Source organism: Litoreibacter janthinus, from assembly GCF_900111945.1.
Lineage (GTDB): Bacteria > Pseudomonadota > Alphaproteobacteria > Rhodobacterales > Rhodobacteraceae > Litoreibacter > Litoreibacter janthinus.
In genome coordinates this window covers 1,440,898-1,668,112 of record NZ_FOYO01000001.1, presented here as the reverse complement: position 1 = coordinate 1,668,112, position 227,215 = coordinate 1,440,898, and the positions used below count along the sequence as shown (strand labels likewise).

Sequence of the window (227,215 nt, the reverse complement as noted above, 5' to 3'; positions counted from 1 at the left end):
GTTCAGTCGTTCGGAGTACAGAGATGCGCGTTCTTTACCTTTCCCTTGCCCTGCTGTTGCCGCTGCCCGCTACTTCGCAAGATTTCACGACCTCCGCGGGAGTGAAGCCGATCCTGGAGCTCATCCGCCCGCAATGGATCGCGATCCGGCCCTATAACGGTCAAGACCTGCTCTACATGACGACGCTGCTCACCTATCGGTGTGGCATTGAACAGATCCGGTTTTCCTACAATGGCGGCGCGCTACAAGTTTGGGACGGCGAGCCGTGCTATCGCGATGAGGCATCCCCGATGGCGCTAAAGCTGGAAACCCATCTACCCTACGCAGTCGCACCGCTCGAGAGCTTGCAAACGGTGACGATTAATCTGCTGTTCGATGATGGGTCAATCATGGAGCACAGCTACACGCGCAAAGAAGTCCAGATCAACTGACGAGGTGCGAAACGATGACTAAAGTGGTTGATGTCACAATCCAACCGGTCCACAGCGCGAGAAGCTAGAGTTAAGTGGTGGGCGACCCTGGAATCGAACCAGGCGTGCGTCTCCGCGAGGGAGTTACAGTCCCCTGCCACACCTTGCGGCCTGTCGCCCACTGGCGGGCTGGATATAAGTCATCCCCTGCCCCGTCAACATCAAAACACCCGCACGCTTGCGCTTTTCTCTGTCAGATGATCTAGACCACCTTATGAAGCAGAAAAAACCCACTTGGGTCATTCAGAAAGAGCGCGACCGCCGCGCAGCAGCCGCCGAGACCGTTTGGCTCTTTGGCCTCCATGCCGTGCGCGACGCATTGTCTAATCCCATGCGCGAACGACTGCGGTTGGTGGTCACCAAAAACGCTGCCGACCGTCTGGCCGAGGATATCGCCAAATCTGGCATGGAGCCGGAAATCAGCGACCCGCGCAAATTCTCAGCGCCGATTGATCCGCAATCGGTTCATCAAGGCGCAGCTCTTGAGGTTAAGCCCCTTGATTGGGGTAACTTGACTGATCTTTGTGCGCCACGGGGACAGAACTCTCGCGTTGTGTTGCTGGACCGCGTTACAGACCCGCACAACGTGGGCGCGATCCTGAGGTCCGCCGAGGTGTTCGGTGCTCGCGCGGTGATCGCCCCGCATCGTCATTCTGCGCCGGAAACAGGAGCTTTGGCCAAAACCGCTTCCGGTGCCCTAGAACGCCAGCCTTACCTACGCGTCAAGAACCTTGCCACTACGATGGAGGCCTTGCGCGAGATGGGCTACCACCTTGTTGGCCTGGATGCGACCGGCGACACCAGTCTTGAGGGCATCGCACAAGACCAACCGATCGCCTTGGTCCTTGGCGCGGAAGGCCCCGGCCTGCGTGATAAGACCAAGGAAACCTGCGACACACTCGCCAGAATCGACCCCGCAGGCGATTTCGGATCGCTTAATGTCTCGAATGCGGCGGCGGTCTCCCTGTATGCAGTTGGACGCCCCAACTAAGAGACAGCCATGCGCCCGAACATCAAAATTGCGACCTGTTGCTATTGCGGCAGCCGGACGATGTTGAAGCCAACCGCACGTGACGGTCACGAATTGGCATGCGGACGTTGCGGCGCACCTTTGCACGAAATGAAATGGCTGAAATCTCCGGAGCTATCTCGCCCCAAGCCAAGCCCTCTCACACGTATGATCGCCACCAAGAGTGCCGCCCACTCTCGCAAACAACGGCCGCGCAAACCGCTTTGGCGTCGTGCCATTGAAGAGGTTTGGGACGAGATCGAAGACATATTCGATTAGTTCACGTTTTTGTAAGAAAGCTGGAAAACCATCAAGTTCACACCCATTTCATAGTCATGGGCAGCGCACCGGAACTGCGCGCCCAACTACACTGTCCCTCGTTCCGTGACTGCGCCCATGGCCCCCGCCATGGGCGCTTTTTTATGCTCTTGCCTCTGCTGCACGCCACCCACATAAATCGGCTATGGAGTATAGCGACGCGCATCTAAGCAAGATTTTGAAGACGACGAAGGTGATCGCCTGCGTTGGCGTCTCCACCAATCCAGTGCGGCCCAGTTACTACGTGGCTCGATACCTGACGCTGAAAGGCTTTAAGGTGATCGGGGTAAATCCGGGCCATGCAGGAAAGATACTTTTCGGCCAAACAATTGCTGCAAGCCTGAGCGATATCCCGAAGGATGCTGCCGTCGATATGGTCGATATTTTCCGCCGTCCCGATGCCGTTCCAGCTATCGTAGACGAAGCGCTTTCAGTGTTTCCAGTACTTCGTACAGTTTGGATGCAGATCGGGGTGACACATGTCGCGGCGGCGTCCAAGGCGGAAGCCGCAGGCGTTACTGTCATTCAGGACAAATGCCCCAAAATCGAATACCAACGCCTGTTCGGGGAGTTGCGGATGGGCGGTTTCAATACCGGCGTGATTTCGTCGAAGCTGTGAGCTAGCCGGCAAATACACCTGACAGATCGCGAAAGCCTTTGATCTCGATCGGATTGCCCGCCGGATCGCGGAAGAACATCGTCCATTGCTCCCCTGGTTGGCCCTCGAATCGAACAGAGGGCGCCAAAACCCAATCCGTCTCCGCCGCTTCCAACCTGTCAGCAAGCGCGCGCCAATCGTCATAGGGCAGCACCAAGCCCAGATGAGGCATCGGCACCATGTGGTCCCCAACCTTGCCGGTTGGCGCGTTGGCAAACGGCTCCCCAAGATGCAGAGAAAGCTGGTGCCCGAAGAAATCGAAATCGACCCAGGTCTCGGTGGACCGCCCTTCGGTGCAGCCGAGCAGGCCACCGTAAAAGGCGCGGGCGTCGTCAAGGTCGGTGACGTGATAGGCCAGATGAAACGGTGTCAACATGATCATGATTTACATACCATTGTCGCAGCCCTGCCAACCCTCTACTGTCTCCTCCAGCACTTAATCTCACGGAGACCTCAATGTCTGACCCTAAAAGCTACGGCTTTGATACACTGCAAATTCACGCTGGCGCACGTCCAGACCCCGCGACCGGCGCGCGTCAGACGCCGATCTACCAAACCACGGCCTATGTGTTCCGCGATGCCGAGCACGCCGCCGCTTTGTTCAACCTGCAAGAAGTGGGCTACATATACTCCCGCCTAACCAACCCGACCGTTGCCGTGCTTCAAGAGCGCATCGCAACGCTTGAGGGTGGCGTCGGCGCGGTTTGCTGCTCTTCCGGTCACGCGGCCCAGATTATGGCGCTGTTCCCGCTGATGCAGCCGGGTTGCAACATCATCGCGTCAACACGTCTCTATGGCGGCACGGTCACGCAATTCTCGCAAACGATCAAACGCTTCGGCTGGGAAGCCAAGTTCGTCGACATGGACGATCTGGATGCTGTCAAAGCCGCTGTCGACGGCAATACACGCGCCATCTTCGGCGAGGCGATTGCCAATCCCGGTGGCTACATTATGGATGTGCGCGCTGTGGCGGATATCGCGGATGAAGCTGGCATTCCGCTGATCATCGACAACACCACAGCCACGCCATACCTGTGCCGCCCGATCGAACATGGTGCGACACTCGTTGTTCACTCGACCACCAAGTACCTGACCGGCAACGGCACCGTCACGGGCGGCTGTGTCGTCGACAGCGGGAAGTTCGACTGGGCAGCGTCCGGCAAGTTCCCATCCCTATCCGAGCCAGAGCCTGCTTATCACGGCCTCAAGTTCGCAGAAACTTTCGGCCCGCTGGCCTTCACCTTCCACGGCATCGCCATCGGCTTGCGCGACTTGGGTATGACCATGAACCCACAAGCCGCGCACTACACGTTGATGGGGATCGAGACCCTGTCGCTCCGGATGGATCGGCATGTATCCAACGCCGAAGCAATCGCGCAATGGCTCGAAAATGATCCGCGCATCGACGCGGTGACCTATGCGGGCTTGAAATCATCGCCTTATTACGACCGCGCTCAAACCGTCTGCCCCAAAGGCGCAAGCGGTTTGTTCACCTTTGCGGTGAAAGGCGGATACGAGGCTTGCGTTAAGCTCGTGGACAGCCTTGAGATCTTTTCTCACGTGGCAAACTTGGGCGACACACGCTCCTTGATCATCCATTCGGCATCCACTACTCACCGCCAGCTTTCAGCTGAGCAGCAAGATGCCGCCGGTGCATCGCCCAACATGGTGCGCGTCTCAATCGGCACTGAGAACGTTGAGGATCTGATCGCAGACCTTGATCAGGCACTGGCAAAAGCAACAGCCTAACCCAGTTCCGCCCCCGACACGACCTGTCGGGGGCGGTTTAACTTTCTTCCGTCTCCAATGTGATATATCCTTGGCGTATCGGATGCCTTCGCTCTGATATTGCTGGATAACTGACGAGATGGCTCGCCCCGCATGACACCAAATTTTGCCCTCAACCTTTCTGAGGACGGTATCGTCCTTTTGCACCGCCACGTGTCCGGTGAAGGTTGGGTCGAAGTTGGTCAAGCGCCGCTTGATAGTGCAGATTTGGGCGCCGCCCTGTCAGAGCTTCGAGACAAGGCCGAGGCGATCGAAGGGCCCGACTTCAAGACCAAACTTGTTCTGCCGCCGTCTCAGCTGCTCTACGCAACTATTGCAGTCGACAAGGATCTAAAGGCCGATGTCGAACACGCCTTGGAAACCCGCACGCCCTATACCGTCGACCAGCTGAACTATGACGTCTCCGGTGAAGCCCCGGAGGTCAAAGTTGTCGCCGTCGCGCGAGAAACACTTGAGGAGGCCGAAAGCTTCCTAGGCCCTTACGGCTTCAATCCAGTCGGGTTCACCGCCCTGCCCGACCCCGAATATTTCGAGGGCGAGCCCAATCTCGGCCCGCTGCCTTCCGTCGGCGGCAACGGACTTACACCGGATCAAACGCCAATTCGCGTGCTGACTCAGGAAGAAGCCGAGGCTCTCGTGGTCGCTCCGCCTGAGCCTGAAATTGAAGAACCGCAGACAACGCCAACGGATGCCGAAGTGCCCGAGCTGGAATCAAAGCCGGAACCTGAACCGCAAGAAGACATTCCAAGCCCTGAGCCGTCGGATAACTATCCCGAGCCAGACCCTGAACCCATTGCAGACATCAAGCCGCCGGCTGAGCCTGAATTGCCGGTCACGCCGCCTGCTGCCTTCTCCTCGCGGCGCAAACCCAGCTTGGGGCCTGCGGACAGCGCTGGCGATCTGGTCACCTCACGCGCGCCAAGGATTGCCATTCCTACCGAAGAGACGCGCGCGCCTGCTGCACCGAAGAAAAGCGTTCGTGTAGAACCGCGTATCAAAACGGGGGATGCGGCAAAGAAAAAGCCCGCGCCGCCAATTGTGCCGCCCCCTACAGTTGCAAAAGCGATTGCCGACAAGATCGAAAAAGCGGAGCCGAAATCGTCGCGACTGGGCAGAGGTGTCGCCGCATTGCGCACCAAAGCGAAGAAGGTCACAGACCGCCCTTCGAAAGCGAAACCCGCGAATGTTTCACCCGACCGGCCCGACCCCATTGCAGAGCTGGCGGCCAAGCAAGCCGCTGGCAAGCCGCGCTTTTTAGGACTGATCCTGACAGCGATCTTGTTGGTTGTGCTGCTGGTTTTCGCGGCTTTGTCCTCCTACCTGTTGCCGGAGAACGCGGTCAGCAAGCTGTTCGGCGGCGGCGATCCCGACGCAGAACAAGTCGAAACGGCCGTGACTGCTCCTGTAGAGCCAGAGCTTGAAGATGGCGAGCGTCTGGCGGCACTTCCCCCGGTCGTTGACGTTCCCGCATTCTCCGTCCCGTCCGAGGAAGAGTTGGCTGAGGCGGAAACGCCCGAACCAGAAATCCTCCTTTTGCCGAGGATGAGCGAAACCGAAGCCGAAACCGCTTATGCGGTTTCAGGCATTTGGCAGATGGCACCGGATCTACGCGCTGAAATGACCCGCCAAGACCTTGACGATCTGTATGAAAGCTCGCTCGATCCTGCGATTGCGTTTGAAGACGCTCCGGCCTTGGCCAGCTTTGATGCTGCAGCGCAGGCGTTGGATTTTGCAGAACCCGCCGCGCCGCCACCCGCAGCTATTCTCTTCAGCCTAGACGAGCGTGGCCTCGTTCGCCCCACGCCGGAAGGTGCAGAGAACCCTGATGGGATCATGGTATTCTTGGGCAAGCCGCCTGTCCTCCCCGAACGCCGCCCGCAGGGTTTGACGTCCGATGCGGCTGTCCCGCAGGCCGACCCGGATGTGGCAATCGCGGAACCAGACGCCCCCGCCGCAGATGCTCGGCTTGCCGGGTTCAAGCCAAACCAACGCCCAAGCGATTTGCAGGAACGCTTTGAGCGCGCCAATCAAGCGGGTCGCACCCGTGCGGAACTGGCCAAAATTCGCCCCGTGATCCGACCAGAGTCCGCGCAAGCGCAGGCGCGCGAGGAAGCCATCGCGAAGGCACTTGCGGAGGCCGACGCAGACGCGCAGGAAGCCGCTGCCCGCCAAGCAGCCGAGGCTGCGGCACAGGCAGAACTGGACAAACCCACAGCTCAGGCCGTCGCGCGGTCTTTGCGCCCGGGCAGCAGGCCGCGCAATTTTGAACGTGTGGTCGCCCGCGCCCGCCAAGTGCCGGAGGCGGATCGCAATCCAGCCGCTGCTGCCTCCACCGCAGCCGTCGCACGCGGCACCGGTCCCGCGGTGGCTCGTAACAGCCGTGCCGCGCCCACCGGCACCACACGCGCTTCCGTGGCGCGGGCTGCAACTGACAATAATGCAATTGCATTGGGCAAGGTCGCTTTGGTCGGTGTGTTTGGCACCTCCTCCAATCGTCGCGCTTTGGTGCGGATGCCAAACGGGCGTTTCAAAAAAGTTGGCGTCGGGGATCGCATCGACGGCGGTAGAATTGCCGCGATTGGTGAAGGTCAGCTGAAATACACCAAGGGCGGGCGCACTGTGACGTTGCAAATGCCGAAAGGCTAGACGAGCAGCGCCGCCGCAAGCCCGAGGAAAGCAAAAAAACCGACAACGTCTGTCACAGTCGTCACGAAAGCTCCCGATGCCAAAGCAGGGTCAACGCCCAACTTTTCAAGGCCAATCGGGATCAAGATGCCAGCCAAGGCGGCCACCACCATATTGACCACCATAGCGACAGCAATCACGGCCCCTAGCATCGGAGTCCCGAACCACAAGACGCCGACGATCCCCATGATCACCGCAAAAATGATCCCGTTGACCAATCCCGCTAGGGTCTCGCGACGAACGACGCGCCAAAGGTTGGAGCCTGTAAGGTCCTTGGTCGCAAGCGCGCGCACAGCGACGGTCAGCGATTGCGTGCCTGCGTTTCCACCCATGGAGGCGACGATAGGCATCAGCACCGCCAAGGCCACAATCTGAGCCAGAATGTCCTCGAACTGCGAGATCACGACACTGGCAAGGATCGCAGTAAACAGATTTACGCCTAGCCAAGGCAAACGCTGCCGCACGGTTTCAAGTGTGCGATCAGACAGGCTTTCTTCGCCGCTCACACCTGCCAAGCGCATGATGTCTTCTTCGGCTTCGTCATCAAGCACGATCATCGCGTCGTCGATGGTAATGACCCCGACCAGCCGGTCATCTTCATCCACAACCGGCGCCGAAATCAGGTGATATTGGTTGAACGCGTAAGCCACGTCTTCTTCCGGTTGGGTGACCGGAATAGTGCGAAAGCTGTCTTCAATGATAGAAAGTAGCTTGGCCGCTCTGGGGCTACCCAGCAGCTTGCCCAACGTCACATAGCCGGTGGGATGATAGCCCGGATCGACCAGAATGATGTGGTAAAACTGCTCTGGCAGATCGTCTTCGCGACGCAAAAAGTCGATCGCCTCGCCGACGGTCCAGTGCTCCGGCGCGACGACCAGCTCCCGTTGCATCAGGCGACCGGCGGAATATTCTGGGTAACTTAGCGCACGCTCGACCGCAACACGATCCGCGTCTTCCAGCGCGCCAAGGATCATCTCCTGCTGGTCGTCCTCGAGATCTTCGACGAGGTCCACCACGTCGTCCGATTCCATTTCACGAACGGCTTCGGATAGGACACCAGCTGGCAGGAAGTTGATAACTTCTTCGCGCAGGTTGTCATCGAGTTCCGACAGGATTTCCCCGTCGATCCCCATCGACCACAGCCCCAATAAGGCGCGCCGCTCGCCAGAGCTTATTTGTTCCAGAAGGTCGGCGATGTCGGCGGGGTGCAGCGGATCCAATGCCGCGTCGATCGCAAGCGCGTCCATCCCTTCGATCGCCTCGCGCACCGCGGAGATCGTCGAGCGTTCCAGCTTATAGTCGCCTTCTGCTGCCTCGGGCAGCTCTGCTAAATCATCTGTCATGACGTGCAAGCTCCCTTGGGCTAGACTTCGGATGATCCGACTCTTAACGGAGCCGCACTCCAAGCAACAGGCGCAATCTACAATTCCCTTCCAAGATTTTGCGGGTTACGACCATGGTCATGAGTTCAGAATCCCATATCCTGCTTGGCCAAACGCTAAGCTATGCCGCCGACCCGTTCGCCGTGCCGTTAGAGGACGCCATCCGCTTTGAAAGGCGCGGTGCCGTCGTTCTATGCGACGGGAAAATTCTGGAAGTTGGCCCAGCCGACACTGTGACTCGACCGGGCGGAGCACGGACCACCGACTATGGCGACGGGTTGATCATGGCGGGGTTCATCGACGCCCATTTGCACTATCCCCAAACCGGCATCATCGCGAGTTGGGGCAAGCGTCTGATCGACTGGCTCAACAGCTACACCTTCCCTGAAGAAGCGCGACTGATAGATTCGGATTACGCAAAAGAGGTCGCCAAACGCTATTTCGATCTGGCATTGGCCAACGGCACCACCACCTCGCTCAGCTATGCAACGATCCATCCGACCAGCGTCGACGCCTATTTCGAAGAGGCCCAGTCGCGCGGGCTTCGGGCACTTGCAGGCAAAACCTGTATGGATCGCAATGCTCCGGAGAACCTGCGAGATACGGCGAAATCTGCCTATGACGACAGCAAGGCACTGCTGGAGAAATGGCATGGCGTTGATCGGCTGAGCTATGTAATTACACCCCGTTTTTCCCCAACTTCAACGCCGGAGCAGTTGTCCGCGCTTGGCGCGCTGTGGGGCGAGCATCCGGAATGCTTGATGCAAACTCACATATCAGAACAGCACGAGGAAATCGCTTGGGTGAAAGAGCTTTTCCCGAAGGCACGCGACTACCTAGATACCTATGAGGCGCACGGACTTTTGCGCGAAGGTGCTGTCTTCGGCCACGCGATCCACCTGACGGAGCGCGAAGAAGCGCGGATAAAAGACGTCGGGGCAGGCCTTGTGCATTGCCCGACCTCAAACACGTTCATCGGGTCCGGCATTTTCGAGACCGCGCGGATGAAAGCCGATGGGCAGAAGGTCGGACTTGCCACAGACACCGGCGGCGGGTCGTCCTTTTCTATGCTGCGCACCATGGCTGCGGCCTATGAGCTAAGCCAGCTGAAGGGCCATGCCTTGCACCCCGCGCAGCTTCTCTGGCTTGCCACCTGTGGTTCGGCGCAGGTCCTGCATCTGGAAGATCGCATCGGCAACCTGCGTGCGGGAATGGAAGCAGATCTTGTGGTTCTCGACCTCGGCTCAACCCCTGCGATCTCGCAGCGAAGTCAACGCGCCCGTGACATCTGGGAAGCCATATTCCCCACGATCATGATGGGCGATGATCGCGCAACCAAGGCGGTCTGGACCGCGGGCAAGCCTGTCAGCTAGTCGGGCTTGCGCTGCGTCACCGCGATACGCCCTGCGCCGCAGCCAGACCGCCCGAAGACCAAAACCCAATAGTCACCATCGGCGCGGGCTGCACCGTATTCCCGCGCCTCGCGGGACAGATTGTTGGTTCTGTGGCCCGGGCTGTCCATCCAGCCTTGCATCACCTGATCGGGCGAGCTCCATCCTTGCGCGATGTTTTCCGCGACATAGCAAAAGTTATACCCCTGCGCGCCAACCCGTTTCGACGGCTTCGATCCGTCGGAGCCAGTGTGGCTGAAGAACCCGCTTCTCGCCATATCCTGCGCATGAGCCCGCGCGGCGGCGGCCAGCTGCGCGTTCGCCGTCAGCGGTGGCAAGCCGTTCTGAGCGCGGGCTGCGTTTAACAAGGTGCCAATATCCGCCCGCGTCGCCGCAGTCGCATCGGATGAAACTGGCGTAGCGGGTGGCGGCGCTGATGGCGCTTCGTCTGGTGTGCAGCCCGTTAGAGCCATCATTACGAGCGCCCCAATCACGTAGACATTCTTCATCCTAAGTCCTCCCTCAAACTTTATCTGCCAGTTGGCCTGCCAACTTGTTTTGCCTCACAATTGCTGAAGCCAGATCAAATGTCGCAAATTGCCCGTCCCGAACGATTTCTTTCCCCTCCACAATGAGATCGCGAACGCGGGTCGGGCCAGCAAGCAGCAGCGCCGCCGGATCCCATGACCCTGCGCTTTCGACGCCGCTCACATCCCAGATTGCAATGTCGGCGCGGTATCCAACCCGAAGCTGGCCGCATTCGCCGCCCCGCCCCAGAACCTCTGCGCCACCGCGGGTGGCAATCTCCAACGCCTCGCGGGCGGACATGGCATCCGCCCCGCGCGCCACGCGTTGAAGCAGCATGGTCTGGCGGGCCTCCCCGATCAGATTGCCCGCGTCATTGGAGGCGGAGCCATCAACGCCCAACCCCACCGGCACACCTGCATCCCGCATGGCCCGCACCGGAGCGATGCCAGAGCCCAGCCGGCAGTTGGAGCAAGGGCAATGCGCCACGCCCGTTTTCGTGCGCGCGAACAAGTCGATCTCTGCGCCATCAAGTTTGACGCAATGCGCATGCCACACATCGTCGCCAACCCAGCCCAATTCCTCGGCATATTGCCCCGGTCTGCAGCCGAATTTCGCCAGACTATAGGCAATGTCTTCCAAGTTTTCGGCAAGGTGAGTGTGCAGCATCACGCCCTTGTCACGGGCCAGCAGCGCGGCGTCACGCATCAGGTCTCGCGACACAGAGAACGGCGAACAAGGGGCCAACCCGACGCGCACCATCGCGCCCGGACTGGCATCGTGGAAGCGGTCCACAACGCGGATGCAGTCGTCCAATATCAGGCGTTCTTTTTCCACCAGAGAATCCGGCGGCAGGCCCCCGTCGCTTTCGCCGATACTCATGGCACCACGCGTTGGATGAAATCTTAGTCCGACTTCTTGGGCCGCAGCGATTGTGTCATCAAGCGTCGCGCCATTGGGGAAAAGATACAAATGGTCGGAGGTCATCGTGCACCCCGACAAAGCCAACTCCGCCAAACCAATTTGGGCCGAGGTGAACATCTCCTCCGGACCAAAGTGCGACCAAATCGGGTAAAGGGTTTGCAGCCAGCCGAACAGCAGCGCGTCCTGCCCCCCCGGCACAGCGCGTGTCAGCGTTTGGTAAAGGTGGTGGTGCGTATTGACCAAACCCGGCGTGACGACGCAGTTCTTGGCGTCTATCACATCACCACCGGTTGTCAGGCCGTGGCCCAATTCTACGATAACGCCATCGCGGATCAGAATATCGGCATCACGCAACTCACGACGCGTGTCGTCCATCGTCAGCGCCGTGTGAGCATTCTGAATCAAAACCTCAGACATGAGCGGATAGCAACACGAGTGCGGCGGCGTGCAACTCCGGTGTCGCGGCTGCAATGACTTGGCCCCCTTGGTCAGCCGGCCCGCCGGTCCAATTGGTTACAATGCCGCCCGCGGCTTCAATAACGCCAATAGGGCCCTGAATGTCATAAGGCGCGAGGCATGCCTCAACCACCAAGTCCACATGACCAAGAGCAAGCAACGCGTAGGAATAACAATCCATGCCGTAGCGGGTCAGCTGGCAGTGCTTAGCCACAGATTTGAACGCCTCGCCCTCGTTGGGGGCACCTACTTCGGGGAAAGTGGTGAAAATAGTGGCTTTCGCAAGGTCTTTGATCTCAGAGGTTTTCAACACTCCCGCGCCATGAGGCCCAGAAAATTCAGCCTTCCCAAAGCCGCCAAGGAAACGCTCCCCAATATAGGGCTGGTCAATCATTCCCATGACCACACGTGCGCCGTCATGCACCGCGATCAAGGTGCCCCATGTCGGCGTCCCGGAGATATAGCCACGCGTTCCGTCAATCGGATCCAAGACCCATGTCAGGCCGGATGTGCTGGCCTTCGTGCCAAGTTCTTCGCCCAAAATGCCGTCATCTGGACGCTCCGCCTCGATCAAGTCGCGCATTACGCGTTCTGCAGCACGGTCCGCGACGGTGACAGGGTCGAACCCTTCGGCGAGCTTGTTGGAAGTCTCCAGCCCACCACCGCGAAAATACTGCAAGGTCTCCTGTCGGGCGGCATCGGCCAAACGGTGCGCCAGTGACACCAGCTCGTTGGTAAGCGTCTCGTTCATTCCCTGCCCTGCCTTGCGATTTCGCGATGCACCTTTGTCGCGTGGTCGCGAAGCAGGATCAAGGACAGACGAACGCAATGCCCAAGTTTACAGGGTGTGCAACAGCGCTTTCGGTTGGCTGCGGCCCGTTGCGCGCCTCAGGAACACGGTCACTTTGAAGTTCTTCGTGCTCGACCTCGGCCCCGCAGCCTTCAAGCCCTAGAAAGAAATGGTCGATTGGGACTTCTAGCGCTTTGGCAATATCCCAAAGGCGGGATGCAGATATTCGGTTGGTCCCGGATTCATATTTTTGAACCTGTTGGAAACGAACCCCAAGCGCGTCAGCCAATTCGCCTTGCGTCTTTCCTAGTACCCAGCGTCGATGGCGCAGCCGTCTGCCCAAGTGAATGTCAACGGGGTGTGGCAAGTCACATGTCTCCTGCTTTTTTCCTCTTCCGCATCAAAGGGGTAGAATGCCAATAAATGATTAATGTCGCACCAGAACGTAGTCTGCTTTCCGGTAGCCTCTTTGTTGAAGGGTCGCTAGGTTCGGGCAAATCTATAGAGGAGCCTCAGATGCGCGCAGTTCAGGTCACGGAATACAACCACCCTCCCGTCGTGCAGAACGTCCCGCAGCCCACGCCGGCTGCTGGCGAGGTTCTGGTCAAGATCGAAGCCTGCGGCCTTAACTTCGGTGATCTGTTGATGGTCAAGGGCACCTACCAAGAACGCCCCGCCTTGCCATTCACATTGGGAATGGAGGTCGCTGGAACGATTGCCGCCCACGGCGAAGGTGTTTCTTCGCCGCCGATCGGTGCGCGCATCGCGATCTTTGGCGGGAGTGGCGGGCTCGCTGAATTCGGAACCTTCACTGCGGCCTTGTGTGTTCCGCTACCCGACAACATGGATTTCCCGGACGCCGCCGCCTTTCAGGTGGCTTATTCAACGTCGCATGTTGCCCTCGATTATCGCGCCCAACTGAAACCCGGTGACACGTTGCTGGTCCTGGGCGCCGCTGGCGGCGTGGGACTGACAGCCGTCGAATTAGGAAAGCTTATGGGCGCCACAGTCATCGCCGCGGCACGCGGGTCGGACAAACTCGCTATTTGCAAACAAGCAGGCGCGGACCATCTGATCGACACCGATACGGATGATCTGCGCGAGGTGGTGAAATCCCTCGGCGGGGCGGACGTGGTATACGATCCCGTCGGCGGCGACCTGTTCACGGCAGCATTGCGCGCCTGCAAGCCGGAGGCGCGCGTTCTCACAATCGGTTTTGCCTCTGGCACAGTGCCACAAATTGCGGCCAATCACCTATTGGTCAAAAATATCAATGTGATCGGCTTCTACTGGGGCGGCTATTTGCGCTTCAAGCCAGAGGTGCTCACCGACAGTCTCAAACAACTTTCCATCTGGTATGCCGAGGGCAAGCTGCACCCGCATATCAGCCACACCTTACCACTCGCGCAAGCGGCGGAAGGGCTGGAGCTTTTGCGGTCACGCAAATCGACCGGCAAGGTGGTCATCACGCTCTGAGCGCAACCGCCTCGCTGGGCGACCATTCTGACAGGTAGGCGGTGCGGATCATGTCGCGCAGCGCCGCTAGAATGGGGTCTTCGCCAGCTTGAAGATACAGAACGATCCGGGATTGCCCTGGATCAGGCAAAACGCCGTCATGTGCAATCGGGCCGGTTTGACGGGGATATACACCCTTAATGGCGGCATGGATTGCCAAGTCCGCGCTTACAACCGCTTCCACGGCGTTATCCAAATCCGAATCTACCACCATCTCCCAGTCAAAATCCGCCTCATCCAGTCGCTTAAGCACGCCAGACCGGAAAATGCAGTTCTTGCAAAAGGCCACAGGTAGGGGGCGCGTTTTCCAAGCCGTGCCACCCACCGCCCCGATCCAGACCAAAGGCAGTGTCACCAGTGCCTCCCCGCCTGCGCCGGGGTGTTCCTCAGTGGTCAGAATCACATCACATTCACCACGGTCGAACATCTGTCGCAGACGCTTCGTCGGGGCAGATACCATTCGCATCTGCACACGAGGAAAGTCCGCTGCGAACCGGCGTAGAATTGGCGGGATATAGGGGTAGATAATGTCATGGGGCACGCCCAGCACGATCTCTCCTTCGTATTCCTTGGCGGTCAAGCGCGTGTATATCTCATCGTTCAGCGTCAGCATCCGGCGGGCATAGCTGAGCAATTGCTCGCCTTCCGCCGTTAGGGACACCGATCTGTTGGTGCGGTCCAACAGCGAAACGTCCAACGATTCTTCCAACCTTTTGAGCTGCATGGATACGGCAGACTGCGTCAGGTGAAGGTAGCCGGCCGCCTTCGTGACGCCGCCGCTATCCGCTACGGCAACAAAGGACCGCAAGGAGGTGATGTCCAAATTTCTCGCCACATCAATTCCCGTGATGAGTAACTTCAAAACCATTCGTTTTAGAAATGAAGCACGGCATGCCATATAGATCAACATAAATGATCCAAAAGCGGATTTACATCACTCAAAACGAAGGCAAGACCCATGACCGTATTCACTACCTCCTCCGCACTTGCGCGCCCCTCCCGTCGTGGCTTTGGGCTCATGAACTACATCGACCTTTATCGCCAGCGTCGCAGCCTGGCGGAGTTGGACGACACACGTCTGGCGGATTTGGGGTTGCAGCGCCATGAGGTCGACGCAGAAATTCAGCGCCCCTTCTGGGATGCGCCTGCACACTGGAAATAAGCTGATAGCGACAGGCGCGCGGGTTTGTTCCTGCGCGCCTCAATGTCGTCCGAGCATGGAGCTCAGTGGCGCTGTTCGATCATCGCATACATGCGGCGGATCATCTGGCTCGCCGTCGTTTCGAACAACGCGGGCAAGACCGCGTGAACCAATGCCGCGCCACCCGCCGCAAACAGCAGCCCCGAAAACCGCAACGCAAAACGCATGTGGCCGAAATAGGTCTCTCCCACCGAAGCTGGGTGCTCCCGCATGGCGACAAAGAAACTTGGTCTGGTTTCGGCTTGGGTGACGTCTGACATTGTTGCTCTCCTCATTGGCGTTTGAGAAGTTTCGCACCGTCCTAGCGGTGATTTCATCTTTAATATCATTTCCAATCCATAAATATATGGGATAAAATCCCACATATGGCTTTATCTATAGACAATACAGACCGTGCAATTCTTCGCCTCCTACAAATTGACGCGACCCTAAGCGTCGATGCTCTGGCTGAAGACGTCCATCTATCGCGCAATGCGTGCTGGCGTCGGGTGAAACGCTTGGAAGAGGCGGGGGTATTGCGCGCCCGTGTTGCCCTTGTGGATCCGGCAAAGCTGGGTGTCGGGCAGTTGGTGTTCGTCCTGATGCGCGCCGCCGATCACAGCCCCGACTGGCTCAAAGCCTTTGATCGTGCCGTCCAGACCCTGCCAGAGATAACCGGCGCCCACCGGATGAGTGGGGATCTGGACTATGTGCTTCGGGTTCAGGTGGCCGATGTTGCGGACTACGATCGCTTCTACAAACGGCTGATTTCGATCGTTCCGGTGCGCGATATTTCGGCAAGTTTCGTGATGGAGAACATCAAAGACTCCACCGCAGTGCCGCTTTAAGCGAAAGTGTATGATTTTATGACCGAAATACTGCGGTATTACTTGAAAATGCCCCCCGACTGCCCCACCTTGAGGTCATAACCTGCCGGATTGTGTCCGGCGCATATTTCTAACCGCCTGAATGGGAGTGTTTTCATGGCTGAATATGAGACTATGAGGTCTGTCGGCGTAGGTAGCCGAACGGCCGCCATCGACGAGGGCCTCAAGGCCCATATGAGCAAAACCTACGGCCTCATGTCGATCGCAATGCTGATCACTGGTGCCGTGGCCTATGTCGTCGGCAACAACGATGCGATGCTTGCTGCCATCTTCGGCACCCCGCTGAAATGGGTGGTGATGTTCGCACCGCTGGTTGTGGTGTTCGCTTTTGGCGCGATGATCAACCGCTTGTCCGCTGGTGCCGCGCAACTTGTTTTCTGGGGCTTTGCGGCTCTGATGGGGCTGTCGATCAGCTACATCTTCGCGGTTTATACCGGCATCTCGATTGCGCAGACCTTCATGGTCACGGCAATTGCGTTCGCAGGGCTTAGCCTTTGGGGGTACACCACCAAGAAAGACATCTCCGGCTGGGGCTCTTTCCTGATCATGGGCGTTATCGGACTGATCCTGGCGTCGATCGTCAACATCTTCTTGGGTTCGCCTGCGATCCAGTTCGCGATCTCCAGCATCGGTGTGCTGATCTTCGCGGGGCTGACAGCTTACGACACGCAGCGTCTGAAGAACGAGTACATTCAGATGGCGCAGTATGGTGAAACCGAATGGCTTGCGAAATCCGCCATCATGGGCGCCCTGAGCCTGTACCTGAACTTCCTGAACATGTTCATGTTCCTGCTGCAGTTCATGGGTGGCCGCGAGTAATCGCAAGGCTCCAAACACACAAAAGGCCGGTCAATCTGACCGGCCTTTTTTTATGCATACTACCTTGGAGGTTTAACTCTTGGGTAAGTCGCTCCAACCAAGCCAAGTGACTGCTTTTGCATTCGGCGCGTAGATCGTCGTCTGCTTTGTGAAGAACCTCCCGTTCTTGCTCGCGTAGAGGTACTTCTCCACCACGCGACCACCTCGAACACGTGTAAGCGTGATCTGAGAAGTGTCAGATATCCGGAACGTTTGAGGTGTTGACGTCGCCATGCTCACCGCCTGTTGTCGGGTAATGATCGGCGAATTAGGTGCTGCTGGCAGGCTCAATGGGTTTGCGCTCAAACCTGCGCCCCCAAGCGATGCCGTTTGCGAAGTCGATGTTCCCACAGCCGCGCTGGCCCCTGCGAATTGCCCAGTAATGAATTCGCCAGTACGCGACGACGCCGTACCCTGGCGGATGACCCCATCACTTGAGGCCGCGCCTGATGCTACACGTTGTTGCTCGGTATAAACTGAGTAGCCGCTTGGAGCAGGAAACACACCCGGCTCTCCACGTTCCGCACGAGCGCGAAACTCGACAACCGAGCTAGGCCCAAACTCCGCCCCACGAGACCAATCATTGTGCACGCGCGTCGTCTGGGAACATGCAGCAAGCGCAAGCACAGACAATATCAATAGATTCTTCACTTCAAACACCCCCAATATGTTGTGGGTAGGGTAAAGAGGCTCACTGAGTCCATCAAGGGAAAATCCCCTAAAACTCTAGCAGATTTTGCAGGTCACGGATCCGGTGTAGTCGACCACCCCGTCAACATGTCGTCACTTTGTACACTGCGAGCCAGCAAAACGCCGGAGCTATCCCAGTTCTCCAAAACAAAAAACCGCGCTTGAAGGCGCGGTTTCTTCAGTCTTCCAAAAGAGGCGATCTTACTTGATCTTGCCTTCTTTGTATTCGACATGCTTGCGCGCAACTGGGTCATATTTGCGCACTACCATCTTCTCTGTCATGGTGCGGGCGTTTTTCTTGGTCACATAGAAGTGGCCCGTGCCAGCGGACGAGTTCAGGCGGATTTTGATCGTGGTTGGCTTCGCCATCTCACTTCTCCTCTGGGTCGGGCGCGCAGAAACCGAGCACCCGGAAATTCGGTTGAAGCCGCCTTTTACGCGCTTGGTGGCCCGAGTCAACCGCGAAAGCGGGTCAGGCCATGCCCACTTGCCAAACATCGCTGTAAAGCCATGATTGCAGACGTATTACCCACTAAGGAAGTTACCCATGCGCCCTTTTATGCTTTTCCCGATCCTTCTCGCCGCCCTGCCCGTCTCCGCACAACAGGCCGCTGACGCCTTCGCCCCTGAAGCCGCGACCGCACTCGCCAGCAAGGACAGTGGCGCGCCCGTAGCGGCCTCAAAATGGATGGTTGCCGCCGCAAACCCGCTTGCCGTGCGCGCTGGTGCAAAAGTGTTGGCAGACGGCGGCTCCGCCGCTGATGCAATGGTGGCCGTGCAGACCGTACTTGGATTGGTAGAGCCGCAAAGCTCCGGCCTAGGGGGTGGTGCGTTCCTTGTATGGTATGACGGGGCCACCGGCCAGATGACGACGCTGGACGGTCGTGAGACTGCACCATTGGCAGCGACGCCACGCCTGTTTCAGGACGACGATGGCGAGCCGCTAAAGTTCTTTGACGCCGTGGTCGGGGGCCGATCTGTCGGCACACCGGGCACGCCCGCGCTTCTAGAGATGGCCCATGCAAAATGGGGCCGCGCAGGCTGGCCGTCCTTGTTTGCGGACGCAATATCGCTTGCCGAGAACGGCTTTGAGGTGTCGCCCCGCCTTGCCGCACTTGTGGAGTCCGATCAGGAGCGTTTGTCCGGCTACGCGCGCACGGCGTCCTACTTCGTCCCCGAAGGCGCGCCTGTAGCCGCAGGGAGCACGCTCACCAACCTTGCTTACGCCAAAACGCTCGCCGCCATCGCAACCGGTGGGGCTGAGGCCTTTTACACAGGCGAGATCGCCCAAGGCATCGTCGACACTGTCGTAAACGTCCAAGGCAACCCCGGCGTTTTGTCGATGACCGACTTATCGGTCTACAAGGTGAAAGAACGCGCACCTGTCTGCGTGACCTACCGCACGCATGATGTCTGCGGAATGGGCCCACCCTCTTCCGGCGCGCTGACCGTCGGGCAGATTCTGGGCATGCTGGAAGGATACGACCTTGCCGCATTGGGCAAAGACAGCCCGGAAGCGTGGCGTCTGATCGGCGACGCCTCCCGCCTCGCCTTTGCAGATCGCGGCCGCTACATGGCCGATAGCGACTTTGTTCCGATGCCTACCAAAGGGCTTGTGAACACCGACTACCTCGCCAGCCGTGCAGCAGCGCTTGCCAGCGAAACGGCGCTCACTGACGTTTCTGCGGGGGAGCCGCCGTTCGATCATGCTTTGCTGCTCGCAGATGACGAAAGCATCGAGCTTCCTTCGACCTCGCATATCTCGATCGTGGATCAGTACGGCAACGCGCTGAGCATGACGACAACCATCGAGAACGGGTTCGGGTCGCGCCTGATGGCCCCGGGTGGGTTCCTGTTGAACAACGAACTGACCGACTTTTCTTTCAGAACCCATGTCGACGGCGTCCCAATCGCCAACCGTGTGGAGCCGGGCAAACGCCCCCGCTCCTCCATGGCGCCAACAATTGTACTCAAAGACGGAAAGCCTGTATTGGTGGTCGGCTCCCCCGGCGGATCTCGGATCATTGGCTATGTGGCAAAAACGGTGATCGCGCATCTGGACTGGGGGCTGGACCCACAAGCGGCCATCGCTTTGCCGCATCTGGTCAATCGGTTTGGCACCTATGACCTTGAAGAAGGAACAGACGCCGCAAATCTGGCAGAGCCGCTGACGGCACTCGGCTTCGAGACCAGCGTGCGCGGGCTCAACTCCGGCCTCCACGCAATCGCTGTCAGCGAAGACGGGCTACTTGGCGGGGCTGATCCGCGCCGTGAAGGCATCGCCCTCGGAGAGTAACGGTCGCAACCGCGCCATCCCAAGGCAACGCAGAGCCCCCAAGGGGCTTTGCACGGCTGCGTCGGAAAAAATATGCGCGGAGAGCCTATAAGCCGGATTCTGTCCGAGGGGTTGCCCCCTCTGGATGACCATTCATCTTAAGCCACGGTTGCCCGCGGCCCTCTAGCTGCCAACCCGAACCTGCTGGGGACAAAGCATCCCCGAGGGCAAGCCCTCACGCGGTTCCTATTTGGCATTGCTCCCGGTGGGGCTTGCCGTGCCACCCCTGTTGCCAGCGGCGCGGTGGGCTCTTACCCCACCGTTTCACCCTCACCCCCGACATGCGGGGGCAGTTTCTTCTCTGTGGCGCTTTCCGTCGGATTGCTCCGCCCGGGCGTTACCCGGCACCGTTGCCTTGTGGAGTCCGGACTTTCCTCGAACCCGAAGGCCCGCGGTCATCCAGCCCTCCGCGCGATGCCTCGCCTACGCGCCCGCCGTGCGCTGGTCAATCCCGAACTCATCCGACAAGGCCACCGCCATCGCCACATCGCGCACGGTGATGGGCCCTTCAGCGGTCGGATTGAAGCGCAGACGGAAGCTCGCCAGCACGGTATCAGGCTCGACATCGTCGGGATAGCCAAAGGACGTCGCAGCACGGATGAAAGTCGCCATGTCGGCATCCCCGCCTGTTCTGGTCTCAGGCCAAATCGCCAAGCCCCGCCGTGCCAGCCGCTGCCAATCAAACCTGCGGCCCGGATCGATCTTGCGCCCCGGTGCGAAATCCGAATGCGCGATGACGCAGGAGGCGGGAATATCCCAGCGCGTCAGGATTCCGCTGAGCAAGGTTTCAAGGGTGTCAAAAAGCGGGGCTGAAAACGGGGCGAAACCGGTGTTCGACATCTCGATCCCGATTGAACGGGAATTCACATCCCCCCGCCCCTGCCACGTGCCGGCACCAGCATGCCACGCGCGCTTCTCTTCATCCACCATCTGGATCAGACGCCCGTCTGCGCAGATCAGATAATGTGCCGAGACCTCGTTGTCGGGGTTGCACAATGTGCGACAGGCCGCCTCGCAGCTATCCATCGCAGTGTAGTGCAACACGACCAGTTGCGGGGTCGCGCCGTCTTTTCGGTCACCGAAATTGGGCGAAGGCCGCCATTCCGGCGTCACGCGACTAGCCTCTTACAAGACCGCGGTATTTGGCAGGGTTCCAGCCGCAAGCGTATCCATCGCCATCAGGATCAACGCCGATCTTGTCTTTCTGCGGGCCGCCCGCCTTCAAGAACGCATCCTGCGCCAGTTCGGCAGAGCTGTAGCCAGCACAGGCCTTGGCCGTTTTGCTCGAAGAGAAGACCGAGCGGCGATAGACCTTTTGTCCAACCGGATGGCTGGTTTCCAACGCGAACTCTACAGGTGTCGGCGCGTTGCCGCCCGGACGGCGCGGCAAGGCCGTCGGTGCGATCACTTGGTACTGCGCGCTTTGCGCTTTGCGGCGCTCTGCATCGCTTTCGATGCTCTGACGGCTGGAGACCGCTTGGAAATCTTGCTCGTCAGAAATTGAAGGGTTGTTCAGATCAGGAACAGGCGCATTTGGCGAGGTGTTTTGAATGCCTGCAGGCACGCTTTCGCCGCGCTCCGGTTGTCCGGAGGAACCACGCACAGCAGCCACAGCATCACGTGCGGTCTGCTGTTCTGGGGTTGCGGCTGTGGCGGGCGCGCCTGAGCCTTGCCTGCGCAGTTGCGCATCGCGTGACTGTCGTTGGGCCAAATAGGTATCATAGTCGTCAAAGCCGACGCCAGCGCCACTATCAGGCACTGTCGGCGCACATGCCGCCAAGCCAGCCGCAACCAGAACTACACACAAACCACGCATAACAGACCTCATTTCATCTTTGTTGCTTGGGAAGCTACCACCATTTGGCGGGCTTCGCCACAAAACCGGCGGCTTGTTCAAGCGCGTAGGCCGTGTTCAGCAGGTCGCCCTCTTCCCAAGGTCGGCCAATTAACTGAAGAGCCAGCGGAAGCCCTTGTTTATCTAGCCCTGCAGGCACCGCGATGCCCGGAAGTCCTGCCAGATTGACTGTGACTGTAAAGACATCGTTGAGGTACATCTGAACCGGATCCGCGTCAGCCATCTCGCCTAGGCCAAAAGCCGCCGACGGGGTCGCCGGGGTCAGGATCGCGTCGATACCCTCTGCGAAGACATCCTCGAAATCCTTCTTGATCAGCGAGCGGACCTTTCGGGCGCGGTTATAATAGGCGTCGTAGAACCCGGCGCTCAGCACATATGTTCCGATCATCACGCGGCGTTGCACCTCGGGGCCAAAGCCTTCTGCGCGTGTCTTTTCGTACATTTCAGTAATGCCATCGCCTTGACCCAGTTTGGCGCGATGACCGAAGCGAACGCCGTCATAGCGGGCAAGGTTGGAAGACGCCTCGGCCGGGGCCACTACGTAGTAGGCAGGCAGCGCGTATTTGGTGTGCGGCAGGGTGATGTCGACGATCTCGGCGCCCGCGTCTTTCAGCATTGCGGTGCCATCGGCCCAAAGCTGCTCGATCTCGGCGGGCATACCGTCCATCCGGTATTCTTTCGGGATGCCGATCTTCTTGCCGCGAATGTCGCCTGTCAATGCCGCCTCGAAATCTGGTACGGCCAATTCGGCGCTGGTCGAATCTTTCGGGTCGTGTCCCGCCATAGCACCCAGCATGATCGCCGCGTCGCGCACGGATTTGGTCATCGGGCCCGCTTGGTCCAGCGAGGACGCAAACGCTACAACGCCCCAGCGCGAGCAGCGTCCGTAGGTCGGTTTCAGCCCTGTGATGCCAACAAGAGCCGCGGGCTGACGGATTGAGCCACCCGTGTCCGTGCCAGTTGCAGCCAAACACAAATCAGCCGCGACAGCGGATGCGGAGCCACCAGACGAGCCTCCGGGTGTCAACGGTGCATCGTCATTGCCACGACGCCAAGGATTGACCACATCGCCGTAAACCGACGTTTCGTTGGACGAGCCCATAGCGAATTCGTCCATGTTCAGCTTGCCCAACATGACAGAGCCCGCATCCCACAATTGCTGCGTTATGGTGCTTTCATATTCCGGCTTGAAGCCTTCCAGAATGCGCGAGGCCGCTTGTGACGGCACACCCTTGGTGCAGAACAAATCTTTGATACCCAGAGGGATACCGCACATGTCAGGCGCATCGCCTGCCTTGATCCGCGTATCAGCAGCGGCAGCTTGGCTGCGGGCAATCTCTGGGGTGTTATGCACGAATGCGTTCAGCGCACCCGCATCCTCAATGGCACCCAAGCAGGCTTCCGTCAGCTCGATGGAAGTTACTTCACCTTTGCGCAGTGCGTCGCGGGCTTCGGCAATGCCGAGTTTGTTCAGATCAGACATTATTCAACCACCTTTGGCACTGCAAAGAAGCCTTCCCGTGCGTCCGGCGCGTTGGCCAAAACTGCCGTTTGCTGACTGCCATCTGTCACTACGTCTTCGCGGCGTTTCAGGCGCTGCGGTGTCACGGAGGTCATTGGCTCGACACCCTCCACATCCACCTCGTTAAGCTGCTCCATGAAGGCAATGATGCCATTCAGCTCGTCGGCGAGCTTTGGCAAATCTTCTTGCGGCACCGCAATACGGGCCAGCTTTGCCACTCGGGCGGCGGTTGCGGTGTCGATGGACATGAAGGTCTCCTTGCCAAACTTGCCCCCGTTTAACGTCGCGCTGGACGGGCTTCAAGCGCCAGAGTCGCTGGGCAGATCGCTCTGCCCAGCGCGGCCGATTAAAACCGGCGGCCCCATAACGCTTCAAGCTCCACCATCGCCCGATTGGGCGCGGCGGGCGGCAAGCCCAGATCGGCCCTCAGATGATCATTCAGCAGGTCGAGCCCGGGCACATCGGCAGCCTTGGGCCCGACCTTGATATCGGGCGGACGGGTCCGCTTGGCCAACCTTCCCAGAAGCGTTAGCACAACACGGTGCAGCCCGTGGTCATTGATCAGCTCGTCCAGCGTGTCAGTCAACACAGGGCGTGGTTCAAGAGGTAGTGCATTCATTTTTGGTCACTCTCCCCATATGCGCGGAACACGCATCGGGGCCTTTCAGGGTTGATCCGAACCCCAATTCACAAGACGCGAAAACGCCATGCGCAGGGGAAATCCGGAAATATGATTGAGTTTAGGTTTGAAGGAATGACACCAAAGGCGCCGGAGGTGCGTTAGGCCTGCAGGCCTAAATACGGCTGCGCATACGCAAACATGCCAAAGCCGGTCCAGCAGCGCGTCAGAGAACGATTATAGCTTTTCATAATGCGCCCTCCTTTTTGTTGCTGGGTTGCACGGGGCCTCCCTAGCGCAAAAAGTGAGTCGTGAGAAACGTATTTCCCTAGGGTCAAGCGGCATCGCTTGAAAGCGTGGCTTTCTTGTCCTAGCGCCGCGCGGCGAAGAACTCGACCAAAAGCGCCTCGCAGGCCTGCGCGTCGATGCCATCATACACCTCTGGGCTATGATGGGCCTGCGGGTGGGAAAACACCCGTGCGCCATGCGCCGTGCCCCCGGACTTAGGATCGGTTGCGCCATAGTAGACGCGGGCGACGCGTGCGGCTGCGATTACCCCCGCGCACATCGCGCAAGGCTCCAACGTCACATAGAGGTCGCAGCCGACCAGTCGTTCCGACCCAAGTGCCGCGCAGGCCTGCCGGATTGCCAGCATCTCCGCATGTGCTGAGGGGTCGTTCAATTCTCGCGTTCGGTTGCCTGTTTTGGACAACACGTCACCGGCGTCGGACACGACGACAGCCCCGACCGGAACCTCGCCCCGTTCGGCGGCCAGACGCGCCTCATGCAAGGCCAATTCCATATGCGAGGTAAACACCATGACTTCGGATACCCCCTTCACAAGGCCACGCCAAGGGCGTAGGCCCACCTGCATGAGCACTCAGACACCCAAAGGCGATCGCATCGCCAAAGTTTTGGCCCGCGCGGGCGTTGCGTCGCGACGTGGCGCGGAAGCTATGATCGAGGCAGGCCGCGTCACGGTGAACGGCAAGCAGATCCTGTCCCCTGCCCTCAACGTCACCGAGGCCGACGCAATCGTGGTCGACGGCAAACCCTTGGCCGCGCCGGAGCCGACACGCCTTTGGCGCTACTACAAACCCATCGGGTTGGTGACCTCCGAATCTGACGAAAAAGGCCGCGACACGGTTTTCGAGGCGCTCAAAGACACCCTGCCCCGTGTCGTTAGTGTCGGCCGTCTCGACATTAACTCCGAAGGGTTACTGCTGCTCACCAATGACGGCGCCATCAAACGCCAGTTGGAGCTGCCCTCAACAGGTTGGCTGCGCAAATACCGTGTCCGCGTGAACGGCACGCCGGAAGACAGCACACTTGATCCGCTGCGCCGCGGGATCGTCGCCGACGGCGAGAAATTCCAACCCATGGAAGTTACGCTCGACCGCCAACAAGGTGCAAACGCATGGCTGACCGTAGGCATCCGCGAAGGCAAGAACCGCGAAATCCGTCGCGCGATGGGCGAAGTCGGCTTGAAGGTGAACCGCCTGATCCGCGTCAGCTACGGCCCTTTCCGCCTGAACGAGCTGAAACCCGGCGAGGTTGAAGAGGTTAAAGGCCGCGTGCTGCGTGAACAACTTGGCCTGCGCGAAGACAACGAAAAACCCATGCTGAAGAAAAAGCCTCCTCAAAACAAGCGGCGGCGGCAGTAGCGGTCGGAACCTTGCCCCCCGCTGAGTGTTCTGTATGTCATAGGACAAAATGAACACTTAAGTGCGAGGGGCAACTATGGCCGACCTGATAACTATCGAAAATCTCGGCAATCTTCTGATGCTGTGCTTTCTGCAAGCCGTTCTTGGCTTCGACAACCTGCTCTACATCTCGATTGAAAGCCAACGCGCCCCTGTCGCGCAGCAAAAGGCCGTGCGGTTTTGGGGCATCATCCTCGCTGTCGCATTGCGGGTTATTTTGCTATTTTTGATGGTGAGCTTGCTCGGGTCCCTGACCGAGCCGTTCTTTATCTTCGAATGGGACGGCATACTGACTGGTGGCGTCAATTTTGCCACCTGCGTGTTCATCTTTGGCGGTGTGTTCATCATGTACACTGCCGTGAAAGAAATCGGCCACATGCTGTCCGTGGAGCATTTGGATCACGATGTGGAAGGTAAATCCGGCAAGTCGGCCGCCAAGGTTGTGGGGCTTATCGTCTTTATGAACCTCATTTTCAGCTTCGACTCGGTTCTGTCCGCCATCGCCATCACCGACGTCTTCCCTGTTCTTGCGGCAGCGATCCTGATCTCCGGTATCGCCATGCTTGTGCTGGCGGACGGTGTGACAGCCTTCCTGCAGAAGAACCGCATGTATGAGGTGCTTGGCCTGTTCATCCTGCTGATCGTCGGCGTGGTACTGCTCGGCGAGGCCGGCGTCGCTGCCTCCCATGCCACTCATAACGACGATCTTGCTCTGATGGTCTTCGGCTACCCGATCGTGCCAATGTCCAAGTCGACCTTCTATTTTGCTGTGGTTGTTCTCTTTGCTGTCGAATTCATTCAGTCCGGCTACGCCAAGAAGTTGGCCGCCGAGCGCCGCAGCACGCAAGGCGGCGGTCACTGAGCATCTGGTAAGTTGCACGGCAAACCCTTATGTTTGCCGTGCAATTGATTTCGAGAACGGCCATCGGGGGCGGTATGTCTGCCAGTTCCATCCAAAAAATAGCTTACGTATTGCTCTTGGCCCTTGTCGCCATGGCATCAGCGGGCGCCATCTGATGGCGCAGAAATTCGGCGGGCAGTTCAGTCCCAACGGCGGCAATGCGACGCCGTCAAAAGCCTCCCCGTTATCCGGCAAGAGACCTGCGCGCGGACGCACGCGGGCGAACCTTCTGTTTCTTGTCGCCCTGCCCATCCTTTTCACCTCCATCGGTGACGGTGCGCAGGATATGGCTGTGGCTATCGGGGCGTTTGCGCTGATGACGCTTGGCGCTTGGTTGACGCGCGAAGGGATCGACGCGCAAAACGCCTATGAGGCGCGCACCATCGCTCGCCGCCCCGCCATTCCACGCAAGCTGTTCGGGGCGATTGCCTTGGGGTTGGGCGTGGGTGTCGCTACCTTTGATACCAGCCTGATGGACGGCATCCTTTACGGGATCATCGCCGTCGCGCTGCACCTGACCTCCTTTGGGTTTGATCCTATGCGAGACAAGGCGCTGGAGGGCGTAGACACGTTCCAGACGGACCGCGTCGCGCGCGCCGTCGACGAGGCAGAGCGGCACTTGCGCGCGATGTCTGACGCAATTGCCATCTCTGGCGACCGCACAATGATCGCCCGTGTGGATCAGTTCCAAGCCACCGCCCGCGCGTTCTTCCGCACGGTTGAGAACGATCCGCGCGATCTGACCACCGCAAGACGCTACCTTGGCGTGTATTTGCTCGGGGCCAAAGACGCGACGATCAAGTTTTCCAAGCTTTACGCCCAAGGCCGCGATCCGTCGGTCAAGGCTGATTACACCTCGCTTCTTGACGACCTAGAGGCGAATTTCACCGCGAAAAATCAGGCGCTTCTGTCAGATAATCGTACCGATCTAGATATTGAAATCGACGTGCTGCGCGACCGTTTGCAGCGCGAAGGCATCCGCCTGACAGAAGGGGAATAACCATGTCCGACACCGTGCGCCAAAAGGCAGAACAATCCACCCAAGCACTGCAAGAGCTAACCGCAGTGGTCCTGAAAGAGCCCTCGACCGATCTGGTGCCACTGGCGCAAGCAGATGCACCCGTCGCCGCCGAAATACGTCGCCGCATGGACGAGATCGACATGACTGACACGAATTCCATCGTGTCCTTCGGATCCGGTGCGCAAGCGGGCCTGCAGGAGATCAGCCAATCCATGCTGGCGGATGTTAAGAACAAGGATGTTGGTCCCGCGGGTAACAGTCTTCGCGACATCGTCACCACTATCCGAGGTTTTTCGATTTCGGAAATGGACATGCGCCGCGAGCGGTCGTGGTGGGAAAAACTCTTGGGCCGCGCTGCGCCTGCCGCCAAGTTCATGGCCCGTTACGAAACCGTCCAAGGCCAGATCGACAGGATCACCGACAATCTGTTGTCACACGAGCATATCCTGCTCAAAGACATCAAATCGCTTGATGTTCTGTATGACCGCACGCTGGATTTCTACGACGAACTGGCGCTCTACATCACGGCTGGCGAGGAAAAGATCGCCGAGCTGGACACCAAAGACATCCCAGCCAAGGAAGCCGCCGTTAAGGCTGCCGCCGAGAATGAGCAGGTCATGGTCGCCCAAGAGTTGCGCGACTTACGCGCCGCGCGTGACGATCTGGAACGTCGCGTTCATGATCTCAAGCTGACCCGTCAGGTGACGATGCAATCCCTGCCGTCCATCCGGCTTGTGCAGGAAAACGACAAGTCGCTGGTGACAAAGATCAACTCGACGCTCGTCAACACCGTCCCACTTTGGGAAACACAGCTGGCACAGGCCCTGACGATCCAACGCTCCTCCGAGGCCGCCGCCGCCGTGCGCGATGCGAACGATCTGACCAACGAGCTGTTGACCGCCAATGCCAAGAATCTGCGCACTGCCAACAAGGCTATCCGCGAGGAAATGGAACGCGGTGTGTTTGACATCGAAGCCGTCAAGCAAGCCAATGCGGACCTTATCGGCACGATCGAGGAAAGCCTCCAGATCGCCGACGAAGGCAAGCGCAAGCGGGCCGAAGCGGAAGTGGAGCTGCAACATATGGAAGAGGAACTGCGCGACACGCTGGCCTCTGCGACTGCACGCGGCTCCGCCTCTGGCCACAACATCGGTAGCTCTGCCGGATAAAGTGGTGAAGGGGGCACTTCATATAGCTCTTGCGGGGCTGATGGCTTTGACGCTGTCAGCCTGCGACGAACCTGTGAGCAGCCCCCGCCCCGAACAGCGCAAGGCTCCCCCAAGGGTCACTGCACCCAAGCTTGTGGAGCCGTCTGCCCGCTCCAAGGAATTGTCGGCCTACTACGCCCAAGTGCAGCGCAGTCTGCTGTCGCAAGGGCTAATGCGCACTGATGGGGGCGGCATTGATACACCGTTCTCCAAACGCCAACTGGTCAATAATTTCATCCAGATCGGTGTGTTCAACGAATTCACGTTGGTAAACGGGCTTTATACCAACGAACGCTCCGAAGGGCGCGTGCAACGCTGGGAAAAGCCGGTCAACATCTCCATGCAGTTTGGCCCCGCCGTGTCGCGCGATATCCGCGTGAAAGATCAAAAAACCGTTGCAGCCTATGCCCAGCGGTTGGCACGCGTGTCCGGCGCGCCGGTTGGTGTCACCCGCGGCAAGGGCAACTTCCACGTGGCGGTTCTGACCGTCGACGAAATCGAAGCTTTCGGCCCGGAGCTGATGCGCCTCATTCCCGGTTTGGACGCGGGCATTGCCTCGCAGATCACCAATATGCCAAAGCCGATCTATTGCGCCGTGTATGCGTTCTCCGACGCGTCGACGCCTGACAGCTTCCATTCCGCTGTGGCAATCGTGCGGGCGGAGCATCCCGATCTGCTGCGCCAAAGCTGCTATCACGAAGAAATCGCGCAAGGGCTTGGCCTGAGCAATGACAGCCCTGCCGCGCGGCCGTCGATCTTCAACGATGACGACGAATTCGCGCTGCTCACGCGGCATGACGAGATTCTGCTTCAAATTCTCTATGACGAGCGGCTTCCGCTCGGCTCCACCCCCGCTCAGGCCCGCCCCGTGATCGAAGTGATCGCGTCCGAGCTTCTGGGCGGCGAGAGCTAACCCAATAGACCATTCAGTGAGGACCACATGGGTATTTTTGATTTTCTGACCGGCGAGTTCATCGACGTCATACACTGGGTAGACCACACCCGCGACACGATGGTGTCCCGCTTCGAGCGGGAAGGACATGAGATCAAATACGGCGCCAAACTGACCGTGCGCGAAGGTCAGGCCGCCGTGTTTGTCCATGAGGGCCAACTGGCCGACGTGTTCACCCCCGGCCTCTACATGTTGGAAACCAACAACATGCCGATTATGACCACGCTCCAGCACTGGGATCACGGGTTCAAGTCACCGTTCAAGTCTGAAATTTACTTCGTCAACACCACCCGCTTCAACGACCTCAAATGGGGCACCAAGAACCCGATCATGCTGCGCGATCCAGAGTTCGGACCACTGCGCATCCGTGCGTTCGGCACCTACTCTGTTCGTGTCACTGATCCGGCCGTGTTCCTGCGCGAGATCGTCGGCACAGACGGTGAATTCACGATGGACGAGATTAGCTACCAAATCCGTAACATCATTGTTCAGGAATTCTCCCGAGCCATCGCATCATCGGGTATCCCTGCGCTGGACATGGCCGCGAATACCGGCGACCTTGGCAAGCTCATTGCCTCCGCCATTTCACCTATCGTGGCGCAATACGGGCTGACAATCCCCGAATTCTACATCGAAAACATCTCACTTCCGCCTGCCGTCGAAGCCGCGTTGGACAAGCGGTCCTCGATGGGCATCGCGGGCGATTTGGGCAAATTCACGCAGTACTCTGCCGCCGAAGCAATGACCGCAGCGGCGTCCAATACGGGTGCAGCAGGTGGCGGCATGGGCGCAGGCATCGGCGCGGGTCTGGGCATGGCAATGGCGGGCCAAATGGCTCATGCAGGTCCATGGGGTCAGGCCCCTCAAGCCCCGGCAGCCACGCAAGCGGCACCCCCGCCCCCGCCTCCGGTCGAGCATGTCTGGCACATCGCCGAGAAAGGCGAAACCAAAGGGCCGTTCTCCAAAGCTTCGATGGGACGCATGGCCGCCGATGGCACGCTGCAGCGCGACACGTTGGTCTGGACCGCAGGCCAGGACGGCTGGCTGCCCGCCGACGACGTGCAAGAGCTGGCACAGCTTTTCACGATCCTGCCGCCACCGCCGCCCCAAAGCTAAGCAATGCGGCGGAGCCGTACGTTGATACGCGCCGCCGTGAATTGTCTCATACCCACCCAGCCGAAGATGCGGACTTTCATACGTCATGAGCGATAACCCTCTCGACAAAACCGCCCCCGAGATTGAGCACAGGTTTCCTTGCGATACCTGTGGCTCCGACCTGCGCTTCGACCCCGAAGACAATGCGCTGAAATGCGATCATTGCGGCAATGTCGAGCCGATGCTCGAAGCGGTGCAATCCACCATTCGGGAACTGGATTTCCAGTCCGCAATGCGCGGCACACTCCAAGATTCCGAAATGGAAGAGACACGCGTCTCGAAATGCCCAAATTGCGGGGCACAGGTCGAGTTTGATCCGGCCAGCCACGCAACCGAATGCCCGTTTTGCGCCACGCCGGTTGTCACCGACACCGGCACACACCGTCACATTAAACCCCATGCCGTTTTGCCGTTCGAGATCGCGGAACGTGACGCACAGAAAGCGATGGTCGATTGGCTCGGAAGACGCTGGTTCGCGCCAAACGGCTTGCAGGAATACGCTAAAAAGGGTCGCAAGCTCGACGGCATCTATGTGCCCTACTGGACCTACGACGCGGACACCAAGACAAGTTACACTGGCCAGCGCGGCAAGATTTACTACGAAACCCGCACCGTCATGCGTGACGGCAAGCGCCACCAGCAGCGAGTGGCGAAAACCCATTGGTCAGCCGTGGGCGGGCGTGTGGCGCGGTTCTTTGACGACGTTCTGGTGTTGGCGTCGACCTCTTTGCCCAAAAGCTACACCGACGCGCTGGCCCCGTGGCAGCTGTCGCAATTGGCGCCTTACACTCCCGAATACCTGGCCGGGTTTCGTGCTGAAGGCTACACCGTTGATCTGGAACAAGGCTTCCTGGAGGCCCGCGCGCAAATGGACGCGATGATCACGCGCGACATCCGGTTCGACATCGGCGGCGACAAGCAACGCATCACATCGGCCAACACCACGGTCAAAGATGTGACTTTCAAACACATCCTGCTGCCTGTCTGGATGGCTGCCTATAAATATCGCGGGAAGACCTATCGCTTCGTGGTGAACGGACAAACCGGGACTGTTAAGGGCGAACGCCCATATTCTTCTGTAAAAATAGCCTTTGCTGTTATCATTGGCTTGCTCGTAGCCTTGGCTGTTGGTTATGGAATGGCTCTAAACCAATAGAAAGGTGTCTGCGATGATCCTATGCAGCGGCGAAGCTCTGATCGACATGTTGCCCCGCGTTACGGCCGAGGGCGAGTTGGCCTTCGCACCCTATGCTGGCGGTGCGGTCTTTAACACGGCCGTCGCCTTGGGGCGGCTCGGCGCGGCACCTGGTTTTTTCTGCGGCCTGTCAAAGGACTTGTTCGGAGAGTTGCTTGAAACCAAACTGACCGAGGCGGGCGTGACCTCAGATCTTGCCTTCCGCTCCACTCGGCCCACCACGCTGGCTTTCGTTCGACTGACGGACGGGCAGGCAAGCTACACTTTTTACGACGAGAACAGCGCCCTTCGGATGATGACCGAGGCCGACTTGCCAGCGCTGCCCGACACCGTATCAGCGCTGTTTTTCGGCGGCATCTCTTTGGTTGGTGAGCCGTGCGGTGGCGCCTACGAAGCACTGATGCGCCGCGAGTCCACAAACCGCGTCACGATGATCGACCCGAATATCCGCCCCTCTTTCATCACCGACCGCGCAGGCTACATTGCCCGCATCAAGGCGATGATGGCTATGGCCGATGTGGTAAAACTCAGTGACGAGGATATGCACTGGCTCGAAGGTGAAGGCGATCTTGCCAGTTTAGCGCAGGATCTGATTCAGCGCGGCACAAAGGTGGTCTTGATTACCGAAGGCGCCACAGGGGCCACTGGATACACTGCGACCCATTCGGTTTTTGTCCCCGCCAACAAGGTCGAGGTTGTGGACACGGTCGGTGCCGGAGACACGTTCAACGCCGGTTTCCTTGCGGGGCTGCAAAAGGCAGACGCACTGGATAAAGCGACCCTCGCCTCGCTGTCGGAAGAGACGTTGCGCGATGCGCTTTCGATGGGCATCCGCACCGCTGCGATCACCGTGTCGCGGGCTGGTGCAAACCCGCCTTGGGACTACGAACTTTGAGGGCACTGATCCAACGGGTCAGCCAAGCCTCCGTCGCCGTTGAAGGTGACATTATCGGCCAGACCGGTCCGGGTCTTTTGATCCTGATCTGCGCCATGGCGGGTGACGCGCCAGAGCAGACCGCCCGCATGGCCGCCAAAATTTCCAAACTGCGCATCTTCAAGGACGATGCAGGCAAGATGAACCGCTCGCTTTTGGATGTGGGTGGTTCGGCTCTGGTGGTAAGCCAGTTCACGCTTGCCGCCGATACGCGTAGCGGCAACCGTCCCGGGTTCTCAACCGCCGCGCCCCCCGATGAGGGTCGCGCGCTCTATGAGGCATTTGCCCAAGACCTGCGCGCGCTTGGTGTTGCGGTCGAAACCGGTGCGTTCGGTGCCGACATGGCCGTGAGTCTGACCAATGACGGCCCAGTCACAATCTGGCTGGATGACGCGCAATAGGCCCATTGGCGGCCCTGTATCAAACGCGTAGTCTCCGCCATGTGGAGGGTTTCAATATGACCAGCAGACGTCCGATCAACGGGCTTTCACATGTGCGCGGTGCGACGGATACACCGTTGCTAAACCTGACGATTCCGGCCCTTCTAGCGCGGACCGCCGCGCGCCTGCCCGATCACGAAGCTTGCATCTTTCCTAAGCAAAATATCAGGTGGAGCTATTCCAAATTCTCCAAGCAAGTTGACCGCCTCGCTGCGGGTTTGCTGGACCTCGGCCTTGGGAAAGGCGATCGCGTCGGCATCTGGTCCCCCAATCGCGTCGAATGGTTGCTGACCCAGTTTGCCACCGCCCGCATCGGGGCCATTCTGGTTTGCATCAACCCCGCCTACCGTCAGACCGAGCTGGCCTACGCGTTGGAAAAAGTGGGCTGCGCCGCGCTGATCACTGCGCAGAGCTTCAAGTCATCCAACTATCTCGAGATGATCCGCGCTCTGGATCCCAAGCCAAAATCCTTGCGCCATGTGATCGCCATGGGCGAGGCCCCGGAAGGGTTCTTGGCTTTCGACGACATTTTGTCAGATGACACCGCGCGGCTGGATGCGATTTCTGCAACGCTCGATGCCCATGACGCGATTAATATCCAATTCACCTCTGGCACGACTGGCAGCCCAAAAGGCGCGAGCCTGACCCACCACAACATTGTCAACAACGCCTATTTCACGACTGCCACCATGGCGTTTACCGAGGCTGACAGGCTGTGCATTCCCGTGCCGTTCTATCACTGTTTTGGGATGGTCATGGGCACGCTCGGATGTGTGGCGCACGGGGCGACGATGGTCGTTCCCGGCGAAGGGTTCGAGCCACGCGACACGCTGCAAGCGGTCCATGATGAAAAATGCACAGCGCTTTTCGGCGTGCCGACGATGTTCGTCACCGAAATGGCGTTGCCTGATTTCGACAACTTCGACTTAAGCCACCTGCGCACGGGGATCATGGCGGGCGCTCCCTGCCCGCGGGCAATCATGGAGCGGGTGCAGCGCGACATGCACATGACTGGTGTGACGATTGCCTATGGCATGACAGAAACTTCGCCCGTGTCATTTCAATCCGGCCTTGATGATCCGCTCGACAAGCGTGTCGGCACGGTCGGGCGCATCCACCCGCATGTGGAGGTGAAGATCATCGACGAAACGGGGGCCACAGTCCCCGTCGGCACGCAGGGCGAGTTGCTGACGCGTGGCTACTCCGTCATGCAAGGGTATTGGGGCGAAGACGAGAAAACCACCAGCGCCATTCGCGACGGCTGGATGCACACAGGCGATCTGGCGACGATGGATGACGAGGGCTATGCGATGATCACGGGACGGGTCAAAGACATGATCTGCCGCGGTGGCGAAAACATCTATCCCCGCGAGATCGAGGAGTTCTTGTTCACCCATCCTGCCGTGGCGCAGGTGCAGGTGTTCGGCATTCCCGATGAGACCTATGGGGAGGTCGTTTGCGCGTGGATCGTGACACATAAGGACGCCACCCCCGCCGCCGAGGATATCCTCGCCTTCTGCAAAGGGCAGATCGCCCACTACAAATTGCCGCTTCACATCCGCTTCAAGGACGAATTACCAATGACGGTGACGGGCAAACCGCAGAAATTCATCATGAGCGACACCATGATCGCCGAATTGGGCACACAGAAAAAGGCAGGCACCACATGAACAATCGCGAGCCGTTCGAAATCGGCGGCCACCAAATCGCTGCTGGTACGCGGGAAACGGTGAACCTGCCGATCTCGACCCTGTCGGACCACACACCTGTCACCATGTCGGTGCATGTCATCCATGGCAGGCGCCCCGGCCCCACGATGTTCGTCTCCGCCGGGATCCACGGGGACGAGGTGATCGGGGTCGAGATTTTGCGGCGGTTGCTGCGAACGAAATCCTTGGGTTCCCTGCGGGGAACTTTGCTGGTGGTCCCGATCGTCAACGCGTTCGGGTTTCATAACCACTCGCGCTACCTTCCTGATCGCCGGGACTTGAACCGTTGCTTCCCCGGCTCCCCAGCGGGGTCGCTGGCCTCGCGGTTGGCGCATGACTTCATGACCAATGTGGTGGAGCGGTGCAGCTTTGGCATCGACCTGCATTCCGCTGCAATCCACCGCACCAACCTACCGCAAATTCGCGTGTCCGGCACAGCCCCGGAGAAGATGAAACTGGCGCAAGCGTTCGGTGCGCCGGTCATTCTGACGTCTTCATTGCGCGAAGGCTCATTGCGTGCGGCAGCGCGTGAGCTTGGAATAGACGTCTTGCTCTACGAAGCGGGCGAAGGGCTGCGCTTTGACGAAATGTATGTGCGCGCCGGAGTTGCGGGCATCCTGCGGGTGATGGCCACCCGCGAGATGTTGCCGCGCAAAGCGGTGGCACCCGCCAAGGCCAGCTCGATCCTGTGCAAATCGTCCAAATGGGTCCGCGCGCCTGCGGGTGGTCTTTTGCGCGCGTTCAAAAGCGAAGGTGACGTGGTCAAAGACGGGGAGCTTCTGGCGGCTGTCTCCGATCCGTTTGGCGAGAACGAAGTGGAGCTGTTTGCGTCTTTCGATGGCATCATCGTTGGCCGCGCTGTGATGCCAATCGTCAACGAGGGCGACGCCATTTACCACATTGCCGAAGTCATCTCGAACTCCCGTGCGGAAACGGCGGTAGAGGATCTGTCGGCACAGCTGGAGGAAGACCCGCTGTTTGACGAGGACGAGATTATCTAACCGGTAAAAGACACGACGTGCATGGCGTTCGCCGCGCTGTCCATCACGACCCGCGCATTGGGTAGGTCGTTGGATTCAGCTTTGGTTAACGCATCGCTGTCCGAGTAGCCGTGGTCTCGCCAACGCTGCAACAGGCGTTCGCGCAATACCTCGAAGGGGACATCCAGAAAGATGCTCAAATCCCAGAACTGACGAAGTTGGTTCCATGGCGCATCATCAAGCAACAGGTAGTTGCCCTCCACGATGACTGTGTCAGTGTCTGCGGAAACTGATCCGCCACTGGGCACGACGCTGTCGCTGCTGCGGTCGAAGGTTGGATAGGCAACCTCCACAGGGTCCCGAAGGGCGCTGACCAGTTTCACAAACCCTAAAGCGTCGAACGTTGCGGGCGACCCTTTACGGGCCAGCAACCCGCGCGCCGATAGTGTGTCATTGTCTAAGTGAAAACCGTCCATAGGAACGACCGCCGCATTTGGCAGGACTTCGGCCAAGTGCTCGGCCAAGGTCGACTTTCCACCTGCCGGCGGGCCTGCAACAGCAATCAGCCGACGCCCGTGAGGCGCCGGCTGTGCAACAATCAAATCCTTGATCTGAGCTGTAAGGTCGTCGGTCATGCAGCCTCGGTTTGTGCAGGCGCCTCCTTGGCACCGGTCATGAACGCCACCGCGTCTGACATGGTGTAATCCTTTGGGTTGATCACGCACAAGCGTTTGCCGAGGCGGTGGACGTGGATGCGGTCGGCGACCTCGAACACATGCGGCATGTTGTGGCTGATCAGAATGATCGGGATGCCGCGCGACTTCACGTCCTGAATAAGTTCCAACACCTTCCGGCTTTCCTTAACACCCAAGGCGGCGGTTGGTTCGTCAAGAATGATCACCTTTGAGCCGAACGCTGCCGCACGGGCAACAGCCACGCCTTGGCGTTGACCACCAGACAAGGTTTCGACCGCTTGGTTGATGTTCTGGATCGTCATTAGCCCCAGTTCAGTCAGCTTGTCGCGGGCAAGACGCTCCATTTCTGCGCGATCCAACTGGCGGAGCCATTTGCCCATGAAGCCCGGTTTGCGCAACTCGCGCCCCATGAACATGTTGTCGGCAATCGACAGAGCGGGAGACATAGCGAGGGTCTGATACACCGTCTCGATTCCTGCTTCGCGGGCTTGGATGGGCGAAGTGAAACTGATTTTCTTGCCCTCCAGAAAAACCTCGCCTTCGTCCGGCACGACCGCACCAGAGACGGCTTTGATCAGTGAGGATTTACCTGCGCCGTTGTCACCGATCACCGCCAGAATTTCCCCCGGCATCAGATCAAAGTCGCAATGATCGAGGGCGGTCACTTTGCCGTAGCGTTTGACGAGACCGCGTCCTTTGAGAATAGGTTCCATTATGCTGCCACCTTTCTGATCCATTGGTCCACGGCCACAGCCGCAATGATAAGCACGCCGATCAGCAGATAGGTCCACTGCGCGTCCGCCCCCATGAGGCGCAGGCCGAGGGTGAACACCCCGACGATCAGCGCCCCGAAGAATGTCCCTAGGATCGAGCCGCGCCCGCCGAACAACGAGATGCCCCCGATCACCACGGCGGTGATCGATTCGATGTTGAGAAGCTGGCCAGAGGTTGGCGACACCGACCCGATGCGCCCGATCAAGGCCCAGCCTGCAAAGGCGCAGATCAGACCTGCAACTGCATAGACGGAAATGATCGTGCCTTTGACATTCACGCCCGACAGCTCTGCAGCTTCGGCGTCGTCGCCCACGGCGTAGACATGACGACCCCAAGCGGTGTGGCGCAAGACGTAGGCCAACAAGATCACAAGAAGCACCATGAACAACACGCCCACGGTAAAGACCGCGCCGCCAATATTAAACTTCGCGCCAAGGAATTGTAGCATCGCGGCGTTTTCTGCGATGTCTTGAGACCGGATCGTCTCGTTCGAGGAATAGAGGAAATTGGCGGCAAGCACGATTTGCCACATGCCCAATGTCACGATGAATGGCGGCAGCTTCATGGCCGCGATGAGCCAGCCGTTCACGGCGCCGATGGCTGTGCCGAAGATCAGGCCGCAAACGATGGCAAACTCCACCGGCAGGCCATAACGGAAGGTGAATTGCCCCATCACCACCGAGGAGATCACCGCGATGGCCCCGACGCTCAGGTCGATGCCCGCGGTCAGGATCACCAGCGACTGCGCGGCAGCGACGATGCCAACGATCTGCACCTGCTGCAAGATCAGCGTGAGCGCAAAGGGAGAAAAGAACTTGGAGCCGAGCAAAAGCCCGAACACCACAATCGATGCCACTAGGACGATCAGCGGCACAAGCGCCGGATTGACGTGTAGCAGGTGTTGGACAGTGCCTAGAAAGCCCCTGTTGGGTTGCTCGAACTTGGCGACCCCATCATTTGTTGTGTCTGCGCTGGACATCGTTCCCTCCCGTTGAAGACGAAGGGGCGGAATGCACCGCCCCTTGTTTTTTCATAGTCGTGCAGGCGTTAGCCCCAGCAAAGCTCCGTGCCTTTGGCGACGTCAATGCTTTCGACACCTTCGGCTGGTTTATCTGTGACCAGCGAAACGCCAGTGTCGAAGAAGTCCTTGCCCGGGGTCAGTGCTGGCTTGGTGCCGTCTTTGGCCCATGCGGCAATCGCCTCGACGCCTTTGGAGGCCATCAGCATCGGGTATTGCTGCGAGGTCGCACCGATGATGCCATCCTTGACGTTCTGGACGCCGGGGCAGCCGCCATCGACGGACACGATTAGCACGTCGTTCTCACGACCGAAGGCTTTCAGTGCCTCGTACGCGCCCGCTGCGGCAGGTTCGTTGATGGTATAGACGACGTTGATTTCAGGGTCTTTCGCAAGAAGGTTCTCCATCGCCTTGCGGCCACCTTCTTCGTTGCCAGACGTGATGTCATTGCCAACGATACGCGGATCGGTTTCGTCGCCCCATTTGTTAGGGTCACCCAGATCAATGCCGAAGCCTTGCAGGAAGCCCTGGTCACGCAGGACACCAACAGTTGGCTGGGAAACAGCGAGATCGAGCATGGCGATCTTAGCGTTTGCAGCGTCGTCGCCCAGTGTGGCGGCAGCCCATTTACCGATCAGCTCACCCGCGAGGAAGTTGTCGGTCGCGAAAGTTGCATCGGCCGCATCAATTGGGGAAAGCGGGGTGTCGAGTGCGATCACGACGAGGCCGGCATCACGGGCTTGCTTGACCGAGGCCACGATGGAGGATGTGTCGGATGGCGTTAACAGGATGCCTTTGGCGCCATCTGCTATGCAGGTCTCGATTGCAGCGACTTGCGTTTCGTGGTCGCCATCGACCTTACCTGCGAAGGATTTCAGCGTCATGCCAAGCTCTGCCGCTTTGGCTTCTGCGCCTTCCTTCATCTTGACAAAGAACGGGTTGGTGTCGGTTTTTGTGATCAGGCAAGCCGTGATTGCGTGGCCGTCAGCAAATGCCGCACCGGACAAAGTGGTCAGCGCGACAGCCGACGTAGCGAGTAATTTTTTCATGATGTCCTCCCAGACATGTTGTGGTCCGTCATACGGATCAGAACCCCGCCCTCCCGGCGGAACTAACGCTAAGAAACGCGATTCGTATCATTTCGTCAATAAATAAATAAACTTGATTTATTAATTCGGCATGTCATTGTTTTCATCAGTGGTGCTCTGTATAGGATCGCACTTATGGATGGATCGAAAGTCAGGTCACTGAGTGGCGGCGCGAACCAAAGCGGTTTACGCAACCATAACGAGCGCCTGCTTCTTTCCATGTTGCAGCGTGGCGGCGCTATGCCCGGAAGCGATCTTGCGCGGCTGGCCGGACTATCGCCGCAGACGGTTTCTGTCATTCTGCGAAAGCTAGAAAAGGACGGCCTGCTAATGCGCGGCACATCTGTGCGCGGCAAGGTCGGCAAGCCATCGGTGCCTATGGCGCTGGACCCTGACGGGGTGTTGTCGATTGGCGTTACAATCGGGCGGCGCAGTGCAAAGATCGTGTTGATGGATTTCACGGGTGTGATCCGCGCAGAGACGGCCACGACCTTCACCTATCCCCTGCCCGCCGAAATTTTCGCGTTCCTGAAGAACGGGTTCGCGGAGCTTACGGCCGGTCTCACCCCGGACCAACAGCAGCGCATGTGCGGGATCGGCGTCGCCGCCCCGTTCGAGCTATGGAACTGGCACGAGATGGTCGGTGCCACCGCCGAGGAATTTGCGCTTTGGAAAGGGATCAATTTCCAAGACGAAATCGCGGAGTTCAGCGACCTGCCCGTGCATGTGGTCAACGACGCGACTGCAGCATGTCGCGCAGAGCATGTCTATGGGCGGGGCAAGGAATTCCGCGATTACGCTTACTTCTTCGTCGCGGCGTTTGTCGGGGGCGGTATCGTCCTCAACCACTCTGTCTTCGAAGGGCATCAAGGGAATGCGGGCGCGTTGGGGTCACTTCGCAGCGTTGGCCCAAACGGGGAAAGCCGCCAGCTGATCGATATCGCTTCTATCCATTTGCTTGAGGCACGGCTCTCCGAAGTGGGATTGGACCCGAGCGGGCTATGGGCCAGCGACGACTGGAGTCCCTATGCGCGCTATGTCGAACCGTGGATCCGGCAGACCGCCCAAGAGCTTGCCAAAGCCGCGCTGTCGACTTGCGCTGTGATCGACTTCGAGGCGATCCTGATCGACGGTGGCCTACCTCCGGACGTCAAGGAAACGCTGGTAGAGCGAACACGCCGCTACCTTCTGAACCAAGACACGCGCGGGTTGATTCCGCCCCAAGTCGAGGCGGGGCAGATTGGCCGCAAAGCCCGCGAGATCGGTGCGGCCTGCGGCCCTATCTTCTCGCAATACATGCTCAACACCAATGCAGGTCTGGCGCTTTAAACGCACGGTTTCAATGCCCCCCTTTCATCGCGCGACAAACCTTATATCCTGCGCTGGAATTCGCACGACCCAAGGATGGCCCCATGTCACGCAGCATTGATCTCAACTCCGACCTTGGGGAAAGTTTTGGGCCGTGGAGCATGGGCGATGACGCGGCGATGTTGTCGATTGTCTCAAGCGCAAATATCGCCTGCGGCGGTCATGCCAGCGATCCCGAGACGATGTTCGAGACGCTGCAACTGGCAAATGAGAATGGCGTCAGCGTCGGCGCGCATCCGGGATATAATGACCGCGAAGGGTTCGGCCGTCGCGTCATCCCGATGACCCCAATTGAAATCGGTCGCATGGTTGCTGCGCAAATCGGCGCGCTTCAAGCGCTGGCCGCATTGGCCGGCACGAAGGTCGCCTATGTGAAGCCCCATGGCGCGCTTGGCAATCTGGCCGCGGCAGACCGCGATGTAGCGCGCGCGATTGTAGATGCGGTTCAGCAGGTGGATTGCGGCCTGTCGATCCTTGCAATCTCCGGCATGCAGCTGGAGCTAGCCGCCCGGGACGCAGGGGTTGAGGTCTATTCAGAAATTTTTGCCGACAGAGGGTATTTGTCGAACGGACAGCTGGTCCCGCGAGGGCAGGACGGGGCCATGATCCACGACGCGGACGAGGCGGCAGCACGCCTGATTAACTATCTGGAAACCGGGCTGATGCCGGTGCTGGACGGCGACCCGATCGCACTGGATGCGCAGTCCATCTGCGTGCATGGCGACAGCGCTGGCGCAGTGGACATGGCCCGCACCATCCTCGCGCGCCTGACCGACGCAGGGGTCACTGTCTCGCGCTTCATCCAGACATGACAGTGAACTTTAAACCTGTGGCCGATCATGCGGTGTTGGTCGAATTCGCAACCGAAATCAGCGACGAGGTAAACCGCACGGTCATCGCGTTGGATCATGCCATCACCAAGGCCCAAATCAAAGGGCTGCAAGAGGTGGTGCCCGCGCTGGTCAATCTTCTCGCAGTGTTTGACCCGCTTGAGACGGACCATACCGAGGTAGAAACCGCCATTCGCGCGCTGCTGCCGATAGCTCCTGCCCGAGACGATGACGCCGCGCACCATACGCTCGACATTTGCTATGACGAAGGGTTCGCCCCTGACCTTGATGCAGTGGCGCGCGCCTGTGACATGAGTACGGAGGCCGTGGTCAACGCTCATGTGTCGGCGCAATATCGGGTTGGCATGTATGGCTTTGCCCCGGGCTACGCCTACCTCGCGGGCGTGCCGGCGGAGATCCAAGTTCCGCGCAAAGCCGCGCCCGTGCGCGACATCCCCGCAGGAAGCGTGATGATCGCAGGGCCGCAATGTCTGGCCACGACCCTTGTCATGCCGACTGGCTGGTCCATCATCGGCCACACGCCAGCCAAGATCATGACCGGAGATCCGAACCGCCCGTTTCTGTTTGATGTGGGTGACACGGTGTCCTTCCGGCGCATAAGAAAAGACGCGTTATGAGCCGCGCGATCCTTCGTGTCATCCATGCCGGGCCGCTGGTCTCGATTCAGGATGGCGGACGCTTTGGGCATATGCGATTTGGTGTATCCGCCTCAGGCCCGATGGACCGCTCAGGCTTTGCGGTTGCCAATACAGCCCTAGGGCAGCGTGCGGGGGCAACCGGAATCGAGGTTTCGCTGGGGGGGCTGGTTCTGGAATGCCGACACGGCGCCGTCAGCATTGCCGTCGCGGGGGGCGGCTTCGCGGTGGATTTCGCTGGCACGAAATCAGGCTCCTGGACGGTGCAGACCTTGCATCAGGGGGAACGGCTCTCCATCCGAGGGGGCGCGTGGGGCAGTTGGGCATATCTTGCCTTCGCAGGCGATCTGAAGTCGCAAAACTGGCTCGGGCATAGCGCGACACATTCTATGTCAGGCTTTGGCGGCGGCGCGTTGAAGGCGGGGCAAGACCTTGAAATCGAGGACGCAGAAACCCGCGATGACAGGAGTGGGGACATCCCCTGCCCCGCGTTCGCAAAGCCGGACGGCACTGCCCGCGTTGTTATCGGCCCGCAGGACCAGCATTTCTCGCCCGTGTCTGTCGAGACGTTTTTGTCGACACCCTACAAGCTCACCGACGCGTTTGACCGGATGGGCGTGCGCTTGAGTGGGCCTGTGCTGGAGCTCTCAGAGGCTCTGTCGATCCCGTCAGAGCCGATTTTGCGCGGCTCCGTTCAAGTCTCTGGCGATGGGGTGCCTACGGTCCTGCTGGCCGATCACCAAACGACTGGTGGCTATCCAAAGATCGCGACCGTCATTTCTGCTGATCTGGACCGTCTGTCACAGATGCGCGCGCAAGGCACCATCCGCTTTGCTGCGATCACACCGGAGGAAGCAATTGCCGCAACCCGCGCCGAGGCCCAAGCCAAACGCGACTATCTTGCAGAACTTGCCAAGCCACGCCCCAGCCTGAGTGAACGCCTTCTCAGGGAAAACCTGATCGGGGGCGTTACAACAGGCGGGGAGGACTGAGCGCCCAGAATTCCAAGGCTCAGACCATGATTGTGTAGATGCCGAGGAAGATGATCGCCGACAACAGCGCCGCAGCCGGCACAGTGATAACCCAAGCCGCGATAATGGTCATGAAATGCGACCGGCGCACCAACTTGCGGCGGCGGCGTTCTTCAGGTGCCAAGATCAGACGGTCGGGCATTTCCATACGGGCCCGCTTGTAACGCCGCTCCGCATCCCATTCGCGGAAGAAGCCAACGCCGAACACGCCGCCCACAGCGATATGGGTGGAGCTGACAGGCAGGCCAAGCCAGCTTGCCACGATCACAGTGATCGCCGCTGACAGGGCGACGCAGTAAGCGCGCATCGGGTTCAGCTTGGTGATCTGGCTGCCGACCATGCGGATGAGCTTGGGCCCAAACAAGAACAGCCCGAAGGAAATACCAAAAGCTCCGATCACCATTACCCAGACAGGGATGCTGATGGCATGGGTGAAGTCGCCGGACTGGGACGCTTGCACGATGGCGGCCAACGGCCCCACGGCGTTCGCCACGTCGTTTGCGCCATGCGCAAAGCTCAGCAATGCTGCGGAGACGACCAGCGGGATGCCAAAAAGCACTTTCAGCGATTTGTTGCGGTTCTCCAGCCCCTCGGACTGTTTGCGGATGGTCGGGATCATGATCGCCCATGTCGCCACACCGAGTGCCGCGCCGATCATCAGGGCGGTTGCCATGTCGATCTTGATAAGCTTCTTCAGCCCTTTGAGCGCCAGATAGGCCGCAAATGCGCCCGCCATGATGCCGACCAAGACCGGCACCCATTTGCGCGCTGCCGCGATTTTGTCCTCTTGGTAGATGATGCGCGACTTTATGAGCCAAAGGAAACCGGCGGCAATCAGCCCGCCCAGTACCGGCGAGATCACCCAGCTGGCGGCAATCGCACCCATGGTGCCCCAGCTAACCGCAGCCAGACCGGCCGAGGCAATGCCTGCCCCCATCACGCCGCCCACAACAGAGTGCGTGGTAGACACAGGAGCGCCGACCCACGTGGCCAAATTCACCCAAAGCGCTGCTGACAATAGCGCGGACAGCATGGCCCACATAAAGGTCTGCGCATTGCCCATGCTTTCAGGCGCAATGATGCCTTTCGCGATGGTGGACACCACGTCCCCTCCCGCAATCAGCGCACCGGCACTTTCAAACACCACAGCAATCGCAATGGCACCGCCCATTGTTAGTGCGTTCGCACCAACCGCAGGGCCCATATTGTTGGCCACATCATTCGCGCCGATGTTCAAAGCCATATAGGCCCCGAAACATGCTGCGACAATTACGATGAGGGAGTTGTTGGCCTGTCCGAAGATCATTGCAGCCGCCAAACCGGCCAGAACGATAAAGACCAGCGCGATACTCGGGCCAACGATAGGCCGCGAGACATAGCTGGTTGCCATTTCCAAGTTGGAATAGCGCGCAAGATCACGATCCAAGGTTTCAAGGTGGCGTGGATCGCCCTTCGGTTGCTCTGACATGCTTGGTCCCCCAATTTTCTCCGCGCGAGTAGTCGCTCAAGTCAGCGACGAAAGCAACCGCGGCGGATAGGTTATTTGGGGCTTAGAAAAAGAGCTAGAAATCGCGCAACAGCGTTTGAAGCTCGCGTTCTTGGACAAGGTTGGCTGCATCAGATTGGCTGAACCATTTCAGGCGTCGTTCCCGAGCTTCGGGGAAATCTTTTTCCATCTCCTCGACCTCGACCGAATAAACCAGAGTCTCGACAGGCACGGGAAGCCCGCTTCGCATTCTTTTGTCATAGGTATAAGTGCCGATGGACTTTTCTTGCGCAGATCCTTCGGACACGCCCGCCTCTTCCCAAGCCTCTTGCATTGCGGCTTCGGGGGAGCTGAGCCCACGGATGGGCCACCCTTTGGGAATGATCCAACGTCCGGTATCGCGGCTGGTGATGAGCAACACCTCACGCCCATCGCCCGTCCCGCGATGGCACAGCGCGGCAACCTGAAGACGTTTGGGGCGTTGAAGCATCGGTGACAGGTAACTGTCCCAAAGCCCGCGAAGTGTTCGTGTCATGGAGAAACCGCTCAAATCATTTTTCTTATTGTTCAGAGCAACATAAGGGTTTTTCGAGAAATTGCAACTTGGGGCGCGCGTTCACGACCCTTGTACGGGCCGCGACCTTCGACCTACTGGGCGAAATGCCCCGTCCGCGTTCCGCGGCAATTACCCAGTCTGCTCTCCTTGCGCCAAGAAACCGGTCAGTGCCAGAAGGCATTGCGCAAGGCTTGAGGAGACTCCGGTGCGCACGTTAAAGCATTGGTTTTCAGAGATATAAATGGTGCCCAGGGGCGGATTTGAACCACCGACACGAGGATTTTCAATCCACTGCTCTACCCCTGAGCTACCCGGGCACCGGGTGTTCGCATAGGGTGTTTGCCTGCGAACGAGGGTCTATTTAGGCCAGCGTCTTCATGCTGTCCATAGCTTTATGCGTGAAAAGATCAATCCATCACGCACAAGTTGCTAATGAGGCTTCGAGCCGTCCCCGGCGGGACCACCGGCAGCGATCTCGCCGAGCTTCTTTTCCAACTCTTCCATAAGCTCGTCGTCATCAACGGGGTCTTCGCTCGGAATGGCATAGCCCCCCGTCATCCAACGTCCCAGATCGATGTCAGCACAGCGCTTGGAGCAAAACGGGCGGTACTTCTCAACCGTGTCTTTGGAGCAGATCGGGCAATTCATTGCGCCAGTCCTTTCGGGATGGGCAAACGCTCACGCTTGCGCTGCAGCTCGTAATGCCCCAGCGGCGTCCAGCCCACCAGTGAGGTCTCGATCAGGTCCGCTTTGAAAGCGCTGCGAAGCGAAAGTTCGAATTGCTTGCGGTCCTTTTTCGGCATCGGGGCAAGGTCCAGCGTGATCTGCCCGCCCAAACCTCGCAGCCGCAACGCGCGCGGTAGCGCCTTGGCGACAGCCAGATTGACCTTCAGCCCAGCGGCGGGCGAAAAGTCACCGCCTGTGTTTACGTCGACCGCGACAAGGGCACGTGTCGGCTCGATAAACATCGACCCTTGGCCCAGCGCAATTTCTTCTTGATCGAGCAATGCGAGCGCGTCCAACACACCGTGTTCCTCGAACCCTTGAACGGTTTCGTCGCCATGGGGCCATTCGCGCCACGCCAGATCATGCGGGCCGGGTGCATCCACCAAAAGCTCAGGCCCGCCCTCCAGATCGGCCAGAACGGCGTCGGCCAGGTCCAGCAGGCTGTCCGCCTCTTCGGCAATGTCGTCGGGGTCCAAGCCGACAGCACCTGTGCGCAAGATGACACCATGTCCGGCCTCTGGCGCGCGCGAACGGTGCAGCGCCTCCAGCAAAGTCTCGCGGAGATCATCGTCGCGAATCTGGCGCGACACGTTCATGCCCTTGGCGCCGGGCGTGACGATTACGCTGCGGCCTTTGAAGATCAACCGATCCGTGACAGGCACCGCCTTGTGGGGTTCCGCATAGCTTGTGACCTGCACCAACATCGTGGTGCCGGGCTTTAGCCCCGTGGCCCCGCGAAACAGCGCGGTTTGCCCGTCAGGCAAGGACATCATCATACCGCCCTGCCCTTTTAAGGGGCGTTCGGCAACGGCGCGGTAGATCGCACCTGGTGCAGGCGGAGCATTTTCGTCGGGGGCCAGCAACACGTCTTCAAGTTTGCCGTCCAACAGACGCGCGGCGGCTTCGCGCCCCGCCAACTCACCCAATACGATTAATGCACCCTTCATGGTCTCGCCTTATATCCTGCCGCTCTTAGCAAGTTCACCGCCTCGGCCACGGGCAACCCCATAACGCCGGTGTAGGAGCCTTGTATCCAGGGGATAAGCGCCCCCGCAGGCCCTTGGATGGCGTAGCCGCCAGCCTTGCCCTGCCAGTCATCTGTGGCCAGATAGCCGTTCAATTCTTCGTCCGAGAGGTTTTTCATTTTCACCGCCGTGACAACGTCAGCGGTCCATATCTGGTCGCCGCGCTTCACTGCCATTGCGGTGATCACGCGATGACGTCGGCCGGACAATGCCAGCAGGAATTGGGCCGCCTCGCCTGCATCGGCGGGTTTGCCCAGAATGCGCCGCCCAAGGGCGACGGTGGTATCTGCGCACAGTGCCACTTCATCGTCCGCCAGGACCAAAGCTTCCGCCTTGCTGCGGGCGATGCGGCGGCAATAGTCGCGCGGCTTCTCAGCCGGAAGCGGGTCTTCATTGATATCAGGGGGGCGGATGTCGTCAGGGATAATCCCCAAGGTCGCCAGAAGCTCCAGCCGCCTTGGCGAGCCGGAGCCGAGCACGAGCTTCAACCCGGGGACCCGGGTCATAGCGGTCACTTGAAGCGGTAGTTGATCCGACCCTTGGTCAGATCGTAGGGGGTCATCTCGACCTGCACCTTGTCGCCTGCCAGAACGCGGATGCGGTTCTTGCGCATCTTGCCTGCCGTGTGCGCGATGATCGTATGGCCGTTTTCCAGCTCGACCAGGAATGTCGCGTTAGGCAGGAGTTCCTTCACGACGCCGGGGAATTCGAGCAGTTCTTCCTTGGCCATGTTCACTCCGTTGTTATGCCCGCCAAGTTGCGGGCGTGGCACTAAATGCGCCGGGACTTGGGGGTTTTCAAGGGTTAAGTGCGCACAACCGCTGCGTCACGAAGGAATTCGTGGCGATTGGGCGACCAAAATCCTACTCAAAACCCATCTGACTGTGTGAATCGGGCTGCGAGGCGTCACAATGGCCTGAACTGCTTGTGAGGCATGTGCAACTTCCTGACGCTGGTTCATACCGCCGTTGGTTCGCCAAAACGCGCTAGAATACGGTCTTTGATCTGGTCGCGGGCCATGCGGTAGGAATTCAGCTTTTCTTCGCGCCCTTCGCCCAAGCCCGTCGGGTCAAGGATCGGCCAATATTCAACTTTAAGGTGATAAAGCCGCGTGAGTTCAAGCGCTTGCCGCTGCGATGCGGGGCTCAGGGCGACGATCAAATCGAAGCCCGACAGATCGTCTCCCCACTCCTGCATCTCTTCAAACGACCGGGTCCGGTGGCGCGACAACTCGACCCCCATCTCCGCGCAGACCGAGATGGTAAATCCGTCGATGTCTAGATCATTCTTAACTCCGGCAGACTGGATATAAATGTCGGTGCCGTAGAATTTCTTCATCATCCCTTCAGCCATGGGCGAGCGCACGGCGTTGTGGTCGCAGCAGAACAGAACTGATTGTGGATGATCCTCCCCCATCGCATCAGCCCCCGAAATGCAAAACGCAAATGAGGGTGAACAGGCGGCGGGCCGTGTCGGTGTCGACCTCGGCCTTGCCTTCAAGGCGATCCTCAAGGACGCGCGCGCCCTCGTTGTGGATGCCTCGTCGCGCCATGTCGATCGTTTCGATCTGGCTGGGCGGGAGCTTCTTGACCGCGTCGAAATAGCTTTCGCAAATCTGGAAATAGTCCTTCACGACTTGCCGGAATGGTCCAAGCGACAGATGGAATTCCGCCGCCTTATCGCCGCCTTCTGTGTGCAGGTCAAAGACCAGCCGACGTTCCCGAATGGACAGGTCCAGCTTATAGGGTCCATCCGGTGCACCGTCTTGTGGCAACTCAAATGAGTTGTCCTCCAACAAATCGAAGATCGCGACCTTTCGCTCCTGCTCGATCTCGGGCGTCGGCGTCGGCAGACCGCTATCGTCGATCGTTACTTCACAGAGTTTACTCATTGTTCATTCAACCTATTCAAACGGGCGCGGACAGAGAGGCCGTGGGCTTCCAGTCCTTCAGCCTTGGCCAGCGTTTCTGCGGCGGGGCCGATGGCCTTGAGGGCCTCGGGAGTCATCCGGGCAAGCGTGGTACGCTTGACGAAATCCATCACTGACAGCCCCGACGAGAATCGCGCAGAGCGGGCGGTGGGCAGCACATGGTTGGGGCCGCCAATATAGTCGCCAATAGCTTCTGGCGTGTAGGAGCCGATAAAAATCGCTCCGGCATGGCGCACACGCGCAGCAAGAACATCCGCATTTTCGCAAGCGATCTCAAGGTGTTCTGGGGCAATGCGATCAGACAACGCGACCGCTTCATCCATGTCGCGCACGACGACAATCGCCCCGAAGTCGCGCCAGCTTGGGCCCGCGATCTCACGCCGCTCCAGCGTTTCGAGACGGGTCTCCACCGCATTGGCGACAGCCAAGCCAAAGCCTGCGTCGTCGGTGATCAGAATGCTCTGTGCACTTTCGTCATGCTCGGCCTGAGACAGCAAATCTACGGCCACCCAGTCCGGATCGTTGTTCTTATCCGCAATGACCAAAATCTCGGATGGTCCTGCAATCATATCGATTCCGACACGACCGAAGACGCGGCGCTTTGCAGCGGCCACAAAAGCGTTGCCCGGGCCAGTGATTTTGTCGACCGGCGTGATCGTGTCGGTGCCGTAAGCCATCGCCGCAATCGCCTGCGCGCCGCCAATCCGGTAAACCGTGTCCACACCTGATAGACGTGCCGCCAGCAGCACCAATGGGTTGGCCACACCGTCGGGTGTGGGCGCACAAATCACCAACCGCTCAACCCCAGCGACCTGCGCAGGGATGGCGTTCATCAGTACGCTTGAGGGATAGCTCGCCAAGCCGCCCGGAACGTAAAGACCCGCCGCCTCGACAGGGGTCCAGCGCCAACCCAACATTTCGCCATGCGGGCCTTCCCAAGATTCGTCGCTTGGCAATTGGCGGTCGTGATAGGCTCGGATGCGTTCAGCGGCCAAGGCCAGAGCCGCGCGTTGGTCGGCAGGGACTTTCGCGATTTCGACGTCCATTTCCTCGCGCGAGAAGGCCATCGTTTCTGGCGTAAGGTCCATCCGGTCAAATTTGGAGGTCAACTCAATGACAGCTGCATCGCCGCGCGATTGCACGTCTGCAATAATTTCAGCCACCACCGCATCCACGTCGGGGCTGTCCTCGCGCTTCATGGTCAGAAGCTGGGCAAATTGAGTGTCGAAGTCAGCGTCAGCGCTGTTGAGAAACATTGGCATAACGCCTCCATACCGTGCAGGCGCAGAAGGCTCAACGATCCAAAGCGCGCACCATGAAGAAATCGTCGCAGGGCACGCCATCTACGATCACCGAGCGGGGGATCACGCCGGTCTGCTCAAAGCCGTTACGCAGGTAAAACCGCTGCGCGCGCAGGTTCTCGGACCAAACGAAAAGTTCAATCTGCAAGATACCCAAATCATGCGCGCGCTCAAAGACCGCGTCCATCAGCGCTTGCGCCACCCCCTGACCATGGAAATTCTGGCTCACATAGAATGGCCCCAGCAACGCGCGGTGACGTGCCATGGCAAAATCGTTCTGCGCGAGCCCAGCCAAGCCAATCAGCGTTTCGCCTGAAAATGCCCCCAGCATCTTGCCACTGCCCAGCATCCGCTCGGTGTCGAGCAAGGGGGTGTTGCGCACCTCATCAAGGGATCGCAAAAATGCCGTCGGAAAAGTGCTGACACCCTCGATGTGCAGCGCATGAAAAGCTTCAGCGTCTGCGCGGGTCAGCGCGCGGACACTCACTCTGGGTGCTGAGGCGCCTTGCGCGACGGAGCCACATAGGGGCGTGTCACATCTTGCAAGGTCACATTGATACACTCGACGTCCAACGCGATTGCACCGTCGCCTGCCAGTGTGAGTTCGAAACGCCCTGCCCCGTCCTCGCCCGGCTCCCAGGTGATCGAAAGCAGCGACAGAACCAGATCGGTGTTTGATCGGTCCAAGCCGCTCGAAGACACTTTCGACACATCGTCAAACGCCAACACAGCGCGGACGCGCTCGAAGTCGCGGCCGCGGCGTTCGGCAGCGGGCAGGTCTTCCCAGCGGAACCTGTTCAGCAAAAGCGCAAAGCGGCGCTGCGCGGGTTTCCACGACATCTCGGCGATCGGGAAAACCGCGTCTTGCGCCAGCGAGGAAATGACCGTGACGTCGCCCGCATCCTCCGCCGTCAGGCGCAAAGACCGCTCGGCACCGTCTTCAAAGCTGGCATCTTGGCTCATTCGGGCACCCGTTTGATCAAGGCACCAATACCGCCGAGCTTCTGTTCGATCCGCTCGTAACCGCGGTCCAGATGGTAGACACGACCAACGGTGGTTTCGCCTTCGGCGGCAAGACCAGCCAAAATGAGCGAGACCGAGGCGCGAAGGTCGGTCGCCATCACCTGCGCCCCCTTCATTTTACGAACACCCGTTACGGTGGCATGGCCACCTTGCACGTCAATCTGCGCACCCATGCGGATCAGTTCCGGGGCGTGCATGAAACGGTTCTCGAAAATCGTCTCGTGCAGTTGGGAGGTTCCGTCGGCAAGGCACAGCGCCGCCATCATCTGCGCCTGCAAATCTGTCGGGAAGCCGGGGAAAGGTTCGGTTTCCACGTCGACCGGCCGCAGACGGTCGCCAGCGGAGTGAGTAACTTTCAAGCCGCGCTCGGTGTCGGTGATGACAACACCTGTTGCCTCCAGCTTTTGGCAGAAAGCGTCTACCAGCTCGCGCCGGCCGCCAATCAATTCCACTTCACCGCCGGCAATGGCAGGGGCGATCATGAACGTGCCAAGCTCGATGCGGTCGGCAATGACCTCATGCGTCGCGCCGTGCAGGCGGTCGACACCTTCAATGGTAATCTCGGAGGTTCCGGCCCCAGTGATTTTCGCACCCATCGCGTTCAGGCATTTGCACAGATCCACGGTGTCAGGCTCGCGCGCAGCGTTCTTGATCACTGTCGTGCCTTTGGCCAGCGTCGCAGCGGTGATCGCGTTCTCGGTGCCGCCGACAGTGACAAACGGGAATTCGATAACGGCGCCGGTCAATCCGTTGGGCGCGGTGCAATGCACATAGCCCTCGTCGAGTGTGATTGTGGCGCCCAGTTTCTCCAGCGCCATCAGGTGCAAATCAACCTTGCGAGCGCCAATGGCACAGCCGCCCGGCAGCGACACCGTCGCTTCATGTTCCCGCGCGACCAGCGGTCCCAGCACGTTGAACGAAGCGCGCAGTTTGCGCACCATCTCGTAATCCGCTTTGCGGTTGGTGATCTTGCCTGCCGACAACACCATCACGTTGCCACCGTTCAGCAGCGCCACTTCGCAGCCTAGGGACTCCAGCAGCTCCGACAATGTCTTGATGTCCGAGAGGCGTGGCACATTGGTGAGCGTCAATGGCTCATCACTCAGCAGTGCCGCCGTCATCAGTTTCAGGCAGGTGTTCTTTGCCCCGGAGATCGTGATTTCCCCCTTCAACGGGCCGTTGCCCGTGACGATGATCTTATCCATGTTTTACTGCCCTTTTGTCTCGTTATTGCCCGCATCTGCGGGGGCTTTTCTGGCGCGTGCCTGCTGCTTCCTACGTCCCATATTGGCCTTTAGCGCAGCCTTCAACCGTGCCTCGCGCAATTGGGCGGGCGATTGCGGCTTCGATGGGCCTTTGGGGGAGGTATTGTCACTCATGGCACCGTCTTAACGCAGGGCCGCAAAAGGGTCCAGATTAGGGTTGCACCGAGGACAGTTTCGCCCTAATACCCCGCCCACACGCAAGTGAAGATGCTGTGGTAGCTCAGTGGCAGAGCACACCCTTGGTAAGGGTGAGGTCGAGAGTTCAATCCTCTCTCACAGCACCATCTTTCAACTCAAATCCCTATTGCTTACAGCGGCTTGAGCTAACGCCAGCGACAAAGCGACAAACGTCGCGCGCCGTCGCCCGAGCGCCGAGGGGGCGCTTTGATCGCGCCTTTACGCGCCCGTCACGCGCCAGATGACGTCACCCACATCATCCGCCATAAGAAGGGATTTCTTGTCCGGCCCGATGGTCACGCCGACAGGGCGACCGTAGGCGATCTTCTCGTCGTCGGACAAAAAACCGCTCAGAATGTCGCGCGGGACGCCGCTCGGGGCACCGTTCCTGAACGGGATGAAGATCAGTTTATACCCGCTGAGCGTAGAGCGGTTCCAAGACCCGTGCTGGCCGATCACCATGCCATCTCCGAACCCCGGCAACGTACCTTCCGGCATCCAACACAAACCAAGGGATGCGGTGTGGCCGCCCAAGGCGTAGTCCGGCGTTATGGCTTTCGCGACCATCTCCGCGTCTTGCGGCACGCGGTCATCCACGGTGTCGCCCCAGTAGGAATAGGGCCAGCCGTAAAAGCCCCCGTCTTGGACAGAGGTCAGATAATCCGGCGGTGTCTCGTCCCCCAATCCGTCGCGCTCGTTTACGACGGTCCAAAGCGCACTGGATGTCGGCTCCCACGCCATACCCACGGCGTTGCGCAGCCCCGAGGCAAAGATGCGTGCTTTTTCTGTCGCCACGTCAAGTTCCCAGATCGCAGCACGGCCTTCTTCGACCGCCATCCCTTGGTCGGCGATGTTGGTGAGCGAGCCCACACCCGCATAAATCTTGGCCCCGTCAGGTGACACAAGCAAACTCCGGGTCCAGTGGCCACTTGGCTTGAAGTCCACCAACTTGCGCCCCGCCCCCGAGAGCGAAGTCGCCCCCGTTTGGTAGTCAAACACCACAATCCCGTCTGTGTTGCCCAGATAGAAATTCTGCCCGACCAATGCCATGCCGAAAGGCTGTTTCTGGTTTTCGACGAACACCTCGCGCGTTTCAGCGACACCATCCCCGTCACTGTCGCGCCAAAGCGTTACGCGGTTCGCGCTTTTGCCGATAGCCTTGGCGCGGCGCATCGTGGCCTGCGCGGCATGGTCCATCAGCGTCTTCGGTGGCCCTGCCTCCTCCTTGGATTCCGCCACCAATACATCGCCATTGGGCAGCACTTCGATCCAGCGGGGATGCTCCAGCCCGCGCGCAAAAGCGTTCACTTTCAGACCGGCGGCGCAGTCGGGCACGTGGTCGCCATCCCACCCCTTTGCCGTTGGCATTTTTAACGTCATGATGCCCTGCTTCTTGGCTTCGGGGATTTGCGGCTCCGAGCCAAAGGCCTGATGAGTGGGCGAGCCGATGCGGCGCAGCATGGCCACCGTGCCCCCTACAATTGCAGTCGCTTTTGCTATGAAATCCATGACAGGCCTCCAAATTGGTCAAGGACCAGCGTAGCCCTAATTGTCTCCCTGCGACAGCGGCATTTGCGAACGATGGCCTAGCCGAACAGTTGCTTGAACAGCGGCGCGCATTGCCTGAACCCCGCTTCGAAATCGCCATCTCCGGGGTGGTAGACGCTCTCCAACGAGATCACGCCGCTATAGCCATCATTCTTTAAAGCCTGCGCAATAGGCGCGAAAAGCGGGCCCAGTTGCCCCTCCCCCATCCGCTTGACCGTTAGAAACGCTCGAGGCGTGTCGACGAAAACATCCTTGATATGAATATGCCCCAGATAACCGCCGCGCGTTTCCTCGTAACCGTCAGGATAGGCAAGCTCATGACACCAGCAGTTGTTTCCGGGGTCCCATAGAACCGACAGCGCATCTTGCGCGTCCAACTCGTCGATCAAGCGCCGCGCTGTGTAGTTCGAGTTGACCATCGTCCCGTTGCCCGTCTCGACAACCAAGCGCAGCCCTGCGTCCCGCGCAGCGTCCACAGCAGGGGCAATCAGCGGCAGCATCGCATCCCACGCGCCATGGGCGACGTTCCACGTCTCGGCGCCATGTGCGCCCCACAATATCTGCTCCTTTTTCGGGGTCATGATCCGCACCAAAGGGGAGCCGACGACATGCGCCATCTCAATAACGCGGTGCAGGGCGTCCATGTGCTTGGTGTGCAGCGCGTCGCCCGGTGTGTTGGCTGCCGTCATGCCCGCGAAAATATGGCGCGACAGGCAGGAGACTGGCTTGCCGCGGCCTCTCAAAAGCCTGTCGATTTCCTTGATCTCGGCGGCGGAATGGTCGCCGACTTCGTGATCACCGACAAACTGCAACTCGGCGTGGTCCAGCCCGAATTCATCCATGACATCAATAGCATGAGACAGGTCGCGGCTGATGCCGTCACAGATAACACCCAGCTTCATGGCTTTGCCTTTCGGTGCAACTCCGCCCCTACGATCTCTTCAATCACGCGGGTGCAGACCCAGTTGTCACCATTGGGATATTTGGTGCGCCCCGCATGAAATATCTGCATCGCAGACGCCGCCGTGTGAAGCGGCACCCCCAACTCCTCGCCCAGCGCCATAGAGATCGTCAGGTCCTTGTGCATGGTGTTGATATGGCTGCCGGTGCCTTCAAACTGGCGGTCGATGATCTTTTCAAGCGCGTTGTTCACCACGCCACAACCCGCCGAAGAGGTGGAGAACACGTCCAGCAAAACCTGCCCCGACACTCCCGCTTTCGCCGCAAGGGCTGCCGCCTCAAATGTGGCCGAAAACTGTGCGCCGATCAGCGATTGCAGGCAGGCTTTCACGGTCTGCCCCTCCCCCGGCTTGGTGCCGACGCGGTGGATATTGGCCGACACGGCCTCCATCACCGGCGCGAAGGCGTCCAAAATGTCGTCAGGAGCTGCGGCCATCATGGTTAGCGTGCCGCCTTGCGCGCCCGGAAAGCCGCCAGAGACCGGCGTGTCGATCAGGTGGATGCCGGAGCCTTTCATCGCCGCGCCGATCTCGCGGGCCTCGCGCGGCTTGACCGTGGCACTCAGGATGACGGCGCTGCCTTCAGGCATTTGCGATACCAATCCGTCCTCGCCAAGGATCACCGCCTTCGCCTGATCGCCTGTCATGACCATCACAAAGACCGCTCGCGCTTCTTTGCCGACCTCTGCTGGGCTGGCGGCCGCAACACCGCCCATCTCGACAAATGCCTGCATCCGGTCCGGTTTCAAATCGATACCGGTTACACGAAACCCGTTTCTAATCAGGTTCTTGGCCAGCCCGCTGCCCATATCCCCGATGCCGATAACCCCAATGGTTTCCATATGAAATTCCCCCTGCTTTTCGCACAAGTTCGCGTCTTGTGGTTTTCGAAAGAGCCAGCGTGTCGCTGGCCGGTTTCGCGGGGATTTCACGCGTCAGAGTGCGACGTCGGGCGGGTCCAGAAGACACCCCGCTGCCCGGTTAGGTACCCAAGCGTAGCACCAGCGTTTCAATTTTGACAAGCATCTGCGTCGGGTTGGCCAAATGAAAAGGGCGGATGCATCGCACCCGCCCGTCTCAATTCATCACTGTCAATGCAGGTGACTAGTCCACCCACTCCCAAGGCCGCGTAAAGGCCCCTAGGACGTGTTGGACCGCCTCGTCAGAGACGTCGCCGCGCTTGGCAACCTTGGCGACCAAACCGCGCTTTTTGTCCTCCAACACGGAGACAACTTCGGCTGCAACATCCGCTTTTTTCAGCGCCTCGTTGTAGATGCGGGTGATGGCCATCTTGCGAAGCTCGGGCTTGAAGATTTTGCCCACAGCGGTTTTGGGCAACTCGTCCATCAGCTCGATATATTTCGGATGGGCTGCGCGCTCGTGGACCTTTTCTTTGGCGAACTCCATCAACTCGTCCACCGTCGCTTTGCCGCCGCCAACCAGCTCCACATAGACGCATGGTATCTCGCCCGCATGGGCGTCCGGTTGTCCGATTGCGCCCGCGAAGGCCACATCGGGGTGGCCCGCCAAGGCCTCTTCGATCTCGGCTGGGTCGATATTGTGGCCGCCGCGAATGATCAGGTCTTTGGCGCGGCCCGTGATCCAGAGGTATCCGTCAGGATCCAGTCGGCCCAAATCGCCCGTCCGCAGGTATTTGCCGTCGTAATACAAATCCACGTTCTTTTCGGCCTCGGTGTAGGTGTTGCCCTCAAATACGCCGGGGTTGTTCACGCAAATCTCGCCGATCTCGTCAACCGCACAGACAGAGCCGTCTACGACATTGCGAATGGTTACATCGGTGTAAGGGAACGGGATGCCGATGGAGCCGACCTTCTTGTGGCCCGAAGGCGGGTTGATCGACACGAGGCAGGTGGCCTCGGTCAGCCCGTAGCCTTCAACGATAGTAACTCCGCAGGCTTTCTCAAACCGGTTATACAGTTCGACCGGCAAAGGAGACGAGCCGGAGAACGCGATCCGAAGGCTGGAAATATCGGCATTCACCGGTCTCTGCATCAGCGCCGAAATTGCTGTTGGCACCGTGATCATGAAGGTCACTTTGTAGCGTTCGATCAGCTTCCAGAAGTTGTCGAACACACCATCCCCGCGATAGCCTTGCGGCGTCGGAAAAATAACATGCGCGCCGGATGCAATCACCGACATCAGCACCACGTGAGACGCAAAGACGTGGAACAGTGGCAGCGGGCACATCAGCACATCTTCTTCTGTAAACAGCAGCTTGCGCCCCAGCCATCCGTTATAGACGACGCCCGAATACTTGTGCTGCGCCACTTTCGGCATGCCTGTCGTGCCGCCGGTGTGGAAGTAGAACGCGACGCGGTCGCCAGCGCTGTCCTCAAAGGCCAGCGTCGTGGGCTGCTTGTTCATCTCGACGCAGAAGTCGAGCACCTTGGCGTGATGGACCCCGTGAACTTTGGGCCGGATGAACGGCACGATAAATTTCTTCAGACCGGTCAAATACCGCAGCAGGTCGACTTCCAGAATGTGCTTCACGTTCGGCGCATGGCCCACAGCTTCGGCCACTTTCTGGGCAAGGTCGGTTTTCGGGAACGCCTTGAGCGTCACAACTACTTTGGCACCTGTTTCGCGAAGGATGGCGCTGATTTGTTCAGGCTCCAGAAGCGGGTTGATCGGGTTCACGATCCCCGCAATCGAGCCACCCAATAGCGTAAAGGCGGTCTCGGAGGCGTTGGGCAACACGAAGGCCACAACGTCTTTCTCGCCAATGCCGAGCGACCGGAACAGGTTGGCCGCTTGGCAACATTTGCCGTGCAGCTCGTTCCAGCTCAGTGTTTCGTTCTTGTCAGTTGGCCCTGATGTCAGCTGATACGAAAACGCATCACGCTCCCCGAACTTGTCTTTAGTCGTCGTCAGGAACTGATACATCGTGCGCGGAAGCGCCCGATCTTCCCAAGCGCTTTCGGCCTGAATCGCGTCGCGATCCGCCTTTGTGGCGAAGTTTCCCATTATTTCCTCCCTACGCGGCCCGTTGTCGAGCCATCCTTGTCTTTGAAATGAGCGTAAAGGGAATAAGAAACCACGCAAGTATAACGCTACGAAAAACACCGCTTTTTTGACTTTGGCTCAGCGCAGCAGGGATATCGCCCCGCCTTTCCCGCCAACAGGCGATATTTTGTGAACCCGAGGTGAAAGCGGTATAACATGAGTGTTTCTTATGAATGGAGCCTTCCATGGACATTACGTTGATCCGGTCTTTTCTTGAAGTCGCCGCAACTGGCTCTTTCGTTGCAGCGTCGGAACGGCTTTTTGTCACTCAGTCAGCCGTATCCTTGCGCATTCAACGGTTGGAGGATTCGCTGGGGCGACCATTGTTCACGCGGTCGAAAGCAGGTGCGGAACTGACCCAAGCGGGCATCGAGTTTGAACGATATGCCATGTCGCTCCTGCGTGTGTGGGAAGAGGCGCGCCAACAGGTGGCGATTCCGGACGGCTTTACCCGTCGTTTGTTCATAGGCGCGCAATACTCGTTATGGCCGCGCCTTGGATTCCGCTGGATCGACGCGCTGCGCACAGCAATGCCCGATCTCAACATCCGTGCCGAATTGGGGATGCCCGACCGGATGACGCGATCCCTCTCCGAAGGCAGCATTCAAGCCGCCTTGCTCTATACACCGCAATTGCGTCCGGGGCTGGAGGCACGACCGATCACCGAAGAAAAGCTGGTGCTTGTCGCCGGTTTCCCTGACCCGACGCTCGATCTGGCAGACAAGTATGTGTTCGTGGATTGGGGGCCGGAATTCCTGCACGCGCATGCGGCGGCCCTGCCCCATCTGACCAATACCGGCCTCACCTTCGCCCTTGGGGCGTTGTCGGCTGATTTCATCAAACGACGCGGCCTCGCCGCCTACCAACCCGCTCGATACGTCAAACGCGATCTGGATGCAGGCACACTCTGGCTTGTGCCCGACGCGCCGACCTTCCCGTTTCCCGTTTATGCAGTCTGGCGCGAGGATGTGGAGGAAGACCTCCGCAAGCAGGCCGAGACTGCGCTGGACGCTGTCGTCTCTCAACTCGCAGGTGAACGCGACGAGGTGCTAGATGCGCTGGATCACCTGTCACTGGACCACAAATCGCTGGGTTCGACTGAGACGGAATAACGGCAGTCGGTTGCGGACCCAATCCATAAGTAAAACTCGTTTTATCTATGATTATTTAGAATTTTTCTTATTGAAAGAATCCGCCTATCCCTCCTTTCAGCAGAGATGCTCCCGATCCTTGGCTCTGTTGCCACAGGACGGGTCACCTTCTCAGGATAGGATTGATCCATGAACAACACTCTGAAATTCGCTTCAGTCTCGTTGGCTGCACTGATGCTGGCTGCGCCCGTAATGGCGCAAAGCACTTTGGTTGGAACGAAAGCGCTGGACGACCGTATTGATGACATCACCGCCGACGTGAACGAAGACATCGCGCGCGGCAATGACGACGAACGTTTCGGCCCGAATGGCGTGGCTCAAGGCTTCCGTGGCTCTATTGCGCTGACCGCGTCTGGCGCGTCCGGCAACACTGACACCGGCGAGATTTCGGGCGCTGGCCGCCTGTCCTATGGTATCGGCAACTGGAACCACTCCGCTGGTTTTGCGATCGAATATGGCGAAGCAAACGGTCTGAAAAACGAAGAAAAATTCTTCGCGACCTACGAAGCAAGCCGCTACTTCACGCCAGAATTCTATCTGTTCGGTATCGGTCGTTACGAATATGACGGCTTCTCGGCCCCTGTTGTCGCTGGTGGCGCACCTGTCGCTGGTAACGCAACCGATGCCTTCATCGGCTTTGGTCCAGGTTACCGCGTCATCAACACCGAAAAACAAGCTTGGCGCGTTCAAGCGGGTCCTGGTGTGCGCTACACGAAAGACTTCGCTGGCGTAACCGAAACCGAAGTGGGTTTCATCGCGTCCTCGCGCTACTACCTGTCGCTGACTGACACTATGTCGCTCACCAACGACACCGATATTCTTGGATCTTCCGCGAACACCGTGGTCTCGAACGACCTTGGCGTGAACTTCAAGATGACCGACGCTCTGTCGACCCGGGTGTCTTACCGGACCGACTACAACTCCAACCCAGCGGCTGGTCGTAAATCGACCGACAACACTGTGGGTCTGTCACTTGTGCTAGGCTTCTAGCATTTAGATGGATGGGGTCCTCGGACGGTTTGTGCACCTCACCGACCGGGGATCTCCAAATGGAAAGGGACGGCCAATGGCCGTCCCTTTTTTCGTGTCGTATCTGGCGGGGGTTAGCCCTGAGGAATACGCAGCACCTGACCCGGATAGATTTTGTCAGGATGGGTCAGCATTGGCTTGTTGGCCTCGAAGATTTCTTCGTAGCGCGCGCCGTTGCCCAAGGTCTTGGCAGAGATGCCCCAGAGGGTATCGCCCTTTTTGACTGTATGGAACACGGGGTCGCCGCCGGCCACTTCGTCTTCGACTTCGGCCACGCCTTCGACGTTACCCACGGCCAGAATAATCTTTTCTTTGATCTCTTGGCTCACAGCGTCACCGGTCACTTTGACCTTGTCACCCTCGACTGTGATGTCCAGACCGGAGGCGTCCAGCCCCAGATCAGCGATTTCTTTTTGCAGGGTCGCTGCATCCGGCTCGGCTGCTTCAGCAGCCCCGAACAGCGATTTCCCAGCGTCTTTTACAAAGCTCCAGAGCCCCATGTCCAATCTCCATATATGACATTACAAGTTGGCGACGACGATGATCGGCCCTGCTCGGTTTGGCAAGGCAGGACTTGCGGGGAATTATTCCGCCGCGATCCCAGCTGTGAATTGCAGCTTCGCCAAACGCGCATAAAGACCGTCTTGCGCAACAAGAGCGTCGTGAGTGCCCGTCGCCACGATCCGGCCTTCGTCAAACACCACGATACGGTCGGCTTTCTTTACAGTCGCCAAACGGTGCGCGACAATGAGCGTGGTGCGATCTTCGCTCAGGCGGTCGACGGCCTTTTGAACCAACGCCTCGCTCTCCGAGTCCAGCGCGGAGGTTGCTTCGTCCAGCAGCAGGATCGGGGCGTCGCGCAGAATGGCCCGCGCGATGGCGATCCGCTGCTTTTGTCCGCCCGACAGCATCACGCCGCGCTCGCCTACATAGGTCTCGTAGCCATCCGGCAGCTTGCTCAGGAACTCATGTGCGGCGGCGGCCTTGGCGGCCTCTTCGACCTCTGCATCCGATGCATCAGGGCGTCCAAAACGAATATTCTCGCGGGCAGAGGCGGCAAAGATCACCGGATCCTGTGGCACCAAGGCGATGGAGCGGCGGAAGTCTTCGCGCGCCATGTCCCGCAGGTCGCGGCCATCAAGGCGAATTGCGCCACTCGTTGGATCGTAGAAACGCAGCAGCAGCTGGATAATGGTCGTCTTGCCAGCACCTGACGGGCCGACAAGAGCAATCGTCTCGCCCGCAGTTACGTCCAGTGTCACACCATCCAGCGCCGCAATATCGGGCCGTGCGGGGTAGCGGAATGTCACGTTGTCGAATTGAACAGCGCCTGTCAGACGCCCAACGCTGACAGGGTTTTCAGGGTCCTTGACGGAATCCTCTGCGGACAGCAGTTCGACCAAACGCTCGGTTGCCCCTGCCGCGCGTTGAAGCTCGCTCCAGATTTCAGACAGCGCCGCAACACCACCTGCAACCATGATCGCGTAAATCAGGAACTGCACCAACTCGCCTGCGGTCATGATGTCGGCCCGCACGTCCCGCGCCCCGATCCACAACACGCCGACAACGCCCGAAAAGACCAAGAAAATCACAATGACCGTCATCACGGCACGGGTGCCGATGCGCTTGCGCGCCGCTTCAAACGCCGCTTCGGTGAAGCCGGCGAACTTGACGCGCGACGGCGCTTCGTTGGTGAAGGCCTGTACAGTTTGCACTGACAACAGCGTCTCGGACGCATTGCCGGACGACGCCGCGATCTGGTCTTGGTTCTCGCGCGACAGCACGCGCAGTCGTCTGCCCAACACAATAATCGGTACGATAACGGCAGGGACGATCAACAAAACCAGCGATGTCAGCTTGGCCGACGTCAGCAGCATCAACACCAAACCGCCTATTAAAATCAAAAGGTTACGAAGGGCGATAGAGACCGAAGATCCGATGACAGACAAGATGAGTGTCGTGTCGGTCGTAATCCGCGATAGCACTTCGCCGGTCATCACGCGTTCGAAGAATTCCGGCCCCATGCCGATGGTTTTGTCAAACACTGCGCGTCGAATGTCGGCCACCACACGTTCGCCGAGGCGGGTCACAAGGTAATAGCGGAACCCCGTCCCCACGGCCAGCAAGGCGGCAACGGCCAAGGCCGCGATGAAATACTGGTCCAACAAGGCAGCCTCGTCCGTGCCGAACCCGTCGACCACGCGGCGCACTGCCATTGGCAAGACGAGCGAGACGCAGGCGGTCAACGTCAGGGCCAGAAGAGCCGCGAACATCAACGGAAGATAGGGCTTCATGAACGGCCAAAGCGCACCCAACGCGCCAATCCGTTTGGATTTCTCGCGCTCTGCTTCGCTGCCTAGTGCCTTTGCCATGGTGCCTCCAGTAATCGTCGGAATGGCTTAACGGAGGGGCGGCGCCGCCGCAAGCGTTCAGAGGGCGCAGCCCCGTGGCCTTTCCGTGAGCCTCCGGCTATATCGCGGCAACACACACAGCGGATGAGCAAACGGACATGCAAAGATGAGCGCACTTGGCCTCGGACTGATCGCGGCGCTGTGCTGGGGGCTTCACGATATTCTCGTGCGCCAAGTCAGCCAGCGCGCGCCTTTGATGGCATGCCTGATGGTGGTGCTGATCGCCGGCTCTCTTTTGCAGACCATCTTGATGGTTGGCACGGGGGCGATTGAACCAGTAGCCCCCAAGGCCGCACTGTTTGCGGCGTTGTCCGGCCTGTTCTTTTTGATCGCCAGCCTTGGCTTGTACGGCGCGTTTCAGCGCGGGCCAGTCCGTCTGGTGGCGCCTATTATCGCAAGTTACCCGATCCTGTCAGTGGGTTGGGCGGCGTTCACCGGCGCGTCCGTATCGGCGTTGGACTGGCTCGCCATCGGCGCAATTATTGCAGGTGTGTCGCTGGTTGCGGCCTTGTCCGATGACGAGCATGGCGCGTTGCCGCCCGCAGGCCGCACAATTGCCTACGCCCTTGTCGCGGCGGTGGGCTTTGCCGGAACCTTTGCTTTGGGCCAGATTGCGACCGAAATGGCCTCCGATCTTCCGGTCATTCTGATCACGCGCGTTGTCTCTATTGTGCTTCTGGCGGCAATCATGGTCACCCGAAAACTGTCGTTCAATCCGGGTCGCAGCGCCATGCCCGTGCTGCTGGCAATGGGGTGCCTCGACGGGGTGGCCCTGATGGCGGTGCTGTCAGCAGGTGGCTTGCCCAATGCGCAATACGCGGCGGTCGCCGCCTCTGTTTTCGGGCTTCTTACTATTGTGATGGCATGGGCGTTCCTGCGCGAAAAGATGAGCGTTGCCCAGTGGTTAGGATGCCTAACCGCGTTTCTGGGGATCGGATATCTGGCGCTTTAGCCTCTTCATCTCTCCACACGCAAGTCGCTAGAAATCCTCCCGCCACAAGCCCGCTAGACGGCGAGAGCGTTTTGCTCTCAGATGCACCAAACATCACCTGAAGCAAAAAGGACGTGGAATAATGAGGGGCGCTGACCTTTTGGTAAAGACGCTGGCAGCGGCCGGCATCACACGCATTTTCTCGCTGTCCGGCAACCAGATTATGCCGATCTATGATGCCTGTTTCGACGCAGGGATCGAGATCATCCACACCCGCCACGAAGCCGCCGCCGTGTTCATGGCAGAGGCATATGCACAGCTCACGGGCACCGTTGGCGTCGCCATGGTGACCGCAGGCGCGGGGGCTGCGAATGCTTTGGGGCCGCTTTTCACCTGCTCGGAATCCGAGACCCCTGTCTTGCTACTCACCGGCGACTCGCCGCTTGGCCAAGACGGCAAAGGCGCGTTTCAGGAACTGGATCAGGTGCCTATGACAACGCCGGTCACCAAGCTGTCTTTCCGGCCGACGCGGGCCGTTGATTTCGGCGTCGATACCGCCCGCGCCCTTCGCACGGCCCTGTCCGGCCGGTCGGGTCCGGTGCACATGGCCCTGCCCTTCGATCTGGTAGATGCCGATGCCTCCGACGGTGTGATCCCGACGGCCTTTGCTAAAGAGCCGATGCCCCTCCCCGCGCATGATGCGCAGTCTATTGCAACTGCAATTGCAGCAGCGCAGCGACCGCTTGTTATTTGCGGCCCCGCGATGAATGACACGCGCAAACCCGGCAAGCTGGCGGCGCTGCAAACCGCCTTGGGCGCACCTGTCATTGCCATGGAAAGCCCGCGCGGCCTCAAAGATCCCGCCTTGGGCAATATCGGCGCGGCGCTCGCTCAGGCGGACTTGATCGTAAACCTTGGCAAGCGGGTGGACTTCACCCTTGGCTTCGGCGGCCCTGCCGCAGTCGATCCGTCCTGCGTTTGGATGATGCTTCACGCCGACGCAGCGGAGCGGGACCGCGCGCATCGCAACCTTGGCACGCGCCTTGCAGCCTGTTTCGCAGCCGATCCGCGCGACAGCATGGAGGCGTTGATCGCTGCCGGACAAGGCGGTCATGACGCATGGCGGCGCGAGGTCAACGGTCACATCACCGCGCGCGGCTTTAGTGCCGAAGATACCGTGCCATCGGGCAAGATCACCCCCGCCCAGCTTTGTGCGGCAGTCCAACGCCAGATCGACAAGGCCGCGCAATCGGTGATGATTTGCGACGGCGGCGAATTCGGCCAATGGGCGCAAGCCGCAACGCAAGCCGACTTCAGGATCACCAATGGCATCTCCGGCGCAATCGGCGGCGGGTTGTGCTACGGGCTTGGGGCGAAATGCGCGATGCCGGATGCCACGGTGTTTGCCATGATGGGTGACGGCACTGTGGGCTTTCACTTTGCCGAGTTCGAGACCGCAGCCCGCAGCGGCACGCCCTATGTGGTCATCATCGGGAACGACGAACGCTGGAACGCAGAGCATCAGATCCAGATGCGCGACTACGGCCCAGACCGGCTGATAGGGTGCCAGCTCAGCGGCGCGCGCTATGACGAGGCCGCCAAAGGCCTGGGCGCACACGGCGAATATGTGACCGAACTGTCGGAACTTGACGCCGCCCTCGACCGCGCGGTGCAAAGCGGCAGGCCCGCCTGCGTCAACGTCCAGATCGAAGGCCTTCCTGCGCCAAGCGGGGCTGCGCATTAATCCAGCTTGAAGCCCTTGGCTTTGATGAACTCGGCGAAATCCACCCGCTCCGGCAGGCTGTATTGGCGGGCTTTATCCTCGGACCACGTGTAGGTATCGCTGGTGCCATAAAGATCGCTACTCCGCTGTTCAGCGTAGGGCTGAACCTGCGCACGGTGGGCGTCATACTGCGCCACGTCATCTGCAATCTGCTCTTGGAACCGGTCCACATGGACGGTGGTGCGCAACGGCAGGCGCGGGCTGATCTGTCCGTTCTTCGACGGGTAGCCCAACGCCAATGCGGCCACCGGAAACACGTGATCGGGCAGCCCCAGCAGATCGCTGGCCTCCTGCGCGTGGTTTCGGATGGTGCTGATCGGGCAACAGCCCAGACCCGCCGCCTCCGCCGCGATGACATAGCTGGCTAGGGCGATCCCTGCGTCCACACTGGCGTTGAAAAATGCATCCAAATGGTCGTTGGCAAAAGGCAGCCCGCGCGTCTCGTGCAACTGGCGCTGGCGGCGATTATTTGCGCAGAACACAATGAGGCTGGGGGCTCCGGATATCCACGCCTGCGCGGACAGAAGGTCCAGCAAACGCGCCTTGATCGCAGTATCTTGAACAATCACGATGTCACGCTGCTGAAGGTCGCTTTTCGATGGCGAGGACAGCGCAACTGCTGCCAAAGCGCGCAAAATCTCTAGCGGCACAGGTTTGGCCTCAAAGGCCCTGCAAGACCGCCTGCTGGCAATCGTCTCCAGCGTGGCGTTCCCAAGCAAGGCGTCCGGCGTATCCCCCGCATCAAGGAAACGCGCCTTCAGCGCCTCGGAAAGCGGGTCAGTCATGAAACTTCAAAACCGCCTGCACGGCGGGGCGCGCTTCCATCCGCGCGCGATGCGCCATGATCTTTGGAAATGCGCTTTCATTCACGCCGTCACCCTTCAGCCACCGCGCCACAAGGAACAGATACGGATCACAGATGGTGTATTGATCCCCCATCACCCATGGGCCTTGCAGGTAGCCGGTCTCGATCAGCGTCGCGCAGTCGGTCATGTTCTGCGCAACTTTTGCCTGCATTGCGGGAAAGGCACTTTCGTCGTCGGACCAACGTGACCCGCGATGTTTATGCGCATGTGCGACATGCACTGTGGAGGCCAAGTAGACGTTGAACTCTTGCGCGCGCGCCAAGCCGAACGGCGTCTCCGGCAGCAAATTCGCCGCTTTGAACATCTGGCCGATATAGGTCATCAAAGCAGGCGTTTCGGTCAGAATGCCGTCCGGCGTGACCAGCGCCGGTACGCGGCCCTTGGGGTTGATTTTCAGATAGTCGGGTTTGGCCTGATCCTGACTGGCGAAATCCAACAGACGCAGGTCATACTCCGCGCCCACCTCTTCCAGAGCGATTTGCACAGGCAAAGCCGCCGTGCCCTTGGCGTAGTACAGTGTAAACATATGCGTCTCCCCCGCGTGATTTGACTCTGACAATAGCGGCGGCCATAGGTTTGAGAAGGCCCTCCTAGTGTCAATTTTATTTACACAAAGGGTAAGCCTTTATTCCTTTGTGTTAGCAAAACCTGCATCTATATTTTCGATCTACTGAGCGATCTAACCGAAGGATTTGTGGTTTGGCGGACGAGCACCAGATGTCAGTTTCTGTCTGGCGCGGCGGAACGGCGGGATCCTTCCAATCCTTTGATGTGAAGATGGAAGAGAACCAGACCGTTCTGGATGTGGTCGCCTGGATTCAACAATACGCCGATCCGACGCTCAGCTACCGCTATGCGTGCCGCGTCGGCATGTGCGGTTCCTGCGCGATGATGGTGAACGGTGTGCCACGCTGGACCTGCCGGACGCATGTCAAAAAGGTGCTCAAAGACGGCCACATGGAGATCGCGCCCCTGCGCAACTTGCCGGTGATCAAGGATTTGGCCACCGACATGGATCCCTTCTTCGATAAATGGGTCGCCGCCGAAGGGCTGCATCACCCGACGCAAACCCGACACGATCCGATCGAGGCGATTGATCCTGCAAGCGCGGCCCGCGTCGAGGCCAATGCCGGGATCGAATGCATCAACTGCTCCGTCTGCTACGCCGCGTGTGACACAGTCGCAGGCAATCCCGACTACCTCGGCCCCGCCGCGCTCCAACGCGCGTGGAGCGTCTATAACGACAGCAAGGACGCCGACAAACTGGCTATCCTTGATGCCGTGTCCGGCGTGGGGGGCTGCCACAACTGCCACAGCCAAGGTAGCTGCGCGGTGCATTGCCCCAACGATCTGAACCCGATGAATGCCATCGCGGGGCTGAAACGTGAAACGGCCCGCAACTTCTTCAAGAGGCGCAAATGATGACGCTTCGGCTCTATATGGCGCAGCGGATCACCGCGCTGATTATGGCGCCGCTCGTGCTGATGCATATCGCGGTGATGATCTACGCCATCCAAGGCGGCTTGTCGGCGGCGGAAATCCTTGGCCGCACCCAAGGCAGCATCCTGTGGTTCTTGTTCTACGGCACATTCGTCGTCGCCGTGTCCATCCATGCGGCCATCGGGTTGCGCACGGTGCTCTCGGAATGGGCAGGCCTGCGCGGCACCGCTTTGAACGCGGTCGCATGGGCCGTCCTCGCCCTGCTCCTGATCCTCGGGATGCAGGCCGTCTACGGGGTCACCGCGATATGATACACGGTTACCGCACCCACACGCTCTGGATCGCGTTCCTGCTGCACCGCATCTCCGGCGTCGCACTCGCTTTGTTCCTGCCCGCCCATTTCTGGGTGCTATCCTACGCGCTCAACGCGCCGCAAAAGCTGGACGGGTTTCTGCACTGGGCGGAAACACCCCTCGTCAAAATCGCCGAATTCGGCCTCGTCTTCCTGCTCTCCGTCCACATGCTGGGCGGGTTGCGCCTGATGGCGCTGGAGTTCCTGCCGTGGACATCGGGCCAGAAAACCGCCGCCGCCAGTGCCGTCGCCGCCTCGACCTTTCTGGCGGGCATTTTCCTTCTGAGGGCCATCTGATGCAGATCGAGAGACACGACACCGACATCCTGATCCTCGGCACCGGTGGGGCTGGAATGTTCGCCGCCCTTCACGCGCAACAAACTGCGCCCGCAGGAACCAAGATTACCATCGCCGTGAAAGGTCTCATCGGCAAATGCGGCTGCACCCGCATGGTGCAAGGCGGCTACAACGTGGCCCTTGGCGGCGGCGACACGGTCGAGCGGCACTTCATGGACACCATCCAGGGCGGCAAGTGGCTGCCCAACCAAGACATGGCGTGGAAGCTGTGCGAGCAGGCGGTGGTGCGCATCCGCGAGCTGGAAAACGAGATCGGCTGCTTCTTCGACCGCAATCCCGATGGCTCACTGCACCAAAAGGCCTTCGCGGGTCAGACCGCCGATCGCACGGTCCATAAGGGCGACCTGACAGGGATCGAGATTATCAACCGCCTGATGGAGCAGGTCCTGTCCCGTCCCGTCGAAAAGCTGCAAGAGCACCGCGCCATCGGGCTTATCCCGACCAAGGACGGCTCCGCGCTGGCGGGCGTTCTGATGATCGACATGCGCACCGGAAAGTTCCGCTTCGTGCGCGCCAAGACCGTGCTGATGGGCACTGGCGGCGGGCCGACCATGTACAAGTATCATACGCCCTCTGGCGACAAGACGATGGACGGTCTCGCTATGGCGCTGCGTGTGGGTCTGCCCCTGCGCGACATGGAAATGGTGCAATTCCACCCCACCGGATTGCTGGCGGGCGATCATACCAAAATGACCGGCACCGTGCTGGAAGAAGGTCTGCGCGGTGCGGGCGGGCAGTTACTCAACGGCGCGGAAAACCGCTTCATGTTCGACTACGACGTCAAGGGCGAACGCGCCACGCGCGACGTGGTCAGCCGTGGCATCTTCGCGGAAATGCGCAAGTCCAACACGACCAAGAACGGCGGCGTCTATATCTCCATGTCGCATCTCGGGCCGGACTTCGTGCGTGCCAAGTTTCCTGGCATGGTCAAGCGCTGCACCGATAGCGGCTTCGATCTGGCCGCAGGCAAGGTCGAGGTGGTGCCAACCGCGCACTACTTCATGGGCGGCGTCTTGGTCGATCCCGACACCCGCACCGCGATGGAAGGTCTCTACGTGGCGGGGGAGGACGCGGGCGGTGCCCATGGCTCCAACCGCTTGGGCGGCAACGGCGTGGCGAACTCCACCGTCTATGGCGGCGTCGCGGGCGACGTGATGGGCATGGACATTCGCAATATGGGTGCGCTCCGCGACCCGGACGAGGCAGTGCTGGAGGCAGAAGTCGCGCGAGCGCTCCGCCCGCTGCAAAATAAAATTGCCCCGATCCAGCCCCTCCGCGACAAGCTGCAAGAGGCCATGTGGGAAGATGTCGGCGTGATGCGCACCGAAACGGGGATGGAGCGCGGTCTGACCCGCATCGCCGACATTCAGGCCGAATTGCTGGAAGCAGGCGTCGCAGGCGACAACCTCGCCTTCAACCTGACATGGCACGACTGGTTGAACCTCGCCTCGCTCTGCGAAGTCTCCGAGGTCATCACCAAGGCAGGCCTTGCCCGCGAAAACTCCCGCGGCGCGCATTTCCGCGAGGACTTCCCCGATAGCGGCGCGATGGAGAGCAGCTATTTCACCGTCGCCCGCCAAACCGGCGAAACCCTCGACGTCACGCGCGAGGACGTGCAGTTCACCATCGTCAAACCGGGGGAGACCATCCTGCCCGACGGCGAACCCGTCTCATTAGTGGAGGCCGCAGAATGATCCCCATCGATATCATCCAGAAAACCGCCGAGACCCTGATGGACAAGGCAGCCATCGAAATCCCGCAGGACTATCTCGACGGGTTGCAAGCCGCAGCAGATGTGGAGGACGGCGACCTGTCCTCCTTCGTGTTGCAGGCCATGCTGGAAAACTACGAGGCCGCCAAGGAAGACCGCCGCGCCATGTGTGGCGACACCGGCACCCCGCGCTGGTATGTCAAAATGGGCAACGAGACGCAGATCGAAGGCGGCCCCATCGCGCTCGAAGCCGCCTTGCGCCGCGCGACCGCCAACGCCACCAACGGCGTGCCGTTGCGCCCCAACCGTGTGCACCCGCTCTGGCGAACCGACCACAACAACAATGTCGGCATCGGCGCGCCAGAGATCGAATATGGCTACGAGCCGGGAGGCGAGTGGATCGACCTGATCACCGTCCATAAAGGCGGGCTGTTCGGCACCGATTACCGGATGCTGTTCCCCTCCGACGGGATCGAGGGGATCAAGCGCTTCTACCTCGACAGCCTCGTCGCCTTCGGCAAACGCGGCCTTGCGTGCCAGCCTGCCATCATCGGTATCGGGCTTGGCGGCTGCAAGGACACCTGCATGGTGCTGGGCAAACGCGCCGCCTGCCTGCGCACGGTGGGCAGCGAAAATTCCGACCCGAAGATCGCAGCGCTGGAGCGCGAGTTCAAAGAGTTGGGCAACTCCATCGGCATGGGGGCCATGGGCTTTGTCGGAAAATCCATGGTCGTCGATTGCAATATCGAGGTGGGCTATTGCCACACCGGCGGGATGCAAATGTCGGTTCACGCCTTCTGCCTGTCGTCGCGCCGCGCGGTGGCGAGGGTGTTCGCGGATGGTCGGGTGGAATACCGCACCGACCCCGACTGGTTCACCGACTACCAGCGCCGCGAGACCGTCGAATGGGGCGCCCCCGCAATGGAAGCGGCGGAATGACCCAGCCTCTCTCAGGCATAAGAATTCTCGACCTCACCCATGTGTTGGCGGGTCCATATGCGACGGGCCAACTGGCGCTGATGGGGGCTGAGGTCATCCGTGTCGAGCGTCCCGGCGGCGACGATTTCGTGCGCACCCATGGCGGCACACAAGCCATGCGGGACGCGGGGCTGGGCGCGTCCTTCCTGAGCCAGAACTCCGGCAAAAAATCCGTGGTGCTGGACCTGAAGAGCAAAGCCGGACTGGATGCGGCGCTGTCTTTGGTGGAGCAGGCTGATATTCTGGTGCAGAATTTCCGCCCCGGCGTGGCTGAGCGGTTGGGCCTTGGCTTTGACGCCACCACCCTGCGCAAGCCAGATCTGATCTATGCCGGTCTGTCGGGCTATGGCCCCGACGGCCCCCTCGCCTCCCGCCCCGCTTATGACCACATTCTGCAAGGCGTCAGCGGGTTGATGGCGATGACAGGCAGCCCCGAAAGCGGCCCTTTGCGCGTTGGCATCCCGATTGTCGATTACGTCGCGGGTCAATCACTGGTTTCGGCCATCCTTGCCGCGCTGTTGCAACGCGCCCGCAAGCCGCTGAAGCCGCAAGAGCTGCATGTCTCCATGCTCGACGCGATGACCAACCTGATGGGCGCTTTCGCGGTCAACCACCAGACCACCGGTGCGCTCCGCGGCCTCGACGGCAATCGTGCGTTCTCGGACTCACCCTTTTCCGGCCGGTTCGACTGCGCCGAAGGTCAGTTGGTCATCACCGCAAACACGCCCGCGCAAACCGCCCGTTTGTGCCTTGCGCTTGGTCGCCCCGAACTGGCGCATTCAGCCCCCGACACCGTGGCCTCAGCGCTTGCAGGCATCTTTGCCACGCAGCCCGCGCGGCACTGGGACACAGTGCTGGCGGAGGCTGATGTCCCCGCAGGTGCAGTCCTGACCTTAGGCGAGGCACTCGCGCATCCACAGATGCGAAACTCCCCCTGCTGGCACGATCTGCCCGTGCCGGAACTGGGCCAGACCGTCCGCGTCCCCGGTCTGAGTTTTCGCGCGCCATGGGCACCCAAAACGCTTGATCCCGCGCCCACATTCGGGCGCGACACGGACGAAGTCACATCACCGGAGGCCGCTGAATGAAGTTGCCACATCAATCAGACTGCCGGTATCTGGCTTGGACCGGAATGGAGACGGACCTAATTTTTAAGGCTGGTATTGATCTGCCCGGCTTCGCGTCGTTTCCATTGCTTCAAGACCCTAAGATGCGGCGTGTTATCGAAAGCTATGCCCGCGAGCAAATCCAATTGGCAGCACGCCATGGTTTGGGCTGCGTGCTGGAAAGCGCAACGTGGATGGCTAATCTGGATCGGGCAGCATCGCTTGGCTATGACGCATCCAACCTTGTGGACATCAACCGTGACGCCATTGCCCTACTTGCGGATGTTCGGGAGCAATCCGGGGCACCAAAAGTCCTGATCAGCGCGAATATCGGCCCGCGTGATGACGCCTACGCGCCAAGCGACATCATGTCGGCGGAGGACGCAGAGCACTATCATACAGCGCAGATCGAAAGCCTCGTTGGCACCGCGGTGGACATGCTAAGCGCTTACACCTTTTCCAATAGCCCAGAAGCAATCGGCTTCGTTCGCTCGGGGCGCAAAGCCGGATTTCCGTCAGTCGTCGCCTTCACCGTGGAGACTGACGGCCGGCTTCCGACGGGTCAGACCATCGACGCCGCAATTTCCGTGGTAGATGCGGCCACGGATGAGGGCGCTGCATATTTCATGGTCAACTGCGCACACCCAGATCACTTTTCGGATACACTTACCGGAAACTCTCGGTTGGCTGGCATCGTTGTCAATGCTTCTCGCTGCTCACATGCCGAATTGAACGAGGCGACCCAGCTTGACGAAGGTGATCCATCAGAGCTTGGCGAACAGATCGCCGCATTGGTTGCCGACTTCCCGTCGATCCGGGTCATCGGCGGGTGCTGTGGAACGGATATGCGCCATCTCGAAGAAATGGCATCACGTGTTGGAGGAATGACATGAGCCCACGCAAAATCCGCCTCAGCACCACACCCACGCAAGAGGCGCTGGATGATCTGCGGCTTGGCGATATCGTCTATCTGGACGGGCTGATGTATACCGCCCGCGAGGGCGTTTACATGCGCGCGCTTGAGGAAAAGGCCAATATTCCGATGGAGTTGCCCCGCGACTCGGCGGCGAACTTCCACTGCTCCCCTGCCGCGCGGATCAACCCCGATGGCAGCTTCGAGATGGGCGCTGTCACCGCCACCGCGTCCTTCCGTTTTGCAAAGTGGCTGCCGGAATGGATGGCAAAATCCGGCGCGAAGCTGATCATCGGCAAGGGCGGCATGTCGTCGAAGGACTACAAGTCTTTCTTTGTGCCCAACGGCGCCATTTACCTGTCCACAGTTGGCTACGGCACCGGCGCGCTTTTGGGTCGCGGGGTGGAAAAAGTGGAGGCGGTTCACTGGAACGAAGAACTCGGCCTTGCTCAAGCGATGTGGGTGATCAAGTGCAACAATATGGGGCCGTTCATCGTGGCTTCCGACAAGAATGGCGACTGCCTGTTCGAGAGAGAAAACGCCAAGATCGCGGTCAATCTGGAACGTGTCTATGAAGGCACCCGTCCCGCCACGCTCAAACGCTATGGCGAGACTGACGACCGCAGCGACGAGGTGATCTAGACGCGTGCCTCTAAGGCAAGCGTCTGGAATTGCTCCAGTTCTTCGGGCAATTCCGTGATGCCCAAACCTGGCGTCTCGGTGATGGCGAACCGTCCGCCGTCCTCCACTGCTGATCCGTCAAACGCATCGCGCAACGGGTTGGGGTTTACATCAACCTCCAGCACACCGTCGCCGCCAATGGCTGCCAGCAAATGGCCCGAGGCGATCAGTCCGATGCCGCCGCCAAGAAAATGCGGGCAGTAACGCAGTCCTGATTTGCGCACCGCACGGGCCACATCTGCACATCCACTGAGCCCGCCCCATTTCACAATATCGGGCTGCAGCACGGAAAAATGCTGCGCAGCAATTGCCACCGAAAAATCGTCATGACCAGTGATGTTTTCGCCCCCCGCAAGCGGCGTCGCGAAGCTGTCAGCAAGGGCCGCCCAGTCCGAAGCCGGAAGGTCTGCACGAATGGGCTCTTCCAGCCAGCCCAGATCCAGCGCGTCGATCCGGCCAGCGAAAGACAAGGCGTCAGGCACCGACCACGCCTGATTGACGTCGGCCATGAGCTGCTCGCCCTCGTGCAGGCTATTTGCCACCTCGCGCAACTCGTCCAAGTCGCGCGCGCCATCAAAGCCGATCTTCACCTTGAACGCGTCATGTCCAGCAGCCCGCGCCCGTGCGATCAGTTCCGGCGCTGCGTTGATCGCAATCCCGCTGGCATATGTCGGCACGCTGCGTGCGGCGTCCTTGTTCAGGAACTGCGCGACCGAAAGCCCTTCGCTACGGGCACACAAATCATGCAACGCAATATCCAAACCCGCGATCACTTGCCGGAACGGACCCCATTCGCCGGATTGCAGCGCGCGGATATGTGTCTGCTCCGTCAGTCGCGTGAACAAGTCCTCTGACTGCGCGACCTTGCTTCCGATCACCAAATCGCAAATATCCCGCACCAAAAGCTGCGCGCGATGCTCGGCGGCGGCGGCGGGCCAGTTGGCGAAAATCTCGCCCCAGCCGAAAACGCCATCCTGATCCGTTAGCTTCACAAAAACCGCCGGTCGGTCGCGCATCACGCCAAACGACGTGGCAACAGGCACCTTCACCGGCACACGGTAGCAAAACACCTCCACCCGTTCGAGGATACGCGTCATGCCAAAACCTCCCTCAGCATCAAGACCAGCCCCGAGATCAGCATCATCGCAATCAACAAGCGCCGGAACTGGTCGTCAGTCAGACGTTTGAACACGGTGATGCCAACCTGTGCGAACACCATTGTCACCGGCAACGCCATGGCAATGTAGGTCAGCGTTTGCAGCGTGTAGGCGCCTTTGAAAGCGAAGACCAAAGCCGTCACCCCCAGCACCACCACGTTGAACGGTTGTAATACGGCGCGCGTCTCGGATTTGGGCCAAGGACGCATTGCGCACCACATGGTCGGCAAGGCCCCTGACAAAGACGCGGCGCCACCAAGGATTCCTCCTGCAAATCCGACAAGCCCGTCGATCACCGGCGTCGGCCTGTCGAGTTTAGGCAGCGAGGACCGCAGCGTAAAGAACCCGCCATAGAGGATCAGGAAACCCGCGATAATGATTTTCAGGACAGTCGGCTCCAACACCGAAAGCGCCGCGACGCCCAATGGCACGCCAGCCAATGCAGGCACCACAAACCGCGCCAGCCTGCGCGGTTGATCCAGTATCGAACTGCGCACCAGCCAAACGCCTTGGAGCCCTGCAATCACGGACATAACCACCACGATAGACACCGCCTGCGCAGGGGGCATGATCTGCAACCAGAAACCCAAGGCAAACAGCGCGGTTCCGAAACCAGCCAGCCCGTTGATAAAGCCGCCTGCCGCCGCCCCAACGGCGAGGATCATCAAAAACTCTGTTGTCATGCTAGGAACTTGTGGCCTGTGGGAACGGGTCAAAACGGCCAACGGCAACCGCGTTCAAAAGCTCTGCCTCGACCTCTTGCAACACCCGCAGCTTAACTGTGTTTGCCAGTGACATCAGCCCCAACTCGCGCACGGGGGCGTCGTCACCAAGCGGAATGTGCTTCAGCGGCAGCGGGTTTGGCGGTTGCACACTGCGGCGCGGCACGATCGAGACGCCCAGATCGGCGTGGACCATGCTCGAAATGATCTCCAGATTTTCCAGCTCCATCGTGTCTTTGACCGCGATGCCTTTCATCTGGAGCCAGTTGTCGATGAAGTCACTGAGCAGCGCCTTACGGGTGAACCGGATATAGGGGTGGGTGGCCAAAATCTCGAACGGGTCATCTGACGCCACATTGATCGAGGTCAGCAACTCCATCGGCTCCATGCTGATCGGCGCCCAGCGCATGTTGCGGGGGATCACGTGGGGCTTGGTAATGACAGCGGCATCAATCGCGCCGCGCTCCAGATCGATCAGCAGTTCTTTGGTATGGCTGGGCGTGACGCCGATATGCAGGTCTGGAAACCGCTTCTTGATTGAGGTGATGGCAAACGGGATCAGGCTCGCCAACCCCGTGGGCACGCTGCCCAGCGCCAAGTTGCCTCGGAGCCCGTCATCGCCCATGACCGACGGCAGCAGGTTGTCATAAGCCGCAACAATTTCGCGGGCCTTGGTCACCACGGCGCGGCCGACGGGGGTCAATTCGGGCGTCCGCTTGGTGCGGTCAAACAGCGTGACGGCCCATTCTTCCTCCAGCGCTTTCATCTGTTGGCTCACGGCGGCGTGCGTGACAAACACCGCTTCGCCAGCCGCGCTGAAGGTGCCGTTTTCCTCCACGGCAATCAAAGTTCTGAGCATTCGGATGGACATGAGCGCCGCAATTTATGTTAGTTTAACTTTCGGTAATTGTAATCAATTGCCGCTTTATACAAGAATGACTTACCAATAGGATTTGTCAAGGATCGGCAGTGAAGCAATGATGTGTCGGTAAATTGAGCTGAAGTCTCTTCAGCCTGAGTTTTTGGGAGGAAACTATGAAATTTGCGAAACTTGGCGCTGTGGGCGCATTGGTACTGGGCCTTGCGACGGCAGCTTCGGCAGCTGACTACCCAGAGCGACCCATCAACATGATCATTCCATTCGGCGCCGGTGGGGCGACCGACATCTCTGCACGCACCCTTGCGGAGCCTCTCGGCAAGGCCGTGGGCAAGCCGCTTATCATGGCAAACGTTACAGGTGCAGGCGGGGCCACCGGTTCCGTCGCTGCGATGAACGCAAAGGCGGACGGCTACACCATGCTATTCACCCGCGTAGGTTCGCACTCGGTCAATCCGGCGATGAAAGCGACGCTGCCTTATACGCTGGACGATTTCCGCTATGTGACCGTCTACGAGATCAACCCGTTCGCCTGCGCTGTCGCCGCGGATTCCGAAATCAACTCGATGGATGATCTGGTTGCCAAGGCGCGCGAAGGCGGGGTGAGCTTCTCCTCCTCCGGCGTAGGCTCTGGCCTGCACCTTGCTGGCGTCATGGTAATGGACGAGTTTGGGCTGGAAGATCCGGTCAATCAGGTCACCCACATCCCGATGAAGGGCGGCGGCGAGGCGGCAACAGCCGTGCTGGCAGGCACCGCGACGTTCCTGTGCACCAACTCTTCTGCTCTGGCGAACTTCGTGGCCAACGGCCAGCTTAAGCCGCTGATGGTCACCACTGCCGAGCCTGTGGTCGGGTTTGACGCGCCAACCTCGAAAGACCTTGGCAAGCCAGCACTGGAGCAACTGGTCGGCTGGACCGGCATCGCTGGCCCGAAAGACCTGCCCGATGACGTTGCCGCGAAATGGGGCGAGTGGATGGCCGCCGCCGCTGGCGATCAGGAATTCGTCTCCCGCATGGAGGCCGTTGGATCCATCATCAACGTGATGAGCCCGGAAGACGCCAACAATTTCATCCGCGGTCAGTACAATACTTTCCGCACGCTGGTTGATAAACTGGGTATGCGGATCGAAGGCTAAGACTTATCGTTTGAACGGCGCGCGAGGAGGTCCCCGCGCGCCGTTTCTGTATCTTGCGGGGTCTTGAACACATGCAAAATCTTCATCGACAATCGATTATCGGCATCTTCGCGATCCTTGCAGGGCTGTTCTTGATGACGACGGCAATCCCGACTTGGGTGTCGTCCCCCAGCAATGTGCGCAACATTATCCTATCGCCGGTGTTCTGGCCCTACACCCTGTCCGCCCTGACGATCCTCATCGGCCTCGGACTGACCGTGACAGGGTTCTATTCGTCCGAGGATCTGAGCCAAGAGGCTGCTGAGGTTCCAGGGGGCTACGGCCGCCTTGCCATTATGGCAGTGGTTATGGTGATCTACATGTTCGGCCTGCCACGCATCGGTATGGTCTGGACGTCAATGCTGGCCTTCGCCGCCACCGCTTTCCTTGTCCGCACGTCGCACCCCAAAACCGCGCTGATCTGCGCGGTCTGCGTGCCGCTGCTCTTATATGCATTCTTCGCCCATGTGGCCAGCGTCGCCATCCCGCAGGGTGACTTTGTGAGACTGCCATGAGCCTGATAGACAGCATCCTTGCCGGCCTGTCGCTGGTCGGCAATTTCGAGGCCTTCTTTGCCCTGTTCGCAGGCGTGCTCATTGGCACCATCGCCGGAGCCATTCCCGGCATGTCGGCCACCATGGCGGTCGCCCTGACCCTGCCCTTCACCTTTTCCATGCAGCCGATCATTGCGATCCTGCTGCTGCTGGGCGTCTACAAAGGTGGCATCTTCGGCGGCTCCATCCCTGCCATCCTGATCAAGACCCCCGGTACCCCCGCCTCCAGCGCCACGGTGCTGGACGGCTATCCGCTGGCCGAAAAAGGTCAGGCAGGCAAGGCTTTGGGCATGGCGCTTTGGGCATCCTGCACCGCCGATCTGATCTCCAACCTGTCGTTGATTTTGTTCGCGGGCTGGCTTGCATCCTTTGCCCTGAACTTCGGCCCGCCGGAATTTTTCACCCTGATCCTGTTCTCGCTAACCATCATTGCCGGTGTCTCGGGTGCCAGCCTGCTGCGCGGCGCATTGTCTGCCATGCTTGGCCTGTTGCTGGCGACCATCGGGCTGGATCTGGTCTATGGCACCAACCGCTTCACCCTTGGCGATCCCAACATGATGGGCGGGCTAAACTTCATCGCCGTGCTGATCGGGCTTTTCGCCATCCCCGAGGTGCTCTCGATGGTCTGGGATCCGAAACCGCATGAGGGCCAGACGCGCGGTCTGGGCGACGACAAAGTGACCTTCGCCGAGTATCGCCGCTGCTTCAAATCCATCGTGCGCGGCAGCTTTATCGGTGTCTTCCTTGGCTCCATTCCCGGCATCGGGGCAGCGCCCTCCGCCTTCCTGTCCTACAGTGAAGCGCGGCGCAAATCGCCCAACCGTGACAACTTTGGCAAGGGCGAACTTGAAGGTGTCGCCGCCTCCGAGGCGGGCAATAACGGGGTCGCGGGTGCAACTCTGATCCCGCTTTTGGCGCTTGGCGTGCCGGGCGACGTGATCACCGCAATCATCATCGGCGCGTTTATGGTCCATGGCCTGCAACCCGGCCCGATGATGTTCATCCTCAATGTCGACATTATCTACGGGTTGTTCATCGGGCTTATCGTCAGCTCTGTGTTCCTGTTCTTCATCGGCTCGGTCGCCATTCGCGGCTTCAAATACGTGGCCGACATCCCGCGCGGTGTGTTGTTCCCCGGCGTGCTGGTGCTGTGTGTCTACGGGGTCTTCGCGGTGAACAACAATATCTTCGATGTGGGTGTGATGTTCGTGATGGGCTGGGTCGGCTTCGTGATGCTGCGCAACGACATTCCCGCCGCGCCATTCCTGATCGCCTTTATCCTCGGGCCCTTGCTGGAGGACAACTTCCGCCAAGCCATGCTGATGTCAGGCAGCTCCCCCGCGATCTTGTTCCGCGGGCCGATCACATGGTTCTTCTGGGCGCTGACCCTACTCACCGTCATCGCCATCGTGCGGGCCGGTATCCGTGCGACACGCGGGCTTGGAAAACGCGCCTAGAAGGGTCAGGCGGCTGCGTCCAACATCAGCGCCAGCAATTTGGGCCGCCACGTCGCGGCTTGCGGGTCATCGCGCGTCAGCATCACTAGATCGCGGCGCAATCCGGCGGGGGAGCTTTGAGCAATATACACCCGCCCGTCCGCATAACGCCGGATGTCGGGCGTCGGTAGCACGGTGTAACCCACCCCTTCCTTCACGCATTCCATACACGCCTCAATGCTTTCGAGAACCAATGTCGCATGTGTCGGGGACGCCCCCAGATCCATCGACGCTGCGATCAGCTTGCCGATCCCCGTGCTGGGGCGAAAATGCACAAAAGGCAAATGCTGCACGATTTGGTCTGGTGGGATATGGGCGAAGTCTGACGGAACAGCCAAGGCCATCGGCTCGGACGCGATCAAATCCGAATGCAGACCGCCCGCAGCACCGTCGACCCGTGTGACAATCGCCGCGTCCAGTTGGCCCAACGCCACCTGTTCTGTCAGCGCCTCCGACAGGTTGGTGCTGTAGCGAAACACCGCTTGCGGTTCGCGCTTGCGGGCAAGGGTCACGAATTTCGGCAGGATGCGGGCGCTGGCGGATTGGATAAACCCAAGCTGGAACGATCCACTCAGCCCTGCCCCCGCGTTGCACAGATCGCGTAAGGCATGCACTGCAATGATCGCCTCGCTTGCCTGCTCTGCCACACGCCGCCCCAAAGGGGTCAGCCGGGGCGGGCGAAAGCTGCGGTCGAACAGCTCTGCGCCCAGATCTGCTTCCAGCGCCTTCATTTGCATACTTAAAGCAGAGAGGGTCATATTTTGAAGCACGGCGGCCTGACTAAAGGACTGCACCTGCAAAATACGGACCAGAGTTTCGAGCGAGCGCGTTTGCATATCTTCAATCTAGGTGAATTTATACTTCATTCTTATTAGATTGATTTGGATAAGTATAGCGCTCACAATCGTGTGATGGAACATCTTGCAAGCACCGAACCCTATCGCGCCATTGCCAAAGATTTGGCCCGCACGTTCGCCCCCCGTGCGGCGAAGTGGGATCAGGACCGCAGTTATCCTTGGGACAACATCTCTGATCTGGTCAGCGCGGGCCTCATGGGCATGACAATTCCCACGCGCTACGGCGGGCAAGGTGCCTCCTTTCTTGATACGGTCATAGTCGTGGAGGAGATCGCCAAGGCCTGCACCCTTTCCGCCCGCATCGTTGTCGAGGCCAACATGGGCGGCATCAGCGCCGTCATGGCCTATGGCACCGAAGCGCAGAAAGAATTCGTCGCGCCCTACGTTCTGGCAGGTGACAAGCCCGCCATTTGCATCACCGAGCCGGACGCCGGCAGTGCGGCCACCCAGATGACCACCACCGCGCGGCGCATCGATGGGGGCTATGTGTTGAACGGCACCAAGCACTGGATCACCGGTGGCGGGGTGTCGAAACTGCACCTCGTGTTCGCCCGCGTTCTAGACACGGAGGGCGAGGATCAGGGCATTGGCGGCTTCCTTCTGACCCAAGACCCGGAAAACGGGCTGACGAATGACGGCTTCGCCGTGGTCAGTCGAGAACGGACAATGGGTCTGTGCGGCATGCCAGAAGCGACGTTGCAGTTTGACGACGTCTTCATTGCGGACGACTTTGTGCTGCAACCACCCTCCGGTTTCACTCGTGGTTTTGCGGATTTGATGAATGCCTATAACAGCCAGCGCGTGGGCGCGGGCACGATTGCCATGGGTGTCGCGGCAGGCGCGTTGGAGCACGCAAAGCGCTACCTTCTGGAACGCGAGCAATTCGGCCGCCCGATTGCGGAGTTCCAAGGATTGCAATGGATGCTGGCTGACATGGACGCCGCTGTCCACGCCTCGCGCCTGATGCTCCACGAGGCCGCGCAATCTCGCGGGTCAAACGGCTCCCAGTTTCCTGACATCACCATGGCTGCACGGGCGAAGCTCTTTGCGTCAGAGGCCGCTATAAAGGTGGTGAACGACGCGCTGCAAATGTTTGGTGCCCGCGGCTATGGCGCGGATGAACCTTTGGAACGGATGTATCGTGATGTGCGCATGTTCACCATCGGCGGCGGCACGGCGCAGATCCTGCGCACGCAGGTTGCGGGTAACATCTTGGGAATTCGGACCCCCCAGCAGCGCGGTGCCTAACCGATCTACTGCACCTGTTTGAGCACCGGATAAGCGGCGCGAAACGCGGCATAGGCGTCATCGTACTTGGTGATCAGTGCGCTATCCGGCTCGATGGTTTCGCGAATGTCCGGCGGCGTCATGATCTGCTCTGGCGAAGCGCCCGTCGCCGCTGCCATCCCCAGTCGCGCCGCGCCAAGTGCTGCCCCGAATTCACCGTCGCCCGGCAAGTCCAGCGGAATGCCCAGCACTGTCGCAATCAACCGCAGCCAATAGCGCGATCCGGTGCCACCTCCGATTGCGATCAACCGCTCCATCTTGGCCCCGGTCGCCCGCAACGCCTCGAAGCTGTCACGCAGACCAAACGCCACGCCTTCCAATACCGCGCGGGTCATGTCGTCTCGCGTGGTCTCGGCGGCAAGGCCGGAAAAACTGCCTCTGATGCTGGCGTCATTGTGCGGCGTCCGCTCGCCCGACAAATAGGGCAGAAAGCGCACCCGACCGGGGGGCAAAAGCGTCTCGCCCAAATTGGCGGTCAATTCGGCGGGCGACGCGCCGGTGATGCGGGACAGCCAGTTCAGGCTGTCCGTGGCCGACAACATGACGCCCATCTGATACCACCGACCCGGCACCGCGTGGCAGAAGGTGTGCACTGCGGTCTCTGGTGCGGGCTTGTAGCCATCGCGCGCCGACAGCAGCACGCCTGAGGTTCCAAGAGAGACAAACCCCTGCCCCTCGTCCAACGCTCCGATCCCGCAGGCCGCAGCGGCATTGTCCCCTGCACCGCCCGCCACCGTTACGTCGGAGACTCCCCACTTGGTTGCCAGATCATCACGCAGCATGCCCGCCGCATCAGAACCTTCCACCAGCCGTGGCATCTGATCACGTCTCATATGGCTGACCTTCAGCAAATGCTCTGACCAGTCGCGTTGGCCCACATCCAGCCAGGAGGTGCCAGCGCTGTCTGACATGTCCGCAGCATAGTCGCCCGTCAGCACATAGTTGAGATAGGCCGCCGGCAGAAGGACGCGGGCGGTCTTGGCAAAAATCTCCGGCTCGTGGGTGCGGACCCATTCCAGCTTTGGCGCGGTGAAGCCGGGGAAGACGATGTTGCCCGACAGGCTGCGCACCTTGTCAGCCGCGTCGAGGTGCGCGGCCTCAGCGGCAGAGCGCGTGTCGTTCCACAAAATGCACGGGCGCAGCACCTGTCCCGTATCATCCAGAAGGATCGCGCCATGCATGTGACCCGCCACGCCGATGCCCCTGAGCTCAGCAAATTCCGGATGTGCCGCGCGCATGTCCGCCACCGCGCCGTCCAACGCGGCCACCCAGTCGGCGGGATCTTGTTCTGACCAGCCCGAATGCGGGTGGGACACGTCGTAGTGGCGCTCGGTCGCGCCGATGGGACGCCCGTGCGCGTCGACCAGCAACGCGCGCAGTCCCGAAGTTCCAAGATCAATTCCAAGAAACGTCATATCATCGCCTTCCAAATCCTGTGCCTTGGCCGCAGCCAATCAGGGAGTGTAACCTGCCGCGCGCACGGTCGCTGCAAACCCGACAGGTTTCAAGTCAGAGGTGCGCCGCCTTCACCCATGCGCCAGCAACGCAGCCGTAACGCTTTCGATATCAGTCAGGACGTCTGCCGCGCCTTTAGAGGCCAACAATTGCGCATGAGTGTCGCGCATCCCGTGCAGATGTGATCCGCCGACAAAGCCCACCACCCGCATTCCTGCGGCGACAGCCCCCTCAACGCCATGTGGCGAGTCTTCCATCACAACACAGTCTTTCGGGTCCACGCCGAGGTTACGCGCGGCAAACTCGAACAGGTCCGGAGCAGGCTTGCCGCGCGCCACTTGATCGGCGCTAAAGCCCACATCCTTGAACGTGTCCGCCAAATCGCAGACGCGCAGCGCTTCGCCCATCCGGCGCAGCGAGCCACCCGTGGCGATGGCAACGGCGACACCATTATCAGACAGTTTTGCCAGCATCTGCGGCACCCCGTCGATGCAGCCCAACTGTGCAGGAAAAGTCGTGAACAAGCGGGCCTCGACGCGGGTGACAAAATCGTCGGGCATCGCGCGTCCCGTGCCCTGCGCCGCACTATCCCAGATTACCGGCATTGCCATGCCCAAGAACCCCGCACGGATGTCGTTAAATGTCAGACGGTTCAGGTTTTCGACCTGCAATTCCTCTACGATGGCCGCGATGACCAGCGGCTCGCTATCGACAAGGCAGCCGTCCAGGTCGAACACCACTGCGGCGGGGGGAGACGTCATATCACCAAATCCTTTGCGCGTGGTGCGCCCGACAAATGTCCGCCCCTCTTGCGGAGGGCCGGCCCCTCCTCCACATGCGAAATCTCGGGGAGTTCGCGCAGGGGCGGCTCGTTCTTTTGTTCAAGAACAAGGGTTTTCATCGCATCCACATTTTGTCATTTCGTGCCGCGCCTCGCTGTCCGTTGGCCCCACGGCTGGGACCAGATTAACAACAGCGCGGGCGTAACCACCAGCGCGATTTTCGCCAGATGGGCTTTGGGCGCTAGAAGGGCCATGATGTCAGAGGGAGTTTGGAGCGGGCGGCGGGAATCGAACCCGCGTCATTAGCTTGGAAGGCTAAGGTCTTACCATTACACAACGCCCGCTTGAGCCAGATTTAAGTAAGCGACACAGAGAACAGGGTCAAGCGGCTATCCGAAAATCGCTTCGCAAGAGTGGGGTCTTGCACATTGCCAGCCTTATGGCTGCCAGCCTTCATACAGCCCATGGGTGCGAGGCAGAGGCAGACGTTGCGGCGCCCCGTCGCGCGCCGAGGCATAAAGTGCCGTCACCAACTCCACCGATGCGCGACCTTGGGACATCGTGACCGTATCGACACCTGTTGCGATGGCCTGCAGAAACCCCTGAAACCCCAAAGGCGGCGCGGTCACTTCGGCAAGGGCCGCGTTGATCTCATCGGCAGATTTGGCGCGCGGGGTGATCGTCCACGCAGCTGCGGCAGGGGCGTAAGGCGACACACCACTTTCAGCGGTGAACCCTTCGAACATCAGCCGGATGCGCGATGTGTCGCCCGCGGCCCCCAGCGTGGCTGATGATGTGACCAAAGCCCCGCTTTTCATGGTGAAGGTGATCGCCGCGCAATCCTCGGTTTCGATGTCATTTACGCGCGTGGCCAATTGCGCGCTAACTTGGGCCACGGGCCCAAGCAGCAGACAGATCAGATCATGCGCATGGATCGCATGGCCCAAGATCACGCCGCCCTGCTCGCCCGCCCAAGTTCCGCGCCATGGCGCGGCATAGTAATCCGCGTCGCGCCGCCAATGGGTTTCGACCGACGCCGCGAAGGCCTGACCTGCCAGCCCGCTGCGGATCAGGTGCAAAACCTGTGCCACGCCCACGCCGAAACGGTATTGGAACACGGGGAAAACGCTGCGCCCTGTTTGTGCGGCAACCGCCTCTAGCCGGTCCATATCGCTCAGCGAGGTCGCAAGCGGCTTTTCGCAAATAACCTCTTTGCCAGCCTCCATCGCCGCAATGGCGGTCGAAACATGCAGATGCGGCGGCAGGCAGACGTCGATGATATCCACGTCGGAGGCCAACACAGCCGCAAGATCGGTCTCCACCGGAATGCCGCCTGCGATGTCCTCGGCCCGCGTGCGGTCCAGATCGCAGATTACCGCTACCTCGAAATGCTCCGGCAAGGCACGGTAGGCGCTCAGATGCTCACGACCGATCCCGGCCCCGATGATCGCGACCTTACGCATCGGCCATCTGTTGCGCGCGCAACGCTAGTTCCATGACTTTGAAGGCGTGGGCTTGTGGCATTGCAGTTTCAGAGCGGTCGCGAATGTCGGCCACCAGGCGGGAAAAATAGGGAAGACCCGCATCACTCGCATCGATTTTTTCGCAGCGCGTGCCATTGGTGAGCAACAGATGATCCGTGCCCTGCGCGCCGCCCACATCTACGTATTTGCGCAGCTCGATCGTGCCTTCGGTGCCCAGAATGGTCAGCCGCCCGTCGCCCCATGTGGGCAAGGCGTCAGGGGTAAACCAGTCCACGCGGATATAGCCGTGGCCTTCTGGCGCGCGCAAAGCAATCTCGCCAAAGTCCTGAAAATCCCCGCCAATGGAGGTGGCATTGGCAAGTGTGACCTCCGCATCTGTTGCACCGGTGAAATACAAGAACTGGTCGATCTGATGGGACGCGATATCGGTCAGGATACCGCCGTTGCGGGCGGGATCAAAGAACCAGTCAGGCCGAGTTGCACGGTTCAGGCGGTGCGGGCCAAGCCCCACCGTTTGCACAACGCGACCGATCGCGCCGGCTTGCACCAACTCTGCCGCGCGGGTGACGCAGGGCACCTCGAACCGTTCGGAAAAATCGACGGACCAGATGCGACCGGTGCGGGCCACGCAGTCCTTGATCGCGTCGAGTTGCGCCAGCGTCGTGCAGCCCGGTTTGTCGGTCATCACATCAATACCCGCTTCCATAGCCCGGATCGCGAGGGCGGCGCGGTCGCAGGGGATGGACGCAATGATAACAAGGTCGGGTTCGGCTTCCAGAACCGCGTCGACGGTCGGCATGCGGGTCGCGTCGGGAAAGCGTTTTACGAAACCGTCCAGCGGTTCCGGCGCGCCATCTGTCCACCAGCCGACGCATTCTGCCCTCAGGTCCAACATGTTGCCGAGCATCCCAAAGGCGTGGCGATGATCAATGCCAAGAACGGCGACCTTAAGCTTAGACATTTCGGATTTTCATCCGTTTTCCTTCCAGCGAGGATTCCATAAGACCTTCGATCAAAGCGTGTGTTTTGAGCGCTGCGCGCCCTGTGACAAGCGGCGGGCGACCTTCTTCCAGAGAGGCCACAAAATCCTCGATCACGCGTTGGTGCCAAGTATGGGTGAACGCCATCGGATCCGCACCAGCGCCGCCAGCGTCGCCTCCCTCTCCGAAGGTTTCCGTGCGCCCGTCCCGCCAGTGAATGTGCAGTTCCGTGCGCTCCAACCGCGCGGACGCGTCGGCACAGTGCAGCGTGATACTCTCCGCCCTACCGGGGAAGTTGGCAGTGGTGGCAGTCAGTGTGCCGGTCGCCCCGTTCACGAAATCAAGGCCAGCCGCGACCACATCCTCGGCTTCCATCCTGTGCATCTTGCTCGTGCGCGCCATGGCCTGCACCTGCGCGACTGGGCCGGTCAGCGATAGTGCCAGATCAAGCGTGTGGATGGCTTGCGTCATCAGCACGCCGCCACCGTCTTGGGCAATCGTGCCGCGCCCCGGCTCGTTGTAATACTCTTGACTGCGCCACCAAGGCACGTCGATCTGGGCCAGTGCAAGCGGGCCAAAAGCGCCCTCTGCCATGAGCTGCGTCAGCTTTTGCGACGCCCTGCGCATCCGGTGCTGGAAAACCATGCCAAGCGGCAACTTGGCGGCCTCGCAGCGCTCCACGATTGAGGTGGCGGCGGCGAGGCTGCGCTCGATAGGTTTTTCCAACAGGATCGGCTTACGTGCCTGCACCAGCGCCCCGACGATATCCACACGGACACTCGGAGGCGTGGCGATGATGGCGAAATCAATGTCGGGGTCGGCGCAGGCCTCGGCCAATGTCAGCGCACGCAACCCGTGCTTTCCGGCATAGTCCTCAGCGCGTTCCGGCCTGCGGGCGCAAACAGCAGCAAGGCGGGCATGTGACGATGCCTCCAGCGCCAAGCGATGGGTATCGGCCACCATGCCGACCCCGATTAATACGGCATTTTTCATATGATCCTCCCAGTCGGGGCGAAAGTGCGTCAAACTACGCAGAGGGTCAACGCCACAAGCCTCCAAGCTGGTATGAAACCATCGAAGGTGGGCAAAAATGCTCTATCTGGGGGCGGTAAGGGTGGCGGCGCCGCCGAAGCGTGATTGCTGCCGGACAGGGTTTTACCCCCGCATCCCGTCTGGCCTGGGCTTTCGCCTCAGCCGGATATGTATCGCGCGATTATGTCGGGTGCCCTGCTGCCCATGCTGGTCGCGGCCGGCTGGCGGGATCCTGTTAAACCACTTGGTGACGTCGAGAGAGGTTCTATGCCTTCCATATTGAGGGCACGTTAAACCGCCGTGCGTTGCTAGACCCCGGGCGGCGTGCGCAACACTGCGCGCTTGCGCGTGCGCACCCAGATCAGCAGCCCGGAGCCGATGATTATAGCCGCACCGATAAGCGTCGCCGCGTCGGGAATGTGGCCCCAGATCACGTAGCTGGAGATCGAGAGGAACAGCAGGAAGAAATAGGCATAGGGCATGAGCGTGTTTGCCGTGGCAAAGCGGTGGGCGCGGGTCAAAAGCTCATGGCCCGCCCAGCCGAAGAAGCCCAGCAGGGCCAGCAACACCCAGTCCAGCACCGTTGTGGGGTTGGACCACGTGTAGATCGCCGTGGGCAGCAGCACCACGGTGCCAAACAGACCCATGTAGAACTGCATGATCTCGGTCGAGACCACGCCCGAAAGCTTGCGCGTCAGGATCGAATAGAGCGCCATTGCCAGCGCGTTATGGAACGACAGCAACATGGCCCAGTGGAACTCCGCCCCGAAAGGCCGCATCACCACCAACACGCCGACAAAGCCCAAAAGGATGCCGAAAATGCGCCACGGCCCCGCGCGTTCGCCCAGCAAAGGCCACCCCAGCAGGCACACAAGTATGGGCGACGTGAACATGATCGACGCGGTGACGGTCAGCGGCAAATAGATCAGCGCCACGAAGTTCAGCGCCGTGGACGAGGTCAGCAGATAGGCCCGCAGCAACACCAGCCCGAGGCGGTCGGTCTTGAAGCGTTCCACATCCATGCCGCCGCGCGCCACCAGCCATGTGGAGATCACGAAATGACCCACGTAGCGCATGAACGCGAGCTGCAGCGCGGGCAGTCCGGCCAGCACCAACCACTTCACCGACGTGTCGATCATCGAAAAAAACAGCCACGCCACCAGCATCATCGCGATGCCAAGACTTGCCCGATCCTCAAGCGCAGGAACAGCGACGCGGCTCATGTTTTAGGACTTCAGCTTGGAGGCGTAAAAGTCCACCATTTGCGACACCATATCGTCACCGCGGCCTTCGTCGCGCGCGGTATCCAGCGCCTGAAGTGTGCTTTTCGACATGATCGATTCCACCCCTGCGTCTTGGGCCATCGTTGCGTAGTAGCCCACATCCTTGGCGGCGTTCTTGATTGCGAATGCCAGCTGGGTTGCGTCGCCATCGACGCCGTAGCCTTTCACAAAATCCATCATGCCGGAATGCAGTGGCCCAGCGCTCATCACGTCATAGAGGGCTTTGCGGTCGACACCTTGCACGTCAGCCATGGCGAAAGCCTCGGCCATAGCATTAGCAACGGTCATGCCGAAGAAGTTGTTGATCAGCTTGATCGTGTGGCCAGAGCCAAGTGCGCCAAGATGGAAAACGTTCTCGCCAAGGTCGTCCAACACAGGCTTCACCTTGTCGAAGGCTGCCTTGTCGCCGGAGCACATGATGTTCAGCAGCCCGTCTTTGGCATGTGATGGCGTGCGTCCCAGCGGTGCATCCAGATAGGTGCCACCTGCCGCCGCGACCTCATTGCCCAAGACTTTGGTCGAGGCTGGCAGAGACGTGCCGAAATCGATCACGACCGCCCCCGCTTGCAAACCGGAAGTCACACCATCTGCGCCGCGCATCCGGCCCTCGACCTGATCGGAGGTCCCCATGCAGAGCATCACGATATCACTCCCCTCTGCCACCTCGCGCGCGGTCGTAGCTTCACGTGCGCCGCGTGCAACAGCCTGATCCAGATAAGTCCGGTCTCGATTGCCCAAGACGACCAAGTCGTGGCCCTTGTCCTGCAACCGCCCCACCATTGCGCCGCCCATCAGGCCAAGGCCGATAAATCCGATTTTGCTCATTCGTTCACTCCAGTTTTATTCGTTAACAATACCGCGCCCAGGCGGCCAATTTCATCGCTGCATTTCGCGCCTGCACCGTTCCCGCCCGTGCAGACCACAATCCGGTCCGACAGTCGAGCAATCTCCGGCAGTCGGTCCTTTGTCCAAGAGGTAACGCAGGCATCCATGCTCACGGATTTAATAGCCAGATCCGGCATCAAATCCCGCAACATCGCATCCAGATGGTCGCGCACCCGAGGGTTGCCACCCGACTGAAACCACTCGCGGATCGCGGATGCGCCGACCAATGGCACATCCTCCGGGTCGCCCCCCAGCTTGATGTAAAGCTTGCCATCGGGATACCGGATCGGAGGCAACAGATAGGGATCCTCCGGCGTGTCATAGACCAGCGTTGGCATGGCGCTCAACCGCGCGGCCTCGGACTCACTGACCTCGAAGAAGGCGACGGTGCGGGCGTAGACCTCCAGTTCAGGCGCGCGTCCCAAAACGGCATCGGTGTTATACCCCGCTGCGACCAGCACGTGGTCAAACCGGTGGCGGCCTTGGTCTGTGACAATGTCGACGGTGCCTTCGCGCTCGTCCAGAGCCGTCACGGTCTCCTCCAGCAATGTCGCCCCGAAGGATTGCGCCGCCTTGGTTTGCGCCGCGACCAGCTTGCGCGGACTGACATGCCCTGCCCTTGTCGCCTCGTGGTAACCGATGAAATGGCTTGGGAAGCGAAAAAACGGGAACCGCTCCACCAGCCCCTGATGGTCGAGCCTGTCGCAAGGCACGTTGTATGTCTCGCGCCCCACATCGACGCGGGCCATGAACTCCCCGCCGCCAGCCATCACCGCGCCTGTCTCGGTGTAGAACGTGATGCCGCTTTGACGCTCAATCTCTGCATAGCGGCCAATAGCTGCCGTTGAGACGCCGACCCAATAGGCATCCAGCGCATTTTTGCGTGTGATCCGTCCTTCATCATAATGGGAGCCGAAAACGCCTTGATGGGTGCGTTTGTCGCGCGGCTCTGGCGGGCCGATGAGCGTCACATCGTGCCCAGCCATTGCCAGATGCCGCGCCGCTGCTGCGCCCCATAATCCCCGACCGATGACGGCAATGCTCACTTGGCCACCTCAAAGGATCTGGCCTGCAGACGTTTCTGAATCTCGTAGATGGTGAAGTTGTCCGTCGGCAGTGGTGCCGGAATGCGGGCGCCGATGCTTTGCACTCGCGGCTCCAGTGTCGGGTCGCCGCACAGCATCCGGTCATTGTAATCCTTGATGTCCGACCAGCGGGTGAGCGAGCCCATAATTGGAAACGCATCGGCCGCCATCATCTCGTAGAACAGCAAACGGCGGTCGCGGTCGGACCGGTTTAGCGCGGAGCCATGCACAATCCGCCCGTGATGGATCGAAACCGACCCCGCAGGCCCTTTCAACTCCACCGCGTCTTTCATGTCGAAGCCGCAGGCCTCCAGATCCATCGCGCCGGCAAATACCCCGTCCACGTGATGATCGTAAATCGGGTGCTTGTGAGAGCCGGGAAAAACCATGAGCGGCCCGTTCTCGCTTTCCATGTCGTCAAGGATCACGGCAATCGCCAGCACGTCGTCATTGGTGTGCGGATAAAAGGCAAAATCCTGATGCCATTCAACCGCAGCGCCGTAGCCCGCAGATTTCATGTTCAACTTGCTGGTGTGCAGCCGCAAATCCGGCCCGATGAGGTCGCGGGCGGGGGCGAGGATCAGGTCGGAAAACATCAGGTTGCGCATCACCTTGTTATGGGTGTGCGGGAGCTTGATGCGTCGCACGCGCGGATCGTCGGGCGTGTGGCTGTCTTCAAGGTCGATTTCGTCGGTGCTCTCGGACAGGTGCTTGGCCTGCTCCTGGTATTTGGCAATTTCGGCGCGCAAACGATCCAACACATCGTCGGGAATACGTTGTTCCAGCACAAGATATCCCTGTGCGTCGTAGAAATCTTTCTGGCTTGGCGTCAGCGTCTCAAAACTCATGTGCCTTCCTTTCATTTCTCTTCACAGGGTTGGCGCGGGTGGGTGGGCCGAGGCCGCAGGCGAGGTCAGCCATCCGAGTCTCCCTACCCTTTACATTTTGGCGATACAGCAACCTCGATGGCCAAAGTCGTCTCCAAAGTCTTGCGCCCTTCCACCGCCGAAACCACTGGTTCGGTCGTGCCTGCACATAGCTCCGCGAAATGCGCCAATTGCGCCACAAGCGGTACGTTAACGGGTCTTTCGGTCTTGGTCCGGACAGGTTTTTCCGACCAATCCGCTGCGCCAGACCAGACGGTCAAGGACGGAAACCCGATCGCGCCATCGGTGCCGCAGATGCGCAGGTAGTCTTCGCTCGTGGTCGCGATATTGGGGTTCTCTCCGGTGCCCGCCTCGAAGCCATACGGGCTGGCTGAGGTATCAGCGAAGCCGATGCTCGCGGCGACCCCGTCCTCAAACGTCAACAACGCCGCACCGCTTTCGACCCGCGCGGCACCGCGGATGGCGTTAGAGCCTGTGCCCTGAACCGATACCACCTCGCCAAACAGGAAGCGCAGCAGATCGACCTCATGCACCAGATTTAGCATCACCGGAGAGCCATCCGGCCCTGCCCGCCAAGGCACGTCGAAATAAAGATCGGGCTTCTTCATGGCCCAGATCATCGAGGCCAGCACAGGTTTGCCAATCGCGCCCTGATCCAGCATCGACTTCAGTTTCTGGACGGCCGCATGGTGGCGTCTGTGATGACCCACAAGGGTTTTCACCCCCGCCCGTTCAGCCGCTGCAATGATCCGGTCTGCGGCCTTCAGCGAATGGGCGACCGGCTTTTCGATCAGCATGTGCCAGCCGCGCGCGGCAGCCGCCTCGGCATGGTCCGCATGCAAATGGGAGGGCGTCGCGATCACGACCCCATCGGCTTCGACATCCACCGCCTCGAAACTGGAAAAATGCGGCACATGGCTTTGCGTCAACTGCGGGTCAATGACTCCGACTACATCGATTTGCGGCATCTCCAAAGCGTGCTGCAAATGCCGCGCGCCGATCAACCCAATGCCCGCAACCACAAGCCTCATTACATGACCGCGCCGATTTGCCAGGGTACGAATTCATAATCGCCCAAGCCCTGCCCTTCGGATTTGGACACGGCGCCAGAGGCCACGGCGAGGATCAGATCGTATATCTCGCGGCCTTTCTCCTCCAGCGTCACGCCAGCAGTGAGCATGTCGCCGGCGTTGACGTCCATGTCGTCCGTCATGCGCTTGTACATCTCGGTATTGGTGGACACTTTGATTGTCGGCGCGGGCTTGGACCCGAAGGCAGAGCCGCGCCCCGTGGTGAACACCACCACCTGACACCCGCCTGCGATTTGGCCCGTGACGCTGGCTGGGTCATAGCCGGGGCTGTCCATGAAGGTGAATCCTTTCGCAGTCACGGGTTCGGCGTATTTATAGACGCCGGTCAGCGGCGAGGTGCCCCCCTTGGCCGCTGCCCCCAACGACTTCTCAAGGATCGTCGTCAGCCCGCCCTTCTTGTTGCCGGGGCTCGGGTTGTTGTCCATCGAGCCGCGATTGCGTTCGGTGTAATCCTTCCACCAGTCGATCAGGCCGATCAGACGCTCGCCCACCTGAGGCGAGACCGCGCGACGGGTCAGCAAATGCTCGGCGCCGTAGATTTCAGGGGTTTCAGCCAGAACGCCCGTGCCGCCTTGGGCCGCGAGCAAGTCACACGCGTAGCCAAGCGCGGGGTTTGCTGTGACGCCGGACCACGCATCGGAGCCGCCGCATTGCAGGGCGACCTTCAATTCCGACACAGGGCATTCCGTGCGGGTCGCCAAATTGGCAATCGGCAGCATAGCCTCGACCTTCTTGATGCCCAGATCAATGGTCTTTTGCAGGCCCGCCACACCTTGAATGTTCATCACCTGAAAAGTGTCGTCCTGCTTCAGGCCATAGGCCTCCAGCAGCCAGTCGATCTGGTTCATCTCGCAGCCCAAGCCGACCATCAAAACCCCTGCGTGGTTGGGGTGGCGGGCGTAGCCCCACATGACACGCTGCAAAGCCTCGAACCCGTCGCCGTCGCCTGCCATGCCGCAGCCGGTGCCGTGGACGAAGGCGCAGACGCCGTCGACATTGGGGTAGTCTTTCAAGCGCTCGGGCGTGAAGTAATCAGAGATGCGCCGCGCGGCGGTGGCCGAGCAATTCACCGAAGTCACGATGGCGATATAGTTGCGCGTCCCGACGGAGCCGTTGTCGCGGCGGTAGCCCATGAAGGTGTCGCCCGTCGCGGGCGTGACAGGGCGCATGTCGGTGCCGAACTCGTAGTTCTGCGCGGTTGGCACGAAGTCGCAATTGTGGGTGTGAACATGATCGCCTGCCGCGATATCGGTCGAGGCCACCCCGATCATCTGCGCGTATTTGCGGATCTGTTCGCCTTTCGCAATCGCGCGGGTGGCGATTTTGTGACCCGACGGGATCAGGCCCGTGGTGGTCACGTCCTCTACTGTCGATCCTGCCTCCAAGGCACGGGTGGCGGTGACGACATTGTCGTCTGCGTCAAGGCGAATGGTGTCTTTCATCGAGTATGCAGCCTTTTAAAGAGTCGCGTCTATTCCTGACGGACTGGGGTATTGTCGCTTCCGTCCAGCGCCTTGGCGTGTCCAGGATAGGTATTAAAGCCTTTTGGAATGACCATTCCGCGTGGGGCTTCCTTGGTGAAGAAGTATTCGGTGTTCGTGGCGTCGCGCTGAAACCATGACGGATCGTCGAACGTTCCTGACAATACGCCGACACAATCGGAAAAACGATGGGGTTTCATATAAATGGAGGTTCCGCAGGTCGGGCAGAAATGCACGTCGACCGGGTGACCACTTCCTTCGGACGTGTGTGAGTGGACACGGGTGTCTTCGCCGGAAAGCGTGATGTCCTGAACCCGAAACAGGCTTTCGACGTTGTAGTCCGAGCCTGTCACGCGCTGACAAAACCTGCACGCGCAGATCACGACGAAAAACGGCTCGGCGCTGACCGCAAAGCGAACTGCACCGCACAGGCACCCGCCACTTTGTGAAACGATTTTCTCTGCCATGGTTCAAGATCCGGTTGCGTTGAAAAGAGCGACCTAAGCGCAATATGGCGCGTCAGAGGTCCAGCGGTGAATGTCGATATGCGGTGACGCGGCGAGGCGTGCGCGGGCGTCTTCCCACATGCTGCGCCATGCTTGCCAGTCATGCAACTCGGTTTCGGGATGTGCCCTCGAGCGGGCGACGAAATCGGGGAAATGGCTGCGGCCTGTGGGCTGGCCAGTCTTGTTAAACCGCAGATCGAACGACCAACGGATGCCTTGCGATACATTCGGCAAAGAGGCGTGGGGGACGAGCGGGTGAAACAGCACGGCGCCGCCGGATTTGACCGGCAAGGGCACCGCGCCCTCCTCGTCGATGAACGCGTCGGCGATGGCAGTTTGCTTTTTCGGGCAATGGGGCAGGATGTCTTGCGGGCCGTTGAAGGGCTGCACTTTCAGGCAGCCGTTCTCAATGGTGGCATCTGTGACGGCGAGCCAGACGGTGATCATGTCGGTTTCATCCGCCTCCTCCAGCCCGACGGCGCGATCCTGATGCCAGTCGGTAGAGGTGATATGCGCGCGCACCTCGTCTGACTTGAGATCAGTCGCGGGTGGTTTGATGCGCACATGCTGGATCGGGTTGGAGGTAATCTCCGGCCCGATCAAATCCTCGACCAAGTCCAGCAGGCGGGGATGCGTGGCCATTTCGAACACAGCAGGGCCAAAATGCATGGGCGTGTCTGCCGCTATGCGGTCCCCCGGCAGCGAGATGTCCATCGGTTGAAACCAGTCATGGCCCGCGCGATAGGCGGTGATGAGCTTTTGCTCGAAGCTTGCCGCCTCTAGCAAATTCCATGATGCATAGAGCGCATCCAAAAGCGCTGCATATTCGGCGCGCACCCGATCAAGCGTCTCTTGCGGCACAACGTCAGGGACGACCAGATAACCGTCCCTGTTGAACGCGGCGATCTGGTCTGCGCTGAGCATCGTGCCCTCCTATGGCAGCAAGATCGAAACGATAGGCGGGTAGATCAGCAGCACAGACAGCGCCACCAACTGGATGCCAATGAAGGGCAGGAAGCCTTTGAAAATGTCTGTCAGCGAAATATGCGCCGGTGCCACCGATTTCAGATAGAACGCGGCGGGACCAAAGGGCGGTGACAAGAAGCTGACCTGCATGTTCATACAGAACACAACGCCGAACCAGATCGCTACATGGCGCGGGTTCAAATCGCCCAGCAGACCGATATCCTCGATCGGCAGGCGCTGCACGATGGGCAGGAACACCGGGATGATCAGCAGCACGATGCCGACCCAATCCATGAAGGCGCCCATGAACAGCAGGATCAGCATCATCAGCAAGATGATCCCCATGCTAGGAAGGTCAGAGCCGACCACGAGATCCGCCACGAAGACAGGGCCGCCCGCGATGGTGTAGGCCCCGGCGAGCGCCGCAGCACCGATGGTGACCCAGATAATTGTGCCGGTGGATTTCAGCGTCCGCATCAGCGAGTCCCAGACCAGATCAAACGATGCCTCACCACGGAAGGCGGACATGACCAGAACCGCAACGGCCCCCATTCCAGCAGCCTCGGTGATGCCGGTGATGCCCATGTAGATGGAGCCAAGCACCACGCCGATGATGATGATCGGTGGCACCAGCCCCTTGCCCATCTGCCAGCCCAAGCGCGACCGCTCGCGACCGAAAACGAAGTAGCTCAACAGCAGCGTCACGACCACGGCGCCGCCGAACCACGGGGCATAGTCCATCGTCCCGAAGCGGATATCGGCGCCAGTGTTCGAAGCGTTTTGGCCAGAGAACTCGAAAAACAGAACCCGCAGGAAAAAGAAGGTCGCAAAGCCCGACACCAGCCGCGACAGGAACGCGAGGAACAGCATGAGCTTTTCAACGCCTTGCGGCTCGCCCTCGTCGGGTTCTGGCAGAGGCGCGTCGTCCGGGTTCAGCTGCGTGCGAACAATGATATAGATGATGATGAAAGACGCCAGCATGAAGCCCGGCAAGAAGGACGCGGTGAACAGCGCTTTGATCGACGTCTCGGTGATCAGACCGTAGATGATGAGCACGATCGAAGGCGGGATCATGGTGCCCAGACAGCCAGAGGCACAGATCGTGCCGATGGCGAGGTTCTGGTTATAGCCCAAGCGCAGCATTTGCGGCAGCGCGATCAGGCCCAACAGCACAACTTCACCGCCGATGATACCGGACATCGCGGCCATAATAACGGCCATGATCGAGGTCACGATGGCGATGCCGCCCCGGGTGCGGTTCAACCAGACATTGAGCGAGGAATACATATCCTTCGCAATGCCGGAGCGTTCAAGCAGCGCCGCCATGAAGATAAACAGCGGGATGGATATGAGCACATAGTCCGTTAAGAGCCCGTATATCTTCTGCGCCAGAATGTTGAGTGGCCCAGACCCCGGCCTTCCGGTCAGAATCCCGTCGCCGAAGGTGAAGGGGTTGGACAGCAGCGTCGGCTCGAATTTCATCACCAGCACCAGCACGGCGAGGATGGCAGAGGCAAAGCCAAGCGGCATACCGATGGCCAGCAGGACCATCAGACCCAGCAGCAACACCATAGAGATTGTTCCGATATCCATTAGTCTTGCCCTGCCTTCGTTTGGGCCGCGCCCGATTGAATTGAGCCACGGGTGACGTCCATGTCGCCAACGCCCTCGACGCCAACGGCCTTTTTCAGCCGCTCAATTTCGTCTTGGTCGATGTCGTCGGCCGCAGAGTGCATGACCGGCTCTGCGTTCCAGTCCGAGATCAGATTGACGATTGCTTGCACGGCAACCAGCGACACCACGATCAAAACCGTCGGTTTCAATGTCGCGGGGATGGGCGGGTCAAAGGCAGTGCCGAAAGTCTCCCACCGCATAAACTTGGTGAACGCCTCGCCGTAACCGCCATAGACCAAGAAGAAGGCGAACGTGACGATCAAAGCGGTCGACACGACGTCGCAGACCCGTTGCACGAAGCGCGGCATCAGATCGTACAGCAGGAATATCCGGATGTGGCTGCGCTGCTGCATTGCATAAAGACCTGCGCACAAGAACACGAAGCCCGCCAGCCAAAGCGATAACTCGTTTGCCCAAAGCGTCGGCGCTTCGAACACGTAGCGCAGCACCACCTCGAACATCATCACCGAGGTGAGCAAGACCACCAGCATCATGGTCACCCGACCAATGAACACCGAGGAGCGGTCGGCGGCGCGCCAGCTTTGAAACTCCATCGGCGCGAGCCGCACCGTGCGCACCCCGAAGACAAACAGAATCGGCACCGCGATCAGCGCGACCCAATCGACGATGTCGGCATTTGGCGACAACGGCGTATGCATGTTGGGCGTCAGATCAAGCGAGGCATAGAGCGCGGAAAGCTGGTCGTTCGGGCCGCCGAAATCAAGGATGAAGACGGGCATGTGCCATGTCAGCCAAGCTGCCGCGGCAATAAACGCCAATGGCATGACCCACTCGATCATGCTGCCGGATTTCGGGTGTTCTGTCGCGTTGCTCATCTGCCCCCCTTATCGGTCTTTGAAACCTACCTCCTTGCCACGCCGTCTGGATGGCGCGGATTGGAGACTTTGATTGTAATGATCAAACGTCAGACCAAAATGTGAGGGAGGCCGCGGCAGGCGCGACCTCCCCCAAGGTTTTGGTCTTACTTGGACACGAGGCCCAGTTGGGTCAGATAACCCAAGTGGCTTTCAACCAGAGCCTTGGCTTCAGGTGTGGTTGCGAACTCAGGCCATGTTGCTTGTGCCGCTGCACGGAACTCAGCCATGTCTTCATCACCCCAACGCGACAGGGTCACGCCATTGGCACGAAGCTCGGCTGCGGATTCTGCGTTCAGCTTTTCGAAGGTCAGCGCGGTGCGCAGAGCCAGCGACTCCATTGCAACTTTCATGATCCGCTGATGAGCTTCTGGCATTGCGTCGAACACTGCTTTGTTACATGCGAGGTGATCCGACGGCATCGAGTGGAAGCCAGGGAAGTTGGCATATTTGGCGATGTCATACAGGCCCATCGACTTGTTGTTTGCCAAACCGGAGGCGTCAGCACCGTCAATGATGCCGGTTTCCAGCGCGGTAAAGATCTCGGTGAAGTCCATCACGATCGGCGATGCACCCAGCTTTTCGAAGATCTTAGTTTCCATGCCGGGAGGCGAACGGAACTTCCAGTTCTTGAAGTCCGCAACCTTGGCGATTGGCTTGGTCGACGCAAAGCTCTCCTGACCGTAAACCCACCAGCCAATCAGCTCCATGTCATACTTGTTGTAGAGCTGGGCCGCGGCTTCCAGACCGCCGCCATAATACAACCAAGACAGCTGCTGGTACGGCGTGTCGTAGCCGCCCATGATGTCGCCCACGAATTGGAACGCAGGGTTCTTACCAGTCTGGTAGCCGCCGCCAGTCATGTCGCAATCCAGAATGCCGGATGCGGCCGCGTCGAAGGTTTCAACCGATTTCACAACGGATGACGCGTAGAACATCTCTACGGAGATTTCGCCGCCGGACATTGCTTGAATGTTTTCCACATACTCTGTTGCCAGCTTGCCGGAGATTGATTCAGGCGCGTAGTGCGTTTGGATGCGCAGATTGGTGGTTTGAGCCATCGCGCCAGTTGTCAACAATGCGACAGCCGCGGCAGAGCCCGCGGCGGATTTCAGAAACTTCATGGTGTCCTCCCAGACGAATTTTTATCGTTTTCGCGTTTTGCGCCAGATGCGGTTGCCCGTCGAACTGACCGTGCGTCCGAAGAGCCTAGCAACCGAATCTAAAGCTGCCAACAAATAATCTATTTTTTTCATAATTTTGAAATTCCTTTGCAATCTCAAAATTTTGCGTGGTAGCTAATCCGACAGCTCAAATCGCGCCTATCGCGCTTGCCCTAGCTAAATCGCACCGGACCAGCCCACCAAGAGGAACCGATCAATGTCGAATGCCGTGACCGCCTCGAAGATGGAAACGCCTGAAATCTATGCCGATCTTCACAGGAAACTGGTCACTGCGCAGTTCGATCATGGCGAAAAGCTGAAGCCCGAGGACCTGCGCCAGACCTATGGCTGTTCGGCAAATACGATTCGAGAAGTGCTGTTTCGCCTATCCACCGTCGGCTTGGTTTCTTTCGAGGAACAGCGAGGCTTTCGCGCGCGCAGCACCTCGCGCGAACGGCAGCATGACCTGACCCAGTTCCGAATCCTCTTGGAACAGGAAGGCGTCAGCCTGTCGATCAAACATGGCGATATCGAGTGGGAAGCGCGTCTGTCCGCCGCGCATCACAAACTTAGTCATATCGAGTCAGAAGTCCGACGGACCGGCACCGTCGAGCGGTTGCTGCCTCTCTGGTCCAACGCCGAATGGGAATTTCACGACACGCTGATTTCGGCGTGCAACTCCCCCCTGCTCCGGGAAACCTACAAGACAATCTACGACCAATTCCGCCAGCAGCTGGTGTCGCGGGTCACCAATTACGGCTACTACCCAGACAACATCGAAGAGCACCAATCGATACTGGAAGCCGCACTGGCGCGCGATGAAGCGCTGTGCCGACAGCACATCCACGACCACCTTGCCCGCAACATGATTTCGGACCGCTAGGACCGATTAGGCGCGACGGGTCAGGTGGGGCGGTTCAAGTCATCGTCCAGATAGACCTGAATGATTTCCTTGAAGCTGCTTTCGGCCTTGAAGCCCAGCGCCAGCGCGCGCTCGGGTTCAAAATTTCGTGGCCAGCCTTCGACGATTTTCTGGATCACCGGATCGGGCTTTGGCTTAATCAGCTTCACCACATCATTGCCCGCGAGTTCCCGCAGCGCTTCGATCTGTTCAGCCACGGTGCAACTGACGCCTGGCAGATTCAAGGCGCGACGCCCTTCCAGCCGATCGGTGTCGAGCGTCGCGGCATGGGTCAGGAACCCAGTGGCAGAACGCGGACTGGCGTGCCAGTGGCGGGTCGTGTCGGCGACAGGCAAAAGCGCCTCCTGCCCGTTCAGCGGTTCGCGAATGATGCCCGAGAAAAATGACGATGCCGCAGCATTCGGCTTGCCGGGCCGCACGCAGATCGTGGGAAGGCGGATGGAAATGCCGTCGACAAACCCCTTGCGCGAAAAGTCGGAGATCATCGTCTCGCAGATCGACTTTTGCGCCCCATAGCTGGTTTGCGGCGCGGACAGGAAGGTGTCGCTGATCTTGTCGGGATACGGCCCGCCGAACACGGCGATGGACGAGGTGAAGACAATGCGCGGGCGATAGCTTGGGTCCGCCTCATGCTCGGCCCGTAGGGCTTCGAGCAAAGCCCAAGTCGGGTGCATGTTGACCGCCCAGCCTTTTGCGAAATCCGCCTCTGCCTCGCCCGACACGATGGACGCAAGGTGGAAAATCACGTCAGGCTTCGTTTTGGCCAATGCCTCTGGCGTGCCTGCATCGGCGATAGACCCATTGATCTGCTCGGCACCTGCAATCGGGGCCGGTGGGAAGGCGATGTCATGCAGGGTCAGCTTGACCTGCTGGCCGTCCAGCCCATGCACCGCGATGTGGCGGGCCAGCTTTTGGCCGACCATGCCACCGCCACCAAGGATGAGGGCCCTCATGCGTCCATCCCGTTGCGTTTTAAGAGTTCAAGGTAGAGGCCGGAATGGTCCTTGTCGGCGCCATCCATGTTCTCGACGAAATCAGCAAAGCGGTCGCGGGTCATCTCGGCCACCGGAAGCGTCAGGCCAAGCTGGCCGGATTCGTTGAGCAGATTGTCGAGGTCCTTGAGTTGGAACTTGGACAGCCCGCCGGGGACGAAGTTGCCTTCGGTCATCCGCTCGCCATGCTGTTGCAGGATGGTGCTGTCGGCGAAACCGCCCTTGAGGGCCGCGCGCACGGCGGCGGGATCGGCCCCGCCTTTCTGGACCAGCAACATGGCTTCGGCGACCGCGGCGATGGTCACTGCAACGATCGCTTGGTTTGCAAGCTTGGACAGTTGGCCGGAGCCTGTCGGGCCGACATGGACCGGACGGCCCATGGCTTCCAGAACGGGGGTCGCATGGGCAAAGGCGTCAGCCTCCCCGCCCGCCATGATGGCAAGAGTCGCGGCCTCCGCCCCCTTGGTGCCGCCGGACACGGGCGCGTCGAGATGGGCAAAGCCCAGCCCCGCCAGATGCGCGGCCTGCGCGCGAGCCTCTTCCGGCTTGGCCGAAGACATGTCGATCCACAGCGCGCCGGGCTTCATGGCGCCAGTCACTTCGGCGTCTGTAACCAGCCCGCCTACCACAACGCCGTCGGCCAGCATGGAGATGACAATATCTGCGCCCGCCACAGCGTCAGCCACGGTATCATGCACTGTCGCGCCGACGGCGGCCAAAGGCTCTGCCTTGCTGCGCGAGCGGTTCCAGACGGCCAGAGGGAAGCCGACTTTAGCGATATTGCGCGCCATGTGAGCGCCCATAAGGCCCGTCCCGAGCAGCGCGATTTTGTGGTCTGGCATTGATGTCCCCGTCCAAGCTTGGATTACGTGTTTGCGATAACAGTAGGCCAAGCCTTTGAGCGTGAAAAGCATTGAAGCGGGTTAATTTTGGTTCTAGGCATTGGCGGGTGAAGCCTCCGGTCTGCCGAAGAAGCGGCTTCAGAGATTACCATTTCAGGGGGGAATTTAATTGGGACATCAACGGCTTGCTGGAAAACGCGCAATTGTCACGGCGGCAGCGCAGGGGATCGGGCGTGCGTCGGCCTTGGCGATGGCAAATGAAGGCGCGACGGTATTTGCAACCGATATTAATGCCGACGCCCTAGCTGATTTGAACCACGACAATATCGAAACCTTCGTGCTGAATGTGCGCGATGTGCAGTCGGTCAAGGACGGGATTGCGCGGGCACAGCCGGACGTCTTGTTCAACTGCGCGGGCTTCGTGCATCACGGCACGGCGCTGGACGCCACTGACGAGGACTGGGACTTCGCCTTTGACCTGAATGTGCGGTCCATGTGGCGGATGATGAAGGCCGCCCTTCCGGGGATGCTGGAGCGCGGCGGCGGCTCGATTGTTAATATGTCGAGCGCCTGTTCGAGCGTCATTGGCGCGCCCAACCGGTTCATCTACGGCACCACCAAAGCGGCTGTCATCGGGATGACGAAATCCGTGGCGCTGGACTACATCAAGCAAGGAATTCGATGTAACTGCATCTGTCCCGGCACTGTGGAGAGCCCCAGCTGGCATGACCGCGTGAAGGCCTTGGGCGAGCAGGTTGGCAGCTACGAGGAAGCCAAGAAGCAGTTTGTGGAGCGCCAGCCTATGGGCCGCGTTGCGACCGCGGACGAGATTGCGGCCCTGGTGGTCTATCTTGCGAGCGACGAGAGCGGATTTACCACGGGCCAACCTCATGTCATCGACGGAGGGTGGTCCGGCTGACGTCGGATTTTCGAGTATTTTAGACCAAATGGAAACAGGGGTACCGTCCAAGGCGGGCCGCGTTAACCTTAACGGGATTTGAAGATGGCCGAGAAGACAAAGCTGAGATCTCAGCAATGGTTCAACAACCCTGACAACCAAGAGATGACCGCGCTGTATCTGGAGCGGTATCTGAATTACGGGCTGACCCGTGAAGAGTTGCAATCGGGCAAACCGATTATCGGGATTGCTCAGACAGGGTCTGATCTGTCTCCGTGCAACCGCCACCATATCGAGCTGACCAAACGAGTGCGCGACGGGGTGATCGCGGCGGGTGGCACGGTGATTGAAATTCCCGTTCATCCAATTCAGGAAACCGGCAAGCGGCCCACCGCGATGCTGGACCGGAACCTGGCATATCTGTCTTTGGTGGAGACGCTGTTTGGCTACCCGATTGACGGCGTGGTTCTGAATATCGGCTGCGACAAGACGACCCCAGCCTTGCTGATGGCGGCAGCGACCGTGAACATTCCGGCGATCGCCCTGAGTGTCGGACCGATGCTGAATGGCTGGTTCAAGGGCGAACGGACCGGATCGGGCACCATCGTGTGGAAAGCGCGCGAGATGCAGGCGGCGGGCGAGATTGATGATGACGGGTTCATGGATCTGGTTGCGTCCTCGACCCCGTCAGTCGGCTATTGCAACACCATGGGAACCGCGACCACGATGAACTCCTTGGCGGAGGCGTTGGGGATGCAACTTCCGGGTGCTGCGGCGATTCCTGCGCCCTATCGCGAACGCGGGCAGATTAGCTACCACACCGGCCAGCGCATTGTGGAAATGGTGCACGAAGACTTAAGACCCTCTGACATCATGACCCGAGAAGCCTTTGAAAACGCTATTGTTATCAATTCGGCCATTGGCGGATCAACGAACGCGCCGATCCATTTGAACGGGGTGGCAAAACACTTAGGCATAGAGCTAACAAACGATGACTGGCAGGGCATCGGCCACAAGGTGCCATTGCTCGTGAACCTGCAACCGGCGGGCAAATATCTGGGCGAGGATTACCACCGCGCGGGGGGCGTGCCTGCGGTGATTGGTGAGTTGCTGAAGGCGGGTTTGTTGCCTCATCCGGACGCGGTCACCGCCAATGGCAAGACCATGGCCGAGAACTGCGACGGGGTTCTGACGGGCAATGACGACGTGATCTATTCGATCGACGCGCCGATGTTGAAGGATGCAGGCTTCATCAACCTGAAGGGCAACTTGTTCGATTCAGCTATCATGAAGACCAGCGTGATTTCCGCGGAGTTTCGCGAGCGCTATCTGTCCAACCCCGACGACCCTGAGGCCTTTGAGGGCCGCGCAATAGTGTTCGACGGACCAGAGGACTTCCACAAAAAGATCGACGACGAAAGTCTTGCGATTGACGAGCACTGTGTCCTGATTATGCGTGGCGCGGGGCCGAAGGGCTATCCGGGCGGCGCTGAGGTGGTGAACATGCGGCCGCCCTCTTACCTGCTGAAGAAGGGCATCCACGCGCTGCCTTGTGTTGGCGATGGGCGACAGTCAGGGACCTCGGGTTCCCCCTCGATCCTGAATGCCTCGCCCGAAGCGGCAGATGGCGGCGGGCTGGCTTTGGTAGCTACAGGGGATCGCGTGCGGATCGACTTGCGCAAGTGCACTGCCAACATGCTGGTGGACGACGCCGAACTGAAAACACGGGCCGAAAAACTTGTGAACGGCTCTATCGAGGTGCCGGACAGCCAGACGCCTTGGCAGGAAATCTTCCGTGCCATGGTGCGTCCGTTCTCGGAAGGGATGACGCTGGAAGGCGCCACGAAATACCAAGACATTGCGCGGAAATATATGCCGCGCGACAACCACTAGGGAGAAGATGAGATGAAACTTGTAAGGTACGGTGACAAGGGCGCGGAAAAGCCCGGGATGATCGACGCGGGTGGAGCGCTGCGCGATCTGAGCGCGCATGTGAAGGACATCGACGGTGTCCATCTGAGTGACGCGACGCTGGCGAAACTGAAAGGGTTGAACCCAGAGGATTTGCCCAAAGTGGACGGCACGCCGCGGCTTGGGGCCTGCGTTGGCAGCATTGGCAAGTTCTTGTGCATCGGGCTGAATTACTCGGACCATGCGGCTGAAACCGGCGCGGCGATCCCTGAGCATCCTATCTTGTTCTTCAAGGCGAACTCGGCCGTTGTGGGGCCCAATGACGATGTGATGATGCCACGCGGCTCGACCCATACGGATTGGGAAGTCGAGCTTGGTGTGGTGATCGGCAAAGAGGCCAAATACGTCTCCGAGGCGGACGCGCTGGATTATGTGGCGGGCTACTGCGTCATCAATGATGTGTCGGAGCGGCATTTCCAGACACAGCTGACCGGCCAATGGACCAAGGGCAAATCCTGCGACACCTTCGGGCCAACAGGGCCGTGGCTTGTGACCAAGGACGAAGTAGGTGACGTGCAGAACCTTGCCATGTCACTGGATGTCAACGGCAAGCGCATGCAGACCGGCAACACGAATACGATGATCTTCACCGTGGCGCAGATCATTGAGCATCTGTCTGGTCTGATGACCCTGCATCCGGGCGACGTGATCACCACTGGCACCCCTCCGGGTGTTGGCATGGGGATCAAGCCGGAGCCGGTTTATCTTAAGAAGGGCGACGTGATGGAACTGACCATCGAAGGTCTTGGCACACAGCGTCAGACCGTGGGTCAGGACGCATGAGCAATCCGAGCCTTTTGATGATCGGCGGCGCGACAGACGAGATGTTGTCGCGCCTGACGCCTGAGTTCACCATTCACAAGCTGTCGGAAATCTCCGACTTGAATGCCTGGGCTGCCGAGCACGGCGCGTCGGTCGAGGCGGTGATGACCAATGGACATGACGGGGTGTCGCCCGAGATTATGGCTGCATTGCCCAACCTGAAGGTCGTATCTGGCTATGGCGTGGGCTACGACGCCGTGGATACGGACGCCTGCGTCGCGCGCGGCATCAAAGTGTCCCATACCCCGAATGTACTGAACGGGGAGGTGGCGAATACCACGCTGTTGCTCCTGCTCGCGGGTCTGCGCAACTTCCGCCATGACGAAGCATGGGCGCGGTCGGGAGATTGGGAATCCAAGGGAAGCGCGCCGCTGTCCACCTCGCCTGATGGCAAGACCATCGGCATTTTGGGGCTGGGACGCATCGGCCAAGAAATCGCCGACCGCTTGGCGATCTTCAACCCGACCATTGTGTATCACACGCGAAGCAAGAAAGACGTGCCCTATACCTATTATGGCGATTTGGTAGACATGGCGAAAGCCTGCGACGTGCTGGTCTGCATCACGCCAGGCGGGCCATCGACCAATAAGATCGTGAACAAAGAGGTGTTGGAGGCCCTGGGACCGAAGGGGATGTTGATCAACGTTTCGCGCGGCTCTGTCGTGGATGAGGATGCTTTGATCGTGGCACTGGAAAGCGGCAAGTTGGGGCTGGCCGGTTTGGACGTGTTCGAGCGTGAGCCACATATCCCTGACGCGTTGAAGGCGTCCGACCGCACGGTGTTGTTACCCCATGTAGGCTCCGGCACGCACGAGACCCGCGCCGCGATGGGCGCGTTGACGGTGGACAACCTTCTGCAATGGAAAACGGACGGTTCGGTAAAGACCCCTGTGCCGGAATGTGCGCATCTCTAAACGAAAAGCTCGAAGCCGGTCGCGCGCAACGCTGTGCTGTTGGCTTCGAGGGATCTGAATAGATGATCGCGCTATGGTCTTCTGACACCTCAGCAGCGTCTGGCAGGGCATCATGGCTGGAATATGGCGACGCGGATTAGGCACATCTGGCGCAAACCCCTTATAGCCTTGAAAAAATTGGGTTTGTTCTCGATTTGGCAACGCGCTGTTTCCATATCAGAGCCCTAATGCCCCAGAAATGCCCCATTCTTTTAGCATTAACTTTCTCTAGATATTTGGCGTGAGTTGCGCCGCATAGTAACCCGTGAGGACTTTGAACCATGCGTAAATTTGTACTGAGCTGCGCTGCATGCGCGGTCGCAATAACCGCCGGCGTCGCCGGTGCAACCGGAATTGAAGACGACGAAACCTTGGGTATCGGCGATCAGATGGCCGAGCGCCGCGTTGACATCAAGGGTGGCGTGTTCTTTCCTCCGATGATCTTGGCTGGCGCAGGTGAAACCATCATCATCCGCAACCAAGAGGACGAAGTTCACGACGCCACTGCCTTGGACGGAAGCTGGACCACTGGCCCGATCCAACCAGGCGCGCTGGCGGAAGTGACTGTGAGCGCCGACATGGTGCTGTGCTTCAAATCCACCACCAACGAAGAATACAAGGGCGCGTTTGGCTCCCCTGAGACCGGCGAAGCGCCAGAGTGCTTCGAGCTGTCCGGTGCTGGTGACGGCGACACCGCAGTCAACTAAGAGCACTGTCTGAGACAATTTTGAAGGCCCTGCCGAAACCGGCGGGGCCTTTTGCTTTGCGCAGTCGCAGCTGAACGGTCAGATAGGCTCGATCAGTTCCGGCCCTGAGGCGCGGTTTGAATTGACCGCTTTGTCCACGCGGTGGAAGGTCAAGCGGTCTTCGGGAGCGGCTTTCATCAAGGTCGCCGCGCCGCGGCCTTCTTCACCAAGCCAGAGCGCCCAGTCTTCTGGCGCCAGTGTTACCGGCTCGCGGTGATGGATCGCCTGCATTTTCTTGGAAGCGGGCGTGGTGACGATGGCGCAGGTCGTATGCTCCTCCTCCCCCATTTGCCAATGCTGCCAAATGCCCGCGAAGACCAGCGGCTCGTCTTGGACGGGGTGGATATACCACGGCAAGCGCTGGTCGTCGGCGTCCTTTGTCCATTCGTAAAAGCCGGTGGCAGGGATCAGGCAGCGCCGTTCCCGAACCGCCGCGCGGAAAGCGGGCTTTTCGGCAATGGTTTCGCCCCGCGCGTTGATCAGCAGCGGACCGTCGGAGGGTGATTTGTACCAATGCGGGATAAACCCCCAGCGAAACGCCACCAAACGCCGCGCCCCCTGAGAGGACGTGACCGCGCAGACCTGATTTGTGGGGCAGATATTGTAGTTTGGAAGATTGGGCAGATCGTTCCCGACGGTGGCCCCGAACAGACGGACCATCGCTTGGGCAGGTGTGGTGAAGCAGTAGCGTCCGCACATAATCGCGCAAATCGGACCGCGCGAGGAAGAGTCCCCGCGCGGCCTGACTAAGTTACTTCTTCACGATGCGGCCGTCGAGGTAAGGCGAGACCGGACCTTTTTCGGCCATGTATTCGGCTACGACGTCGGCCAGATCGGGGCCAAAGTCATACACGTTGTCCGCGTCGACGAACATCTTGAAGCCGTCGCCGCCACCGCGCACGAAGTTGTTTGAGACCACTTTATAGGTCTTGGCTGGGTCGATCGGCACGAATGTGTCGCCTTCCATCACCACCACATCCTGAATGCGGCCTTCATTTGGCGCGACCGACGGATCCCAGCTGAACTGAAGCCCAGCCACTTGTGGGAAACGACCTGCGACCTCTTCCACCTGGCTCACACCGTTTTCCAGCGCGTCGATCACCGTCTGGCCGGAGATTTCAAACGTGGACAGGGTGTTTTGGAACGGAAGCACAGTCAGCACTTCGCCCATGGTCACTTCGCCCGCATCGATGGAGGCACGGATGCCGCCGGAGTTGGCGATGGCAATGCTGACGCCCTGCCCCTTTACGCGCTCCAGCATGGCGTCGGCGATCAGGTTGCCCATAGAGCATTCCTCGACGCGGCAGACATCACGGTCACCGATCAATGCTTCGGCGGCTTCAGCCACCACCTCGTTGCGGATTTCATCCAGCGGTTTTGCCAACTCAGAAACGCGCGACAGAATGGTCGCATCTTCGGCCACCTGACCGTCGATCAGCAGCGGCTCACCCTTGGCTTCGGTGATCTTGCCGTCGTCGTCGAAAGTGACGTTCAGCTCACCCAAGAACTTGCCATAGGCATAGGCCTGCACGATGGCCGTATCGTTGACCATCACCGGATAGACGTCCACAGCCCGTTCCTGAGTGTTGGACAGCAACGTGTTGGAGTGGCCGCCGACGATGACGTCAACGCCGGTGGTGTTGGCGGCAACCAGCTTATCGACGACGAAGCCGGAGTGGCTGAGCACGATGATTTTGTTGACGCCTTCGGCGGTGAGTTTGTCGACCTCACCCTGCACCGCTTCGGACGGGTCAGTGAAGATAATGTTCTTGCCGGGCGACGCCAGATCAGGCGTGTCCTGCGGGGTCAGGCCGATCAGGCCGATCTTTTCGCCGCCACGTTCAATGGTGGTGGATTTCATCAGTTTGCCCGCCAGTGCAGGCTCACCAGAGACATCCGCGTTGGACATCAGAATAGGAAAGCCCACCGAATCCATGAATCCAGCCAGCACTTCCGGGCCGTCGTCAAATTCGTGGTTGCCGACGGTCATGCCGTCATATTGCAGGCCGTTCATCATTTCGGCCGCGACCTTGCCCTTATAATAGGTGTAGAACAGCGTGCCTTGGAACTGGTCGCCGCCATCCACGAGGATGGAATTGTTGGTGCGCGAACGTGCGTCTTTCACGGCATTGACCAGACGCGCCCAGCCCCCGAAGCATTTGCCTTCGGTGTTGTCCTCGGCGGAGCAGCCCGAATCGTACTTGCTGATCGGCTCGAACCGCGCGTGGAAATCGTTGGTGTGCAGGATCGTCAAAGAGTAGTCGGCTGCGGCGATCCCTGATGTCAGGGTCAAAGCGGCAGCACTGGTGAGAAGGGTCTTAAGCATTTGGATGGTCCCCCAATTGGATATCTGAGAACAGAGTGGCGCTATTGATGCGCGGAGTCAAAGCCCTGTCGCTGGGTCGCGTAACGTCACCTTATGACAGGCGTATGACTTGACCAAAACTTGGGCAACGGGCATGTGGGGACCATGCTTATTTACAAGATCATGACCGCCGACGCGTGGTCCGAATTTCAGGCCAATGACCGCTTCACCGGTGCGCCAATTGACCTGACAGACGGCTACATACATTTCTCAACCGCCGAACAGGCCCAAGAGACCGCTGCCAAGCATTTCGCAGGGCAGACAGATTTGTGGCTGATCTGGGGGGACGCGCCCGAAGACGCTGCGTTGAAGTGGGAAGTGTCGCGGGGCGGCGCAGAGTTTCCGCATCTTTACCGCGATTGGTTGCTGTCCGAAGTGTCTGGCGGGGCCGCCTTGCCGTGGAACGGCACGGCACATCTGTTCCCCGTGGGGATGCAATGAGATTTGCCGAACGGATCGCCCTTGCGGGGATGCATTGCGTCGATCCGGAACGGGCGCACGGGCTGGCTGTGATGTCGTTGAAAATGGGGCTTGGTTTTGGCCATGGCCCTGTCCGCTCCCCCCGTTTGGAGACCAACTTGGCGGGGATGACGCTCGCCAACCCCGTTGGGCTTGCGGCAGGCTTTGACAAGAACGCCGAAGTGGTCGGTCCGCTGGCGCAGGCGGGCTTTGGCTTTCTGGAAGTCGGCGCTGCGACCCCGCGCCCGCAGCCGGGCAACCCCAAACCACGTCTATTCCGCCTGACGGAAGATCAGGCCGCGATCAACCGGTTCGGGTTCAACAATGAAGGCATGGATGTCATCGCTGAACGACTTGCCGCCCGCGTGGTCGGGGTGCCAGTTGGTCTGAATCTTGGGGCCAATAAAGACAGCGAGGACCGCGCGAAGGATTTTGCTACCGTGCTGCGCCGCTGCGGGCCGCATGTGAGCTTTGCCACCGTCAACGTCTCATCCCCGAACACCGAGAAGCTGCGTGACCTGCAAGGCCGCGCTGCCTTGTCGGCATTGCTGACGGGTGTGATGGAAGCGCGGGCCGAATTGCGAACGCCGATTCCGGTGTTTTTGAAGATTGCACCCGATCTGGATGATGACGCATTGGCCGAGATTGCCGAGGTTGCTGTCGAGACGGGCCTCGCCGGAATTATCGCCACCAACACCACCTTGTCGCGCGACGGGTTGAAATCGCCACATCGTGACGAGGCCGGGGGCCTGTCGGGCCAACCGGTCTTCGAGAAGAGCACGCGCGTTCTGGCGAAACTGTCGCGGCTTCTGGACGGGGCGATGCCTTTGGTCGGGGTCGGTGGCGTCGGCTCTGCCGAGCAGGCCTATGCCAAGATCAAAGCGGGCGCGTCTGCGGTGCAAATTTACACGGCGATGGTCTATGGCGGGCTGTCTCTGGCGGGCGAAATTGCCTCTGGCCTCGATGCGCTACTGGAACGCGATGGGTTTGCGCATGTCTCCGACGCCGTTGGGACAGGTCGCGGGGACTGGCTTTAGGACGCCTGCGCCTCTAGCGCGGGGTACCGCAGGCCAAGCGTTATGCCGCGTGCGATGAACAGAACCAGCAGGCTCAACCACAAGCCGTGGTTTCCGAAAGCTGGCATCAGCAACGCAAGCGCGACGCAATACACCGCAAACGACACCGCCATCATGTTGCGCATGTCACGGGTGCGGGTTGCGCCGATAAAGATACCGTCGAGCATCCATGCCCCGACCCCGACAACTGGCGCCGCGATCATGTAGATAAGATAGCCCCGCGCTTCTGTCTGAACCTCGGGCGCGGTGGTCATGATGTCGATGATCGTGCCCCCGAACAGCGCGAAGCTGGTGGCGAGCCCAACCGTCACGATCCCCCCCCAGAAAGACGTCAGGTAGGCGCTTCGCCGCAAGCGCAGCCGGTTTCGGGCACCCAAGGCTTGGCCCACCAGTGCTTCCGCCGCGAAGGCAAAGCCATCGAGGGCGTAGGCTGTGATGTGCAGGAACTGGAGCAGTATCTGGTTGGCCGCAAGTGTCACATCGCCAAAGTCCGCCCCGAAGAACAGGAAGGAGATGAAGGCCGCTTCCAACAGGATCGAGCGCAGCATGATGTCCGAGTTCACCGCCGCCATCCGCGTCAGGCGGGCGCGGTCGAACACACGGGGCCAGTCTTTCCAAGCCGGTGACTGGAACGCATCGCGGCACAGCCACAGCCCTAGGCCGAGGCCAGTCCACTCAGCAATAAAGGTCGCAATAGCCACGCCCTCGACGCCCCATCCCAAGTGCAGCACGAACATCAAATCAAGCAGGATGTTCAGCCCGTTCATCCAAACCTGCATGACCAGCACGGCGCGGGTGCGCTCCAGCGCGATAAGCCATCCGGTGATGCCGTAAATGGCAATGGCGGCAGGCGCGGAGAAGATGCGGATGCGCATGTAGTCACGGGCAAGGCTTTCAACCTCGGGGCTGGCGGGGGACAGCTGGAACGCGCCCCAGAAGAGCGGGACTTGCAGCGCCATGATGACCATGCCTGCCGCGAGGCCGATCATCAGCGACCGCGACAGCATCGCCGACACCTCGCCCGTCTGCCCTGCCCCATGCGCTTGTGCCGTCAGACCTGCAGTGCCCATGCGCAGAAAGCCGAACAACCAATACAGACCCGACAGGATAATCGCCCCGATGCCGACTGCGCCGATTGGCGCTGCCAGCCCCAGTTGGCCCACGACGCCGGTATCAACCGCGCCAAGGATCGGCACGGTGGCGTTGGAGATCACGATAGGAAGGGCGATTTTGAGAACACGCCCGTGGGTCAGGCTCTCAGCCATCTTCGCGGGTGGGCATCAGGAAGTGGCCCGTCGCCTGAGCAAAGATGCGGTGGTGATTGTCCTGCCACGCCTCCACATGCACCGAGGCATAGCGGCGGCCAGAACGGTTGACCCGCGCCCGCGCATAGGCGTCGCGCGGCAGACCTGTGCGCAGGTAGTCGACGGTGAAGTCGATGGTCTTGGGCATTTGAAGTGGGGCGTCTTTGTCCAGCTTGCCATCTTCCATGTCGGTCCAGAGCGATGACCATGTCAGCTCTATAATAGATGTGATTTCTAGAAAGGCCGCCGTCACACCGCCATGAATCGCGGGCAGCATTGGGTTGCCGATCAGATCGTCGCGGTAGGGGAGCACTGCCGTCAGCTCGTCGCCGCGACGATCGAATTGGACGCCGAGATACTGAATGTAGGGCACGCTTTCGACCAAGCCGCGCAGGGCGGCATCGCGGCGGGTCTTGATCACTTGGACAGGCTCTGGCTTACGCATGGATCAGGTCCCTTTCGCGCGTTGAAAGGTGAAGGCGCCTGTTGCCGCAGCCACGGGGTTGTCGTCGTCATCATCCAGCGCGGTGGCCCGCACGAAGGCCACAGAGCGCGTGACGTGGTAGCATTCGGCGCGGGCCCGGATACGCTGGCCCGGCGTTGCGGCGCGCATGTAGTCAATGCGCAGGTCAATCGTTGCAGTGCCAACCGGCGCGTCTGAATGGGACATCACCGCAGCGCCACCGCAGGTGTCCATCAGGGCCGAGACCGCCCCGCCATGAATGACGCCGGTCGCGGGATTGCCCACAAATCGCGTGTCGTAGGGCATGGAGATTATAGCCACGCCGTCACCGATTTCCTCCAACGTCATCCCCAATGCACGCGAGTGCGGGATGGCTTCGATAAACTGGCGGGCAAGCTTGGTGCGGTCTGTTTTGGTATTCATGGCGCCATCATTGGCAGCTTTCTTGAGGCGGGCCAAGACGGCAGCACGGCCTACAAATGTTTTTCTGGGGCAACTGCGGCTGGATTGGCGTCGCCAGCTATGCGAAGATAGGGGATCAGCAACTTGTGTTACCGGACAGGGTTAGTTTTCAATGACGTCAGACAGCCGCCTCACCTTCAAGGAAATGTGTGCCAAGTTCGATGTAACCCCGAGAACGCTACGCTATTACGAATATATCGAGCTGCTTTCCCCTGAACGCGACGGGCGCGCGCGTTTTTATCATCCGCGCGAAGTGGCGCGCATGAAGCTGATTATGCGCGGGCGGAAATTCGGGTTCTCATTGGAGGACATCCGCCAATGGCTGGATATGTACAATTCCGATCACCAAAACCGCGCCCAGATGGAAGCGGTCATAAAATTTGCGGATAAGCAGATGGGCGAGTTGCAAAGCCGTCGCCAACAGATCGAGGAATCGATCAAAGAGCTTCAAGAGCTCCGCGAACAGGTGGCGAAAGAGCTTCTCCAAAACCCGCCTGGTTAACTGAAGCTGTCGCCTACCCGACAGACTTGCGGCTCTAGCGGGAGAATGAGATTTCCTTGCAAATTTAGAGGGGGCGGGGAATGAAAGTTCTTCATTCCCCCTTATTTTTATGACCTTTAGGGGGAATTCCCACACATTCTCGTCACAATTCAAAGCGCTTTGATTTTAACAAAATTGCGCAAAAGCCTGCCTTACCTTTCCTGACATTACGTCAAGCATGTTCTGACGCCACGTTACATTTACGTTAACGTCAACAATGCTTGTAAGGTGCTCACACGTTCAACATGTCCAACACATCGAAACCGAACTGTGGAGGACCACAATATGTCTGAGGAAACTATGACCATTCGGGAAATGTGTGATGCTTTTGGGGTTACTCCCCGCACCCTGCGTTTCTACGAAGCCAAAGAACTGCTATTCCCGATCCGTGAAGGCCAGCGCCGTTTGTTCACCAAAAGTGACCGCGCCCGTCTGAAACTGATCCTGCGCGGCAAACGTTTCGGGTTCTCGCTCGAAGAAATTCGCCAGCTTCTGGATCTGTACAATATCGGTGACCAGCAGGCGACTCAGTTGGCTCTGACCTATGAGATTGGCCAGAAGCGTCTGTCCGACATGGTCAAACAGCGTGACGAGTTGAACGAAGCCATTGATGACCTGAAAGCCCAGTTGAACTGGGGTGAAAAAATGATCGCCTCGCTCCATTTGCCAAAAGTGGCAAATAGCTAAACCCGCAAACCTTTCGCAGAGAGACCCACATGCCAAGCTACACCGCTCCAGTCAAAGACATGCAATTCGTCCTGCACGACGTCCTAAAAGTGACCGAACAGGACATCCCCGGATATGACGAGTTGGAGGCGGACTTCACCTCCGCCATTCTGGAAGAGGCGGGCAAGATCGCGACCGAAGTGTTGCAACCGCTGAACGTGGTTGGCGACAAAGAGGGCTGCGTTCTGGAGAACGGGGTAGTTCGGACCCCGACGGGCTTCAAAGAAGCGTTTGAGCAAATGAAAGACGGCGGCTGGACTGCCCTAGACTGTGACCCTGAATATGGCGGGCAAGGCATGCCCTATCTGATGGGCACCGCCGTGGGCGAGATCTTCGTCTCGGCCAATATGGCTTTCAACATGTATCAAGGCCTGACGCACGGGGCCTACTCGGCCATTCACGCCCACGGGACGGATGCGCAGAAAGCCACTTACCTGCCGAAAATGGTCAGCTGCGAATGGACCGGCACCATGAACCTGACCGAACCGCATTGCGGCACCGATCTGGGCCTGATGCGCACCAAAGCCGCCCCGCAAGACGACGGCAGCTACAAAATCACGGGCCAGAAGATCTTTATCTCGGCGGGTGAGCACGACCTGGCCGACAACATCATCCATCTGGTGTTGGCCAAGATTGAAGGCGGCCCCGAAGGCATCAAGGGCGTGTCGCTGTTCATCGTTCCGAAGTTCATCGTGAACGAAGACGGCTCGCTTGGCGCGCGCAACGGTGTGTCCGTCGGCTCCATCGAAGAAAAGATGGGCATCCACGGCAACTCCACCTGCGTGATGAACTACGACGAGGCCACCGGCTACCTGCTGGGGACCGAGCATAAAGGCATGCGCGCCATGTTCACCATGATGAACGAAGCGCGTCTGGGCGTGGGCCTGCAAGGTTACGCCCAAGCCGTCGTGGCTTATGAAAATGCAGTCACCTACGCCAATGACCGTCTGCAAGGGCGTGCTGTGACCGGTGCCGAGAACCCTGACAGCCCTGCTGATCCGCTGATCGTGCACCCTGATATCCGCCGCAACCTGATGGACCAAAAGTCCTTTGTGGAAGGCGCGCGGGCATTCACCTTCTGGGGTGCGCATCTGATTGACCGCCACGTGCGTGGTGACGACGAAGCGGCTGACGGCCTGATCTCGCTGCTGACACCTGTGATCAAAGGCTTTCAGACCGACAAAGGGTTTGAATACGCCACCGCTGCGCAGCAGGTTTATGGCGGCCACGGATATATCGAAGAATGGGGCATGTCCCAGTTCGCCCGTGATGCCCGTATCGCGATGATCTATGAGGGTGCGAATGGCGTTCAAGCTCTGGACCTTGTTGGCCGCAAGCTGGCGCTGGATGGCGGCAAGCATGTCATGGCGTTCTTCGATCTGGTGAAAACCTTCATCAAGGACAACGGCGGCAACGAAGAGTTCGAAAAAGCCTTCCTTGAGCCCCTGAAAGCGGCGTCCAAAGACCTGCAAGCTGCTGGGATGTACTTCATGCAGAACGGCATGAAGAACCCGAACAACGCGTTGGCAGGCTCGTACGACTTTATGCACATGTTCGGCCATGTCTGCCTTGGCCTGATGTGGGCGAAGATGGGCAAGGCTGCGATGGAGGCATTGGAAGGCGGCGCATCCGACACGGCGTTTTACGAGACCAAGATCGCGACGGGCAAATACTACATGGCCCGCCAACTGCCCGCGACCGGAATGCATCTGGCCCGCATTGAAAGCGGTGCCGATACTGTGATGGCGCTCGACGCGGCGAATTTCTAAGGTGGCGGCGGGGCAGTGCCCCGCCCTACCCTATTTCGGAGACGCCAATGCCCAAACGCCTGAAACTGACCCGCCGTGTAAACCTTGCCATGACTGAAGACGCATGGCGCAAGCTGAAGAAGTTCAGCGGTGAGGCGGGATTGGACGAAGGCGAGGCACTGTCGTTTCTGTTCGAGAATTTCAGCAGCGTCACGGATGAGAGCAACCTCACCCACCGCCTGCGCATTTTCAACTCCGAGCTAGAGGCGCGGAAGAAGTGACGAAAGAACTGCCGGAGCGCTTGGAGGCCTCTGGCGGTCTGTTTTTCCAATGTGATGCCAATGGGTTAAGGGAGATCCGGCAATGACAGCGAAACTTTACTGCTTTGGCGAAAGTGGCAATGCCTACAAGGCGGCCCTGACCATGGAATTGTCTGGCTTCGACTACGAACAGGTCTTTGTGGACTTCTTCAAAGGCGAGGCGCGCACTGACGCGTTCAAAGCGATCAACCCTATGGGCGAAGTTCCGGTAATGGTCGACGGTGACCTGACCCTGACGCAATCCGGCGCGATCCAGCAATATGTGGTCGATCAAACTGGCAAGTTCGGTGGTGCTGCGTCTGACAAATACGAAGTTCTGCGGTGGGTTCTGTGGGACAACCACAAGCTGTCCTCGCAAGCTGGTATGACGCGCTTTTTGATGAACTTCCTGCCAGAAGACAAACGCCCGCAGGACGTGATTGGCTTCATGCAAGGACGCTTGAAAGCCGCCTACAGCGTGCTGGACGCCGCCTTGGCGGGACGTGAGTGGCTTGTGGGCGACAGCATGACTGTGGCGGACCTGTCTTGCTGCGGCTACCTGTTCTACGAGGAGCCCTTCGGATTTGATCGCGCGGACTGGCCAAACATTGACGCATGGCTGACCCGCATCAGTGACACACCGGGCTGGAAACACCCTTATGATCTGATGCAACGCGGGATGCCTGCATGATCGCAAGCGCAGACATTGTGCTGGATTTCCTGTGCCTTGGCCGCAATTATGCGGGCGAAGACACGGAGAAGCTATGCTCAGCAAAATGGCGCTTGGAGGCATCTGGGCCTACCAACAATATCTATCACCCCGTAAGGGCTACCGCTGCGCTTATTCGGTCGTCCATGGCGGCTCCGGCTGTTCCGGCTACATCAAACACGCGATCCGCGATCTTGGGCTGTGGCGGGCGTTGCCAGCCATCCGAGAGCGTTTTCGAGACTGCCGCACGGCCCATATCGCCATCAAGGCAGATTGCGTCTGCAATCAGGCACCCTTGGACGAAGACGAACGCGCCGAGTTGGAGCGTCGCCGCCGCGACGATAGATGGTACAACAAATGCGACTGCTGTAGCGCTGGCGCCTGCGAATGCGGCTCCGCCCCGCTTGGCTGTTTTGGCCGCGCGGGCGCAAGCAAATCTGCAGCCAGCAAGGGCTGCGACATCAACCCGTGCGACGGGGATATCGGATTTGGTGGCTGTGACTGCGCGTCCTGCGACTGCGGGGGCTGCTCCTGCGGCTAGTGCCGCGCTATGATCCTTGCGGCGTTCCTCATCGGCATGACCCTTTGTGGCATCACCCTTGCGCTGATCCGCGCCGAGGACACGTTTGACAAGTTCGGCTCCGCCGCTGCGATGTTTTCCGCATGGTGCGCCTTTGGCATGTTGCTGATGGCAGGCGTTTACGGGTTGGGGCTGGTTTTGCCCGCTATCGCAGGCGGCATCGTGCTGGCGCTGCGATCCACTGACACATTCGGCCAACGGCTTGCTGCCTTGGCCTCGTACAAACTCCCGCTTGGGGTTGGGGCGCTGGTATGCAGCGTTCTGGCCTGGATCGGGGTCCTAAATCTAATGGAGGAAATCCCCTATGGCTGAAGCCTATATCTATGACGCCGTGCGCTCGCCCCGCGGCAAGGGCCGTAAAGACGGCAGCTTGCATGAGGTGACTGCGGCGCGCTTGTCCGCGAACATCCTGAACGCGATCAAAGACCGCAACGGCCTTGAGGGTCATGCAGTCGAGGACGTAATCTGGGGCAACGCCACCCAAGTTATGGAGCAAGGCGGCTGTCTGGCACGGACCGCCGTGCTGGCATCCGAGCTGGACCAGCGCATCCCCGGCTTGTCGATCAACCGTTTCTGCGCATCCGGCATGGAAGCTGTGAACATTGCGGCCAACCAAATCAAAGGCGGCGCCGGTGACGGCTATATCGCCGGCGGTGTGGAAATGATGGGCCGTGTGGCTATGGGCTCTGACGGGGCGGCGATTGCCGTGGACCCGAGCATTGCCATGGAAACCTACTTTGTGCCGCAAGGTATCTCGGCGGATATTATCGCGACGGAATACGGCTTCACCCGCGAGCAGGCTGACGCCTTGGGTGTTGAAAGCCAGCGCCGCGCCAAAGCCGCGTGGGACGACAACCGCTTTGCCAAGTCGATCATCACCATCCGCGACCAGAACGGTTTGGAAATCCTCAGCACCGACGAATACATGCGCCCGCAGACGGACATGCAAAGCCTTGGTAGCCTGAACCCTGCGTTCCAAGCCATGGGGGAAGTGATGCCCGGCTTCGACAAGGTCGCGCTGATGAAGTACCCGCATCTGGAGAAGATCAACCACATCCACCACGCGGGCAACTCGTCGGGTATCGTGGACGGCTCCGCGGCTGTGCTGATCGGCTCGAAGGAGTTCGGTGAAGCACACGGGCTGAAGCCACGCGCGCGCATCCGTGCGACGGCCAAGATCGGCACGGACCCGACCATCATGCTGACCGGCCCTGTTCCGGTAACAGAGCACATCATGAAGCAATCGGGCATGAGCATCTCCGACATCGACCTGTTCGAGGTTAACGAGGCCTTCGCTTCTGTGGTGCTGCGCTTCATGCAGGCGTTTGACGTGGATAGCTCCAAGGTCAATGTGAACGGTGGTTCAATTGCCATGGGTCACCCGTTGGGGGCCACCGGCGCGATCATCATCGGCACGCTGCTGGACGAGTTGGAACGCTCCGACAAAGAGGTGGGCCTTGCCACGCTTTGCGTCGCCTCCGGCATGGGTGCCGCCACCATCATCGAACGCGTTTGAGGATTAGGGATATGACTGATTTCACTATGAAAACAGACGCCGATGGCGTCGCAACAATCACTTGGGACACCGTCGGAAAGTCAATGAACGTCATGAATCAGCAAGGGTTTCTTGACCTCGACGCGCTGATTGACGAGGCGCTTGCCGATGACTCAATCAAAGGCGTCATCCTGACCTCCGGCAAGCCCGACAGCTTTGCGGGCGGCATGGATCTCAACATCATTGCCAAGATGAAGGAAAGCGCGGGCGACAATCCTGCACAGGGCCTGATGGACGGCCTGATGGCGACCCACAAAATGCTCCGCAAGATCGAGCGCGGCGGCATGGATGACAAGAACAAGGGCGGCAAACCGATTGCTTGCGCGATGCAGGGCACCGGATTGGGGATCGGGTTTGAAATCCCGCTGGCCTGTCACCGTATTTTTGTGGCCGACAATCCGAAGGCAAAAATCGGCCTGCCGGAAATTATGGTCGGCATTTTCCCCGGCATGGGCGGCACCACACGCGTGACCCGTATGCTGGGCGCGATGGGTGCGTCCCCCTTCCTTCTGGAAGGCAAGCTGAGCGATCCGAAGAAAGCCAAGGCCGCAGGTCTGGTGCACGAGGTTGTGCCTGCCGACGAGCTGCTGTCTGCGGCGAAGGAATGGGTTCTGTCCTCTCCTTCCATCGTGAAGCCATGGGACGAAAAGGGCTACAAAATGCCCGGCGGTGCGCCGTATCACCCTGCAGGTTTCATGACCTTCGTGGGCGCTTCTGCCATGGTCAACGGCAACACCAAAGGCGTCTACCCTGCTGCCAAGGCGTTGCTGTCTGCGGTTTATGAAGGTGCGATGGTGCCGTTCGACACCGCCCTGAAGATCGAGGCGCGCTGGTTCACCAATGTGCTGATGAACCCGTCAAGCGCGAACATGATCCGGTCGCTGTTCATAAACAAAGAGGCGTTGGAAAAAGGCGCTGTGCGTCCTGACGTGGCGGACGAGAAGGTCAAAAAAGTCGGCGTCATCGGCGCGGGCATGATGGGGGCCGGCATTGCGCTGGTGTCTGCCATGGCGGGCATCGAAGTGGTGCTGATCGACGCCAAACAAGAGTCCGCGGACAAAGGCAAAGCCTACACCGCTGACTACATGGATAAGGGCATCGCACGCAAGAAAGCCACGCCGGAGAAGAAAGAGGCCGCGCTGGCGCTTATCACTGCGACCACCGATTACGCTGCGCTTAAAGGCTGCGATTTGATCGTGGAGGCTGTGTTCGAGGATGTGGGCGTAAAAGCCGAGGTGACCAAGAAGGTGCAAGCCGTGGTTGGCCCCGATTGTATCTTCGCGACCAACACCTCGACCCTGCCGATCACCGAACTGGCGAAAGCCTCCGAGAGTGCGGAGAACTTCATCGGCATTCACTTCTTCTCCCCCGTTGAGAAGATGATGCTGGTCGAGATCATCAAAGGCAAAGGCACGGGCGACCGCGCGGTGGCCAAGGCGTTGGACTTCACCCGCCAAATCCGCAAAACGCCGATCGTGGTTAACGACGCACGCTTCTTCTACGCCAACCGTTGCATCATCCCGTATATCAACGAAGGGATGCGCATGGTCTCCGAGGGTGTGAACCCTGCCTTGATCGAGAACGCTGCAAAGCTGGTCGGCATGCCGCTTGGCCCGCTGCAACTGGTGGACGAGACCTCGATCGACTTGGGCGTCAAGATCGCCAAGGCGACCAAGGCCGCCATGGGCGACGCCTATGACGACGCTGTGGATGAGATCCTGTTCTGGATGGCCGATGAAGGCCGCTTGGGTCGCAAGTCCAACGCGGGTTTCTACGCCTATGACGACAAGGGCAAACGCCAGCTGCTGTGGGAGGGCCTTGCCGCCAAATACCCTGTGGCTGCGGATCAACCCGATCTGGTTGAAGTCCAAAACCGCCTGCTGTTCGCACAAGTTCTGGAGGCCGTCCGTGCCATCGAGGAAGGCGTTCTGATGGACATCCGCGAGGGCGACGTGGGCGCGATCCTTGGCTGGGGATTCGCACCTTGGTCCGGCGGTCCACTGTCATGGCTGGACATGGTCGGCACCCCTTGGGCGGCAGAAACGACCAACGCGCTGGCCGACAAATACGGGGAGCGTTTCAAGGCTCCCGACCTGTTGGAAGACATGGCCGCGAAGAACCAGAGCTTCTACGGCAGGTTTGACCCAGCAAAAGCAGCCGCATAACGCATAAGGAAAAAAACGAAAAGCCCGGTCTCAGCGCCGGGCCTTTTTTATGCCGGGGGGCGGACGGTAGAGCTCGGTTTTGAGCCCAAAGTCACCGATGCTGCTGCGGCTATGAACGGCGGCTTTGGCGGAGCTAAGAGAAGTGTCGACGGTTCAGGCTTGTGAAATCTTCTAGGTAGTTGAACATCCAATGAAAATGACTGTTGACGCCATGCCGTGATCGATGAACCCAGAACGAGTTCTTGTTGTTCGATTCAAGTTTCATTTTTCGAATGAGTCCATCGGCAAGAGATACAGGCACATCGCCCCTCTTCTTGATATGCGCGAATGCAAGGGCCAATTCGACTTGCAACGCCTTGATTTTGTCGTCGTAGACGACCGCATTGTCGTATGTTGAGAGCCCCAAATCCGTCAGTATGTCGTTGAGCGAAGTTTTCTCATAGTAGTCAAAGTTCTTCAGAATGCCTTTCCCGAGTTGGTTGCCGTGCGGCATTCTCTCGTCTGCATCGTTCCAAAGATCGGGGTGATAAAGAAGATAGGCTGCGTCTTCGTGCATTGAGCTCCAATCAATGTCGAATTTTTTGTGGAAGTCTTTTGTGCGAACGAGATGAAGGTACTCCTCTGAACGGCGACAAAGAACAGAGCGTAGGTCTTCGTCAGTTGTAAGTGCTTGAACTTGAGCGATTTTCACCCACTCCAAGCAAGCCGAAATGTCAAAATCATCCCGCCCTGAAAGACGTTCGTTTAAGCCCCAATCCAGCGCATCATGAACATCTTGAACGGCTCTGATGAACACAGATTTGGTGGCATTTTGCCATCCTGAAATTTCCATTTCGTCTTCGGTTAGGTTCTGTGACTGCCACTTGATACTGAGCTTTTTTTCCTTTTTGCGGTAGACGACGCTAGGCAGTTTTACATCATGAGGTTGCCTGATGCCTCTCCGTCGCAAATTCGAGTTTGGTGGCTTGCTGAATTTCGGAGGTTGCGGGTTCGAAAAAACCGTGACTTCGAGAATATTGATTGCCTGACCGAAACTGGACTCTTTATAAGCAATGAAATCACTGACCCAGGGTATTGGTCCGCCCCCGGTAGCCCACTCGGTTTGCTGAAAGGTCCAAAGTATCATTCTACACCATACAATTTAAACGTTAACTGCACATAAGGTTAGGTTTGATTATGGGCAGTGGCAACAGAACAACGGCGCTTTGAAGCGGCCATTGGCGCAGCTGCAGCAAACGGCTGCTTTGTCCGCAGAACGGACAACTCAGACCTGATGTCGCTCGACCGCGGCTTAGATCCAGCCAGCGGCCACGGGACGAGCGCGTTCTTTGCGGTCGGACTCACCCATGTTGCGCACCAGCAGGCGGGATTGGCGGTCATTGAGTGGGGTGAAGCGATGCAGGCCATTGGGGGCTGGAACGTCGATGAAGACACCGCCCTCGACAACCAGCGTTTGCGCATCCTCAAAGCGGATGGTGACGTGGGTCAACTCGCCTTTGACGCGGGCGCGGGCGATGCCGCGGTAGCCGATCAGGTTTTCAGCACGGACAGTTACGCAAGCCTCTCCGAACAGAACGCCAGCAGCGTCGTCTTCGATCACCAGACGGGTATCGGGGGAGACCAGCATCGCGTGTTCATTTCCAATTGCGCCTTCCGGCACCAAAAGGGGCCATTGACCGGCATTGGCCTTGGCTGACGCCAGAGACAGGGATGCCACTTCAATGTCTGCGATGACTTGCTCGCCATTCTCGGCCGTCAGGACTTTGTCGCCTGCTTTTAAATCTTCAACCGGCGCCCAACGATGGCGCGTGGCAATCTTCGTGCCTGCGAAGATGCCCGCGCTTGGGGCGATGGTTAGCACCAGTGGCTCTACCTTGGAGGCCTTACGGCTAGATTTGAAAAACATGTCCCACACCTGTCAGTTCATTTCTGATTGAGGTGAAGATGCGCCTCGCTCGCGTCAGAGGTTGGACCGCAAAAAGGTCATTTTGGGGCGAATTGTGTCCAAATTGGGAACAGTCAGAACCGATAGTTGAAACGCGCGATGTCAGCCGCTGCGATTTCAGACATCAGATTTCGGTCGGCGGAATTGTAGGCATCGCGATAACTTCCCCGCTCCGAGCGGTTTTCATGCGGGATCGCGCCCAACTTGCAGCCGATCAGCGTTTCCAGCTTCGGCAGGTCTTCGGCCAAATGCTCTAACCGCACGAACAGCGCACAGTGTTCCTGACCTTGGGAGGTCGTGACGTAGGTTCCGTAGGACGACGAGCGGAGAGAAGCGACGGTTTGCGGATGGTTCAGAAACGGGCTGAACTCCAAGTCTTGCGCCAGATGCACCGCCGGATGGTCGAAACTTTGCGACCGCAGCCAGTGGTAGTAGCTGACCGCGCGGTCCCATGGATTTCGCACCATCGTGAAGACTTTCATCGCCGCGATCTGGCTTTCGGGAACCAGCCCGACGATATCGCGCAAGGTGGAGTGCTTCCAAAGCCGACCTGCCGCCTGCACATCCCTAAGGCGCTTGCGACGCTTCACCGCTTTGGGCGTGTCGCCGAGCATAATGTCATCCGCCTTGGCTTTCGCCTCTAGCGCCAACGCCATCGAAGTGCCGCCGGTTTTGGGAATGTGGACGAATATGTAATTGCGTCCCGGCGAAATGATCATGCCGCCCCGCTGCGTTTGATGATGACGATGCCTGCGCCAATAATACAGGCCATGCCCAACAACGCCAAGGCGTCTGGCACCTGGCCCCAGAGCACATACCCCCAAATACCGGCGGCAATGAGGAAAGCGTATTCGAAGACAGCGACATGGCTTGCCTCGGCCAGTAGATAGGCCCGAAACAGCGCAGCGATCCCTATGAGCGACACCACACCTTGCGCCATTGTCCAAAGGAACGCCTCCGCAGTCCATGGCTGAAGGCCCGTTCCAAAGAAGCCGTCAAGCGCAGGATCAGTCGCCGTGCCGCTTAGGGCGAGCAGGCCTAAAGCCCCCCAGATCCCGCTGGCGGCAAAAAATGAAGCGACCAAAACGGCCTCGCTTTCTTTGGCGCAATACTGGCGGGTGGCAACGGCCCCTAGCGCGTAAAGAAACCCGGCGCCGATCGGGATGAAATTCAAAGCAGACACCTCACCACCGGACGGACGCAGCACCAGCATGACACCTGCAAACCCCAGCAGCACCGCCAGCACGCGCCATCGCCCGATGGGAGCGCCGTAGAAGCCCCACGATATCAGTAGAACGAAGATGGGTGATGTTAGAAGCCCCGCCGCGACTTGAGCGACGGGCAGGCTCGCCACTGCACCGAAATATAGGATCATTGCGGAAGATATGCAGAATGACCGCCATGCGACTGCCCGCCAATTGCGCACTTGCAGCCGCCACCCCATCAACACAGCAATCGGCAACAAAGCGGCCAAAACCATTGCTGATCGATAGGCGTGGAACTGCCACAACCCGATATCGCGCGCGATCACCGGCACGAAATTATCGATGAAGGACAGGCTAACCATGCCGAACACCGCCAGAATAGCGGCTTGGCGCGGGTCGTGACGGACGATTTCAGGACTCGTGGCTTCAATTGTCATACAATTCGCCCTCCCCGGCAGAATCCCTCTTCCCAAGTGTCACCCGCTTGGGCAAGCTATCCATCCAGAGTTGCCTGCAACGGGGGGGAATGACAATGGGTTGGATGGCCGACGAAACCGGACTTGAGAAGCGCGCCGCGAACTACGTGCCGCTGACGCCGCTGTCACACCTCAATCGTGCCCGTGACGTGTTCCCCGACCGCGAGGCGGTGGTCTATGGCAAAATCCGCCGCAGCTATGCCGAATACCATGCGCGGGTCTCACGCCTTGCGTCGGCTCTTGCTGCACGCGGCATTACCGCTGGAGACGTGGTCGCAACTGTTATTCCCAACCTTCCGGCACAGGCCGAGGCGCATTTTGGCGTGCCCGCCTGCGGCGGCGTGCTCAATACTATTAACACCCGCCTCGACCCCGGCACCGTGTCCTACATCTTTGATCACGGCGAAGCGAAGATCGTCCTGTGCGACACGCAGTTCCTTCCTATGGTCGAAGCTGCCAAAGCCGCATGTGACGGAGACGGCCCCGAGATCATCGAGGTGCCGGACGAGGACGCAGGCTTCCCCGCCACGGGACGTTACACCACCTATGAGGAGTTGCTCGCAGAGGGCGACCCAAGCGCCGCGTGGCACATGCCGGACGACGAGTGGGAGAGCCTTGCGCTGAACTATACCTCTGGCACCACCGGTCGGCCAAAGGGCGTCGTCTACCACCATCGCGGCGCGTATCTGATGACTATGGGCACGGTTATTTCATGGCGGATGCAGCTGTTCCCCAAGTTTCTAGCCATTGTGCCGCTGTTTCACTGTAATGGCTGGAACCACACATGGATGATGCCGGTTCTGGGTGGCACTGTGCATTGCTGCCGCGATGTCACAGCCGAGGCCATATATACTGCCATCGCGGATGAGGGCGTCACGCATTTCGGCGGAGCGCCGATTGTGTTGAACATGATCGTCAATGCGCCAGATACAGCCCGCAAGGCGTTCGATCATCAGGTCGAAGTCTTCACGGCTGGCGCGCCACCTGCCCCTGCGACGCTGCAAAAGATCGAAGCGTTGGGGTTCAATGTGACTCAGGTTTATGGCCTGACAGAGACCTATGGCCATGTGACCGAAAGCCTTTGGAACCCGGACTGGGACGCACGGCCGGAGGATGAAAAACCCGCGTTGAAGGCACGACAGGGCGTCGCGATGCCAATGATGGAATATGTCACTGTGGTGGACGAGAAGAACGTGCAGGTGCCGATGGACAAGTCCGCACAGGGCGAGATCGTCATGCGCGGCAACTCGGTCATGAAAGGGTATTACAAGAACCCCGAGGCCACCGGCGAGGCATTCGAAGGCGGGCATTTCCATTCCGGTGACATTGCCGTTCAACACGCTGATGGGCACATCCAGATCGCGGATCGGGCCAAAGACATCATCATTTCGGGCGGGGAAAACGTCTCGTCTGTCGAGGTCGAGGGTGTGTTGATGTCGCATCCGGCCGTGTCGCTGTGTGCCGTTGTGGCCAAACCCGACGACAAATGGGGCGAAGTGCCTTGCGCATTTGTGGAGTTGAAGTCAGGCGCACAAATCAACGCCGACGAGATGATCGCGCATGCCCGGGCCCAATTGGCGGGTTTCAAGACTCCCAAAATGGTGGTGTTTCAAGAGCTTCCCAAAACCTCGACTGGCAAGATCCAGAAGTTCGAGTTACGCGAGATTGCCAAAACGCTGTAAGCCCTATGGGCTTGCACACAGCGCGCAGGCCACGACATTTTGACGTGCTGACGTGAAAACGCGACATGCGGCGCTCAAACAGATTGAGCCGGACCACCTTTCAAGCTATCTTCCCTCCACCCAATAAAAAGAGCAGGCAGCCGCAGAAAATGACGGCGTTGAAAGAGTATGATCGTCTGGAATCCACCGGCATCTGGCGCGAAAGCCCAGAGGCACAGCGGCGTGACGTTCTGATTTCCTTTGGCGATGCCACTCTGATCATCCGCGACAAAACTGATACAGCACTGGCGCATTGGTCTCTGCCTGCCATTGAACGCCTCAATCCGGGTGCGCGTCCTGCCCTGTTCCGCCCTGGCCCCGATGCGGGCGAAGAGCTGGAATTGGAGGATGCGACACTCATCGATGCGATCGAAAAGATCCGCAAGACCATTGCGAAGCGCCGTCCTCATCGCGGCCGTCTTCGGATATACATTTTCGGGGGCGTCGTCGCCGCCATTGCTGCTCTGGGGTTTTTCTGGCTTCCGGGCGCTTTGGTCCGTCACACAGTCACCGTCGTTCCTGAAAGCAAGCGCCTTGCCATCGGCACAGCCCTTCTGGGTCACATGACACGGCTGACAGGCGACACTTGCCGGTCCAATCTGGGCACCGCTGCCTTGGCCAGACTGAAGGCGCGTGTTCTGGGGGACGGGCTGCGGAAGGCCTATGTTGTGCCCTCGGGCCCCGAGGCGCTGTATTTGCCGGGTGATTTGTTGCTGCTCAACAGAACTGTGGTCGAGGATCACGATTCCGCCGATGTGGCCGCCGGATACATGATCGCGGCAGCAGAGCAGACACGATTTGCCGATCCTTTGGAGATGCTCTTGCAAGACGCTGGCGGTGCTGCAACGCTGCATCTTCTGACTACCGGCCAGATCAACGATGATGCTCTGCGGGACTACGCAGAAACATTGCTGGCAACGCCCTTGCCGAAACCAGACACCGGCTTGATGCTGGACCGGTTCGCCACTGCGAAAGTCGCTGCGAGCCCTTACGCGTATGCTGTGGATGTAACCGGTGAAAGCACTCTTGAGCTGATTGAGGCCGACCCCTATCGCGGGGTCGAAGCGCCCCGCCTTCTTTCAGACGGGGACTGGATCAGCCTTCAGGACATCTGTTCCGAGTAAGTGGCTTAGAAAATGCCGAATGCTCGTTTTTGCTTCGCGGAGGCACGTTTTCCGGTGGCGGGATCAATCAGATAGCGCGGCACGGTGTTCGACCAGACGAGCCCCATCTGAGCCTTGCCAGACGTCGTGCCAACGCCGCGCAGCGGGTTCAGGCGACCATCGTCCCAAGCAGCCTTGTAGCCTTTGGGCAGCGGCATTTTGGACTCTGCAATCTTGCGGTTCGCGCCCTTTGGTCCGACACGTTGCTCTTGCAGATACTGATTGCGGCTTTGCGGCGAAATATCTTCTCGTACGACGCTGCGCGAATTTCCAGTTTGAGGACCGCAGCGCGCGCCTTCATTGATAAACTGGGAGCTGAACTCGCTCGCGCCGCAGCGGTAGATAATTCTTGGCTGTGCGGTGCCACGCTTTGGATCAACTTGCTTGCGTTGCGCTGTTGGCTGCACGGGCTGAGGTGCCGGGACAACTCTGCGCACTACGCGGCGTGTTTGGGTCTGCGGTGCGGGCGCGGCTTGACGCACCACGCGACGCGTTTGCGTCTGTGGCGCAGGGGCCGCTTGGCGGACCACACGGCGGGTCTGAGTTTGCGTCTCTGCGGGGATCACTCGAGTGGTCTTCTTGATAATGCGGCCAGTTGTCGGGACCTTCGCGACAGTCGCCTGACGAACGACTTTCTTGGGCGCCGCTTGAGGTGCGGCTTTCGGAGCGGCCTTGGCCGTTCGCGTTGACGCACCAAGGCTTGGTTTTTGACCGCATACCAGCTTGCGTCCGCGTGTGACGCGCGGCACCCAACTCACGTTGCCTGAATACCCTGCCCGGATGTAGACACAGCCGCGACTATCTACGTATTGCGCGCCCTTGAATGATGCGGGCGGTGTCTCTGCCGGCCCGTTGTCGCGGCGCAAGTTTTGGGCATCGGCACCGATGAGTCCCATACTCAGTGCCAAGATTGACACAGAAAGCAGTCGCAGAAGTCGCATATCAGTCCCCACTAAATATAGTGGGGACAATGCAATACGAGCACTATCAAGTAAAGCCGGAAACTACCTTATTTTGTGCCGAACATGCGGTCTCCCGCATCACCTAGCCCTGGAACAATATATCCATTGTCATTCAAGTGACTATCTACCGAAGCTGTCACAATCGGCACGTCAGGATGCGCTTCCTTCATCCGCGCGACGCCTTCTGGCGCGGCCAAAAGGCAAAGGAAACGGATATTTTTCGCGCCTGCTTTCTTCAAAAGGTCGATAGCTGCGACCGAAGAATTTCCCGTGGCCAACATCGGATCAACCGCAATGACCATGCGTTCGTCCAGCGCATCGGGAACCTTAAAATAGTACTGCACCGGCTGAAGTGTTTCCTCGTCGCGGTACAAGCCCACAAACCCCACGCGGGCTGACGGGATCAGCTCCAGCATGCCGTCGAGCAATCCATTGCCCGCCCTCAGGATCGAGATTAGCGCCAATTTGCGACCCGCAAGCGTAGGGGCATCCATAGGCTGGATCGGGGTTTCGATCCGCTTGGTTTCCATCTCCAGATTGCGCGTGACTTCATAGGCCAGAAACTGGCTGATCTCGCGCAGCAGCTGCCGGAACACCGCGGTCGGGGTGTCCTTCTCACGCATCAGCGTCAGTTTATGCTGCACCAAAGGATGGTTCACGACGGTCAGGTGAGGGATATCGGTCATGATGCGGGCTCCAGTGCTTTGAGTAATTTCTCGCGCGTTGCGTCGTCGCAGAAGGCCGCTTTGGCCGCGGTGACATTGACCTCGCGCACGGTGTCGTCTTCCCAGCCGAAGTGATGGCCCAGAAGATCATATTCCATGCCGAGATTGGTATGGAAGAAGGGCGGATCGTCGGTGGAAACGGTCACCAACACGCCACGTTCTCGCAGGGTTTCAATCGGGTGCGAGTGCCAATCAGAATAGACCCCAAGCGCCACATTCGAGCCGGGACAAACCTCAAGAACGATCTCGTGCTCGGCCAGATGATCGACAAGCGCATCGTCGTCGATGGCTTGGACGCCGTGGCCGATGCGTTCCACCTCAAGATCGCGGACGGCTTGCCTGACGCTGTCGGCACCGCCCCATTCACCGGCATGCGTGGTTAGGCGCAATCCCGCCTCACGGGCCATGTGAAAGCTATAGGCGAAGTCGCCTTGCTTGCCTTGCATCTCGTCGCCGCCCATCCCGAAACCGGTGATGAAATCGCCAGCCGTCTCGGCGGCGCATCTTGCGGCAGCCTTCGCCTTGTCCGGCCCGAAATGGCGAATGCAGGTAACGATCCCGCGCATTTCAATCTCGGGTAGTTTTGCCGCTGCTTCTTGCATCGCATGCATATATTCGCGCCACGCACCGACATCACCGCCGCCGCAGAAATCAGGGGACAGAAACGCCTCTGTATAGATCACACCTTGCTCAATCGACTGCTCCAACACCGCCGTGGTCAGACGGCCAAATTCTTCTGGACCGGTAAGAACGGTGCAAGCGGCCTCGTAAACGCGCAGGAACTGGCTGAAATCCTCGAACTTGTAGGAGCCGTCTTCGTTGAACACACCGGTCAGATTAACGCCCTTCTCTTGCGCCAGCCCACGGATGAAGGCGGGAGGTGCTGCGCCTTCAATGTGCAAATGCAGTTCGATCTTGGGAATTGTCACAGAAAGCTCCTTCCGGGGCCGCGTTCCGTCAGGCCCAGATGATCGGCAACCGACGCCGCGACATCCACGAACATGACCTGCCCGATATCTTTGGCCCCGACGCCAGCGCCCACAACGGGCACTTGCTCGCGGGTGTGGTCATTGCCTGTCCATGTGGGGTCATTGCCATGATCGGCCGTGAACAGCATCAAATCACCGTCGCGCAGTTTGTCCAGCACCGGCCCGATAGCCTCATCAAACCACTCAAGATGCGCAGCATAGCCGGCGGGGTCGCGGCGGTGCCCGTAGAGGCTATCGAATTCCACGAAATTGGCAAACACCAGCGCGCCGTCGGGGGCCTCATCGACCAAATCGGACAGGTGCCCCATCAGAACGTCGTCGAAGCCTTTGCGGCTTTCATCCACCCCGCGACCCGAAAAGATGTCGCTGATCTTACCGACGCCGAAGGTTGCGCGCCCGTCCGCCTTGGCCCAATCCAGAAGGGTCGGCGATGGGACTTTCATCGCGTAGTCGTGACGGTTTTTCGTGCGCTTGAAACTGGCGACATCTTCACCAACGAAGGGTCGGGCAATGACACGTCCGACATTCATCCCGTGCAGGATCGGGGCCATGTGTTGGCAAAGCTGTAACAGGCGATCCAGCCCGAAAGTTTCTTCATGTGCTGCGATCTGGAACACGCTGTCGGCGGAGGTGTAGCAAATGGGCTTACCGGTGCGTAAATGCTCCTCGCCGAACTGCGTGATGATATCCGTGCCGGAGGCGTGGCAGTCGCCCAGAATGCCGTCGGTTTCGCAAAACTCGGCAACCATCGCGGAAATCTCTGGCGGGAAGCTGGGATGCGTATCGGGGAAATAGTGCCAATCCCAAGGGACAGGCACGCCCGCGAGCTCCCAATGGCCGGATGGAGTGTCTTTGCCGAGCGACACCTCGCGGGCGACGCCATGCAGCCCATGGGTTTCGGCGGTCGAGATACCTAATGCAGCCCCTAACCCAAGCTTCATCAGGTTCGGCATCTTAAGGCCAACCTGCTCGTGAATATGCAAAAGGGTATTTGCGCCCTCATCGCCGAAACGTGCGGCATCCGGAGCACCGCCACATCCGACGGAATCCAGAACGACAAGGAAAGCGCGGCTCACACGGCCACCCTGTCAACAAACAGTTCCGGTGCTGGGACTTTGCTTGCGCCGATCTGGAACGCCTTGCGCACGGCACGTTCCGCTTTTGCGGCGGCTTCCTCGGTGGCGGCGTGAACCATGGCAAGCGGCGTCGTTTTGTCGACCTTGTCGCCGATGCGTTTGAATGCGGACAGACCCACTGAAGGATCGATCCGGTCGGTCTCACGGCGGCGCCCGCCGCCCATTTCGACGACCGCAAGCCCCAAAGCGCGGGTGTCGATGGCGCGCACGTGACCTGTGGCAAGCGGCAACACCTCGCGCACGATGTTGGCCTCTGGCAGGCAGAAACGCCAGCTTTCATCAAAGTCAGTCGGACCACCCAAGTAAGCAACCATGCGGCAGAACCGCTCCATCGCGGCGCCAGAGGTAATCGCGTCGTTGAGCAAGTTCCATGCTGTTTCCGCGTCGAGCTTCATCTGCTTGTTGTTGCGCAGCAATTCTGCGCCCAAAGCCAGCGCCACTTCGCGAAGGCGTTTTTGGCCCGTGCCACTTAGCGCCTCCATCACGGCGCGAATTTCGACCGCATTGCCCGCAGCGGTCGCAAGGGGCTGGGACATATCGGTGATCAGGGCCGTCGTCGGACAGCCAGCACCTGAGGCGACTTCGACCAAGGAAAAGGCCAAGCGCTTGGCTTGTGCGGCGTCTTGCAAGATCGCCCCGTTGCCAGTTTTCACGTCGAGCACCAAGCCCTGCAATCCGGCGGCCAGCTTTTTGGCGAGGATCGACGCGGTGATCAGATCGATACTGTCCACCGTCGCCGTCACATCACGGATGGCATAGAGGCGACGATCCGCAGGCGCGACTTGCGTCGAGGCCCCGACGATGGCGCATCCAACCTCGCGCGTGACATGTTGCAATTTGGAGGTCGTGACGCCGCTGATATAGCCAGGAATGGATTCTAGCTTGTCCAGCGTTCCGCCAGTGTGCCCAAGCCCGCGACCGGACACCATTGGAACATAGGCCCCACAGGCCGCCAATGCGGGGGCCAGCACCATGGAAACAGGATCGCCGACCCCGCCAGTGGAGTGCTTGTCCAGCACCGGCCCGGGCAGTTTCCAGCGCAGCACGTCGCCGCTGTCGCGCATACCTTCGGTCAGGCCCACGCGGCCGTCTGCCCCAAGACCCTCCATAGCAACTGCCATCGCGAATGCACCCGCCTGTGCGTCGCTTACGCCGGATTGCTCTGCCAATGCTTTCCCGAACCAGCGGCACTCGGCGGCGCTGACCGGTTCACGCATACGAATTTTGCCTATGATCTGAGCAGCATCCATGCTTTAGGCCATGTGCCCTGCGTCAAAAGCACCGGGCAGAAGGGCTGCAACTGTGGTGTGCTCCAGCGTGCCTGCGGTCGTCGCTAGTGTAACTGGCACATCCCCCTTTGCGAACTCGGCCAGCTTCTGGCGGCACCCGCCACACGGAGGCACGGGGGTCGGCGAGCCTGCCACAACGCAGACTTCCGCAATCTCGCGCTCTCCTGCGGCCACCATGGAAGCAATCGCGCCAGCCTCCGCACAGGTCCCTTCGGGATAGGCAACGTTCTCTACATTGCAGCCCACAAAGATCGTGCCCGCCTTGGTGCGCAGTGCGGCGCCCACGTGAAATTTGGAATACGGCGCGTGCGCGTTCTCTCGAACCGACAGCGCATGTGGCAGCAGATCAGACATGAATGTCCCCCAAGACGTTTCGAGCGATAGTGAAGCGCACGGCGCGGAGATTCAATGCCCCGCAGCGGGGAAAAGCTTGGGCGCGTTGATCTTTTCTTGGTCAAGTCAGGCAGGCGGGGGCAACCCCGCCCGCATTTGGCCTAGGACTGGTGAGGATAGCCCAACCCTTTGAGGGCTTCCGCGATTTCATCAAGGATCGCAGGGTCGTCGATCGTCGCAGGCATTTTGAAGTCTTTGCCATCCGCAATTGACACCATGGTCGCGCGCAAAATCTTGCCAGACCGCGTCTTGGGCAACCGATCCACCACGCAGGCCAGCTTGAACGCCGCCACGGGGCCGATCTGGTCACGCACCCGTTTGACGACCTCTTTGACAATTTCCTCATGCGGGCGGTTCACGCCGTTGCTCAGACACAGAAAGCCCATCGGCAACTGGCCTTTCAATTCGTCGCTGACACCAATGACCGCGCATTCGGCCACATCCGGGTGGCTTGCCAGAACCTCTTCCATCCCGCCGGTGGACAGGCGGTGACCTGCGACGTTGATCACGTCATCGGTGCGGGCCATGATGTAGAGGTACCCGTCCTCGTCGATCATGCCTGCATCGCCGGTTTCGTAATATCCGGGGAAAGCAGTCAGATAGCTTTTGACGAAACGATCTTCGGCGTTCCACAGATTTGGCAAAGTGCCCGGCGGCAAAGGCAGCTTGATCGCGATAGCGCCCAACTCACCCGGCTTCATCTGGTGACCGCCCTCGTCAAGGATCTGCACATCGTAGCCCGGCATCGCCACCGTGGGCGAGCCGATCTTGACCGGCATTGGCTCAATTCCCATCGGGTTGCCCGCGATGGTGAAGCCGGTTTCGGTCTGCCACCAATGGTCAATGATCGGCTTCTTGAGGTGTTCTTGCATCCATTCAATTGTGTCGGGGTCCGCCCGCTCACCAGCAAGATACACGGTCTTCAGGCAGGACAGATCGTACTTCTTGATGAACTCGCCATCGGGATCGACACGCTTCACGGCGCGGAACGCTGTTGGCGCGGTGAAGAAGCTTTTGACGTTATGCTCCTGAATGACGCGCCAGAAGGTGCCAGCATCGGGCGTGCCGACGGGCTTGCCCTCAAACACGATCGTGGTGTTGCCGTGGATCAGGGGGCCGTAGCAAATGTAGCTGTGGCCCACGACCCAACCGACATCCGACGCGGCCCAGAACACATCGCCCGGCTCAACATCATAGATGTTCTTCATCGTCCAGTTCAGTGCGACCAGATGGCCGGCCGTCGGGCGCATAACACCTTTGGGCTGCCCGGTGGTGCCGGAGGTGTAGAGAATATAGGCTGGGTGATCTCCGGAAACGGGAACGCATTCCGCAGGCTCAACCCCGTATTGGAAGGCATGCCAGTCGTAGTCGCGGCCTTCGATCAGCTTGGCCACTTCCTGCTCGCGCTGGAAGATGACACAGAAATCCGGCTTGTGTGCTGCCAGTTCGATGGCACCATCCAACAGAGGTTTGTAATGCACCACCCGCCCGGGCTCGATCCCACAGGAGCCCGCGATGATTGCCTTGGGAGTCGCATCGTCGATCCGCACCGCCAGCTCGTTGGCGGCGAACCCGCCGAAGACCACCGAGTGGACGGCGCCAATACGCGTGCAGGCGAGCATCGCCTCAAGCGCTTCAGGCACCATCGGCATGTAGATAATGACGCGATCCCCTTTTTCGACACCTTTGGAGCGCAGTGCACCTGCGAGAGACGCGACACGGGTTTGCAGCTCCGCATAGGTGATTTCGTGCTTGGTGTGGGTGACGGGGCTGTCATAGATGATTGCCACTCGGTCACCATTGCCTGCTTCAACATGGCGGTCTACGGCGTTGTAGCAGGTGTTAACCTGTGCATCCTTGAACCATTCATAGAGAGGGGCTTTGTCAGCGAAGAGCGCCTTTGAGGGCTTTTGGACCCAATCAATGGCCTCAGCCTGCTCCATCCAGAACCCATTTGGATCATCAAGCGAGCGTTTGTAGATATCTGCATAGGTCATGTGGGGTCCCTCCTCATTCTTGCGGCGACTAAAGCCGCAGAACGAGGAGGGCGCAAGGCACACTATGCCACAGTTTGCGCTATCAGCTGTAAAGCCGCTGGACGCCGAAACTGTCGTGGATCTCGTTCGCGGTGGCCTGACCGATCCCAAGAGCTGTCGCCAATTCGTGCAGATATTTGGCTTCGGCGCGGTTGTCCGGCTCGATTGCCATGACGGACATGGAATAGACCTGCGTCTCCAGTCCCTCGGGCGTATCGCTGGCGAGTTTCTCTGCATCCACAGGCTCGCCCATCGCGTCACGCACGAAGGCCATATCGGCTTCGGTTGCGTCTTGGCCGATGGTCGCCATCAGCGTTTCTTTTTCTGTCGCGTCGATTTCACCGTCACACCGGGCAGCCATGACCATTGCGCGGATCATCAAGCCGGCTGAGTCTTCGGCGGCAGGCTCTTCTGCCGGATTGTCCTGGCTCAGCAGGTCTTCCAGCGATCCGCCGGAGCCACCGCGAGCCGTTGCCAGCCCGCCCAAAAGCCCGCCAATACCACCAAGACCCCCAGCCAGACCGCCGGTGCCACCGGACGCGCCCCCCGTGAGGCCGCCCAGCATATCGCCAAGACCGCCAGAACCACCTGCCCCACCTGCCATGCCACCTAGCATGCCGCCCAGACCGCCAGCGCCGCCAGCGTTTGATCCGCCGCCTTTCAGACCTTCCATCACCTTGCCAATGCCGCCCGCCTGCTGGACCTTTTGCATCCCTTTAGCGACGGCAAACCCGATGGCGACTTTGGTGACCATATTCATCAATGACATATTCTATTCTCCGTAAGATGCAGCAGACCACCGCAGCGGGGCCCTTCCCGATAAAGAATGGGGTCGGCATGGGCAGACGTCTAGGGGGAAAGTCAGACCAGTTCCGGCTCGCGTCCCAACCGCTTTGCCAAGGGCGCCACAGTCAGCCCCTGCACAATGATCGAGAAAATCACGACGACATAGGTTGCGGTCAGGATCACCGGCTTCCACTCGCTTTCTGGCAAGGACAGGGCCAGCGCCACCGATATGCCGCCCTTCAAGCCGCCCCATGTCATAATCGGGATGACGCCCTTCGAGAATTCGCGGAACGGACGCAAAAGCAGGACGGGGACAGAAACCGCGACAAGTCTTGCGATCAAGGCCAGCACAATAGCAAGCGCGCCAGCGATGATGCCGTCCATTGAGAAGGCGACCGCGAAAACCTCGAACCCGATGAGCAGGAACAAGACCGCATTCAGAATTTCATCAATCAGCTTCCAGAACCCGTCCACATAGCGGCGCGTGATTTCGGACATTCCGTATTTCGCACCGACATCGCCGATAAACAGGCCAGCGCACACGGCCATGACTGGACCAGAAATGTGCAGATAGACCGCCAGCGAATACCCGCCGAAAGCCAGCGCGAGGGTGATCAGAACCTCTAGCGAATAGTCGTCGATCCTGCGCATGACGCGGAAGGTCAGCCAGCCCAGCATTACACCCAACAAGGCCCCACCCACAGCTTCCTGCAGGAATAGCTTTGCCGCATCTGCCAGACCGCCTCCGCCGTGAACCTCACCGTGGGCATCCACAGCCGGAAAGGCGACGCCGACCAGCACCAAGAACACCACGTAGCCAACGCCGTCGTTGAACAGGCTTTCGCCGGCGATCTTGGTTTCCATGCTTTTCTTGAGATTGGCCTGCCGCAATACGCCCAGCACCGCCACAGGGTCGGTCGGGGAGATCAGCGCGCCAAACACAAGTGCTATCATGATCGGCATGCCAGTGATCCACGCGAACCCGAAGCCTGCAATGACCGTGGACAGCCCGACACCAAGCGTCGCCATCAGAGCTACTACGCGCCATTCGCCGCGCAAATCCGCCAACTTCACATGCAATGCGCCCGCAAACAAAAGCAGGCCCAACATGCCTTCCAGCAGGGCTTCCGAGAAGTCGATGGACTTCACCAAGGAGCGCACTTGGTCGGCCACGCCCAAATGTGGCGCGATCACATCGACGCCCATCACACCAAGCGACGCCATCAAAGCAACAATAAGGATACCGATTGAGGAGGGCAGCTTCAGGAAAAGGTAATTCACCGTTCCAAACGCCGCTGCCAAAACAAGCAGAAGCGAGGCGATTTGCAGAAGATCCATGTATGGCTCCGTGTCACTGTCCGAATGTATCGCCCTCTGGCGGAGCAATTTTGGCCAACCTAACCCATTCTGCACCGCAAACCAGCCGCAAATGGCAGCCCCTTGGTTTCCCGCCTGCGCGATGGCGCGATCCATGCGATTGACAGAGAGCTCTTTAGACTTCAGTTGCGGTAAGCACAAAGCTGTGGAGCCGCGATGACCCCCAAGCCTCATATTGACGCCTTTGGCGCAGCCTCATTGGTCGGACTTGCCCTCCTGCTGGCGTTCAATCAAGTGGTCATCAAGGTGGCCAATGACGCGTTCCAGCCCGTCTTCTTTGCGGGGGCCCGCTCGGCGGGCGCGGTCGTTTGCATTTTACTTTGGATGCGATGGCGCGGCATGCCTGTGGCGATCCCGCGGCCCGTGGTGCCATCCGCTGTGTTGATTGGCTGTGTATTTTCGGTCGAGTTCATTCTGCTGTTTACAGCGCTGGATTTGACGACTGTTTCCCGCGCCTCGGTGATCTTTTATTCGATGCCCGTGTGGTTGGCGCTGTCGGCACATTTCCTGATCCCTGGCGATCGTCTTACCTCTCGAAAGGCACTCGGGTTAGTTTTGGCGTTTACTGGGGTCGCGTGGGCCATTCTTGACCGCAGCGACGGGGGAGAAGCATCCCTATTAGGGGATTTATGCGCATTGGGGGCCGCCATGAGTTGGGCGCTCTTGGTGTTGTTGGTCAAGATCACGCCGCTAAGGACTGTACGCCCTGAAGTGCAACTATTCTATCAGGTCCTCGTCTCTGGGGTTCTTTTGCTCGCGGTGGCGCCCTTGTTTGGGCCGCTGTTTCGTGATCCGCAACCGATCCACTATGCCGCGCTGGCATTTCAGATTGTCGTGGTCGTGACCTTCGGCTTCATCTTCTTTCTGTGGCTCATATCGATTTACCCTGCTTCCGGCGTTGCCAGTTTCTCATTCCTGTCACCGGTGCTTTCGGTGCTGCTGGGATGGGCTTTGCTGGGGGAGCAAATAGGCGTATCCATTCTTGGCGCACTGGGATTGGTGGCGGTTGGTATCGTTTTGATCAACCGCGCCCCAAAGGCTCAGGTGCCGCAGAAGGTCTGACGCACGACCTGTTGCTCGCTTGGCGCGGCCTCCAGATCGGCAAATTCCGAGCGGTCTTCAAAGGGCTGCGCAAGCGCTTCGTTCAACCGATGGAACGGCGCGTAGTCGCCATTTATACCGGCTTGGATAGCCTCCTCCACACGGTGATTGCGCGGGATAATCGCGGGGCTGGCCGCGCGCATGATGTCCGCGTCGCCACCGCCCCATTCGGCTTCCCATTCGTCAAAGCTGGTCGGATCTACAAATTCGTCCCGTGCACCCTGCCCGCGCGCCATAGCGCGGAAGAGCCGTGTGAAGTCAGCCTGATTGTTGGCCATGCGCGTCAATAAATCCTGCACCAAAGCAACCTCCGCGTCTCCGCCCACGGAAAAACCGATCTTGGCAAAGAACACGCGTTTCCACGCTGCGGTATAAATGTCGCCAAACTCGCCCAAGGCAGCTTGCGCGGCAGCAACAGCTTTATCTTTGTCACTGTCGATAAAGGGCAACAAACAGGACGCAAGCTGCGCGAGATTCCACACGAGCACCTCGGGCTGACCTTGGTAGACATAGCGTCCACCTTGGTCGATGGACGAGAACACCGTCGCGGGGTGATAGGCATCCATGAAGGCACACGGGCCGTAGTCGATGGTCAAGCCGCCAACATGGGTGTTGTCAGTGTTCATAACGCCATGGATGAAGCCCAGCCCCATCCATTTTGCGACGAGTTCCGCCTGCGCAGCAATAACCGCCTTCAGAAAGCCAAGCGCATCACGCGCCGCCAGATTGGGGAAGTGCCGTTCGATGGCATGCGCGAGCAACAGCTCCAGCGCCTCAAGATCTTGTCGCGCTGCGAAGAACTGGAATGTGCCCACACGAATATGCGACCGCGCCACACGCGTCAGGATCGCCCCCGGCAAAAGTGTTTCGCGCACCACTGTCTCGCCCGTGCTGACGGCTGCGAGTGCCCGCGTTGTGGGCACACCGAACGCATGCATGGCTTCGCTGACGATATATTCCCGCATCACGGGGCCAAGCCCTGCCCGACCATCTCCCATCCTTGAGTAAGGTGTTGGGCCGGACCCTTTGAGCTGGATATCCCAGCGCCCGCCGTCGGGGCCGACGACCTCGCCCAGCACATTTGCGCGACCGTCCCCGAGCTGAGGCGACCAACCTCCAAACTGATGTCCTGCATATGCCTGCGCCAGCGGGTCGGCCCCGTTGGGCATCGCGTTGCCCGCCAGCATGGCCAGCCCGTCGTCGGAGCGCAACCAAGCCACGTCCAAGCCCATTTGATCGGCGAGCGTATGGTTTAATCCGATAAGCGATGGGTTCGCGACGGGCGTAGGTGGCAGTTTAGTATAGAAGCGATCCGGCAGGCGCGCGTATGAGTTATCGAACTTTGGCGGGATCACAGTCGCGCTATCCGCTCATTAAGGAGCGTGAAGAACCCGTTCGCGTCCAAATCCCCCATGAACAGTGCATTTGGCGCGCGATCGGTGACGCCCCACCAATCCGCGACGGTCATGCCAAGCGTCAGATCAGAGCTTGTTTCGATCTCGACATTCACATGGCGGCCCTTAAACAGCTCTGGGCGCAGCAGGTAGGCGATGACACACGGATCATGCAAAGGCGCGCCTTCGGAGCCGTATTTTTCCTTGTCGAACCGTTCGAAAAAGTCGGTCCATTCGGCGACCATGCGACCCGCTTCGTTGCCCAGAGAGCGGAACGCCTCGACCCGCGCACGGTTTGTCAGTGCTTTGTGGGTGACATCCAGTGGCATGACCACAATCGGCACGCCCGACCCGAAGACGATCTTCGCTGCCTCAGGGTCGACATAGATGTTGAATTCAGCGGCCGGCGTGATGTTGCCCACCTGAAAATAGGCACCGCCCATCAGAACGATCTCTTGAACCCGCTCAACAATGTCGGGCGCACGCTCAAACGCGCTGGCGATATTCGTCAGCGGGCCAAGCGGGCACAGTGTGACAGTGCCTGCTGGTTGCGCGCGCAGCGTTTCGATGATGAAGTCAACCGCGTGCTGATCCTGAAGCGGCATGGACGGGTCTGGCATTACCGGCCCATCAAGCCCTGTTTTGCCGTGGACATGCTCTGCCGTGACCAGGTTGCGCGACAACGGCGCATCACATCCCGCGAAGACTTTGACGTCGGGGCGCCCCGCCAGTTCGCACACGATGCGGGCGTTTTTCTGCGTCAGCGGCAGCGGCACGTTACCAGCTACGGCAGTTACACCCAGCACGTCCAATTCTTCCGGTGACGCCAAGGCGAGCAAGATTGCCACGGCATCGTCTTGCCCCGGATCTGTGTCGATGATGATCTTGCGCGGCGTGCTCACAGGGGCCTCACTTTTAGCTTGGTCAATCTGTTGTGCTGGCGCTCAACCACCTCGAAGCGGAAGCCGTGGAACGAGAAAACCTGCCCTTTGGTTGGGATCGATTGTGCTTCATGAATGACCAACCCTGCGACCGTGTTGGCCTCTTCATCGGGCAGGGACCAATCCGCCATACGGTTCAGGTCGCGAATGGTCATCGCGCCTTCCACCGCATAGCTGCCGTCGCTTTCCGGCTTCAATGCCTGCACCTCAGCCACGTCAAATTCATCGGTGATCTCGCCCACGATCTCTTCAAGAATATCCTCAAGCGTGATCAACCCCTGCAACGCACCATATTCATCCACCACCAACGCAAAGTGTGTGTGCAGCCGCAAAAACTGACGCATCTGGTCGTCCAGAGCGGTGGTCTCCGGCACGAAATACGGTTTGCGCACGACTTCCATAATGTCGAAGTCGCTGAGGTCGCCGGTGATCCCGTCCGGCCCGCGCAGGGTTTTGTCGACCGCGCGCAGCAGGTCTTTGGCGTGCATGACGCCAACGATGTTTTCCTGCTCGCCCTGATACACAGGCAAACGAGTGAAACGGCTTTGCAGACACTGGCTCAGAATCCGCTCCGGCGGGTCGTCGGCGTTGATCATCTCGATTTCGGAGCGGTGAAGCATGATCTCTTCAACGTCGCGGTCGTTCAAATCAAGCGCGCCCAACAGACGATCGCGTTGCTCTTTGTGAACAACGCCCTCCTCGTGGCCCAAGGCCAATGCACCAGCGATTTCCTCATGCACCGACAGGATATGACTATCGGGGTCGGTTTCCACGCCAAACAGCTTCAGCATCCCGCGCACAAGGGCGCGCACGGCTGTTACCATCGGGGCAAATACCAGCACTACGATAGCAATCGGTCCCGAGACCCGCGCGGCGGCGGTTTCAGAATTGGTGATGGCATAGGTTTTGGGCAGAACTTCCGCAAAAATCAGCACCAATAGCGTCATTACCAACGTCGCCCAAGCCACACCGCTTTCACCGAATGCTTTGGTGAACAGCGCCGTCGCCAACGACGCCGCGAGAATGTTCACAAGGTTATTGCCCAGCAGGACGGAGCCGATCAGCCTTTCGTTATCTTCGGTGATCCTCAGCGCCCGTTCTGCCCCCGGGGACCCTTTGTCAGCCTGACTGCGCAGCTTGCCCCGCGAAGCAGCGGTCAAAGCCGTTTCCGAGCCGGAAAAGAACGCTGACAAAAGCAACAGAACGAAAATGCCGCCTGCCGTGAGCCAGAAAGCGCTGTCAAAGATTGTTGCCGTGTCGTCCATCCGGGTTTTCGGTCCTGTAAAAGAAAGCTAAGTGAGAGTTATGGGGTGCCAAGCCCCCTGCTTCAAGGGAAACCGCCACATGACCAACATCCGCGACTTGGGAGAATTAGAGGGCGATCTCCTGCTGTTCGGTGGTGCCTACTCAAACGTGCAAGCGTTTGAGGCCCTGATCGCGGCGGCGCAGCGCCATTCGATCCCTGCCGAGCGCTGCATTTTTACAGGCGATGTGATAGCATATGGTGCGGACGCTTTGGCCTGCGCCGAACTATTGGCGACATTTGACTGCCCCACGATCCTTGGAAATTGCGAACAACAGCTTCTGGACGGCGCATCGGATTGTGGCTGCGGCTTTGAAGAGGGCACGGTTTGTGATCTTGCGTCAAAGACGTGGTTTGAGCATGCGGCCCGCCAGATCGGCCCGCGCGCAGCGGAGTTCTGGGGCCACACACCGGACTGGCTGACGTTTTCCCATGCGGGCAAGCGCTACGTGGTGATCCATGGCGGCGCGACCGACGTGGCACGATTTATCTGGCCCAGCGATGTCAGCGCCGTTTTTAACGCCGAGTTTGCCACTATCGAAGCGCAGGTTGGCTCAATAGACGGGATTATTTGCGGGCATTCCGGCATACCGTTTGAACGCGTCGTTGCGGGTAAGACGTGGATCAACGCAGGTGTAATTGGAATGCCGCCCCATGACGGGCGGGCCGAGACACGTTACGCGATACTGTCTGGTGATGGCGTCAGATTTCACAGTCTTACCTATGACACCCGCGCGGCTCGGGGCGCGATGGAAGCCGCGGGACTGACACAGGGGTACGAGACAGGGTTGGTCAACGGTCTTTGGCCATCCGAAGATGTCTTGCCACAGTGCTTGCGCCGTTAGCCTTTGGCGAGCGGGTGATGCTCCATCACGAGGTCTTTGAGCCGCTCGTCGAGAACGTGGGTGTAAATCTCGGTGGTCGAGATGTCGGCATGGCCCAAAAGCGTTTGGATCGCACGCAGGTCCGCCCCGTTTGCCAAAAGATGTGTCGCAAAAGCGTGGCGCAAGGTGTGTGGCGTAACTTTGGACGGGTCCACGCCACCAGCGACAGCGAGTTCCTTGATCAGCATGTAGAAGCGGTGTCGCGTCAGGTGGCCTTGCTTGCCTCGCGACGGGAACAGGAACTTCGATGACGGCTTGCCCTTGCTCTGAGCGGCTGCATCCTGCGCATCACGGGTGTCGATCCAGACCGCCAGAGCATCGCGCGCGGACGCGGCGAGCGGCACCATGCGTTCTTTCCCGCCCTTCCCTTTGACCAGCAGCATGCGCGGATCGCCCCGCGCCGCAGAAACCGGCAGGGTCACAAGCTCGCTCACCCGCATTCCGGTGGCATAAAGCAGCTCCATCAAACAGGTGTTGCGCAAACGATCATCTTGGCTGCGCGCAGAGGTTTGCGCAGCACCCAACAGGCGATCGACCTCTTCGACGCTCAGGGTTTTAGGCAAAGACTTCCGGCGCCCTGGACCTTTGATCTGGATGGCAGGATTGTCCTCGCGCCAACCTTCCTCATAGGCGAAACGGTATAGCTGTTTGATCGCGGACAACCGGCGCGCGCGAGTGGATTGCGCAAGCCCCTGATCGTCGCAGTGGATCAGGTAATCCTCCACATCTGCGCGTGTCGCCGTTTCGAATGTCTGGCCGCGGTCCGAAAGCCATCCCGAAAAATCGATCAGGTCGCGCCCGTAAGCCAGCAACGTGTTTTCGGAGGCGTCGAGTTCGGCCGACTGGGCGTCCAAAAATGTCTCGATCCAGCGCGACATCGGAGCAGCGAAACTCAACTGCGCGGCCTCGTGATAAGCGTGTGGAGCGCCATGCGCCGCGAAATGTCCGCGAACCCGAGATTGCGCAACGTGCGGAGCCCATTCTCAAGCGCGAGCGGGTCGGCGCTGGCACCGTCCTCCATCATCTTCACGGCCTTCAGCGTCGCCAAGCCCAAATTTCCATCCTTGATCAAAAGCTCCAACTCCGGCGCAGGGCCTGCAGCGGTGAAAGCTGCGGCGATTGCGCTTTCCAAAGCATCCAATCCACCCGCCTCTGCGGTTTTTGCGATGGTCGCAACGTCGCCCCGCGCAACCGCGCGCCAAAGGGACGGCGTGTTGGCCGCGATAACATCGGAATTTGCGGCAGACTCGTAGGCGGGCGACAAAAGCGCAAGGCGGGTCGCGTCCGAGCGGACGGTGTCCAGGAGGGGCAAGCTCAACAACGCTTCCCCAAACATGTTGGCCAAAGCGGGTTCGAGCCCTGCACGACGCATTGCGCGCACAGCATCTGGAAGTTGGGCCGCAACGGCGTTTGGATCGCGTGCGGCCAACGCGGTGTCGAAGGCTTGCACTGCATCAACCCTATCCCAAACCCCGCCGGAGGCGGCAGGCTGGCGTTCGGTGTAGATTGCCAAAAGGCGCGAAGAGGAGATCGCGCCAGTGCGTGCAAGGCGTTCTGCGGCCGTAATGCGCGGCTTCCAGCCCCCATTCTCGGACAGCCCTGCAAAGGCAAAGGCGTTGGGCAAGGTCGAGAGCGACAGCGGCTCGCCGATGGCTTCGTGCATACGAAAGCTAAGCGGCGTGACACGACTTGGCACCGGCAGAGGCGCTTCGCGCTCAAACAACTCAGGGTCCAGAAAACGTGCCATCAATGCGTCTTCTTCGGGGGTCATAACACCTAGCGCTTTGGCCGTGCTCAAAGTCAGGTTTGCCGCGTCCCAGTCCCCAGCACGTGCCATGCAGAAAATGCGTGCTGGATATGTTGGGGAGAGGTCTGGCTGGCGCAACATTCGGGTGCAGGCCACGTCTTCCTCGCCGGTAAGCAGGCTGACATCGAACCACCGCCGAAACAGGGCGGCAGTGCCGGGATCTGCACGGTCGAGCAACGCCTTGGCCTGATCGAGTGCACCCAAGGAGAGCAATTCATCGACGCGCGCCTGAAACAAAATCTCTTTGGAACTACTATCCACGGGCGGGGCCAGCTCTGCCAGCAACACACGCCGCATGAGTTCCGCCAAAGGCGGTGGTAAATCGGGGCGCAAGTCGCCCATCGCCTTTGCGAGCGCCATTGACGTGCTGCTGCCCCAAAATCGCACTGGCAAGCCACTGACAGATCCCGGCACAAGGCCAACGGCATCACGACTTGGCGCCCCCAGGGTCGTCGTCACCACTGATGCCGGAGTTGCGGATTGGGCTACGTCATTAGCACGCTTGGCCTGCGGAAGGACAGGTGGTGCCACGGTTTGTGGCGTTTCAACCACGTCCGATAGCCAGTCGATTGCGGAAAGCGGCTCCTCGGCGCGGACCTGTTGAGCCAGCATAAGAAAGCTTAGGGCAGCAAGGGTCGAAGCAGTGGTCTTAATTCGCATCCAACGTAACCGGTTGATTCACCTCGACCCGGTTTGGCGTCAGGTCGCCCAAGTAGGCATAGCCGACAATGCCGACGATTCCTATCACGATCAGGAAAACCAAAGCTTTTAAAAGCCGTATCACGCTGCATCTGCCTTATTACTGGGGCAACTTTTGCTGCCGCCCTTTGCGCCTCTGTTTTGATTCATATATGGCTTTTCCCGCAAGTTCACTCCATTCAGAGCAGAAATCAGTAAATTGAGCGAGAGAATGCCACCCAGACCCATGACCTTGACCCGACCGTTGGTCCTTGTCGGCATGATGGGCGCCGGTAAAACCGCCATTGGTGGGGCCGTTGCGCGGAAATTGGGCGTGCCATTCTTGGATAGCGACGAGGAATTGGTGCGCGCGGCGAACCGGTCTATCGCCGAGATATTCGAGCGCGATGGTGAAGCCTTCTTTCGCGCCCGGGAAACGGAAGTGATCTCCCGCCTGCTGGATGGTGTGCCAGCCGTGCTGTCCACCGGCGGCGGCGCCTTCTTGAGTGAGGCCAACCGCGCAATGATTGATGAAAAGGCTGTCTCGGTTTGGCTGAAAGCCGACTTGCCGTTGCTGTGGGACCGTGTGCGGCACAAGAAGACCCGCCCCCTTTTGCGTACGGACGATCCGCTGGCTACGCTTACCGAGATCTACAATGCCCGCATTCCGGTCTATTCGCTTGCAAAATTGAGTGTCGAAGCGCGCGCCGAATATTCCATCGACACCATGGCCGACAAGGTCATCAAAACGCTGAAAGATGCCCAATTGCTGAAGGACGCTGAAACGTGATGCACCCTCATGAAACCGTTCAGGTGGCCTTGGGCGACCGCAGCTACCGCATTGAAATTGGCCACGGGTTACTTGCCGGAGCTGGCGATTGGATCACCCCATTTCTGACCCGCCCTCGTGTGGCCGTGGTCACGGATGACACAGTTGGCCCGTTGCATCTGGCGGCCTTGCGCGATGGGTTGGCGGCGGCGGGAGTAGAGATGTGCCACCTCACACTGCCATCGGGAGAAGCGACCAAATGCTGGCGATACCTGACTGAAACGGTCGAATGGCTGCTGGAACAAAAGGTCGAACGTGGCGACATGGTAGTGGCATTCGGGGGCGGTGTTATTGGCGATCTCGTCGGCTTCGCCGCAGCCATCTTGCGCCGCGGTGTCCGGTTCGTTCAGATCCCAACGTCTTTGCTGGCGCAGGTCGACAGTTCTGTCGGGGGCAAGACCGCCATCAACTCGCGGCATGGTAAAAACCTGATCGGCTCTTTCCATCAACCGACTTTGGTTCTGGCGGATGTGGCGGTGCTTGGCACATTGACCGAGCGCGATTTTCTTGCCGGCTATGGCGAGGTCGTCAAATACGGACTCCTTGGCGATGCGGCGTTTTTCGACTGGCTGGAAGTTAACGCCCCCGATTTGGCAAGTGGCGATGTCGCCAAGCGGATCGAAGCGGTGCGTTGGTCGTGCCAGATGAAAGCCGACATCGTGGAGCGCGATGAGACCGAAAAAGGCGACCGCGCCCTTTTGAACCTTGGCCACACGTTTGGCCACGCGTTAGAGGCCGCGACGGGCTATTCGGACCGTCTGCTGCACGGAGAAGGTGTCGCCATTGGTTGTGCCTTGGCGTTCGAGGTCTCTTCACGTCTGGGGCTGTGCTCTCAAGAGGAGCCGAGCCGCGTGCGCGCCCATCTTAAAGCTATGGGAATGAAAACCGATCTTTCCGATATCGCAGGCGACTTGCCGGATGCGGACGGGCTCGTGGCGCTGATGGGGCAGGACAAGAAAGTCACCCAAGGCACGCTGAACTACATCATGGCCCGCGGAATCGGAGAGGCGTTTGTCACGTCGGACGTAGACCCGAAGGTAGTGCAGTCGGTCCTGTCGGACGCGCTGGCTCGGCGTTAGCTGCCTAGGATTTTGCGCACGTAATTGCGGGTCTCGCGATATGGCGGGACGCCACCGTGTTTTTCAACCGCGCCCGGCCCTGCATTATAGGCAGCAAGTGCCAAACGCCAGCTGCCGAACTTGCGATACATCTGCGACAGATAGCGTGCACCGCCCTCTAGGTTTTGCTTCGGGTCACGCGGGTTGACCCTCAGTTTGCGCGCCGTGCCTGGCATCAACTGGGCAAGTCCGATCGCACCTGCATGAGAAACAGCATGGGGCTTCCAGCCGCTTTCCTGCTGAACAAGACGCAAGAACAAATCGGTCGGAACGCCATGCTTGCGGGCCGCGCTTTTGGCGTCTTCCAGATAGACGCCTTTGTACGATCCCCGATAGCTGGGTATCGCTGTGGAGACCCCGTAAGACACCTTTTTTGTGCCCGGCTGCAGTTTCGTTGAAGCTTTGTATTGCGACGACAGACGCCCATCAAGAAGGCGCGCTTGCGAGCTAAATAGCTTGGATCTGTTGCTGGTCGAGCCTGAGGACGCGAGTCCTTCTGCGACTGACAGAGTTGGAAAAGACGGCGCCGCTAAAGAGAATGCCGTCAATGCTACCAAGAGCTTACGCATATACACCGGTCCCACTCACCGCCTCGAACTTCGCGCAATATAGTGGATTTGCGAGGTTCCGCCACCCCCTGCGCAGAAATGCGCCTACCACAGAGTGTGGTTGTAAGTCTCCCATTAACCAAATACCGACGATATAAGAGCACAAAATTAAGATTCGGGAGACCCAAGCACATGGCTGGTTCAGTTAATAAAGTCATTCTTATCGGCAACCTTGGGCGCGACCCGGAAATCCGCACGTTCCAGAACGGCGGCAAGGTTTGCAACCTGCGCATCGCGACGTCCGAGACTTGGAAGGACCGCAACACAGGTGAGCGACGCGAGAAGACGGAGTGGCATACCGTCGCCATTTTCCAAGAAGGTCTGGTTCGCATTGCCGAGCAGTACCTGAAAAAGGGCTCCAAAGTTTACATCGAAGGCCAGTTGCAAACCCGCAAGTGGCAAGACCAAAGCGGCGCTGACCGCTATTCTACCGAGGTTGTGCTACAAGGCTTTGGCGGCACGCTGACAATGCTCGACGGTCCAAGCGGCGGTGGCGGAGGTGGCGGCAACTATGGTGGCGGCGGCGGTGGTGGAAGCTACGGCGGCGACCCAATGGGTGGCGGCTATGACAGCGGGCCATCCGGCGGCGGTGGCGGTCAGTCCAGCCCGTCGAGCGACATCGACGACGAAATTCCGTTCTAAGACCTCAGAGAACGACACAAAATCAAGGGGCCTCCGAGGCCCCTTTTTCACATCTTGACGTTGCCCGACGATCGCTTCCGCCAAAGCAGCACTGTTATGACGAGCAGCACGATAAAAATCGCACCGGGGATCAGCACGAAAATCTGCAAATCCTCGCCACGCATTTCCCATGGGGTTGGCGCGCTGCAATTTCCGCTGGTGGAAAAGGCGCAGGACATAGCTGTTACATATGCGAAGAGGTAAGCCCACAGCCCGGCAAAGCAGACTGTGAGCACTGTTAGAACAATGGCCATTACGCGCTGGAAACGGCTCATTAGGACTTAAGCCGCAGCAGATGCAGGGCCTTGGCCCCGACGACGGCGGTTGCGCTTGCGTTTTGGCGCGCCACCGGCTGGAGCTTCGCCAGCTCTGCCACCCGCAGCTTTCGGCTTGCCCTGGCCTTGGCCACGACGGCCGCCGCCACCACCGGGGCGACCGCCACCACGATTGCCACCGCCACCGCGTGCCGGCTTTTTCTCTTCTTCAGACGGAGACCAGCGACGCCCACCCGCAACTGGGATGGTGATCTTGAGCATCTTTTCGATGTCTTTCATCTCACCCATCTCGTCGGGAGCGCAGAACGCGATCGCCTCCCCTTCGCGGCCAGCGCGCGCGGTCCGGCCAATGCGGTGCACATAGCTTTCGGGCACGTTGGGCAGATCGTAGTTGTACACGAAGCCAACGCCGGGAATGTCGATACCACGCGCCGCCACATCGGTGGCGACCAAGACGCGCAACTCGCCCGATTTGAACTGAGCCAATGAGCGGTCACGGTGGTTTTGCGACTTGTTGCCGTGAATGGAGCCCGCAGCAAAACCTTTGCTGTCGAGCAGCTTCATCAGCTTTTCGGCACCGTGCTTGGTGCGGCAGAACACAAGGGCCAGATCATCGCGGTGCTGATCCATCAACTCGATCAGAAGATCGTTTTTCGCGGCTTTTGCGATGTAGTGGACGCTTTGCGTGATCTTGTCCGCGGTCTTACCCGGCGCGGCAACCTGCACGCGTCGCGGGTGATCCAAATAGGTCGCGGCAAGCTCTTCCATCAGCTTGGGCATGGTGGCCGAGAACAACAGCGTCTGACGCTCTTTTGGCAACAAGGGTGCAATCTGGCGCAGGGCGTGGATGAATCCCATGTCAAGCATCTGGTCCGCTTCGTCGAGCACAAGGTATTGCGCATCGCCGAGCACGACAGCTTTTTGCTGCAAAAGGTCAATCAGACGGCCCGGAGTGGCGACCAGAATGTCGGTGCCGCGCTCCAGCGCTTTTTTCTGTGGATTGATGGATACACCGCCAACGACCATATTGATTTTCAGGTGGCCGCCACCTTGGAACATTTTCAGGTTATCGCAGATCTGCTTGGCCAGCTCGCGGGTCGGCGCGAGGATCAGACCACGCACCGTACGGGGCGCGGGCTTGGTCCCGATTTTGATCAGGTTGTGGATCATGGGCAGCCCGAACGCTGCAGTTTTGCCTGTGCCGGTTTGGGCCAAGCCCATAACATCGCGGCCGGTCAGGATGATCGGAATTGCTTCTTCTTGGATAGGAGTGGGGTTTGTGATGCCGTTCTCGGTGAGCTTCTCGGCAATTTTCGGGGAGATCCCCAAAGTTTCAAACTTGTTCAAGTCATGTCCTCTCGTGACATGGTGGCCCCACGCCTAAAGCGGCGGTGAGGTCGCGTTAAAATGGTCGTGGGGGCGTTTCCCCCACCGGACCCATTCGCGTGAATATCGGGAACGTGTGTGCTGCGGCGGTGCAGTGCTTTGCTGGTTTTGCAAAACTCACGCGGCACCATAAGTGCGCAAGCATGGAGGGCAAATGCGCCCTTGGCTTCGATAAGTCAAGCCTTTGGCGCTATTTGGGGTGGAGGCTGGGCGACCTCGCGCCTAAAATGCACCGCAACGACGAAGGGGGTCTCATCAAATGGGAAAATCCATTATCAGCCGCTCGGCCGAGCGCGGGTTGCGCATGACAGGCCAGCGCCGCGTGATTGCACAGGTTTTGGAAGAAGCTGAAGACCACCCCGATGTTGAGGAATTGCATGCCCGCGCATCGGCGCTGGATGAGGGTATTTCCATCGCCACGGTCTATCGCACTGTGAAGCTTTTCGAGGAAGCGGGATTGCTGGAGCGGCTGGAATTTGGCGACGGACGTGCCCGCTACGAAGACGCAGAGCGCGACCACCATGACCATTTGATCGACATGCAGACCGGCGAGGTAATAGAATTTGTCGACCCTGAAATCGAAGAGCTTCAAGAACGGATCGCCAAACGGTTGGGCTATACACTTAAGGGCCACAGACTTGAGCTATACGGAGTGAAACGCAGATGACGTCGCGCCCCTCTCAAGACCAATTGTTGGCAATCGTAGACTCCATCCAACGCGGCGCCCTCAACGAGGCCTTGTCCCGAGCGCAAGACTTGGACCACGAGTTTCCGGATTTCCCGATCACGCAGAACCTGACCGGCATCATCCTGAAGGAAATGGGCCGCTTGGAAGACGCGCTTGTTCCCTTGAAGGCGGCAGTCAAACAACGCCCGGATTATGCGGAAGCGCAAAACAATCTGGGGATCGTTTTGAGTGATCTCGGGCGCTTCAAAGAAGCTGCAAAGCATTATCTCGCGGCGATAGACCAGAACCCGAACTATTCCGAGGCTCTCAACAATCTTGGGTGCCTGATGAAGGATATGGACCGCAACGATGACGCGCTCACGTTGCTGGACCGTGCTATAGGTTTGCAGCCCGAATATGCCGAGGCGATTTGCAACAAGGGCGACGTTCTGATGCATCTCGGTGATCGCGACGCAGCGGCGGCCTGCTTTCGTCAAACGATCCAGATCGCGCCTACCTATGCTGCCGCGCATCAAAATTTAACCGAATGCCAGCAGTACACCAAGGACACCCCGCACCTTGCAGAGATGGAAGGCGTGCTGGCACAGGGCGGCTTGGACGCAGATAGCGAGATGAGGCTGAACTTTGCCCTGGGCAAAGCACACGATGATTTTGGCGACTATGATCAGGCCTTCAAGCATTTCGACGCCGCGAACCGCGCGCGCGGTAAGGCTGTTTCTTACGACTTCGAACAGGACCGCAAACTGTTCGCCCGCCTCAAAGGCATATTCGCAGAATCGGTGCCTGAGCTTTCGGTGCCCCAAGCGACCCGCCGACCCATCTTTGTGTTGGGCATGCCGCGATCGGGCACCTCCTTGACCGAACAGATTCTCGCGAGCCACTCCAAAGTGTACGGCGCGGGGGAATTAGGTCTTTTGAACAATGTGCTGCACCGGACAGACGCGCTGAACCGTCCGATGAGCGAGGCACTGTTGCGTGAAGTCCGGACAGGGTATCTGGGCGGGCTTGCAGAAGCGGGAACCGAGGCGTCAGTCATCACCGACAAGCTGCCTCTGAATTTCCGCTGGATCGGGTATATTCTGAAAGCATTGCCGGAAGCCAAAGTCATTCATTGCTCGCGGGATGCGCGCGCAGTGTGTTGGTCAATCTACCGCCACAGCTTTGTCACGCCGGGCAATGACTACAGGTATTCACAGGAAAGCATCGCGCAGTTTTACCACTTGTATCAAGATCTTATGGCGTTCTGGCATGAACGTTTTCCTGGGCGTGTGCTGGACATGAACTACGAACTTCTGACCGAAAACCAAGAGCGCGAAACGCGGCGACTGCTTGAGTTCAGCGAACTGGGTTGGGAGGATCAATGTCTAGACTTCCACAGGACAAAACACTCGGTTCAAACTGCGTCGACGGGACGAGTTCGGCAGCAGATATATCCGGGCAGTTCTGAATCTTGGCGCAACTACGAAGCCCATTTGGGCCCACTACTTGAAGGCTTGGGCGTGCGTCGCTCAGACCAATGACACCTTGAGCCCACGCTTGGGGGTAGTGATACATCCCACATTTCGTTAGCGCTAACGGTGTCAGACTTGCCCTTGTCACACAGCGCACTTATACCGTTCCGCAACGGCAACCTGACCTTAAGGATTCCCTCGCAATGAGCACAATTATTGATATTCACGCCCGTGAAATTCTCGACAGCCGGGGCAACCCCACAGTTGAGGTCGACGTAATGCTGGAAGACGGCACCATGGGCCGCGCCGCTGTTCCGTCGGGCGCTTCGACTGGCGCTTATGAGGCGGTAGAAAAACGCGACGGCGACAAAGCGCGTTACATGGGCAAAGGCGTTCTTGATGCAGTTGCAGCTGTAAACGGCGAATTGGCCGAAAATCTGCTAGGCGAAGATGCGCTGGACCAAGTCGGCATTGACGAAATGATGATCGAGCTGGACGGCACCGACAACAAAGGCCGCTTGGGTGCAAACGCTATTTTGGGTGTGTCGATGGCTACCGCGAAAGCTGCTGCCGATTTCACCTCACAGCCCCTGTTCCGCTACATTGGCGGCACCTCGGCCCGTGTTTTGCCTGTGCCAATGATGAATATCATCAACGGCGGCGAACATGCTGACAACCCGATCGACATCCAAGAATTCATGATCATGCCAGTGGCCGCCGAGAACATCCGCGAAGCTGTGCGTATGGGCTCCGAAGTGTTCCACACGCTGAAAAAAGAACTGTCCGCAGGCGGCTATTCCACCGGCATTGGCGACGAAGGCGGCTTTGCACCCGCGATTTCGTCCTCGCGTGAGGCTTTGGACTTTATTCTGAAATCCATCGAGAAGGCTGGCTACAAACCGGGCGAAGACATCTATCTGGCGCTGGACTGTGCGGCGACCGAATACTACCGCGACGGCAAATATGACATGAAGGGCGAAGGCAAAGTTCTGTCGTCCGAAGAAAACGTGGATTATTTGGCTGCACTTGTGGCGGATTACCCGATCATCTCGATCGAAGATGGCATGAGCGAAGATGACTGGGACGGCTGGGCGGCTCTGACTGCCAAGCTGGGCGACAAGATCCAGTTGGTGGGCGACGATTTGTTCGTCACCAACCCGGCGCGTCTGGCCGAAGGGATCAAGAAGGGTTCCGCCAACTCAATGTTGGTGAAAGTAAACCAGATCGGCACGTTGACCGAGACCTTGAAGGCTGTGGAAATGGCCCACCGTGCAGGCTTCACGAATGTGATGTCGCACCGCTCCGGCGAGACCGAGGACGCAACCATTGCCGACCTGGCCGTCGCGACAAACTGTGGCCAGATTAAAACAGGCTCGCTGTCGCGTTCGGACCGTTTGGCGAAATATAACCAGTTGATCCGCATCGACGAAATGCTGGGCGAGACGGCTGAATACGCAGGCCGCTCGATCCTGAAAGGGTAAACCAACTCAATGGCGTGCGCGGTAAATCCTGTGCGCGCCATTTGCTTTGAACTGCGGCACAGACTAGCCTTCCGGCATGAAGATTTTAGCAGTCATTCTAGCGTTCATCTTTATGGCATTGGCCATCGGCTACTGGGTTTTATCGGGTGCCCCCAGCATCGGAGTTGCCCCGCGCAAGACGCCCCCGCCCGACGGCTTCGACGCCACGCAATTCCCCACGATTTCCGAGCTAACCAGCAATGGGTCGATCCACGTCGTCGATCTGAGCCAATTCGGCACCTATTTCGAGCATTACTATATTCCAGATGTGAAGGTGACCTATTTCATCCTGTTCGCAGGTGATGACCTAAAGAGCACTGTGTTTGTGAACGACAAAGGCGCGGTGATCGGCACCATCACGCAGAAACCCAGTTCGTTCCCGATGGGGCGCTATTTTATCGATTATGACGGCTATCACGAGGTGACGGCTTCCGGTGTCAGCACTCTGATCCCACATCAGTTGATCAAGGAGCCGCTCTCGGCGGACGCGCTGAAACGGATGATCGAGGAAAGCACCCATTACCGCAAATATTCGTGGTCGGACTCTGACCGGAACAGCCCAGACTATGCGGCCAAGCTGGATACTCATTTGATGCGTCATCAGGGCGTGTGGAAGAAAGTCGTGATGACGGTAGAAGAATATCATGACTGGAAGGGCACGAATTTCACCGATCTTGACGTGCAGTACAGAGCGGATCGAACCGTTTCAGACGAAGACAAGGCGCGGTTCTATAACGGAAAATACACGCTACAGCTCACGCATTTCGATCAGCAGGACTATGTTAGAGGTAGAGGAGCGCCGATGGGTAGCCCCACGGGACAAGGCACGCCGGAGCAGTGGCGAGGCACCGGATACTACACTTTGAGCGCGGGCGATGAGAGTCTGAACTTCTCGATCCCGAATGACAGCCTCATTCTGTCGGGCGGTGGCCGAGTTTCGCTGATGCTGGGAGGCGGGGCAGATTTGGACTTTGTGGTTTTGAGGCATGAAGGCCGCGGGCAGCAACGGGACGTCTTTGTCGTGTCCTCCCCATGACGCTATTCTGAGAAGGAATTGTTATGGAAATTCAACGGGTCAAAAACCGTCAAAATCGAACTCCACGCCCAGCGCGTCGATTAGAGCGTTGATGCTTGCCGATACCATGAATACCGTCGTGACATGAACGCTGATGACCTCATTGCCCATCTGAACCTTGCCCCCCACCCCGAAGGTGGCTGGTATCGCCAAACTTGGGTCGCCAGCGGCGACGGCAGACCTGCGGGGACGTGCATCTACTTCTTGCTCAAACAAGGTGAGCAGAGCCATTGGCATCGGGTCGATGCAGGTGAGATCTGGCACTTTTATGCAGGAACACCGCTTATTCTGTCCATCGCCGAGACTGACGAAGGGCCTGCTACAGACCACATCCTTGGGCCGAATTTTGCGGCAGGCCAGCGGCCTCAAATCGTGGTGGAGGCTGGCGACTGGCAAGCGGCAGCAGCGCCGGATGGCTGGGCGCTGGTTGGATGCACGGTTTCACCCGGGTTTCAGTTCAACGGGTTTGAGCTTGCAGCGCCGGAGTTCAATATTCCTAGGGGTGGCTGATCGTCCCACCGCCCACGTTCGCGCCAACACCGGTCGTGCTCGGGCAACTGGTGGCCAATCCACGCGCAACACGAACGGCCAAATAAGCAAAGGCCTGCGCTTCCAACATATCCCCATCAAGACCGTGATCGTCGATGTTATCGATCTGCACGCGTGTGAGGGTCGCCAGTCGCGCCATAATATGGGGATTTCTGCGCCCGCCGCCGCACACTAATATGCGTTCGGGTTTCTTCGGAAAATGTTCCATTGCCCGCGCGACTGATGCGGCACAACATTCTGAGAGAGTCGCGGCGGCATCCGCATCGGTGAGCTGCTCCACCTGCGCCGAAAGCTGCACGAAATCGTCACGATCCAACGATTTGGGCGGCATCTTATGAAAGTAGGCATGGCTCAGGAATTTTTCGACGATCTGCGCGTTGGCACTCCCCTTCGCAGCGAGCGCCCCGTCCTTGTCGTAGGGTTGGCCAAGGCGAGCCTGCATAAGATCGTTGATTGGCGCGTTCGCGGGGCCTGTATCAAACGCCAAAAGCGCTCCATTTGCCTCAGGGATATTATAGCTCGGGTCGACATATGTGACATTGCCCACCCCTCCGAGGTTCAGGAACACCGTCGGAGTCTTTAGAGAAAGATATTTCGCGCAGGCAAAATGGAAGAACGGCGCCAATGGGGCGCCCTGCCCGCCCAACTGCACATCTGCGCTGCGAAAATCCCAAACGACAGGACATTGTAGAAGTTCGGCCAAAAGCGCCCCGTCGCCGATCTGGTGCGTGCGCTGGTTATCAGGATCATGAGCAAGCGTTTGACCATGAAAGCCGATGAGCGTCGGAACCTGCTGGGCATCTGCAACCATGAGACGGGACAGCAGCGCTGCGTGGACAGTTTCAACCGTCTCTGCCGCGCTTGGGACGTCCACCCCGTCTTGCCATTGCCCAAGAGCTGCAGCGATAGAGGCGCGCTCGTCTTCGCTATAGGAGCGATATTCACTGTGACCAAACGACGTGATCGTTTCGCCATCCGTCCGCAGCAAGGCTGCATCCACGCCATCAAGGGATGTGCCTGACATTGCGCCAAGCGCCCAAATAGGACCGGTGATCTTCAATGGCTTCCCCTTCGACGCCCTCACGCCTATAAGGCGCGAAACACTGTTTTGCAGGGACGATACCCCAATGACCTACCATGCCAAATCCGAATTTCTGTCCGTGATGATGGAGCGTGGCTTTCTGGCCGACTGCACCGATTATCAGGGGCTGGACGAGGCACTGTCCAAGGGCGTGGTTCCAGCTTATATCGGCTTTGACGCGACGGCCTCTTCGCTGCATGTGGGCTCGCTCATTCAGATCATGATGCTGCGCTGGTTGCAAAAGACTGGCCATAAACCCATCGTGCTGATGGGCGGCGGAACGACTAAGGTGGGCGACCCCAGCTTCCGTGCTGACGAGCGGCCTTTGCTGACGTCAGAGCAGATTGAACAGAACATCGAAGGCATCAAATCGGTGTTTTCGCATTACGTGTCTTTTGGCGATGGCCCAACCGACGCAATGATGAAGAACAACGCGGAGTGGCTAGACGGGCTGAACTACCTCGACTTCCTTCGCGATGTGGGGCGCCATTTCTCGGTCAACCGTATGTTGGCGTTTGAAAGCGTCAAATCGCGGTTGGATCGGGAGCAGTCTTTGTCCTTCCTCGAGTTCAACTACATGATTTTGCAAGCTTATGACTTCATGGAACTGCACCGCCGCTATGGCTGCCTGCTGCAAATGGGCGGATCTGACCAATGGGGCAATATTGTTAACGGGATCGACCTGACCCGTCGCATTCTGGACGGTCAGATTTTTGGCCTGACATCGCCGCTGCTGACCACCAGCGACGGCAAGAAGATGGGCAAAAGTCAGGACGGTGCGGTTTGGCTGAACGGCGATCTGCTGAGTCCCTACCAGTTCTGGCAATTCTGGCGGAATACAACGGACGCTGATGTGGGCCGTTTCTTAAAGCTGTACACCGAGCTGCCTGTCGATGAATGCGACCGCTTGGGCGCGCTGGAAGGTGCCGAGATCAACGAGGCCAAAATTACCTTGGCCAATGAGGTTACCACCCTCCTTCACGGCCGCGACGCGGCAATAGCGGCGGAGGCGACCTCGCGCGAAGTCTTCGAGAAGGGCGGCACAGGTGACGACCTTCCAACTCTGGCCTTGTCCGCGGACGAGTTGGGCGAAGGGATCTCCATCGTGCAATTGATCGTGCGGTCCGGCCTTGCAGGATCAGGCAAAGAAGCGAAGCGCTTGATTTCCGAGAACGGCGCGAAACTGAATGACGAGGCGCTCACCGACGCGGGGCTGTTCATCACGCCTGATCAACTGGCGCAACCGATCAAGTTGTCTGCAGGCAAAAAGCGCCACGCACTGGTCACTTTGACCTAATGGTTTCATCGGAATGGTCGGGGGTGCAGCCCCCGACCCGAACAAAGTCGGGCCGAAGGCGCCTTTAGATCAAGCTACCCGTAATGGGCCACGGGCGTGCCGGCGATGGCCGACATGTTCAGCAGCCCCCGCGCTGTGATCGACGGCGTTACGATGTGGGCCTTGTTTCCCATCCCCATCAAGATCGGGCCGACTTCTAGGCCACCAGCCTTCATTTTCAAGATGTTCCGAACACCGGAAGCGGCATCGGTATTGGCGAAGACCAACACGTTTGCGGCCCCTTCCATACGGCTGTCAGGCATGATCCGCGCGCGCAGGTCTTGGTCCAATGCCGCATCGGCGTGCATCTCACCCTCGTAAATGAAATCCCGCGGGCACGAGTCGAGAATTTCGAGCGCGCCGCGCATCCGCCGACCTGTATCGCAATCCAGATTGCCGAACTGCGAATGTGAGCACAGCGCAATTTTGGGTTGCACCCCAAAGCGTCGGACGTGACGTGCAGCAGCAATAACTGTCTCGGAAATCTGCTGCGACGTCGGTTCTGGGTGAACATGAGTGTCTGCCACGAAAAGCGGGCCATCCTCGAGGATCATCAGCGACAAAGCCCCTACCGGATGTAATTCGTCGCCCCCCAACACTTGGGTAACATAATTCAGGTGCCACAAGAACTGACCAAATGTGCCGCAAATCAGGCTGTCCGCCTCCCCGCGATGCACCATCACGGCCCCGATCGCGGTGGTGTTTGTGCGCATGATCGCGCGTGCCAGATCAGGCGTTACGCCACGCCGGGCCATGATGCGGTGGTACGTTTGCCAGTAGTCGCGGTAGCGCGGGTCGTCATTGGGGTTCACCAACTCAAAGTCGCGCCCTGGTTTGATGGAGAGGCCCGCGCGCTCGGCGCGGCGCTCGATCACTTCCGGACGGCCAACCAGAATCGGCATGTCAGTTGTGTCTTCCAGCATCGCATTGGCCGCGCGCAATACCCGCTCGCTTTCGCCTTCGGTAAAGACAATCTTACGCGTCGCAGTGCGGGCTGCTTCGAAAACCGGACGCATGATGAGCGCGGATTTGAAGACCGAGCCGTCAAGCTCTGCCTTATAGCTTTCCATATCTTCAAGCGGCCGCGTTGCGACGCCGCTTTCCATCGCGGCCCTAGCAACTGCTGAGGCCACCACGCCGATAAGACGCGGATCAAAAGGTTTGGGGATCAAATAATCCGCGCCGAAGGTCAGCTGCTCGCCCTGATAGGCCGCAGCGGCTTCAGCGGATGTTGTGGCCCGCGCCAGCGCCGCAATGCCTTCGACGCAACCGATTTTCATCTCGTCATTGATCGTTGTAGCACCAACATCGAGCGCCCCTCGGAAGATAAACGGAAAACAAAGGACGTTATTTACCTGATTTGGATAGTCACTTCTGCCGGTCGCGATAATGGCGTCTGGGGCGACCTTGCGGGCCTCGTCCGGCATGATCTCTGGCGTGGGATTGGCCAGTGCAAAAATGATCGGGCGGGAGGCCATTTTTGCAACCATCTCGGGCTTCAAGACGCCTGGGCCGGATAAGCCAAGAAACAGGTCCGCGCCTTCTATTACATCGCCAAGACTGCGAAGATCAGATTTTTGAGCGTATTCCGCTTTTTGCGGCGTCATCTCTTCGGTGCGGCCTTTGTAGACCAGACCTGCAATATCACACAGCCAAACGTTCTCACGTTTCACGCCAAGCTTTAAAAGCATGTTCAGGCACGCGATGCCTGCGGCTCCGCCGCCGGTCGACACGATCTTGATGTCTTCGAAGCTCTTTCCCGCCACCTGCAACGCATTTGTTGCGGCCGCCCCGACGACGATGGCCGTGCCGTGCTGGTCGTCGTGGAAGACAGGAATATCCATCCGTTCGCGGCAAATCTCTTCGACTATAAAGCAGTCGGGTGCCTTGATGTCCTCTAGATTGATAGCACCAAAGGTCGGCCCTAAGGCGCAGACGATGTCGGCCAGCTTTTCGGGGTCCTTCTCGTCCAGTTCGATGTCAAAGCAATCGATATTGGCGAACTTTTTAAACAGGACGGCCTTGCCCTCCATCACGGGCTTGGAGGCCAATGCCCCTATATTACCTAAACCAAGCACGGCGCTGCCATTCGTGACAACGCCAACAAGATTACCGCGCGAGGTGTAGTCGCGTGCAGTGTCAGGGTCTGACTTGATCTCGAGGCAGGCCTCGGCGACGCCAGGCGAATAGGCCCGAGACAAGTCACGACCGTTCGCGAGTGGCTTGGTGGCACGGATTTCGAGCTTACCGGGCTTGGGATACCGGTGGTAATCCAAGGCGGCTTGACGAAGCGCCTGTTGGCGGTCCTTCTCGATGCTGTCCTCTGCCATGTGTTCCTCCCAGAACGAATTAGTTTAATGTTAAACTACTTTTCAATCGCGCCTGTTATCTCGCGCAAAACGCAGCGCAAGGCAAGTCTTGCATATCGCGCGTCCTGCCACCACTCTGCGCTAAAACGGAGGGGTCATGCCAGATATCATTGCCGAAATACGCCTACCAACACAGGAACTCCGCGACGACATACCGTTCTACACCAAAACCTTGGGGATGCAGATGGATATGATCTATCCAGCAGATGACCCGACCGTTGCAGTTTTTTCCGGCTACGGCCTTCGCCTGCGGATTGAAAAGGGCGCCCCTGGGCCTGCGGGAACTATCCGAATCCTAACGGAAAATCCCGATGGCTTCGCAGGGGGCGCGCGCGAATTGGTCGCGCCGAACGGGACCCGCATTGAAATCGAAGACCGCAATCCGCCTTTGGTGATGCCACAGACGCAGCACGCTTTCGTCGTACGCCGCCTTGCCGATCAGGCGCCATGGGTGATTGGGCGCGCGGGGATGCACTACCGTGACCTGATTCCGAACCGGCTTGGCGGCTCGATCATCGCGTCTCACATTCGCATTCCGGATGGCGGCCCCGTGCCAGACATGGTGCATTACCATACGGTCGGGTTTCAGCTGATCTTTTGCTACCGCGGGTGGGTCGATCTTGTGTATGAGGACCAAGGCGAGCCGTTCCGCCTGCATGCTGGAAACTGTGTGATCCAACCGCCAGAAATCAGGCACCGTGTTCTATATGCCTCTGACAATATTGAAGTTATTGAGATCGGTGTGCCCGCCGAGCATGTGACTACGATAGATCATGAGATGGAGCTACCCAACGGCCCCGGCAATCCTGATCGCGAGTTTCAAGGGCAGAAATTTGTGCACCACAAGGAGGAGGACGCGACTTGGCAGCCGTTTCGCATTCCTGGCTTTACCAGCCGCGACACCACAATCGCGGAGAACACGCGCAATGTTGCGGGCGTTCAGGTGGTGAGGAAAGACGGGATTGCCGACTGGTCAAGCCACGACGCTGACATCCTGTTCACCTTCGTGATGGACGGCACCATGATATTGCACGGCGAAGGCAAGCCGCCCTACGCTCTGGAGCCTGGCGATGCCTTTGTCATTCCCCCAGGAATGAAAACCAAATACGCAGACGCGTCGGATAATCTGGAGCTGTTAGAAGTCTCACTTCCCGGCATCTTTGCAACGACTTAAGCAAACTGTTCACGGATCAGACGTTCCTCAAGGCCGTGGCCGGGGTCAAAGAGGATTCGGTGGGTCACATTCGGCTCTGACGTGATCTCGACAGAAACGACATTCCCAGCAGATCGACCATCGGCATCAGCCATCACAGGGCGTTTTTTGGGCTGAAGTACATCAAAGCGCACCTTCGCCGCTTTTGGCAGCAATGCCCCGCGCCAGCGGCGCGGACGGAACGCGGACATCGCGGTCAGTGCCAAAACCTCTGAGCCAATCGGAAGGATGGGGCCGTGAGCGGAATAGTTATACGCGGTTGAGCCCGCCGGCGTGGACACCAGCGCCCCATCGCAGACAAGTTCCTCTAGCCGCTCGCGACCATCGACAAAGATGCGAAGTTTCGCTGCTTGGGAGCCTGCCCGTAGAAGCGATACTTCGTTGATTGCGAGGGCTTCATGAACGGTGCCGTCTTCACGAATGGCTTTCATACGAAGGGGATTGATATCTTCTTCGACGGCCTCCGACAGGCGCTCGCGCAGCTTTGGTTCGTGATACTCGTTCATCAGGAAACCCACCGTGCCACAATTCATGCCGTAGACGGGCGTGTCGAGATGTTGGGTGCCATGCAAGGTCTGCAACATGAACCCGTCGCCCCCTAAAGCGACAATTACTTCGGCCTCGTCCTGCGGGATATCGCCATAGCGGTCGATCAAAGCAGCACGTGCTTCGCGCGCGACTTCGGTGTCCGACGCTAGAAAAGATATTTTGTTTACGTCCAACATAACGGGCAAGTTTCCAAGTCTTTCCAAGACCTTCGCGTGAGCCAGCTGGAAACACAAGCACATCATAGGCAACAACGGGGCGCAAGAGAGTGCAAGCGTGTCGCTTTGACCGCTTCCGGTTTGCAACTTTTGGCCCTAAAAGGCCTCAAATCTTGCGCTGCCCCTTAGGGAAGGAGACCCTCCATGAATGCCACTCACCGTGACGACGGCTTTTTCACCGAAAGCCTCGAGACCCGCGACGCCGAGCTGTTCGGCGCAATCACCAAAGAGCTGGGCCGCCAGCGCGACGAGATCGAGTTGATCGCCTCCGAAAACATCGTGAGCCGCGCCGTGATGGAAGCCCAAGGCTCCGTTATGACCAATAAATACGCCGAAGGCTATCCGGGCCGCCGCTACTATGGTGGGTGCCAATACGTTGATATTGCTGAAAACCTTGCCATTGATCGCGCTAAGAAACTGTTCGGCTGCGAATTTGCCAACGTCCAGCCAAACTCTGGCTCGCAAGCCAACCAAGGTGTGTTTCAGGCCCTGATCAAGCCCGGTGACACCATTCTGGGCATGTCGCTGGATGCGGGCGGCCACCTGACCCACGGCGCCAAGCCGAACCAGTCGGGAAAATGGTTCAACGCCATTCAATACGGTGTAAAAGCCGACACGCTGGAACTGGATTACGATCAAGTCGAAGCGCTGGCGCTGGAGCATAAGCCGCAATTGATCATCGCCGGTGGCTCCGCCATCCCGCGCCAGATCAACTTCGCGAAAATGCGTGAGATCGCCGACAAAGTTGGCGCGTTCTTGCTGGTCGACATGGCGCATTTCGCCGGCCTAGTGGCGGGCGGGCAGCACCCCTCCCCGTTTCCGCATGCGCATGTCGCGACCACCACGACTCACAAAACCCTGCGCGGCCCGCGCGGCGGCATGATCCTGACAAATGACGAGGCGATTGCGAAGAAGGTCAACTCGGCCATCTTCCCCGGCATCCAAGGTGGCCCGCTGATGCATGTCATCGCCGGGAAAGCCGTGGCCTTTGGCGAAGCCTTGCGCCCAGAGTTCAAAGAATACCAAAAGCAGGTTGTCGCCAACGCACAGGCAATGGCCGATCAGCTGATCAAGGGTGGTTTGGACATCGTAACCGGCGGCACCGACACGCATGTGATGCTTGTCGATCTTCGCCCGAAGGGTGTGAAGGGCAACGCAACCGAAAAAGCCTTGGGTCGCGCCTACATCACTTGCAACAAGAACGGCATCCCGTTCGATGATGAGAAGCCAACGATCACATCAGGCATCCGGCTCGGCTCACCCGCGGGCACCACGCGCGGGTTTATGGAGGCCGAGTTCCGCCAGATCGCCGATTTGATCGTTGAGGTCGTCGACGGTCTTGCTGCCAACGGCGAAGAAGGCAACGCGGCGGTTGAAGAAGCCGTCAAAGCCAAGGTGCTAGATCTGTGCGGCAAGTTCCCGATTTACCCAGGGCTGTAAGCGACTAGAAAATTACATGGAAAGGCCCCCGAAATCGGGGGCCTTTTTCGTTAAAGTTCTGGCGTAGTCTTTGATAGCGACCGATAGCTTGCCGTCACGACTTTCCGGCAGACGCCAACGCCAAACCGTCTGTGACAGCGGTGAACACTTCGGTGAAGGAGTGGGTCGCTGCGGGGAAGGTCTGCTTCATGGTGTCCGAGACCATCGACATCAGGCTCGACCCACCAACGTAGATGATCCGATCAACCTTTCCTGCCTCCAAGCCTGCGCGCTTCAAAGTATCTGTGGCGCCGACCCGCAGGGTGTCTGCATAAACGGCCAGAATTGATGCCAACGCTTCTGGGGGCAGTGCAACCCCGAGACCGCGCTCAATCTGATCAAGACGTATGACGGAATTTTCGGCGCCACTGTTGGCCGCGATTTTCCCACGTTCCACCGCGAAGGCCAAATCGTGTCCAAGCTCTTCATCAAGAACGGCGGCAAGGCGGCTAAGCTTGTCTGGATCGTAAGCCAATCGGACCATTTCCTCTACGCTTCGTCGATTCTTGGCGGTGTAGAGAAACGGGATCTTTTCCCAAGTGGCTAGATCATTGAAGATTGCAACCGGGACAGGCGTCGCGCCTGGGCCAATCACTTTGCGCAACTCTGTGCCCTTTCCGAGCAGCGGCATTACACGGTCAATATTGATCGCACGGTCGAAATCAGTGCCCCCGATGCGCACACCGTGGTTCGCAAGGATTGTCACACCCCGCGAGTCAGATCTGAACAGCGAGAAATCAGATGTACCGCCACCAATATCCACGATCAGACCGATTTCGCCCGATTGCTCCAATGCGCCGCTGGCGATAGCAGCAGCCTGTGGTTCAGCTAGAAACTCGACCTCTTTGAAGCCCGCTGCCAGATAGCAGGCGCGCAAATCCGCCTCGGCTTGCTCCTCCCGCGGGTCGTTTGCGCCGTGGAAAACAACGGGCCGTCCGGAAATTGCGCGGTCAAACGAAACCCCTGCTTCGGCTTCGGCGCGCGTTTTGATTTCGTTTAGAAAGCCCGCAATGATGTCGACGAAGGTGAGGTTCTTGTTCAGAATCTTGCGTTGTTCGTGCATCAAGCTGGTGCCCAGAACCCGCTTGAGTGCCCTCATAAACCTGCCATCCGCACCTTCCAGTAGGGCTTCATTGGCTGGCTCGCCAATCAGCGTCTGCCGCGTGTCGAAGTCAAAAAAGAACGTCGTGGGTAGCGTTGTTTGACCAGGGGCAACCTCGACCAATCTGGGCTTTCCATCGACCAGATACCCCGCAGCAGAGTTGGAGGTCCCGAAATCTATGCCCAAAACGCGACTTGTCGATGCCATTGCGAAACCCTCCCGATCCTAAAGTGAAAGGGGGCGTCTCTATGAGCCGTATCGGGTATCGTCAAGTATGAAGGCCCTCAAGCGGTTTGAGTTTGCTCCGCCTCCAGCTTGCGCTGTCGTTCTTTCCAACGAGGCATACGCACCGCTTTCCCCGCCATATCGGAATAAATTGCTTCGACGCGGGCCAAAGACAATCGCCCGTCTGGCTTGTACCAACTCGTGACACCATTCAACATGGCAATCAGAGCCAACGTGGTCAGCTTGGTGTCATCCACATCAAAAAGCCCCTCGTCTTGCCCGCACTTGAGAATCGACTCTAGCTCGTTTTCATAAGCACGGCGCATGTTTTCCAAGGCTTTGAAGTTGTCCGGCTCAAGATTTCGCAGTTCCATATAAGAGATGAATACCTGTTCGGGTCGCTCCAGATGGAAACGGATATGAAAGCGAGAGAACGCTTCAAGCTGTCGGACGGGCCCCTCGGGTTTTTCTTCCGCGGCCCAAGCGTCCAAGACCTCTTGCATGTGATCGCGCAGAAGATCGAACAATAGCGATTGCTTGTCAGGCGTGTAGAGGTACAGCGCCCCCGCCTGCACGCCCACTTCGGCCGCGATTTGGCGCATTGAGACAGCTGCATAACCGTGTGCGGCGAACAGCTTCAAAGCCGCCGTGCGTACGCGGGGGCCGGTGATGTCGGAGTGTGATCCAGTTTTACGTGCCATGGCGACATGCTATCTGAACACGTGTTCATATCAACCCTATATGTGGCGCTGGACGCCTTGGGCGCCTCCGCCTATTGTGCGCATGAATAAAAATCGGATCAGGCCCTATGCGCTGCACAGTTTTTCTTTTTGTTTTCGCGCTGCTTTCCGCCTGCACAGCGCACTTGCCAGCAATCGATGCCACCATCAGCGAGGAAGCCCGCAAGGCGGATTATCCGACGCTAAACCCGTTGCCTGATCTAATCGCGCGATCGGAGGCTGGCAGCACCATTGAAGTTGAGACAGAAGCGCTTGCCGCCCGAGTCGCCCGACTGAAGGCCCGCGCGCGCGCTTTGAAAGGGCGCAGTATCATTGACGGGGCCACTCGTTTGAGGCTGCTGAACGCGGTGAAGGATAAACCAGCCTGAGCCCTGCATTGCACCCCCTCGCGATACGCGCTAACGAGCGCTAAACAGCTATTCTGACGGAGCATCCCCCATGTCTGACCCCCTTCGCCTTGGCATCGCAGGACTGGGTACTGTCGGCGTTGGTGTCGTTCGGATCATCCGTCAAAAAGCCGCCCAACTCGAGTCCCGCACAGGCCGCAAGATCGTCATAACCGCTGTATCGGCTCGCTCTGAAAAAGATCGCGGCGTGTCTTTGGAGGGCTACGCTTGGGAAGCTGATCCGGTGAAGCTTGCCACCCGCGATGACATCGACGTTTTCGTAGAGCTTATGGGTGGTGCCGAAGGTCCTGCCAAGGACGCTACCGAAGCCGCGTTGAAATCAGGCAAAGACGTTGTCACCGCCAACAAGGCAATGCTGGCGGAACACGGGCAAGAACTGGCGCTTTTGGCCGAAGGTGAGGGCCGCGTGCTGCGGTTCGAGGCCGCCGTGGCCGGGGGCATCCCAGTGATCAAGGCGCTGACGGAAGGGTTGGCTGGCAATGACATCACCCGTGTGATGGGCGTGATGAACGGGTCGTGCAACTACATCCTGACTCGTATGGAAAACGCCAACCTGACCTACGAAGAAGCGTTCGCAGAAGCCGACGGGCTGGGCTATCTGGAGGCGGACCCAGAGCTTGACGTGGGCGGTATCGACGCGGCGCATAAACTAGCGCTACTCGCTGCCATTTCGTTTGGCACACAGGTTAAGTTCGACGGCGTGCAGCTCGAAGGCATTGGCCGCGTCACAATCGAAGACATCCGCCAAGCGGCTGACATGGGCTACAAAATCAAGCTTCTCGGCACCGCTCAAATGACGGGACGCGGATTGGCTCAGTCCATGACGCCTTGCCTTGTCCCTGCAACGTCCCCGCTGGGACAGCTGGAGGGCGGCACAAACATGGTGGTTCTCGAAGGCGATCATGTCGGGCAAATCGTGCTGCGCGGCGCGGGGGCTGGCGAAGGCCCCACGGCCTCCGCCGTCCTGTCGGACATCATCGATATTGCGCGCGGGCTGCGTCTGCCAACATTCGGCCAACCAGCCGATACGTTGAAAACCACGCCATCAGCTAATTCTGGCACACCCGCACCGTTCTACCTGCGGATGACCTTGCATGACAAACCCGGTGCGCTGGCGAAAGTCGCGACATGTTTGGGCGACGCTGGCGTCTCGATCCACCGGATGCGCCAGTACGATCACATCGACGACAAAGCCCCTGTTCTTATCGTGACCCACACAACCTCGCGCGACGCGCTGGATACAGCTCTTGCGAAGCTGCCGGCCACGGGCGTTTTGGCCACTGCCCCTGTGGCGCTGCGGATCGAAGAAGTCTGATATGAAGATGGTGGTTGGGCTTTGATCCGCTGCGATCCTTGATCACCGCCCCTGCCCCCGTTAAACGGGATGCAACTGCCATTTAAGGATTTCTCCCCATGACCGTCTCCACCGACCAGTTTCAGGACCGTATGTTGTCGCTTGGCCTTGCCCGAGTTTCCGAGGCCGCAGCATTGGCCTCCGCCAAGCTGATCGGGCGCGGTGACGAAAAGGCCGCCGACCAAGCCGCCGTGAACGCTATGCGCGAACAGCTAAACCTGCTTGATATCGCCGGTGTCGTCGTAATCGGCGAAGGCGAGCGTGACGAAGCCCCCATGCTGTTCATCGGGGAAGAGGTTGGCACAGGCAACGGCCCAGGCGTGGATATTGCGCTGGATCCGCTGGAAGGCACAACGCTGACTGCAAAAGACATGCCAAACGCACTGACGGTCATCGCTATGGGACCGCGCGGCTCCATGTTGCATGCACCTGACGTCTACATGGATAAGCTGGCGATTGGACCAGGGTATGCACCGGGCGTGGTCACCATGGACATGTCGGTGAAAGAGCGCGTCGCAGCGTTGGCGAAAGCCAAAGGCTGCGCAGCAGACAACATCACCGTCTGCGTGCTTGAGCGTCCGCGCCACGAGCAAATTATCGACGACATCCGCTCGACCGGTGCTGCGATCCGCCTGATTACGGATGGCGATGTGGCTGGCGTCATGCATTGCGCAGAGGCCGCGATCACCGGCATCGATATGTATATGGGCGAAGGTGGTGCACCTGAGGGTGTACTCGCAGCTGCGGCACTGAAATGTATGGGTGGCCAGATGTTTGGCCGGCTGCTGTTCCGCAATGACGACGAGCGCGGCCGTGCCGCTAAAGCTGGCATTACCGATCTGGACAAAATCTACTCGCGTGACGAAATGGTGACGAAGGACGTCATTTTTGCCGCGACCGGTGTGACCGATGGTTCCATCCTGAAGGGCATTCGCCGCGAAGTGGGCTATCTGACCGCCGAGACGATCCTGATGCGTTCCAAGACAGGTTCTGTGCGGCGCATGAGCTATCGCAACCCGGTCAGCTGATGGCCGATGCCTTTCTAGGCGTTGAGCGCTCTTTGACAGGCCGACGTTGGATTGGGCTGTCACTTGAGCAAGACCGCCTTGCGGAGGCAATGGCGCAGCAAACCGGCCTTCCCCGCCCCCTCTGCGCGACATTGGCGCGCCTTGGCGTACAAATCGACGAGGCAGAGGGCTATTTAACACCTGCTCTGCGTGACCTGCTGCCCGATCCGTCAGTTCTGAAAGACATGGACGTCGCAGCAACGCGCGTCGCGACTGCGGTGCGCAAGAAAGAGCGTATCGCCGTTTTCGCCGATTATGATGTGGACGGGGGGGCATCCGCCGCGTTGCTGATCGTCTGGCTGCGCGATATGGGATTGCGCGCCACGCTCTATATCCCCGACCGAATTGACGAAGGCTACGGCCCTAATGCGCCAGCTATGGCGTCACTCGCGGCGGAGCATGATTTGGTCATATGCGTGGATTGCGGGACGCTCTCACACGACGCTTTGGCGGCTGCGGTCGGTGCGGATGTTATTGTTTTAGATCACCATTTAGGGGGCGAAACCCTTCCCCCAGCCATTGCTGTTGTGAACCCGAACCGTCAGGACGAAGATGGCAGTTTGGCCCATCTTTGCGCCGCTGGAGTGGTCTTCTTGCTGCTGGTCGCGGTGAACCGCCTAATGCGGGCAGAACGGGGCGTCCCTGACCTGATGGCCATGCTTGACCTCGTTGCTTTGGCAACAGTTGCGGATGTCGCCCCCTTGGTCGGCGTAAACCGTGCTTTAGTGCGGCAAGGGTTAAAGGTCATGGCCGGGCGACAGCGACTGGGGCTGCGCATTCTGTCCGACGTCGCGCGAATGGATACAGCGCCCACCGCTTACCATCTAGGATTTCTATTAGGTCCGCGCATCAACGCCGGCGGCCGCATTGGAGCCGCAGACTTGGGTGCGCGGCTTTTATCGACGGATCAAGAAGCCGAGGCTCAGGCCTTGGCAGAACGGTTGGACTTGCTGAACACGGAACGCCGCGAGATTGAAACTGCAGTCCGTGAGGCCGCGCTGATGCAGGCCGAAGAGCGAGGCCTTGATGCGCCCTTGGTTTGGGCGGCGGGCGAAGGCTGGCATCCCGGTGTCGTCGGAATTGTAGCCGCGCGGCTCAAAGAGGCCAGCAACCGCCCCGCCGTCGTGATCGGCCTGGAAGGCGACGAGGGAAAAGGATCTGCGCGTTCGGTGACTGGCATTGATCTGGGCGCACAAATCCAGCGCCTTGCCGCCGAAGGGCTGTTGATCAAAGGCGGGGGGCACAAGATGGCAGCGGGTCTCACAGTAGCCCGCGACCAGTTGGAGCCCGCGATGGCGCGCCTGACCGAAATGATGGAAAAGCAGGGGGCGGGTCTGTTGGGCCCCTCTGATCTGCGTCTTGATGGCATCATGATGCCTGCTGCAGCATCAGTTGAGCTGATTGAACTCATTGAACAAGCCGGCCCTTTTGGTGCAGGCGCCGCAGGGCCGCGATTTGTTTTCCCCGACCAAGTGATTAAATTTACGAAACCTGTCGGCGAAGGACATTTGAAAATCAGCTTCGGAGATGGCGGCCCTGTAAAGCTGGACGCGATCGCGTTTGGAGCGTTTAATTCGGATCTTGGGCCAACGCTGGAAGCTCATGCCGGGCGCCGATTCCACTTGGCAGGTCGCGTTGAAATCAACACGTGGCAAGGCCGACGCTCGGCCCAGTTGCGCCTTGAAGACGCGGCTCTAGCGCGAGCATCCGTTTGAACCGTCAGGCTTGGCGGGATAGTTTCGCATTTTCGGTCATAGGGTGGCATTTTCCGCTTGCCAGCGCGCCGCACCTTGCCTAAATAGCCCCTCACGATCCCGGTGCTCCCTTCGTCTATCGGTTAGGACGCCAGGTTTTCAACCTGGAAAGAGGGGTTCGATTCCCCTAGGGAGTACCACTTTCGTTTCCCCAAAAATTCGGCGGTTCAAAGCGTACGCTATAGCGGTATAGATTTTCTGTCGTTTGCCATCTATCCAATTGCGTCGAATTGCTGGGGATCGAAAACTGTGTGGCAAGCCCGCCCCTGATCCTTTGACGTATAGAGTGCACGGTCCGCGTCGTTTAACATTCGATCGGCATCCGGCACAGCGTAGAAGCTCGACAGCGTTGTGCCGATGCTTGCCGAAATCCGGCATTGATTTCCCTCGTAAGAGATCGGCTTTTCCAAGCTTGCAATAATACGGTTGGCAATCCCTTCGAGCACTGTCAGGTCAACGCAACCTCGAAAAATCAACACAAATTCATCGCCGCCCACACGAGCAACAAGATCGCCTGAACGCGTTTCATCCTGCAGAACGCCCGCCACATGCTTCAGTACTTGGTCCCCCGCCCCGTGGCCGAATGTGTCATTCACTTGCTTGAAGTGATCCAAGTCGAGATGCATCAAGCCGAAAGGCTGTCGCGAGCTTTCGAGTTGGTGTAGCAATGAGTCCATGCTCCTGCGGTTTTGAAGACCCGTCAGTGTGTCGGTATACGCCTGCTCTTCTGCGGTGACGCGAGCGCCTTCAAGGCGCGCATTTAGGCGCTTGGATTCCTCGAGTGCAATCGACTTGGCTTCGATCAAATAAAGCATGTCGACAGTCGGATCGGCTGGGGCAAAATCGGCGCTGCTCAAATTATAGATCTGCACGGCCTCAACGACATTTACGCCCAACGATAGATTTAGAAGCGCGCCGCATGGCTCTTGGGTCGGTTTCGGGTTTCCTGAAGGCCGCAGAACAGGCGCTGAATCGCCCGCGCCACGGCGATCGGGCAATAGCGCATGTTGCGATGGAACCGGAACAAAGAGCCCTTTCATGCCTAACTTGTGACCGTGCCGAAATTTGCACCGGACCAAACAGCATCCATTTTCCAGCAAGTCGCCAAAGTTCTGGACACGAAGGGGGCGCTTGATTTCAAAAACCTCTAGGAAGCGCTGCCCCACAATGTTTTGGTCAGGCCGCAACTTTGCGAGGGTTGGGCCCACTGACAGTATGTGGCCAGTTGCAGAAAGGTGGATATGCATAGGCATCAACGCGCTCAAGGCGTCTGGTTCAAATCGGATGTATCGAACCGGTTGATCGATGCATCGGCCCGCGCTCATTTCGCAACATCCGCCGCGACCAGCCCGAAGCCGCGACCTGCGGCGAAATCTGCTTCGAACAATTCGACAGTGACTCGTTCCACACCGCGACCGCCCTGGCCTTGTTGAAACAGCTCCAACACGACAAGCGCGCCATAATCGTCACCCATCGCGCGTAGAATGCCGAGCAAAACGGCGCCGAAACCCGATCGATCGAAATCCACATGTACGCAGAAGGATGATTTTGAATGGGCCACAACCTCAAGCTTCGGCAACACCAGATCAGGCAAGGCGAGCTTTACCCTATCGTGCAGATCATCCAGCGACAGCACGAAATCCTCGAATGTCGCACCACCGAAACGCAGCAATCTGCGCACCGGCTCCATGCGCGAATGCGTCACCAAATAGGCGCCGACATCCTCCGCGACCTGATCAGGCGACTTGCCAAGTGCGTGCGAAAGCGCATTCAGAACATCGTCGAGATAGTTGTCAGGATAACAAAGCATCGCCTCGAAAACGTGAACCGGAATGCCTGCATCTTCGGCGACTTGCAGCCAAACCGCGTCGCCGTAAGTGTCCTGCGCAAAGCATTGCAACGCGCGATGAACCAAACCGTACATTCGATGCCTCTTCTCGATCCTGAAGACACATCTGACTCAAAACAATTAAGAATCCCCCAAGGAACCCTTACGCAAATCTTAACCCTAGAAGTCCGTCGGCACGCCGCCCTCGGCTTTGCGGCGAGCCACGAATTCAGACAACTCGTCACGGACTGCGACGTCCATCGGCGGAGCCACGAACTCCTCAATGATCCCTTTGTACATTTCGTGCGCGCGCTCGGCGGTCCAGACGCCGCCATTCAGCTCCCAAGCCTCGAAATTCGACCAGTCCGAGATCAAAGGCGAGTAAAATGCGTCCTCGTAGCGGTCTTGCGTGTGCTGACAGCCAAAGTAATGCCCGTCGGGGCCAACTTCCCGGATCGCTTCGACAGCTATGTCATCTGGCGTTGTCGCGTAGGTGGCAGGCTCCATGTAGCGTTGGATTTGCTGGATCACATCGCAATCCATGATGAATTTTTCGGGGCTCGCGATCAGCCCGCCTTCCAGCCAACCAGCGGCGTGGTAGACAACATTGGTGCCAGATTGCACGGCGGCCCAAAGGGAGTTGGACGTCTCCCACATGGCCTGCCCGTCGGGCACATTGGCGGCACACACACCGGAGGAGCGGATGGGCAACCCATAGAAGCGCCCCATCTGCCCCGTCATCTGCGTGGCGCGCATGTATTCTGGTGTTCCGAACGCAGGTGCACCAGTCTTCATGTCGACATTCGACGTGAAGGTGCCAATGGCACATGGTGCCCCGGGATTGACCACCTGCAACAACACTATCGCGGCAAGACCCTCCGCAAGGGACAGCGTGACAGCGCCGGACATGGTGACGGGCGCCATGGCCCCTGCCAAGGTAAACGGTGTAACGATCACCGGCTGGTTGCGCCGCGCATGGATCATCGCGCCTTCCAACATTGGAAAATCGTGCTTGAGCGGTGAAACCGAGTTGATGTTGGTATACATATGCGGCTTGGCATCGAACTCTTCGCGCGTCAGGCCACCCGCGATGCGGGTCATCTCCATAACGTCTTCCACGCGTTCCTTCCCAAGAGAATAGGCGTGGACAACTTTGTCTGTCAGGGTCAACTTTTCGAAAAGACAGTCTAGGTGGCGTTCTCGCGCATGGATGTCGATGGGTTCTACGGGGTAACCGCCGGCGAAGTGGATGCAGTTAAAAAACTGCGTAAGCTTGATGAATTCCTTGTAGGTCTCGAAGTCACCGGAGCGTTTTCCACGCTTCAGGTCCCATGCGTTCGGAGGCGAGGAGACGTTACCGAAAAGGATGTACTGGCCACCGATGGTGATCCGGCGGTCAGGGTTGCGCGGGTTGATGTCGAACTGTGCTGGCGCGTGACCCAGCATCTCCATAACAAAATCTTCGTCCATTTTGACATTGGTGCCGTCAACTTTACATCCAGCCTCCTTCAGAATTTTGCAGGCTTCGGGGTTGAGAAACTCGATACCGATCTCGGAAAGGATGCGCATGCAACCTTTGTGAATAGCCTGAACACCATCTTCGTCTAAAGGCTCTGTCGGCTTGTCTGTATTGATCGGCAGACGCCACGGCATCTGTTCGGGCAGCTTCGAGGTCGTGCGTCTGGCGTTCCCCGCACGGCCACCGCCACGCTTTCGCTTCGTGGGTTCATTTGCCATGTCTTTCGCCTCTCCCTGTTAACTGCCACTCAGACTGCACCGCGCTCCAGACGCAGGTTTGGCGGATACCGACGCCTCGGGTCGCTTTTGGAGTGTGGACCTATTTGGCGATTACCGGAGGTTGCCTTTTCGTCAACACTATAGCCCGGCTTCGCGCGCTTCGAGCCAGTCAGGAATATCGGCAATCGTGTCGAGAACCACATCGGCATGTGGCGCTAGCTCAATTCGCGAGGCAGGACCAGTCAAGACGCCGACACAGACCATGCCCGCGTTTCTGCCAGCATGAAGGTCATGGGTGCTATCTCCGATCATTGCAACCTCGTCCGGCGCGAAGCCGCAATGCTCTGAAAATGCCCACAGCATCTGTGGCGCAGGCTTTCCGCCAAAGCCGGAATCGAACCCCAAAATGCGGGCAAACCGGCCCTCGACACCCAACCTGCGCATATGCGCCTGCGCAGAACTTTCTGCATCATTGGTAGCCACACCAAGCGTGAGGCCCATTTCGTCTAACCTGTCGAAAAGCTGCGGCAAGGGGCAAGGCGTCGCCAATTCCGCCTGTGCTGCTTTCTCGTTGCCATAGTCCATCAGGGCCTGCCATTCCCAATGGGGGACCAAGGGCTGCAACAGGTCAATTGCAACATCCGCGGTGCCCGCAATTACCGGGCTCGTCGGATTAAATTTTTTCGCCGCGATGTCGAAATCAACCGCGCCCGCGAGACGCGCAAGAAGCTCTGGATCCCCTTGCGCCAGATCCTCGAAGAACCTCGACGCCCATTGCCCCCAAGTCGCATCAAAATCGAGCAGCGTGCCGTCCTTGTCAAAAAGCAAGCCTTTGATCTTCCCTGTCATATCCTGCCCGCTCCTCTCTTGACCCGCCTTGAATGCTTCGAGACAGTGACAAGTATGATCATTGAGAACAAGCGCTATGCGCTGCATGACTCTATCGGCTATCAGGCGACGCTCACCTCCCGCGCGTTTGAGCGCCGGTTGGAGGAAGGCCTGCGCAAATTAGGCCTCTCGCGGCTCGGGTGGTGCGTTCTGTTGGCCATAGGCGAAGAGAAGCGCGAAAGCCCGTCGGAGATCGCGTCTTTTATTGGCGTAGACCGCACAGCAACCTCCCGCGCCCTAAAAGTGATGGAAGCAAACGGGCTGTTGACGCGTGCCGAAAGCCACGAGGATGCGCGTCGAACAGACGTGGCCCTAACACCTTCGGGGGCCAACCTTCTGACGCGCGCCATCGCGGTGGCGCGCGAAAACTCCGCCCATTTTAATGGCAAGCTCCGTGATGACGAAAAAACAAAACTGTCTGAACTTCTTGGCAAGCTGCGTGCGGGCGAGGATGACAGCTTGTTGACGAACTTCTGACGGCGGCATGATGACCAAGCTTTTTTCTTATCGCAACCGCCCTGTCCACCTTGGCCCCTATCCGCTGGAAAAGCTGGCGCGCTCGGAGACCCTTTCGCTGGAGTTGGTGCCAGATACGCCCCATGTGAGCTTTCGACGGCCGGAAGACCCGCTCAGCATCGTCAACGCGATGCAAGACTACCAAGCCATGCTCGACGCGACCCGCGACGGCCTGGTGAAAAAAGAAAAAGCCGAGATTCCGTCAGACCTGACAGAACGGGCGAACCATTTGAAGGCGTTTGGCTACTATTGCGACGCTTCAATGGTTGGTACCTGCGGCATCCCGTCTGAGGCTTGGCTGGACACGCCGCTTAAGAACCCCGACGTGGATCGCCTTGCTGAAAAGTTGCGCACAATGCAGCCCAAAACCTTGGCCGCGGGCATCGACGTCATTATGGCGGGCTTGCGCGAAAGTATGCGTGCGCCACCTCAGGCTTGTGACCATCACACCCATGCGCTGGTGTTTCTATACGACATGCCCCGTGACCCCGATCCGGACGAAGTCGGAACGGACTGGATCACGGACGCGCAAAATCAACGCGCCTGTTTGCGTGGGATGGAGACCGCTGTCACGCTGGCCTCCTACATTAGGACGTTGGGTCATGATGCGCGGGCGCACTCGATGGCAGCGAGTGATGTGCATTTGGGCAAGCTTGCTGTTGCGGCGGGGCTGAGCCGAGCGGACGGTCTGAACCCGTTTGTCGGGAAACGCTACGGGCTTGCAGTCGTGACGACAACGCTGGAGATGACACCTGACAAACCGCTCGCTGCCTCTGCCAAACCGGGGCGGGAATGGCAGCTTGGACTTGGCGCGCAGGCCAAAACGGCTCGCACGCGCGATCCATATGCAAAGCGGCGTTACGTCGATGGCCCCCACCCGTTCGAGACGCTGAAACGGGTGGACACCCCGACGACCTATATCGATGCACCGAATGTCGCGCGCGTGCCGAAACGGGCAAACCTTTTTGCGCGCGGATTGTTCGGCGACATGGGAAAGGCAGTTCAGGACGCTACGAAAAACGGAAACTATGTCCGTAAATCCGCTGCGGCCTTTGCCTTCCGGCCGTCGCTCGGCGCATTTGTCCTCTTGCAGGATGGCGAGGCGGCGTCGGTTCACGACAGCACGAAAGATCCCGCGCGAAACGCATCCAACATTAAGGCCGCACTTTACTGGCTTGGGGTGGATGCCGCGGGGATAAGTGCGTGCCCAGACTGGACTTATTACAGCCATGACGCGGCAGGGCAGCCGATTACACCTTACCACTCCAACGCGATCTCAATGATAATCGATCAGGGCCACGAAACGATGGAGGGCGCATCCGGAGACGATTGGATCGCCTGTGCCCAATCCATGCGGGCTTACCTGAGGTTTTCACTTCTGGGGGGCGTCTTGGCGCAGCATTTGCGCAACCTCGGTTACACCGCCCGCGTCCATTCAGTCATGGATGACGAGGTACTGCACCCGCCCTTGCTGCTGCTCTCTGGCTTGGGCGAGGTTTCGCGGATCGGCGAGGTGATCCTGAACCCTTTCCTCGGCCCTCGTCTAAAGTCAGGCGTGGTGACCACAAACATGCCAATGACGCACGACAAGCCGATTGATTTCGGCCTGCAAAAGTTCTGCGAAGCCTGCAACAAATGTGCCCGCGAATGCCCGTCTGGTGCGATCACCGCTGGCCCCAAGCTTATGTTCAATGGCTACGAAATTTGGAAATCCGACAGCCAAAAGTGCACCACCTATCGCGTTGGCCAGAAGAATGGCGCCATGTGTGGGCGTTGCATGAAGACCTGCCCATGGAACTTGGAAGGCTTGTTCGCGGAGGCGCCATTTCGAAAGCTCGCGATGACGGTTCCTCAGGCGGCAAAAGCGCTGGCGAAGCTCGACGATGTGATGGGGCAAGGCGAAATCAATCCCATCAAAAAATGGTGGTGGGATCTGGAGATGGTTGATGACGGAGCCTACCGCCCGTCGGCACATCCAGTAAACGCGCGCGGGCTGCAAAAGGGTTTGGACCTGCGCTTCGAGGACCAGACGCTGGCTGTCTATCCGGCCCCTTTGGCCCCGCCCCCGTACGCCTATCCGTATCCTATGGACCGCGAAGCGGGCATCGCCGCTTACAAGGCCATGATCGATGCGGATGAACATCGGGCGCGACGTGCGCGCGGTGAGCCGCCAGAGCATGTCTACACGGCCGATCAAAGCGAAAGCCCTGTCATGGCGGCGGTGATTTCTCGAGTCGAACACATGACCGACGGCGTAACCAAGTACGAATTCTCCCTACCCGACGGGTCGGACCTGCCTGAAGTTGAAGCGGGCGCACATATCGACGTGGTCGTGGCCCCAGAATTCTTGCGGCAATACTCCTTGTCCGGCGACCCCGCCGATCGATCCAGATACCAGATTGCGGTGCTGCGAGAAGATCACGGGCGCGGCGGTTCTAAACTGATGCACCGGATTTTCGAGAAAGGACGGCGGGTTCACATATCCAAACCGATCAACCACTTCCCGCTGCATGAGGACGCGTCTTTCAGCTACCTCATGGGTGGCGGTATCGGGGTGACGCCAATGATTGCTATGGCGCATCGTTTGCATGCATTGGGACGCGACTTTGCGCTGCATTATTCCTGCTCAACACGCGCCGGAGCTGGTTTCCTAGACGACCTGCCTCGGATGCCTTGGTCGAAAAAAGTGCACTACCACATTTCCAACGAAGGAACGCGTTGCGATCTTGTAAAAACCCTGAAGCACCGCGCGGCGGCGCACGTCTACACCTGCGGCCCTGAAGTCTACATGGGTTCGGTGATGGCCACTGCAGAGCGGAACGGCTTCCCAGAGGAGGCGCGACATCTGGAGTTTTTCTCGGTTCCAGAACAACCCGATTACGTTAACCACAGGTTCACCCTGCGTCTTACCAAATCCGGCCGCGACGTTGCCGTCGGCAAAGACGAGGCCCCGACCGACGCGTTGCTGCGGGCGGGCGTTCACGTCGATGTCAAATGCTCTGACGGGCTGTGTGGCGTCTGCAAATGTGGACTGGTTTCGGGTGAGGTGGAACATCGCGACTTCGTGCTGTCAAACGCCGATCGCGCCAAATCCGTCATCCTGTGCCAGTCCCGTGCCGCCCAGAAAGACGGGGTTGTGGAGATCGACCTATGACGAGAATGACTGGTGAAGTGTTCATCGCCCTCCCCCTAGACCAAGTCTTCAAGCGCTATACTGATGCAAGGCTCAGCGCGGCCAATGCCTCTGTCCGCACTAAAGTCCGCTTCAATAATATCGTCGAAAATGGTCCTGGCACTCAGGCGGTTTGGACGTTCATCTATCCTGCCTTCAAGACTGAGATGGTTGAGACGGTGTTTGAACTCGACCCACCGCATCGCATCGCCAGCCATCTGCAAATTACCCGCGTTTTGCCATTGGCAGCGGACGAACTGACCCCCGGCGTTATGCCCGCTTTGGGCTACGACATGCGCGAGGATTACAGCCCAGTGTTCGGCAAGCTTCCAGCAGAAGGTGTGATGGAGGCGACCTTCACACCAGACTGCGAAGGCACAATCCTGCACGTCGCCACTGAGATGCGTTTGGGGGGCTGGTCACGCATTTCCGGATGGTTCATGAGCCGCTCGAAACGACCGCCATTGCAGGCAGAGTTGGAAGCCTTCCGCGACAGGATGGAAGCTAGGACCGGCGAAGACTGAACATGCTGGTCAGCACGAACAAAACGGCCGCGACACATACGATCGTCGGACCTGTTGGCGTGTCGAAGTTGTAAGCCAGTTGCAACCCGCCAAGCGCAGATATCGCACCTATCAGGGCGGCGATTGCGGCCATCCTTTCTGGCGTTTGCGCGAGAGGACGGGCCGCAGCAGCGGGGATGATTAAGAGCGCCGCGATCAGCAGAACACCGACAACCTTGATCGCTACCGCCACAACTATAGCAAGCGCTATAGTCAAAAACAGTTGTTCCCGCTTTGGATCAATGCGACTGGCATATGCCAGATCCGGGCTAATCGTGGCGGTAAGCAACTGCTGCCAGCGCCACCCCACAAGCGCCAGAACAAGTAAGGCTCCGCCCCAGATCACCGCCAAATCCATGCGTCCTACGGCAAGGATGTCACCAAACAGATAGGCCATCAGATCGATGCGCACGCCGTCTAGAAAAGACACTGCGACCAATCCGAAGGCAATGGCCGAGTGCGCCATGACGCCCAACAGCGTGTCCATTGCATACCCCCTGCCAGACAGGGTCGACACTGTCGTGGCCATGACAAGAGCCACAACCAAGACACCCGCGAAAACCGACATGTTGAAACTCAGCGCCAGCGCTACGCCGAGGATTGAAGCATGCGCGGTCGCATCGCCGAAATAGGCCATGCGCCGCCACACCACAAAGCAGCCAAGTGGGGCCGCGGCCAAAGCCACGCCCAACCCAGCGAGCGCTGCGCGAACAAGGAAACTGTCCAGCATTATTCGGCGGCCTCGTGCGGGTGATCATGGGCGTGATCGCATTCGTCCCCATGGGCGTGGTCGTGATCATGTCGGTAAAGCGCCAAGGCACCGCCAGTTCCGGTGCCAAACAAGGCGCGGTACTCTGGAGCGGAAGCAACCACGTCAGGCTTGCCTTCACAGCAGACATGGCCGTTCAAACAGATGACACGGTCCGATGCGCTCATCACAACATGAAGCTCGTGACTGATCATCAAAATGGCGCAACCCAGTTCTTCGCGGACGCGTTCGATGTGGCGGTAGAATGCCGCAGAGCCGGGCTGATCAAGGCCCTGTGTTGCCTCATCTAGCAACAGAAGCTGAGGTTTATGGATCAAGGCGCGCGCAAGAAGCACCCTTTGGAATTGGCCGCCAGACAGGTTTGACATCTGACGCTCACCAAGGTCTGGAACACCGGCTTGCTCCAAGGCGTCCGCTGCCTCTAGATTCGAAATCGGTTTGGGCAGGCTTAGGAAACGCGCGACCGTCATCGGGAGTGTCGGGTCGATGTGAAGTTTTTGCGGCACGTAGCCAATGCGCAAATTTGGCACGCGGACGATTTCGCCCGAAGATGGGGGCAACGCGCCGATCAGCGCACGTAACAACGATGACTTGCCTGATCCATTGGGCCCGACGATTGTGACAATCTCGCCTGAGGTAATGCTCAGGTTGACGCCGTCCAGCACCTTTTGAGGGCCGTAGCTTAGGTAGACGTCCCTGAACTGGACCAAGGCGCTCATTCCGCGCCACTCTTGCAGTTCGGGCAGACGCCCTCCGCTTCCAGAACGGTGCGCTCGATCGTAAATCCGGAAGCGTCCGCTGCCTCTCCCAAACGCCCAGAAGCAGGCGCAGTCATGGTTTCTGCAACAGCATCGCAGGTGCGGCAAATCAGAAAGGCTGGCGCGTGCGTGTCACCGGGGTGGGCGCAGGCGACGAATGCGTTCAGCCGCTCGATCTTATGTGCAAATCCGTTTTTCACCAGGAAGTCCAACGCGCGATATACAACCGGTGGTTGCGAGCCCAGCCCTTCTTCGCGCAGCGTGTCGAGGATTTCGTAGGCACCGATGGCCCTGTGTCCTTCCAAAAGGATCTCAAGGACACGCTTGCGCACAGGGGTAAAATGCAGGCCCGTCTCCGCGCAAGCTTGAGTAACGGCCGCAACCCCGTGAGAGATGCAACTGGAATGGTCGTGCCGCTTGAAACCGAGGGTGTCCATCGAAACTCCGCAAATTCTGGGTTGCAACGTTATGATATAACAACTACCCCGTGGCAATATGTTATACAATCACATGGCCTCATTATGCTTCGTCCCCTCCTGATCTCGTCTTTTTTCTCGTTCTCGACTACTGCGTTCGCTGACGTCCCTCGCGTGGTCGCTGACATTGCGCCAATTCAGTCGCTGGTGGCACAGGTCATGGGGGATCTGGCTCAACCGGATTTGCTGATCCCGTCGAGCAGCTCCCCCCATAGCTTTGCCTTGCGTCCGTCGCAAGCGGAGGCCTTGGAGCAAGCAGACATCGTCTTCTGGATCGGCGACGGTCTGACGCCTTGGCTTGAGCCATTACTGGACCGCGTCGCCGCGAAGGCCAAACATGTTTCACTGATCGAACTCCCAGAAACGCACAGCCTTGAATTTCGGTCAGTCGGGGCGTTCGAGGCTGACGAGCATGAGCATGAGCATGAGCATGAGCATGAGCATGAGCATGAGCATGACGATCACGATCATGACGGCAACCTAGATCCGCACGCTTGGCTTGACCCCAACAACGCACAACTCTGGCTTAAGGCCATCGCCGCAGAGCTTTCAAACATGGACCCGATCAACGCAGCTATCTACGGAAAGAACGCCCAAGTTGCGTCGGATAAACTGACTAAAACCGTCGCCGAAATCGAAGCCCTGCTTGAAGACGCGACAGGAAAGTCGTTCATCACCTTCCACGACGCTTACCACTATTTTGAGGATCGCTTCGGGCTTCGGACCAGTGCTTCAATCTCATTGAGCGACGCCAGCGCCCCCAGCCCGGCGAGGGTGGATCGCATCCAGACCTATGTGCGTGAAAACAACGTCTCTTGCGCGTTCTCAGAGCCGCAGTTTTCAACCGGGCTGGTGCGAACGGTCCTAGAAGGGACGAATGCAGGGATTGCTGAATTGGACCCGCTTGGGGCGGCGCTGGATGAGGGGCCGGAGCTTTACCCGAACGTTCTTCGCGCCATGGCGGAGGCAATCGCGGGGTGCTAAACGGTTGCTATGATCGGCAACGTGTTCACTCTCAAGCAACTTGAAGCTCTGATCTGGGTCGCAGATTTGGGTAGCTTCCGAAAAGCTGCCCAGCATCTGAACACGACACAGCCAAACATCTCTGCCCGCATCGCGTCGCTCGAGTCCACATTGGGCTCGGTCCTGATGATACGGGACGCGGGCTCGGTCAAACTGACGGACAAAGGCCGCGAAATCCTCCAGGCCGCGCGCAGCGTATTACGACAGGCTGAAGAGTTGGTCGACGTTGCCGCGCGGCCGGAGCTTATCCAAAACCGCCTTCGTCTTGGGGTCACAGAACTCGTCGCATGCACATGGCTCCACGATTATCTGCGTCGCTTAAAGACAGCCTACCCGGAAATGTCGATTGAGCTGAACGTGGATTTATCGCGCACGCTCGACCGAGCCCTTGCGGCGAACGAGCTGGACCTCGCCATTCAAAACGCTCCGTTCGCGACCACTGCCTCGGGTGAAGTCAAACTTGGCGACTTCGGCTACGTTTGGGTGTCAAATGTTGCAATGGCAGGGACCTTGGCGCCGAACCCTACGGTCAAAGATCTCTTCGCGTGCACGGTGCTGACTCATGCGCGACACACCCAAGCCTTTGCGGAGCTTTCCGAATTCGCGGACGGCAACAGCTTACCCAAATCGAAGCTGGTTCCCTCCAGTTCGATGGCCTCCTGTCTGCAGATGACCCTCGACGGGATGGGCGTCTCTTTGCTGCCAAAAGCGATGGTTTCCAATGACGTCGCGAAAGGTCATTTGGCGGAGCTACCTGTAGAATGGCTTCCAAGCCCGTTGCGTTTCGCAGCGCGGTTTCATGCTGAAAAGGTAAGCCGCTTTGTGGTCCGCGCAGCTCAGATCGCGCAACAGGCATCAGCCGCGTACTCTGCAAAGACGGAGTGATCATTTTTTTCTATCGGTCACATCCAGATAAATAATTGGATCAAATGACCCTGCGCCGCTTAACTGTTAAAAAATCCACGGGTGAGACGTATGAAAAAGACTTCGATTCGACTGGGTGTTGATATTGGCGGAACCTTTACTGACGTTGTGCTCGAGGTGGATGGGGCTTCCTTTTCGACCAAGGTGCTGACCACTTACGTTGCACCGGAGAACGCAATCATCGACGGGATGCAACAAGTCTGCGCGAAGGCAGGAATTGCCGCAGGTGACATTGAACAGATCATTCACGGGACAACGTTGGCAACGAACGCCTTGATAGAGCGCCGCGGTGCAAAAACAGCGTTGATCACAACCGACGGCTTCCGAGACGTGATCGAGATGCGCACGGAATCGCGATTTGAACAATACGATCTCAACTTGAACATCCCAGAGCCGCTCTTGCCGCGCCAGTGCCGCTATACCGTTCCCGGGCGTATCGACGCCACGGGCACGGAGCTGAAGCCGTTGACCAAGAACGACATAGCGCCGGTTGTCGAAGCAATCGCCGAAGCCGGTTATGACAGCGTCGCCATCGGGCTGATCCATTCCTATCTAAACGACGCCCATGAAAAGCTTGTGCGCGACGTGCTCGCCAAACGATTGCCCGATGTGATGATTTCGCTTTCAAGCGAAGTCAGTCCGCAAATGCGCGAATATGAGCGGTTCAACACCGTGGTCGCAAACGCCTACATCAAGCCGCTTATGAAGTCCTATCTCGGTCGGCTAGAAGGGCGACTGCGTGACGAAGGCGTACGTTGCAACATTTTCCTGATGCACTCGGGTGGTGGTATCATTTCGCTTGAGAACGCGGCGGAGTTCCCCGTGCGTCTCGTGGAATCCGGCCCCGCAGGTGGCGCCGTGTTTGCAGCAAACATCGCGGCCCGTTACGGGCTGAACAAGGTATTGTCCTTCGACATGGGGGGCACGACTGCCAAGATTTGCCTGATCAAAGACCAAACCCCAAAAACCTCCCGCGTGTTTGAAGTGGCGCGAACGTACCGGTTTAAGAAGGGGTCGGGCATGCCAATCTCGATCCCCGTTATCGACATGGTTGAGATAGGCGCGGGCGGAGGCTCTCTCGCGCATGTCGACAGCATGCGTCAGATCAGAGTGGGGCCTGAAAGCGCGGGGTCCGAGCCAGGGCCAGCGTGCTATGGACGGGGCGGCGAGAAACCAGCTGTGACTGATGCCGATCTGGTGTTGGGAAAGTTGGACCCCGACAACTTTGCAGGCGGTTCGATCAAGCTCGAAACCTCTGCCTCCGAAAAGGCGCTCACGTCTGTATTGGGCGATGTGTTGGATATGGACGCCGCCACCTCGGCCTTTGGACTCGCCGAGGTTGTGGACGAGAACATGGCGAACGCGGCCCGCGTCCACGCTGTCGAGAATGGCGAAGACCTGAGCGAATACACGATGATCGCCTTCGGCGGCGCGGCCCCGCTGCATGCGGGCAGGCTGTGCGAAAAACTGGGAGTGGAACGGCTGTTGGTTCCCCCGGGGGCCGGTGTCGGCTCCGCCATCGGCTTCTTGCGCGCGCCGTTCAGCTTCGAAGCCAACCGCTCGGTCTATATGAAGCTGTCGGAATTTGACGCCGACCGGATCAGGTCACTTCTGGCCGACCTGCAAACGGAAGCCACCGGCTTTGTACGCAACTGCGATACCGAAAGCGAAATCCTGTCCGAGTTCAAAGTCTATATGCGCTACACCGGTCAAGGCTGGGAAATTCCGATTACCTTGACCGAAGCACAGGCGATGAGCCCAGACGCAGCGACGTTCAAAGCCCGCTTCATCGAAGACTATTCAAAGCTTTTCGGGCGCGCAGTTGCGGGAATGGATATTGAAATTACCGTCTGGTCGGTCAATGCGACCACGCCGCCAGAGCCGGTCACAAAAATTCGTCTGGCTGAAGCCGCGGGTCCCGCCCCCACCGAGGGTAATCGCTCGCTCTTTGATCCAGCAAGCGCTGCCTTCCAAACCGCGACCGTTGTTTTGCGGCGGGCTTTGAACGAAGGCTCCGAAGTTGCAGGCCCTGCGGCAATTACCGAAGCGGAGACGACCATCATCATCCCCGCCTCACGCACGGCAATCCGCCAGCCTGATGGCTGTATCGACGTCACCACCAAGAAAGGAGCCTGAGCCATGACACAAACCAACGTCGCCTACCAAGTCATGTGGAACCGCTTAATTTCTGTTGTCGAGGAGCAGGCCCAAGCCTTAGTGCGCACCGCCTTTTCAACCTCCGTGCGCGAGGCGGGCGATCTATCCGCCGGTGTGTATGACACGCACGGGAGGATGCTGGCGCAGGCGGTGACAGGCACACCCGGGCACGTCAATGCAATGGCAGACGCTGTCGCGCATTTTATCCGCCGCATCGGGCGTCAGAACATCTTTGAGGGTGACGTCTACGTGACCAACGACCCTTGGGAGGGTACCGGTCACCTCCACGACTTCACTATGGTGACGCCATCCTTTCATAACGGCGTTTTGGTGGGCTTTTTCGCGTGCACCGCGCATGTCGTCGACATTGGCGGACGCGGCTTCGGGGCCGATGCCGCGAGCGTGTATGAAGAAGGGCTTTACGTTCCGATCATGAAATTCGCCGAGCGGGGCGAGGTGGACCAAACCCTCGTCCAGATCGTGCGCGGCAACGTGCGGGAACCCGATCAGTTGATCGGCGACATGTATGCCTTGGCGACCTGTAACGAAATCGGCCACCGCCGCCTGATCGAGATGATGACGGAGTTCGGCCTAGAGGATTTGGAAGGCATTGCCACATACATTCTAGCCAATTCCCGTCGTGCCACGCTTGAACGGATCGCGGCCTTGCCGCGTGTGTCGGCAGAGGGCGAGATGACTGTGGACGGGTTCGCAACGCCAATCACGCTGAAGGTCAAACTGACGATCGAAGAGGACCGGATCATTTCTGATTTCTCAGGCACCTCTAGCATCGACAAGAAGGGCATCAACTGTCCTCTTGTCTATGCCAAGGCCTATGCCTGCTACGCGTTGAAATGCGCAATCGCGCCGGAAATCCCGAACAACGCGGCCTCGCTGGCGCCGTTCGAAATCACGGCCCCCGAAAACACCATCGTAAACGCGTTGCATCCGGCGCCCGTGGCGCTGCGCCATATCGTTGGCCATTTCGTACCAGACACCGTTTACGATGCCTTGGATAAAATCCTACCCGGTGTGGTGCCTGCAGAAGGCGCAGGGTGCCTTTGCAATTTCCAAGTCTCGCTGCGGCCTCGTTCAGATGGCGTTGCTTCGGAAGGTGCGATGCGCTCCGAAGTGCTGACCTTCAACTCCGGCGGATCCGGTGCGCGGCCAGAACATGACGGGCTGAATGCCACGGCCTTCCCGTCGGGCGTAATGACCATGCCGATCGAGGCCACGGAACATGCAGGTCCGGTGATCATCTGGCGCAAAGAATTGCGGCCGGATTCCGGAGGCGCCGGGAAACAACGCGGCGGGCTGGGCCAGTATATGGAAGTTGGCGCGCGCGAGGGCTACGAGTTCGATTTTCAAGCGATGTTCGACAGGGTGGATCATCCCGCTCGCGGCCGCCGCGGCGGACAATCCGGCGCATGCACAACAATCAAGCAAGACGACGGCTCTAGAATGTACGGCAAGGGAAAGCAGTTCGTCCCCCATGGCCGCAAGGTCGTGCTTGGCCTGCCAGGCGGCGCAGGATACGGCGATCCGGCGGAGCGTTCCTTGGACCTAGTCAAACGCGATTTGCTGCGCGGCTATATCTCCGCTGACACTGCGAAACGGGATTACAATCTCAGCGACGCGGATATCGCGGATGTGCAACAAAAGGTGCGCAAGGGCGATCCTGCCTAAGCAGCAGCGACAAACTGCCCGATAAGCAAATCCGCGTTCACATTAGTCCTGCCCGCTGCGAGCTAGGGGTTGACCTTTGCCGCGATGAACTGAGGCTCGGGATCTAAGTCCGACTGATCATTCGAGTGTCATTCGGCGACAAAGATACGGCTACCGCTGACAATTCGAAGTCGATCACGATTGAGTAAGCACCTCACTGGGGGACGCTGGTTGCCTCTCAAGATGGCACACGCTATCGATTTGATAGTCGCCTGCAAGGCGATAAAGAAACTTTTTTCGACGTTTGAAGGTATATTCGATGTCAAATCCCTGCATTATCTGCGTTGCCATAACAGGCTCTGTCCCGACAAAGGCTGACAACCCTGCGGTTCCAGTCACAGTTGCAGAACAGATTGAAAGCACGCACGCGTCTTTCGAGGCTGGAGCAAGCATTGCGCATTGCCATGTGCGCGACAGTGAGGGAAAGCCGACCTCTGATCCTGCACTTTTTGCACAGCTCAAAGAAGGTATTGAGAAGCATTGCCCTGGCATGATTGTGCAACTGTCCACTGGCGGCCGCTCTGGAGCAGGGCGTGATCGCGGTGGCATGCTTCCCTTGGCACCGGATATGGCGTCTTTGTCGGTCGGCTCGAACAACTTCCCAACGCGCGTGTACGAAAACAGCCCCGAACTTGTGGACTGGCTTGCCGTCGAAATGCTGAAATACGACGTTAAGCCAGAGATCGAAGCCTTCGATCTAAGCCACATCGTGCATGCCACACGCATGGCTGCTGATGGCCGGATTAAGGGGCCACTTTATGTTCAGTTCGTGATGGGTGTGAAGAACGCCATGCCTGCAGACAAGCGCATTTTCGATTTTTACATCGAAACCCTGAACCGCCTCGCGCCCGATGCGCAATGGTGCGCTGCAGGCGTCGGTCCAGCCCAGATCGAGGTCAACGAGTGGTCAATTTCGCAAGGCGGTCATACTCGGACAGGCTTGGAAGACAACATCCGCTGGGATCGCGACACGCTCGCCCCGTCAAACGAGGCATTGGTCAAGCGGGCGGTAGATTTGTGCGAGAAATACGAACGCCCCGTCGCGACGTGGCAGCAGGCGCGCAAGATCCTTGGGCTGCGATCGCCAACTGTGTAGGCGTCGGCACAGACAACTCAACCCGCCCGCCCCGCGCAACGAGGCAGCGCAAACTCCATCCAGGCATGGACTGCGAAACGCGCCGATGGTCTAGTATCGCAGACTGCTGGTGTTTGGCTTGATCGAACTTGGAAAGTGTTCCGGCACTCCAGCCCGCGAATGTGATTGCAGTCAGAAGCCGGCCAGGCCCATAGTTATATGAGTAGCCGCAACGCCTCTTCGGCGTCAGGTCAGCCGGAGGAAAAATGCTCACTCAAAGCAATGACCAGTTCGGGGATATCCGCGACGCCGTTCGTGCCCTGTGTGAACAGTTTCCTGATGAGTATCACCGCAAGGTTGATCAGGAGCGTGGCTATCCCGACGACTTCGTCGATGCGCTCACCAAAGCAGGATGGATGGCGGCCTTGATCCCGGAAGCCTATGGCGGCTCTGGGCTTGGGCTAACTGAAGCGTCGGTGATCATGGAAGAGATCAACCGAGCTGGCGGTAACTCGGGCGCGTGCCATGGACAGATGTACAACATGAACACTTTGGTCCGTCACGGGTCGGAGGAACAGCGCCAGAAATACCTGCCCAGGATTGCTTCGGGAGAGCTGCGCTTGCAATCAATGGGCGTGACCGAACCGACAACCGGCACGGACACGACACAGCTCAAGACAACCGCGGTCAAAAAGGGCGACCGCTATGTGATCAATGGACAGAAAGTGTGGATCAGTCGCGTGCAGCATTCGGATCTGATGATCCTGCTTGCCCGCACAACTCCTCTTTCCAAGGTCAAAAAGAAATCCGAAGGTCTTTCGATCTTCATCGTCGACATCAAAGACGCTCTGAGCAACGGAATGACGGCGCGTCCGATCCTCAACATGGTGAATCACGAAACCAACGAGTTGTTTTTCGATGACTTGGAGATTCCAGCTGAGAACCTAATCGGTGAGGAAGGCAAAGGGTTCAAATATATCCTTACAGGCCTCAACGCAGAACGCACTCTGATCGCCGCAGAATGTATCGGGGACGGTTACTGGTTTACGGACCGTGTCACGCAATATGTCAGCGAACGCACAGTCTTCGGGCGGCCCATCGGGCAGAACCAAGGGGTGCAGTTCCCGATCGCGGAAGCCTTCATTGAAATCGAGGCGGCCAACTTGATGCGCTATGACGCGTGCCGCCGGTATGACGCGGGCGAGGACTGCGGCGCGCAAGCCAATATGGCAAAGTATCTGGCGGCGAAGGCGTCTTGGGAGGCCGCAAATGCCTGCCTCCAATTCCACGGCGGGTTCGGTTTCGCCTGCGAATACGACATTGAACGTAAATTCCGCGAAACGCGACTATATCAAGTGGCCCCAATCTCGACCAACCTGATCCTGTCCTATGTGGCCGAGCATGTGCTCGGCCTGCCGCGGTCGTTCTGATGATGACAAACCTGCCCCTTCAAGGACTGAAGGTCGTCACGATTGAACAAGCTGTGGCCGCGCCTTTTGCCTCAGCGCGCCTCGCGGATGCGGGGGCGGAAGTCATCAAAATCGAACGCCCTGAAGGCGACTTCGCTCGCGGGTATGACAAGGCTGCGGCCGGACAATCAAGCTATTTCGTCTGGCTTAATCGCGGTAAAATCTCTGTATCCTGTGACCTGACGACAGATGCCGGAAAAGCGACGCTGGAAGCGCATATAACCAAGGCTGATGTCGTCATTCAGAACCTCAAACACAATGCGCTCGACCGGCTTGGATTCAGCGTCGAACGGCTGGCCGAAACCTATCCCAAGCTAATTATCTGCTCGATCAGTGGGTATGGCGACAGCGGCCCCATGGCCGACCGCAAGGCTTATGATCTTTTGGTGCAAGCGGAGTCGGGGCTATGCTCCATAACCGGCGGCCCGTCGGAGCCATCCCGCGTCGGTGTATCAGTGGTTGATATCGCCACCGGCGCCGCGGCTCATGCCGCCATCCTAGAGGCGTTGATTCTGCGAGGGATCACTGGGCGAGGCGCAAGCATCTCCGTGTCCATGTTTGACGTCATTGCAGAATGGCTGACGGTGCCGCTGCTGAACCACGAAAGCGGCAACGAACCTTTGCGTCTAGGGATGACGCATCCGTCCATAGCGCCTTATGGGGTATTCGCAACCAAGGACGGCAAAGCCATCCTGATCTCGATACAAAGCGACCGCGAATGGGCAAACCTTTGCCGCGTGTTTCTGGGGGACGAAGGTTTGGGAGTGGATCCCCGTTTCGCCACCAATGTCGCACGCGTGCAAAATCGAGAGAAGACCGACGGCGTCATTGCAGCCCGCTTTGCAGAGTTAGACGCCGCAGCAGCGACAGCTGTGCTTTTGCAAGCGAATGTAGCGTTGGCAAATGTTAACGACATGGCTGCTTTGGCCCGCCACCCACACCTGCGACGGATTACGGTGCAGACTCCAAATGGTCCGGTGTCCATCCCCGCCCCCGCAGCAATGGTCGCTGGCGATACCCGCACATACGGTCCGGTGCCTGCATTGAATGAGGATACAGCCGATTGAGGTTTTGTTGATCTAAAGATCGTCTCGCGACCTATACTTTAGCTCTGGTCGGTATAGTTTTCAGGGTCAAAAACCGCGAAAAATTCGTAGGCGCACCACAGCGCCGCGCCACCAAACACGACGGCCCAACCGATATTTCCGGTCACGGCCTCAAAAAGCCCCCACCCACCGACCAACGCCACAGTTATCACGCGACGCCACAGCGGCAGAAAGAACGGGTGCCGCAGGTCCAAAAACTTCACGCCACACCCCTTTGATTTGCGCAAAAGGTCACCCGCATTTGGAGTGGCCGCAGGACGCGCATGTCATGCAGCCTTCCACCATGCGCAGGTCGTATTGGCCGCAGCTTGGGCAAGCGGGGCCGCGATTGCCGCTGAGATTGACCACCTGCGCTTGCGGGTCGGCTTTCAAGCCCATGCCCTCGCCCGCGATGAAGCCGGTCGCGATCATGTGCTTTTCGATGACCCCGCCAATCGCCGCGAGGATTGAGGGGATGTACTTGCCCTGCATCCATGCCCCGCCGCGCGGATCGAACACGGCCTTCAGCTCTTCAACCACAAAAGAAACATCGCCACCGCGCCGGAACACCGCCGAAATCATGCGGGTCAGCGCCACGGTCCACGCGAAATGCTCCATGTTCTTGGAGTTGATGAACACTTCGAACGGTCGGCGATGGCCGTTCAATACGATGTCATTGATGGTAATATAGAGCGCGTGCTCAGAGTCTGGCCACTTAACTTTGTAGGTCTGGCCTTCCAATTCCGCCGGGCGATCCAGCGGCTCGGACATGTAAATGACTTCACCATCGGTGGAGGTCTCCGGGTTCTCGGACGGGGCGCTGTCTGCAGTTTCGGACACACTCAGCACCGACCCCGTAACTGCATTCGGGCGGTAAGTCGTGCAGCCTTTGCAGCCGGTGTCCCATGCCTCCATGTAGACGTCCTTGAAGTCATCAAAGCTGATGTCTTCTGGGCAGTTGATCGTCTTCGAAATCGAACTGTCCACCCATTTCTGCGCCGCCGCCTGCATCCGAACATGGTCCAGCGGGGCTAGCGTTTGAGCATTCACGAAGTGGTCCGGCAGATCGATATCGCCAAACTTGTCGCGCCACATCTGCACGGCGTAATCCACCACCTCTTCCTCGGTGCGCGAGCCGTCCTTTTGGAGAACCTTGCGGGTGTAGGCATAGGCAAAGACTGGCTCGATGCCTGAAGACACATTGCCCGCGTAAAGCGAAATGGTGCCCGTCGGCGCAATGGAGGTCAGCAAGGCGTTGCGGATGCCATGTTCACGAATGGCGTCGCGCACATCTTCGTCCATCGCCTGCATCGTGCCAGACGCCAGATAGGCCTCAGCGTCAAAGAGCGGGAACGCGCCCTTTTCCCTCGCAAGTTCCACCGACGCCAGATACGCGGCGCGGGCGACCGCGTGAAGCCAGCGCTCCGTGAGACGCGCCGCCTCCTCAGAGCCGTAGCGCGACCCGACCATCAGCAACGCGTCTGCCAATCCGGTAACACCCAAGCCGATACGCCGCTTGGCCGCGGCTTCGCGGGCTTGTGCTTCAAGTGGGAACTTCGAGGCGTCCACCACGTTGTCCATCATCCGCACCGCGACACGGACCAGATCGTCGAGCTTTTCCTCATCCAGATCGGCCCCGTCCTCGAACGGTCTGTCTACCAGGCGGGCCATGTTGATCGAGCCCAGCAGGCATGCGCCGTAGGGCGGCAATGGCTGCTCACCGCAAGGGTTGGTCGCGGCAATCTGTTCCACATAGGACAGGTTGTTGGCCCGATTGATGCGGTCAATGAAGATCACGCCGGGTTCGGCATACTCAAAAGTACCGCGCATGATCTTGTTCCACAAATCCAGCGCTTGAACCGTCTTGTACACTTTGTTGTCGAACACCAACTCCCAAGGGCCACCTGCTTTCACGGCCTCCATGAACTCGTCGGTTATCAGCACGGACAGGTTAAACATCCGCAGACGAGCCGCGTCCTGCTTGGCCGCGATAAACGCCTCCACATCCGGGTGATCGCAGCGCATCGTCGCCATCATCGCGCCACGACGGGACCCCGCAGACATGATTGTGCGGCACATCGCGTCCCAGACATCCATAAAAGACAGCGGGCCGGACGCATCCGCAGCTACGCCTTTCACGTCCGCGCCTTTTGGTCGGATAGTCGAGAAATCATACCCGATCCCGCCCCCTTGCTGCATGGTCAGCGCAGCTTCTTTCAGCATCTCGAAAATGCCGCCCATATCGTCCGGTATCGTGCCCATGACAAAGCAGTTGAACAACGTCACCGATCGCTCGGTGCCTGCTCCGGCGATAATCCGGCCTGCAGGCAGATATTTGAAGTCTGACAAGGCGTCGAAGAACGTCTCTTCCCACAGAGCTGGATCGTCTTCCACCTTCGCCAGATCGCGGGCGATACGCCGCCATGTGTCCTCGACGGTGATATCCACCGGAGCCCCGTCAGCATCCTTGAATCGGTACTTCATATCCCAGATTTGCTCGGCGATGGGGGCAGCGAAAGCGGTCATATAGGCATCCTAAGGGCTGGAATCGCATTGAAGTCAGTGGGCGGAGCTATACAATATATAGCACAGTCGGGGGTGTCGAGCGTGACATATGTAAATCTAGTCAAACTGAGCGTCGGCACTGAGAGTGTCGAAAGTTTGCAGGCGTGGCAGGCCTCGCCAAGACCAAAAGGCGCCGATGGCTTGCCACGGCACATAACCCGCATGTGGCCCAAACGCGAGGCGGAACTTCTGAACGGTGGTTCAATTTATTGGGTCATCAAAGGCGTCGTTCAGGCCCGCCAAAAGCTGCTCCGGTTGGACGAAGTCGTCGGCGACGACGGCATCCGTCGCTGCGCCTTGGTGTATGAACCTGAATTGATCCGCACAGCGCCCGTATTGAAAAAGCCGTTCCAGGGCTGGCGCTATCTAAAACCCGAGGATGCCCCGCCGGACATTAGCGCCCGCCGCGCCAAAGAGGACGCGCTGCCTCCGGAACTATCGGCGGCGTTAGCCGATATCGGCATTCTCTAAGCCCAAGACCACTAACAGGGCCTGAAGATCGCAATCGTCCCAGTCCGCGACCTTACTTGCAAACAACGTCGCTTGAGATGCCAGAATTGGCCCGTCGGACAGCATTCGCAGATGGTTGGCCTCGAGCGTCGCACCGGTTGAGGTGATGTCCGCCACAGCCTCCGCCGTCAGGTTCGCGACGGTCCCTTCGGTTGCGCCTTGGCTGTCCACGAGTTGGTAATCCGCGACCCCGTTTTTTTGCAGGTATTCGCGCACTAGCCTATGATATTTTGTCGCAATTCGAAGGCGAAACCCGTGCTGCTTCCGAAAGGCCGCTGCCGCTGCATCAAGATCATCGACGGTTTGCACATCAACCCAAAAATTTGGCACCGCTACGATCAGGTCTGCATGTCCGAACCCCATCTCGGCCAAGGGCGCCACTTTTTCAGACCACAGGGGTATTTTCTCGCGCACCATGTCAGTGCCAGTCACGCCCAGATGGATCCGCCCTGCAGCCAGTTCGCGCGGAATCTCACCGGCAGACAAGAGCACCAGGGACACTCCATCAACGCCAGAGACTTCTGCTGCATATTCACGATCGGACCCCGTGCGCGCCAAAGTCACGCCGCGCTCAGCGAACCACGCGAAAGTATCCTCCATCAACCGGCCTTTGGAGGGGATGCCAAGTTTGATCATGTCAACGCCTCCAGCATTTCTGGCCGGATCACGCCGCCGACTGCTGGGATTTCGCGCCCCTGCCCCAGAACGCGGGTTAACGCATCGTAACGCCCACCCGAAGCAACAGGGACCGCGTCTTCTCCGTGAAAGCCGAAAACAAAGCCGTCGTAATATTCCATTGTCGTGCGACCGTAGGCCCCCGAGAATTTCAACCCGTTCACATCCACGCCACGCGCAGAAAGAGCCGACAAACGCGCCTCCAGTTGGTCCAAGGCCGGTGCAATTGCATTCAGATCTTTGGCAATCTCGCGCAACTGCGCCAACGCATTTGGCGCGACATCCGACACCTCCAGAATGGCCTGCAATGCACGGAGCTCATTCGGATCAAGTGGATCGGTTTTCGCGTCCTCGCGTAGCGCATCAAGCCGCGCTTGAACCTCGGAAGCTGTGCGCAGGCCGATTTCAGGTGCGCTATCTAGGATCGATGGAAGCGTGCGATTGGCTGGGTGGCTGAAACGCTCCAGCAGCGCTCGAAAGCGACCCGGACGCCAGAGATGGCGCAACAACGCACCGCGCCGTCGCTCGGTTGTGGACAACCCTGCCACTGCTGCGATGAGCACACCGATATCACCCGTCTCAGCGATGACGGGCGCGTCTTTCAGTGCTTGCGAAAACAGGGTAAAAACCTCCGCATCCGCACCTGCTGGATCTGCGCGATCGAACACCTCGTAACCCACCTGCGTGTATTCCGAGGCACGGCCTGTGCCCGCTTCCTGCTTCCGAAAGACCAAGCCTTGATAGGTATAGCGGGCAGGTTCTGCCCCGTCTTCCATATGGCGCTGCACGACCGGAACGGTGAAGTCCGGGCGCAGCATTTGTTCACCTAGAACAGGGTCAGAGGTTACGTAGGCGCGGGCGCGGATGTCCTCGCCATACAGGTCCAGCAACGTATCTGCAGGTTGCAGCACCGACGTTTCCACAGGCACAGCCCCTGCGTCGCGGAACAGGTTTGACAACCGCTCTGTCTGCTGTCGAACGCGGTCCATTAGCCCAGCATCTTTTTGATTTCGGTCACCAGATCGCCACGAGCCACTTCGCGTTGCGCGGGCTGGCCTTTCCATTCTTCGAGAGAGGCAGTTTTGGCAATCTCTGCGCCCAGAACAAGGTCTTTGACCTGCACAACGCCACGGTCGGCCTCGTCCGAGCCTTCAATGATGGCGATCGGAGAATTCCGCTTATCCGCGTATTTCAATTGATTGCCGAAGTTCTTGGGATTGCCCAAATAGACCTCCGCGCGGATGCCAGCGGCCCGCAATTCGCCGACGATGGACTGATAGTGCGCCATACGTGCGCGATCCATCACAGTTACGATCACTGGGCCGATGGTCTCTTTGCCTAAGCGTCCCTTGGCGTGCAAGGCAGCAAGCAAGCGGTCGACGCCGATAGATACGCCTGTCGCCGGAACTTCCTGCCCCGTGAACCGCTTGACCAGATCGTCATAGCGCCCACCGCCAGCGACCGAGCCGAATTGGCGCGGGCGGCCCTTCTCGTCTTTGATCTCGAAGGTCAATTCCGCTTCATAAACCGGGCCGGTGTAGTAGCCGAGCCCACGCACAACGCTTGGGTCGATTTCGATACGGTCGGAATTATACCCTTGGGCCGCCATCAGTTCGGCAATGGTTTCCAGCTCTTGAACACCAGCCACACCCGTATCAGAGCCTTTGACCAGCTCATTCAGGCGCGCAACTGTGGCTGCGCCGTCGTCACGTTTGGCCGCCATAAAGCCCATCACGATCTCGGCCTGCTCGTCGCTCAGTCCAGCCCCTTTGGTAAAGTCGCCGCTTTCATCTTCGCGACCCGCCCCGAGCAACGCCCGCACCCCGTTCGTGCCGAGACGATCCAACTTGTCGATTGCACGCAATACGATCCCACGTTCAGTTACGAACTTGTCTGGGTCGGACGGGTCCAAAACGCCCGCAACTTCCATAACCCCGTTCAGCACTTTGCGGTTATTGACCCTCACTATGTAGTCGCCACGCTCGATCCCAACCGCCTCCAGCGTGTCGGACAACATGGCGCAAATCTCAGCATCTGCAGCAACCGAAGGCGCTCCGACTGTATCGGCATCACACTGATAAAACTGGCGGAAGCGTCCCGGTCCGGGTTTTTCGTTGCGCCACACCGGCCCCATCGCGTAGCGGCGGTAAGGCGTCGGCAAATCGTTGCGGTATTGCGCATAAACGCGCGCCAGCGGGGCCGTCAGATCGTAGCGGAGCGCCAGCCAATCAGCATCATCATCTTCTTGCCACGCAAACACACCCTCGTTAGGGCGATCCACGTCGGGCAAGAACTTTCCGAGCGCCTCCACCGTCTCGACGGCGCTGCTTTCGAGTGCCTCGAATCCGTATAACTGGTAGACTTCTGAAATCTGATCCAGCATTGCCTTGCGCTGCGTGACCTCCGCGCCGAAGTAGTCGCGAAACCCTTTGGGAGGCTCGGCCTTGGGGCGGGGCTGCTTTTTGACTTTGGCCATGACGCGCTGTCCTGCTTGCATTGTTCGGCCCAGCCTTTACCCCGCAGCCCTTGCGGGGGCAAGCAAAGCGCCATATCTGCGACATGAAAACCGGAGGCTATGATGACTGACACGACCCAGCTGGAAGAGAAGATCGCCCACCTGACCCGCACGGTCGAGGACATGTCCGACATCGTGGCGCGTCAGGAAACTGAGATTGCCACCCTGACCCGACGCGTCGAGATGCTGATGCAGCGCTCCGCCGAGGCGGAATTGGACGTCGGCGGCACGGCTGTTATGGCGGACCAGCGTCCACCACATTGGTAGGCTAGACCTCTTCCACCATTACTACGCCGCTCAGGGATTTGATCGCCCCTTTGACCTGCGGGTTCACAGCGAACCGATCTCCCAGCGCGACCTCGACCTCGCCCGGCAAATCGGGTGACATCAAGCACAGTGAAACCGGACCCCGCGCGCGGATCTTCGGGTCTTGGCCAGAGCGTTCCAGAACGGATGCAATCGCGGCAATCGCGCTGTCGTCTTCTACGAAGATTTTCAATCCAAGCGATCCTGCATCAGCCACAGCGCCATCCACCGGTTGTGCCCCGCGGCACAGAAGCTTCAACTGCTCCGCTTCCAGAGTCGCTTCGACGGTGAGCACGACATTAGCTCCTGTTACCATATGCTCGCCCGATTTTTCCAACGTGTCAGAGAACACAGTGACCTCGAACTGGCCCGACGGATCAGACCCTTGCACGAACGCAAAGCGGTTGCCCCGCGCTGACTTACGGTCCTGACGCCCCGCAATATTTGCCGCCAGTTGGGCCACAAACGGCCCGCCTTGAGCACGGTTCTCGATCTCGGTAAGGGTCATCACGCCTTTGCGCTTTAGCGATAGCATGTAGTCATCAAGAGGGTGGCCGGACAGGTAGAACCCGATTGCCTTGAACTCTTCCATCAACCGCTCGGCTGGCATCCAATCATCGACAGGCGAAAGGCGCGGCTCCGGCAAGTCGTCGCCAGCTTCGCCAAACAGGGAAACCTGGCTGGAGTTGCGCTGTTCATGAATGGCGGCTGAGTAGTTCACCAGCCCATCTAGCGACGCGAAGACCCGGTGGCGATTTGGGTCAAGTTGATCGAATGCGCCGGACCGCGCCAGCATCTCCAATGGCCGCTTGCCGACACGTTTCAAATCTACGCGGCGAGCGAAGTCGAAAAGCGTGGCGAAAGGAGTGGCGTCGCGGCCTTCGGTGACCAGCTTCATCGCCTCGACGCCCACGTTCTTTAAGGCGCCCAAAGCGTATACGGCTTTGCCGTCTCGCACGGTAAACGTCGCCTCCGAACGGTTCACGCAAGGCGGGATAACCTCGATGTCCATGCGCTTGGTCATTTCGTCGAAATAGACGGCCAGCTTGTCCGTCAGGTGCAAATCGCAATTCATGACGCCTGCCATGAACTCCACCGGATGGTTCGCCTTCAGCCATGCGGTTTGATAGCTGACCACCGCATAAGCGGCGGCGTGGGACTTGTTGAAGCCGTAATTGGCGAATTTCTCCAACAGGTCGAAAACCTCACGGGCCTTCTTCGCGTCAACACCGTTCTCCTTGGCGCCTTTCTCGAATTTGGGCCGCTCCGCATCCATCGCTTCCTTGATTTTCTTACCCATCGCACGACGCAGCAAGTCAGCACCGCCTAGCGAGTAGCCTGCCATGACCTGCGCGATCTGCATAACCTGTTCTTGATAAACGATGATGCCTTGGGTCTCGGCTAGAATATGGTCAATCGAGGGGTGAACCGATTCCAGTTCTTTGGTGCCATTCTTCACCTCGCAATAGGTCGGAATGTTTTCCATCGGGCCGGGACGATACAGGGCCACAAGCGCCACGATGTCTTCGATGCAGGTCGGCTTCATGCGCCGCAGCGCATCCATCATGCCCGAGCTTTCCACCTGAAACACAGCGACCGTTTTAGCGGCGGAGTAGAGGTCATAGGACTTCTTATCGTCCAGCGGGATTGTCCCGATATCGTTTTCTGCGCCTTCAGGCGGTTCGAACAATGTGTTGCCTTCCGCATCGATATGCAAAGGCCGTCCAGTTCCCTTGATCAAGTCCACTGCGTTTTGAATGACAGTCAGTGTTTTGAGGCCCAGAAAGTCGAACTTCACAAGACCGGCCTGCTCCACCCACTTCATATTGAACTGAGTTGCGGGCATGTCGGAGCGTGGATCTTGGTAAAGCGGGACCAACTGGTCCAACGGGCGATCGCCAATCACCACGCCAGCGGCGTGGGTCGAGGCGTTCCGCAGCAAACCTTCAACTTGCTGGCCGTAATTCAGCAGGCGGGCAACAACCTCTTCGTTCTTCGCTTCTTCACGAAGCTTGGGCTCGTCCGCCAAAGCCTTCTCGATGGAGACTGGCTTCACGCCTTCGACGGGAATCATTTTCGAAAGGCGATCCACCTGCCCGTAAGGCATCTGCAAAACGCGCCCGACATCTCGCACCGCGGCCTTCGACAAAAGCGCACCGAAGGTAATGATCTGTCCCACCTTGTCGCGGCCATATTTTTCCTGAACGTAGCGGATCACCTCCTCGCGGCGATCCATACAGAAGTCGATATCGAAGTCGGGCATGGATACCCGTTCGGGGTTCAAGAACCGCTCGAACAGCAAAGAGTAGCGTAAGGGATCGAGGTCTGTGACCGTCAGCGCATAGGCCACAAGCGAGCCTGCACCGGAACCCCGGCCGGGTCCGACGGGGATGTCGTGATCTTTGGCCCATTTGATAAAGTCGGCAACGATCAGGAAGTAGCCCGGAAAGCCCATTCCTTCGATGATGCCCAGCTCGAATTCCAGCCGCGCCTCGTATTCCTCGACCGATGCCGCGTGTGGGATCACCGCCAGCCGCGCCTTCAGCCCCTCTTGGGCCTGTCGGCGCAGTTCCACCACCTCGTCATCAGCGAACTTCGGCAGGATCGGGTCGCGCTTGTAAACTTTAAACGCGCAACGCTGCGCTATCTCGACGGTGTTTTCCAGCGCCTCCGGCAGGTCGGCAAACAGCGTCGCCATCTCTTGCGGGGACTTGAAATAGTGCTGCGGCGTCAGGCGCCGGCGGCCTTCCTGCTGGTCCACATATGCACCTTCGGAAATACAGATCAACGCGTCATGCGCTTCGTACATGTCAGGCTTCGGGAAATAGGCGTCATTGGTGGCAACAAGAGGCAGGCCCATCGCGTAGGCCATCTCGATATGGCCTCGTTCGGATTTTTGCTCCGCTTCGATAAGGCCACCATCGACGGGGTGGCGCTGCAATTCCACATAAAGCCGATCAGGATAAATCCGCGCCAGATCGCGCATCAACGCTTCAGCCTTCGGGGCTTGTCCCGCCCGCAAAAACCGCCCGATCGGGCCGTCCGGCCCGCCGGTCAGGCAGATCAGGCCTTCATTGTGGAGATCCAACTGCTCGACCGACACCTGCGGCAATGCCCCCCCCGCATCAATGTAGAGGCAAGAGTTGAGCTTCATCAGGTTCTCATACCCACGCTCGGTCTGGGCCAGCAGAACAATCGGCGCTGGATCGCGTGGGCGTTCGCCTTGGGCAGCTTGGTCGTAAGACAGATCGACCTGACAGCCGATGATGGGCTGGATGCCCGCACCGGACGCGTATTCGGAGAACTCTAGCGCCGCGAACATATTGTTCGTGTCCGTCAGAGCGACCGCTGGCATACCGACCGAGGCGCATAGGTCTGGCAGCTTCTTCAACCGCAATGCCCCTTCCAGCAGTGAATACTCGGAATGGGTGCGAAGATGGATGAATCGTGGGGAGCTGCTCATGCAAGTACACTAGGCGTCGCCCGTTCTGTCGAAAACCCCGAAAAGCTGTGCCCCGCAGCTTACAAAAGTTCACCCTTGCTTATACCCGACTCTTTTTATAGGAAATATATATATCTGACAAAAGGACTCGGAATTAATGACACGAACAACACTTCTCAGCTTACTTCCTGCTTTGCTGGCAACTTCTGCCCTCGCCTCCGGCGCAGAGGACGCAACCCACTCGAGTGCCACGAGCTATCTGCCAAATGGCGCGTTCACCTATGAAACCTTCGAGGCATCAGTCGAGCATGCCGACCTTGAGGGTTGCCCCGCCGAATTCGACACTGACGTTGTGTTTTGCCGCATTACGCTAGCCAATGATCAGGCGCATATCTTTGTGTTCTCATATGAAGGCGACCAACCTGTAATGGCCGTAAAGCCATACGACCTGTCTGACGGATTTTTGCCGTTCTAACTCCGAAACGCGGCAGAATCCGTTTGCCGAACAAATGGATTCTGCTTGCGGGAACCTCCTACCAATGTAAGTTAGGTGAATGGCTAACCATTCGCTGGACACACTTTTTGCAGCCCTTGGCGACCGCACTCGCCGCTCCATTATTGAACGCTTGGCCCATGGCCCCGCCGCGGTCAAAGAATTGGCGGAACCGCATGACATGGCGCTCCCGTCTTTCTTGCAACATATCAAAGTGATGGAAGCCGGTGGCATCATCGCCACACGCAAAGAAGGCCGCCAACGCATTTGCTGGATGGAACCCAACGCCCTTATCCCTTTGCAAGGCTGGTTGGAGTGGCAACGGCAAGCTTGGGAAGCGCAAGCGCTGGCCCCCAAAAACTGAAACGCTTGCCAAACTGTGAATCCTGCGCTCTTCTAGGCAAAAGATTTTCCCGCGTGCCTTCTACGCCGCATCGAAGACATGCAAGTCGGGACACCCAACAGTAAGGCGGCGGGATAAATTCCATATGCTAACGTTTCTTCTGAACGGAGAGACCGTGGAGGCCGATGTCGGCCCGACCGAGACTTTACTCGATTTCCTGCGCGAGCGTCGCGGGCTGACCGGAACCAAAGAAGGGTGCAACGAAGGCGATTGTGGCGCCTGTTCTGTCATCGTCACCGGCGACGACGGCGTGGCAAGGGCCATGAACGCGTGCATTCTCTTCATGCCGCAGTTGTCCGGCCGTGCGGTGCGTACGGTCGAAGGCGTGGCCGGGCCGAACGGCGATCTTCACCCCGTGCAGCGCGCGATGGTGGACCTTCACGGTTCACAATGCGGTTTCTGCACACCCGGCTTCATCACCACCATGGCGGCGGCCCATTCTAATGGCGCAACAGACCATGAAGATCAATTGGCCGGGAACTTGTGCCGCTGCACGGGCTATGCCCCGATTATCCGCGCGGCCGAGGCTGCCTCGTCTGAGCCAGTGCCAGACTGGATGGACGAGAGCGCCATCGACGCTGAACCTCCCTTCCCTATGCCGAAAACTTCAGACGAGCTCGCAGCGTGGTATCAGGACAACCCGGACGCCACTTTGATCGGCGGGGCTACAGATGTCGGACTTTGGGTCACCAAGCGTTTGCAGAATTTGGACAAGGTCGCCTTTACGGGCCGTTGCGCAGACCTACAACAGATCGAAGAAACAGAGGACGGCCTTCGGATCGGGGCGGCCTGCACGATCACCCAAGTGTTGGAAGCAGTTAAACCGCTCTATCCCTCGTTCGCCGAAATGCTCCGCCGCTATGGCTCCACTCAAGTGCGCAACGCCGCGACCATCGGAGGCAACATTGCCAACGGCTCGCCCATTGGGGACAGCCCGCCCGCGTTGATTGCGCTTGGTGCCAGATTGCATTTGCGCAAGGGCGATTTGCGACGCGACATGGCTCTCGAGGATTTCTTTATTGAGTACGGCAAGCAGGATCGCCAAGCAGGCGAGTTTATCGAGTTTGTCACGATCCCCAAACAGCGTGACACGGTGAAGTGCTACAAGCTTTCAAAACGCTTCGACCAAGACATCTCCGCGGTGTGCGGTTGCTTCAACATCGTGGTCGCAGGCGGCTCTGTAGCGCGCGCGCGGATCGCATTTGGCGGGATGGCAGGCATCCCGAAACGCGCCACCCATGTGGAAGATGCTTTGATCGGTAAAGCATGGAGCGAAGACAACATGGAGGCCGCACTCGACGGCTTTGCCAAGGACTATGCACCGATGAGCGATATGCGCGCCTCTGCTGATTACCGGATGCAAACCGCGAAGAATATGCTGCGTCGCGTTTACGTTGAAAGCCTCGGTATCCCCGCCTCTGTTCTGGAGGTACGACCATGAGTGTCGGTACGACCACTGCCCATGACGCGGGCCCGCTCCATGTGACTGGCGCCGCGCGCTATACCGACGACATCCCGACGCCGCGTGGCACGTTGCACTTGGCCTTTGGGCTCAGCACTATCGCGAAGGGCCGGATCACGGACATCGATCTTGGTCCTGTGCGATCAGCTGACGGCGTCATCGACGTTTTGGAAGCTCGGGATTTGCCACACGACAATGACGTCAGCCCTTCGAACCACGACGAGCCCTTATTGGCGACTGGCGAGATTCACTACCTCGGACAGCCGATTTTCATTGTCGTCGCAGCGTCCCATCTTGCGGCGCGCAAGGCGGCGCGGATGGCGAAAATTGAGTATGATGAGCAGACGCCACTGCTGACGATTGAAGAGGCTCATGCCGCGAATTCGCATTTCGAAGACGGCCCGCGCATCTATACCAAAGGCGACGCAGATGCTCAGTTGCAAGCAGCAACCAACCGTTTAAGCGGCAGCTTCGAGATTGGCGGCCAAGAACATTTCTATCTCGAAGGCCACGCAGCCCTCGCCGTCCCGCAAGAAGGCGGTGACATGGTGGTTCACGCGTCATCCCAACACCCGACGGAGATTCAACACAAGGTGGCCGAAGCCCTTGGCCGCCCGATGAACGCCGTGCGCGTGGAAGTCCGCAGGATGGGCGGCGGGTTTGGCGGGAAGGAAAGTCAAGGCAACGCGCTCTGCGTGGCCTGTGCCGTCGTAGCACACAAGCACGGGCACCCTGTTAAAATGCGCTATGACCGTGACGATGACATGATCATCACCGGCAAGCGTCATGAGTTCCGCATAGACTATGACGTGGGCTTTGATGCGCGCGGGCGTATAACTGCGGTTGACTTCACCCAATACGCGCGTTGCGGCTGGGCGCAGGACTTGTCATTGCCCGTAGCTGATCGTGCAATGCTTCATGCCGACAACGCGTACAATCTTGATCACGCGCGGATCACGTCCCACCGGCTGAAGACCAACACACAAAGCAACACAGCGTTTCGCGGTTTTGGCGGCCCGCAAGGTATTGTCGGGATAGAGCGCGTGATGGACCACATCGCCCATCAGCTTGGCATTGATCCTTTGCAGGTCCGGCGTGAAAACTTCTACGCCTCGATGTCGGACAAAGGTGCGCAAACCACGCCCTACGGGATGGAGGTCACAGATTCCATCATCCGTGAAATGGTCGACGCGCTGGAGGTATCGTCCGACTATCAGGCCCGACGGACAGCGGTTGCAGCTTGGAACGACAAAAACCCCGTGCTGAAGCGCGGTATCGCTCTAACGCCGGTGAAATTCGGCATCTCATTCACGCTGACACATCTTAATCAGGCGGGTGCGTTGGTGCATGTCTATCAAGACGGCTCCGTCCACCTGAACCACGGCGGCACAGAAATGGGTCAAGGGCTATTTACCAAGGTGGCTCAAGTTGCGGCCGAGAGTTTCGGTGTGCCTTTGAGCAGCGTGAAAATCACCGCTACAGACACAGGGAAAGTCCCGAATACGTCCGCCACGGCAGCCTCTTCAGGATCAGACCTGAACGGAATGGCAGTGCTGAATGCCTGCGAAGAGATCAAGTTGCGCATCGGTTCGAGCCTGTCGAAAGGCGATGTGACGTTTGCAGGCGGTAATGTGCATTTCGACGGCAAGTCGCTGAGCTTTGCCGAAGCAGCATCTTTGGCCTACCAGAACCGTGTTTCGCTGTCAGCCACCGGATTCTACGCCACGCCAGATGTCCAATGGGACCGGATCAAAGGTCATGGACGACCGTTTTTCTACTTTGCCTATGGAGCGGCTGTGACGGAAGTCGTCATCGACACGCTCACGGGCGAAAACCGCATCCTTCGCGCCGATATCCTGCATGATTGTGGCAAATCGCTAAACCCGGCACTCGATCTTGGCCAGATCGAAGGCGCTTACGTTCAAGGCGCAGGTTGGCTGACAACCGAAGAACTGGTCTGGGACGAAAAAGGCCGCCTGACGACCCATGCACCGGCTACTTATAAGATCCCAGTCGCCTCTGACCGCCCAGAGGTTTTCAATGTTTCACTTTGGGATGGTGTGAACCGCGCGGAGACCGTTTTCAAATCGAAAGCCGTCGGCGAGCCGCCGTTCATGCATGGGATATCCGCCTGGCTTGCCCTGTCAGATGCGATTTCAAGCTGTGGCGAAAACTACCCAGACCTTGACGCCCCCGCCACGGCAGAGCGTGTCTTGATGGCATGCCAGAAGTTACGGGCGTGAGCTTCGATATAGACACATTGCGCGAAGCCCTGACCCATCATGGCCGCGTCGCCCGCGTGGTCATAGTCGCCCATAGCGGGTCAAGCCCACGAGAAAGCGGCGCCTCAATGCTGGTATGGGACGGCGGGCAATCCGGCACTATCGGCGGCGGCGCACTTGAGTTGGAAGCGGCCCGCAGGGCGTTGAAACTTAACGGCCCGATTGTCTCGCGAATTCCTTTGGGTCCGGCCCTTGGGCAGTGTTGTGGCGGAGCCGTTACGCTGGTGACGGAAGTCTTCGAAGCAGCGCCAGACGCCAGAAATTTTTATATTCGCCGAATTGAAGGGCGCGCAGAGCAACCATTGTCAATCGATCGCGCCGTTGCGCGTATGCGGAACGGGTCCGAGAGCGGCTTGGTGTTCGACAATGGCTGGCTGTGCGAGTCCCTGAAGGGCCAGCGCGCCCCTCTTTGGGTTTGGGGGGCGGGCCATGTGGGCCGCGCGATTGTTACCACCCTTGCCCCGACAGATGCCTTCGACATCACTTGGGTTGATAGTGGTGCGGAGCGTTTCCCTAAGCACACCGAAGCAGCGCCCCGGATTGACGAACTGGCTGCGATGAACATCCCTGACGCTGCAAAGCTGGCTCCGACAGATGCACACCACCTGATCTTGACCTACTCACATGCCATCGATCTGGAACTTTGCCACCGCTTGTTGACCAATGGGTTTCAAAGTGCGGGACTTATCGGCTCGGCAACGAAATGGGCGCGTTTTCGAAGCAGGCTCAATGCTCTTGGCCATACTGACGCACAAATTTCACGCATTCGCTGCCCGATCGGGCAACCTGCCCTTGGGAAACATCCTCAAGCCATTGCAGTGGGCGTCGCATCTGAGCTACTCATGACGCTGCAAACGGGGGCCCAATCGGGGTTGTTGGGGAAGGATGTCGCAGTTTGATTGAAGAGCGACTCAGCACAGCTGGTGAAGACCTGCTGACAATTTCAGGCCTGACCAAGGCCTATCCCGGCGTTGTCGCCAATGATCACGTTTCCTTTTCGATCCGGCCCGGCGAAGTCCACGCGCTGCTGGGCGAGAATGGCGCAGGCAAGTCCACGCTGGTAAAGATGATCTATGGCCTCGTTAAACCTGATGCGGGCACTATGACGTTTAAGGGGCTGCCATACGCGCCGCTTGAGCCACGAGCGGCGCGCGCCGCTGGCGTAGCGATGGTGTTCCAGCACTTTTCCCTTTTCGAAGCGTTGGACGTTGCAGAAAACATCGCGCTTGGCATGGAGAATCCGCCGAAGATGCGCGACCTCGCGGCCCGTATTCGCGAAGTCTCCGAAAATTATGGCCTGCCTTTAGACCCTGACCAGTTGGTGGGTGACCTGTCCGCAGGAGAGCGCCAACGGGTGGAGATCATCCGCTGCCTTCTGCAAAACCCCAAACTGCTGATTATGGATGAGCCAACCTCGGTGCTGACACCGCAAGAGGTCGCGATCTTGTTTCAAACGCTGGAGAAACTGCGCGGCGAAGGGTGTTCCATTCTCTACATCTCTCATAAGCTCGAAGAAATCCGCGCCCTATGTGACCACGCGACCGTGCTGAGGCTCGGTAAGAAAGTGGCCACGTGTAACCCGCGTCAGGAAACTGCACGGGCAATGGCAGAGATGATGGTGGGCGAGGTGCTGCATGTGCCGCAGAAGGCCCCGCGGGTGCCCCAAGACGTAGCGCTTGAAATCGAAGCGCTCGATGTCCCTGCTCGCACTGCGTTCGGCACCTCCCTGAAAAGCATCAACCTCTCTGTGCAAAAAGGCGAAATCCTCGGGATCGGCGGCGTCGCGGGCAATGGTCAGGAAGAGCTTTGCGCTGTAATTGCCGGTGAAATCCTCGTCCCCGCTGACAAGGTCCGGCTCGGAGGACGCGCAATTGGCGATCAAAGCCCCAATCCGCGCCGCGCCTTGGGCCTGCTTTCTGCCCCAGAAGAGCGTCTGGGCCACGCAGCAGCACCCGATATGTCACTGACAGAAAACGCGCTGTTGTCCGGCTCTGCCCGCGAAGGGTTGGAGCGGAACGGGATGATCGACTGGCGCAAAACGCGCGACTTTGCCAAGCGGATCATTCAGGAATTTGACGTCCGCACACCATCCGCCGCCACGGCAGCCCGCGCGCTGTCGGGTGGGAACCTGCAGAAATTTGTGATCGGCCGCGAGATTTTGCAGCGCCCATCGGTTCTGGTCGTCAACCAACCCACATGGGGTGTAGATGCGTCAGCAGCAGCGTCGATCCGGCAAGCCTTGCTTGATCTCGCGGCGGAGGGCGCCGCAATTGTGGTCATTAGCCAAGACCTTGATGAGTTGATGGAAATCTCTGACCGCTTTGCCGCGCTGAACGAAGGCCGATTGAGCGCACCCGTAAACGCGGCCGGCCTAACCGTTGATCAGATCGGGCTCATGATGGGCGGTGCCCACGATCTAGAACCTGCGCAGATGGGGCACCCATGATTACACTAGAAAAACGCCCCCAGCCTTCCCGTCTTTGGACTGCGATCACTCCCGTTTTGGCTGTCATAGCGACAATGATCGCAGGCGGCATCATGTTTGCGATCCTCGGGAAAGATCCCTTCGAAGCCATTCGCACAATCTTCTGGGATCCGTTGTTTAACGAGCAATTTGCGGCCTTCTCGCGCCCACAGCTTTTGGTTAAGGCAGCACCGCTGATCCTGATTGCAACAGGTCTCGCCATGGGGTTTCGCGCCGGCGTCTGGAATATCGGAGCCGAGGGCCAGTACATCATGGGCGCCATCTGCGGCGCGGCAGTCGGGCTGGCATTCTACCCGACCGAGAGTTTCTTCATTTTCCCTTTGATGGTCATAGCGGGTGCCTTGGGCGGGTTCCTTTGGGCGATGATCCCTGGGCTGTTGAAGGTCAAGTTTCACACCAACGAAATTCTGGTTTCCCTGCTGCTGGTCTATGTGGCGGAGTTCATTCTTGCTTCGATGGCTCTTGGGGCACTGCGCAATCCTGAGGGCAACGGCTTTCCAGGATCGCGCAACCTTAAAGACTACCCATCTGCGTTCAACGCGGAGCTCTTGCCGAACACTGGCTTGCACTGGGGCGTTGTCGCCGCCATCGTGGCGGTCATTTTCGCCTATGTCCTGTTCTCCAAACACATGATGGGCTTCCACATCCGGCTGGCGGGCCAAGCGCCCAAGGCCGCTCGCTTTGGCGGTGTGGAGCCTGCGCGGCTGGTCCTGTTCTGCCTTGGCACATCTGGCGCTTTGGCGGGTCTGGCGGGACTGTTCGAGGTCTCCGGCCCTGCGGGTCAGATCAGCATCGATTTCAACGTCGGCTACGGCTTCACAGCCATCATCGTGGCGTTCCTTGGCCGCCTGAACCCGTTCGGCATTCTGTTGGCGGGGCTGCTGATGGCGCTGACCTATATCGGCGGCGAATTGGCGAGCTTCATGCTGGGTGTACCGACAGCCGCAATCCAAGCCTTCCAAGGCATGTTGTTGTTCTTCTTGTTGGCCGTGGACGTGCTGACGAACTACCGGATCAGAATTGGCAAAAGGGGGGTTGTGTAGATGGACCTAGGCGCAATCTCCCCCACCCTCCTTCTGGCATCCCTGATGGTTGCAGCGACCCCCATCCTGCTCGCTGCACTTGGCGAGTTGGTGGTCGAAAAATCCGGCGTTCTGAACCTCGGGGTCGAGGGCATGATGATCACTGGCGCCATATGCGGCTTCGCCATCGCTGTGGAGACAGGATCGCCCGTGCTGGGCTTCGTCGCTGCCGCCGTTGGTGGGGCAATTCTATCGCTGATCTTCGGCGTCCTCACCCAGTTTCTGTTGTCCAACCAAGTTGCCACCGGCCTTGCCCTGACATTGTTCGGATTAGGGCTGTCGTCGCTCATGGGGCAAGGATATGTAGGCATCCGCCCCCCCGCCGTGAACAAGCTCAACCTTGGCCCACTGGCCGACATTCCCTTTATCGGCCCCGTATTGTTCAACCATGACCTGATGGTCTACCTTACCCTGGCGCTGTGTGTCGGGACTTGGGCTGTGTTGAAGTTCACCCGCGCCGGATTGATCCTGCGCGCGGTAGGCGAAAACCACGATGCTGCTCACGCGCTCGGCTACAAGGTCGTCAAAGTTCGCCTGATGGCGATCATGTTTGGCGGCGCTTGCGCGGGTCTTGGCGGAGCCTACCTTAGCCTCATCCGTGTGCCACAATGGACCGAAGGGATGACTGCAGGGGCGGGCTGGATTGCCTTGGCGATTGTTGTGTTTGCCTCTTGGCGGCCACTACGCGTTTTGCTGGGCGCCTATCTTTTTGGCGGGGTCACTGTTTTGCAGCTGAACTTGCAAGCCGCAGGGCTCGCAATTCCGGTGGAATACTTGTCCATGTCGCCGTATCTGATAACCATCGCCGTGCTGGTCATTATGTCGGCCCCCCGCAAGGGTGGCAAAACCCGCGCATCACTTGCCGCGCCTGCCTGCCTAGGCCGCGCATTCCACGCCTCTCACTGAGGCCACTAACTGTTTTAAACCTGGGGAGATACCACTCATGAAACGCAGAACTATCCTAGCTGGGGCTGTCGCTGCCCTCGCACTGACCGGCGCGGCCTACGCGCAAGACAAGACCAAGGTCGGCTTCATCTATGTCGGCCCCGTTGGTGACGGAGGCTGGACCTACGAGCACAACAAAGGCCGCTTGGCCGTTGAAGCCGAGTTCGGCGACAAGGTTGAAACGATCTTCCAAGAGAGCGTCCCAGAAGGTGCGGATGCAGAACGTGTGATCACCCAAATGGCGCTGTCTGGCGCAGACCTGATTTTCACCACCTCTTTCGGCTATATGGACCCGACCAACGCGGTTGCAGCCAAATTCCCGAACGTGAAGTTCGAGCACGCCACCGGTTATAAGCGTGCTGACAACGTGTCCACCTACTCCGCACGCTTTTACGAAGGCCGTGCAGTGCAAGGCCACATCGCAGGCAAGATGACCAAGACCAACAAGATTGGCTACATCGCGTCCTTCCCGATCCCGGAAGTTATCCGCGGCATTAACTCCGCCTACATCCACGCCAAAAAGGTGAACCCTGACGTCGAGTTCTCGGTTGTCTGGGCCTACACGTGGTTTGATCCGGCAAAAGAGGCCGACGCGGCAACAGCGCTAATCGAGCAAGGCGCAGACGTTATTTTGCAGCACACGGACTCCACTGCACCCCAAGCTGCGGCACAAAAAGCCGGGAATGTCATCACCTTCGGTCAGGCGTCTGACATGTCCGAATACGCGCCTATGCCACGCGTGTCTTCGATCATTGACGACTGGGCGCCCTACTACATTGCGCGCGTTAAAGCCGTGATGGATGGCACATGGGAAAGCAAAGACACATGGGACGGCATTGGTGCTGGTATGGTTGGCATCGGCGAAATCTCCGACGCGGTTCCAGCAGACATCAAAGCCGAAGCACTGGCGCTGAAAGACAGCCTTGCTGACGGATCCTACCACGCGTTCACCGGCCCGCTGAAAAAGCAAGACGGCTCTGACTGGTTGGCCGACGGCGAGACTGCCGATGACGGGACGCTGGCTGGCATGAACTTCTACGTTGAAGGCATCACCGGCGACATTCCTAACTAAGCTTTGACCTAGTAAGTAGTTTTAAGCCCGCGACATTCCCGTCGCGGGCTTTTTTCATGCGGGCGCTTATGCTCAGTTGCCTAAGCGCCTGCACACCTCTCTCGCGTAAGCCAGCGGCAGACCGTTTGCAGAAGTTCGAGCAATTAGTTCCCACCGATCACGGCACGGACGGATTTGCGAAGCTATAGCGGCGTGCGATACGAATAGCGGAACAAATACCGCGCCAACCACAGAGCGTTTAGCCCCCTTCCCACAGCATATCCTTTCTGCCAATCTCGGGCTTATGATACATCTGACCACGGCCAACGGGGCCCCCGCATCCAAGCTTTGCTTTGGCACCATGCAGTTCGGTGGCAAGGCCGATATCGTCGCCAGCCAGTCGATGTACGAAGATTGCCGCATCGCGGGCATCAACTTCTTTGACACCGCCTATGTCTACACGGGCGGCCAGTCCGAAACGATGCTGGGGCGCTTTGTACAGCGGGAGCGCGATGACGTTCTGATTGCAACCAAGGCCGCCTATGACAAACCCGCGACCAAGGCAAATGTGCTGCAATCTTACGAGGAAAGCCGAGCGCGTATGAAGGTCGATACAATCGATCTGATGTACCTCCACCGGTTCGATCGCGAGACGCCTTTGCAAGATAGCTTCGAAGCGCTGGCCGAACTCCGTGAGGACGGACTCATCCGCTACATCGGCATTTCCAACTTCGCAGCGTGGCAGGTCATGAAAGCCGCTCAAATCGCGCGAAATCTGGGGACAACTGTCGACGTCCTTCAACCGATGTACAACCTCGTGAAACGGCAGGCTGAGGTGGAGATTATTCCGGCCTGCGAAGACCAAGGGATCGGCGTAGTGCCCTACTCCCCCCTAGGGGGAGGATTACTGACCGGGAAATACGCAAGCGACGACGCAAGCGGCAGGCTCATAGACGACGCACGTTACAATGCCCGCTACAATGTGCCTTGGATGCACGATGCAGCTGCTACTTTGCCAAAACTTGCAGCCAAACATGGCACCGATGCCGCAACGCTTGCGGTCGCTTGGGTGGCGCATAATCCCGGCGTGACGGCGCCGATCATTTCCGCGCGCTCTTCCGAGCAATTGGCGCCATCTCTGGCCGCTATGGAATTTAGTATGAGCGATGCGCTCTATGATGAAGTGACCGCGCTCAGCCAAACGCCCGCACCAGCGACAGACCGACTAGAGGAGGCATGACGGACTTTCTTGTCATCGGCGGAGGCATCGCCGGAACCTCTGCTGCTGCTCGACTCTCCGAATTGGGAAACGTGACCTTGTTGGAACGAGAGGACGCGCTTGCCTATCACGCCTCCGGTCGCTCTGCCGCCATGTTTGAGGAAACCTACGGAAAGCCTTCGACCATCGCCCTCAACAGCGCCAGCAAAAACTGGCATCTTGAAGTGAACGGTTCGCGCGATCGTCCACGCGGCCTTATGCTGCTGGGACGTGAAGGCAATGAACTCGCATTCGCATCCGACATGGTGACGATGAAGATGCGCCGCCTGACCATAGATCAAGCGCTAGAGATTTTGCCCATTCTGGATGCCAACCAAGTCACACAGGTGGGCTATCACGACGAGGCGTGGGACATCGACACAGATGCCGCCATTCAACGCTTCGTCCGGCATTTGCGTCGCAATGACGGCACCGTCGTCACACGCGCGGAGGTCACTGCAATTGAAAAAACAGGCAGAGGCTGGCGTGTCACTGCGGGCGAAGACTACGAGGCTCGCCAGATCGTAAACGCAGCGGGCGCATGGGCTGACCAGATCGCGCGCCTCGCAGGCGTTGCGCCTTTGACATTGCAGCCAATGCGCCGGTCTATTGCACGGGTGGCCGCGCCTGAAGGGTTTGACGTCACGCACTGGCCGCTGCTCTTCGGGCCGGGTGAGACGTGGTATGCCAAGCCCGATGCAGGCGCGCTTTTGATTTCTCCTGCCGACGAGGACCCGACGCTGCCAATGGACGCTTGGGCCGATGACATGGTGCTCGCGGAAGGGATCGCGAGATTTGAAGAACACGTCACCACACCCGTTCAACGCATGATTGCCAATTGGGCAGGGCTTCGCACATTTACGCCGGACCGCTGCCTCGCTATCGGTCAGTCCGAGATCGATGGGTTCTGGTGGTGCGCGGGGCAAGGTGGGTACGGCTTTCAAACTGCACCCGCAGCAAGCCAACTGCTATCGGATTTGGTCGGCGGACGTGCGTCAGAGCTTGATGAAGAAACCGTCACTTCTCTTGATCCGCTCCGGTTTCGCATAGATTGAATTGAAACCTCTTCAATCTTATGTGCGATCGTATGATGGCTACTGATCCAGACAAACGCGCCCGTGCGACACGTCGCTTCGAACGGCAATTCGATGCTATGGAGCGTATGATCCCGGCATTGCGCCGCCCACTCACCGCAATCCGCGCACGTGGCTGGTGGATTGTAAGAGTGCCCGTTGCCATCATTTTCATTCTAGGCAGTTTTTTGGCAGTGCTGCCCGTGTTCGGAGTGTGGATGTTGCCCATCGGCTTGCTGCTGCTCGCCGTGGATTTGGAAGTGCTGCGCGGTCCAATATCGGACCTGATCGTACGCGCACGTCGCCGTCTGGCCACTTGGCGCAGGCGCGGATAGCGCCTGCGAAGTCGGTTTCAGCCTAAATCTACCCGCAGGTTGCACGGCTTAGCCGTCCTTACGGATCGTTTCGTTCTTCGGATCGTAGGGGCTGTCCTCCACAACAGTAGCGTCCCAAAGTTGGCGCTGCATTCGGACTTTCAGCTTCGTTCCGACCTCAGCCAGTTCCGGCGAGACATAGCCCATGCCGATGCTCTTGCCAAAGGCGACGGAATAGCCGCCGGACGTCAGGCGTCCCACCTTCATCTCACCAGAGTACAGCGCTTCGCGACCCCAAGGGTCTGCGTCGTCCGGCCCGTCGATCAGAAGCGTCACGCATTTCGACCGGATGCCCAAAGACTCCATCGCGGCTTTGCCACGGAAATCTTTGGACAGGTCGACGAAGCGCGGCAGATCGGCCTCTAGCGGCGTTGCATCGCGACCAAGCTCCGTTCCGAACGCGCGGTAGGATTTCTCCTGACGCAGCCAGTTTTGCGCGCGTGCGCCAACCAACTTCATGCCATGCGGCTCGCCTGCCTTTTCCAGAAGGTCGAACAGGTAGTTCTGCATTTCGATAGGGTGGTGCAGCTCCCATCCCAACTCGCCTGTATAAGCCACGCGGATCGCGTTAACGGGACACATACCTAACTCGATTTTCTTGGCCGACAGCCACGGGAAACGTTTGTTGGACAGGGCAGTTTCAGGATCACGGTCTTTGATCACCGCGTTCAACACATCGCGCGATTTAGGTCCCGCAATGGCGAAGACGCCCCATTGGGTTGTCACGTCTTGGCACTCGATGCGACCAAACTCCGGCTCTTTGTCCTCAATGGCCTTGCGGAGGTAGTCGGCGTCGTAAGTCGTCCACGCGCCAGCAGAGACCAGATAGAACTCATCATCGGCCAACCGCACAATGGTGTATTCCGTGCGCGTCGTGCCCGCGTCAGTCAGCGCGTAGGTCAGGTTGATGCGGCCCACTCGCGGCAATTTGTTGGTGGTAAACCAATCGAGGAAAGCCTCAGCGCCTGCACCTTTAACGATATGTTTGGTGAATGCCGTTGCATCCACAAGCCCCACGCCTTCTCGGATCGCTTTCGCCTCTTCGACAGCGTATTCCCACCAGCCGCCACGGCGGAAGCTGCGAGAGTCGTGGTCGCTGAAGCCTTCAGGCGCGTAATAGTTCGGACGTTCCCAGCCGTTCACCCAGCCGAATTGCGCACCGCGTGCCGCTTGTCGGTCATAAGCTGGCGACGTCCGCAGGGGGCGAGCGGCGGGACGTTCCTCGTCGGGGTGGTGCAGGATATAGACGTGGTCGTAGCATTCCTCGTTCTTGCGCGCGGCGAACTCAGTCGTCATCCACGAGCCGTATCGCTTGGGGTCGAGGGAGGCCATGTCGATCTCCGCCTCGCCTTCTACCATCATCTGGGCAAGGTAATAGCCAGTGCCACCGGCTGCGGTGATGCCAAACGAGAAACCTTCCGCTAGCCACATGTTGCGCAGGCCCGGCGCGGGGCCGACCAGCGGGTTGCCGTCTGGAGTGTAGCAGATCGGGCCGTTGAAATCGTCCTTAAGACCGCACGTTTCGCATGACGGGATGCGGTGGATCATCTCCATATATTGCTGTTCGATCCGCTCCAGATCCAGCTGGAACAGATCGGCGCGAAAGCTGTCGGGCACGCCATATTCAAATCGAGCAGGCGCGTTTTTCTCATAGACACCAAGGATCCACCCGCCGCGTTCCTCGCGCACATAGCTTTGCGCATCGGCGTCACGGATCACGGGGTGTTCGGGGTTGGTTTTGCGCCATTCAACCAGCGCGGGGTCCTGCTCCATCACGATGAACTGGTGCTCGACCGGGATGGCCGGAATTTTGATCTTCAGCAGCTCCGCTGTGCGTTGCGCGTGGTTGCCGGTCGCAGTGACAACATGCTCGGCGGTGATGACTGTCTGTTCGTCGGAGGCGACGAGATTGCCGCCTTTTTCGACCATCTTGGTGATCGTCACGCGCCATTCGGAACCGGTCCATTCATAACCATCCACCTGCCATTTGCGCTCGATGGTTACACCATGCTGCCGCGCACCTTTCGCCATCGCCATCGTGACGTCGGCAGGGTTTATGTAGCCATCGGTGTTGTGATAGATCGCACCCTTCAAATCGTCGGTGCGGATAAGGGGCCACCGTTCCTTGATTTCAGAGGGTTTCATCCACTGGTGGGGAACCCCAACCGTCTCGGCGGTCGAGGAATAGAGCGCATATTCATCCATACGCTCTTGCGTGCGCGCCATGCGTAGATTGCCGCAAACCGAGAAGCCCGCGTTCAGGCCTGTCTCTTCCTCAAGTGTCTTATAGAACTTGATCGAATAGTCGTGAATGTGGGTCGTCGCGAAAGACATGTTGAAATAGGGCAGCAGCCCCGCAGCATGCCAAGTCGAGCCAGAGGTTAGCTCGTCACGCTCCAGCAGCATCGTGTCCCATCCAGCCTTGCCCAAATGGTAAGCGATCGACGTCCCGACAGCGCCACCGCCGACAACCAGTGCTTTGACATGCGTTTTCATTAAATCCGACTCCCCTTAGGCTTACTTGGCATCTGTCTAACAAGGCGTGCTACAATCCCCGAGCGCCATTCGACCCAAAATACACCATTTCCGACAACTCAGGCTCCGCCAGTTGCGTGTCGCCAAGGTCAAAGCTACTCTCTGAGAAATTGTTCCTTTCAAATGGATTTTCAGATGCTTCGTTCCGTAGTTCTCATCGCAGCACTTACGCTTGCTGCTCCGGCCCTTTCCGCCCAATGCGGCAACACTGCGAGCGGATACAACGCTTGGAAAGCTGCCTTTGCCAAAGAGGCTGCGCAAGCGGGCGTGGGGAACCGAGGTTTGGCTGCGTTGGCTGGCACCAGCTATGCACAACGCACAATTGCTGCTGATCGGAACCAGAAGAGCTTCAAATACTCGCTCAGTAAGTTCATGCAAATTCGCGGGGCAGACACAATCGTGGCGCAAGGCCGCAAGCGCAAAGCCCGAGATGCAGGGTTTTACGCGTCCTTGGAGAAAAAATATGGCGTTCCTCCGGGCGTGATCATCGCGATTCATGGGATGGAGACTGGATTTGGCAACTTTATGGGCGATAGCAATGTTGTCTCGTCAATCTCGACCCTCGCCTATGACTGCCGTAGGTCAGAGTTTTTCACCGGTCACGCGTTGGCTGCTCTGAAACTCGTAGACCGCGGAATCATTTCACCCAATTCCATCGGCGCGAAACATGGAGAGCTCGGTCACACTCAGTTTCTGCCCGGCAACGTTTTGAAATACGGCCAAGACGGCAATGGCGACGGCCGGATTGACCTAAATAACTTGGCGGATGCGCTGGCCTCGACGGCTAACTTCCTCAAAGGTAAAGGCTGGAAACGCGGGGTCGGCTACCAAGAAGGACAGCCCAACTTCACCGTGATCAAACAGTGGAATGCGGCAGGGGTTTACCAAAAAGCCATCGCCATAATGGGCGGCAAGATCGACAGATAACGAAGGCTGTAAACAATGGAAAAGCCCCGCCTGACAGCGGGGCTTTTGTTCTTATGCAGCTGTGGCGAAGTTGATAACCTTGTGCGTGCCCGTTTGTGCGGTGCTGTCGGTCAAGTTGGCGCGGAGCACCTCTATGCCGAAGGCGAACGGGTTGCCGGAGGACGACCAGATCGCAGCCTCGCGAAGAGGCATGTGCAGCAGGCAGACGTCTCGATCCTCGCGACCGCCCTCAAAGTAGGCGGCGGCTACGGCGGACCAGATTTCGTCCAGCTTGACCTCGTCCTGACTTTGGTAGATCGGTCCGGACAGGCAAGCGTAGTAGTCCTGCGACGTGCTTTGAACGCAGAAATGTGCCGTGTTTCCCTGACCGATGCCGCGAACCAAGTCCGTGTCGCGGGAGGTGATAAACCACAACTCACCGGTGTCACGATCGAAGTAGTGGGTCATCGGCTGCATGTGCTGACCGGAGCCTTCGACCCCCAACATGCCCGCGCGGACATCGTCGAGTTGATCGAAAAGCTGACCACGGGCGTCTGTTCCGGTGCGTTCAACATCAGCCATGGCTCAGCTCGCCATGAAGGAATCAATTTCGTCTTTGGCTTCCTCTTTGGTCTTGCCATATTTTTGCTGCAGCAGGCCTTCGAGTTCTTCACGTTTGCCAGCGGCTTGATCCAACTCGTCGTCGGTCAGCTCGCCCCATTTCGCTTGGGCTTTGCCCTTCCACTCTTTCCAATTGCCTTCGATTTGGTCCCAGTTCATCTCGTATTCCTTTCATTCGGTTACGGTATGAAGGGACAACGAACTATAGCGCTTAATGTTCCATCTCGCGCCTCGATCTTTTCGAGTTTTCAGGGTGTCGGGTTCTAAAGCATCCCAGGGACAACTTGATCGGGTGGGCGGTGACCATCGGCGAAGGTCTTGATATTCAACAACACCTTCTCTCCCATCTCTAAGCGCCCCTCTCGCGTCGCGGAGCCCATATGTGGCAGCAAGACGACGTTTTTCAACTCTCGCAGGCGTGGATTTATTTGCGTGCCATGTTCAAATACGTCCAATCCCGCCCCCGCCAGCTCGCCCGATCGGAGCATTCGCGTCAGTGCATTCTCGTCGATCACTTCGCCACGCGAGGTGTTCACAATCACAGCATCCGGCTTCATAAGCTTCAGGCGCCGTGCGTTCATCAAATGATAGGTCGATGGGGTGTGCGGGCAGTTAATCGACACCACGTCCATGCGTGCGATCATCTGATCGAGGCTTTCCCAGTAGGTGGCCTCTAACTCATTTGACACACCCTCGTGGACTTTCTTGCGATTGTGGTAATGCACCTGCATTCCGAACGCGCGCGCGCGGCGCGCGACCGCCTGTCCGATGTGTCCCATCCCGAGGATGCCAAGACGACGCCCTGAAATGCGCCCGCCCATCAGAGCAGTTGGAGACCAGCCTTCCCATTCGCCCGATTGCATCACCGCCAGCCCTTCAGGAATTCGGCGGGTGACGGCCAAGATCAGCGCCATCGTCATATCCGCCGTGTCCTCTGCCGCAGCACCGGGGGTGTTGGACACCAGAATGCCGCGCTGACGGGCCGTGTGAATATCTATATGGTCTACTCCTGCGCCATAGTTCGCGATCAATTTCAGCTTCTCACCCGCCTGCCCGAGCAGTCCGGCGTCAATCCGGTCCGTCAACGTCGGGACAAGCACGTCTGCGGTTTGAACGGCCTCAACCAGCTCTTCACGGGTCATCGGCACGTCGTCAGAGCGCAACGAAGCGTCAAACAGCTCCGACATTCTGGTTTCGACATGCTCGGGCAACCGTCGCGTCACGACAACACTCAGCTTCTGGTTTGGCATCTTTGCTCATCCTTGAGTGGAATTTCTCGCTCTATAGTGACAAGATCGCGTCCAAAGGGGCAAGGCAAGAAATAGCCCCGATAAAAAACGTCGCGGTTCAAACAGGACAAATAATGGTACGGGTTATTCGATTAGTGGCTTTGGTCGCTTGTTTGCTCTGTGCGCCGGTTTTGGCGCTTGCGTCCGAACGCGGGCCAGTCACCAACTTGCCGCTTCCACGATTTGTGTCCTTGAAGGCATCCGAGGCGAACGTCCGGCGCGGCCCATCCCTGTCACACCGCATCGATTGGGTGTTCAAGCACCGCAATATGCCCCTCCAAATCGTTGCCGAACACGGCCACTGGCGCCGCGTCGTCGACCGAGAGGGCGCAGGCGGCTGGGTGCATTACACCCTGCTCAGCGGTTCGCGGTTCGGATTAATCGAAGAAGATATGACCGCGGTTTACAAACTCGCCGATACCGCTTCCAACGTGGTGGCACATGCCGAGCTGGGCGTCGTCGCACGCCTTGGGAAATGCGATCAGTACTGGTGTCGCGTCACGCTTGACGGCACGAAAGGCTGGCTCCCCCGCGAAAAGCTCTGGGGCCTGATGCCGGAAGAAATCAGAGAATAGCAAAGCGCGTTCACTGAAACCCCGACGTTAATCGTTGAGAAAGTCGAACATGTCAGCAAGCTTTTGCCACAGCGCTTCAGAGGATGCGGTAAGCAAGTTCCCTTGGCGCATCGTCGGATGGTACGCGCGGCCATCAATCAGCCGTGCAACTCCACCCGCCTCTTGGTAGATCAATGCACCTGCGGCATGATCCCAAACATTGAGCATCCCAGTCAGACTGAACTGCGCCGCCCCGCCTGCGAGCAAACGATACTCGTGACACGCACAGCGTAAGGTTTGCGTGCGCCTGAACGCCGGAAGCTGCGCCGCGATTTTCGCCTGTTGCGGCTTGGAAAAGAGATACATCCCCACGTACCCGAAGCAGTCTGACACCTCAGGCGCGGGGCCAAGTGTCAGGCTGCGGCGCTGACCCTTAGCATCGCAGAACCAAGCGCCCTTCCCCTTTGTCGCGACGACCCAGTCATCGTAGCCGGGATCATACAGCAACCCGAAAACCGTCTCGCCATCTTCGATCACGGATAGAATAACCCCGTAGGTTGCTACGCCATGGGCAAAGTTCCAAGTCCCGTCGATCGGGTCGATCACCACTACCTGCCCTGCTCCGACATGGTCGAGAACAGATTTGTCTGCGGCAACGGCTTCCTCTCCCACAATGGCGGCATTGGGCAAAAGCTCCCGAACGGCGACGGAAATTGCCAATTCCGCCGCGCGATCTGCCACAGTCACCAAATCATCGGGTGCGGATTTGCTGTCGACATCCGACAGATCAATATTTCGGAACAGCGGTCTGATCTCTTTTGCAGCGACATCCCGCACGATCCGGATCAGCGCATCGGAGTGATCGGAGGTCAACCTCATGCGACTTTGTCCAGACCACGACCCTTCAACAATGCCTCCACCCCGGGCAGCCTGCCGCGGAACTCTGTATACAGCACGTCTGCCTCGCGCAGACCTCCGACGGACAGGATGTGTTCCTCAAGTTTGCGGGCCGTTACATCGTCAAATGCCCCGCCAGCTTCCTCGAAGGCAGAAAAAGCATCAGCGTCCATGACCTCCGACCACATGTAGCTGTAGTAGGCCGAAGAATAGCCGTCGCCAGCGAAGACATGGGCGAAATGCGGTGTCGCATGGCGCATACGGATGGCACGCGGCATGCCCATCCCTTCCAGTATTTCGTCCTGTTTGGCCATCGGGTCGGCGGGGACCGCGCCGCTGTGGAATTCCAGATCAACCATTGCTGAGGCGACGTATTCCACCGTTGCAAACCCTTGGTCATATGTCGCCGCGTCCAGCATACGCTGAAGCATGTCTGCGGGCATCGGTTCCCCTGTATCGGCGTGCGTGGCGTATTTCTGCAAGACTTCTGGCACTTCCAACCAATGCTCAAAGAGCTGGCTTGGAAGTTCCACAAAATCACGCGCGACCGACGTTCCTGAGATCGACTCGTAGGTCACATCCGACAGCATCTGGTGCAGCGCATGACCAAATTCGTGGAATAGCGTCCGCGCGTCGTCATAACTCAGCAGCGCGGGCTTTCCCGTCGAAGGCTTGGCAAAATTGCATACGTTAATGACATGCGGACGGATGTCACCGCGCAGCTTTTGTTGTGCTCGCATCGCGGAACACCAAGCGCCGGATCGCTTGCCACTGCGGGCGAAGTAATCGCCGATGAACACCGCAACATGCTCTCCGTCGCGAGTAACATCCCACGCGCGGGCATCTGGATGATGCAGGTCAGCGTCGATGGGCTCAAAGCTTAAACTGAACAGTCGCGTAGCACAGTCGAATGCCGCCTCAATCATCCGGTCGAGCTGCAAATAGGGCTTGAGTGCGGCCTCGTCCAAATCATGCTCTGCGGCACGGCGTTTTTCAGAATAGTAGCGCCAGTCCCAAGCCTCCAGATCGCCGTTGATACCGTCGGCATGCATCATGTCGGTCAGCTTCTGGGCGTCCAGATCAGCTTGCGCCTTGGCCGGAGCCCAGACCTGCATCAACAGTTCGCGCACCGCCTCAGGGGTTTTGGCCATTTCGGTTTCAAGTTTGTAGCTCGCAAAATCCTCATAGCCCAAAAGCTTGGCGCGTTCCTCTCGAAGTTTAAGCGTTTCGGCTGCGATCTCGCGGTTGTCTGTCTCGCCACCATTCGCACCGCGCGCGACCCATGCCTCATAGGCCACTTCGCGCAGATCACGGCGGGGCGAGAACTGCAGAAACGGCACAATCAGCGACCGTGACAAAGTGAGCAGATGCCCATCTTTCCCTTCGGCGTCGGCCGCAGCCCGAGCTGTCGCGACCACGAAATCTGGCAGACCCTCAAGATCAGCGTCAGATAACTCCATCGACCAGCCGCGCTCATCCGCCAATAGGTTTTGGGTGAACTGCGTTCCTAGCACGGCGAGACGCTCCTTGACCTGCTTCAACCGGTCAAACTCTTTGCCCGTCAACTGGGCCCCAGACCGAACAAACCCACGACGCGTCAGCTCCAGAACGCGAAGTTGCTCAGGCGTCAGGTCCAACGCGTCGCGCTTGTTCCAAAGCTCCTCGACCCGCTCAAACAGCTTAGGGTTCATCGACACCTCGGACCCCCAAGCCGCCAGCTTCGGCGAGAAGTCCCGCTGCAAAGCCTCACGCGCCGGATTACTGTCGACCCCGGCCAATGTGTAGAAAGGTGAAAGCACTTTGTGCATCCCCTCCCCCATCAACTCAAGCGCATCAATGGTGTTCTGAAATGTCGGGGCGTCGGAATTCTCGATGATCGCCGCAAGCTCTGCACGAGCTTCTGTTAGCGCATCCTCAAATCCGGGGGCGAAATCAGTGTCGGTGAATTCAGAAAAGGGTGGCAGGCAAAATGGGGTTTGCCAGTCGGCGAGTAGAGGGTTGGTCATGGATGTGTGCTCCTTCGCGCTTAACCTATGCGCTTGCCAGCCGGATGCAATCAGTCCTGACCGGGTTGGCGCAAATGTCGTTCAAATCTGCGTAAGGCCAATGACAGTGTGACCGTCAACGTCAGATAAATCAGCGCGACGACGTTGTAAGTTTCGAAATATCGAAAATTGCCAGCTGCGGTGACCTTGCCCAGCTGCGTGATGTCCCCGACCCCGAGCACAGACACGAGGCTTGAATCCTTTACCATCGCCACAAAATCATTGCCCAAAGGCGGCAGGATCGTGCGGATGGCTTGGGGAAATACGATGTAGCGGAACCGTTGCCAGCGATTCAGGCCCAAAGTGTGAGCCGCCTCGATCTGGCCGCAGTCCACAGATTGCAGCCCCGCGCGAAAAACTTCAGCGATGAACGCCGAGTACCCGATGGCCAAGGCCAGTGTTGCCCGCCACAACAACGGAAACTGCCGCGTACGCACCAACTCCGCATCGAATGGCGTGAGCAGCCAGTTCGCAAGTGCAACAAGTGCGGGCGCTACGACGAATGCCACATAGAGCAACAACACGATGATCGGAATGCCGCGCACGACTTCGATGTAGAATCGCGCGATCTGGCGGATGACGATGCTGCGCGAGGTCGACATCAAAGCCAACCCCAACCCCAATGCAGACGCCAGCGAAAACCCGACGAGCGTCACAAGGACGGTGATCCGAATGCCCTTGGATAGCGTACCGAGGACCTGCGCATACAGATCGTCTGCTACGACCTGATATCCGAGATAGGCAACGACGCCCCCTAGAAGCACCAGCCAATAGGGGAAGTCGTCTGATGGCTTTGTTGGTCCAAGCACGAGTGGGCTTAACTGCCGAGTTTGTAGTCCAGGAACCACTTCTTGTTCAGCGCATCAAGGGTGCCGTCCTTTGCCATATCAGCAATGGCGGCATTGATCGGATCAACCAGTTCCGAGCCTTTGGGGAAGATGAATCCGAAATCTTCGGTCCCGAGCTTTTCACCAACGATCTTCAACTTGCCCTCGGAGGCCGAAACGTAGCCATTGCCGGCGGTGCTGTCGGTCAGAACCAGATCAACATCGCCCGTGCGTAGAGCCTGAACGCCAGCGCCAAACGTCTCAAACTTGATGATCCGCGCATTTTCTTCGTTGCCATCAAGCACATCGTAAACACCCACATAGAACGGTGTGGTGCCCGGCTGTGCGGCCATCAATAGACTTTCGTCGGCAGCGAAGGATTTGGCGTCGGAAAAGCGTTCTTCATCGCCGCGCACCATCATGATCATCTCGGATGTCATGTATTTGTCCGAAAAATCGACCTGTTCTTTGCGGTCGTCGCGGATGGTGATGCCGGTCATTCCCAGGTCGTATTGGCCTTGAGACACCGCAGGGATCATCGCATCCCAACTGGTGTTCTCGTAAACGATAGTGACGTTGATGCGCTTGGCGATTTCCGCCATCGCATCGTATTCCCAACCAATGGCATTCCCTGTGCCCGGCTCAACGAACTGGAGCGGTGGATAGGCGTTTTCTGTGACAACCACGATCTCTTTACCGTCGAGATCTGGCAGATGACCGTCGGCGAAAGCAGTGGTGGCAGTGAAAGCGGCGAGCGCCGCGGCAGCAATACGAAGCATGGGTCAGGTTCCCTGATGATGTAGACCTGCAGAGCCTATGTGACCGATGCGGGGGAAGGCAAGGTGGCTTGCAACTTCAACCAAGGCAGGACAGGTTTCCAGCGGTAGCGCTTGGACCCGATGGAGGATCGACAGATGACAATTGGACGTGTGCAATCCCCGCGCATCATTCGGATCGGTGGCGGCGTCTCAGCGGAAACCGGTGATGTTCTGACCCAGTTAGGGCTGTCTAGACCCCTCATTGTGACGGACAAAACCCTTGTCGAACTGGGCCATGTGGCCAAGGTAACAGATGGCCTGGACGCCGCAGGAATTCCTTACGGCATCTTCGACGGCGTGATCGAGGATCCGACCGACACCTGCCTAGAAGAAGGTCTCGCGGCGTTTGGTGCAGCTGAATTCGACTGCATCATCGGGCTTGGCGGCGGATCTCCGATGGACACGGCGAAGGCTATTTCCTTCATGTCAGTCAATCCCGGTCACGTTCGGGACTACAAGGCCCCCACGCAGATTGACAAGTGCGGGCCGCCCACGATTCTCATTCCGACCACGGGCGGCACAGGCTCAGAGCTTACGCGTTGGTGCGTAATCACCGACACCGTGAAAACTGAAAAATACAACCTGTCCGGCTTGGCCGCTGTCGCGACCGCTGCAATCATTGATTGGGAGTTCACAGTTACAAAGCCATGGCGCATCACTGCCGACACCGCTGTGGACAGCCTTACCCACGCTATGGAGGCCTATGTCTCCCGTAAGGCGTTCGCCTACACGGACGCGTTCGCGCTGTCTGCGATGCCGCTGATCGCAAAGCATGTTCGCGCGGCCTGCATGGACGGCTCCAATGCACAGGCGCGCGAAGGTCTCATGCTTGCAGCGAGCCAAGCGGGAATGGCGTTCTCCAATGCGTCTGTTGCTCTGGTCCATGGCATGAGCCGCCCCATCGGTGCCCATTTCCACGTTGCGCACGGCTTGTCCAACGCGATGCTGCTTCCCGCAGTCACGGCATTCTCTATCGATCATGCGTCACGTCGCTACGCTGATTGCGCGCGAGTCATGAACATGGCGACCAGTAGCGACAGCGACGCAGTCGCTTGCGGCAAGCTGGTTGAAGGGTTGCGACGCCTCAACGACGACTTGCGGGTTCCCGCACCTTCCGCACAAGGATTGGACAAGGATCGTTACTTCGCCACATTGCCGGTCATGGCGCAGCAGGCGCTGGCGTCCGGATCCCCGCAAAACAATCCGCGCGTCCCAACGGAAGCCGAAATTGTGCAGCTTTACAAAGACATCTGGTAACGGCGAAAAAAATCATCGGTTCGCGCGACGGAAACCAAGATCAGGGCCGTGTAACCAAAACGCACACTGAATTTGGATTTCGTTATGTCTACTCTTTTCCGCCGAGTCTCGCCTTATTGGCTATGGGCGCTTCTTTCCGTTCCTGCTGTTTTGATGATGTGGAGTTCCCTGACCTCCGATGACGCCCGCGTTATACACAAGCTTTTGCACCCGTCCGGCGAAACCTCTGCCCGATTGCTCATCATCACGATGATGGCGACACCGCTGACGTTGCTGTTCAAAGGCTGGAGGGGCCCGCTCTGGCTCAAGAAAAACCGCCGCTATTTCGGAGTGGCGGCCTTTGGCTACGCCCTATTGCACACAGTGTACTACGTCGTGGACGTGGCCACCCTCCAGCGCATC

General features: G+C 58.9%; 222 protein-coding genes, 5 tRNA genes and 1 other RNA gene (1 of these 228 cut by a window edge). 109 read left to right on the top strand and 119 right to left on the bottom strand.

What is annotated here, in order from left to right:
* Positions 1 to 23: 23 nt before the first annotated feature.
* A complete protein-coding gene (locus BM352_RS08340; RefSeq protein WP_090215133.1) occupies positions 24 to 431 on the top strand; it encodes a hypothetical protein in 408 nt (135 codons plus the stop codon).
* Between the two features lie 75 nt (positions 432 to 506).
* Here the strand turns inward: BM352_RS08340 and BM352_RS18950 are convergent.
* Positions 507 to 590 (bottom strand) — tRNA-Tyr (locus BM352_RS18950).
* A gap of 94 nt (positions 591 to 684) precedes the next feature.
* Between BM352_RS18950 and rlmB the strand changes: the two genes are divergently transcribed.
* From rlmB to BM352_RS08325, 3 genes are all read left to right on the top strand, one after another.
* A complete protein-coding gene (gene rlmB, locus BM352_RS08335) occupies positions 685 to 1,461 on the top strand; it encodes a 23S rRNA (guanosine(2251)-2'-O)-methyltransferase RlmB (RefSeq protein WP_090215130.1) in 777 nt (258 codons plus the stop codon).
* 9 nt (positions 1,462 to 1,470) lie between these two features.
* Positions 1,471 to 1,758: a hypothetical protein gene (locus BM352_RS08330; RefSeq protein ID WP_090215126.1), complete on the top strand. Its 288-nt coding sequence runs from the start codon at positions 1,471 to 1,473 to the stop codon at positions 1,756 to 1,758.
* Between the two features lie 184 nt (positions 1,759 to 1,942).
* A complete protein-coding gene (locus BM352_RS08325) occupies positions 1,943 to 2,416 on the top strand; it encodes a CoA-binding protein (RefSeq protein ID WP_090215123.1) in 474 nt (157 codons plus the stop codon).
* A gap of 1 nt (position 2,417) precedes the next feature.
* Here BM352_RS08325 and BM352_RS08320 read toward each other — a convergent pair whose 3' ends face one another.
* Entirely contained in the window at positions 2,418 to 2,831 is a 414-nt protein-coding gene (locus BM352_RS08320; RefSeq protein WP_090219999.1) for a VOC family protein, read from the bottom strand.
* An 80-nt stretch (positions 2,832 to 2,911) separates the two neighbouring features.
* Here BM352_RS08320 and BM352_RS08315 point away from each other — a divergent pair, with 80 nt between their 5' ends.
* Both BM352_RS08315 and BM352_RS08310 read left to right on the top strand, forming a co-directional pair.
* Positions 2,912 to 4,204: an O-acetylhomoserine aminocarboxypropyltransferase/cysteine synthase family protein gene (locus BM352_RS08315; protein ID WP_090215118.1), complete on the top strand. Its 1,293-nt coding sequence runs from the start codon at positions 2,912 to 2,914 to the stop codon at positions 4,202 to 4,204.
* A 132-nt stretch (positions 4,205 to 4,336) separates the two neighbouring features.
* A complete protein-coding gene (locus BM352_RS08310) occupies positions 4,337 to 6,889 on the top strand; it encodes a hypothetical protein (protein WP_090215115.1) in 2,553 nt (850 codons plus the stop codon).
* Here BM352_RS08310 and mgtE read toward each other — a convergent pair.
* A complete protein-coding gene (gene mgtE / locus BM352_RS08305; protein ID WP_090215111.1) occupies positions 6,886 to 8,271 on the bottom strand; it encodes a magnesium transporter in 1,386 nt (461 codons plus the stop codon). The genes BM352_RS08310 and mgtE overlap by 4 nt on opposite strands.
* A gap of 119 nt (positions 8,272 to 8,390) precedes the next feature.
* On the opposite strand from mgtE, the gene guaD reads away from it, so the two are divergent.
* Positions 8,391 to 9,683: a guanine deaminase gene (guaD, locus tag BM352_RS08300; protein WP_425434516.1), complete on the top strand. Its 1,293-nt coding sequence runs from the start codon at positions 8,391 to 8,393 to the stop codon at positions 9,681 to 9,683.
* Here the strand turns inward: guaD and BM352_RS08295 are convergent.
* From BM352_RS08295 to BM352_RS08280, 4 genes are read right to left on the bottom strand one after another with little or no spacing between them, the layout of a single operon-like run.
* Positions 9,680 to 10,210, bottom strand: coding sequence for a CAP domain-containing protein (locus BM352_RS08295; protein WP_245780941.1), 531 nt, complete (start codon positions 10,208 to 10,210; stop codon positions 9,680 to 9,682). The genes guaD and BM352_RS08295 overlap by 4 nt on opposite strands.
* A gap of 13 nt (positions 10,211 to 10,223) precedes the next feature.
* Positions 10,224 to 11,567 carry an 8-oxoguanine deaminase gene (locus BM352_RS08290; RefSeq protein ID WP_090215102.1) on the bottom strand — a complete coding sequence of 448 codons (1,344 nt, stop codon included), beginning with the start codon at positions 11,565 to 11,567 and terminating at the stop codon, positions 10,224 to 10,226.
* Complete coding sequence (gene hisN, locus BM352_RS08285) at positions 11,560 to 12,357, bottom strand: histidinol-phosphatase (protein ID WP_090215099.1); 798 nt, start codon at positions 12,355 to 12,357, stop codon at positions 11,560 to 11,562. The genes BM352_RS08290 and hisN overlap by 8 nt, the downstream gene beginning before the upstream one ends.
* A 58-nt stretch (positions 12,358 to 12,415) precedes the next feature.
* Positions 12,416 to 12,763 carry a helix-turn-helix domain-containing protein gene (locus tag BM352_RS08280; RefSeq protein ID WP_090215096.1) on the bottom strand — a complete coding sequence of 116 codons (348 nt, stop codon included), beginning with the start codon at positions 12,761 to 12,763 and terminating at the stop codon, positions 12,416 to 12,418.
* Positions 12,764 to 12,912: 149 nt separating this feature from the next.
* On the opposite strand from BM352_RS08280, the gene BM352_RS08275 reads away from it, so the two are divergent.
* Complete coding sequence (locus BM352_RS08275) at positions 12,913 to 13,872, top strand: NADPH:quinone oxidoreductase family protein (protein WP_090215093.1); 960 nt, start codon at positions 12,913 to 12,915, stop codon at positions 13,870 to 13,872.
* On the opposite strand, the gene BM352_RS08270 is transcribed toward BM352_RS08275, so the two are convergent.
* The gene (locus BM352_RS08270) at positions 13,862 to 14,746 is read right to left on the bottom strand and encodes a LysR family transcriptional regulator (protein ID WP_090219992.1); all 885 of its coding nucleotides are present in this window, start codon (positions 14,744 to 14,746) and stop codon (positions 13,862 to 13,864) included. The genes BM352_RS08275 and BM352_RS08270 overlap by 11 nt on opposite strands.
* 123 nt (positions 14,747 to 14,869) lie before the next feature.
* Here BM352_RS08270 and BM352_RS08265 point away from each other — a divergent pair, with 123 nt between their 5' ends.
* Positions 14,870 to 15,073: a DUF1127 domain-containing protein gene (locus BM352_RS08265; protein ID WP_090215089.1), complete on the top strand. Its 204-nt coding sequence runs from the start codon at positions 14,870 to 14,872 to the stop codon at positions 15,071 to 15,073.
* Positions 15,074 to 15,135: 62 nt separating this feature from the next.
* On the opposite strand, the gene BM352_RS08260 is transcribed toward BM352_RS08265, so the two are convergent.
* Complete coding sequence (locus tag BM352_RS08260; protein ID WP_090215086.1) at positions 15,136 to 15,372, bottom strand: DUF6356 family protein; 237 nt, start codon at positions 15,370 to 15,372, stop codon at positions 15,136 to 15,138.
* 105 nt (positions 15,373 to 15,477) lie between these two features.
* On the opposite strand from BM352_RS08260, the gene BM352_RS08255 reads away from it, so the two are divergent.
* Both BM352_RS08255 and BM352_RS08250 read left to right on the top strand, forming a co-directional pair.
* Positions 15,478 to 15,939 (top strand): Lrp/AsnC family transcriptional regulator, encoded by a 462-nt coding sequence (locus BM352_RS08255; protein WP_090215082.1) that lies wholly within the window; start codon positions 15,478 to 15,480, stop codon positions 15,937 to 15,939.
* Between the two features lie 135 nt (positions 15,940 to 16,074).
* On the top strand, positions 16,075 to 16,797 hold the full coding sequence (locus tag BM352_RS08250) for a Bax inhibitor-1/YccA family protein (protein WP_090215079.1): 723 nt from the start codon (positions 16,075 to 16,077) through the stop codon (positions 16,795 to 16,797).
* Between the two features lie 930 nt (positions 16,798 to 17,727).
* Here BM352_RS08250 and rpmG read toward each other — a convergent pair.
* Entirely contained in the window at positions 17,728 to 17,895 is a 168-nt protein-coding gene (gene rpmG / locus BM352_RS08240; RefSeq protein WP_011454349.1) for a 50S ribosomal protein L33, read from the bottom strand.
* A 178-nt stretch (positions 17,896 to 18,073) separates the two neighbouring features.
* Between rpmG and ggt the strand changes: the two genes are divergently transcribed.
* Positions 18,074 to 19,822 carry a gamma-glutamyltransferase gene (ggt, locus tag BM352_RS08235; RefSeq protein ID WP_090215067.1) on the top strand — a complete coding sequence of 583 codons (1,749 nt, stop codon included), beginning with the start codon at positions 18,074 to 18,076 and terminating at the stop codon, positions 19,820 to 19,822.
* Between the two features lie 72 nt (positions 19,823 to 19,894).
* Here ggt and rnpB read toward each other — a convergent pair.
* From rnpB to BM352_RS08200, 7 genes are all read right to left on the bottom strand, one after another.
* Positions 19,895 to 20,272: RNase P RNA component class A (gene rnpB, locus BM352_RS08230), an RNA gene on the bottom strand.
* A 12-nt stretch (positions 20,273 to 20,284) separates the two neighbouring features.
* A complete protein-coding gene (locus tag BM352_RS08225) occupies positions 20,285 to 20,974 on the bottom strand; it encodes an N-acetylmuramoyl-L-alanine amidase (protein ID WP_245780940.1) in 690 nt (229 codons plus the stop codon).
* Positions 20,975 to 20,978: 4 nt separating this feature from the next.
* Complete coding sequence (locus BM352_RS08220) at positions 20,979 to 21,677, bottom strand: hypothetical protein (protein WP_090215064.1); 699 nt, start codon at positions 21,675 to 21,677, stop codon at positions 20,979 to 20,981.
* Positions 21,678 to 21,711: 34 nt separating this feature from the next.
* A complete protein-coding gene (gatA, locus tag BM352_RS08215; protein ID WP_090215061.1) occupies positions 21,712 to 23,199 on the bottom strand; it encodes an Asp-tRNA(Asn)/Glu-tRNA(Gln) amidotransferase subunit GatA in 1,488 nt (495 codons plus the stop codon).
* The gene (gene gatC, locus BM352_RS08210; RefSeq protein WP_090215057.1) at positions 23,199 to 23,486 is read right to left on the bottom strand and encodes an Asp-tRNA(Asn)/Glu-tRNA(Gln) amidotransferase subunit GatC; all 288 of its coding nucleotides are present in this window, start codon (positions 23,484 to 23,486) and stop codon (positions 23,199 to 23,201) included. Before gatC ends, gatA begins: the two co-directional genes overlap by 1 nt.
* 98 nt (positions 23,487 to 23,584) lie before the next feature.
* Entirely contained in the window at positions 23,585 to 23,857 is a 273-nt protein-coding gene (locus BM352_RS08205; protein WP_090215054.1) for a hypothetical protein, read from the bottom strand.
* Between the two features lie 370 nt (positions 23,858 to 24,227).
* Entirely contained in the window at positions 24,228 to 24,677 is a 450-nt protein-coding gene (locus BM352_RS08200) for a nucleoside deaminase (protein ID WP_090219985.1), read from the bottom strand.
* A gap of 52 nt (positions 24,678 to 24,729) precedes the next feature.
* Here BM352_RS08200 and BM352_RS08195 point away from each other — a divergent pair, with 52 nt between their 5' ends.
* The 11 genes from BM352_RS08195 (at position 24,730) to BM352_RS08145 (ending at position 36,076) form a co-directional block, all read left to right on the top strand.
* Positions 24,730 to 25,521, top strand: coding sequence for a pseudouridine synthase (locus BM352_RS08195; RefSeq protein WP_090215050.1), 792 nt, complete (start codon positions 24,730 to 24,732; stop codon positions 25,519 to 25,521).
* A 76-nt stretch (positions 25,522 to 25,597) separates the two neighbouring features.
* Complete coding sequence (locus tag BM352_RS08190; protein WP_090215043.1) at positions 25,598 to 26,422, top strand: TerC family protein; 825 nt, start codon at positions 25,598 to 25,600, stop codon at positions 26,420 to 26,422.
* A gap of 154 nt (positions 26,423 to 26,576) precedes the next feature.
* Complete coding sequence (locus BM352_RS08185; RefSeq protein WP_090215038.1) at positions 26,577 to 27,461, top strand: 5-bromo-4-chloroindolyl phosphate hydrolysis family protein; 885 nt, start codon at positions 26,577 to 26,579, stop codon at positions 27,459 to 27,461.
* Between the two features lie 2 nt (positions 27,462 to 27,463).
* Positions 27,464 to 28,651: a toxic anion resistance protein gene (locus tag BM352_RS08180; RefSeq protein ID WP_090215026.1), complete on the top strand. Its 1,188-nt coding sequence runs from the start codon at positions 27,464 to 27,466 to the stop codon at positions 28,649 to 28,651.
* Between the two features lie 4 nt (positions 28,652 to 28,655).
* Positions 28,656 to 29,603, top strand: coding sequence for a DUF2927 domain-containing protein (locus BM352_RS08175; RefSeq protein WP_139229805.1), 948 nt, complete (start codon positions 28,656 to 28,658; stop codon positions 29,601 to 29,603).
* A gap of 27 nt (positions 29,604 to 29,630) precedes the next feature.
* A complete protein-coding gene (locus BM352_RS08170; protein WP_090215017.1) occupies positions 29,631 to 30,758 on the top strand; it encodes an SPFH domain-containing protein in 1,128 nt (375 codons plus the stop codon).
* 85 nt (positions 30,759 to 30,843) lie between these two features.
* Positions 30,844 to 31,953, top strand: coding sequence for a TFIIB-type zinc ribbon-containing protein (locus tag BM352_RS08165; protein ID WP_090215013.1), 1,110 nt, complete (start codon positions 30,844 to 30,846; stop codon positions 31,951 to 31,953).
* Positions 31,954 to 31,966: 13 nt separating this feature from the next.
* The gene (locus BM352_RS08160) at positions 31,967 to 32,887 is read left to right on the top strand and encodes a carbohydrate kinase family protein (protein ID WP_090215010.1); all 921 of its coding nucleotides are present in this window, start codon (positions 31,967 to 31,969) and stop codon (positions 32,885 to 32,887) included.
* Positions 32,884 to 33,327, top strand: coding sequence for a D-aminoacyl-tRNA deacylase (gene dtd / locus BM352_RS08155; RefSeq protein ID WP_090215006.1), 444 nt, complete (start codon positions 32,884 to 32,886; stop codon positions 33,325 to 33,327). Before BM352_RS08160 ends, dtd begins: the two co-directional genes overlap by 4 nt.
* A gap of 56 nt (positions 33,328 to 33,383) precedes the next feature.
* Complete coding sequence (locus tag BM352_RS08150) at positions 33,384 to 35,036, top strand: AMP-binding protein (RefSeq protein WP_090215001.1); 1,653 nt, start codon at positions 33,384 to 33,386, stop codon at positions 35,034 to 35,036.
* Entirely contained in the window at positions 35,033 to 36,076 is a 1,044-nt protein-coding gene (locus BM352_RS08145) for a succinylglutamate desuccinylase/aspartoacylase family protein (RefSeq protein WP_090214998.1), read from the top strand. The genes BM352_RS08150 and BM352_RS08145 overlap by 4 nt, the downstream gene beginning before the upstream one ends.
* Here the strand turns inward: BM352_RS08145 and BM352_RS08140 are convergent.
* From BM352_RS08140 to BM352_RS08125, 4 genes are all read right to left on the bottom strand, one after another.
* Positions 36,073 to 36,690 (bottom strand): AAA family ATPase, encoded by a 618-nt coding sequence (locus BM352_RS08140; RefSeq protein WP_090214993.1) that lies wholly within the window; start codon positions 36,688 to 36,690, stop codon positions 36,073 to 36,075. The two genes, BM352_RS08145 and BM352_RS08140, sit on opposite strands and share 4 nt — an antisense overlap.
* Positions 36,687 to 37,463: an ATP-binding cassette domain-containing protein gene (locus BM352_RS08135; RefSeq protein ID WP_090214989.1), complete on the bottom strand. Its 777-nt coding sequence runs from the start codon at positions 37,461 to 37,463 to the stop codon at positions 36,687 to 36,689. The genes BM352_RS08140 and BM352_RS08135 overlap by 4 nt, the downstream gene beginning before the upstream one ends.
* Entirely contained in the window at positions 37,463 to 38,503 is a 1,041-nt protein-coding gene (locus tag BM352_RS08130; protein WP_090214985.1) for an ABC transporter permease, read from the bottom strand. The genes BM352_RS08135 and BM352_RS08130 overlap by 1 nt, the downstream gene beginning before the upstream one ends.
* A 68-nt stretch (positions 38,504 to 38,571) precedes the next feature.
* Positions 38,572 to 39,591 (bottom strand): sugar ABC transporter substrate-binding protein, encoded by a 1,020-nt coding sequence (locus BM352_RS08125; RefSeq protein ID WP_090214981.1) that lies wholly within the window; start codon positions 39,589 to 39,591, stop codon positions 38,572 to 38,574.
* A 174-nt stretch (positions 39,592 to 39,765) separates the two neighbouring features.
* Between BM352_RS08125 and BM352_RS08120 the strand changes: the two genes are divergently transcribed.
* The 4 genes from BM352_RS08120 to BM352_RS08105 all read left to right on the top strand — a co-directional run bounded on the left by BM352_RS08120 (position 39,766) and on the right by BM352_RS08105 (position 43,476).
* Positions 39,766 to 40,959, top strand: a complete 1,194-nt coding sequence (locus BM352_RS08120; protein WP_090214978.1) for an ROK family transcriptional regulator — start codon at positions 39,766 to 39,768, stop codon at positions 40,957 to 40,959.
* Between the two features lie 83 nt (positions 40,960 to 41,042).
* Positions 41,043 to 41,810: a LamB/YcsF family protein gene (locus BM352_RS08115; RefSeq protein ID WP_090214974.1), complete on the top strand. Its 768-nt coding sequence runs from the start codon at positions 41,043 to 41,045 to the stop codon at positions 41,808 to 41,810.
* Positions 41,807 to 42,466: a 5-oxoprolinase subunit B family protein gene (locus BM352_RS08110; protein ID WP_090214970.1), complete on the top strand. Its 660-nt coding sequence runs from the start codon at positions 41,807 to 41,809 to the stop codon at positions 42,464 to 42,466. Before BM352_RS08115 ends, BM352_RS08110 begins: the two co-directional genes overlap by 4 nt.
* Positions 42,463 to 43,476, top strand: a complete 1,014-nt coding sequence (locus BM352_RS08105; protein ID WP_090214966.1) for a 5-oxoprolinase subunit C family protein — start codon at positions 42,463 to 42,465, stop codon at positions 43,474 to 43,476. Before BM352_RS08110 ends, BM352_RS08105 begins: the two co-directional genes overlap by 4 nt.
* Positions 43,477 to 43,495: 19 nt before the next feature.
* Here the strand turns inward: BM352_RS08105 and BM352_RS08100 are convergent, their stop codons facing one another.
* The 14 genes from BM352_RS08100 to BM352_RS18940 form a co-directional block, all read right to left on the bottom strand.
* A complete protein-coding gene (locus BM352_RS08100; RefSeq protein ID WP_090214962.1) occupies positions 43,496 to 44,983 on the bottom strand; it encodes an inorganic phosphate transporter in 1,488 nt (495 codons plus the stop codon).
* 94 nt (positions 44,984 to 45,077) lie between these two features.
* Complete coding sequence (locus tag BM352_RS08095; RefSeq protein ID WP_090214958.1) at positions 45,078 to 45,536, bottom strand: NUDIX hydrolase; 459 nt, start codon at positions 45,534 to 45,536, stop codon at positions 45,078 to 45,080.
* Positions 45,537 to 45,799: 263 nt separating this feature from the next.
* Positions 45,800 to 45,874 (bottom strand) — tRNA-Phe (locus BM352_RS08090).
* 112 nt (positions 45,875 to 45,986) lie between these two features.
* On the bottom strand, positions 45,987 to 46,205 hold the full coding sequence (locus BM352_RS08085; RefSeq protein ID WP_090214954.1) for a DNA gyrase inhibitor YacG: 219 nt from the start codon (positions 46,203 to 46,205) through the stop codon (positions 45,987 to 45,989).
* Positions 46,202 to 47,230, bottom strand: coding sequence for a ribonuclease E/G (locus BM352_RS08080; protein ID WP_090214950.1), 1,029 nt, complete (start codon positions 47,228 to 47,230; stop codon positions 46,202 to 46,204). The genes BM352_RS08085 and BM352_RS08080 overlap by 4 nt, the downstream gene beginning before the upstream one ends.
* A complete protein-coding gene (locus BM352_RS08075) occupies positions 47,227 to 47,796 on the bottom strand; it encodes a Maf family protein (RefSeq protein ID WP_090219982.1) in 570 nt (189 codons plus the stop codon). The genes BM352_RS08080 and BM352_RS08075 overlap by 4 nt, the downstream gene beginning before the upstream one ends.
* 23 nt (positions 47,797 to 47,819) lie before the next feature.
* Positions 47,820 to 48,038 carry a translation initiation factor IF-1 gene (infA, locus tag BM352_RS08070; RefSeq protein ID WP_008186030.1) on the bottom strand — a complete coding sequence of 73 codons (219 nt, stop codon included), beginning with the start codon at positions 48,036 to 48,038 and terminating at the stop codon, positions 47,820 to 47,822.
* Between the two features lie 227 nt (positions 48,039 to 48,265).
* Entirely contained in the window at positions 48,266 to 48,724 is a 459-nt protein-coding gene (locus BM352_RS08065; RefSeq protein ID WP_090214947.1) for an arsenate-mycothiol transferase ArsC, read from the bottom strand.
* A gap of 4 nt (positions 48,725 to 48,728) precedes the next feature.
* Positions 48,729 to 49,199 carry a UPF0262 family protein gene (locus BM352_RS08060; RefSeq protein ID WP_090214942.1) on the bottom strand — a complete coding sequence of 157 codons (471 nt, stop codon included), beginning with the start codon at positions 49,197 to 49,199 and terminating at the stop codon, positions 48,729 to 48,731.
* Entirely contained in the window at positions 49,196 to 50,500 is a 1,305-nt protein-coding gene (hisD, locus tag BM352_RS08055; protein ID WP_090214939.1) for a histidinol dehydrogenase, read from the bottom strand. Before hisD ends, BM352_RS08060 begins: the two co-directional genes overlap by 4 nt.
* 31 nt (positions 50,501 to 50,531) lie before the next feature.
* Positions 50,532 to 51,026, bottom strand: coding sequence for a GNAT family N-acetyltransferase (locus tag BM352_RS08050; protein ID WP_175500649.1), 495 nt, complete (start codon positions 51,024 to 51,026; stop codon positions 50,532 to 50,534).
* The gene (locus BM352_RS18945; protein ID WP_090214936.1) at positions 51,023 to 51,502 is read right to left on the bottom strand and encodes a DUF2948 family protein; all 480 of its coding nucleotides are present in this window, start codon (positions 51,500 to 51,502) and stop codon (positions 51,023 to 51,025) included. Before BM352_RS18945 ends, BM352_RS08050 begins: the two co-directional genes overlap by 4 nt.
* Positions 51,499 to 52,767, bottom strand: a complete 1,269-nt coding sequence (gene murA / locus BM352_RS08040; protein ID WP_090214932.1) for a UDP-N-acetylglucosamine 1-carboxyvinyltransferase — start codon at positions 52,765 to 52,767, stop codon at positions 51,499 to 51,501. Before murA ends, BM352_RS18945 begins: the two co-directional genes overlap by 4 nt.
* Positions 52,768 to 52,770: 3 nt before the next feature.
* Positions 52,771 to 52,941, bottom strand: a complete 171-nt coding sequence (locus BM352_RS18940) for a hypothetical protein (RefSeq protein ID WP_175500648.1) — start codon at positions 52,939 to 52,941, stop codon at positions 52,771 to 52,773.
* 95 nt (positions 52,942 to 53,036) lie between these two features.
* Between BM352_RS18940 and BM352_RS08035 the strand changes: the two genes are divergently transcribed.
* Positions 53,037 to 53,111: transfer RNA gene (locus tag BM352_RS08035), tRNA-Thr, on the top strand.
* A 112-nt stretch (positions 53,112 to 53,223) separates the two neighbouring features.
* Here the strand turns inward: BM352_RS08035 and BM352_RS08030 are convergent.
* From BM352_RS08030 to BM352_RS08015, 4 genes are all read right to left on the bottom strand, one after another.
* Complete coding sequence (locus BM352_RS08030) at positions 53,224 to 54,513, bottom strand: PQQ-dependent sugar dehydrogenase (RefSeq protein ID WP_090214928.1); 1,290 nt, start codon at positions 54,511 to 54,513, stop codon at positions 53,224 to 53,226.
* Positions 54,514 to 54,590: 77 nt separating this feature from the next.
* On the bottom strand, positions 54,591 to 55,454 hold the full coding sequence (locus tag BM352_RS08025; RefSeq protein WP_090214924.1) for a sugar phosphate isomerase/epimerase family protein: 864 nt from the start codon (positions 55,452 to 55,454) through the stop codon (positions 54,591 to 54,593).
* Complete coding sequence (locus tag BM352_RS08020) at positions 55,451 to 56,443, bottom strand: NAD(P)-dependent oxidoreductase (RefSeq protein WP_342713598.1); 993 nt, start codon at positions 56,441 to 56,443, stop codon at positions 55,451 to 55,453. The genes BM352_RS08025 and BM352_RS08020 overlap by 4 nt, the downstream gene beginning before the upstream one ends.
* Before the next feature lie 172 nt (positions 56,444 to 56,615).
* Complete coding sequence (locus tag BM352_RS08015) at positions 56,616 to 58,496, bottom strand: acyl-CoA synthetase (RefSeq protein ID WP_090214915.1); 1,881 nt, start codon at positions 58,494 to 58,496, stop codon at positions 56,616 to 56,618.
* A gap of 224 nt (positions 58,497 to 58,720) precedes the next feature.
* Here BM352_RS08015 and BM352_RS08010 point away from each other — a divergent pair, with 224 nt between their 5' ends.
* Both BM352_RS08010 and BM352_RS08005 read left to right on the top strand, forming a co-directional pair.
* Positions 58,721 to 59,647, top strand: a complete 927-nt coding sequence (locus BM352_RS08010) for a LysR family transcriptional regulator (RefSeq protein ID WP_090214909.1) — start codon at positions 58,721 to 58,723, stop codon at positions 59,645 to 59,647.
* Positions 59,648 to 59,815: 168 nt separating this feature from the next.
* Positions 59,816 to 60,676 carry a DUF481 domain-containing protein gene (locus tag BM352_RS08005; protein WP_090214902.1) on the top strand — a complete coding sequence of 287 codons (861 nt, stop codon included), beginning with the start codon at positions 59,816 to 59,818 and terminating at the stop codon, positions 60,674 to 60,676.
* Between the two features lie 113 nt (positions 60,677 to 60,789).
* Here BM352_RS08005 and lysM read toward each other — a convergent pair whose 3' ends face one another.
* Complete coding sequence (gene lysM / locus BM352_RS08000; RefSeq protein ID WP_073143648.1) at positions 60,790 to 61,215, bottom strand: peptidoglycan-binding protein LysM; 426 nt, start codon at positions 61,213 to 61,215, stop codon at positions 60,790 to 60,792.
* 84 nt (positions 61,216 to 61,299) lie between these two features.
* Complete coding sequence (locus BM352_RS07995) at positions 61,300 to 63,087, bottom strand: ABC transporter transmembrane domain-containing protein (protein WP_090214898.1); 1,788 nt, start codon at positions 63,085 to 63,087, stop codon at positions 61,300 to 61,302.
* 145 nt (positions 63,088 to 63,232) lie between these two features.
* On the opposite strand from BM352_RS07995, the gene BM352_RS07990 reads away from it, so the two are divergent.
* Together BM352_RS07990 and BM352_RS07985 are read left to right on the top strand one after the other, a co-directional pair.
* Positions 63,233 to 64,078: a DMT family transporter gene (locus tag BM352_RS07990; RefSeq protein WP_090214894.1), complete on the top strand. Its 846-nt coding sequence runs from the start codon at positions 63,233 to 63,235 to the stop codon at positions 64,076 to 64,078.
* A 121-nt stretch (positions 64,079 to 64,199) separates the two neighbouring features.
* Positions 64,200 to 65,801 (top strand): thiamine pyrophosphate-binding protein, encoded by a 1,602-nt coding sequence (locus BM352_RS07985; RefSeq protein WP_090214889.1) that lies wholly within the window; start codon positions 64,200 to 64,202, stop codon positions 65,799 to 65,801.
* On the opposite strand, the gene BM352_RS07980 is transcribed toward BM352_RS07985, so the two are convergent.
* Complete coding sequence (locus tag BM352_RS07980; RefSeq protein WP_090214886.1) at positions 65,798 to 66,625, bottom strand: nitroreductase family protein; 828 nt, start codon at positions 66,623 to 66,625, stop codon at positions 65,798 to 65,800. The genes BM352_RS07985 and BM352_RS07980 overlap by 4 nt on opposite strands.
* The gene (locus BM352_RS07975; protein WP_090214883.1) at positions 66,618 to 67,232 is read right to left on the bottom strand and encodes a glutathione S-transferase family protein; all 615 of its coding nucleotides are present in this window, start codon (positions 67,230 to 67,232) and stop codon (positions 66,618 to 66,620) included. Before BM352_RS07975 ends, BM352_RS07980 begins: the two co-directional genes overlap by 8 nt.
* Before the next feature lie 191 nt (positions 67,233 to 67,423).
* Between BM352_RS07975 and BM352_RS07970 the strand changes: the two genes are divergently transcribed.
* From BM352_RS07970 to BM352_RS07935, 8 genes are read left to right on the top strand one after another with little or no spacing between them, the layout of a single operon-like run.
* Entirely contained in the window at positions 67,424 to 68,128 is a 705-nt protein-coding gene (locus BM352_RS07970) for a succinate dehydrogenase/fumarate reductase iron-sulfur subunit (protein ID WP_090219975.1), read from the top strand.
* Entirely contained in the window at positions 68,125 to 68,457 is a 333-nt protein-coding gene (locus BM352_RS07965) for a succinate dehydrogenase/fumarate reductase transmembrane subunit (protein ID WP_090214880.1), read from the top strand. The genes BM352_RS07970 and BM352_RS07965 overlap by 4 nt, the downstream gene beginning before the upstream one ends.
* Positions 68,454 to 68,795 (top strand): succinate dehydrogenase, cytochrome b556 subunit, encoded by a 342-nt coding sequence (gene sdhC, locus BM352_RS07960; RefSeq protein WP_090214876.1) that lies wholly within the window; start codon positions 68,454 to 68,456, stop codon positions 68,793 to 68,795. Before BM352_RS07965 ends, sdhC begins: the two co-directional genes overlap by 4 nt.
* A complete protein-coding gene (locus tag BM352_RS07955; RefSeq protein ID WP_090214872.1) occupies positions 68,795 to 70,549 on the top strand; it encodes an L-aspartate oxidase in 1,755 nt (584 codons plus the stop codon). Before sdhC ends, BM352_RS07955 begins: the two co-directional genes overlap by 1 nt.
* Complete coding sequence (locus BM352_RS07950) at positions 70,546 to 71,505, top strand: fumarate hydratase (protein WP_090214870.1); 960 nt, start codon at positions 70,546 to 70,548, stop codon at positions 71,503 to 71,505. Before BM352_RS07955 ends, BM352_RS07950 begins: the two co-directional genes overlap by 4 nt.
* Positions 71,502 to 72,632, top strand: coding sequence for a CaiB/BaiF CoA transferase family protein (locus BM352_RS07945; protein ID WP_175500646.1), 1,131 nt, complete (start codon positions 71,502 to 71,504; stop codon positions 72,630 to 72,632). Before BM352_RS07950 ends, BM352_RS07945 begins: the two co-directional genes overlap by 4 nt.
* On the top strand, positions 72,629 to 73,543 hold the full coding sequence (locus BM352_RS07940) for a homocysteine S-methyltransferase family protein (protein WP_090214862.1): 915 nt from the start codon (positions 72,629 to 72,631) through the stop codon (positions 73,541 to 73,543). The genes BM352_RS07945 and BM352_RS07940 overlap by 4 nt, the downstream gene beginning before the upstream one ends.
* Positions 73,540 to 74,205 (top strand): fumarate hydratase C-terminal domain-containing protein, encoded by a 666-nt coding sequence (locus tag BM352_RS07935; RefSeq protein WP_090214857.1) that lies wholly within the window; start codon positions 73,540 to 73,542, stop codon positions 74,203 to 74,205. The genes BM352_RS07940 and BM352_RS07935 overlap by 4 nt, the downstream gene beginning before the upstream one ends.
* Here BM352_RS07935 and BM352_RS07930 read toward each other — a convergent pair.
* From BM352_RS07930 to BM352_RS07920, 3 genes are read right to left on the bottom strand one after another with little or no spacing between them, the layout of a single operon-like run.
* Entirely contained in the window at positions 74,202 to 75,341 is a 1,140-nt protein-coding gene (locus BM352_RS07930; RefSeq protein WP_090214855.1) for a mandelate racemase/muconate lactonizing enzyme family protein, read from the bottom strand. The genes BM352_RS07935 and BM352_RS07930 overlap by 4 nt on opposite strands.
* On the bottom strand, positions 75,338 to 76,084 hold the full coding sequence (locus BM352_RS07925) for a sulfite exporter TauE/SafE family protein (RefSeq protein ID WP_090214850.1): 747 nt from the start codon (positions 76,082 to 76,084) through the stop codon (positions 75,338 to 75,340). The genes BM352_RS07930 and BM352_RS07925 overlap by 4 nt, the downstream gene beginning before the upstream one ends.
* Position 76,085: 1 nt before the next feature.
* Positions 76,086 to 76,994, bottom strand: a complete 909-nt coding sequence (locus BM352_RS07920) for a LysR family transcriptional regulator (RefSeq protein WP_090214847.1) — start codon at positions 76,992 to 76,994, stop codon at positions 76,086 to 76,088.
* A 164-nt stretch (positions 76,995 to 77,158) separates the two neighbouring features.
* Here BM352_RS07920 and BM352_RS07915 point away from each other — a divergent pair, with 164 nt between their 5' ends.
* The 3 genes from BM352_RS07915 to BM352_RS07905 all read left to right on the top strand — a co-directional run bounded on the left by BM352_RS07915 (position 77,159) and on the right by BM352_RS07905 (position 80,186).
* On the top strand, positions 77,159 to 78,136 hold the full coding sequence (locus tag BM352_RS07915; RefSeq protein WP_090214844.1) for a Bug family tripartite tricarboxylate transporter substrate binding protein: 978 nt from the start codon (positions 77,159 to 77,161) through the stop codon (positions 78,134 to 78,136).
* A gap of 71 nt (positions 78,137 to 78,207) precedes the next feature.
* Positions 78,208 to 78,690, top strand: a complete 483-nt coding sequence (locus BM352_RS07910; protein ID WP_090214840.1) for a tripartite tricarboxylate transporter TctB family protein — start codon at positions 78,208 to 78,210, stop codon at positions 78,688 to 78,690.
* The gene (locus BM352_RS07905) at positions 78,687 to 80,186 is read left to right on the top strand and encodes a tripartite tricarboxylate transporter permease (protein WP_090214836.1); all 1,500 of its coding nucleotides are present in this window, start codon (positions 78,687 to 78,689) and stop codon (positions 80,184 to 80,186) included. Before BM352_RS07910 ends, BM352_RS07905 begins: the two co-directional genes overlap by 4 nt.
* A 5-nt stretch (positions 80,187 to 80,191) precedes the next feature.
* On the opposite strand, the gene BM352_RS07900 is transcribed toward BM352_RS07905, so the two are convergent.
* Complete coding sequence (locus BM352_RS07900; protein ID WP_090214832.1) at positions 80,192 to 81,061, bottom strand: LysR family transcriptional regulator; 870 nt, start codon at positions 81,059 to 81,061, stop codon at positions 80,192 to 80,194.
* Between the two features lie 75 nt (positions 81,062 to 81,136).
* On the opposite strand from BM352_RS07900, the gene acdA reads away from it, so the two are divergent.
* Positions 81,137 to 82,330 (top strand): 3-sulfinopropanoyl-CoA desulfinase, encoded by a 1,194-nt coding sequence (acdA, locus tag BM352_RS07895; protein ID WP_090214829.1) that lies wholly within the window; start codon positions 81,137 to 81,139, stop codon positions 82,328 to 82,330.
* A 5-nt stretch (positions 82,331 to 82,335) separates the two neighbouring features.
* Here the strand turns inward: acdA and xylB are convergent, their stop codons facing one another.
* The 17 genes from xylB to BM352_RS07810 all read right to left on the bottom strand — a co-directional run bounded on the left by xylB (position 82,336) and on the right by BM352_RS07810 (position 99,959).
* Positions 82,336 to 83,784, bottom strand: a complete 1,449-nt coding sequence (xylB, locus tag BM352_RS07890) for a xylulokinase (RefSeq protein ID WP_090219972.1) — start codon at positions 83,782 to 83,784, stop codon at positions 82,336 to 82,338.
* Between the two features lie 111 nt (positions 83,785 to 83,895).
* Positions 83,896 to 84,585: an HAD family hydrolase gene (locus BM352_RS07885; protein WP_090214825.1), complete on the bottom strand. Its 690-nt coding sequence runs from the start codon at positions 84,583 to 84,585 to the stop codon at positions 83,896 to 83,898.
* Between the two features lie 291 nt (positions 84,586 to 84,876).
* Positions 84,877 to 84,950, bottom strand: a tRNA-Gly gene (locus BM352_RS07880).
* Between the two features lie 93 nt (positions 84,951 to 85,043).
* Entirely contained in the window at positions 85,044 to 86,069 is a 1,026-nt protein-coding gene (locus BM352_RS07875; protein ID WP_090214821.1) for a Gfo/Idh/MocA family protein, read from the bottom strand.
* The gene (locus tag BM352_RS07870) at positions 86,062 to 87,051 is read right to left on the bottom strand and encodes a Gfo/Idh/MocA family protein (protein WP_090214818.1); all 990 of its coding nucleotides are present in this window, start codon (positions 87,049 to 87,051) and stop codon (positions 86,062 to 86,064) included. The genes BM352_RS07875 and BM352_RS07870 overlap by 8 nt, the downstream gene beginning before the upstream one ends.
* Positions 87,044 to 88,063 carry a Gfo/Idh/MocA family protein gene (locus BM352_RS07865; protein ID WP_090214815.1) on the bottom strand — a complete coding sequence of 340 codons (1,020 nt, stop codon included), beginning with the start codon at positions 88,061 to 88,063 and terminating at the stop codon, positions 87,044 to 87,046. Before BM352_RS07865 ends, BM352_RS07870 begins: the two co-directional genes overlap by 8 nt.
* 347 nt (positions 88,064 to 88,410) lie before the next feature.
* On the bottom strand, positions 88,411 to 89,325 hold the full coding sequence (locus tag BM352_RS07860; RefSeq protein ID WP_090214811.1) for a DMT family transporter: 915 nt from the start codon (positions 89,323 to 89,325) through the stop codon (positions 88,411 to 88,413).
* A 3-nt stretch (positions 89,326 to 89,328) separates the two neighbouring features.
* Complete coding sequence (locus BM352_RS07855) at positions 89,329 to 90,210, bottom strand: NAD(P)-dependent oxidoreductase (protein ID WP_090214808.1); 882 nt, start codon at positions 90,208 to 90,210, stop codon at positions 89,329 to 89,331.
* A complete protein-coding gene (locus BM352_RS07850) occupies positions 90,207 to 91,316 on the bottom strand; it encodes an NAD(P)/FAD-dependent oxidoreductase (protein ID WP_090214804.1) in 1,110 nt (369 codons plus the stop codon). Before BM352_RS07850 ends, BM352_RS07855 begins: the two co-directional genes overlap by 4 nt.
* On the bottom strand, positions 91,313 to 92,203 hold the full coding sequence (locus BM352_RS07845; protein ID WP_090214800.1) for a phytanoyl-CoA dioxygenase family protein: 891 nt from the start codon (positions 92,201 to 92,203) through the stop codon (positions 91,313 to 91,315). Before BM352_RS07845 ends, BM352_RS07850 begins: the two co-directional genes overlap by 4 nt.
* An 83-nt stretch (positions 92,204 to 92,286) precedes the next feature.
* Positions 92,287 to 93,273 carry a Gfo/Idh/MocA family protein gene (locus BM352_RS07840; protein WP_090214796.1) on the bottom strand — a complete coding sequence of 329 codons (987 nt, stop codon included), beginning with the start codon at positions 93,271 to 93,273 and terminating at the stop codon, positions 92,287 to 92,289.
* Positions 93,273 to 94,775, bottom strand: coding sequence for a UxaA family hydrolase (locus BM352_RS07835; protein WP_090214793.1), 1,503 nt, complete (start codon positions 94,773 to 94,775; stop codon positions 93,273 to 93,275). Before BM352_RS07835 ends, BM352_RS07840 begins: the two co-directional genes overlap by 1 nt.
* A 29-nt stretch (positions 94,776 to 94,804) precedes the next feature.
* Positions 94,805 to 95,281, bottom strand: a complete 477-nt coding sequence (locus tag BM352_RS07830) for a GFA family protein (RefSeq protein ID WP_090214789.1) — start codon at positions 95,279 to 95,281, stop codon at positions 94,805 to 94,807.
* A gap of 33 nt (positions 95,282 to 95,314) precedes the next feature.
* On the bottom strand, positions 95,315 to 96,244 hold the full coding sequence (locus tag BM352_RS07825; protein ID WP_090214785.1) for a phytanoyl-CoA dioxygenase family protein: 930 nt from the start codon (positions 96,242 to 96,244) through the stop codon (positions 95,315 to 95,317).
* A gap of 9 nt (positions 96,245 to 96,253) precedes the next feature.
* The gene (locus tag BM352_RS07820) at positions 96,254 to 97,879 is read right to left on the bottom strand and encodes a TRAP transporter large permease (protein WP_090214782.1); all 1,626 of its coding nucleotides are present in this window, start codon (positions 97,877 to 97,879) and stop codon (positions 96,254 to 96,256) included.
* Positions 97,879 to 98,796, bottom strand: a complete 918-nt coding sequence (locus BM352_RS07815) for a TRAP transporter small permease subunit (RefSeq protein ID WP_245780939.1) — start codon at positions 98,794 to 98,796, stop codon at positions 97,879 to 97,881. The genes BM352_RS07820 and BM352_RS07815 overlap by 1 nt, the downstream gene beginning before the upstream one ends.
* Before the next feature lie 146 nt (positions 98,797 to 98,942).
* Positions 98,943 to 99,959, bottom strand: coding sequence for a TRAP transporter substrate-binding protein (locus BM352_RS07810; RefSeq protein ID WP_090214779.1), 1,017 nt, complete (start codon positions 99,957 to 99,959; stop codon positions 98,943 to 98,945).
* Between the two features lie 256 nt (positions 99,960 to 100,215).
* Here BM352_RS07810 and BM352_RS07805 point away from each other — a divergent pair, with 256 nt between their 5' ends.
* Complete coding sequence (locus BM352_RS07805) at positions 100,216 to 100,881, top strand: GntR family transcriptional regulator (protein ID WP_245780938.1); 666 nt, start codon at positions 100,216 to 100,218, stop codon at positions 100,879 to 100,881.
* 20 nt (positions 100,882 to 100,901) lie between these two features.
* Here BM352_RS07805 and denD read toward each other — a convergent pair whose 3' ends face one another.
* Together denD and BM352_RS07795 are read right to left on the bottom strand one after the other, a co-directional pair.
* Positions 100,902 to 101,873 (bottom strand): D-erythronate dehydrogenase, encoded by a 972-nt coding sequence (gene denD, locus BM352_RS07800; protein ID WP_090214776.1) that lies wholly within the window; start codon positions 101,871 to 101,873, stop codon positions 100,902 to 100,904.
* On the bottom strand, positions 101,870 to 102,826 hold the full coding sequence (locus tag BM352_RS07795; protein WP_090214772.1) for an NAD(P)-dependent oxidoreductase: 957 nt from the start codon (positions 102,824 to 102,826) through the stop codon (positions 101,870 to 101,872). Before BM352_RS07795 ends, denD begins: the two co-directional genes overlap by 4 nt.
* A 97-nt stretch (positions 102,827 to 102,923) precedes the next feature.
* On the opposite strand from BM352_RS07795, the gene BM352_RS07790 reads away from it, so the two are divergent.
* The 5 genes from BM352_RS07790 to BM352_RS07770 all read left to right on the top strand — a co-directional run bounded on the left by BM352_RS07790 (position 102,924) and on the right by BM352_RS07770 (position 108,105).
* Positions 102,924 to 103,673, top strand: coding sequence for an SDR family oxidoreductase (locus BM352_RS07790; RefSeq protein WP_090214767.1), 750 nt, complete (start codon positions 102,924 to 102,926; stop codon positions 103,671 to 103,673).
* Positions 103,674 to 103,757: 84 nt separating this feature from the next.
* Entirely contained in the window at positions 103,758 to 105,545 is a 1,788-nt protein-coding gene (locus tag BM352_RS07785) for an IlvD/Edd family dehydratase (RefSeq protein WP_090214764.1), read from the top strand.
* Positions 105,546 to 105,557: 12 nt separating this feature from the next.
* On the top strand, positions 105,558 to 106,406 hold the full coding sequence (locus BM352_RS07780) for a fumarylacetoacetate hydrolase family protein (protein ID WP_090214761.1): 849 nt from the start codon (positions 105,558 to 105,560) through the stop codon (positions 106,404 to 106,406).
* Entirely contained in the window at positions 106,403 to 107,359 is a 957-nt protein-coding gene (locus BM352_RS07775) for a 2-hydroxyacid dehydrogenase (RefSeq protein ID WP_090214757.1), read from the top strand. Before BM352_RS07780 ends, BM352_RS07775 begins: the two co-directional genes overlap by 4 nt.
* A 320-nt stretch (positions 107,360 to 107,679) precedes the next feature.
* Positions 107,680 to 108,105 (top strand): cupredoxin domain-containing protein, encoded by a 426-nt coding sequence (locus BM352_RS07770; RefSeq protein ID WP_090214754.1) that lies wholly within the window; start codon positions 107,680 to 107,682, stop codon positions 108,103 to 108,105.
* Positions 108,106 to 108,183: 78 nt separating this feature from the next.
* Here the strand turns inward: BM352_RS07770 and BM352_RS07765 are convergent, their stop codons facing one another.
* On the bottom strand, positions 108,184 to 108,843 hold the full coding sequence (locus tag BM352_RS07765; RefSeq protein WP_090214749.1) for an SOS response-associated peptidase: 660 nt from the start codon (positions 108,841 to 108,843) through the stop codon (positions 108,184 to 108,186).
* Positions 108,844 to 108,895: 52 nt separating this feature from the next.
* Complete coding sequence (locus BM352_RS07760; RefSeq protein WP_090214744.1) at positions 108,896 to 110,470, bottom strand: bifunctional metallophosphatase/5'-nucleotidase; 1,575 nt, start codon at positions 110,468 to 110,470, stop codon at positions 108,896 to 108,898.
* A 144-nt stretch (positions 110,471 to 110,614) separates the two neighbouring features.
* Between BM352_RS07760 and BM352_RS07755 the strand changes: the two genes are divergently transcribed.
* On the top strand, positions 110,615 to 110,950 hold the full coding sequence (locus BM352_RS07755; protein WP_090214743.1) for a DUF952 domain-containing protein: 336 nt from the start codon (positions 110,615 to 110,617) through the stop codon (positions 110,948 to 110,950).
* Positions 110,947 to 112,005 (top strand): quinone-dependent dihydroorotate dehydrogenase, encoded by a 1,059-nt coding sequence (locus tag BM352_RS07750; RefSeq protein WP_090214738.1) that lies wholly within the window; start codon positions 110,947 to 110,949, stop codon positions 112,003 to 112,005. Before BM352_RS07755 ends, BM352_RS07750 begins: the two co-directional genes overlap by 4 nt.
* On the opposite strand, the gene BM352_RS07745 is transcribed toward BM352_RS07750, so the two are convergent.
* Genes BM352_RS07745 through BM352_RS07735 form a run of 3 tightly spaced genes read right to left on the bottom strand, consistent with a single transcriptional unit; the run spans position 112,002 to position 114,234 of the window.
* A complete protein-coding gene (locus tag BM352_RS07745; RefSeq protein ID WP_090214736.1) occupies positions 112,002 to 113,309 on the bottom strand; it encodes an MATE family efflux transporter in 1,308 nt (435 codons plus the stop codon). The genes BM352_RS07750 and BM352_RS07745 overlap by 4 nt on opposite strands.
* Positions 113,302 to 113,793, bottom strand: a complete 492-nt coding sequence (locus tag BM352_RS07740) for a PaaI family thioesterase (protein WP_090214734.1) — start codon at positions 113,791 to 113,793, stop codon at positions 113,302 to 113,304. Before BM352_RS07740 ends, BM352_RS07745 begins: the two co-directional genes overlap by 8 nt.
* Positions 113,794 to 113,796: 3 nt before the next feature.
* On the bottom strand, positions 113,797 to 114,234 hold the full coding sequence (locus BM352_RS07735; protein WP_090214731.1) for a PaaI family thioesterase: 438 nt from the start codon (positions 114,232 to 114,234) through the stop codon (positions 113,797 to 113,799).
* Between the two features lie 151 nt (positions 114,235 to 114,385).
* On the opposite strand from BM352_RS07735, the gene BM352_RS07730 reads away from it, so the two are divergent.
* The 9 genes from BM352_RS07730 (at position 114,386) to BM352_RS07690 (ending at position 122,596) form a co-directional block, all read left to right on the top strand.
* Positions 114,386 to 114,775, top strand: a complete 390-nt coding sequence (locus BM352_RS07730) for a MerR family transcriptional regulator (protein WP_090214729.1) — start codon at positions 114,386 to 114,388, stop codon at positions 114,773 to 114,775.
* 324 nt (positions 114,776 to 115,099) lie between these two features.
* Complete coding sequence (locus BM352_RS07725) at positions 115,100 to 115,501, top strand: MerR family transcriptional regulator (RefSeq protein ID WP_090214726.1); 402 nt, start codon at positions 115,100 to 115,102, stop codon at positions 115,499 to 115,501.
* A 29-nt stretch (positions 115,502 to 115,530) separates the two neighbouring features.
* The gene (locus BM352_RS07720; protein WP_090214723.1) at positions 115,531 to 117,309 is read left to right on the top strand and encodes an acyl-CoA dehydrogenase C-terminal domain-containing protein; all 1,779 of its coding nucleotides are present in this window, start codon (positions 115,531 to 115,533) and stop codon (positions 117,307 to 117,309) included.
* A gap of 47 nt (positions 117,310 to 117,356) precedes the next feature.
* Positions 117,357 to 117,569, top strand: coding sequence for a hypothetical protein (locus BM352_RS07715; protein WP_090214718.1), 213 nt, complete (start codon positions 117,357 to 117,359; stop codon positions 117,567 to 117,569).
* Between the two features lie 82 nt (positions 117,570 to 117,651).
* On the top strand, positions 117,652 to 118,278 hold the full coding sequence (locus BM352_RS07710; protein ID WP_090214715.1) for a glutathione S-transferase family protein: 627 nt from the start codon (positions 117,652 to 117,654) through the stop codon (positions 118,276 to 118,278).
* 73 nt (positions 118,279 to 118,351) lie between these two features.
* On the top strand, positions 118,352 to 118,837 hold the full coding sequence (gene yidD / locus BM352_RS07705; protein ID WP_090214711.1) for a membrane protein insertion efficiency factor YidD: 486 nt from the start codon (positions 118,352 to 118,354) through the stop codon (positions 118,835 to 118,837).
* Positions 118,838 to 118,846: 9 nt separating this feature from the next.
* Positions 118,847 to 119,188 (top strand): hypothetical protein, encoded by a 342-nt coding sequence (locus BM352_RS07700; RefSeq protein WP_090214702.1) that lies wholly within the window; start codon positions 118,847 to 118,849, stop codon positions 119,186 to 119,188.
* Complete coding sequence (locus BM352_RS07695; protein WP_090214698.1) at positions 119,181 to 120,392, top strand: acetyl-CoA C-acetyltransferase; 1,212 nt, start codon at positions 119,181 to 119,183, stop codon at positions 120,390 to 120,392. Before BM352_RS07700 ends, BM352_RS07695 begins: the two co-directional genes overlap by 8 nt.
* Positions 120,393 to 120,403: 11 nt before the next feature.
* Entirely contained in the window at positions 120,404 to 122,596 is a 2,193-nt protein-coding gene (locus tag BM352_RS07690) for a 3-hydroxyacyl-CoA dehydrogenase NAD-binding domain-containing protein (protein ID WP_090214695.1), read from the top strand.
* Between the two features lie 133 nt (positions 122,597 to 122,729).
* Here BM352_RS07690 and BM352_RS07685 read toward each other — a convergent pair whose 3' ends face one another.
* The 4 genes from BM352_RS07685 to BM352_RS07670 all read right to left on the bottom strand — a co-directional run bounded on the left by BM352_RS07685 (position 122,730) and on the right by BM352_RS07670 (position 126,183).
* A complete protein-coding gene (locus BM352_RS07685; protein WP_090214691.1) occupies positions 122,730 to 123,722 on the bottom strand; it encodes a hypothetical protein in 993 nt (330 codons plus the stop codon).
* A 165-nt stretch (positions 123,723 to 123,887) separates the two neighbouring features.
* Entirely contained in the window at positions 123,888 to 124,502 is a 615-nt protein-coding gene (locus tag BM352_RS07680) for a Hint domain-containing protein (RefSeq protein WP_090214686.1), read from the bottom strand.
* A gap of 113 nt (positions 124,503 to 124,615) precedes the next feature.
* Positions 124,616 to 125,260 carry a sulfotransferase family 2 domain-containing protein gene (locus BM352_RS07675; RefSeq protein ID WP_090214681.1) on the bottom strand — a complete coding sequence of 215 codons (645 nt, stop codon included), beginning with the start codon at positions 125,258 to 125,260 and terminating at the stop codon, positions 124,616 to 124,618.
* Positions 125,257 to 126,183: a DMT family transporter gene (locus tag BM352_RS07670; protein ID WP_090214672.1), complete on the bottom strand. Its 927-nt coding sequence runs from the start codon at positions 126,181 to 126,183 to the stop codon at positions 125,257 to 125,259. Before BM352_RS07670 ends, BM352_RS07675 begins: the two co-directional genes overlap by 4 nt.
* Positions 126,184 to 126,278: 95 nt before the next feature.
* On the opposite strand from BM352_RS07670, the gene BM352_RS07665 reads away from it, so the two are divergent.
* Both BM352_RS07665 and BM352_RS07660 read left to right on the top strand, forming a co-directional pair.
* Positions 126,279 to 127,904 carry an AMP-binding protein gene (locus BM352_RS07665; protein ID WP_090214667.1) on the top strand — a complete coding sequence of 542 codons (1,626 nt, stop codon included), beginning with the start codon at positions 126,279 to 126,281 and terminating at the stop codon, positions 127,902 to 127,904.
* A 149-nt stretch (positions 127,905 to 128,053) separates the two neighbouring features.
* Positions 128,054 to 129,067 carry a hypothetical protein gene (locus BM352_RS07660; RefSeq protein WP_090214662.1) on the top strand — a complete coding sequence of 338 codons (1,014 nt, stop codon included), beginning with the start codon at positions 128,054 to 128,056 and terminating at the stop codon, positions 129,065 to 129,067.
* Between the two features lie 5 nt (positions 129,068 to 129,072).
* Here the strand turns inward: BM352_RS07660 and BM352_RS07655 are convergent, their stop codons facing one another.
* The 9 genes from BM352_RS07655 to BM352_RS07615 all read right to left on the bottom strand — a co-directional run bounded on the left by BM352_RS07655 (position 129,073) and on the right by BM352_RS07615 (position 138,760).
* Positions 129,073 to 130,047 carry a hypothetical protein gene (locus BM352_RS07655; protein WP_090214659.1) on the bottom strand — a complete coding sequence of 325 codons (975 nt, stop codon included), beginning with the start codon at positions 130,045 to 130,047 and terminating at the stop codon, positions 129,073 to 129,075.
* Positions 130,048 to 130,115: 68 nt separating this feature from the next.
* Positions 130,116 to 130,754: a uracil phosphoribosyltransferase gene (upp, locus tag BM352_RS07650; RefSeq protein ID WP_090214654.1), complete on the bottom strand. Its 639-nt coding sequence runs from the start codon at positions 130,752 to 130,754 to the stop codon at positions 130,116 to 130,118.
* Positions 130,751 to 131,722 (bottom strand): adenosine deaminase, encoded by a 972-nt coding sequence (locus BM352_RS07645; RefSeq protein ID WP_090214651.1) that lies wholly within the window; start codon positions 131,720 to 131,722, stop codon positions 130,751 to 130,753. Before BM352_RS07645 ends, upp begins: the two co-directional genes overlap by 4 nt.
* Positions 131,719 to 132,858 (bottom strand): phosphopentomutase, encoded by a 1,140-nt coding sequence (locus BM352_RS07640; protein ID WP_090214648.1) that lies wholly within the window; start codon positions 132,856 to 132,858, stop codon positions 131,719 to 131,721. The genes BM352_RS07645 and BM352_RS07640 overlap by 4 nt, the downstream gene beginning before the upstream one ends.
* Positions 132,855 to 134,168: a thymidine phosphorylase gene (locus BM352_RS07635; protein WP_090214645.1), complete on the bottom strand. Its 1,314-nt coding sequence runs from the start codon at positions 134,166 to 134,168 to the stop codon at positions 132,855 to 132,857. The genes BM352_RS07640 and BM352_RS07635 overlap by 4 nt, the downstream gene beginning before the upstream one ends.
* A 3-nt stretch (positions 134,169 to 134,171) precedes the next feature.
* Positions 134,172 to 134,561 carry a cytidine deaminase gene (locus BM352_RS07630; protein ID WP_090214641.1) on the bottom strand — a complete coding sequence of 130 codons (390 nt, stop codon included), beginning with the start codon at positions 134,559 to 134,561 and terminating at the stop codon, positions 134,172 to 134,174.
* A 140-nt stretch (positions 134,562 to 134,701) separates the two neighbouring features.
* Positions 134,702 to 136,597 carry a propionate-CoA ligase PrpE gene (gene prpE / locus BM352_RS07625; RefSeq protein WP_090214636.1) on the bottom strand — a complete coding sequence of 632 codons (1,896 nt, stop codon included), beginning with the start codon at positions 136,595 to 136,597 and terminating at the stop codon, positions 134,702 to 134,704.
* An 82-nt stretch (positions 136,598 to 136,679) separates the two neighbouring features.
* Positions 136,680 to 137,405 carry a DUF533 domain-containing protein gene (locus BM352_RS07620; RefSeq protein ID WP_090214633.1) on the bottom strand — a complete coding sequence of 242 codons (726 nt, stop codon included), beginning with the start codon at positions 137,403 to 137,405 and terminating at the stop codon, positions 136,680 to 136,682.
* A 92-nt stretch (positions 137,406 to 137,497) separates the two neighbouring features.
* Positions 137,498 to 138,760, bottom strand: a complete 1,263-nt coding sequence (locus tag BM352_RS07615; RefSeq protein WP_090219964.1) for a cation:proton antiporter — start codon at positions 138,758 to 138,760, stop codon at positions 137,498 to 137,500.
* Positions 138,761 to 138,955: 195 nt separating this feature from the next.
* On the opposite strand from BM352_RS07615, the gene BM352_RS07610 reads away from it, so the two are divergent.
* Complete coding sequence (locus tag BM352_RS07610) at positions 138,956 to 139,861, top strand: DMT family transporter (RefSeq protein ID WP_090214630.1); 906 nt, start codon at positions 138,956 to 138,958, stop codon at positions 139,859 to 139,861.
* Here the strand turns inward: BM352_RS07610 and BM352_RS07605 are convergent.
* From BM352_RS07605 to BM352_RS07595, 3 genes are read right to left on the bottom strand one after another with little or no spacing between them, the layout of a single operon-like run.
* Positions 139,840 to 141,255 carry a protein adenylyltransferase SelO gene (locus BM352_RS07605; protein ID WP_342713597.1) on the bottom strand — a complete coding sequence of 472 codons (1,416 nt, stop codon included), beginning with the start codon at positions 141,253 to 141,255 and terminating at the stop codon, positions 139,840 to 139,842. The two genes, BM352_RS07610 and BM352_RS07605, sit on opposite strands and share 22 nt — an antisense overlap.
* On the bottom strand, positions 141,252 to 142,196 hold the full coding sequence (locus BM352_RS07600; protein WP_090214626.1) for a nucleoside hydrolase: 945 nt from the start codon (positions 142,194 to 142,196) through the stop codon (positions 141,252 to 141,254). The genes BM352_RS07605 and BM352_RS07600 overlap by 4 nt, the downstream gene beginning before the upstream one ends.
* Positions 142,193 to 143,500, bottom strand: a complete 1,308-nt coding sequence (locus BM352_RS07595) for an HlyC/CorC family transporter (protein ID WP_090214623.1) — start codon at positions 143,498 to 143,500, stop codon at positions 142,193 to 142,195. Before BM352_RS07595 ends, BM352_RS07600 begins: the two co-directional genes overlap by 4 nt.
* A 79-nt stretch (positions 143,501 to 143,579) precedes the next feature.
* Here BM352_RS07595 and BM352_RS07590 point away from each other — a divergent pair, with 79 nt between their 5' ends.
* Complete coding sequence (locus BM352_RS07590) at positions 143,580 to 144,383, top strand: metallophosphoesterase family protein (protein ID WP_090214620.1); 804 nt, start codon at positions 143,580 to 143,582, stop codon at positions 144,381 to 144,383.
* Here the strand turns inward: BM352_RS07590 and BM352_RS07585 are convergent.
* From BM352_RS07585 to BM352_RS19220, 3 genes are read right to left on the bottom strand one after another with little or no spacing between them, the layout of a single operon-like run.
* The gene (locus tag BM352_RS07585; RefSeq protein WP_090214615.1) at positions 144,380 to 145,300 is read right to left on the bottom strand and encodes a site-specific tyrosine recombinase XerD; all 921 of its coding nucleotides are present in this window, start codon (positions 145,298 to 145,300) and stop codon (positions 144,380 to 144,382) included. The two genes, BM352_RS07590 and BM352_RS07585, sit on opposite strands and share 4 nt — an antisense overlap.
* Before the next feature lie 14 nt (positions 145,301 to 145,314).
* On the bottom strand, positions 145,315 to 146,889 hold the full coding sequence (locus BM352_RS07580; RefSeq protein WP_139229802.1) for a hypothetical protein: 1,575 nt from the start codon (positions 146,887 to 146,889) through the stop codon (positions 145,315 to 145,317).
* Entirely contained in the window at positions 146,879 to 147,013 is a 135-nt protein-coding gene (locus tag BM352_RS19220; protein WP_090214606.1) for a hypothetical protein, read from the bottom strand. The genes BM352_RS07580 and BM352_RS19220 overlap by 11 nt, the downstream gene beginning before the upstream one ends.
* A gap of 141 nt (positions 147,014 to 147,154) precedes the next feature.
* Between BM352_RS19220 and BM352_RS07570 the strand changes: the two genes are divergently transcribed.
* Positions 147,155 to 147,697 (top strand): shikimate kinase, encoded by a 543-nt coding sequence (locus BM352_RS07570; protein ID WP_245780936.1) that lies wholly within the window; start codon positions 147,155 to 147,157, stop codon positions 147,695 to 147,697.
* Complete coding sequence (gene aroB, locus BM352_RS07565) at positions 147,697 to 148,815, top strand: 3-dehydroquinate synthase (protein WP_090214598.1); 1,119 nt, start codon at positions 147,697 to 147,699, stop codon at positions 148,813 to 148,815. Before BM352_RS07570 ends, aroB begins: the two co-directional genes overlap by 1 nt.
* Here the strand turns inward: aroB and BM352_RS07560 are convergent.
* Positions 148,812 to 149,423: a lytic transglycosylase domain-containing protein gene (locus BM352_RS07560; protein ID WP_090214593.1), complete on the bottom strand. Its 612-nt coding sequence runs from the start codon at positions 149,421 to 149,423 to the stop codon at positions 148,812 to 148,814. The two genes, aroB and BM352_RS07560, sit on opposite strands and share 4 nt — an antisense overlap.
* Positions 149,424 to 149,594: 171 nt before the next feature.
* On the opposite strand from BM352_RS07560, the gene BM352_RS07555 reads away from it, so the two are divergent.
* A complete protein-coding gene (locus BM352_RS07555; RefSeq protein ID WP_090214590.1) occupies positions 149,595 to 150,104 on the top strand; it encodes a single-stranded DNA-binding protein in 510 nt (169 codons plus the stop codon).
* A 47-nt stretch (positions 150,105 to 150,151) separates the two neighbouring features.
* Here the strand turns inward: BM352_RS07555 and BM352_RS07550 are convergent, their stop codons facing one another.
* Together BM352_RS07550 and BM352_RS07545 are read right to left on the bottom strand one after the other, a co-directional pair.
* Positions 150,152 to 150,418: a hypothetical protein gene (locus BM352_RS07550; protein ID WP_175500645.1), complete on the bottom strand. Its 267-nt coding sequence runs from the start codon at positions 150,416 to 150,418 to the stop codon at positions 150,152 to 150,154.
* Between the two features lie 6 nt (positions 150,419 to 150,424).
* Complete coding sequence (locus BM352_RS07545; protein ID WP_090214582.1) at positions 150,425 to 151,765, bottom strand: DEAD/DEAH box helicase; 1,341 nt, start codon at positions 151,763 to 151,765, stop codon at positions 150,425 to 150,427.
* Positions 151,766 to 152,063: 298 nt separating this feature from the next.
* On the opposite strand from BM352_RS07545, the gene BM352_RS07540 reads away from it, so the two are divergent.
* The 5 genes from BM352_RS07540 (at position 152,064) to BM352_RS07520 (ending at position 157,048) form a co-directional block, all read left to right on the top strand.
* A complete protein-coding gene (locus tag BM352_RS07540; protein ID WP_090214579.1) occupies positions 152,064 to 152,471 on the top strand; it encodes a Fur family transcriptional regulator in 408 nt (135 codons plus the stop codon).
* Positions 152,468 to 154,012, top strand: a complete 1,545-nt coding sequence (locus tag BM352_RS07535; protein ID WP_090214574.1) for a tetratricopeptide repeat-containing sulfotransferase family protein — start codon at positions 152,468 to 152,470, stop codon at positions 154,010 to 154,012. The genes BM352_RS07540 and BM352_RS07535 overlap by 4 nt, the downstream gene beginning before the upstream one ends.
* 134 nt (positions 154,013 to 154,146) lie before the next feature.
* The gene (eno, locus tag BM352_RS07530; protein ID WP_090214571.1) at positions 154,147 to 155,424 is read left to right on the top strand and encodes a phosphopyruvate hydratase; all 1,278 of its coding nucleotides are present in this window, start codon (positions 154,147 to 154,149) and stop codon (positions 155,422 to 155,424) included.
* Positions 155,425 to 155,500: 76 nt separating this feature from the next.
* Entirely contained in the window at positions 155,501 to 156,499 is a 999-nt protein-coding gene (locus tag BM352_RS07525) for a hypothetical protein (RefSeq protein ID WP_090214568.1), read from the top strand.
* A gap of 123 nt (positions 156,500 to 156,622) precedes the next feature.
* Complete coding sequence (locus BM352_RS07520; protein ID WP_090214564.1) at positions 156,623 to 157,048, top strand: cupin domain-containing protein; 426 nt, start codon at positions 156,623 to 156,625, stop codon at positions 157,046 to 157,048.
* Here BM352_RS07520 and BM352_RS07515 read toward each other — a convergent pair.
* Entirely contained in the window at positions 157,035 to 158,111 is a 1,077-nt protein-coding gene (locus tag BM352_RS07515; RefSeq protein WP_090219956.1) for an anhydro-N-acetylmuramic acid kinase, read from the bottom strand. The two genes, BM352_RS07520 and BM352_RS07515, sit on opposite strands and share 14 nt — an antisense overlap.
* 103 nt (positions 158,112 to 158,214) lie before the next feature.
* Between BM352_RS07515 and tyrS the strand changes: the two genes are divergently transcribed.
* On the top strand, positions 158,215 to 159,465 hold the full coding sequence (tyrS, locus tag BM352_RS07510; RefSeq protein WP_090214559.1) for a tyrosine--tRNA ligase: 1,251 nt from the start codon (positions 158,215 to 158,217) through the stop codon (positions 159,463 to 159,465).
* A 74-nt stretch (positions 159,466 to 159,539) separates the two neighbouring features.
* Here tyrS and BM352_RS07505 read toward each other — a convergent pair whose 3' ends face one another.
* Positions 159,540 to 161,834, bottom strand: coding sequence for an NADP-dependent malic enzyme (locus tag BM352_RS07505; protein ID WP_175500643.1), 2,295 nt, complete (start codon positions 161,832 to 161,834; stop codon positions 159,540 to 159,542).
* Positions 161,835 to 161,970: 136 nt separating this feature from the next.
* Between BM352_RS07505 and BM352_RS07500 the strand changes: the two genes are divergently transcribed.
* Entirely contained in the window at positions 161,971 to 163,047 is a 1,077-nt protein-coding gene (locus BM352_RS07500) for a cupin domain-containing protein (RefSeq protein WP_090214555.1), read from the top strand.
* Here BM352_RS07500 and BM352_RS07495 read toward each other — a convergent pair.
* Positions 163,044 to 163,811, bottom strand: a complete 768-nt coding sequence (locus tag BM352_RS07495) for an NAD kinase (RefSeq protein ID WP_090214549.1) — start codon at positions 163,809 to 163,811, stop codon at positions 163,044 to 163,046. The genes BM352_RS07500 and BM352_RS07495 overlap by 4 nt on opposite strands.
* Before the next feature lie 183 nt (positions 163,812 to 163,994).
* On the opposite strand from BM352_RS07495, the gene glyA reads away from it, so the two are divergent.
* Entirely contained in the window at positions 163,995 to 165,290 is a 1,296-nt protein-coding gene (glyA, locus tag BM352_RS07490) for a serine hydroxymethyltransferase (RefSeq protein ID WP_090214545.1), read from the top strand.
* A gap of 94 nt (positions 165,291 to 165,384) precedes the next feature.
* On the opposite strand, the gene BM352_RS07485 is transcribed toward glyA, so the two are convergent.
* Together BM352_RS07485 and BM352_RS07480 are read right to left on the bottom strand one after the other, a co-directional pair.
* Positions 165,385 to 166,638: an Hsp70 family protein gene (locus BM352_RS07485; protein WP_090214540.1), complete on the bottom strand. Its 1,254-nt coding sequence runs from the start codon at positions 166,636 to 166,638 to the stop codon at positions 165,385 to 165,387.
* 77 nt (positions 166,639 to 166,715) lie between these two features.
* Positions 166,716 to 167,357, bottom strand: a complete 642-nt coding sequence (locus tag BM352_RS07480; RefSeq protein ID WP_090214536.1) for a TetR/AcrR family transcriptional regulator — start codon at positions 167,355 to 167,357, stop codon at positions 166,716 to 166,718.
* Between the two features lie 107 nt (positions 167,358 to 167,464).
* On the opposite strand from BM352_RS07480, the gene BM352_RS07475 reads away from it, so the two are divergent.
* The 5 genes from BM352_RS07475 to BM352_RS07455 all read left to right on the top strand — a co-directional run bounded on the left by BM352_RS07475 (position 167,465) and on the right by BM352_RS07455 (position 172,118).
* Entirely contained in the window at positions 167,465 to 167,764 is a 300-nt protein-coding gene (locus BM352_RS07475; protein WP_090214533.1) for a hypothetical protein, read from the top strand.
* 70 nt (positions 167,765 to 167,834) lie between these two features.
* Positions 167,835 to 169,118, top strand: a complete 1,284-nt coding sequence (locus tag BM352_RS07470) for a homoserine dehydrogenase (protein ID WP_090214529.1) — start codon at positions 167,835 to 167,837, stop codon at positions 169,116 to 169,118.
* A 98-nt stretch (positions 169,119 to 169,216) separates the two neighbouring features.
* Positions 169,217 to 170,185: a class II fructose-bisphosphatase gene (gene glpX / locus BM352_RS07465; protein WP_090214524.1), complete on the top strand. Its 969-nt coding sequence runs from the start codon at positions 169,217 to 169,219 to the stop codon at positions 170,183 to 170,185.
* Positions 170,185 to 171,939, top strand: a complete 1,755-nt coding sequence (recJ, locus tag BM352_RS07460) for a single-stranded-DNA-specific exonuclease RecJ (RefSeq protein WP_090214520.1) — start codon at positions 170,185 to 170,187, stop codon at positions 171,937 to 171,939. The genes glpX and recJ overlap by 1 nt, the downstream gene beginning before the upstream one ends.
* 104 nt (positions 171,940 to 172,043) lie before the next feature.
* Positions 172,044 to 172,118 (top strand) — tRNA-Glu (locus tag BM352_RS07455).
* Between the two features lie 72 nt (positions 172,119 to 172,190).
* On the opposite strand, the gene BM352_RS07450 is transcribed toward BM352_RS07455, so the two are convergent.
* The 4 genes from BM352_RS07450 to BM352_RS07435 all read right to left on the bottom strand — a co-directional run bounded on the left by BM352_RS07450 (position 172,191) and on the right by BM352_RS07435 (position 176,392).
* On the bottom strand, positions 172,191 to 173,018 hold the full coding sequence (locus tag BM352_RS07450; protein WP_245780935.1) for a GGDEF domain-containing protein: 828 nt from the start codon (positions 173,016 to 173,018) through the stop codon (positions 172,191 to 172,193).
* A 281-nt stretch (positions 173,019 to 173,299) separates the two neighbouring features.
* Positions 173,300 to 173,902 carry a heme NO-binding domain-containing protein gene (locus BM352_RS07445; RefSeq protein WP_090214512.1) on the bottom strand — a complete coding sequence of 201 codons (603 nt, stop codon included), beginning with the start codon at positions 173,900 to 173,902 and terminating at the stop codon, positions 173,300 to 173,302.
* Between the two features lie 84 nt (positions 173,903 to 173,986).
* Positions 173,987 to 175,543 (bottom strand): trimethylamine methyltransferase family protein, encoded by a 1,557-nt coding sequence (locus tag BM352_RS07440; RefSeq protein WP_090214507.1) that lies wholly within the window; start codon positions 175,541 to 175,543, stop codon positions 173,987 to 173,989.
* Positions 175,544 to 175,681: 138 nt separating this feature from the next.
* Positions 175,682 to 176,392, bottom strand: a complete 711-nt coding sequence (locus tag BM352_RS07435; protein ID WP_090214504.1) for an HAD family hydrolase — start codon at positions 176,390 to 176,392, stop codon at positions 175,682 to 175,684.
* A 54-nt stretch (positions 176,393 to 176,446) separates the two neighbouring features.
* On the opposite strand from BM352_RS07435, the gene BM352_RS07430 reads away from it, so the two are divergent.
* Genes BM352_RS07430 through BM352_RS07420 form a run of 3 tightly spaced genes read left to right on the top strand, consistent with a single transcriptional unit; the run spans position 176,447 to position 180,643 of the window.
* On the top strand, positions 176,447 to 176,908 hold the full coding sequence (locus tag BM352_RS07430; protein WP_245780934.1) for a MarR family winged helix-turn-helix transcriptional regulator: 462 nt from the start codon (positions 176,447 to 176,449) through the stop codon (positions 176,906 to 176,908).
* A gap of 10 nt (positions 176,909 to 176,918) precedes the next feature.
* Positions 176,919 to 180,101 carry a reductive dehalogenase gene (locus BM352_RS07425; RefSeq protein ID WP_090219943.1) on the top strand — a complete coding sequence of 1,061 codons (3,183 nt, stop codon included), beginning with the start codon at positions 176,919 to 176,921 and terminating at the stop codon, positions 180,099 to 180,101.
* Entirely contained in the window at positions 180,098 to 180,643 is a 546-nt protein-coding gene (locus BM352_RS07420) for a hypothetical protein (RefSeq protein WP_090214499.1), read from the top strand. The genes BM352_RS07425 and BM352_RS07420 overlap by 4 nt, the downstream gene beginning before the upstream one ends.
* Here BM352_RS07420 and BM352_RS07415 read toward each other — a convergent pair.
* Genes BM352_RS07415 through BM352_RS07405 form a run of 3 tightly spaced genes read right to left on the bottom strand, consistent with a single transcriptional unit; the run spans position 180,624 to position 182,646 of the window.
* On the bottom strand, positions 180,624 to 181,412 hold the full coding sequence (locus BM352_RS07415; RefSeq protein ID WP_090214494.1) for a metal ABC transporter permease: 789 nt from the start codon (positions 181,410 to 181,412) through the stop codon (positions 180,624 to 180,626). The two genes, BM352_RS07420 and BM352_RS07415, sit on opposite strands and share 20 nt — an antisense overlap.
* Complete coding sequence (locus BM352_RS07410; RefSeq protein WP_090214489.1) at positions 181,412 to 182,170, bottom strand: ATP-binding cassette domain-containing protein; 759 nt, start codon at positions 182,168 to 182,170, stop codon at positions 181,412 to 181,414. The genes BM352_RS07415 and BM352_RS07410 overlap by 1 nt, the downstream gene beginning before the upstream one ends.
* The gene (locus BM352_RS07405) at positions 182,167 to 182,646 is read right to left on the bottom strand and encodes a Fur family transcriptional regulator (protein WP_090214485.1); all 480 of its coding nucleotides are present in this window, start codon (positions 182,644 to 182,646) and stop codon (positions 182,167 to 182,169) included. The genes BM352_RS07410 and BM352_RS07405 overlap by 4 nt, the downstream gene beginning before the upstream one ends.
* A gap of 84 nt (positions 182,647 to 182,730) precedes the next feature.
* Here BM352_RS07405 and BM352_RS07400 point away from each other — a divergent pair, with 84 nt between their 5' ends.
* The 7 genes from BM352_RS07400 to BM352_RS07370 all read left to right on the top strand — a co-directional run bounded on the left by BM352_RS07400 (position 182,731) and on the right by BM352_RS07370 (position 192,125).
* On the top strand, positions 182,731 to 183,669 hold the full coding sequence (locus tag BM352_RS07400; protein WP_090214481.1) for a zinc ABC transporter substrate-binding protein: 939 nt from the start codon (positions 182,731 to 182,733) through the stop codon (positions 183,667 to 183,669).
* 9 nt (positions 183,670 to 183,678) lie between these two features.
* Positions 183,679 to 184,593: a LysR family transcriptional regulator gene (locus tag BM352_RS07395; protein WP_090214476.1), complete on the top strand. Its 915-nt coding sequence runs from the start codon at positions 183,679 to 183,681 to the stop codon at positions 184,591 to 184,593.
* A gap of 90 nt (positions 184,594 to 184,683) precedes the next feature.
* Entirely contained in the window at positions 184,684 to 186,768 is a 2,085-nt protein-coding gene (locus BM352_RS07390; protein ID WP_090214472.1) for a hydantoinase/oxoprolinase family protein, read from the top strand.
* Between the two features lie 3 nt (positions 186,769 to 186,771).
* Positions 186,772 to 188,475 carry a hydantoinase B/oxoprolinase family protein gene (locus BM352_RS07385; protein WP_090214467.1) on the top strand — a complete coding sequence of 568 codons (1,704 nt, stop codon included), beginning with the start codon at positions 186,772 to 186,774 and terminating at the stop codon, positions 188,473 to 188,475.
* A gap of 298 nt (positions 188,476 to 188,773) precedes the next feature.
* Positions 188,774 to 189,610: a 3-oxoadipate:acetyl-CoA acetyltransferase gene (locus tag BM352_RS07380; RefSeq protein ID WP_090214464.1), complete on the top strand. Its 837-nt coding sequence runs from the start codon at positions 188,774 to 188,776 to the stop codon at positions 189,608 to 189,610.
* Positions 189,611 to 189,855: 245 nt separating this feature from the next.
* Entirely contained in the window at positions 189,856 to 191,019 is a 1,164-nt protein-coding gene (locus BM352_RS07375; RefSeq protein WP_090214459.1) for an acyl-CoA dehydrogenase family protein, read from the top strand.
* A gap of 2 nt (positions 191,020 to 191,021) precedes the next feature.
* Positions 191,022 to 192,125, top strand: a complete 1,104-nt coding sequence (locus BM352_RS07370) for a CaiB/BaiF CoA transferase family protein (protein ID WP_090219939.1) — start codon at positions 191,022 to 191,024, stop codon at positions 192,123 to 192,125.
* 38 nt (positions 192,126 to 192,163) lie between these two features.
* On the opposite strand, the gene BM352_RS07365 is transcribed toward BM352_RS07370, so the two are convergent.
* Together BM352_RS07365 and BM352_RS07360 are read right to left on the bottom strand one after the other, a co-directional pair.
* Entirely contained in the window at positions 192,164 to 192,367 is a 204-nt protein-coding gene (locus tag BM352_RS07365) for a hypothetical protein (RefSeq protein WP_090214455.1), read from the bottom strand.
* 28 nt (positions 192,368 to 192,395) lie between these two features.
* Positions 192,396 to 194,669 carry an adenosylcobalamin-dependent ribonucleoside-diphosphate reductase gene (locus BM352_RS07360; protein ID WP_090214450.1) on the bottom strand — a complete coding sequence of 758 codons (2,274 nt, stop codon included), beginning with the start codon at positions 194,667 to 194,669 and terminating at the stop codon, positions 192,396 to 192,398.
* Between the two features lie 81 nt (positions 194,670 to 194,750).
* On the opposite strand from BM352_RS07360, the gene BM352_RS07355 reads away from it, so the two are divergent.
* Entirely contained in the window at positions 194,751 to 195,179 is a 429-nt protein-coding gene (locus tag BM352_RS07355; protein ID WP_090214445.1) for a DUF1489 family protein, read from the top strand.
* Here the strand turns inward: BM352_RS07355 and hisG are convergent.
* Genes hisG through hisS form a run of 3 tightly spaced genes read right to left on the bottom strand, consistent with a single transcriptional unit; the run spans position 195,156 to position 198,369 of the window.
* Positions 195,156 to 195,854 carry an ATP phosphoribosyltransferase gene (gene hisG / locus BM352_RS07350; protein WP_090214441.1) on the bottom strand — a complete coding sequence of 233 codons (699 nt, stop codon included), beginning with the start codon at positions 195,852 to 195,854 and terminating at the stop codon, positions 195,156 to 195,158. The genes BM352_RS07355 and hisG overlap by 24 nt on opposite strands.
* The gene (locus tag BM352_RS07345) at positions 195,851 to 196,882 is read right to left on the bottom strand and encodes an ATP phosphoribosyltransferase regulatory subunit (protein WP_090214438.1); all 1,032 of its coding nucleotides are present in this window, start codon (positions 196,880 to 196,882) and stop codon (positions 195,851 to 195,853) included. Before BM352_RS07345 ends, hisG begins: the two co-directional genes overlap by 4 nt.
* Positions 196,882 to 198,369 carry a histidine--tRNA ligase gene (gene hisS / locus BM352_RS07340; protein ID WP_090219936.1) on the bottom strand — a complete coding sequence of 496 codons (1,488 nt, stop codon included), beginning with the start codon at positions 198,367 to 198,369 and terminating at the stop codon, positions 196,882 to 196,884. The genes BM352_RS07345 and hisS overlap by 1 nt, the downstream gene beginning before the upstream one ends.
* A 102-nt stretch (positions 198,370 to 198,471) precedes the next feature.
* Between hisS and BM352_RS07335 the strand changes: the two genes are divergently transcribed.
* A complete protein-coding gene (locus BM352_RS07335; RefSeq protein WP_090214435.1) occupies positions 198,472 to 198,675 on the top strand; it encodes a SlyX family protein in 204 nt (67 codons plus the stop codon).
* A 1-nt stretch (position 198,676) separates the two neighbouring features.
* Here the strand turns inward: BM352_RS07335 and dnaE are convergent, their stop codons facing one another.
* Entirely contained in the window at positions 198,677 to 202,177 is a 3,501-nt protein-coding gene (gene dnaE, locus BM352_RS07330) for a DNA polymerase III subunit alpha (RefSeq protein WP_090214426.1), read from the bottom strand.
* A gap of 136 nt (positions 202,178 to 202,313) precedes the next feature.
* Here dnaE and BM352_RS07325 point away from each other — a divergent pair, with 136 nt between their 5' ends.
* From BM352_RS07325 to BM352_RS07270, 12 genes are all read left to right on the top strand, one after another.
* On the top strand, positions 202,314 to 202,631 hold the full coding sequence (locus tag BM352_RS07325) for a hypothetical protein (RefSeq protein ID WP_090214423.1): 318 nt from the start codon (positions 202,314 to 202,316) through the stop codon (positions 202,629 to 202,631).
* A gap of 79 nt (positions 202,632 to 202,710) precedes the next feature.
* A complete protein-coding gene (locus tag BM352_RS07320; RefSeq protein WP_090214419.1) occupies positions 202,711 to 203,013 on the top strand; it encodes an ArsR/SmtB family transcription factor in 303 nt (100 codons plus the stop codon).
* Between the two features lie 124 nt (positions 203,014 to 203,137).
* Entirely contained in the window at positions 203,138 to 204,493 is a 1,356-nt protein-coding gene (locus BM352_RS07315) for a xanthine dehydrogenase small subunit (RefSeq protein WP_090214416.1), read from the top strand.
* On the top strand, positions 204,490 to 206,757 hold the full coding sequence (gene xdhB / locus BM352_RS07310) for a xanthine dehydrogenase molybdopterin binding subunit (RefSeq protein ID WP_090214414.1): 2,268 nt from the start codon (positions 204,490 to 204,492) through the stop codon (positions 206,755 to 206,757). Before BM352_RS07315 ends, xdhB begins: the two co-directional genes overlap by 4 nt.
* Entirely contained in the window at positions 206,736 to 207,695 is a 960-nt protein-coding gene (gene xdhC, locus BM352_RS07305) for a xanthine dehydrogenase accessory protein XdhC (protein ID WP_245780933.1), read from the top strand. The genes xdhB and xdhC overlap by 22 nt, the downstream gene beginning before the upstream one ends.
* Entirely contained in the window at positions 207,692 to 209,242 is a 1,551-nt protein-coding gene (locus tag BM352_RS07300; RefSeq protein WP_245780932.1) for an ABC transporter ATP-binding protein, read from the top strand. Before xdhC ends, BM352_RS07300 begins: the two co-directional genes overlap by 4 nt.
* Positions 209,239 to 210,324 (top strand): ABC transporter permease, encoded by a 1,086-nt coding sequence (locus tag BM352_RS07295; RefSeq protein WP_090214412.1) that lies wholly within the window; start codon positions 209,239 to 209,241, stop codon positions 210,322 to 210,324. Before BM352_RS07300 ends, BM352_RS07295 begins: the two co-directional genes overlap by 4 nt.
* The gene (locus BM352_RS07290) at positions 210,325 to 211,269 is read left to right on the top strand and encodes an ABC transporter permease (RefSeq protein ID WP_090214410.1); all 945 of its coding nucleotides are present in this window, start codon (positions 210,325 to 210,327) and stop codon (positions 211,267 to 211,269) included.
* 37 nt (positions 211,270 to 211,306) lie between these two features.
* Positions 211,307 to 212,380, top strand: coding sequence for a BMP family ABC transporter substrate-binding protein (locus BM352_RS07285; RefSeq protein WP_090214407.1), 1,074 nt, complete (start codon positions 211,307 to 211,309; stop codon positions 212,378 to 212,380).
* A 283-nt stretch (positions 212,381 to 212,663) separates the two neighbouring features.
* Entirely contained in the window at positions 212,664 to 213,599 is a 936-nt protein-coding gene (locus BM352_RS07280; RefSeq protein ID WP_090214405.1) for an aldo/keto reductase, read from the top strand.
* Entirely contained in the window at positions 213,596 to 214,672 is a 1,077-nt protein-coding gene (locus tag BM352_RS07275) for an NAD(P)/FAD-dependent oxidoreductase (protein ID WP_090214403.1), read from the top strand. Before BM352_RS07280 ends, BM352_RS07275 begins: the two co-directional genes overlap by 4 nt.
* A 32-nt stretch (positions 214,673 to 214,704) precedes the next feature.
* Complete coding sequence (locus BM352_RS07270) at positions 214,705 to 215,025, top strand: hypothetical protein (RefSeq protein WP_245780931.1); 321 nt, start codon at positions 214,705 to 214,707, stop codon at positions 215,023 to 215,025.
* A 48-nt stretch (positions 215,026 to 215,073) separates the two neighbouring features.
* Here BM352_RS07270 and BM352_RS07265 read toward each other — a convergent pair whose 3' ends face one another.
* The gene (locus BM352_RS07265; RefSeq protein ID WP_090214400.1) at positions 215,074 to 217,560 is read right to left on the bottom strand and encodes a GcvT family protein; all 2,487 of its coding nucleotides are present in this window, start codon (positions 217,558 to 217,560) and stop codon (positions 215,074 to 215,076) included.
* A 174-nt stretch (positions 217,561 to 217,734) separates the two neighbouring features.
* Between BM352_RS07265 and BM352_RS07260 the strand changes: the two genes are divergently transcribed.
* Positions 217,735 to 218,526, top strand: a complete 792-nt coding sequence (locus BM352_RS07260; RefSeq protein ID WP_090214398.1) for a lytic murein transglycosylase — start codon at positions 217,735 to 217,737, stop codon at positions 218,524 to 218,526.
* Between the two features lie 51 nt (positions 218,527 to 218,577).
* Here BM352_RS07260 and BM352_RS07255 read toward each other — a convergent pair whose 3' ends face one another.
* The 3 genes from BM352_RS07255 to BM352_RS07245 all read right to left on the bottom strand — a co-directional run bounded on the left by BM352_RS07255 (position 218,578) and on the right by BM352_RS07245 (position 220,376).
* A complete protein-coding gene (locus BM352_RS07255; protein ID WP_090214395.1) occupies positions 218,578 to 219,087 on the bottom strand; it encodes a pyridoxamine 5'-phosphate oxidase family protein in 510 nt (169 codons plus the stop codon).
* Between the two features lie 3 nt (positions 219,088 to 219,090).
* The gene (locus BM352_RS07250; RefSeq protein WP_090214394.1) at positions 219,091 to 219,285 is read right to left on the bottom strand and encodes a CsbD family protein; all 195 of its coding nucleotides are present in this window, start codon (positions 219,283 to 219,285) and stop codon (positions 219,091 to 219,093) included.
* A gap of 104 nt (positions 219,286 to 219,389) precedes the next feature.
* The gene (locus tag BM352_RS07245) at positions 219,390 to 220,376 is read right to left on the bottom strand and encodes a 2-hydroxyacid dehydrogenase (protein ID WP_090214391.1); all 987 of its coding nucleotides are present in this window, start codon (positions 220,374 to 220,376) and stop codon (positions 219,390 to 219,392) included.
* A gap of 113 nt (positions 220,377 to 220,489) precedes the next feature.
* On the opposite strand from BM352_RS07245, the gene BM352_RS07240 reads away from it, so the two are divergent.
* Complete coding sequence (locus BM352_RS07240) at positions 220,490 to 220,990, top strand: SH3 domain-containing protein (RefSeq protein WP_090214388.1); 501 nt, start codon at positions 220,490 to 220,492, stop codon at positions 220,988 to 220,990.
* A gap of 27 nt (positions 220,991 to 221,017) precedes the next feature.
* On the opposite strand, the gene BM352_RS07235 is transcribed toward BM352_RS07240, so the two are convergent.
* From BM352_RS07235 to BM352_RS07220, 4 genes are read right to left on the bottom strand one after another with little or no spacing between them, the layout of a single operon-like run.
* On the bottom strand, positions 221,018 to 221,848 hold the full coding sequence (locus BM352_RS07235; RefSeq protein WP_090214386.1) for an inositol monophosphatase family protein: 831 nt from the start codon (positions 221,846 to 221,848) through the stop codon (positions 221,018 to 221,020).
* Positions 221,845 to 223,872 (bottom strand): M3 family metallopeptidase, encoded by a 2,028-nt coding sequence (locus BM352_RS07230; RefSeq protein ID WP_090214383.1) that lies wholly within the window; start codon positions 223,870 to 223,872, stop codon positions 221,845 to 221,847. Before BM352_RS07230 ends, BM352_RS07235 begins: the two co-directional genes overlap by 4 nt.
* Before the next feature lie 50 nt (positions 223,873 to 223,922).
* The gene (locus BM352_RS07225) at positions 223,923 to 224,720 is read right to left on the bottom strand and encodes an amino acid ABC transporter permease (RefSeq protein ID WP_090214380.1); all 798 of its coding nucleotides are present in this window, start codon (positions 224,718 to 224,720) and stop codon (positions 223,923 to 223,925) included.
* A gap of 8 nt (positions 224,721 to 224,728) precedes the next feature.
* Positions 224,729 to 225,517 (bottom strand): transporter substrate-binding domain-containing protein, encoded by a 789-nt coding sequence (locus BM352_RS07220; RefSeq protein WP_090214378.1) that lies wholly within the window; start codon positions 225,515 to 225,517, stop codon positions 224,729 to 224,731.
* Between the two features lie 135 nt (positions 225,518 to 225,652).
* Here BM352_RS07220 and BM352_RS07215 point away from each other — a divergent pair, with 135 nt between their 5' ends.
* Entirely contained in the window at positions 225,653 to 226,813 is a 1,161-nt protein-coding gene (locus tag BM352_RS07215) for an iron-containing alcohol dehydrogenase (protein WP_090214375.1), read from the top strand.
* A gap of 84 nt (positions 226,814 to 226,897) precedes the next feature.
* A protein-coding gene (locus BM352_RS07210) for a protein-methionine-sulfoxide reductase heme-binding subunit MsrQ (protein WP_090214373.1) crosses the window boundary here: on the top strand, positions 226,898 to 227,215 show its 5' portion. 297 nt of this gene lie beyond the right edge of the window; 318 of the gene's 615 nt are visible here — the first part of the coding sequence; its start codon is at positions 226,898 to 226,900; its stop codon lies beyond the right edge, outside the window.

Coding starts and splice junctions, on each gene's coding strand:
- BM352_RS07875 (WP_090214821.1), bottom strand. CDS start 86,069: ATGCGTAAGGTCGCGATCATCGGGGCCGGGATCGGTCGTGAGCATCTG.
- BM352_RS08065 (WP_090214947.1), bottom strand. CDS start 48,724: ATGGGGGAGGATCATCCACAATCAGTTCTGTTCTGCTGCGACCACAAC.
- BM352_RS08315 (WP_090215118.1), top strand. CDS start 2,912: ATGTCTGACCCTAAAAGCTACGGCTTTGATACACTGCAAATTCACGCT.
- BM352_RS07245 (WP_090214391.1), bottom strand. CDS start 220,376: ATGCCAAACCAGAAGCTGAGTGTTGTCGTGACGCGACGGTTGCCCGAG.
- sdhC (WP_090214876.1), top strand. CDS start 68,454: ATGATACACGGTTACCGCACCCACACGCTCTGGATCGCGTTCCTGCTG.
- BM352_RS07410 (WP_090214489.1), bottom strand. CDS start 182,170: ATGAGCGCCTTGGTCCAGTTCAGGGACGTCTACCTAAGCTACGGCCCT.
- BM352_RS08200 (WP_090219985.1), bottom strand. CDS start 24,677: ATGGTGTTTACCTCGCATATGGAATTGGCCTTGCATGAGGCGCGTCTG.
- BM352_RS08150 (WP_090215001.1), top strand. CDS start 33,384: ATGACCAGCAGACGTCCGATCAACGGGCTTTCACATGTGCGCGGTGCG.
- BM352_RS07925 (WP_090214850.1), bottom strand. CDS start 76,084: ATGACAACAGAGTTTTTGATGATCCTCGCCGTTGGGGCGGCGGCAGGC.
- BM352_RS07540 (WP_090214579.1), top strand. CDS start 152,064: ATGGGAAAATCCATTATCAGCCGCTCGGCCGAGCGCGGGTTGCGCATG.
- BM352_RS08145 (WP_090214998.1), top strand. CDS start 35,033: ATGAACAATCGCGAGCCGTTCGAAATCGGCGGCCACCAAATCGCTGCT.
- BM352_RS07675 (WP_090214681.1), bottom strand. CDS start 125,260: ATGATCATTTCGCCGGGACGCAATTACATATTCGTCCACATTCCCAAA.
- BM352_RS08120 (WP_090214978.1), top strand. CDS start 39,766: ATGGATGGATCGAAAGTCAGGTCACTGAGTGGCGGCGCGAACCAAAGC.
- BM352_RS07870 (WP_090214818.1), bottom strand. CDS start 87,051: ATGTCTAAGCTTAAGGTCGCCGTTCTTGGCATTGATCATCGCCACGCC.
- BM352_RS08330 (WP_090215126.1), top strand. CDS start 1,471: ATGCGCCCGAACATCAAAATTGCGACCTGTTGCTATTGCGGCAGCCGG.
- BM352_RS07345 (WP_090214438.1), bottom strand. CDS start 196,882: ATGGACCGCGTTCGACAGCAGACAGAGCGGTTGTCAAACCTGTTCCGC.
- BM352_RS08255 (WP_090215082.1), top strand. CDS start 15,478: ATGGCTTTATCTATAGACAATACAGACCGTGCAATTCTTCGCCTCCTA.
- BM352_RS07785 (WP_090214764.1), top strand. CDS start 103,758: ATGGCCGAGAAGACAAAGCTGAGATCTCAGCAATGGTTCAACAACCCT.
- BM352_RS08290 (WP_090215102.1), bottom strand. CDS start 11,567: ATGTCTGAGGTTTTGATTCAGAATGCTCACACGGCGCTGACGATGGAC.
- BM352_RS07375 (WP_090214459.1), top strand. CDS start 189,856: ATGCTCACTCAAAGCAATGACCAGTTCGGGGATATCCGCGACGCCGTT.
- upp (WP_090214654.1), bottom strand. CDS start 130,754: ATGACCGATATCCCTCACCTGACCGTCGTGAACCATCCTTTGGTGCAG.
- BM352_RS08135 (WP_090214989.1), bottom strand. CDS start 37,463: ATGGAACCTATTCTCAAAGGACGCGGTCTCGTCAAACGCTACGGCAAA.
- BM352_RS08180 (WP_090215026.1), top strand. CDS start 27,464: ATGTCCGACACCGTGCGCCAAAAGGCAGAACAATCCACCCAAGCACTG.
- glyA (WP_090214545.1), top strand. CDS start 163,995: ATGAATGCCACTCACCGTGACGACGGCTTTTTCACCGAAAGCCTCGAG.
- BM352_RS07665 (WP_090214667.1), top strand. CDS start 126,279: ATGGGTTGGATGGCCGACGAAACCGGACTTGAGAAGCGCGCCGCGAAC.
- BM352_RS07770 (WP_090214754.1), top strand. CDS start 107,680: ATGCGTAAATTTGTACTGAGCTGCGCTGCATGCGCGGTCGCAATAACC.
- BM352_RS07820 (WP_090214782.1), bottom strand. CDS start 97,879: ATGGATATCGGAACAATCTCTATGGTGTTGCTGCTGGGTCTGATGGTC.
- dnaE (WP_090214426.1), bottom strand. CDS start 202,177: ATGAGCAGCTCCCCACGATTCATCCATCTTCGCACCCATTCCGAGTAT.
- xdhC (WP_245780933.1), top strand. CDS start 206,736: ATGCCAGAAGTTACGGGCGTGAGCTTCGATATAGACACATTGCGCGAA.
- BM352_RS07250 (WP_090214394.1), bottom strand. CDS start 219,285: ATGAACTGGGACCAAATCGAAGGCAATTGGAAAGAGTGGAAGGGCAAA.
- BM352_RS07570 (WP_245780936.1), top strand. CDS start 147,155: ATGACCTTGACCCGACCGTTGGTCCTTGTCGGCATGATGGGCGCCGGT.
- BM352_RS08005 (WP_090214902.1), top strand. CDS start 59,816: ATGAACAACACTCTGAAATTCGCTTCAGTCTCGTTGGCTGCACTGATG.
- BM352_RS08030 (WP_090214928.1), bottom strand. CDS start 54,513: ATGGATTTCATAGCAAAAGCGACTGCAATTGTAGGGGGCACGGTGGCC.
- BM352_RS07280 (WP_090214405.1), top strand. CDS start 212,664: ATGATACATCTGACCACGGCCAACGGGGCCCCCGCATCCAAGCTTTGC.
- BM352_RS07845 (WP_090214800.1), bottom strand. CDS start 92,203: ATGAGTTTTGAGACGCTGACGCCAAGCCAGAAAGATTTCTACGACGCA.
- aroB (WP_090214598.1), top strand. CDS start 147,697: ATGCACCCTCATGAAACCGTTCAGGTGGCCTTGGGCGACCGCAGCTAC.
- BM352_RS07370 (WP_090219939.1), top strand. CDS start 191,022: ATGACAAACCTGCCCCTTCAAGGACTGAAGGTCGTCACGATTGAACAA.
- BM352_RS08320 (WP_090219999.1), bottom strand. CDS start 2,831: ATGTTGACACCGTTTCATCTGGCCTATCACGTCACCGACCTTGACGAC.
- BM352_RS07720 (WP_090214723.1), top strand. CDS start 115,531: ATGCCAAGCTACACCGCTCCAGTCAAAGACATGCAATTCGTCCTGCAC.
- BM352_RS08115 (WP_090214974.1), top strand. CDS start 41,043: ATGTCACGCAGCATTGATCTCAACTCCGACCTTGGGGAAAGTTTTGGG.
- BM352_RS07620 (WP_090214633.1), bottom strand. CDS start 137,405: ATGTCATTGATGAATATGGTCACCAAAGTCGCCATCGGGTTTGCCGTC.
- BM352_RS07615 (WP_090219964.1), bottom strand. CDS start 138,760: ATGGATCTTCTGCAAATCGCCTCGCTTCTGCTTGTTTTGGCAGCGGCG.
- BM352_RS08325 (WP_090215123.1), top strand. CDS start 1,943: ATGGAGTATAGCGACGCGCATCTAAGCAAGATTTTGAAGACGACGAAG.
- BM352_RS08085 (WP_090214954.1), bottom strand. CDS start 46,205: ATGAATTGCCCGATCTGCTCCAAAGACACGGTTGAGAAGTACCGCCCG.
- BM352_RS08100 (WP_090214962.1), bottom strand. CDS start 44,983: ATGTCAGAGCAACCGAAGGGCGATCCACGCCACCTTGAAACCTTGGAT.
- BM352_RS07670 (WP_090214672.1), bottom strand. CDS start 126,183: ATGACAATTGAAGCCACGAGTCCTGAAATCGTCCGTCACGACCCGCGC.
- BM352_RS08310 (WP_090215115.1), top strand. CDS start 4,337: ATGACACCAAATTTTGCCCTCAACCTTTCTGAGGACGGTATCGTCCTT.
- BM352_RS07270 (WP_245780931.1), top strand. CDS start 214,705: ATGATGGCTACTGATCCAGACAAACGCGCCCGTGCGACACGTCGCTTC.
- BM352_RS07390 (WP_090214472.1), top strand. CDS start 184,684: ATGAAAAAGACTTCGATTCGACTGGGTGTTGATATTGGCGGAACCTTT.
- BM352_RS08195 (WP_090215050.1), top strand. CDS start 24,730: ATGAGCACTCAGACACCCAAAGGCGATCGCATCGCCAAAGTTTTGGCC.
- BM352_RS07470 (WP_090214529.1), top strand. CDS start 167,835: ATGTCTGACCCCCTTCGCCTTGGCATCGCAGGACTGGGTACTGTCGGC.
- BM352_RS08080 (WP_090214950.1), bottom strand. CDS start 47,230: ATGAAGGGTGCATTAATCGTATTGGGTGAGTTGGCGGGGCGCGAAGCC.
- BM352_RS07750 (WP_090214738.1), top strand. CDS start 110,947: ATGAGATTTGCCGAACGGATCGCCCTTGCGGGGATGCATTGCGTCGAT.
- xdhB (WP_090214414.1), top strand. CDS start 204,490: ATGAGTGTCGGTACGACCACTGCCCATGACGCGGGCCCGCTCCATGTG.
- BM352_RS07435 (WP_090214504.1), bottom strand. CDS start 176,392: ATGACAGGGAAGATCAAAGGCTTGCTTTTTGACAAGGACGGCACGCTG.
- BM352_RS08275 (WP_090215093.1), top strand. CDS start 12,913: ATGCGCGCAGTTCAGGTCACGGAATACAACCACCCTCCCGTCGTGCAG.
- tyrS (WP_090214559.1), top strand. CDS start 158,215: ATGACCTACCATGCCAAATCCGAATTTCTGTCCGTGATGATGGAGCGT.
- BM352_RS07295 (WP_090214412.1), top strand. CDS start 209,239: ATGATTACACTAGAAAAACGCCCCCAGCCTTCCCGTCTTTGGACTGCG.
- BM352_RS07420 (WP_090214499.1), top strand. CDS start 180,098: ATGACGAGAATGACTGGTGAAGTGTTCATCGCCCTCCCCCTAGACCAA.
- BM352_RS07745 (WP_090214736.1), bottom strand. CDS start 113,309: ATGGCTGAGAGCCTGACCCACGGGCGTGTTCTCAAAATCGCCCTTCCT.
- BM352_RS07965 (WP_090214880.1), top strand. CDS start 68,125: ATGATGACGCTTCGGCTCTATATGGCGCAGCGGATCACCGCGCTGATT.
- BM352_RS07475 (WP_090214533.1), top strand. CDS start 167,465: ATGCGCTGCACAGTTTTTCTTTTTGTTTTCGCGCTGCTTTCCGCCTGC.
- BM352_RS07500 (WP_090214555.1), top strand. CDS start 161,971: ATGCCAGATATCATTGCCGAAATACGCCTACCAACACAGGAACTCCGC.
- BM352_RS08170 (WP_090215017.1), top strand. CDS start 29,631: ATGGGTATTTTTGATTTTCTGACCGGCGAGTTCATCGACGTCATACAC.
- BM352_RS07695 (WP_090214698.1), top strand. CDS start 119,181: ATGGCTGAAGCCTATATCTATGACGCCGTGCGCTCGCCCCGCGGCAAG.
- BM352_RS07585 (WP_090214615.1), bottom strand. CDS start 145,300: ATGTCGCGCTGGATCGAGACATTTTTGGACGCCCAGTCGGCCGAACTC.
- BM352_RS07840 (WP_090214796.1), bottom strand. CDS start 93,273: ATGAGGCTTGTGGTTGCGGGCATTGGGTTGATCGGCGCGCGGCATTTG.
- BM352_RS07660 (WP_090214662.1), top strand. CDS start 128,054: ATGACGGCGTTGAAAGAGTATGATCGTCTGGAATCCACCGGCATCTGG.
- BM352_RS07535 (WP_090214574.1), top strand. CDS start 152,468: ATGACGTCGCGCCCCTCTCAAGACCAATTGTTGGCAATCGTAGACTCC.
- BM352_RS07810 (WP_090214779.1), bottom strand. CDS start 99,959: ATGAAGTTTCTGAAATCCGCCGCGGGCTCTGCCGCGGCTGTCGCATTG.
- BM352_RS07830 (WP_090214789.1), bottom strand. CDS start 95,281: ATGGCAGAGAAAATCGTTTCACAAAGTGGCGGGTGCCTGTGCGGTGCA.
- BM352_RS07360 (WP_090214450.1), bottom strand. CDS start 194,669: ATGACCGCTTTCGCTGCCCCCATCGCCGAGCAAATCTGGGATATGAAG.
- recJ (WP_090214520.1), top strand. CDS start 170,185: ATGGCCGATGCCTTTCTAGGCGTTGAGCGCTCTTTGACAGGCCGACGT.
- BM352_RS07415 (WP_090214494.1), bottom strand. CDS start 181,412: ATGCTGGACAGTTTCCTTGTTCGCGCAGCGCTCGCTGGGTTGGGCGTG.
- BM352_RS07495 (WP_090214549.1), bottom strand. CDS start 163,811: ATGTTGGACGTAAACAAAATATCTTTTCTAGCGTCGGACACCGAAGTC.
- BM352_RS07780 (WP_090214761.1), top strand. CDS start 105,558: ATGAAACTTGTAAGGTACGGTGACAAGGGCGCGGAAAAGCCCGGGATG.
- BM352_RS07680 (WP_090214686.1), bottom strand. CDS start 124,502: ATGTTTTTCAAATCTAGCCGTAAGGCCTCCAAGGTAGAGCCACTGGTG.
- BM352_RS07630 (WP_090214641.1), bottom strand. CDS start 134,561: ATGTCTGATCTGCTGCCACATGCGCTGTCGGTTCGAGAGAACGCGCAC.
- gatC (WP_090215057.1), bottom strand. CDS start 23,486: ATGTCCATCGACACCGCAACCGCCGCCCGAGTGGCAAAGCTGGCCCGT.
- BM352_RS07230 (WP_090214383.1), bottom strand. CDS start 223,872: ATGACCAACCCTCTACTCGCCGACTGGCAAACCCCATTTTGCCTGCCA.
- BM352_RS08010 (WP_090214909.1), top strand. CDS start 58,721: ATGGACATTACGTTGATCCGGTCTTTTCTTGAAGTCGCCGCAACTGGC.
- BM352_RS07805 (WP_245780938.1), top strand. CDS start 100,216: ATGTCGAATGCCGTGACCGCCTCGAAGATGGAAACGCCTGAAATCTAT.
- BM352_RS07710 (WP_090214715.1), top strand. CDS start 117,652: ATGACAGCGAAACTTTACTGCTTTGGCGAAAGTGGCAATGCCTACAAG.
- BM352_RS07655 (WP_090214659.1), bottom strand. CDS start 130,047: ATGCGACTTCTGCGACTGCTTTCTGTGTCAATCTTGGCACTGAGTATG.
- BM352_RS07430 (WP_245780934.1), top strand. CDS start 176,447: ATGATCATTGAGAACAAGCGCTATGCGCTGCATGACTCTATCGGCTAT.
- BM352_RS07285 (WP_090214407.1), top strand. CDS start 211,307: ATGAAACGCAGAACTATCCTAGCTGGGGCTGTCGCTGCCCTCGCACTG.
- hisG (WP_090214441.1), bottom strand. CDS start 195,854: ATGATCAAACTTGGCATCCCCTCCAAAGGCCGGTTGATGGAGGATACT.
- BM352_RS07235 (WP_090214386.1), bottom strand. CDS start 221,848: ATGAGGTTGACCTCCGATCACTCCGATGCGCTGATCCGGATCGTGCGG.
- BM352_RS07930 (WP_090214855.1), bottom strand. CDS start 75,341: ATGACGCGTATCCTCGAACGGGTGGAGGTGTTTTGCTACCGTGTGCCG.
- BM352_RS07900 (WP_090214832.1), bottom strand. CDS start 81,061: ATGCAAACGCGCTCGCTCGAAACTCTGGTCCGTATTTTGCAGGTGCAG.
- BM352_RS07635 (WP_090214645.1), bottom strand. CDS start 134,168: ATGGATGCTGCTCAGATCATAGGCAAAATTCGTATGCGTGAACCGGTC.
- guaD (WP_425434516.1), top strand. CDS start 8,391: ATGAGTTCAGAATCCCATATCCTGCTTGGCCAAACGCTAAGCTATGCC.
- BM352_RS07395 (WP_090214476.1), top strand. CDS start 183,679: ATGATCGGCAACGTGTTCACTCTCAAGCAACTTGAAGCTCTGATCTGG.
- BM352_RS07445 (WP_090214512.1), bottom strand. CDS start 173,902: ATGTACGGTTTGGTTCATCGCGCGTTGCAATGCTTTGCGCAGGACACT.
- BM352_RS08060 (WP_090214942.1), bottom strand. CDS start 49,199: ATGAGTAAACTCTGTGAAGTAACGATCGACGATAGCGGTCTGCCGACG.
- hisN (WP_090215099.1), bottom strand. CDS start 12,357: ATGAACGAGACGCTTACCAACGAGCTGGTGTCACTGGCGCACCGTTTG.
- BM352_RS07240 (WP_090214388.1), top strand. CDS start 220,490: ATGGTACGGGTTATTCGATTAGTGGCTTTGGTCGCTTGTTTGCTCTGT.
- BM352_RS08295 (WP_245780941.1), bottom strand. CDS start 10,210: ATGAAGAATGTCTACGTGATTGGGGCGCTCGTAATGATGGCTCTAACG.
- BM352_RS07525 (WP_090214568.1), top strand. CDS start 155,501: ATGAAGATTTTAGCAGTCATTCTAGCGTTCATCTTTATGGCATTGGCC.
- prpE (WP_090214636.1), bottom strand. CDS start 136,597: ATGACCTATGCAGATATCTACAAACGCTCGCTTGATGATCCAAATGGG.
- BM352_RS07275 (WP_090214403.1), top strand. CDS start 213,596: ATGACGGACTTTCTTGTCATCGGCGGAGGCATCGCCGGAACCTCTGCT.
- BM352_RS07450 (WP_245780935.1), bottom strand. CDS start 173,018: ATGAAAGGGCTCTTTGTTCCGGTTCCATCGCAACATGCGCTATTGCCC.
- BM352_RS07335 (WP_090214435.1), top strand. CDS start 198,472: ATGACTGACACGACCCAGCTGGAAGAGAAGATCGCCCACCTGACCCGC.
- BM352_RS08015 (WP_090214915.1), bottom strand. CDS start 58,496: ATGGGAAACTTCGCCACAAAGGCGGATCGCGACGCGATTCAGGCCGAA.
- BM352_RS07255 (WP_090214395.1), bottom strand. CDS start 219,087: ATGGCTGATGTTGAACGCACCGGAACAGACGCCCGTGGTCAGCTTTTC.
- BM352_RS07485 (WP_090214540.1), bottom strand. CDS start 166,638: ATGGCATCGACAAGTCGCGTTTTGGGCATAGATTTCGGGACCTCCAAC.
- BM352_RS07480 (WP_090214536.1), bottom strand. CDS start 167,357: ATGGCACGTAAAACTGGATCACACTCCGACATCACCGGCCCCCGCGTA.
- BM352_RS07725 (WP_090214726.1), top strand. CDS start 115,100: ATGTCTGAGGAAACTATGACCATTCGGGAAATGTGTGATGCTTTTGGG.
- gatA (WP_090215061.1), bottom strand. CDS start 23,199: ATGTCTGATCTGAACAAACTCGGCATTGCCGAAGCCCGCGACGCACTG.
- BM352_RS07910 (WP_090214840.1), top strand. CDS start 78,208: ATGCAAAATCTTCATCGACAATCGATTATCGGCATCTTCGCGATCCTT.
- BM352_RS07815 (WP_245780939.1), bottom strand. CDS start 98,796: ATGAGCAACGCGACAGAACACCCGAAATCCGGCAGCATGATCGAGTGG.
- BM352_RS08190 (WP_090215043.1), top strand. CDS start 25,598: ATGGCCGACCTGATAACTATCGAAAATCTCGGCAATCTTCTGATGCTG.
- BM352_RS08130 (WP_090214985.1), bottom strand. CDS start 38,503: ATGTCCAGCGCAGACACAACAAATGATGGGGTCGCCAAGTTCGAGCAA.
- BM352_RS07320 (WP_090214419.1), top strand. CDS start 202,711: ATGGCTAACCATTCGCTGGACACACTTTTTGCAGCCCTTGGCGACCGC.
- ggt (WP_090215067.1), top strand. CDS start 18,074: ATGCGCCCTTTTATGCTTTTCCCGATCCTTCTCGCCGCCCTGCCCGTC.
- yidD (WP_090214711.1), top strand. CDS start 118,352: ATGCTCAGCAAAATGGCGCTTGGAGGCATCTGGGCCTACCAACAATAT.
- BM352_RS07220 (WP_090214378.1), bottom strand. CDS start 225,517: ATGCTTCGTATTGCTGCCGCGGCGCTCGCCGCTTTCACTGCCACCACT.
- BM352_RS07860 (WP_090214811.1), bottom strand. CDS start 89,325: ATGAGCCGCGTCGCTGTTCCTGCGCTTGAGGATCGGGCAAGTCTTGGC.
- BM352_RS07995 (WP_090214898.1), bottom strand. CDS start 63,087: ATGGCAAAGGCACTAGGCAGCGAAGCAGAGCGCGAGAAATCCAAACGG.
- BM352_RS07700 (WP_090214702.1), top strand. CDS start 118,847: ATGATCCTTGCGGCGTTCCTCATCGGCATGACCCTTTGTGGCATCACC.
- BM352_RS07735 (WP_090214731.1), bottom strand. CDS start 114,234: ATGAATACCAAAACAGACCGCACCAAGCTTGCCCGCCAGTTTATCGAA.
- BM352_RS07555 (WP_090214590.1), top strand. CDS start 149,595: ATGGCTGGTTCAGTTAATAAAGTCATTCTTATCGGCAACCTTGGGCGC.
- BM352_RS08140 (WP_090214993.1), bottom strand. CDS start 36,690: ATGACCGACGACCTTACAGCTCAGATCAAGGATTTGATTGTTGCACAG.
- hisS (WP_090219936.1), bottom strand. CDS start 198,369: ATGGCCAAAGTCAAAAAGCAGCCCCGCCCCAAGGCCGAGCCTCCCAAA.
- murA (WP_090214932.1), bottom strand. CDS start 52,767: ATGGATAAGATCATCGTCACGGGCAACGGCCCGTTGAAGGGGGAAATC.
- BM352_RS07760 (WP_090214744.1), bottom strand. CDS start 110,470: ATGCTTAAGACCCTTCTCACCAGTGCTGCCGCTTTGACCCTGACATCA.
- BM352_RS07765 (WP_090214749.1), bottom strand. CDS start 108,843: ATGTGCGGACGCTACTGCTTCACCACACCTGCCCAAGCGATGGTCCGT.
- BM352_RS07590 (WP_090214620.1), top strand. CDS start 143,580: ATGACCAACATCCGCGACTTGGGAGAATTAGAGGGCGATCTCCTGCTG.
- BM352_RS07740 (WP_090214734.1), bottom strand. CDS start 113,793: ATGCGTAAGCCAGAGCCTGTCCAAGTGATCAAGACCCGCCGCGATGCC.
- BM352_RS07945 (WP_175500646.1), top strand. CDS start 71,502: ATGACCCAGCCTCTCTCAGGCATAAGAATTCTCGACCTCACCCATGTG.
- BM352_RS07385 (WP_090214467.1), top strand. CDS start 186,772: ATGACACAAACCAACGTCGCCTACCAAGTCATGTGGAACCGCTTAATT.
- BM352_RS07550 (WP_175500645.1), bottom strand. CDS start 150,418: ATGAGCCGTTTCCAGCGCGTAATGGCCATTGTTCTAACAGTGCTCACA.
- rpmG (WP_011454349.1), bottom strand. CDS start 17,895: ATGGCGAAGCCAACCACGATCAAAATCCGCCTGAACTCGTCCGCTGGC.
- BM352_RS07920 (WP_090214847.1), bottom strand. CDS start 76,994: ATGTCCATCCGAATGCTCAGAACTTTGATTGCCGTGGAGGAAAACGGC.
- BM352_RS07795 (WP_090214772.1), bottom strand. CDS start 102,826: ATGCTTTTCACGCTCAAAGGCTTGGCCTACTGTTATCGCAAACACGTA.
- BM352_RS08095 (WP_090214958.1), bottom strand. CDS start 45,536: ATGACACGAACACTTCGCGGGCTTTGGGACAGTTACCTGTCACCGATG.
- hisD (WP_090214939.1), bottom strand. CDS start 50,500: ATGCCAATGTTTCTCAACAGCGCTGACGCTGACTTCGACACTCAATTT.
- BM352_RS07950 (WP_090214870.1), top strand. CDS start 70,546: ATGATCCCCATCGATATCATCCAGAAAACCGCCGAGACCCTGATGGAC.
- BM352_RS18940 (WP_175500648.1), bottom strand. CDS start 52,941: ATGAGTGACAATACCTCCCCCAAAGGCCCATCGAAGCCGCAATCGCCC.
- BM352_RS07290 (WP_090214410.1), top strand. CDS start 210,325: ATGGACCTAGGCGCAATCTCCCCCACCCTCCTTCTGGCATCCCTGATG.
- BM352_RS07400 (WP_090214481.1), top strand. CDS start 182,731: ATGCTTCGTCCCCTCCTGATCTCGTCTTTTTTCTCGTTCTCGACTACT.
- eno (WP_090214571.1), top strand. CDS start 154,147: ATGAGCACAATTATTGATATTCACGCCCGTGAAATTCTCGACAGCCGG.
- BM352_RS08185 (WP_090215038.1), top strand. CDS start 26,577: ATGGCGCAGAAATTCGGCGGGCAGTTCAGTCCCAACGGCGGCAATGCG.
- BM352_RS07985 (WP_090214889.1), top strand. CDS start 64,200: ATGAGGGGCGCTGACCTTTTGGTAAAGACGCTGGCAGCGGCCGGCATC.
- BM352_RS08105 (WP_090214966.1), top strand. CDS start 42,463: ATGAGCCGCGCGATCCTTCGTGTCATCCATGCCGGGCCGCTGGTCTCG.
- BM352_RS07970 (WP_090219975.1), top strand. CDS start 67,424: ATGTCAGTTTCTGTCTGGCGCGGCGGAACGGCGGGATCCTTCCAATCC.
- BM352_RS07260 (WP_090214398.1), top strand. CDS start 217,735: ATGCTTCGTTCCGTAGTTCTCATCGCAGCACTTACGCTTGCTGCTCCG.
- BM352_RS08220 (WP_090215064.1), bottom strand. CDS start 21,677: ATGCGTGGTTTGTGTGTAGTTCTGGTTGCGGCTGGCTTGGCGGCATGT.
- mgtE (WP_090215111.1), bottom strand. CDS start 8,271: ATGACAGATGATTTAGCAGAGCTGCCCGAGGCAGCAGAAGGCGACTAT.
- BM352_RS07935 (WP_090214857.1), top strand. CDS start 73,540: ATGAGCCCACGCAAAATCCGCCTCAGCACCACACCCACGCAAGAGGCG.
- BM352_RS07940 (WP_090214862.1), top strand. CDS start 72,629: ATGAAGTTGCCACATCAATCAGACTGCCGGTATCTGGCTTGGACCGGA.
- lysM (WP_073143648.1), bottom strand. CDS start 61,215: ATGGGGCTCTGGAGCTTTGTAAAAGACGCTGGGAAATCGCTGTTCGGG.
- BM352_RS07865 (WP_090214815.1), bottom strand. CDS start 88,063: ATGAAAAATGCCGTATTAATCGGGGTCGGCATGGTGGCCGATACCCAT.
- BM352_RS07325 (WP_090214423.1), top strand. CDS start 202,314: ATGACACGAACAACACTTCTCAGCTTACTTCCTGCTTTGCTGGCAACT.
- BM352_RS07265 (WP_090214400.1), bottom strand. CDS start 217,560: ATGAAAACGCATGTCAAAGCACTGGTTGTCGGCGGTGGCGCTGTCGGG.
- BM352_RS07610 (WP_090214630.1), top strand. CDS start 138,956: ATGACCCCCAAGCCTCATATTGACGCCTTTGGCGCAGCCTCATTGGTC.
- BM352_RS18945 (WP_090214936.1), bottom strand. CDS start 51,502: ATGAGCCAAGATGCCAGCTTTGAAGACGGTGCCGAGCGGTCTTTGCGC.
- BM352_RS07905 (WP_090214836.1), top strand. CDS start 78,687: ATGAGCCTGATAGACAGCATCCTTGCCGGCCTGTCGCTGGTCGGCAAT.
- BM352_RS07315 (WP_090214416.1), top strand. CDS start 203,138: ATGCTAACGTTTCTTCTGAACGGAGAGACCGTGGAGGCCGATGTCGGC.
- BM352_RS07755 (WP_090214743.1), top strand. CDS start 110,615: ATGCTTATTTACAAGATCATGACCGCCGACGCGTGGTCCGAATTTCAG.
- BM352_RS08025 (WP_090214924.1), bottom strand. CDS start 55,454: ATGAAGCTGGGTGTTATCTGTGACGGCATCAGCCGCGACCTGTCTCAT.
- BM352_RS07730 (WP_090214729.1), top strand. CDS start 114,386: ATGACGTCAGACAGCCGCCTCACCTTCAAGGAAATGTGTGCCAAGTTC.
- BM352_RS07715 (WP_090214718.1), top strand. CDS start 117,357: ATGCCCAAACGCCTGAAACTGACCCGCCGTGTAAACCTTGCCATGACT.
- BM352_RS08125 (WP_090214981.1), bottom strand. CDS start 39,591: ATGAAAAAATTACTCGCTACGTCGGCTGTCGCGCTGACCACTTTGTCC.
- BM352_RS08250 (WP_090215079.1), top strand. CDS start 16,075: ATGGCTGAATATGAGACTATGAGGTCTGTCGGCGTAGGTAGCCGAACG.
- BM352_RS07990 (WP_090214894.1), top strand. CDS start 63,233: ATGAGCGCACTTGGCCTCGGACTGATCGCGGCGCTGTGCTGGGGGCTT.
- BM352_RS07825 (WP_090214785.1), bottom strand. CDS start 96,244: ATGCTCAGCGCAGACCAGATCGCCGCGTTCAACAGGGACGGTTATCTG.
- BM352_RS07855 (WP_090214808.1), bottom strand. CDS start 90,210: ATGAGCAAAATCGGATTTATCGGCCTTGGCCTGATGGGCGGCGCAATG.
- BM352_RS07560 (WP_090214593.1), bottom strand. CDS start 149,423: ATGCGTAAGCTCTTGGTAGCATTGACGGCATTCTCTTTAGCGGCGCCG.
- BM352_RS07505 (WP_175500643.1), bottom strand. CDS start 161,834: ATGGCAGAGGACAGCATCGAGAAGGACCGCCAACAGGCGCTTCGTCAA.
- BM352_RS08260 (WP_090215086.1), bottom strand. CDS start 15,372: ATGTCAGACGTCACCCAAGCCGAAACCAGACCAAGTTTCTTTGTCGCC.
- BM352_RS07380 (WP_090214464.1), top strand. CDS start 188,774: ATGTCAAATCCCTGCATTATCTGCGTTGCCATAACAGGCTCTGTCCCG.
- BM352_RS07685 (WP_090214691.1), bottom strand. CDS start 123,722: ATGATACTTTGGACCTTTCAGCAAACCGAGTGGGCTACCGGGGGCGGA.
- BM352_RS07775 (WP_090214757.1), top strand. CDS start 106,403: ATGAGCAATCCGAGCCTTTTGATGATCGGCGGCGCGACAGACGAGATG.
- BM352_RS07405 (WP_090214485.1), bottom strand. CDS start 182,646: ATGGACACCCTCGGTTTCAAGCGGCACGACCATTCCAGTTGCATCTCT.
- BM352_RS07515 (WP_090219956.1), bottom strand. CDS start 158,111: ATGTCAGGCACATCCCTTGATGGCGTGGATGCAGCCTTGCTGCGGACG.
- BM352_RS07580 (WP_139229802.1), bottom strand. CDS start 146,889: ATGCGAATTAAGACCACTGCTTCGACCCTTGCTGCCCTAAGCTTTCTT.
- denD (WP_090214776.1), bottom strand. CDS start 101,873: ATGAGGGCCCTCATCCTTGGTGGCGGTGGCATGGTCGGCCAAAAGCTG.
- BM352_RS07690 (WP_090214695.1), top strand. CDS start 120,404: ATGACTGATTTCACTATGAAAACAGACGCCGATGGCGTCGCAACAATC.
- glpX (WP_090214524.1), top strand. CDS start 169,217: ATGACCGTCTCCACCGACCAGTTTCAGGACCGTATGTTGTCGCTTGGC.
- BM352_RS07885 (WP_090214825.1), bottom strand. CDS start 84,585: ATGACGTCTCCCCCCGCCGCAGTGGTGTTCGACCTGGACGGCTGCCTT.
- BM352_RS08340 (WP_090215133.1), top strand. CDS start 24: ATGCGCGTTCTTTACCTTTCCCTTGCCCTGCTGTTGCCGCTGCCCGCT.
- BM352_RS07915 (WP_090214844.1), top strand. CDS start 77,159: ATGAAATTTGCGAAACTTGGCGCTGTGGGCGCATTGGTACTGGGCCTT.
- BM352_RS07975 (WP_090214883.1), bottom strand. CDS start 67,232: ATGTTTACACTGTACTACGCCAAGGGCACGGCGGCTTTGCCTGTGCAA.
- BM352_RS08265 (WP_090215089.1), top strand. CDS start 14,870: ATGACCGTATTCACTACCTCCTCCGCACTTGCGCGCCCCTCCCGTCGT.
- BM352_RS08165 (WP_090215013.1), top strand. CDS start 30,844: ATGAGCGATAACCCTCTCGACAAAACCGCCCCCGAGATTGAGCACAGG.
- BM352_RS08160 (WP_090215010.1), top strand. CDS start 31,967: ATGATCCTATGCAGCGGCGAAGCTCTGATCGACATGTTGCCCCGCGTT.
- xylB (WP_090219972.1), bottom strand. CDS start 83,784: ATGACGTTTCTTGGAATTGATCTTGGAACTTCGGGACTGCGCGCGTTG.
- BM352_RS07595 (WP_090214623.1), bottom strand. CDS start 143,500: ATGGACGACACGGCAACAATCTTTGACAGCGCTTTCTGGCTCACGGCA.
- BM352_RS07425 (WP_090219943.1), top strand. CDS start 176,919: ATGACCAAGCTTTTTTCTTATCGCAACCGCCCTGTCCACCTTGGCCCC.
- BM352_RS07440 (WP_090214507.1), bottom strand. CDS start 175,543: ATGGCAAATGAACCCACGAAGCGAAAGCGTGGCGGTGGCCGTGCGGGG.
- infA (WP_008186030.1), bottom strand. CDS start 48,038: ATGGCCAAGGAAGAACTGCTCGAATTCCCCGGCGTCGTGAAGGAACTC.
- BM352_RS08205 (WP_090215054.1), bottom strand. CDS start 23,857: ATGAATGCACTACCTCTTGAACCACGCCCTGTGTTGACTGACACGCTG.
- BM352_RS07520 (WP_090214564.1), top strand. CDS start 156,623: ATGAACGCTGATGACCTCATTGCCCATCTGAACCTTGCCCCCCACCCC.
- BM352_RS07835 (WP_090214793.1), bottom strand. CDS start 94,775: ATGAAAGACACCATTCGCCTTGACGCAGACGACAATGTCGTCACCGCC.
- BM352_RS07955 (WP_090214872.1), top strand. CDS start 68,795: ATGCAGATCGAGAGACACGACACCGACATCCTGATCCTCGGCACCGGT.
- BM352_RS08110 (WP_090214970.1), top strand. CDS start 41,807: ATGACAGTGAACTTTAAACCTGTGGCCGATCATGCGGTGTTGGTCGAA.
- BM352_RS07215 (WP_090214375.1), top strand. CDS start 225,653: ATGACAATTGGACGTGTGCAATCCCCGCGCATCATTCGGATCGGTGGC.
- rlmB (WP_090215130.1), top strand. CDS start 685: ATGAAGCAGAAAAAACCCACTTGGGTCATTCAGAAAGAGCGCGACCGC.
- acdA (WP_090214829.1), top strand. CDS start 81,137: ATGGAACATCTTGCAAGCACCGAACCCTATCGCGCCATTGCCAAAGAT.
- BM352_RS07980 (WP_090214886.1), bottom strand. CDS start 66,625: ATGACTGACCCGCTTTCCGAGGCGCTGAAGGCGCGTTTCCTTGATGCG.